Origin of the sequence: Clostridium paraputrificum (assembly GCF_900447045.1) — a bacterium.
Lineage (GTDB): Bacteria > Bacillota > Clostridia > Clostridiales > Clostridiaceae > Clostridium > Clostridium paraputrificum.
In genome coordinates this window covers 692,057-922,742 of sequence record NZ_UAWH01000005.1, presented here as the reverse complement: position 1 = coordinate 922,742, position 230,686 = coordinate 692,057, and the positions used below count along the sequence as shown (strand labels likewise).

Below are 230,686 nucleotides of genomic sequence, written 5' to 3'. Positions count from 1 at the left end.
AGCTAATATCCTTTTGGGTATCATACATAAATTGAAGAACAGATTCTAGGTATTCTTTAATCATTTTTTTATAAAGTCTAACATCGGCATAAGTTTTAGTAATAACCAACCTATTACCCTTTTTCTTTATATCATCTACCATCTTCTTTAATTGCTCTTCTGATTTTCTTTCCTTAGCTTGATTAAAGCTTTGAGAAAAATCCTTTCTATTTGAAACAGTCTTTCTTTCTTCTCTATTAATTGTGCCTCGTGTAACTCTTCCTATTTCCATGTTATCATCCTTCCTGTGACTAATTATATCAAAAAAATACATAAGCTACCACCATTCATGTTATAATATAACTCGCACTTTTTGATTAAAATGTATATAATAAAACTTATGCTAAATAAAACTATTATTAAAAGGAGATTATAATGAAATCATTTAAAGAATTAGGACTAAATGAAAATATAATAAATGGATTAAATAAACAAGGAATTGAAACCCCAACTGAAATTCAATCCCTATCCATTTCAGATATATTAGATGGAATGGACGTTATAGGTGAAGCTCATACAGGAAGTGGTAAAACACTAGCCTTTCTTGCTCCAATTTTTCAAAAAATTGATGAAACTAAAAGAGAAATGCAAGTACTTATTCTAGCTCCAACTCATGAACTAGTAATGCAAATTAATAATCAAATAAAATTACTTAGTACAAATTCAGAAAAAGCTGTTACTTCTCTAAATATTATTGGTGATGTTAATATAGATAAACAAATCAAGAAACTAAAAGAAGTAAAACCACATATAATAGTAGGTACTCCTGGTAGAGTATTGGACTTAATGAATAAAAAGAAAATTGCATCTCATCAAATTAAAACCATTGTTATTGATGAAGGAGATAACCTTTTAGATAACACTAGCTCAAACTTTGTTAAAGACATAGTTAAGAAAACAATGAGAGATAGACAACTTCTTATTTTTTCAGCTACTATTAGCAATAAGACCTTAAGTACTGCAAAGGAACTTATGAAGGATCCTATTATCTATAAAAACAAACAACAAGTTTCCTTAAATCCAAATATAGAACATTACTATATAGAAGTTGATCAAAGAGAAAAGGTTGAAGTACTAAGAAAGTTATTATCTGCAGTAAACCCTGAGAAGGCATTAGTCTTTGTTAATAAGTCTTTTGATATTAACATAGTTAAGGATAAATTAAATTATCATAATAAATCAGCTTTTGCTATGCATAACAGATTAACAAAAGAAGAAAGGCAAAATGCTTTAGAAAGTTTTAGAAATGGTAAGATAAATATTTTAATTTCTTCTGATATGACTGCAAGAGGTTTAGATATTGATAATATAACTCATATTATCAACCTAGACTTTCCTAAAAATTCAGAAGAGTACTTACATAGAGCTGGTAGAACAGCTAGAGGAAATAATTCTGGAATAACTATTTCTTTAGTAACTCCAAAGGAAAAAGGTGCTATAAGAATATACGAAAGAGATTTCAAAATTAAAATTCAAAAGAGAAATCTATCTTATGGAAAACTAATTTAATTAATGATAAGAGGCTGTGATTTATTTGCAGCCTTTTATTTTTTTAATATATATTTATATAAATATATGTTCTTATATTTATGACTCCCTCTAAGAACTTTTATAATAAAAGAATTTTTAAAAGATATATTATTAATATTATTTTTCTTATTAATATAACTAATCATCCGACTTCATTCTAATTTTCTTCTTCTATTTTTTCCCTTTTATTTCTTTTACTGTTATAATAATCTTATTCGTCTTATCTATTAGTTTCCATCTATTATAAAGGATAAATTATTTATCTTAACTATATACTAATAGTATTGATAGAAAATATTATTGAGGTGATATATATGTGGTTTAATACAGATTCTACTGATGTAATTAAAGAATTAAATTCAGATTCTTTAAATGGACTAACCTCTGAAGAAGCAAAAATAAGATTACAAAAGAATGGTGAAAACAAATTAGCTAGCAAGAAAAAGAAAACTATGGTTCAATTATTCCTAGCGCAATTAAATGATGCTATGATTTATATTTTAATTGCTGCCGCAGTTATCTCTGGAATAATGGGTGAAATAAGTGATTCTATTATAATCCTTATAGTTATTTTTATTAATGCTACAATTGGAGTCGTACAAGAATCAAAGGCTGAGAAAGCTCTTGAAGCCCTGAAACAACTAAGTACACCTAAAGCATTGGTAAAAAGAAATGGTGAGTTAATAGAAATACCATCTGAAGAAGTTGTAACTGGTGATATTGTAATAATTGATGCTGGAAGATACATTCCTGCTGATTTAAGATTAATAGAAACAGCCAATCTTCAAATTGAAGAATCAGCCTTTACAGGTGAATCTGTTCCAGCAGAAAAAGATGCAAAAATAGTACTTGAGGATGAAAAAGCCCCTGTAGGAGATAGGGTTAATATGGCATATATGTCCACCTTAGCTACCTATGGACGTGGTACTGGTATTGTAGTTGCAACAGGAATGGATACTGAAATAGGAAAAATTGCAAAAATGTTAGATGATGAAGAAGAAGAATCTACTCCTCTTCAAAAGCGTTTAGCACAACTCGGTAAAATTCTAGGTTTTGCAGCCATTGGAATATGTGTAATCATCTTTATTTTATCTATGTTCCAAGGAAGAGATTGGTTTGAAATGCTATTAACTGCAATTTCATTAGCAGTAGCCGCAATTCCTGAAGGGCTTCCTGCAATAGTAGCTATAGTTTTAGCTCTTGGTGTACAAAGAATGATTAAACACAATGCTATAGTAAAAAAACTACCTGCTGTTGAAACTCTAGGATCAGTAAGTATTATATGCTCTGATAAAACAGGAACTCTTACAATAAATCAAATGACTGTTAAAAAGATATATATAAATGATTCTCTTGTACCTATAAATAACATAGATATTAAAGATAATTCAACAGAACTTTTAGTTGAAGCGATGGTTTTATGTAATGATGCTACTTCTAACGAAACTTCTAAAACTGGAGATCCTACTGAAATAGCATTACTTGATGTAGGTAATAAAGTTAATCTATTTAAAGACTCATTAAACGAGGAGCATAAAAGAGTTGATGAGATACCTTTTGATTCTGATAGAAAGTTAATGACCACTGTAAATGCTTATGAAAATAAGTTTAAAGTATATACAAAAGGCGCTATAGACTCCCTATTTAAAATATGTAATAAAGTTCTTATAAATGGTGAAATAGTACCTCTTACAGAAGAAAAGAAAAAAGAGCTTTTAGATGCATCAAACTCTATGAGTGATACAGCATTAAGAGTTTTAGGTGCTTCTTATAAAGAAATTGATAATAAAAATGTACCTATAGACAGCCTAGAAAAAGACCAAATCTTTATAGGTCTTATGGGTATGATAGACCCACCAAGAGAAGAAGTAAAAGCTTCTATAGTTGAATGTAAAAAAGCAGGTATAATCCCAATTATGATTACAGGAGACCATAAAAACACAGCTTTTGCAATTGGTAACGAATTAGGAATGGCAGATAATATAAATCAATGTATGTCTGGTAGCGAAATTGATAATTATAGCCAAGAGGAATTTAATAAAATAGTAAATAACTATAGAATTTTTGCTAGGGTTTCTCCAGAGCATAAAGTAAAAATCGTAAAAGCCTTTAAGTCTCACGGAAATATAGTTTCAATGACTGGAGATGGGGTAAATGATGCTCCTTCACTAAAAGCGGCAGATATAGGTGTGGCTATGGGAATTACAGGTACAGATGTTGCTAAAGGTGCTGCAGATATGATACTAACTGATGATAACTTCTCTACTATTGTAAACGCAGTGGAAGAAGGCAGAAACATCTACAACAATATCAAAAAAGCTATTATATTCTTACTTTCTTGTAACTTAGGTGAAATAGTTGCCTTGTTTGTTGCTATATTACTTAATTGGAATACTCCACTTTTACCTATTCATATTCTATGGGTAAACTTAATTACAGATAGTTTTCCCGCTCTATCATTAGGAGTAGACCCTAAAGACTCTTCTGTTATGGAAGAACAGCCAAGAAGTCCTAAAGAAAGTCTATTTGCTGGCCATATGGGAATATACCTAGCAGTCAATGGGCTATTAATTGGTATTCTAACACTTTTTGCATTTAAACTTGGAGAAAGAATTTATCCAAATTCATTAATGCATGCTCAAACAATGGCTTTTGTAGTGCTTAGTGTATCTCAATTATTTTTCTCTTTAAATATGAGAAGTACTAAAAAATCAATTTTTTCAGTAGGTTTATTTACTAATAAGTATTTAATTGCATCTATAGTCTTTGGTATATTAGTACAATTTGCTGTAATAACAATACCTTTCTTAGCAAGTGTATTTAAAGTTTATGCATTAACATTAAATGATTGGATTCTAGTAATATTAATTTCACTAGTTCCATTAGTAATTAATGAAATATTAAAGATATTCCTAAGAATGAAAAAGGATAAATAATAAAAAATGCTGTATCAAACTAATGTTGATACAGCATTTTTTTAAAAATCTTTAAAAGCTTCAGCATATTCTACTGTTCCTTTTACATTATCAAAATATCCTTTTTTAATGTCCTTAACCATGTAGTTATCCTCCGGTACATCAAAGGGTGCTTTTACATCATAAATCCAAGCTGGTTTAAATCCATACTTTTCAAAAATACTTTTATATCCTAGAACAACTATTCCTTTATAACCAAGCTTACTAGCCTTAGTAAATGCCCTTTTTATCATTTTACTTCCTATTTTTTTATTTCTGTACTCTGGTAATACTGCAAATGGTGCTATTGCTAAGGCTTTATTAGTATCTTCCCCATTTATTATATTAACTTCTGTACATAAAATATATCCAACAATCTTATTATCTACTTTTGCTACTATAGATAGTTCTGGAATATAATTTTCTGATTCTCTTAAAGCCTCTACTAACTCATGCTCTTTTTTATCACTATATTCGATATCTTCAAAAGCTTTAATTAACATTTCTATAATCTCTGTTCCATCCCCTATTTTTTCTTTGCCAATACTTAAAGTCATTATTTCCTCTCCCTAATTAACATTTCCTTTACTTTTCGACTTTTTTATTTAATACTAAACATGTTTTTAAAATTTTTACAAACAATAAATATAATTTATTAAGAAAGGAGTATTGTTTATGAAAGAAATTGTATTTGCAGGGGGATGTTTTTGGGGCGTTGAAGAGTTCTTTTCTAGAATAAATGGAGTAACAAAAACAGAAGTTGGTTATGCAAATGGTAATATAAAAAATCCTACCTATGAACTTGTTTGTAGAACAGATACAGGATTTGCTGAAGCAGTATATATTCTATATGATGAATCTAAGGTTAAATTAGATTATCTAATTGATAAATACTTTTCTATAATTGACCCTACTTCCTTAAATAAACAAGGTAATGATAAAGGAAAACAATATAGGACTGGAATATATTATTTAGATAAAGATGATTTAAACTTAATAGATAGTAAAATTTTAGAAGAAGCAAAAAAATATGATAAAAAAATAGTAGTGGAAGTAGAACCTTTAAAAAACTACTATCCTGCTGAGGAATATCACCAAAAGTATTTAAAGAAAAATCCCTTTGGTTATTGCCACATAAAACTGGATTAAAAACGGAGAAATAGATATTTATTAATATAAAATTGTATTTCTCACTTTGATTTATAACAAATTAATTTTTATAACTGGTCTAGATATTAAAAAATCACCATACTACTCTGTATGGTGACTTTTTAATTTATTTCTGTTTTAATTTTTGTTTAAACTCTATTACATCCTCTTCACTCTTAAACGCATTAATAGGAACTATTAAACTAATCTCATCCTTATTCTTAAACTCAATAAATAAGCATTCCGATATTTCTGTAACATCTGCTACATCCTTAATACTTATTGTTCTACTCTTTTCTTCTATATCTACAATAATATTTTCTCCATTTAAAACGAGTTTAACATCTCCATTAGGTAGCAAATCTCTTTTATTAGCCATTCTCTTAAAAGCTCTCCTAGTCATTTTTTCAAGTAATGCTGGATAGAAGAAATAAAATACTATCCCTAATAATCCAAATATAATTGAAACTGGTATTTGACCTGATAATATTGTAAATACAAAAATAACTGCACAAGCTGAAGTTAAAAATATTCTTGGTCTATCTAACTTCTTCTCATCCCTTGATTTTTTAGATGCAAAACTAGCACATTCAATCCATTGTTCTACTGTATTTCTATAAATAATTTCTATCATACACCTTTTCCCCCATGTTTTATCTATAAAATACATTATACATTATTTTTACTATATTTTTATATCAATATTTCTTATTTTTGAAAAACCATCTAAAACTTCTATGGTGCTAATAAATAAAAGTTTATCTTTATTAAAACTAGAATTTCCTATTTCATTTTGAATTGATAACATTTTTTCTTCAGTAAATATTTCCTTGTTGTTTTTAATATATTCTATAGATTTCAATACTTTATCTTTACTTATTTCATCTTTTCTAATCCATCTATATAAGTCATATATATTCATAACTAATAAATGTTGCTCTGTAAGATATCTTGATAATTTATCATAATTATCACTTGAATTAATACTAGTCAACCTCTCTTCTATTAATCCTGAATATAATATAAGGTTCTTCATCTCTTCATCCATAGTTACCTCATTAATATAATCAGATACATTTTTAATCATTTTTTCTACTATATGATTATATGTATTAATTAAATTTATTGTTGAATCTTTAATGCTAAATGGAAATATAAATTTATTTATTAACATTGCAATTATTACTCCAATAATTACATATAAAATTCTAACTCCACCAAGCTCTCCTACATTTCCTATTAAAGATGCAGCTCCTACTGCAGATACAGTTGTACAAATCATTTTATATTTATATTGAACAAGATAGCTTGATACATATCCAGTTGCCATAATTATTATCCCTCTAATGCTAGTATCTTTAAATACTGAAAAGAGTATTGTAATTATAATCACTCCAATAAATGTTCCTAAAATTCTATCCAAACTCTTCTTCTTAGACATCTCATACTGTGGTTGATTTATGGAATTTACAGTGAAATATATCCACCTTCCATCTACAAGCCCCAAAAATTCCACTATAAATGCACTAAATGCTATTCCAATCCCTAATCTAAACCCATATGTAAATCTTAATGAGTCTCTTGATATTTCACGTCTGCATCTCCATGCCCTTTTATAGCTTTCTGGAATTTCGCCCCTTCTTTTAACCAAATTATAGTCTTTCTTTTCTAATTTAATTAAACTATATAAATCATCTTCTATTAATTCAATAATATTTATTATCTTTAATGATATATAGTCTGTTATTTCCTCTTCTATAATTATCTCATTAAAAAGAGAATCTAAGTTTTCTAAATTTTTCTTGTCTTCTAAGCAAACTTTAATATTTTCAATAAGAGGAATAACCTTCTTTTCTAGTATATCTATCTTTTCACTATTTTTCACCTCATTTAATATAAGGTTTATTCTTGATAGTGCAACTAATATATCTAGTTTAATTCTACTTTCCTCAGGTAAGTAGAACTCTCTTTCTCTTTTATCATATATAACCTTTCTAAACTTACTAATTTCATCTTTTATTCTACTGTCTATCACTTCTGTATTCTCTTTTCTTTCAAGTAACCTTATTTTTTCATTTAAATTAACGCATATACTTGTTAGCAACTTATCTCCAGCTTTTGAAACCTTATCCCTATTTATTATAAGTTGAGCTCCCATAATTACTAAGGCTCCAAATATAAGTGAACCAATTCTATTTGGTAACTTCTCTAAAGATATAGGTGATGATAACATAAAAATATATTGAAGCGAAAAGGGAAGATAAGTAGGAGATTTTAAGTTATGACATAAAGTAAACCCAATGATAAACATTACTGCAAAGTTAATTAAAACTCCTAAATACATATTGCTAGTAGCTAAATATGACATTATTCCTAAAAATACATTAAATCCAATAAGAACTAATGCATTTCTTGCAGCATTTAAAGTTAAATCATTCTCTAAAAACATTAAGGCCCCTGTTACCGTTGTTACTGCTATTAGTGTATTTTCCTCCCCAAATATTTTTATAAATGTTGTTATAAATAGTATTATAAATATAAATAGAACTGTTTTTGATAATATAGTTTTTTTATTCATAATTAAGTCCTCCCTAAAAAACGTACAAAAGCAATCTTATAATAGTATTTTCATTATTTCAACAACGTATTAAATTTAAATTTTCTGTAAAGAATGATCATATATTTATTTTACTCATACTATTTTTAAATAAACAAAAAATACTCCAGCACAAATATACTGGAGTATTCTTTATTACTTTGTTATATATAAACAAACTAATTTAACAGTATTTTCCAAAGCACTATAATGTGTTCTTTCCATACCATGTGAAGCATGAACCCCTGGCCCAATTAAAGCTCCTCTTATGTTATTTCCACCTCTAAGAGCTGCTCCTACATCTGATCCATATTGAGGGTATATATCTACCACATAATCTAAATTATTTTCCTTTGCAAGGTTAACAAGGTCAGTTACCATATTATAATCATATGGTCCACCAGAATCCTTAGCACAGATAGATACATCATATTCTGTACAGCTTAAATCATCCCCAATACATCCCATATCAACAGCTAACATTTCTGTTATATCGTGTGGAATATAAGATGCTCCATGACCAACCTCCTCATATACAGTAATCATTATCTTTGTTTTATATTTAGGCCTTTTTCCCTCTCTATGTAATAATTCTAAAAGAGCTAATAAGGCAGCTACACTTCCCTTGTCATCAATAAACCTTGATTTTAAGAAGCCACTTTCTGTAACTGTAGTTTTAGGATCTATAAAAATATAATCTCCTGGAAATATTCCTAAAGCATTAACATCTTCTTTAGACTTAACTACCTCGTCAATCCTTATTTCCATATTTTCTGCATCTCTAGATTTTGAAGATGCATCCTTATAAACATGAGTTGAAGGACTAGTGCTTAAAAAGGTTCCTGTATATATTTTTCCTTCTCTTGTTCTTATTTTGCAATACTCACTATCTAAAGTAGGTACAGTTGGTCCTCCAACTACAGTAAACTTTAATGCACCAGAACTAGTTACAGATCTAACCATAGCTCCTAAAGTATCTACATGGGCTGATAACCCTATAGTTTTCTCATCACTTTCTCCTTCTATAGTTATAACTCCACAACCCTTATTAGTATATTCAAATTTATATCCAAATCCTTCTGCAATATTTTTTACTTTTTCCATAACTTCATAGCAAAAACCACTTGGACTATCGCACATTAATATTTCTTTTGCTGTATCTAATAAAAATTTCTTATTTACTTTTATATCCACTTCATTCATCTCCTTCTATATTTTTATAACTTTATTATAAAGAAATAGGAGCTGCTATACCAGCTCCTACTTAATTAAATATCCATAACTTGAAGCATTAAATCGTTACTTCTATTAATAAATTCATCAAGTTCATCTGAATTTAATGACTTATTAGATATTAACGCTAAATCAACAATTTGCTTACAAATCATATTAACCTTATCTTTTTTACTTTCATCATCAGAAATAGATACAAGTTTCTTTATAATTGGATTATTTCCATTTATAACAAGACTCTTTTCTTCTGGAATGTTCATTCCCATCCCTCCAAATTGAGCTTGCATTTCTGCCATTCTTCTAGAGTATTCAGAAAGAAGTACCATAGCTGGAGTCTTTTCATTTTTTAATGACTCTACCTTATATTCCTTCATCTTATCTCCAATTACTGATTTAAATAATTCAATAATCTTTTCATTATTTTCTTTATTTTCTTCAGCATCCTTATCCTTTAATACATCTGAAAGATCAGAGTCTACTCTTGTAAACTTAACATTACCATCCTTATATTCAAGGAATGATATAAAGTTATTATCTATTGGACTACTTAATATAACTGCATCTAATCCATATTCCTTAAATAGTTTTATATATTGAGATTGCTCTTCCTCATTACTTACATAGAACACCTTATTCTCATGCTTTTCTTTAGCATTGTCTAAGTAATCTTTTAAAGTGATATGCTTACCTTCTATGTTCTTAAATACTATTATATCTTTTATCTTTTCATAGAAGCTTTCATCCTTTAAGCATCCAAACTTAATAAATAGATGAATATCATCCCAGAACTCATCAAACTTATCTCTATCATTATTAAATATTGAATTTAACTTATCCGCTACCTTTTTAACAATATGTTTAGAAATTCTACTTACATCCCTATCGTTTTGTAGGAAACTTCTTGAAACATTTAAAGGTAAATCTGGACAATCTATTGCTCCCTTAAGTAATAATAAGAATTCAGGGATAACTTCCTTTATGTTATCTGCTACGAATACTTGATTATTATATAACTTAACCTTACCTTCTATAAGCTCAAACTCATTCTTAAGCTTAGGGAAATATAAAATTCCTTTAAGGTTAAATGGATAATCAACATTTAAATGAATCCAGAATAATGGATCTTCATATTCATTAAATACTTGTTTGTAAAATTCTTTGTACTCTTCATCTGTACATTCACTTGGCTTCTTAAGCCATAAAGGATTTGTATCATTTAGAGGAGTTGGTTCTCCATCCTTATCCTTATCTTCTTCTGACTTTTTCTTTTCTTCATCTACATTGATTAAGAATATTTCTGTTGGTAAGAATGAACAATACTTTTCAATAATTCCTCTTACCTTATAATATTCTAAGAATTCTTTGCTTTCATCATCAAGGAATAGAGTTATTGTTGTACCCCTAGTTTCTCTAGAATCAGAATCTCCCATTTCATATTCTGTTCCACCTTCACATATCCACCTTACAGGGGTAGCCTCTTTCTTATATGATAAAGTATCTATTTGTACCTTTTTAGCTACCATGAAAGCTGAATAAAAACCTAATCCAAAATGACCAATTATGTCATTTCCTTCACCCATTTTATCTTTATACTTTTGTATAAAATCCTCTGCACCTGAAAATGCAACTTGTGTAATATATTTTTTTACCTCTTCATCTGTCATCCCTATACCGTTATCGCTGAAAGTTAATGTACCTTCTTCTTTGTTTACAGAAACAACAACCTTAAACTTTTCGTCATCGATTCCCTCTGCTTCTCCTAGGGATACAAGCCTCTTATATTTGCTAACAGCATCACATCCGTTACTAATAAGCTCTCTAATGAAGATATCTTTGTCTGAATATAACCACTTCTTAATTATTGGAAATATATTTTCTGTGTGAATTGAAATATTACCTTTTTCTATACTCATTTTTATCCCTCCCTAAAAGATAATTTTAGTCACATTAAATAGTATTGTCAATTATGTCCATGTAAAAAAATAGTGAATTATATAATTCACCATACTAGCTATTTAAGATAAACTAATGCTCCATAGCTGCTATGTTTATATACCTTTTCTAAATCTAAAGTTCTTTTCTCTCCCCAAGTTGATACATTTATAGATATCTTGTTCCCTGCTCTAAAATACTTTGTTATTGTCATCCAATGCCAATCAAATTCCTTTAAAGCTGTATTCCTTAACATTAATATTGCAACAGGCTTATTGTCACTTAAAGCTTTTTTTATAAAAGAACAAAATTCATAATAACTAGTGTTAAAATACTTCACTTCAAAATCAAGTTTTATTCCCTTACTTTCTCCAAAGTTATATAATCCTTTTATAAAATCTCTTGGCTTTAATATACCAATCTTTTCTATAGGCCTTGTCCACTTTATAACTTCATTCATATACTTTAAGAAGTTCTCTTTAGAAAAATCCTCATATTGATATAATTCTTTTATGCCTTCATTAATACTTTTGTAAGCTAATAAATTAGCTGCTGCTACTGCAGCACATCCATATTTTCTATTAATCTCATCTTTAAACCACTCTTGGTTTCCACCATAACAAAAGTTTTTCCCATCATTAATATTTAAGAAATTAATATAGCTCTTTATCTCTACACATTTAAAAGGCATAATCATCCCCACTTTCACATTAAATTAATACATAATGTATATTTAGTCGCCTTTATCTTCATGTATAACATTCTTATTTTCTTCAGTACTATTATTATTTCTCTTATTAAAATAGAAAGTATTAATAAAATCCATAAAATCCTTATTACCACTCTTAGGAAAAAGATTATTTATTACTATTTTAACAAGTGCAACTATTTCTGCAAATATCCCTGTAATAAATAATCTTATAGTCCATTCATCAAAATCCATTTCTCCCTTTCCAATTTTCCATACTATAACATTTATAAATATAACTTGTATAACAAGAATTATACTAATACCTAAAGATAATCCTTGTTTCATCCTTTGTTCTGTTTTCTTTTCATCCTTCCAAATAGTAAGAACCTGAATTCTATCATCTGTTTCTTTATATTCTTGCTTTTCCTTTTCAGATATTGTTCTTGTAATTGGAGTCTCATAATCAAAATTTATTAAATCATCTAGCCCTAATTCTTCTGGATCATTATAATCAAAACCATCATTATACTTCTCTTCACCCATCCCATTCACCTACTTCAAATTTAATCTTTTAAGTCTTACATTCATAGCTGATTGAGAAACTTTAAATATTCTTGATAATTCCATTTCAATCATGCCTGTCCCAAAATTAAGTTTTCTTAATTGATCAAATTTTTCTACCAGTTTCTTTTCTGGCATAAGTAAACATCCTGCAAACTCATTTGCCTCTTGTTCTTCTTTTGACTTAACAGCTAGTACATCTCTATGAAGATCTACAAATTCTCCTTTATTATTAATATGATTTAAAAAATAATGTCCTAACTCATGTGCAATTGTAAATCGCTTTCTTGCCATACTGTCATTTGCATTAATATATATGCTTATATTTTCCTTATTCTTTTTAATCCCACCTAAAACAACTGACCCTTTTACAGATTTAAAATTAACTTGTGATATAGGTATTCCAACCTTTTTAGCAATAACTACAGGGTCTATAGGCAAACTTCCATCTGTATATTCTTCTATGATGCTATCAACTTGAAATTTAATATTATCCATGTTAATCTCCACCCTTTCATTGATAAATATAACTTTCCCCATAACTACTCCTCCATCACTTGTAATTACAGAAGATTATACATATCCTTATATACATATAAATCTTCCTTTTTATTTATTCCTAGTTGTTAATATTTTTATCCTTAATACTTATGATATGTATATATATGCAATCCGCCCCTTACTTCCTAATAATTAATTAATTTAACATATTACGGTTGACATACATAGAATCTCGATGTATTATATACCTAGAAGTTCTAAGTAGGAGGAATTAAAATGATATCTAAAGACTTAATAGCTGCTTCATCAAAACCTTTAATACTTTCTTTTTTATCTAAACGAGAAAGTTATGGCTATGAAATTATAAAAAACATACAAGAACTTTCTAACAACAATATTGTTTGGAAGGAAGGTACTCTCTACCCCGTACTAAAAAAACTTACTGAAAATGGATTAATAGAATCTGAGTGGAAAACTATAGACGGAAGAAAAAGAAAATATTATAGAATCACAAATGCTGGTTTAGCCTCTCTTGAAAAAGAAAAGGCTCAATGGAAAATCGTAAATAATACACTAAATGGTATTTGGGATGAAAGAATATGTTTAACTTAGATGAATCTATTAAAACCTGGAGAAATGATCTTAACAAAAATGATGTTTTATCCCTAGATGATTTAGATGAACTAGAATCTCACTTAATGGATGAAATTACTGTGCTTAAAGAAAAAGACTTATCAGAAGAAGAAGCTTTTTTAATTGCCAAAAGCAGAATTGGTCAAAATGATATTATTGAAGAAGAATATAAGAAAGTAAATAGAAATGAAATATGGTTCCATAAACTATTCACCTTATTTATTGGCTTTATTTCCTTTCAATTTATATTAATCTTAATTCGTTTTATTGGACTAATAGTAACAGTTTCAGTTTTCTCAAAATACCCATTACCTAATTCTCCAATATCAAGTTTTTCTTTTGGTATTCAGTTAAGTATATTACTTGCTATATTTACTTTCATATTTTCACCACTATTTCCTAAAGTTTTATCTAATTTTTCTGCACTAAATATTAATGTAAAATCAATTATTATGCTGCTTATACTATTTTTCAACTTCTACGCTATGCCAATATTATCTTCTAATGTAATTACAGACCTGGACAACGAATATCTCTTAAATTATCTAAACACTTATAATTTCGCATCAAATCGTATAGAAACTCTTTTTATTCCTATATTCTTAATGCTTTTCTTAATAGTTAAGAAAGTTAAAAAATACACATTCGCTAAAGCCTAAAATAAAAAAACTCAAGCCCAGCTTGAGTTTTTTCCTTCTCTCTCTTACCCTAATTCTCCTGATTATCTCTATTATCTCTATTAACTTTATTTCATTGTTCTAAATTCAAATCCCTTACCTTGTAAATATTCAATTATTTGTGGTAATGCTTTTACTGTCTCTTCTTTACCGTAAGTATCATGCATTAATATTACAACACTATCTGCATTAGGTCCTAATTCCTCCACGCTACTCTTTAATTTTCCAAATAATCCTGTAGCATCCTTTTTCTTTCCTTCTGCATCACCATTTAAAGCATTCCAATCAATATTACAATAACCTTTTTCAATCATTTTATCTTTCATTGGTTGTCTGCCATTCCAAGACCAGTAACCACCTGGGAACCTAATTGTTTTAGTATCAAAATCTTTACCTAATATCTCTTTAAGTAAAGCATTATTCTTTTCTATATCATTAGTTATATTTTCAACGTTCATTACTCTATTAGGATATAAATATTTATAATCATGACTGTATGTGTGGTTTGCTATAGCATGTCCACTTCCAGCTATTGTTTTTAATATCTCTTGTGCTTGTGTATTATCCTTAAGAGAAGTTCCTAACACAAAGAAGGTTCCTTTTATATTATACTTGTCCAGTACCTTTAATACTTCTGGTGTATTAGTTGTTGATGGACCATCATCAAAAGTTAAATATGCAACTTTTTTGCCATCTGTTCTAACTGGATAAGTTTTAGTTCCTGTTAATAAGCCATTAGTATTTTCTGAAACCATTTGAGCACTATCTGCATTTTCATCTTCTTCTAAATTTAAGTACCCACTATTATCTAGTTTTGGTTTTTCAGGCTCTTTTTGAATATTTTCCTCTTCTTGCTCTGGTTGTGCTGAAACTATCTGATTTTCACCCTTTACTCTATAATCAATATATATAAAAGTAGGTATCATTAATAATACTAGTGTAAAGCACACTACTAATACCACTTTCATTTTTTTTGAATTTCTTTTTTTACTTAATCTAGCTCTTCTATACTTGTCCATTTTTACTACCTCCACTACTTCCTTCACTAATATTATAGTTCTTAAAGGTATGAATAGTAGTTACAAATTAATTACTATTTATTAAAATATAAACTACAAAAAACTACAAAATTATATCATTAATTGTAGTAATTAATTTTTCATCACCACACTTATCAATATATATGTTAATTAGCAATTGTATATTCATTGATTTATAACCTCTAATTCCCTCTGAATATATAGCATAAATTAAATCCTTATATCCCTCTTTATTTTCTTTAATTAAATTTATTATTCTATTCTCCTCTACCTCTACCAAATCATCTATAATTTTATCCTTTAATTTTTCTGAAAAGACATTTACATACTGCTTCTCCTCTTCACTCATACCTTCTAAATCATTGTTTAATATTTTCATAATATCCATATGTATCACCTTAAATATTTTCTTTTAATCTTCTAATAGCATAATCTATAGCACATTCTAAATTTAAAATATTTTTCCCTCCACCTTGTGCTAATAAAGGGCTTCCTCCACCTTTACCATCCACAAGAGTTATAGAATCTTTTAAAAGTGCTCCCATATTTAATCCCTTCATATTCTTTGAACATGCAAATAACAAGTTACATTTTTCTTTATCTCTAGTTCCAAATAAAACTATTCTATTTTCATCTTCACATATAGCAGTTGCTAATTTATTAAGATTTTTCATTTCTTCATTGTCAAAAATATTATTTATTAAAACAACATTCTTTATAGATTCTCCATTAGAAACTAATTCTTTTATTTCGTATTCCCCTAGCTTTGCCCTTACTTTGCTATAATCACCTTTTAATGAATTATAGTTATCTACAAGTTTACTTAAACTACTAACTACATCATCTGTTCCAGAGCTTAAACTTAAACATATATTATCTAAAACAAAATCTCTATGTAAATAATCTTTTATAGCCCTACTACCTGTAAGATATGTTATTCTTGTATTTCCTTTATGCTTTTCGAAGCCTTTTATCTTAATTAATTGAAGGTCTAAAGTATTATTTGGATGAATTCCACAACATGCATTAATATCAATATCATCAATTTTAACTATTCTAATCTCATCATCTTTAGTAGCTAAATCTCTTCTAAGTCCCATCTTTTTTGCTTCTTTTCTATTAGTCATTAAAAACTCAACTTTATGATTTTCACAAATAACTCTATTTGCCATCTTTTCAGCTTCTCTTATCTTTTCTTCTTCTATTGTTCCTACAATATCCACAGTACTTATTTCATTACCAATATGTATTCCACATGTATTTGCATTAAATAATGTATAAAAACATCCTGATAATAAATGTTGTCCTAAATGTTGTTGCATTCCATCAAATCTTCTACTCCAATCAATGGTACACTTTATATTTTCTGTCCTTTTAGGCTCACTCTCTAAAATATGATAAATCTTATTTTTATCTTCTATTACATTTAAAACTCTTATTTCATCAATGTATCCTAAGTCGCACCATTGCCCTCCTCCACCTGGGAAAAATGCAGTTCTATCCAATACCACAGAATGTTTATTATCCTCTTTTTTATATTCTATTATATTTGCTGTAAATTCCTTCAAATATCTATCTTTATAATATAACTTTTCAGTCACCTAATTCACCTTCATAACCTTTCTGCTTCATTAATCTCTCTATATTCTTACCTATTATTTCTATTCCAATTCTTATATCATCATCACTTACTCTTCCAAAACCTAACCTCAAAGAAGACTCCCCTTTAGCATTATTATAGAATAAATCTCCTGGCATAAATAATACTCCATCTTCATAACAAAGATTCAGTAACTCTCTAGAGCTAATATTGTTTTTAAGCTTAATAAATACGTATAATCCACCTTCTCCTGTAACATATTCATATAGAATATGTTTATTAACCATCTCCATTATTAAATTGTATTTACTTCTATAATATTTTCTAATATTCTTTATATATCTAGTAAAAGCTCCACTCTTCAAATAGTAGTAGAAGGCACTTTGATCTAGAAATGATGAATGTATAGTTCTTCCTCTTTTCACACTTTCTAAGATATCAATAAGCTTCTTATCTCCCATTATCCAACCAATTCTTAACCCAGGAAATAAAACCTTTGATAAACTTCCTATATAAACCACACCATTTCCCCTTCCACTTAAAGCTGCTAAAGGCTCTAAAGGAGAACTTGAATACAATAATTCCTCGTTAAACCCATTTTCTATTATTGGAACGGAATGTTCCCTAAAAATCTTATATATTTCTTTCCTTCTTTCAGAATTCATTACTATCCCTGTTGGATTATTATATGAAGGAATTAAATATGCTAATTTAGGTGTATATAACTGTAATGTCTTCTTTAAATCTTCTATTACCATTCCATCCTTATCCATTGAAACTCCAACAACTTTCAATCCATAAGCTTCCATAACTTTAAGTGCTGTATTATTAGTTGGTTCTTCGCATAAAATAACATCCCCTGGAGAAGTTAATGATGCTAATATAATATCAAATCCTTCTGTAAAACCATTGGTTATTAATATATCCTTATTCTCTTTACTAACACCCTTTTCTCTCATATATTCAAACAAATAATCAATTAAAGGTTGATACCCTTTCGCATATCCATAATTTAATAAGTGCACCTCTTCATAAGTCCACGAATCCATTAAAGCTCTTTTAAAATCTTCTAAATTGAAAAGTTCACCTTCCGGTGCAATAGATTTAAATGATATCATGCCTCTTCTAAATTTAGGTTCACTTTTAATAATATCTTTATCTCTTAATACTTTTCCATATTTATTTACCAGGTTATCCCACTCAACATTATATTCATATACCTGTTTTTCTCCTTCAACAGCTATAAAGGTTCCCTTTCCTCTCTTAGTTAGAATATACCCTTTACTTTCTAGATTTTCATATGCAGATATTACTGAATTTCTACTTATTTTTAGATACTTACTTACTTCTCTTGTTGATGGTAACTTACTATCCTTTTTTAAGTCACCTTTTTTTATTCCACCTATTATATGTCTTTCTAATTGAATATATATTGGATCACTATCATTAATTTTAAGTGTAGAAAAAATCACTAATATCACCTCTTTCTCCATTCTAACCAACAAATTCATTATAGCAACTCTTTCATCTACTTTACAAATAATTCACTAAAAAAGATTGGGTGGATATTTATTTCCTTCGTACTTAATGTAAGGAAAAAAGAAGAGTACATTTAAAAAATAATTTTTTCAAAAGTACTCTTCCTTTTTAGAATAAAAATAATTCTTTGTGGAATTATAATTATATAAGTAATTTAAAAGTTTTAAATTTGACTACTCATTTAGAAGGTAATCAACATAACTTTTATGCAATACCGGCCAAGATAGTAGTTTTTCCATAACGAAGAAGTAGCCGGGTTAAAATTACTTATATGGGGCATACATTATTTAATGTATGCCTTTTATTTTATCCAATATCTTTTATGCTCTTCTATAATTTCCTTCTTGCATATTCCCTTTTTAAACCATTCACATTCACTACATATGGTATATAAATTACTTTCAGTATATATACTATAAATATTTTCTATGAAATCTGAAAAGTTATATTCTTTCAATTCCAATCCAAACTCCTTAAGGGTTTTATTATCTAACCCTATTACTTTATTCTCCGTAACACATTTCCCCTCATCTCTATTAGGACAGGATACACAGATATCATCACACCCATTTACTATTAAAACTCTACATCTTGGATCTAACTTTATTTTTTTATGAATTTCACTCATCTTATCTACAAATTCTTTGCTATATCCATTTCCTCTATAAAAGAATAAACAATTAATATGATGAGGCCTAAGCTTAAGCATTTAACTTTATCACTCCAACAACTCTAATTCTTATAGATATTGCTACCATTATTCCTAAAGCTGTTAAAATTAAATCCTTAATTATAAATGGATATAATCCAGCTACTAATGCCCCTTCTAAAGTGAGTCCCATTAACAGCTTAAGCTGAATCACTCCAAATATATAATCAACAGCTAATCCAAGATATGCACCTATAAATGCTAAAGCCTTTTTATCTTTTTCTATAAAATATCCAATAATAAAAGCCATAAATACAAATCCTATTATATATCCTCCTGTAGCTCCAGTTATTATGTTTAATCCACCAGTAAAACCAGCAAATACAGGTAGCCCTATAGCACCTAACAACATAAATACAATAATAGACAAGGTCCCTAATTTCTTTCCTAATATAACAGATATAATTACAACTCCAAAGACCTGTAAAGTTAGTGGTACTGATGGTAATGGTATTGATAATTGAGAAAATACAGCCATTAATGCTGCTCCAACTCCAACCATTATCATTTCTCTAACAGATAACCTCATTTTTCTCCCCCTAAAACTTTTTTGTTAAGTATAATATTAAAATATAGCATTGTCAACTTATTTTATTTTATAAGTTGACAATTTAATTATAATTTTATGGGAGAAACTGCAAAACAATTTCTCCCATAAAATTATAAGGCTCTTTTATAAATATAATAAACATCTTCCCAATCTAAAGGCATAAATCCTTTATCTAGGTTAAACCTAACTGCCTGTTTAGCCATTATTTCTAGCTTTTCTTCACCAATTCCTAACTCACTTAGAGATGATGGTATTCCTAATTCATTAAAGAAATCTCTTGTTTTTTCTATTGCCATATGAGCAATATCATTTTTATCAAGACTTGAATTTATTCCCCAAACATTAACGCCATAATCAACAAACTTATCCAATGTTTTATCATTAATTACATATTCCATCCAATGTGGAGTAAGTATAGCTAATCCAACTCCATGAGTTATATCATAGAAAGCACTTAATTCATGCTCCATAGGATGAACACTCCATTCTCCACCTCTACCATATGTTAATAACCCATTTATAGCCCAGCTTGATGTCCACATAAGGTTAGCTCTAGCCTCATAATTTTTAGGATCCTCAATTGCTATTTTCCCATACTTAATACAGGTCTTTAATAATCCTTCACATAATCTATCTTGCATGAATGTACCTTCAGTTGTATTAAAATACACCTCAAATATGTGACTCATTATATCTGCTGTACCTGCTGCTGTTTGGTTCTTTGGAACAGAGTATGTGTATTCTGGATCAAGTATTGATACTCTTGGCTTCATTTTTTCATGTCCAAGTCCTATTTTATTATTACTTTGGGTATCTGAAATTACGGCAAAGGCATCCATTTCTGAACCTGTTGCTGACAATGTAAGAATACTTAATATAGGTAATACTTCCCCTATTTTACTTGGATCCATAACAATATCCCATGGATCACCATCATAATTTACTCCTGCTGCAATAACTTTTGTACAATCTATTGTACTTCCTCCTCCAACAGCTAAAACCATATCTATGTTATTTTCTCTACAAATTTTAATTCCTTCTCTAACACTTGTAATTCTTGGATTAGGCTCTACCCCTGACAATTCAAAACATTCAATTTTATTTTCACTGCAAATTCTTTTAACATCATCATATAATCCTATTTTCTTAATACTTCCTCCCCCGTAAACCATAAGCACTTTTTTACCATACTTACTTAATTCTTTTCCTAAATTTTTAATTTGACCTTTTCCAAAATAAACTTCTGTTGGTATTGAATAATGAAAGTTTTCCATATCTTTTATGGCCTCCTAAAAATTAGTTTAGATAATAATTTTATAATTTCCTTACCTTTACGAGTGTTATGGATATTTGTTTCTATGTTACTTGGAACGCAACTACGGAACAAGCAAGATAAATGTCCACCACACCTTTTTATATATTATACATCTTTAATAGTATATATTTAAAGTAACAAAATCATTCTTTGTGTATCAAAACCCCTAGTTTTTAAATAGTATATAGAAACAGTAATAACTGTATTGAGGTGAAAAAATGAATCCTTTATTAAATATGCTATTTGGCAACATGATGGGTGGAATGGGCCCTGGTGGTGGAATGATGGGAGGTAATCCACTAATGAGTATGCTTATGGGCAATAGAGGTGGAGGTAATCCTATGATGGGTGGTAATAACCCTATGATGGGTGGCGGAAACCCACTTCTAAGTATGTTAATGGGCGGTATGAATGGTGGAAGAAATAATAATAACAACAATATGAATCCTCTCATGAGTATGATGCAAAACATGAACAGAGGTAATGGAAATCCCATGACTAATATGAATAATCCTATGGGAAACAATGGTGGAAATATGAATAATAATAACCCACTAATGGATATGCTCAACAACATGATGTCTCAACAAGGACAACCCCCTAATATGAATGGCATGAGCAACATGAACGGTATGAACAATGGTATGAACAATGGTATGAGTAATCCTTTAATGGATATGTTCATGGGAAATCAAGGTGGAATGAACAGCATGAATAATCCTATGAATAATGGTGATTCTGGTATTAACAGACATAGTCGTCATAGACATAGGCATTAATTTTTCATGATAATGAGGAAAGAAAACAGGAGGTGGAAATCACCTCCTGTTTTCCTTATCTTTTTATATAATTATAAATTTCCTTATTAACCCTATATGCTTCTTGTAAATCTTTCTTAGACACCTCTTTAAATGCATACTTATATTCATAATAACTCTTCATCAAGTTTAAAAAGCCAACATCTATATTTGATTCTACCCTTTGAGCAAATATAAGTTCAGTTTCCCCCAAATAGGGTTCTATATCTACTTTTTCAAGTAACTCAATACACTCCTTTATTAAAGCTTCAAAGGTTTCTTCCTTAGTATATTTCTTGATTCTATATAAAAATCTATTTCGTTTAGTTAAATATAAAATTAAGTATATTAACCAAACAATAAATATTATAAATAAAACACCTAACATAAATAATGTAAAACTAACCCTTAAGCCTGAAAGGCTTCCACCACTTTTTTCATTATTTTCTTCAATAATATCTACTTCTCCGCCCTCTGAAGATGGTGTTGGATCAAATATTTTCCAACCATACCCTGGTATAAAAACTTGTACAAACGCATGTCCATTCGACTCTCTTACTACATAATTTCCATTTTCATCTTTTTCTGTAACAAGATATCCTTCTACATATCTAGCAGGAATTCCACTTGATCTACAAAGTAAAGTCATGGCTGTTGCATATTGAACGCAATATCCCTCTTTTCCTGTAAATATAAAGTAGTCAATATAACTTCCTTTTTCTCTATTTACAGGTAGTTCTAAGCTATATACATACTCCCCCGACAAAAAGAAATCTCTAATACTAGCTGCCTTATCATAATTAGATTCCTTATCCTTAGTTAATTCATTAGCTAGATTTTTCATTCTATCAGTAACATCATCCTCTATATTAAGATATACTTCATCTATTAAATCATTATATTTACACCTATTATTTTCTCCACCGGCCCTAAGTAATTCATTAAATCTATCTAAATTCATATATTTCATTAATGCTTCTTCAATTGTGTTTTCTGATGGCTCATCATTTATATATTCAATATTATAAACTTCACCATTTCTAAAAACCTTTTTATCATCAAAGAATAATTGTTCAAATGAATTTAAATATAAGTGTATTACTTTTTCATCTAAGCTTGAAATATTTACTGACGAAGTATTAGAAGGGTGAGATAAAAAATAACTATCACTATCATTTATTTGAATCCATAACTTTCTATATAATTTATTATCTCTTTCTTTAATTAAGTTTTCATAATCTTTATTTTCTTTGCCTGCTCTTTCTAAAAAATAAATTCCAGAATCAATTTCATATTTCTTATATTTGTAAGTAATTAGTTCACCTTCTTTAAAATCTTCTGTTTCATATTTCCACATTCCATTTTCAAATTTATCAAATGAATGATCTATTAAATATCTTACATCTTCTCCTTGAACTGTATAAACAATATTATTTGAATTTATTCCTGTAGATTGGTTTACCTCTCTAATAGAATTACCTTTTATATTAAATCCAGAAATATTTGATGTACCCATGTATAAATTTGTAATTCTTCTTACATTATCAAGAAAATCATTTTGAGGCAATCTAGCTGGAAGTGGTAAAAAATATGCTATTAAAAAAATTAATCCGCAAAAAGCTACCATAACCTTAAAATAATCTTTTTTCTTTATATTTATTATCTTATCTATTGATAGTCCATCTTTTTTTGTTCCTTCAATAAATAGAGAAATTATTAAAATTATAAATAGAAATACTATAATATTAGTGAATAAAGTTCTTTGAATATACACACCTTTTATATAAGAAACTAATACTATAAGAGACATTAGAAATACCATAGGCCTTCTAAAAATATTTACTGTAAAATAGTATCCTAAAGATGAAAATGCAAAAGATATGAAAATAATCGCACCATATATATATCCTAAGTAATCTCCAATTACTCCTCCACCACCAAATGCCCATTGATAAAAGGTTTCTTCTACCATTAAATCACTAACACTAACTAAAAAATAAGTAATTCCTATAGATAATATACCAGCTACTAAGTATAAGAATATCCCCCTTCTTTTCCAATCAACAACCAACTTATATAAGCAGAAATAGCCTAGAACTAAGACTCCAATAATAATTGAATAAAGTATATTAAACCTTCTATAGATCGAATAAAATAAAATTTCACTCCCAATAAGTATAAAGAAAAAGGATAGTATATTATCTAATAAGTGATTTTTAAATACCTTCATATCATATCCCTTCCAAGCTATAGTCCATTTTTAAATATAGCTCTTCCTCAAAGGCTTTTCTTTTATCATTGCTAACAACTATAACTTTATCATTTCGAACTTCCAAAGATCTTACAAGCTCTCCAAGTTCATTATCTTTATTACTTGTAAAAATTATGTAATCAGATTTTTTATCTTCATTTAATGCTAATTTTCTAAATCTATTATTTTTAGAATATATAAACTCATAGTAACTGAAATAATTTTGCAACCAAACTATACTTTCAATTTCACTCGATGAAAATATTCTCCATCCAGTCTTTTCCCCTATAACAATATCTACTTCTAAGTCATTGTTAATAAATAAGTCTATAATACTTATAAATCCTTCTATAATTAAATCTTCAACTAATTCCACATCCTTAGATTTTAAAATAAGAGGATCTAAAATAACTACCTTTTTATTAATATCATTACTTATACTTTTTCTAATCATTAATAAATTCTTCTTTGAGGACAACTTCCAGTTAACTCTATTTAAAGGATCTCCCTCTGAATACTCTTTGAACTCATATCCTGGTTCACCAACTATTATATTAGTTTCCCCATCATCAACCTGTGATTCCTCAAATTTATTATCGACTAAATAATCACTACCATCTAACTCTATTAATGATGGCAAAATGGCTATTTTATTTATACACTCTTCACTCTCAATATTCTTTTTAAATAACCCCAGTAAGCTTCTTATACAAATTGATGAAAGTTCGATTCCACCAACACCTCTATGAATAGCCCTAAACCTTAGTTCTAATTCTTCTTTTTCTCTTCCTCCTATTGATACTCTTGTTATATTATTTTCATCTGAAATGACATTGTTATTGTATTTAATTTCATAATCTACGAAAGGTATTGGTACCCACCCATGATTCTCTATCTCTACATTGCATAAGAAGCAAGTATTCTTTTCAATACTATCAACTTCACATGTAACTTTAGCATCTAAAACTTTTCCAAAGTAAATAAATAATAATCCATCAATAATAGGTGCAATTATAATCATGTATAACAATACATAATTCTCTTTTAATTCAAAGATATAGGTAAAAATATAAGATAAAATTAAAATTATTATATATGAAATCCAATTACCCATTTAACACCTTGCTAGTATTTTTTATAGCATTATTTACACACTCTAAAACTATATCTGAAGAATTTTGCCCCTTTACTCTTGCACCAGAAGATAAAATTATTCTATGAGATAATACATCAACGCTAACTTCCTTTACATCCTCTGGAATTACATAATCCCTTCCTTGTAAATAAGCTACTGCCTTTGATGCCTTTAGTAATTGTAAACTTCCTCTCGGGCTAGCTCCTAAAGTTATTTTAGGATTATTTCTTGTTGAAGTAACTATATTAATAATTAAATCCTTGATATTATCACTTACTCTAACTTCTTCAATTTCCTTCTGCATAGTAATTATATCTTCACTTGTAGCTACAGCTCCAAGATTATTTAATGGATTTTCACCTGCAAATCTATCAAGTATTTCTTTCTCTGCTGATTTAGTTGGATATCCTATAGAAAGCTTAAATAGAAATCTATCCATTTGAGCTTCAGGTAACTTATTAGTCCCCTTACTTTCAATAGGATTTTGTGTAGCCAAAACCATAAATGGTTCTGGTACTTTTCTTGTAATTCCATCTATTGTAACTTGTCTTTCTTCCATTACTTCTAAAAGACTAGATTGTGTCTTTGCTGATGCTCTATTAATTTCATCCCCCAGTAAAAAGTTACAACTTGCTGCTCCTGATTTATAAATAAACTTTCCTATAGAAGGATTATACATTGTAAACCCGGTAATATCTGATGCCATTACATCTGGGGTAAATTGAACCCTATTAAAAGTTCCTGATACAGATTTTGCTAAAGCACCAACGCATTGTGTCTTCCCCACTCCAGGAACATCTTCTATAAGAACATGTCCATTTGTAAGTAAAGCAATTACTATTCTCTCTATTACTTTCCTCTTTCCAACCATAATTTTTTCCATATTATTTATTATTTCGTCCACTTTACTCATAAATATTCCCCTTTCCCTTTATCCTTTCTAATAATATAATACCATATTTTTCTAAAAACAAACAAAATGAACTACCCATAATGAGTAGTTCATCTCTATTTTATCTTTTTCTTTATACCTTCATATAAATAATCCAAATAATCTGTATCAACATTATTATCCCTTAGAATTTTCATTCTATCTTCAACTTTTTTTATAGATTCCTTTGCTTCTCTAAAATCCTTCTGTTTTATACATGTACTTGTATATTCTAAAAGATAATCTATTTTTGTTATTATCTCTGCTAAATCTTGTCTTCCTTCATTAACCAAATCAACAAGTAATGGATAAATCTTATGAGAAGTATTCTTCTTTACTTGAAAAAGGAAATCATTAGTACTACTTGTAGTTTTCTTTGCCATTTTATCTACCTTCTAAATCTTTTTTTGTAGGCATAGAATCTATAGCTTCATAACTAGTACAAGTTATAGCTTAACTCATCTACACCATTTTCTAAACCTTCTATAGTCACATTTCAGAACTAAAATGAATTATATCACCCTTCCTAATTTTATTCAAATCTATATTCTCCGTGACTTCCTCTATTAAATATTAATATCACCATACATAATACTTTACTCATTAAATTTAAACCCGCCTAAACTCCAGATATCTAATTTATCAATTTTAAGTTTTCCTTCATAAGATATTATTTCTAGTCCATTGCTACCTTCCTTCGGGTAAATTCTACTTGAAACAACAGTTTCTCCATCATTTAAGAATATCTCAACAGCAGATTTATCCATAAACATATGAACCTTAATTTTATCCTTAAGGTTATTTAGTTTAAACTTTCTAAAACTTTTTAATCCTTTTGCCATTGCACTATTATCAAATACTCCATAATTCTTAGTAAAATCTATTTTTAAGGATGCATATTCTATTTCTCCAAGGGCTAGCTTTATTTCAAATAGCGATGACTCATATTTTTCCACGTCTAAAACAAGCTCATAAGAATTTTCCATAACATTATCACTTTTCCAAGATACTATTTCTACTTTTTCTAAGCTTTCTATCTTATCTTTTCTTAGTTCCTTCATCTCTATTAAAGGTTTTTGAATTAGTTTACCATTTATAAGTTTTAGCTCTCTTGGCATAGTTAAGCAATGTACCCATCCTTTATTTACTGTTGGATGATATTGCTCCTCTTCAGGTAACCCCATCCATCCAAACATTATTACTCTACCTTTTTCATCTTTAAAACTTTGCGGAGCGTAAAAATCAGTACCAAAATCTAACTCCTTAAACTCTCCATGCTTAAATTCTAATGTATCAAAATTTAGCTCACCAACTATATATCCTGCTTGGTATATATTTTGATATCTAAATTCTTCTCTTTCTAAACCTTGAGGTGAGAATATTAATACATCCTTTCCTTCTATATTAAGCAAGGCTGGACATTCCCATATGTATCCAAAGTTATCATATGAAGTCTTTATTTCACCTTCATAATTCCACTTTTCAAAATTCTCTGAACTGTATAAAAGGGCTCTACCTTTTAAATCTTTTGTTTGAGCACCAATCATAAAGTAATATTTACCATTTCTCTCAAATATATTAGGATCTCTAAAATATGCTGTATATCCTTTAGGTATTTTACCTACAACTATTCCCTTTTTCTCTACATTACCATACTCATCACATATTGCTCTACATTGATAAGCTTCTCTTTTTCCATACTTATTTTTAACATTCCCTGTATATAACAGCTCTAGCCTATCTTCCATAGCATATCCGCTACCTGAATACACTCCATTTTTATCATACCTATTAGTAGGAGCTAACACCGCTTTAGGGTATGAATAATTAATAAAATCCTCTGTAGTAAATAGTCCCCAATGTTTAAATTTATGTTCACATCTAAAGGGATTCCATTGAAAGAATATATAATATTTCCCTTTATATTGAGCTAATCCATTAGGATCATTTACAAGACCAAATGGTGCTTCTAAGTGATAATTTAATCTCCAATTATTTCTTCTTTTTCTTTTATAGAATTTTGCTGCATTTAAAGTTATATCTTCTAGTCCTTTCATTCTAAACCTCACTTAATGTTTTAGCAGTTCTTTTAATAACCTACTTTCATAATCATACCCTTAACCAACCACCTATTATACCACCTATATATAGTAATATAAATAAATTTATATATTAATTAAATGCTGAAGTAATCTTCATCTTGTCTCCTTATATACAAAAAAGAGAAACCAAATAGATTTCTCTTTTTAAGACTTACTAGTGAAGCATAACTCCCTTATTATCTTCCCTAACTATATAACTATTTCCATCAGGATCCTTAAAGGTAAACATTCTTCCAGTTGGCAATTCTAAAAATTCGCCTACCTTAATTCCTCTTTCTTTAAACTTTTTATATGTTTCTTCTATTTTTACTGCCTTAAATAATAAAGAAGGATGACTAACATCTATAATCTTATTCTTTATAGACATCTTATTAATATCATACAGTACTATATTGGTAGACTCATCATTTGCAGGACCTACCTCAACCCATTTCATATTAGGTCCCAAAGGATGCTCTTCCTTTACTATAAAACCTATCTTCTTTGTCCAAAATTCTTTTGATACATCTTGATCTTTCACATATAAGGTTATCTCTTCAATTCTCTCAATCATGGAAATTCTCCTTACAAACATAATTTCTATATTATAAGTATAACCCTATAAAAAAATACTATTTATATTTACTTTCTAATTCTAATAAATATTGCTTTTTATCTAATCCACCAGCATATCCAACTAACTTACTATTTGATCCTATCACTCTATGACAAGGAACTATAATTCCCAGTGGGTTTTTATTATTAGCCCCACCAACTGCTCTTGATGCCTTTTCATTCCCTATTTCCTTAGCTATATGCTTATATGAAACTGTTTCCCCATAACTAATCTCTTTTAGCTTATCCCAAACTTTCCTTTGAAATTCAGTTCCTACAGAATACTTTATATTTATATCAAAGTCCTTTCTCTCCCCCTGAAAATACTCTTCAAGCTGTATCTTACATCTTGAAATCTCCTCACTTATATCCTCAGGTTTCATAGCTTCCACAAAGTCTGTAGCTATAATATAGCCATCTTCCTCAATTATTTCAATTATTCCAATTGGAGATTTATAATATCCATATTTCATTAGTTAACACCTCTATATTTAATCTTTTTTTATAATAGTATCTAATCTTCTAATTCTGATTTAATATCTTTAGCAAGATTGATTGCATCTTCCTTACTAGAATTTATTCTTCTTACAATGGCACTACCAACTATAACTCCATCACAAAATTTTCTTATTTCCCTTACTACATCTACTGACGAAATTCCAAATCCTAAACATATAGGAGCATTAGTATTTCCTCTTACTCTATGTAGGTAATCTACTATATCATCCCTTAGCCTACTTCTTTCACCAGTTGTTCCATTAGAGGAAACACAATAAACAAATCCTTTAGCTCCATTTACTATCTTAGCTATTCTTTCATTTGAGGTTGGTGCTACTAATGGAATTAAATATATCCCACTTTTTTCACAAAGCTCCTTAAGTCCCCCTCTTTCCTCTAAGGGGATATCAGGGATTATTAATCCATCAAATCCTGATTCACTTGCTTCTTTTAAAAACTTCTCTACGCCTCTTGTATATACTAAATTATAATAAATCATTATTACTAAAGGTATACTACTACTTTTTCTTATTTCTCTACCACATTTAAATATATCTTTTACTTTAAATCCATTTTTTAATGCTCTACAATATGAATCTTGTATTATAGGCCCATCAGCTAAAGGATCACTAAATGGAACCCCTAACTCTATTATATCAGCCCCAGACTTTTCTAGCTCCAACACTATATTTTTTGTTTCTTCTATGCTAGGATCTCCACAAGTTATAAATGGAATAAATGCTTTTTTTCCTTTTAACCTTAGTTCTAAAAACCTTTCATCTATTCTATTCATATCTATCCTCCAAATACTTTACTACTGTATCCATATCCTTGTCCCCTCTGCCTGATATATTAATTATTATAATTTTATCCTTTGACATTTTCCCTGCTACTTTTTTAGCATAAGCTATAGCGTGAGAAGATTCTAAGGCTGGTACAATCCCCTCTATTTTAGTTAAATATAAGAAAGCATCTATTGCTTCCTCATCCTTAACACTATCATATTTAGCTCTTTCTATTGAATCTAAATATGCATGCTCTGGCCCTACAGCTGGATAGTCAAGACCAGCTGAAATAGAATAAGCTTCCTTTATTTGACCATCATCATCCTTTAATACATATGTCATCATACCATGAATGACCCCTGTATTTTTATCATGAATAGCAGCTGCATGTTTACCAGTTTCAATTCCTCTTCCTGCTCCTTCTATACCTATAAGTTCAACTTCTTCATCATCTATAAAAGGATAAAATATTCCTATAGAATTACTTCCTCCCCCTACTGGAGCTATTATACATTCTGGAAGCCTCCCCTCTTTTTCAAGTATTTGTTTCTTTGCTTCATCTCCTATTATTCTTTGAAAAACTCTTACCATTATTGGATATGGATGAGGCCCTGCAACAGTCCCCATTACATAATAGGTATCTTCAACATTTGATACCCAGTATCTTATAGCCTCATTTACAGAATCTTTTAGTGTCCCATTTCCACTACTTACTGAAATCACAGTAGCTCCCAATAATTCCATCTTTTTAACATTAAGAGCTTGTCTTCTTATATCCTCTTCTCCCATAAAAATTTTGCATTCCATTTTAAACTTTGCTGCTACAGTAGCCGTTGCTACTCCATGTTGTCCTGCACCTGTTTCAGCTATTATTTTTTTCTTTCCCATTCTTTTTGCTAACAATATTTGTCCTATTACATTGTTTATTTTATGAGCTCCAGTATGGTTTAAATCTTCTCTTTTTAAATAGATTTTAGATCCTTTTAAATCTTTAGTCATATTCTCTGCATAATACAGAGGACTTGGTCTTCCCGTATAATCTTTCAAGTAATACATATACTCTTCCATAAATGCTTCATCGTTAATGGCTTTATAAAACTCATCTTCTAGTTCCTTTAATGCATTCATTAATGTTTCTGGAACATATTGTCCTCCAAAATTATTAAACTTCCCTTTCATACCTATCCCTCACTTTTCTTATAAATAGTTCTACTTTATCTCTATCCTTCTTTCTAATCCCATCCTTATCAACTTTCTCTACTCCTGATGATATATCAATTCCATAAGGGTTAACTTTACTTATTCCTTCAAGAACATTATCTTCATTTAATCCTCCTGCCAATATTATCTTATTGCTTATATTAATATCTTGAAGTAAATTCCAATCAAATAGTTCTCCGCTACCTGGCATACTGCTATCTAAAACTAATGCATCCACTCTATAATTCATTGCTTTCAACATATCATCTTTAATTCTTATATTAATACCTTTCCAGACCTCCTTGCCAACTATCTTTATTGACTCTATAAAGTCATTCCCCTCTTCTCCATGAAGCTGAATAACATCTAATGGAACTTCTTTTATCACTTCTTTTATAAAGTCTTCTGAATTATTTCTAAATACACCTACAACCTTAATTCTTTTATCTAGCTTTTTATATAGCAAACAAGCCTCTTCTATACTTACTTTTCTTGCGCTTTCAGCAAATACAAATCCTATATAATCAGGACGTAAAAAATTTAGAAACTCAACTTCGTTCATTTTTGTTATTCCACATATTTTAATCTTCATATTTTGATCCCTTAAATGCTTTATACTCTTTAATAAATGAATCATTATTTAAATTTCTCATAAACATTTCACCTACAAGTACTCCATCTACTCCCATATCTTTAATAATCCTCAAATCATCACATCCTCTTATTCCACTTTCAGATATTACAATCCTATTCTTAGGAATATACTTAATTAATTCTTCCGTTGTTTTTAAAGTTGTTTCAAATGTTTTTAGATTTCTATTATTCACTCCTATAATTTCACAGCCACACTCTAAAGCTAACTCAAGCTCTCTTCTATCATGAATCTCCACTAATGGCTCTAATCCTATTTTTTTACTCTCATCATAAAATACTCTCAGTTTCTCTTTTAAAACACTAACTATCAGTAATATTCCAGAAGCTCCCAAAACCTTTGTTTCATATATTTGATAAGGATCCAATATAAAGTCTTTTCTTAGTATTGGCACAGTACTATTAAATTGAAGCTGTTTTATATAATTATCCTCTCCTAAAAATAAATCCCTCTCAGTTAGAACTGAATATGCATCTATTTTTAACTCCTTATAAAACTCATGAACTTTCTCTATATTAAAGTCTCTAAGGATTACTCCTTTTGAAGGTGATGCTTTTTTAAACTCCCCTATTACCGATAAGTCCTTCCCTTTCAATACATCTTTAAAATTTCTTTCCTTAGCTTTTATAGTAAATGCTTTATTATACACTTCTTCAAAGGGTACAACTGCTTTACTTTCTAATACTCTTATTTTTTTCATAGATATTAAATCATCTAGTATCATTAGCCTTCCCCTTTCCTAAGCAGACCTTAACTCTAAATATTTATCATAAGCCTTTCCTGAATATATTAGATCCCTAGCTAATTTAATCCCATCTTTTAGAGAATCTACTACCTTAGCTACATACAAAGCAGCTCCTGTATTTAATACAACAATGTCTCTCTTTGGACCACCTTTTCCCTTTAATATATCCACTATTATCTTTGCGTTATCATTTGGTGTCCCACCAACTAAAGCTTCAGGCTTACAAAGCTCTATTCCATAATCACTTGGATTTAATATATATTTATAAAGCTTCCCATTTTTCACTTCACAAACAGTGGTAGTAGTAGTTGTTGTTATCTCATCTAATCCATCATCTCCATGAACTACCATTGCCCTTTCTAGCCCTAAGTTTAATAATACATCTCCAACTGTTTCTATTAAATTCCCATCATATACTCCCATAAGCTGTCCAGTTAATGGAGCTGGATTCAAAAGTGGGCCAACCATATTAAACAATGTCCTAGTGCCCAGCTCCAATCTTTCCTTTGCAACATTCTTCATTCCTTTGTTATAAGAAGGAGCAAGTAGAAATGCCATTCCTTTATCTTCTATTACCCTTTTACTTTCTTCTTTTGTATAATCGACTTTAATACCCAACTCTTTTAAAACATCAAAACTACCACTTTTACTTGATACAGCCCTATTTCCATGTTTAGCCACCTTTACTCCTCCACTAGCTGCAATAATTGCTACAGCTGTTGATATATTAAAAGTATTAGCTCCATCTCCACCTGTCCCACAACAATCAATTAAGTTCTCCTTTTCCTCTACATCAACCTTCACAGTTTCCTTTCTTAATGCTTTAACTGCTCCTAACAATTCTTCTGAAGTTTCTCCCTTAACCTTTAAACCTATCAGGAATCCACCCTTCTGACTGGATGTAGCTTCCCCCCTCATAATCTCTTCCATTACTTCTCTAACTTCATCTTCTGACAAATCTATCTGCATAACTAACTTCTTCATTGCATCATTAATTTTCATAACATATCCCCTCCACAAAATTCTTTAAAATTCTTTTTCCCTTTGCTGTAAATATAGATTCAGGATGAAACTGCACTCCAAATATTTTCTTTTCTTTATGCTTAATTCCCATAATTACTCCATCTTCTGTTTCAGCTATTATTGATAATTCTTTAGGTAAGCTCTCCCTTTCTATTACTAAAGAATGATATCTCATAACATCTATCCTCCTAGAAATTCCTTCAAAGATATCATTTCCTCTAACGTTTATTTTTGAGCTTTTTCCATGACATATCTTATCTGCCCTAATAATATTGGCTCCAAAGGCTTTTCCTATAGCCTGATGCCCTAAACAAATCCCAAAAATAGGAATATAATCTCCAAGTTCTTTAATTAGTTGAACTGATATCCCAGCATCTTCTGGCCTTCCAGGTCCTGGTGATATAACTAATCCTTTTGGATTTAAATTTTTAATTTCTTTTAATGTTATTTCATCATTTCTATAGACTTTAACCTGTTCAAATTCACTTAAATATTGATATAAATTAAAAGTAAAGGAATCATAATTATCTATTAATACAATCATCTTAACGCCTCCTTTAGTGCCATTAATTTATTTTGAGTCTCTTCAAACTCTTTTTCTGAATCTGAATCATACACAACACCACCACCTGATTGAAGATATGCAATTTTATCTCTTAACACTAAAGTTCTAATTGCTATACACATGTCCATATCTCCACCATAAGAAAAATATCCTACTGCTCCTCCATAAATTCCTCTTTTCTTATCCTCTAGCTCCTCTATTATCTCAATTGCTCTTATCTTAGGCGCTCCAGATAATGTTCCTGCTGGCAAACATGAAGCTAGAGCATCAAATGCGTCCTTATTCTTTCTAAGAACCCCTACAACTTGGCTTGTAATATGCATTACATGAGAAAATCTTTCTATCTTCATAAAATCCTTCACTTCCACAGTCCCCACTTCACTTACCCTACCAATATCATTTCTTCCTAAATCAACTAGCATTACATGCTCCGCTCTTTCCTTTTCATCATTTATTAATTCTTCTTCTAACTTTAAATCTTCATGTTTACTTCTTCCTCTTTTTCTTGTACCTGCAATAGGATTAGTCATGACCTTTCTTCCTTTTACAGCAACCAACCTTTCTGGAGAAGATCCAATTACTTGATAGCTATAATAATCTAGAAAAAACATGTACGGAGATGGATTTCCTTCTCTTAGACTTCTATATATCTCAAGAGGTGGTTTTTCCGTTTTGCAATACATTCTTTGAGATGGAACAACCTGAAAAATATCACCTTTTTTTATATAATCTTTTGCCCTATCTACCTTTTTCATATATTCTTCTTTTGTTGTACCAAGTTTTATTTTTATAACTTTCTTTTCTAACTCCTTATCATATTTAATCGGTTTATTTATTAATTTATTAAAATACTCCCTTTGACCACCTATAACTTCCTCATACTGGCACTTATTATTTGGAAATACATTATCAACTACATATACCTTGTGAGTAAAATGATCATAACAAATATATCTTTTATAAAAATTAAACCTTATTGTAGGTATATCCAATTCATCATAGTTATTAAGTTTTAATTTTTTCTCATATAACGCTATAGTGTCATATCCCATATACCCTATAGCTCCACCTTTAAACGAAAACTTATTGCTTTTATTATCAAAATCAATTTGTGTTTCCTTTTTTATTGTTAATATATCTTGTAAAGTTTCTCCAATGACCTCTTTATAAGGGCTATCGCCTAAATAAGAATATCTTCCAAACCTATTTTCTTTACATCCACTTTCTAAAATAAACTTTCTTTCTCCATCTAAAGCTTTAAATAGTGTTATTGGAGTAATTTCATCCCCTCTAAATTCACTTATAATAGAAAATACTTTTTTAGATTTAATATTTTCCTCAAATTGTTCTTTTGAAATATTAATCATGTTTACTCCCCCTTTTTATAAATAAATTTACATATCACTTAAATACTTAAGTTATGAACAGATTGTCTAATTATATAGTTTTTTTCAGTGCACTCTGGATTTCGGAAACTCATATTAACAACAGACTAGGCACATATAATTTCCTAAAGAATAAAAAAAGTCACTTCATCCTATAATGGGACGAAGTGACTCGTGGTGCCACCCATTTTTTGTATAACAAAAGTGTTTATAAAAACAAAAGATACTTCATCCCTTAGGACGAAATACCTTATTTCGCTATGCCACCTACGTTACACACAATCTTTACCAGGTACGGAACTTAATCGATACCCTGTCCTTTTAACGGCGGACTTCCCGTACACCTGTACTATAAATTCCAAGTGTCATCTCAAAGACCCATTCAATAAAGGCTACAGCACTTGGATCACACCACCCCAAGCTCTCTGAAACTAATTTCCTATACCTACTCTCTCTTTTCACTGACTTTAATTTTTATTTATTCACATTATATTCAAGTATTCCTTAAAATTCCAATAGTGTTTTTCTGGATTTTTCTTTATTTAAACAACTCTACTAATATATCCTTTAAAATCCTTACTGTAACACAATATTGCTATCCAATTCATTTTTTAGCTCTTCCGATATTGGTACCAATGGTAGTCTAACTTCATCAGAATTAATTAATCCTATTTTCTTTAACATATATTTTATAGGTGTTGGATTAGGCTCTTTAAACAGTAAAGGAATCATAGGAGAAATCTCCTTCCATATTTCTAGAGCTGCTTTCGCATCATTATTTTGTATATAATCATATACTTTTATAAACTCTTTAGTTTTCAAATGTGCTGATGCTGTTACTCCACCATCTCCACCTAGTAATAATGAACTATAAAATAAATTATCTTCTCCTGATAATACGCTAAATTCATCTGGCTTATTTAACAAAAGCTCTATAGTTTTATTAAAATCTCCAGATGCATCTTTTACCCCAACTATATTTTTCTCTTCTGATAATCTTAGGATCGTTTCATTTTCCATATTTCTTCCAGTCCTATATGGAATATTATATAATACAATATCTAAATCTGTACTTTCAGATATTTTTTTGAAGTGTTCATATATTCCTCTTTGATCTGGTCTATTATAATATGGACTTACAGATAGTATTCCTTGTACTTTATGCTTTTCAACCACCTTCAATTTATCAACTACACTTCTTGTACAATTTCCACCTAGTCCAATTATTACAGGTACTCTTCCATTTACCACTTCCATTGTTTTAGATACTATCTCTTCATATTCCTTTTCTGAAAGAGTTGGTGTTTCACCAGTTGTACCTAATGGCATTAAGCCATGTACCCCTTCATTGATATAATGATTTACCAACTTTTCATAAGATACCATATCTAATTCATCATTTTCAAATGGTGTCACAACTGGCACCCAAAGTCCTTTTACTTTCATATTTCTTACCCCCTATTTATTAAGGTAAGGGCAAATCTATTAAAAAAATAATACCCATCATTAAAAATGATGGGTAGAGTATTTATACTAATAGATTATACATATAGATATTTAAATCTGTGTAGCCCTCCACTTACGTGACAGTTATACAAATATTATTTGCATACCCAGAAAATAGCTTTGCCTCTATCTCCTTCGGCTAGTATTCCTTTCATCTATTATCATAGTGTGCCCACTCCTATAGATTACTCTTAATAACTAGCGCCTCTACCTCTATTACTTATTCAATTTCTTAAATAATAACTCTAATAGTATATTTTGTCAACAGCTACAAATTTACATTTCCAAATTAATCATGTCTCCATGACATAATTAAAACAAAAAAGAGAAATCTAATTAAGATTTCTCTAATAATTGAATCTATTTAATTAATTTTGTCCCTTCGCTATTTTGCTCTATTCTTCCTTCTTTCATTAAACCGCCAAGTGCCATCTTAAAATAGTTTTTAGATGTATGGAAGGTTTCTTTTATTAATTCAGGAGCGCTCTTATCATTAAAAGGCATATATCCATCATTTTCAAGTAAATAGCTTACTATAGATTCCTTTAACATTTCCCTTTCATCAAGTCTCTTCTTTCTATTAGTTATACCAATTATACCATCTTCATATATTCTTTTAATTCTACCTTTAAACTTATCCCCTGGATATATATCTGTAAAATGTTCATTTCCTAAGATTATAGCTTCATATTTACCATCAATAGCTACCCTTATTGTCTTTTCTCCACCTTTTCCATATGCTATAACTTCTACTTCATCGCCAACTTTAAAGCCTTCACCTTTTTCTATGTAAGGATCAACATATGTAGTTGCTGCTAATCTATTAGTTTTATCTAGATATGCATATAACAAGTACTTCTTGCCTGTTACCAATTTAAACTTTTGTTCTTTAATTGGTATAAATATATCTCTATCTAAGCCCATATTTGCAAAAGCTCCAAATGAACTTTGACCAACTATTTCTAAATATGCAACTTCTCCTACCTTTATCAATGGCTTTTTCATAGTTGCAATTGGCCTATCCTTAGAATCTCTATATACAAATACTTCTACTTCTTCTCCTACTTCTATTTCTTCATTAAATATCAAATTATTTGGCAATAGAATATCATTCCCGTTACCATCAGTTAAATAAAAACCAAATTCAACTTTTCTATCTACTTTTAAAGTATTATCTTCTCCAATATAAATCATAGATAAATCTCCTACCTTTTCCTTTTGTATTCTACTTATTTTATCATTACTATTGATTATTGTCATCATTTCATACCTTTAAGCACTATATATATTATAGTAAACATTTTTTAAGAGGGAACGGGTTTGGGCAAAAGTAAAAAAAAGAATAAAATATTAAAATGCTTTTATGGAATTCCACATTGTCATACGGCTTTTTCTACTGGTCGTGGCACCCCTAATGATGCCTATGAATACGGTAAGAACACCCAAATAGATTTCATGATAATAACTGATCACAACTCCTATTTAGGCAAAGATTTATATTGGAATAATAAAGAAATATCAAAATGGAATGTAACTAATGCAATGGCAGAAAGATTTGCAAAAAAAAATGATTCATTCTTACCAATGGTTGGTTTTGAGACAAAAACTTCTCTATATGGTGATTTTAATATAATTAATTCTAACACATACTTTAAGGGGATAATTAAGGACATAAACTTACTAATTCTATGGATGCTAAATAACCCCGAAGCTATTGTTACTATTAATCATCCACATAGAAACATTACTTCCTTAGCTTATAATGAGGTTTTAAATAAAATTATAACCTCTATGGAAGTTGGAAATGGATCTTACCCTAATAAATATATTCGTCACGATAAATATTACTATTCTCTTCTTGATAAAGGTTGGAAGCTTGGGGCTATAAATAGCCAGGATAACCATAGACTTAATTTTGGTGATAGTGATAACCTTACAGGAATATTAGCTTATGAACTAAAAAAAGATGAACTTATAGATGCATTTAGGGAAAGAAGAACTTTTTCTACAGAATCAAGAACTCTTGAAATGTATTTCACTATAAACGATTCTATGATGGGAACTGAAATTATTCTTAAGGATGACACATTACGATTTATGATATTTGCTGAAGATAAAAATAACAAAATAAAATCTATTGAAATAGTTACAAATAAAAGTACTATAGTTAAAAAAATTGAAAATATTAACCTTAATTCTATAAAATATTTGTATGATCATAAATATATTGAAGGGGAAAGTTGGTATTTAATTAGAATTTGGCAACAAGACAATAGGCTTGCCATAAGTTCCCCAATCTTTATTGAAAAATAAACAAGTTAAGTGAATATTTGTTTCACTTGATTTTATAACTTCCTTAAAAACAAAAAAATCCCTAATTTTAGGGATTTTATATTTTAATCATTTTTTTGATTTTTTAACCTATTTGGTTTAGCCTTTGGTTTTATTACTATTTTCTTCTCATTAGACTTCTTTGGTCCTCCAGTTTGCTGAATATCCATAAACCAGAAAAAAGAAATAACTGTTACAGCCATAACTATCATTTGTATTACCATTCCTTCTGGTCTAACAAATAACTGTATAGCAAAACCTATAATTGCTACAGCAAGTGGTATAAATTTATTTATTCTAATCTTTGTAAATACCCATTTCTTACATAGCATTATAATCCCTAATAGTACAGCAAACATGATAACTAAATATAATGCTGATATTAAAAAGTTTACCATCCGTCACATCCTCCTTAACTTTAACTATACTAATAATATTAGAGTAAAATGAACAGTTTTTCAAGTAGAATTATTATATATAATAATTCTTATATCTCCTTACTAAAATATTTATTTTTTGATAATATCTTGATAAAATTTTAATTTTAATTAGCATTTTTTGCTTTTTTATAATTTTTCCTTTGAAATTCATACATTTTTTGATAAAATAGAAATTAGTAATATATGAATTAAAATGAGGTGGCAATATGGCATTAAATCCTAATCTCCAATTAGATGAATTAGATCTTCAAATATTAGAATTACTTATAAAAGATTGTAGAACACCATACCTGGAAATAGCAAGAATATGTCATGTTAGTGGAGGAACTATACATGTCAGAATGAAAAAGATGGAGGACATGGGAATTATCAAAGGTTCAAGAATTCTACTAGACCTTGCAAAACTAGGATATGATGTATGTTGTTTTGTTGGTATATATGTAGATAAAACTTCTTCTTTTTCTTACGTTTTTGAAGAAATGAAGAAAATAAACGAAGTTGTAGAATTGCATTTAACAACAGGTGATTATTCAATGTTTGCAAAAGTTATTTCAAAAAATATAGCAGATTTACAAAATACCTTGCTAGAAAAAATAAATAATATTGATGGTATTCAAAGAACTGATACATTTATATCTCTTTCTCAACCAATTGATAGAAATATAACTCTTTAAAGAAGAAAACTCGCTTGTTAGCGAGTTTTCTTCTTTAAATCCATTCTTAGAATAAAACTTTTTTTTATGGTTACACTATATATCGTAAACCATAAAAGGAGTGTGTTTTTATGAAAATATTAGATACAATAGCACTAACACTAGTAATAATAGGAGCTGTAAACTGGGGACTTATTGGTTTCTTTGAATTTGATTTAGTTGCAGCTCTATTTGGAGAAATGACCGCATTTAGTAGAATAATATACGGCCTAGTTGGTATTGCAGGATTATATGCAATCTCTTTCTTTGCAAAGAGTCAGTATAAAAGCGTAGAATAGTTACCCTAATAGTTCAGCATAGAGTTTGCTGAACTATTTTTAATGTCTAGGAAAATATATAAATTTTTGAGTAACAAATTTGAGTAGCAAAATCTTATGGATACAGAACTTGAGTGGTGAAAATATGCTAAGACGTTAAAAATAAAAATTATAATGCCACCACAGAACACCAAAAGCAAGTTTTGGAACCTGTGGTATGACTAAAAAAGTGACTTCTTCGCTAAAGGGTGACAAAGCCACTTTTTTAATGTTTAAGATAATTTTAAGCTTATCTTTAATATTTTATTAATATTGTTATTATATAATTTATTTAAAAGAAAGGAGGGTAATATGAATATTCAAAATTTGCTATCATATAATTTCTATAATTTATTTTTTTATTTTATTATTTACTCTTTCTTAGGTTGGTGTGTTGAAGTTTTATACGCATATAAGAATCAAAAAAAGTTCGTTAACAGAGGCTTTTTGCATGGTCCTCTTTGTCCTATTTACGGACTATGTATTTCTTCCATGGTAATTGTATTAGATAACATAAATGTTACTCTTCCATTTTTATTAGTAGTAGCTACAATTGTTATCTCCATTATAGAATACCTGACTGGATACATATTAGAAAAGTTATTCAAGACAAAATACTGGGATTATACTGATGATCCATTTAATATACATGGTAGAATTTGCTTACACTTTTCTATTATGTGGGGTATAACCTCTGTAAGTGTAGTAAAGATAATTCATCCACTAGTTAAATATATAGTAACATCTATTACTCCACTTCTTAGCACTATATTATTTTGCTTACTATTTATTTTACTTATATTTGATTTTTCACTTACGATTTCAAAACTTGTAAACTTTAAAAAATTTGATTTAAACATACAACTTGGAACATTATCATTATTTAATAGGTTAAAAAAGTAATTTATTTAAAAGAGCCGGCGCTAATTAATTAGCACCGGCTCTTTTATACTATCTTTCAAACTTTTTTATTTCTTCAAATAATTCTATAGCAGCATTTCTTGGTCCGTTCTTTTCTAGTCCTTTTACTCCAAGACACGTTTTTATTTGTCCTACTTTTACACCAATGTTGAACATAGCTTCAAAGTATTCCTTAATCAAGTCATCTGTTTCTTCAACCTTTTGTGCTGGACCAAATGGATTCGCAAAGAATGATTCTACTAAACCTGTTTCTGTTGTAGTTCCCTTAGCCATTCTTGCTCCTGCTCTAAATACTTTAATTGCATCCTCTGGAGTATTAAAATATTCTAATGAATGTTGTCCCTCTTCAACCTTTGTATAATTATTTGCATAGAAGAAGAAGTCTACATTGTATCCTCTAACAACTTCCTTATATGGAGTTATTGGCATTACTAATCTAGCATTAGTCTTATCTGGATTCATGAATATACTTCTATCCATTTCTTTAAATGCATATCCTTGATCTAAATCATCAAGTCTTACAAATGCACCTATTTCTGTACCATAACCAACAATCTTATTATCTTCAAGCTTAAATGTACCCATATCGTCAAATAATATAGTCATATTAGAAATATAATCTTCACTTAATGATCTAAATGCTTCTATACTTTCTGACTTACCAGCACCACTGTCTCCCATTATAACAACATTTGCTGTGTTACCATCCTTAAGTTGAATATTAACCATTGCCCCATGGATTGGTAAATATCCTTTTCTTATCATTCTTAAGTTGTGTAATGTTAAACACATCTTTTTCATATATCCAAAGTAATCTATTTTATCTGAGTGATTAACATATCCAAGCATTATATCATTCTTCTTGTCTTCATAGAATACTGTCTTTAACTCTTCATTATCATCAGTTGCCCCAAATACATAAACTATATCAGGCTTTCTACCTCTACATTCTTCTTTTCTAGCCATTTCAAATAAGTTACATAGAGTTATTCCATGTTCCATGTAATCTCTATGGAAATATACATATGCTAGAGATTCCCCAATTTTTGCTGGATAACAGAACCAATGGTCACTATTAATATTTGCATCTTGTAGTGGATTCTCAAATACTTCAGTAAACATTCCATCTCTTGTAGATCTCTTTGGATAAGTAATGAATGGTGTTTCTAAAAGTATTGAATCAATAAAAGGAACATATTCTATAGCTTCATACCCTCTAGGTATTGGCCACATCATCATACCAATCTTAATACAAGAGTTACCACCAGCTGGAATTTGTCTAAATACTTGTGGTTCTCCTCCTATAACATTCTTCTCTACTTTTCTATATAACTTTAACACTAGCTTAGAAAACTCTGCATTTGCTTCTGTAAAACTAACTGCTGCTAGTCCATGTTCTATTGAACCTGTATGAATTAATGTATATCTTTCTAATCTTCTCCAGAAAAGATACAAGTCTTCTACTAAAGCTACAAATTCATCCTTATCTGCTAAAAGCTCTACGTACCTAGGATTACTTTCACTTATTTCTCTTGCACTCATTACAGTTAAGCACTTAAAAACTTTAATTATATCTTTTCTTAACTCTGCTATGTCATCTGTTCCTAATGTCTTCTTTACGTATCTAAAGGCAAGAGTATTTTTCTTTTCCGATTTCTTTAGATATACATCAATTACTCTTCTAAACCCTTCACTTTCAAGTAACATCTCAAATGTTTTACAGTACTTTGCTGTAAAGTTGATTATTACTTTATCATTGCTCATTGAAAATTCTTTTCTCATTTCTATGCCCCCTAATGAATTTTTTATATTTGTAAAATTGCATTTTTTGCTTTATAAACCAATATTAATATGATTATAACACAAGAAATGCAATTTTGAAACATTCAAATTTGCATTTCTTATGAATGTAATTGTTTAACACGAACTTTTTTTATATTTTTTCATATAAACTACGCACACTTTCTTCTACTCTTAACATTAGTTCTCTTTCTACTTCCTTAGAAATATTTTCAGTTTCTATAGCTTCCCCAAAAATAACTTTAACTTTTCCAGGTACAAATTCTTTACTATCTTCAAAACAAGCAGATGTACCTTTTATTGCAACAGGAATTATTGGTGCCTTAGATTTGCTTGCTATTTTAATACTCCCCCTTTTAAACTCATGTATTTTACCATCTTTGCTTCTTGTCCCCTCTGGAAAAATAGTAAAATTATATCCATCCTTTATATTATTCACAGCTTGATTAATTGCCTTCATTCCTTCTCTTATATTATCTCTATCTATCGTTACACTCTTTACATGAGTAATCCAATATCCAATAAGAGGTGCTTTGGCTAATTCTTTCTTAGCCACAAAATCTAAAGTTCTTTGAGTTGAATATCTCATAACTGGTATGTCTAATATACTTTGATGATTTCCCATAAATACACATGTTTTATCTGGAATATTTTCAAATCCTTCTACTTCAATTTCCATTCCTATTATATTTATAGTAAAATAAGTCCATTTTCTAAAAACTTCTTGAGCATATTTCCAGGCTTCCTCTTCCCCCTTGAACTTTTCTATATAATCCCTCTTAATTCCTTTTAGTCTCATAATAAGCATATAAACTACATAACGTACATACTTTATATATTTCATTTTTCCACCTTCTCTCTTAGATTAAAATAATTATATCCTTAAAAATTTTATTATGCAATGTAATCATTTTTCTTTATTATAATAACTTTTGATGTTACACTAAAATATATTATACAAAGGAGGAGGTTATTTATATGAAGAAAAAACTTTCTATTATAGCTATTATTTTAAGCTTTTTTTCACTTTTCTTATTAGGCTGTGAAAAACAAAATGAATCTATAGGGCAAACTGCAGGAGAAATGACCGTACACTATATAAACGTAGGTCAAGGAGATTCCATTTTGATACAAGTAAATAATAAAAATATGCTTATAGACGCTGGTCCTGGAAAAAGTAAAGATATGTTGCTTAAGTACTTAGATTCGTTAAATCTAAAAAAAATTGATTATGTAATTGCAACCCACCCTCATGAAGACCATATTGGTAATCTTGATGATGTAATTAACAAATATGAGATTGGTGCATTCTATTCACCTAAAGTTACTCATACAACTAAAGCTTATGAAAATATGATTAAAGCTTTAAAAAAGAAAGATTTAAAGATTAATGTAATAAAAGAAGGAACTAATTCTATTGACTTAGGAGAAGGAACTAAGGTTTCTGTTTTCTCACCTATTAAGGCTGAATATAAGAAAGGTTCCCAGCAAGACTTTAATAACTATTCTCCAGTAATGAAAATTGAGTTTGGAAAAACATCATTCTTATTTACTGGTGATGCAGAGGCAGAAGTAGAAAAAGAAATACTTAATAAAGGATATGATGTTAGTGCTGATGTATTAAAATTTGGCCATCATGGCTCTTCAACCTCAACATCTGAAGCCTTCCTAAAAGCTGTTAATCCTTCTATAGGTGTTATTCAACTTGCTGAAGATAACACATATGGTCATCCTCATAAAGAAACATTAGACCTTATAAAGAAATACAAGCTTCGCGTATACAGAAACGATAAAGATGGAGATATAGTTTTATCCTCAGATGGTACAAATATTATAAAGAAGAAATAAAGGAGATTGCTACTTAGCAATCTCCTCTTTTTCTATAATTATATCTTCAAGTTGCTCTTCATCTTCTTCTGACTCTTTAGCAACCTCATCTAATATTTCTTCATCAATAATTTCAATATCTTCAATTGATTTTATTTTTGAAACTTCATCCTCTTCCTTATCTTCAAATATTATACTCTTCCAATTTACAAAAATGTGATAAAGATTTACAACATCTTGTTCATTATATAATAATATTTTCTCAATCTTCTCCCTAGGCATCCTCTTAATATAGTCTTTATCCTTCATTACCTTATGAAATGTTTTAGCTAAATTTGAACCACTTATTACTTCACTTTCTCTTATTATCCCAAATTGCTTTTCAAGATTTTTTAACCCTATAGAAGTTTTTCTTTCTCTTTCATACTCTTTCTGAATATCAACTGATGCAAATTCTTCATTGAAGTTGTAAATAACTCCATACTTTTGGAACAAATAATTTATTACAGTAAAATCATTATTTCCAGAGAAAGTTACTATAGCTTTTTTGCCTTTATTTTTCATAGATATAAAATAGTTTTTAGCTAAATAAAGAATATCAAGTCCTTCATATCTATTTTCTATCATATATTGAGTAACTTCTAGAGATTTTGTTCTGCTATTATAAACACAAGCACCAAACACTCCTATACATTTTGGTTTTTTATACACATAATGTTCCAAATCAAAAAAAATCATATCCTCAGGTAAAAACTCCATACCTTCGTGATTAATCATAAGGTCATTAGACACATCATCAACTCTCAAGATGTTTTCTCTAATTATCACAGTACCACTCTTTTCTACGCAAATTGTAGGTTATTAACATCTAAATTATAAGTTACATCCTTTCTTTCTACTATGACATTAACTTTTTTCTTTAGACTTTCATCATTAATAACCTTTCCTAATAACTCTTTTGTCGGGTTCATACAATAGGGATTTCCAACCATATTTAGCATAGTATAATCCCCAGCTGTATCACCATAAGCATAACTCTTATCTAACTCTATATCATATAGCTTTACTAATTCATTAATTGCTTTTTGTTTACTCTCACTATCCCACATAGGAATTACATCCCCTGTATACATATTATGTTCATCTTGAACATAAATTGACCCTCTAAAATCATCAAATTCATATTTTTTAGCCATCTCTCTTACAAGTTCATATGGAGAACCTGATACTGTTATTATAATATGCCCTTGTTCTTTATGCCACTTAATTCTATCTCTAGTAAAAGTGTACACTCTATCACCTTTTTGTTCAACTACCCTCTTTGCTATAAAATCTATTTGATCTTTTTTAAGACCTTTTATAGCATCCATATATATATCTACCATTTTTAACAGATAATTATCATAATCACCTTGACGTTTATCCCACCTAACAAACTCAGGCCTTACTTCATTATACCACTTTTCACCCTGTATTATCTCATATTTAACTAACTTCTTAAAAACTTCAGTTATTAACCCTTCCCTATATACAGTTCCATCAATATCAAAAAATGCTGCGACTTTTTTCACAATCTATACCTCCTTTAATAATATATATTGTTTCTATTATACTTAGTTTTTATTTTTTCGCAAATTTAATTAATTATTAATGAAATTGAGATTTACTTTCATTGACATTTTTATCTTTAAATGATAGTATAATATTGATAATGATTTTCATTCAATTTTTAGAGGTGATTAGAATGTGTTTATGCGAATTAGAATTAGGGGAAATTGGAACAATTAATGAAATAAAGGGAGATTCAAAGTTAACAAAAAGACTTTGGGCTCTTGGTTGTATAGAAGGAACAAAAATACAGCTAAAAAGGGTTGCACCATTAGGTGATCCGATAATAGTAAACTTAAGAGGATTTGATTTGGCTATAAGAAAAAAGGACGCTAAAAATATTTTTATTCAAAAGTAAGGGGGATTTATATGACAACTATTGCTCTTCTTGGTAATCCCAATGTAGGTAAAACAACATTATTTAACGCTTTGACTGGTTCAAAACAATATGTTGGAAATTGGCCAGGAGTAACTGTAGATAAAAAAGAAGGTTTTTTTAATGATATTAAAATTGTAGACCTTCCTGGAATATATGCAATGGATACTTTTTCAAATGAAGAAAAGGTAGCTAAAAACTTTTTAGAACAAGATGATGTTGATTTAATATTAAACATTGTTGATGCTTCAAACTTAGACAGAAACTTATATCTAACTACTCAATTAAAACAATTTAATAAGCCAATTATTTTAGCTGTAAATATGGTAGATATAGCAGAAAATAAAGGAATTATTATTGATTATAAAAAATTAGAATCTTTATTTAATATAAAAGTTATGCCTATATCAGCTGCTAAAGGAACAGGAATAGATAAGCTTAAAGAATTCATTTCAACAACTACTATTAGCAAACCTAATGATATTGACAAGTTTAACTTTAAGGACGAAAAAGCTGCTTATAAGTACATAGAAAGTGTTTTAATAGAGTGTAGTAAAGTACCCGATAATAAAAAGGTTTCTTTTACAGATAAATTAGATAAAATATTACTTAATCCATTTTTAGCTTATCCAATTTTTATTCTAATGATGGTATTAATGTTTCAAATTACATTTTCATGGGTTGGACAACCTTTATCAGATATGCTAGATGGATTACTAAATGATTCCTTTATGCCATGGTTAAGTGAATTATTATCAAATTCGTCACCTTGGTTCCAATCACTTATTGTAGATGGAATAGTTGGAGGAGTTGGAGGAATACTTGTTTTACTTCCTGTAATACTTTCACTTTTCGTTTGTATTACAATATTAGAAGATAGCGGGTATATGGCAAGAGTTGCTTTTATAATGGACAAGCTTATGAGAAAAATGGGTCTATCGGGAAAAGCATTTATTCCTATGATTGTTGGATTTGGATGTTCAGTTCCTGCTATTATGAGTGCTAGAACCCTTGAAAGCGAAAAGGATAGAAAACTTACTGCTTTACTTGTTCCGTTAATGTCATGTAATGCAAGATTACCTGTTTATACAGTTTTTGCAGCAGTATTCTTTGCTGATCACCAAGGACTAGTAGTTGGTTCACTTTACTTCTTAGGAATATTACTTGCATTCTTAATAGGTATATTATTTAAGAATACAATTTTCAAGAAGGACGAAGAACCTTTTATAATAGAACTACCTGAATATAAAAAGCCTGAATTCAAATCAGTTCTAACTCAAACTTTAGATAAGGGTAAAAGCTTCTTAAAGAAAGCTGGTACAATAATATTTGCTATGAGTGTAGTTATTTGGTTATTATCTAACTTTAGCCTTAGCGGAATGGTTGATAACGTAAATGATAGTATCTTAGCTAACATTGGTTCCTTTATAGCACCAGTATTTACTCCATTAGGATTTGGTAACTGGCAATCATCAGTTTCTTTATTATCTGGGTTACTAGCTAAAGAAACAGTAGTTGCTTCTATGGGAGTTATATTTGGCGGAGATTTATCAGTAACATTAGCTTCACATTTCACTGCATTATCAGCTTACTCTTTCTTAGTATTTGTATTACTATACACTCCATGTGTATCTGTAATTGGTGCAATGAAAAAAGAATACGGAACTAAACTTACACTATTCTCAGTAACTTATCAATTAGTATTAGCATGGGTTGTTTCATTCTTAGTATTTAACATAGGCAAGTTCTTAATTTAGAAAGGTTGGTGATATTATGGAAATCTTAATTACTGCAGGAATAGTAACTTTAGCAATTTTCATAATTTATAAAAACATAAAAACATCTTCTAAAGGAAAATGTAATTGCGGCACTTGCTCTAAAAACTGCCCAGCCAGAAAAAATTAATAAATAAGATTTTTAAAGACTGCATCTTAATTGCAGTCTTTTTCTATTCTTTATGAAATTATATGCCTCTGGTCTTTTGATTACATTGAATTCCAAAGTCCAGAGTGCACTGAAAAAAATCCACCACTCGGCAAGCTCGTCTTGACGACTTTTTTATAAATAAATTATTGAAAAATACTATCTACAATAAATAAACATATAAATATGTATTTATATAAATATACAAAGATATAAATATATATTTATACCCTTTCTTCATCTTAATAAAACAAAATATAATTCCATTGCTTCACCTTTATACTTCCCCAGACGTTAAAAACTCAGTAGTATTTAACCTACTGAGTTTTTTCTTTATCTATATTATCCTTACTATCTATCTTATCCTCATTAAAAAAATCTTCTTCTCTTGTATCAAATCTTTTCATAAGATTTTTATTCCTTGCCTTGAATAAATTCACCTTTCTTTCATAATATATGTTTATAGTTGCCATAGTAGGTGATGCAAGTAACATTCCTATTGGACCAAAGAATCCCCCACCTATTGTAACTGCTAATATTATATAAAATGGTTTTACTCCTACTTTATCACCTATAAGCTTAGGATCTAAGTACCACGCATCAAATTGTTGAAGGGCTAGTAAAAATACAAATATTGTTATAGCCATAGCTGGAGATACAAATATACCAACAGCTGCTCCAACCACTTCTCCAACAAATGGTCCAAAGTATGGAATCATATTAGTAACACCAACTATAATTGCTAATAACGGTGTATATGGTGCACCAATTATCATAAGTCCAAAAAATGCTAATACTCCTATTATGGCTGAATCTATAGCTTTAGTTCCAATATATTTACCTATCATTTCATGATAAGTTCTAACTAAACCTATTAATTTTGTTCCTTTCTCTTCTTTTAATATCATATAAGTTAAAGTTTTAACTTCAGTAATAAATCTTTCTTTATCTAATAATATATAAATTGAAATTAAGAATCCAAATCCTATTTTTACTACGTTTGTAGTAATTGATACTATAGAAGATACAGAACCGTCTAAGATTCCAATTATAATACTACTCATTTTTCCAGATATAACACTTATATTATCTAAAAGTCCAGTGCTATTTATTAAGTCATAAAGATTTTGATTTTTTAACGCTTCATTAATCCAACCTTGTACAGTTTCCATGTATTTAGGTATTTCAGATGTAATTGATATTATACTATCAACAATACTAGGAACAATATATAATGCACCTATTACTATAGCTCCTCCTATTAATAGATATGTACTTAAAATGGATACGCCTCTTTTCATCTTTAATTTTCGTTCAAATAGATTCATTATTGGATTAATACAATAAGCAAATATCATTGCGTATATGAACGGAGATATTACAGACATTGTTGTACTTATAAGGTTTAAAAACATTTGATAATTGTCAATTAACTTATATCCCACAAGAGCTATTAAAACTATTACTAGAATGTCTCTATACTTTATATATTTATTAAAAAACAAACTTTTCCCACCTCTCTATAAAAAAGTGGCTTCGCCACGTTTTAGCGAAGAAGTCACTTTTTTCAGCCATACCACAGGTTCCAAAACTTGCTTTTGGTGTTCTGTGGCGGCACTATAATTTTTATTTTTTAACGTCTTCACATATTTTTACCACTTAATCTCGGTATCCGTAAGGTTTGCTACTCAAAAATTTTATACTTTTCTAGACGTTTAAAATTATTATAATTATAGCATATTTTTATCAATAATAAAGAGTATGTATTATACAAATACATACTCTCCTATCATAATTACATTTTTTCTACTACATCTATACCTAAAAGGTCTAATCCATTCTTTATAACTTGAGCAGAAGCTTCAACTAGCTTTAATCTTGTTGCCTTTAAAACTTCATCTTCTAAGTTTAATATTGAATGAGCATTATAGAATTTATTAAATGCCTTAGCAACTTCTATAGTATATCTTGTAACGATTGATGGCTCTAATTTATCTAATGCTAATAAGATTTGATTTTTAAAGTTATCTAAAGTCTTAACTAATTCAAATTCTTCCTTAGATGATAATTTACTATACTCTACTTCCTTGCTAATTCCTTCAGCTCTTCTTAAGATACTCTTTGCTCTAGCATATGCGTATTGAACATATGGACCAGTTTCCCCATCAAATGAAAGGATTTCTTTCCAATCAAATACTATATCCTTTTCTCTAGAGTTCTTTAAGTAAGTGAATATTACAGCACCTACCCCTATCTTCTTAGCTACTTCTTCTTTATTTTCTAATTCTGGATTCTTTTCATTAATAACTTCTAAAGTTTTTTCTACTGATTCTCTAATTAAATCATCAAGTAAAACAACTTCTCCCTTTCTTGTAGAAAGCTTTCTATCAGCAAACTTAACTAATCCAAATCCTACATGCACACAATCATTTGCCCACTCATGTCCAGCCAATTCTAGCACTTTAAATACTTGTTTAAAATGTAGAGCTTGAGGTGTTCCTACAACATATATACTCTTATAGAAGTCATATGTCTTCTTTCTATACATAGCTGCTGCTAAATCTCTTGTTGCATATATTGATGCTCCATCAGCCTTTAAAACTATGCATGGTGGCATATTATAGTCTTCTAGCATAACTACTTGTGCACCATTACTTTCAACTAAAAGCTTCTTTTCTTTTAATTCATTTACTACAACCTCCATCTTATCATTGTAGAAAGCTTCTCCGTTGTAAGAATCAAAATTTACTCCAAGTATATCATATACTCTTTCAAATTCCTTTAAGCTTAAGTCTCTAAATCTCTTCCATAAAGCCTCTGCCTCTGGATCTCCATTTTCTAAAGCTTTAAAGTATGCTCTTCCTTCATCTTCTAATGATGGATCTTTTTCTGCTTCATCATGGAACTTAACATATATTCTTAATAATTCTTTTATTGGATCAGCTTCTAAAGCTTCTTCATCTACCCATCTATGATAAGCTGAGATAAGCTTACCAAACTGAGTTCCCCAATCCCCTAAATGATTTATACCTATTGCATTATATCCTTCTTTTTTATACATCTTGTATAATGCATTACCAATAGCTGTTGTGAAAAGATGTCCTACATGGAAAGGCTTAGCTATATTAGGTGAAGAATATTCAACACATACATTTTTTCCTTCTCCAATATTAGAAGCTCCATAGTTATCTCCTTCTTCTAATACCTTTTCTATTGTATTTTTACTGAATACACCTTTATCAACAAAGAAATTTACATATGGTCCTAGTTGTTCAACCTTTTCAAATCCATCTTTATTTATATTTTCTGCTAATTCACCAGAAATCATATTGGGTGCTTTTCTCATAACCTTAGCTAATTGAAAACATGGAAATGCATAATCCCCCATTTCTGGTCTTGGTGGAACTTCTATTAATCCTTCTATCTTGTCTAAATCTAAATCAACATGTTCTTTTATTAACTCTGCAATTTTCTTTTTATAATCCATATTTATCCTCCTAAAATAAAAAAATCGCCTCTTGAATAACAAGAGACGGAAATATCCGCGGTACCACTCTAGTTGCAATAAAATTGCCACTCAACTTTTTAACGCAGTATTCTGCGGCCAGTCTTACTCAATTCAGATGGCATCTCAGAGGCTCTCTTCCAAACTAACCTATTCACAGGGCTTACACCCTCCCCTGCTCGCTTTAGAAATCAGTTAGAGTACTCTTCTCTTCATTGATTTTCTATTATCTTTTATACATTATACCTATAAATAACTTTTAATGTCAATATTCATTTTTACATAACATTTTTCTATACACTATAGTATAATAATATTATTATTAATCTAATTATATATCTTAAGGAGTTATTTATGAATAGGGTTGGTGTTATAGACATAGGTTCTAATGCTATTAGATTTATGTTGACAGAAGTTGAAGAAGGTGGGTACTTTCGTATTATAGATGAATTAAGTACCACAGTTAGATTAGGATACGACTTAATTGATAATGATTTTATTTCTGATGAAAAGATACAAAAAACAATTAGCACGCTAACTACATTTAAGTCTCTTGCCTCTGTTTCTAAGGTATGCGATATTGTAACTGTTGCTACTGAGGCATTAAGTGCTGCTACAAATAAGGATAGGTTTGTTCATACTATAAAAGAAGCACTAGATATGGATGTTATTGTACTTTCTAGCGAGGAAGAACTTTATTTTAGTTACCTTGGTGTTACAAAAAGTATCTACTTTGATAATTCTCTTTTAGTTGATGTAGCTGGTACTTCTACTTATATAGCTTGGATATTAAATGGTGAAATAAAAGAAAGTGTAACCTTGCCTATAGGTAGCGTAAACTTAACATACAAGTATAATCTTCAAGATAGAATACTTAGGGATGATTTAGAGGGCGCAATTACAAAAATCTATAGTGAACTATCAGATATAGAATGGTTAGGAAACAATACTTTTGATTCTATAATCGGTGTAGGTGGAACAGTCCGCGCTATTGCAAAAATGAACAGAATAAAAAATAGATATCCTTTTGATATCACACATAACTACATAATGACTGATTATGATGTTCATGATATTTATAATCTTTTAAAAAGTAAGGATTATAAGCTTAGAAATAAATTCGATGGTTTATCAAAAGAAAGAGCTGATATTATAGTTGGTGGAGTTTCTATATTCCATGAAATAATTAAGTATGTTAACGCATCAAAAATAATCGTGTCTGGTAGAGGTCTTAGAGAAGGTATAATGTATGAGTACATAAATACTCATTTTAAACCTATAGAAGACATTCTAGATTATAGTATAAATGGTATATTAGAAGATCTTCACATTAACAAAGAACATGCTAAAAACGTGTATAACCTTAGCACAAAACTATTTGAAGCTTTCAAACCATTACATCATTTAGGCAATGAGTATGACCATATAATAAAGACAGCTGCTATGTTACATGATTGTGGTACATCAATAGATTACTATAATCACCATAAACATACTTTTTATATTATTTTAAACTCATATATTAATGGATTAACACATAAAGAACTTTTAATGAGTGCATCAATTGCAGCATCTCACAGAAATAATAGCTATCATGTTGCTTTACCTCAGTTCTGTTCAATAATAAATAGACTGGATTTTAAAGTTATTGAAGAATTAGGGGTCATTTTAAAAATTGCTGAAGGTCTTGATAGAAGTCTTTCTGGTGCAGTAAAAGATTTAAGTGTATCTATAAATGAAGATACTGTTGAGATTAAACTATATTCTTGTTTAAATCTTGATTTAGAAATTTCTCAAGCACTAAGATGTTCAGATAAGTTTAAAGAAGTATACAGCAAAACCTTAACTATAAAAAAGGTTTGCTCTAATTAATAAACAGAAAGGAGATATCAAAATTACCTTTTGATATCTCCTTTTTTCTACTTTAATGTTGCAATTAAACACATAGTCTTCATACCTAATGAAGTAAACTTTGTTTCATACTCTGTCATTATATTATTCTTAAAATCTGAGTTATGTAAATCATAAGTTAAGAAATCTATATTAAATCCACATTCCTTAAAATACTCTTGTGAATCATTGAATAAGTCTGTATCATCAGTTTTAAACCATATTTGTGCTCCTGGCTTTAAAAACTTCTTATACTCATTCAAAAACCTTATATGAGTTAATCTTCTCTTATTATGTCTATCCTTTGGCCATGGATTACAGAAATTTATATATATCTTATCTATTTCATCTTTATCAAACAGGTCTGCTATAAAGCTTATATTTAAAGCTACTATTCTAGCATTAGTTAATTCAGGTTGGACTTCCTTAACCTTTCTTAATGCATACACTAATACTTCATCTTTTAAATCTACAGCTATATGATTAATATCAGGATATCTTTTGCAATTTTCTGTTAAGAATCCTCCTCTACCACATCCAAGTTCTAAATGAATAGGATTGTTATTTCCAAACTCTTCTCTCCATTTTCCTTTTAAATCAGCTGGTTTGCTTATGAATATATTACTCTCTTCTAATTCAGGTCTAGCCCACCACTTTTTTCTTAGCCTCATATGTAAAAATCCTCCTAGGAACGTTTTTCGTTAGCGAGTTGTATTATACCATATATATTAATGAATATACAATTATACTTCTTTAAACCTCTGTTGCACTATCCACATCTTTTATATTTTTAATATAAATATAACCTTCTTTATTACTATATATAATCTTATCGTTCATACTAACAAACTTTCCTTTATATGAAATAGTTTCACCAGTAGTTTTATTTAGAACCATCCCTTTTAAATTATCATTAATAAGGATTTCTCCATTTTCAGTTACATAAATATCTTCTTTATTTTTGCTTTCATCAAGTGCTAATGATTGCCATTCACCTTCCTTAGTATTTAAAGAACCATACACTATTCTGTAGATTTTATCTCCTTCATATTCACCGAAATAAATATTATCATTGCTATCTGTTCCTAGCACATCTAGTTTCCCAGAAATATTTAGATTTAACTTTTTACTTTTTCCATTTGTATAACTATAAAAGCTATTTCTTGACTCATCTTCACAGATTAGTATATCTTTATTTTGAAAAGCAGCAATCTCCCCTAAATTCTTTATATTATGAGATACCTTAGTAAGTGTTTCATTAATATCAATTCTATAAATTGTTGGTCTACTACTTCCCCATGTTAATGCAATATATTTAACACCTGTTTTACTTGATACCTCTAATCCATTAATCTTCATACTATTAGAATAATTGCCTAATTCTTTTATTTTATGTTCAGTTTTTGAATTTATATCATATGTATAAAGCTGTACTCTATCGTTTATATCTCTTATAACTAATATAATTCTATTTACATTCTCTATCCAATCCGCATATAGTATTTCATCAGAATCCTCTATTGATATTTCATTCTCTTCACCATTTTTAGTGTTTATAGCATATAACTTATCATTATTAAAATATGAAATATATCTTCCTGAGTATGAAACTTTTACATATTCTATATTATTAGGAATGGTAACATTAGCTTCTACTGGCTTAACTTCTACTTTCTCAACTTTAAAATCTGAGGAATGCTTAAAATACATCCTCTCTAAAATGTATAGCCCTCCAGCTTGTAAAGATAATGATAATAAAGCCCATATTACAACACGTTTTAAGTTTTTCATATATATTACCTCACCACTTATTTAACTATGAATGCAGATGCTATTGGTCTTTCACCTAAACTATTAGAAGGATTATTAATTACCTCTCCATCATAATACATAGTTGCAGATTTCCCACCATCAAGCATTGTTGCTGTAACACAGTCTAACTTGTACATAATTTCTTGGCTTTCTTTTAATGTGGCTGCTATCCTTCCTCCAGGAACCTTTGAATCTAACACAACTAGCACTATAGCACCATCTCTTCTTTGTCCAATTAATGTTCTTGGAGCAGTTCCTAAGCCACCATCTCCTGATATTTTAGTCATTTTACCGTTTATAACTAATACTGGACTTGCTCCCTCTGGTGTAAATGTAAGAGCATCCACTACATTCTGTTCTTCTAATTGCTTTAATGTATAGCCTCCTACTAAAAGTCTTCCATCCTTCGTCATAGCAGCTACATCATAACGCCCACCTGGAGCATCATCATTTAATATCTTTCCATCGGAAATTAATACCCCAACAGGTATACCACCATTGGATGTCCACAATTGGCTACCTTCTTCATCTGTAAAAGCTCCTCCATTAATAGCTGCTACAGCATCATAATTTTGAGCTATTTGCGATGTAGTTTCACCTTCTTTAAACAATTTTGATGTAACTCCAACCTTAACCCTAGTAGGATCTTTTACTATTAATACATGACCTGTAAATTTACTGTTATCAGTTAAAGTAGCCACCTCTATACTGTCATCCTTTACCTTTGAAATTTCTATAAGGCTAAAATCTTGATTTTCATTTGACACAACTTCCTGACTTTTACCTAAAATCTCATCAATTTGATCTTGAGATAAAAATGTTGTTGCTAACCACTGATAGTGCATTGAAGACATTGCTGTTCCAACAAATGTTCTTTTTGCATCTTCAAAAGGTCCATATAAAATCATAAATGGAGCTGTTACCCCTGTAAATATAATCATAAAAGCAAAAAAGGCTAATACTACTTTCCAGCTCGTTTTCTTATTCTTTTCCGATCTCGTTATCTTTTTTCTCCCCATGTTACCACCTATACTATATCTATTTTTACTTATAAAATTATATCTTTTTTTACACAATACTTCAACACAAGTAATAATTTTGTAATAATATGAAAAAGGGGTGGTTAATATTTATTTTGCTTGTTCCCTGTCAAGTTCCAAATCACATGGAAACAAATATCCATCCCACTTCTAGTAAAAGTGAAAAAAGATGAGATATAAATCATCTCATCTTTTTGCCTATAATATTCCTTTTAAGTAGTAGGCCCATCAACCTTTCCATCAGGTTCTTCTGGCGGATTCACTGGAGGTTCAGGATTATCTGGAGGTGTTGATTCATCTGGCTTTTCATATTTATACAGCTTTATCTCAATAGTACTTCCCACTTTTATAGAAGCTCCTGAATTTGAAACATATCCAACTTTACCATCTAAATTTTTATCACTTGTTGTAATAAAACTTGATTTACTAACATTAAAATTAAGTCCTAAATTCGCCAAAATATTCTTCACTTCACCAACATCTTTTCCAACTAAGTTTTTAGGAACTTCCACTAACTTTGGTGCTTCAGGCTCTGTTGGCTTATTTGCCGGCTTTTCCTGCTCAATTTTATCTAACTCATCATCATTTTCTTCAATATGAGTAGGCTCTCCATGTTGTTGCTTATATTCATTATTTAAAGCATTGTAATTTGCCATTACACTATTAAAATGATCCTTATCTATATCTTCACTAGAATATGGTTTATCATTATAGATAAAATCATTTAGTATTTTTCCATTCTGCTCTTTATCTGTTAATAAAACCCATCCTTTATTTCTATATAAGCCACCTTGAGATAATTCAGTAGCAGGAATTTGCAATTGTTCAAATTTAAGTTCTCCAAACTTAGAAACCGTATATGCATAATTTAATAAGGTTAATGGTTCTATATTAGTCTTAACTGATGGCAATAAGTCATATAAAAGACCTGGATATTTAACTACGCTTACATCCATCATTTTTTCAGCTACTATATCAAGAACTCTTCTTTGACGTTCTGTTCTTTCATAGCTTCCATTACCAACTTTTCTTATTCTTGCATATGCTAAAGCCTGCTGTCCATCTAAATGTTGTAATCCTGATGTAGTTAAAGGTGGTGATTTTACATCTCTAACTTCTCCAATAAATTTATTAATTTCTGGAATTTCATAATCTTTTACATCCACTTCTATTCCACCAATACCATCTATTATATCTTCAAATCCCCAGAAGTTAACCATTACATATTTATCTAATGTAAAGTTAAAATTCTCTTTTATGGTCTTCATTAATAATTCTGGTCCACCTAATGCTAAAGCAGCATTAATTTTTTGTTCACCATATCCTGGTATATCTACAAAAGTATCTCTCATTATTGAGGACAACTTTAACTTCTTAGTATTATTATCTATTGTTGCAATTATAATAGAATCTGATCTTGCCCTCTCATTAAGATCTCTAGCATCTGTACCTATTAATAGGATATTAGTTATTCCTGGTACCTCTTCAAATGAATCTTCTGTTGTTATATCTGATATATCTGAATTACTGTATATCTTACTTCTAACATAAAAATATCCAAATACAACGGATCCAACTAATAAAGCTAGAATAATGGATATTGTTATTATAATTTTAGTCTTCTTTGACATTTTCTTTTTATCTTTCTCTGGCTTCACCTTACTCACTCCTTTTCCCACTTCTCTTCATAATAATATTATTACAAACAAAATTCAATAAATAATTACGAAATACTTAATATTTTGTAGACTACTTAATCTTTTTTATTATTTTCTATGTTATAATATGCAATATGTTAAGTTAATAATCTATTGTGGGAGATTTTTTATGAAAGAAGAAATAATCAAACTTCTAAAAGAAAGTGACAACTATGTATCAGGAGAAGAAATTAGCAAAGGTTTAGGAATAACTAGAGCCTCTGTTTGGAAACATATAAAAGTTCTAAAAGAGGATGGATACGAAATTGTAGGAGTATCTAATAAAGGATATAAATTAGTTAACTCTCCTGACTTAATATTAAAAAGTGATATAAATAAATATTTAACTACTAGATATATAGGACAAAATATAGAATACTTTAAGTCACTCTCATCAACTAATGATAAAGCAAAACTACTTGGAAATAGCATTGATATAAAAGATGGAACAATAATAATTGCTGAAGAACAAAGTGGCGGAAAAGGTAGATTAGGACGATACTGGTCATCACCTAAAGGTGGATTATGGCTGTCAATTATATTAAGGCCTAATATTGAACCTACAAACGCTCACAAAATTACTCAAATAGCTTCTGCCGCCTTAATCAAAACATTAAATAACTATGGAATAGATGCAAAAATAAAGTGGCCTAACGATATATATTTAAATAACAAAAAAATATGTGGAATATTAACAGAAATGAAATGCGATATGGATAGAATAAACTATATCGTAGTTGGCGTTGGAATTAATGTTAATATAAATTCAAATGATATTCTAGAGGAACTAAAAAATACTGCAACATCTTTAAAGATAGAGACGAATATTAGTTATGATAGAAATAAACTTCTTGCTTTATTTCTAAATAATTTCGAATATTTATATATTGATTTTATAGAAAAAAATATATATTCAGAGGTTGCTGAAATTAGTAAAACTCATTCTCTTATAATAAATAAGCAAGCTTTTCTTGTTACTTCAAGGGGGAAAGAGAAAGTTAACTGTATTGGATTAGACGATAATGGCGAATTAATTGTTTTAGACGAAAATGGAAATAAAAAAAATATTTTAAGTGGTGAAATTACTTTTAAATAATAAGCATCCTATATTAAAAATAAGAGAAATTGCAATGCAATTTCTCTTATTTTTCTATAATAGTCTTATTCCGTTTTCTTCACATATCCTATGGTTTTTTTCATCCCAAACAGAAGCTTGCACTTCTCCAATATGAGCTTTTCTTAGAAAGTACATACAAATTCTTGATTGTCCTATTCCTCCCCCTACTGTATAAGGAAGTTTTCCTTCTAATAACAATCTATGAAACTCTAATGACTTTCTTTCTTCACAGCCTGTCTTTTTTAATTGGTACTCTAAAGCGTCCTTATCTACTCTTATTCCCATAGAAGATAGCTCTACAGCTCTATCTAAAACTGGATACCAGAAAAGAATATCTCCATTTAACTTCCAATCATCATAATCTGGTGCTCTTCCATCATGTTTTTCTCCAGATGCTAAAACATCTCCTATCTTCATTATAAACACAGCTCCATGTTCTTTACATATTGCATCTTCTCTATCTTTAGGAGATAAATTTGGATATTTATCTTCTAATTCTTGAGATGTTATAATGAATATTTCATTAGGTAATTCCTTTTCTATACACTTTAATTCATTAGCTACAAAGTTCTCTGTTTCTTTAAATACACTATATATACTTCTAACTATCTCTTTTAACTTCTCTTCATTTCTTTCTTCTTTTAAGATAATCTTTTCCCAGTCCCATTGATCAACATAAATTGAATGAATGTTATCTAAGTCTTCATCTCTTCTTATAGCATTCATATCAGTATATAACCCATGTCCAGGTTCAAAACCATATCTATATAAGCTTAATCTTTTCCATTTAGCTAAAGAATGAACAATCTCTACATCTTCTCCTGTTGCTTTTAAGTCAAAATTAACAGGTCTTTCAACTCCATTTAAATTATCATTTAATCCAGTGGATGCTCCTACAAATAACGGTGCTGATACTCTAATTAAGTCTAATTTTTCTGATAAAGTTCTTTCAAAGAAATCCTTAATTTTTTTTATATGAATTTCTGTTTCTATAAGCGTTTCTTTTACTTCATAATCTTTTGGAATTATTATTCCATCTACATCCATTGTTACGCCCCCTTAAAGTTTATAAAATAAATTATACCAAATTACTTAAAGTTATTGAAGTATATTATCTAAATAAAAGTACTAAATCTCTCCAAAAGTAAGAAAGAAACACTATTAAAAAGTGTTTCTTTCTTACTTTTATTTAATACATTCATTTAAATGCTTCTTTAATATGTCTGCTGATTTCTTTAATTTATCTTCTTCTTCACTATTTAAAGATATTTCTATAACTTGTTTTATACCATTTCTGTTAACTATTGATGGTACTGCAAGATATATATCACTAATACCATATTGTCCTTCAAACAAACTAGATACAGTTAAAATTGAATTTTCATCTCTAAATATTGCTTCCACTATTCTATTTACAGCAAGACCTATAGCAAAATAAGTTGCTTTTTTCCTACTTATAATTTCATACGCTGCATTTTTAACATCATCTTCTATAACTTTTTTAATTTCTTTATCCCACTCTAAATTAACTCCCTTAGAATAGTTATCTAAGTCTTCAACCCCTATTCTTGCATTGCTCCAAGTAACAACTTCACTATCACCATGCTCACCTATAACATAACCATGCACATTATTATTATTAACTTCAAAATATTTACCTAAAACATACTTCAATCTAGAAGTGTCAAGTACAGTACCTGATCCAATGACTCTTTCTTTAGGGAATCCTGATAGTTTATATGTGATATAAGTTAAAATATCTACAGGATTAGATACAACTAATAGTATTGATTCTGGACTTAGTTTAGCCAATTCTGGCACAAAGCTTTCAAAAATCTTATAGTTCTTATCAATAAGATCTAACCTTGTTTCTCCATCTTTTTGACCAGCTCCAGCTGTTATTATAATTATATCTGAATCCTTTGTTTCACTAATTCCACCTGCATATATATTAACAGGTTTTACAAATGAAGTTCCATGAACTAAGTCCATTACTTCACCTATTGCCTTCTCCATATTTATGTCGTATATACAAATTTCCGTTGCTATTCCACTGTTCATTAAGGCGTAAGCTGTTGTTGCACCTACAAAACCTGCTCCTATTATAGATATCTTTCTTTTTCCTTCTCCAATCATTTTCAACCCTCCTATATTAGTTCTATTACTTAGTTTTACTATATAGATAATATTTTATTCCCGTTACAAATATTATATCTCATATAATAATTATTATCAATTAATTTTAGGAAATATTTTCTTTTTATTTGTACTTATTTTTACTTTTTTTTCGTATTTTACATATAATAAATTTGAATTTAAATTTCTAATTATCCCAAACTATAATAATAATATGAAATTTTTAAAATATTATTTACATTAAACTTTTAAAAGATTAATATAGTACCTGTAGCTATTTTAAAAATTTGTTAGCATACTTGGAGGAATGAAATGAAGATAAATATTATAGGAGTTCCTTTGTTCTATGGTTGTGATAAACCCGGTGTAGAAAAGGGACCTGATATTCTAAGAAAAAATGGTTTAATTGATGTATTTACTAAAAAACATGAGGTATGTGACTTAGGAAACGTAAAAGTAAATAAAGTATCCTCTGAAAATAAATATAAATGTAATAACAAAATGAAGTATTTAGATGAAATAATTAATATAAATAATGAATTAGCTGATAAAGTTAATAACTCTTTTGATAATGGTGCATTACCTTTAGTAATTGGTGGAGATCATGCTCTTGGTATGGGAAGCTTAGCTGGTTGTGGTAAATATTTCGGACAAGACCTAGCTGTAATTTGGGTAGATGCTCATGGAGATATAAATACACCAGAAACATCACCTTCTGGTAATGTTCATGGTATGCCTTTAGCTGCTTCTATGGGCGTTGGATATGATTCTTTAATAAATATTTATTATAAAGGTTGTAAAGTTAATCCTAAAAATGTTTATATAATTGGTGCAAGGGATCTAGATAAAGGTGAAATTGAATTAATTGAAAATAAGCATTTAAATGTTTGGACTATGAACGATATAAAAGAAAAAGGATTAGAAAAATGCTTGGAAGAATTAATTTCTACTTTAGATTCGTCAAACATAAATAATGTTCACTTAAGTTTTGATATAGATTCAATAGATCCTACTTTTATTCCTGGTACAGGCACACCTGTAGTAGATGGACTAACTATGGAAGGTGGAAAAAAGATTATAAAAGACTTATTAAATACTAATCTTATTAGATCTATTGACTTTGTAGAATTTAATCCAAGCTTAGATAAGGAAGATATTACTTTAAATAACTGTTTAAGCCTTTTAGAAGAAATTAGTAATAATCTATAGTTCCTAAAGTTTTAATTATGATATAATATTTTTATTATAATCGCTTCAACAGGAGGAACTAATATGAAGTTATTAATCTTTGATACTGAAACAACAAGTATTAAACCAGGACATATTTGTCAATTAAGCTATATTACAATAGATGCTTCAACAAAACCACAACAAACAATAGGAAAAAACTTTTTCTTTACAGTTGACGAAATGGATCCAGCTGCTGAAGCTGTTCATGGGTTTTCTTTAGAAAAACTTTATGATTTATCTAATGGTCAATATATTGAAGATTTAATTGAAGAGTTTATTAATGATTTTAGTGAAGCCGATTTTGTTATAGGTCATAATGTTAATTTTGACGTTAGATTCTTAAAATTAGAACTTGAAGCTATGGGAATTGACTATGAGCCAAAGAATATGTTCTGCACAATGCAATACTATAGAGATATATGTAAAATTCTTAGACCAAGTGGAGATTATAAAAATCCAAAACTTGAAGAAGTAATTAATTTTTTAGGAATTACAAAAGATCAAATATCAAGTAAGGCTGATGAGCTATTCCAAGGTAGTGGTGACTATCATGATGCTAGATTTGATACTGCAGCAACTTACTTGTTAATTATAGAAGGTTTAAAGAAGGGCTATATCCCAAGAGGATATTTTTCAAAAAAATTATTAAATTAATTTAGAAAGAGAAATTGCTTTGCAATTTCTCTTTTATATAATATCAAATAATTATATATGCCTTTTTCTTCCTATACTTTTATAAAACCCCCATAAAAATACAATTGATAGTATAAAGTAAAATAATTTCACCTTAACTCTAAAAGAATCATCTCCAACATCTAAAAAGAATCTATGAGCTAGCACTCCATATTCTTTAGTTATCTTTCCCCTCCATAAAAATTCTTGAATAAAATATCCAAATGTAACAAGTGTCATACTAATAGAAATACTTCTTGTTACCCCTATACATAAAAGTGTAAAAGATATTACAAAGATTTGGGTGATTAAAGAATATATAAGTATAGTTTTTATATTTGCATGTCCATCTATCCTCATTCCAATCAAAACATTAATAGCCGTACAAAAATATATTGGTATATAGATAGAAAGGAAGGTTATTAGCTTTCTTATAACATAAATATTACTTTTACTACCACCAGCAATAATAGAAATATCTACTATATACTATTGGTATAATCCATACCTATAATAAACAATATACATGTTGTACAAAATAGCAACATCCAAAAATTTATTACACCTTCAAATACTCCTATAGTTGAAAAATATTCTTTACTACCTAAATTCTTAAATTTTATTACTATAAAATATATATTTATAAATAATGCTATACCCATACCTATCTTCAATATAGGTACTTTTAATATGTTTTCTATATGCTTAAAGTATTCTTTTATCATATATTCCACCCATTTTCATATTTCATACTATGGATTATATATGAGTCCTGTAACGTTGGTATAATATTTTGTGAATTTTCTACTTCGGCTTTCTTACTTATATACCTTATCCTAAAACAATCACCATCTATAATAGTAGATATAATTTTCAGCTTATCCAAATTCTTAACATATTCCTCTCCAGAGAAGGTTACTTCCCACAATAATCCCATTACTTCTTCTATAAAACTTTCTTTTGAACCTTTATATATTAATTCTCCATCTTTTAACACAATTAAATAATTACAATAATTCTCTATATCCTCAACTATATGAGTAGTTACAAATACTATTCTATCTCTACTTATTCTAGGAAAAAGCTCCCTAATAATATTTCTCTGCTCTGGGTCTAATCCTACTGTAGGCTCATCCATTATTATTACTTTTGGATATCCTATTAATGCTTGAGCAAAACCAAGCTTTTGTTTCATGCCACCTGAATACTCTTTAATTTTTCTTCCAATAAACTTTTTCATATTCAGAGTATTTACTATTTCATCTATATGCTTACATCTTTCCAATCCTTTAATTCCCTTTTTTAATGACGCAACTATTTGGAGAAACTCTTCACCTGTAAGATTATCATATACCTCAAAATTCTGTGGTAAGTACCCCAAACTATTTCGTATATCCTTTAAGTTCTTATCATATGATAAGCCATTTAGCTCTATACTTCCCCCTTGAAGTTTATATAATGTTGTTATAAGCTTCATAAGTGTACTCTTACCTGCTCCATTAGCTCCTAACACCCCTATTAATCCATCATTAACTTCAAAAGAAATATTATCTAATGCTCTTAAGTTTTTATATTCATAACTCACATCACTTACCTTCAAGTTATTCATAGCCTTCTCCTAATTTCTATAAATTTTATTTTGAAAATCTAATTCTCCTATTAAAACGTAATCTTTATATATATTTCTAACTAAATATTGCTTATCACTTCTTGGTGTGAAAATTATATTTGTTTTTTCATTTAACATACTTATTTCATCTTCATTAAATATACTATTAACTACTTCTACTTTTTCTCTAGAATCTATTAACTCTATATTTCCTACATAAGTATGATTATCATACTTCTTTTCTTCAATATTTCCCATCACTAAAAAAATCTCTTTATCCCTTCCCTCATACTTCCCAGCACTTGTTGAATTTAGATTACTGTATATCTTTTTATTACCACTTTTAATTATATTCAAGCTATATTTTTTATCATATCCCCTATATTCTCCCTTTGGATACCATTCAAAATAATCTGCTAAAAATATACTACTACTATTGGAGAAATACTTTTTACCTTCTCTCTCACCAAAAGTATTAATTATCCCCTTATATTTAATGTTTATATTAAGAGTTCTATCATATGTATCTCTATTAATTATTATGTTATCTCCATCTCTTTCAAATGATATATCTTTGTTATTCAAAGAAAGTTCTGTAACTTCCAATTTATTAAATAACTTTAGTTTTATAGTAGACAAATTGTCATTCACCACTTCTATTTTTATATTACAATCATTTTTAAATTCTTTATTAATATTAATTTTCATATCATATTCAAGTATATTAAATCCATCATTGTTTTCTTTGTTTTCATCATATAAAATACCAATATTATCAGTTGCCACACTATATTCTACAGGTTCAAACTTTTTTGTATTCAATATAATTAAAGATATTATTCCAATTACAACAACGGTACATATTATAGATTTAACACTTATTAAACCTTTTTTACCATCTCCTTCTCCAATGTATAATAATATTAAAGACAAGATAATTATTAAAGTATAAATAATTATATGACTTTTAAAGACAGATCCTGTAGAAATCAATTCAAAAGTGCTTTGAACCATATCAATATGATATAATGGCGCTAATACATTTGTATTTTTATAAAAATTATTAATCCCCATGAATAATAATAAAATCAATATATATTTAATAATATCAATCTTTATAAATTTCCCTATAAGTAGCCCTAAACCCATAATGGTAAACAAAGACAAAGAACAATTTATTAATGCTAAGCTTGATTGATATAGAAAGTATTTAAACGGAACATTACAAATCCATCCTACAAGAATAAGAGTAATTAAAGTTACAAATAATATTAAACCGGTTATAATTAGGCTAGCACAAACCTTACTTGCAAACCTATTTACTGGCTTTATATTAATTATCTTAAAAACTTCTGTATCACTTGCTCCTATATCTGAAAAAATTATTAGTAAAGGAATATAGATCAAATTTATTGGCAACCAATAATTCTTTAAAAAAGTAACTAATCCAAGATTAAATGAATTGTCTATTTTTCCTGCCCACAAGACTTGTTGAAGACCAAATAAAAAAAGTATTCCAACTATTATAACTATTGGTTTTCTACGTAATTCTATTAGCTCATACCTTATTAAACTTATAATCCTCATAAACCATACCATTCACATTCTTAAAGTAGAGAATATCTACTTTATATTAACTATTTTTGTACTGTTTTCGAGTAATCTATATAATAACTTCTCAACTGCTCTCCATTTCTAAAACAAGCTCTATTCCATTCCTGGTCATTTTATAATCCTTGTATCTAATATTGTATTGGCTTATAGCATGGCCACCTCAATTCTAACCTTGTTCATTCATAGTAGTTTCTGCATAAACATCTAACATTCTATTCTTATTCCATTTTTTTGTAATTACAATTTAATCTTACCACAGACTTTAATACATTTTTTTACTTTTTATACTTTTATTCTAGAAAAAAATAAAATATTCTTATTAATCTCGGAAATACTCATATATACACATGAATAAAATAAATCTAAAAAAATGTGAACTTTATTCACATTTTTTCTTTATAAACTCATTACTTAGTTCTATTCTTTCTCTACAAGTAGGATGATCATAAGCTAGCCATTTAATTACTGGATCAACATCAACTGGAGTTAAATTGCTTTCTATAAACTTAATCTCTAAAGCTCCATTTGTATATCCATCATTAGTTATTTCCATTGCAAAGGTATCAGCCTCTACTTCCATCTTTCTAGAGTAAGCTGTTTCAATTGGTGAAAATAAAAGGCCAATTACATTTAAGATAAATAATATATATGGTACTTTTTCTATTTTTCTATAATCTTTAGTTGAAAATCTTCTCATTAAATTATGAACTAACATTAATGTCATTAGTGTCAATAAAGATGATATTATTGTTGATTTCTGAATATGGTTTAATTTATAGTGCCCCATCTCATGAGCTGCTACTGATAATACCTCTTTTTCACTTAATCCATTTAAAGTAGTATCCCAAAATACTATTCTTCTACTATTATTAATTCCTGTCATATAGGCATTCATACTATTTGTTTCACCACTTTTAGGAATAACCTTTATATCTAAATTTTCTATTCCAGCTTCTTTTGATAAATCTATTATTTTGCTCTTTAATTCTCCCTCCTCCATAGGCACTAAATCATTTTGGGCCTCATCAAAATATGGATAAATATAATTACCTATTAGAGATACGCTTATTAGTATTACTGCTGATAAGAAATACCAACTTTTTCTCTTAAGAAAAATAACATATATTATGGCTACTATTGGAAGTGAAATAAGTAAATCTATAGAATCACTTACTATATAATCTTTAAGAAAATCTAAAAAGCCTAAATTACTTAATCCAACAAGTCTCCCTCTATAGAAAGAACTAAAAAGTGATTTAGGAAACATTAAAATCATATTAAATAGGTAATAAACAATAAAAAGAATTCCACCTTCAACTATTTTAAACCTAAAATTCCATCTCTTTATTAATCCAATACCACCATAAATATAGAATAATATAGGAAGAATAAGACTTAATACGATGCCACTGTAAAAGTATAATTTAGTAAACTCATAATTTGCAGCTACTTTATCTGGTGTTTGTGGAATAATTATCTCACCATCCCTTATCTCACACTCTACTTTAACTTTACTTTGAAGAGCCTTCTTATTCTTATTTTCTAATACCATAGTCATTGAGAATAAAAATATAAAAATAAGAGAAAATGCAAGAAAGGTTTTTAAAAGAAACTTTTTCATTTTATCTCCTCCATCCATGTTTATATATATTTATATAATCTCAAAAATATTTCTAAAAACTATGTAAACATTTAACTTATTTCCTTTATATAATTGTAAATTTTTTTATAATTATGTATAATAAAGATATATTTAGTGGGGAGGACTTATTTATGGATTTTAGTACTAAAAATATGATAAAAGCTTTACTAACAGATGCTGTATTATCTATAGGATTTTATTTTTTCTTTGGTATGAAGCTATTACCATTAGCTATTTTAATAGGAACTTTTTTAAGCATATCAATGTTCTTTAACCCAAGCAAACTTCAAAAAGCAAGAAGAGAAGCTGAACATAAAGCAAACTCTAAAATTGAAGTACCTAAAGAACTTGATCCAAAAGAAATATCTGAAGAAGATATTAAGAGTTTAGGATTAGATAATATTGATATAGATGACGATTCAGAGAAATAATATCTTAAATTATAAAAAAACTTTGCTTTCGCAAAGTTTTTTTCTTTATCCAATTACTTCATTAAGTAATTCTTTATACTTATTACATATCTCTTTGTCCATTGCAGGAGTACCTTCTAGTCTATACTCCATGCCTAAATTCTCATATTTATTTACTCCAAGTAAGTGATAAGGTAATAACTCTACCTTTTCTACATTCTTGATATTTTTAATATATTCACCTAATGCCTTTATATGTTCCTCTCCATCTGTTAATCCAGGAACAACAACATGTCTTATCCACATCTTTGTGTTATTTCTTTGCATCGCTTCTAAGAAATTAAGTGATTCATCTATTTCCAAACCAGTAACCTTCTTATAGCCTTCTCTAGTAAAATGTTTCACATCATATAATACTAAATCAGTATACTTAAGTATTTCATCATATTCCCCTAAACCATAACCTGCTGTATCAACACAAGTATGTATTCCCTTTTCTTTACAAAGCTTAAGTACTTCTATAAGGAATTCTGGTTGTCTTAATGGGTCACCACCTGAAATGGTTACTCCTCCTCCACTTTGCTTAAAGTAAGGTTTAAATCTTTCTATCTTCTTTACTAATTCTTCAGTGGTATACTCATCTCCACCATTACAATTCCAAGTATCTGGGTTATGGCAAAACTTACATCTTAGGGAACACCCTTGAAAAAATACAACTACTCTTATTCCTGGACCATCTACTAGTCCCATTGATTCTATTGAATGAATTCTTCCTTTTATCATTTTATCCTCCGTATTATAAAAATCCCATACCTATATATTACACTACAAATAGGTATGGGAGCAAAATATTAATTATAAACTTTCATGGAAAGTTCTACTTATTACTTCAAGCTGTTGTTCTCTAGTTAACCTATTAAAGTTTACAGCATAGCCTGACACCCTTATAGTAAGTGTTGGATATTTATCTGGATTTTCCATAGCATCCTCAAGCATTGCTCTATTTAATACATTAACATTTAAATGATGAGCCCCTTGAATAAAATACCCATCTAATATAGACACTAAATTATTCTCCCTTGTCTCTTCATCTTTTCCTAATGCATCAGGTACAATAGAAAATGTATTTGACACACCATCTTGGCACACCCCTCTATATGGTATTTTAGCCACTGAGTTTAATGATGCCAAAGCACCATTTTTATCTCTACCATGCATTGGATTTGCTCCTGGTGCTAAAGGTTCCCCCTTCTTTCTTCCATCAGGAGTTGTACCTGTCTTCTTACCATACATTACATTTGATGTTATAGTTAAGGCTGATAATGTATGGATTGCCCCTCTATATAACGGATGTTTCTTAAGCTCTGATATAAACTTATTTACTAGTTCAACTCCTAAATCATCTGCCCTATCATCATCATTCCCATACATAGGAAAATCTCCAACAGTTTCGAAATCAATTGCTATTCCCTCTTCATTTCTTATTGGTCTAACCTCTGCATACTTTATTGCAGAAAGGGAGTCTATTGCAACAGATAGTCCTGCAATACCAAATGCCATTAGCCTTTCAACATCTGTATCATGAAGAGCCATTTGTCCTGATTCATAGGCATATTTATCATGCATATTATGAATTATATTCATTGTATCTACATAAAGCTTTGCTACATACTCTAATACTTTATAGTAGTTTTTCTTAACCTTATCAAAATCTAATATTTCATCTTCTATTTTTTCTATACTTGGAACTACTTTTGTTCCTTTTATCTCATCTATCCCACCATTTATAGCATATAATAATGATTTTGCCACATTACACCTAGCTCCAAAGAACTGCATTTGTTTACCAACCTTCATTGCTGAAACACAGCAAGCTATTGCATAGTCATCTCCATATACTGGTCTCATTATATCGTCATTTTCATATTGAATAGCATCTGTGGCAATTGAGATTTTAGCACAGTATTTTTTAAAATTCTCTGGTAGATTCTGAGACCATAAAACAGTTAAATTTGGTTCTGGCGCTGGTCCTAAATTAATTAAGGTATTAAGATATCTAAAGGAATTTTTAGTAACTAATGGTTTACCATTAACACCAATACCTCCAATCGATTCTGTAACCCATGTAGGGTCTCCAGCAAATAATTCATTATACTCAGGAGTTCTTAAGTGTCTAACCAACCTTAGTTTTATAATAAATTGATCAATTAACTCTTGAGCTTCTTTTTCTGTTAATAACCCTCTCTCTAAATCTCTTTCTATAAATATATCTAAAAATGTTGATGTTCTACCAAGGGATGTAGCAGCTCCATTATTTTCTTTAACTCCTGCTAAATATCCAAAATATACAGCTTGTACTGCTTCTTTAGCATTAGATGCAGGCTTAGATATATCACATCCGTATTTTGATGCCATACTTTTAATTTTATTTAAAGCTCTTATTTGTTCTGAAACTTCTTCTCTCTTTCTTACAAGTTCATCAAGCATATCTCCCTGAAGCTCTTTTAAATCTTTTTTCTTTTCTCCCATTAAATAATCAATACCATAAAGTGCAATTCTTCTATAATCACCTATTATTCTTCCTCGTCCATAAGCATCTGGTAATCCTGTTAAAAGTCCTGCATGTCTCGCAGCTCTTATTTCATCTGTATAGCAATCAAATACTCCTTCATTATGTGTTTTTCTATATAATGAAAAATGTTTATCTATTTCTGGATCAAGTTCATATCCATATTCCTTAAGACTTTGATGCACCATTCTTATTCCACCAAAAGGATTTACAATTCTCTTTAAAGGAGCATCTGTCTGAAGCCCTATTATAACTTCATTATTCTTGTCTATGTATCCAGGTTCATAATTGTCTATTCCTGATACTCTATCTGTTGCGACATCAATTATTCCCTCTTTCATTTCTTTAATTATAAGTTCTTCACATTCGTTCCATACTTTCTTAGTCTTTTCAGTTATTCCCTCTAAAAAACTCTCATTACCTTCATAGAACTTATAGTTCTTTTGAATAAAATTTCTTACGTCTATTCCTTGTTGCCATGTACCTGTTTTAAATCCATCCCATTCTTTAAACATATTAAACCTCCTAAAACATATATAAGCTCATTTTGCCTTAATTAATGATTTAGAATAAAAAAAGCCGACAATCTGAGCTTATTGCCCAGACGGTCGGCATATTATCTTAGTCATACTTCATGTGGTATACTCCACTTCCGTCAGTCATATGACTTCATATATATGATATACTTATTCAGCATAAAATGTCAATATAATCCTTTTTGTTTTAATTCTTATTTAGCTCCATATTGCTCGTAATAAGAATCTATTCTAGCTTTTATCTCATCATTAATAATTACTTTTCCATTTACTTCTCTATTATATAGATATTCAATAACTTCTTCCATAGTAACTATAGCACAAGCCTTAAATCCATACTTTTCTTGTAATTCAACTAATGCAGATTTTTCTCCTTGTCCTTTTTCCATTCTATTTACAGAAATCATAAGTCCAACTACATTTACATCAGCTTGTTCTTTTAATATTGGCATTGTCTCATAAATTGATTTACCTGATGTAGTAACATCTTCAACTATTAAAACTTTATCTCCGTCATTTAACTTACTTCCTAAAAGAATTCCAGTATCTCCATGATCCTTAACTTCTTTTCTGTTTGAACAATAACTTACATCTATTCCATATAAATCACTTAATGCCATAGTAACTGTTACACTTAGTGGAATTCCCTTATACGCAGGTCCAAATACTATGTTATAATCATCTCCAAAGTTTTCTTTTATAGCCTTTGCATAATATTCACCAAGTCTCTTAAGTTGGCTTCCTGTCTTATAGTTTCCTGTATTAACAAAGAAAGGTGTCTTTCTTCCACTCTTAGTTACAAAATCACCAAAAGTTAAAACTCCACATTCTATCATAAATTCAATAAACTCTTTTTTATAAGCTTGCATATTGATCCTCCAAATTTTAAATTAATATTTTAAGTAAATTATCTAGGTAAAAATCTTGTAGTAATTTAAACTATACTACTTTTATTACCCTACAATATTCCCACAATCTCATTAATATCTTTTATTCCTTGTTCTCTACAGAATCCTTCTATCTCTTCAATTATTTCTTTACCTGCCATTGGATTCATAAAGTTAACTGTACCTATTTGTACTGCACTAGCACCAGCCATCATAAACTCAACAGCATCCTTACCTGTAGTAATTCCACCTAATCCTATTACTGGTATACTTACAGCCTTTGATACCTCATGTACCATTCTTAATGCTACTGGCTTAACAGCTGGGCCTGAAACCCCTGCATAAACATTATCAAAAACTGGCTTTCTTTTATATATATCAACAGCAAGCCCCTTTAATGTATTTATTAAACTTAAAGAATCTGCCCCTGCCTCTTCACACTTTAATGCCATTTCCACTATATTTTCTGCATTTGGTGATAATTTAACCATAAGAGGCTTTTTACATAGCTTCTTTATTTCTTTTACAAAATCATGAGCTACATCAGCTTTAATTCCATAAGCCATTCCTCCACATTTAACATTTGGACATGAAATGTTAAGCTCTATCATTTGAACTGATGTGCCATTTAACTTCTCTATAGCCTCTGCATAGTCTTCAAAGCATCCTCCACCAACATTAGCAATAATATTAGTCCCTAGCTTCTCCATCTCTGGAAGTTCCTTATTTATAAAACCTTCTATTCCAGGATTTTGTAACCCTACTGAATTCATCATTCCTGATGGAGTTTCATAAACTCTTATTCCAGTATTACCCTCCTTAGGATTTATTGTAAGACCTTTAGATGATACTCCTCCCAAAATCCCTACATTGTAAAAGTTGTTATATTCTGCACCAAACCCAAAGGTTCCTGAAGCCGCTATAACAGGATTTTTAAATTCTACTCCATTTATATTAACCTTTAACATACTTCATCCCCCTTATAGTTCTACATAATATCCATCAAATACTGGACCATCTTTACAAGTTCTCTTGTGTCCATCTTTTGTCTTACATGTACAAACTAAACATGCTCCTACGCCACAAGCCATATGCTTTTCCATAGAAACATATACTTTAACCCCTTTTTCTTTACACATATTAACCACTGCCTTCATCATAACTTCTGGTCCGCAGCATAACACTGTATCATAATCTTCAACCTTTAAAATCTCAGTTACAAACCCCTTATGTCCATGTTTCCCTGTATTAGTGGAAACCTCTACCTTATTACCATACTTTGAAAGATTCTCTATTAAATAAACTTCGTCTCTAAACCCTGCATATATATCTATAATACCCTTAGGATTCTTTTCTCTTAACTTCTTTGAAACTTCAACCATAGGGGCAGTTCCTATTCCACCTGCTACTATTGCTACTTTTCCTAAGTCTTCATCTAAGTTAAAGCCATTTCCTAAAGGTCCTGTAAGACTTATCTCTTCACCAGATCTTAATTTAGAAAACTCTTCTGTACCCTTACCTACTACTGCATAAAGAAATGTAATTTCATCTCCATTTTTCTCACAAATACTAATGGGTCTTGGTAAAAGTGTTTGTCCATCTAATTTTAACATGTAAAATTGTCCTGGCTTTATCTCACCCTTATCTTCACAAACCATCTTATAAATTCCATCAACTATCTTTTCATTTGAAAGAACCTTAGATTTCTTATAAGTAATGCTCATTTCTTTTCCCCCTAATTTATATTTTATAAATTATTAACTGCTGCTCTTATCTCATCTCTCATTCTTATAGCTTCTTCTCTAGCACTTAATGCAAAATCAGTTTCTGGTTTGTTATCCTTCTTATAAGCTAAAAGTATTCCCCTTGATGAATTTACAACTCCACCATTTCCATTGTTTAAATACATAGCAACATCTTCTGCTTTCCCACCTTGAGCACCATATCCTGGTATTAAGAAGAACATTGAATTAAATCTCTTTCTTAACTCTTTTCCTTCTTCTACATGAGTACAACCTATTACTCCACCTAATGGGTGATATCCACATTCAGCAGTAAGTTCTTTTCCCATTTTCATTAGCTTATCTCCAACTACATGATAAACCTTGTCTCCTGATGCAGTATCTAAAAATTCAATATCTGCAGCTCCTGGGTTTGAAGTTCTTACTAAACAGAATATCCCTTTCTTTCCTGTTTCAATATATGGCATGTATGGTTCAATACTATCTAATCCCATGTATGGACTTAATGTAACAAAATCAGCTTCGAAATCTCCTTCAAAGTGTCCTTTAGCATACATCTTTGCAGTTGCAGCTATATCTCCTCTCTTAATGTCAGCAATTATTATAGCATCCTTTTCTCTTAAATACTCTAAAGTTCTTCTATACGCTCTCATTCCTGATAATCCTAAAGCTTCATAATAAGCTATTTGAACTTTATAGCATGCAACAACATCTAAAGTTTCATCTATAATTCTCTTATTAAATTCAACTATAGCATCCTCATTATTCATTCCTTCTTTTAAGAACTCTGGAATATAATCTAATGCTGTATCTAATCCTAAACAGACAACTCCTCTTTCTTCAACTCTTTTATAAATTTTGTCCATAATATTCATAATAGTATCCTCCTATTTTTTATAAACTATTTTACCGCCCTTAATTGTCATCTGAACTTCTCCGTAATATTCCATTCCATTAAATGGAGTATTATGCCCCTTTGATGCAAATGACTCACTATCTATTTTAACTTTCTTATCTAAATCCACAAGTACTAAATCTCCATCTCTTCCAATTCCTAGTGTCCCTTTATTCATTCCTAATATTTCTGATGGATTCTTAGACATTATTTCACTAAGTTTATTTAGTGATAGTCCATTTTCTTTTACTAAAGTAGTGTAGCATATAGAAAATGCTGTTTCTAATCCTACCATTCCTGGTGAACCCTTCTTCTTCTCTTCTTCTGTGTGAGGCGCATGATCTGTTCCTATACAGTCAACCATACCAGTCTTTATTGCATTTATTAAATAAGCTACATCCTCTTTTTCTCTTATAGGAGGATTTACTCTATAATCATTAACCTCTCTAGTTAAAGCTATATGATGAGGTGTAACTTCACAAGTTACATTAGTGCCTAAAAGCTTGGCATTTATTATATATTCCATAGATTCCTTAGTAGAAACATGACACATATGAAGTCTTCCACCTGTTAGCTTACATAGCTCTACATCTCTCCAAGTCATCATATTTTCAGCAACTCTCATATCCATCCTAGAGAATTCAGATGTTTCTGCATGAGACATAACGACCCAACCGTATTCCTTAGCTTTTAATAAAGCATCATGCATTACCTTCCCGTTTCCAACTCCTACTCCATCATCAGAGATTGCTTTTATTTCCTTATCATCCCTTAATTCATCTAAGTGCTCTAGAGTTTTCCCATCAAAATTCTTTGTTATAGATAAACATTGATGTAAATCAGCAAGTCCAACTTCTTTTCCCCTTCTTCTTACCTCTTCAAGAACCTCCTTTGAAGAGCATATAGGTTTTGTATTTGCCATCAAGCAAACTCCTGTAAACCCACCCTTAACTGCTGCTTTTGAACCTGTTTCTATATCTTCTTTCCAAGTTAAACCTGGCTCCCTAAAATGTGCGTGAGTGTCAATAAAGGTAGGCATTAGAGTTAGTCCTTTTGCATCAACTACTTCTACACCTTCTTTATTGATTGATTTTGCTACTTCCTTTATTCTGCCACCTTCAACTAAAACATCTCCAATAAAGTTTTGTACACAATCAACAATCTTAGCATTCTTTATTAAAATATTCATCTATAACACCTCTCTTCCTATACATTAAACTTCTGATAACTTAGTTATGTGATCACAATATTCACATCTATATGTACCTTTTTCTCTATCCATTAATATGAAAGAATGTGGCACATATTTTTCATCCACAGTTATGCATCTTGGATTATTACAGATTAAAATATTTTCAACCTTCTCTGGAAGTTCAGGCCTTACCTTTCTTACAATTCTTTCATCCTTAACTTCATTTATTGTAATACTTGGTGATAAAAGTCCAAGTACTGTATAATCTATATCTTCACAATTATCCTTTTCTATTTTTATTATATCTTTTTTCCCTAAGTTTTTACTTTCTGCGTTTATGATTAAAGCTACTCTGTAATCTGTCTTATCTAAATGTAGGTAGTTAAATATTTTAACTCCCATTCCAGCTTCAATATGATCTATAACCAATCCATTTTTAATACTTGTTATTTCCAACATCTACGCCACCCCCAAAAGCTTGCACATAAGTGCCATTCTTACATACATTCCATACTCAGCTTGTTTAAAGTATGCAGCTCTTTCATCTTCGTCTACTTCCATAGCTATTTCATTAACTCTTGGTAATGGATGCATTACTATCATATCTTTTTTTGCAGACTTCATTTTTTCAACATCTAGAATATAACTATCCTTAAGCCTTAAATACTCTTCTTCATTGAAAAATCTCTCTCTTTGAATTCTTGTCATATAAAGTATATCAAGCTCATCTATTACATCATCTAATCTCTCTACTTCTTTAAACTCTATATTCTTCTTCTCTATAAATTCATCTCTTATGTAATCAGGAATCTTAAGTTCCTTTGGTGAGATTAAGATGAACTTTGTTCCTTCATATCTAGACATAGCCTTTATCAATGAATGAACTGTTCTTCCATACTTTAAATCTCCACATATACCTACTGTATGCCCTTTTAAGCCATGCTTTAAGAATTCAATTGTTAAAAGATCTGTAAGAGTTTGAGTTGGATGTTGATGTCCTCCATCACCTGCATTTATAACTGGAACACTTGAAAATTTACTTGCAACCCTTGCTGCTCCTTCCTTTGGATGTCTCATCGCAATTATGTCTGTATATATTGATACCATCTTTATTGTATCTGCAAGAGTTTCTCCTTTAGATGCTGAAGTAGAATTGGGTTCTGAAAAACCTAAGATTTTACCACCTAGTCTCATCATAGCTGCTTCAAAGCTAAATCTTGTTCTTGTACTAGGCTCATAAAATAGAGTTGCTAAGATTTTCCCATCGCAAACCTTTGAGAACTTCTTAGGGTCTTGGATAATTTGATGTGCTAATTCAAAAATTTCGTCTAATTCCTCTAGGGATAAATCCATAGGGTCAATTAAGTGTTTGTTTATCATGTCTATCACTCCTTCTTAACTTCTCTGAGTTAAAATTAAAGGTTTATTTGTATAATAAAAAGCCCTCCTTATGATAAGGAAGGCATAATAATCCTAATTAATCTTGGCAATTATAATACTTCCTTATTGATCTCACTGGACCAAATTAAAGGTTTTTCTTTTCGTTAAGAATAACACCAAAAGTAATAAATGTCAATGTAAATAATAGTATATATTTTTACTTATTAATGTTATTTTATAGCAACTGCCCTAACTAAACTTCCTTCCCCCTTTATCTTCAATGGAAATGCAATTACTTTAAATTCCTCTCCACCAACTAACATTTCTAAATTGCATAAGTTTTCAAGAATAAATATTCTATTATTAAGTAACTTTTTATGTATAGTAAATGGATTTCTATCTGGAGATGGCATATCAAATCCCACCATCCTTATTTTCTTTTCTATAAATAAATCCACTAATTCTTCACTTATAATAGGATGATTCTCATAATAAGCATTAGTTCCATAATATTTCTCATATCCAGTAAATAGGATTACAATTTCCTTTTCATTTAATAAATCTTCATACTCTTTTTCTAATGTTATTAATTCTTTTCCTCTAACATCTATAATAACCCCTTCTCCCATAAAATTCTCTAAGGTATATTCACTTATATATTTACTACTATCTGTTAGATGCATTGGACAATCTAAATGAGTTCCAACATGCATACCTGATTTTAAAACAGAATATGTATACCCATCATTATCATATTTTTTAGTAAATTTAATAGATACCTCTTCATCTCCTGGATATACCAACATATTATTTTCTATTTCATAGGATAAATCAATATACTCCATTATTAAACCACTCCACATAATCAAAATCATCATAATACTTTAAATATGTATTTTCTCCCTTATATTCAAAAATGAATCCAAGAGAATGTCTACTTTCAAAACCTTTTATATAATATGTAGATTTAACTTCATCATATGGTTTATGTGTTAACATTACCTTATTCTTATAAGGTAAGTTATTAAATCTTTTTATAAGTTCATATGTACACCCATCTTTTTCTGTTGCTAATATGTATAAATTATTTTTATCAATTCTCTTTTTTCTTTCATCCCACTTTTCTTTTGCTAACTGGAAATTTTCATAATGCATAAAATTTATCTTTATATCCCCTAATTTTCCTATTGGATACTTGCTCCATTCTGCCTCTTCTAGCTCTAATGTAAGATAATAATCTAGCCTTTCTAAGAACTTAATAAAATCTTCCATAGAAAAATAAAGATTTACAGTTGGGGTATTAAATTTAAGTCCTAAATCATGAAGTATAAAACATCCGTTGCAATTATTTGAGATTAAAGTAAATGACTTATTTTTTAATTCTTCTCTTCTTCCCTTTAAATAAATCTCTCTCATTTCTTCTCTATTCTTTAAATTCTCATTCTCCACTCTCAATCCCCCCATAATTACTCATTTATTTTAGAATATCAGAAATCATATATGATATCTAGTATCCGTAACTCCAAACATCAAAGAAGAGTATTAACGAATTTAAACCGTTAATACTCTCTTTATTAATATTTCAGTACAAAATCACAAAGTAGATTATTATGCATAATTACTAATTTTTCGTTGAAAGGATTTAGATTCTTTATAAGCTCTATAATATTATGGTATATACTCTCTAAATACTTTTTTAAGTATTCTCTGCTATTTGTATATCCAATCTTATTAGGATCTTCAACATTTATTTTTATCTCTTTAATCTCCTCATTTATTCCTTCTAACGCCTTTACTACATCAGCTATAAAGTTATCATCAAATATACTCATATTTCCCATTAAGCCATATCTAACTTTGCTGGTAATACCCCTAAGGTTATAAATTTGATCCTCAAGCCTAACTGCATCAGCTTTACCCAATACCTTAATTAGCAATCCTTTTTCCATAATACCTACCTCTCTTCCTATTTATTGAAACTTTCAATAACTTCTATTAGTTTCTTCTTTAATTTATCATGGTCTATCTCTTTATAAACAGATTTTTCTCTAAATTTACTAAGAGAATCTGCAATTTGAAGAATCAAGATTAAGTCTAATATGTTTTTATCTTGTATGTGTTCTATCTTTTTTACTGATGATTTATGATACCTTACTAATAAAGCTACTTTTTCTATGTCATCATCTGATATTTCAAAAAAGTCACCTATATTATTTCTTATCCAATCAGCACCTGCTTGACTATGCTTTTTATCTATTTTCTTTATATCATGAGTAAGAGCTGATAAGTATAATATTCTTTCATCCCTATTGTCTTTATTAATAATATACTTCCTATATAACTTTAAAGCAATATCTCCAGTTAGCTTAGAGTGATAGTATCTATACTTCATAGCATCTTTATAGGTTATATTATTGCACTCATTCATAGTTTTCTTATATTCTTCCATACTTCTATCCCAAATGTCATAACTAATCTTTAAAATGCATTCTATAGATACTTCTTCAAACTTTTTCTTTGTACTCATCTCTTTCATCCTTTTTTATAGAAATTCCTCAAAATATAATATGCAGAAATATTATAAATGACTTAATAAAGAAAAAAGAAACTGCCTAAGCAGTTCCACATAAACTATTTACCATTAATTATAGAATTAACAAGGTCCATATCTATATTCTCTTCTAAAATATCACACAACTTATCATACTCATTCATCTTGTATTCTTTATAACTAACTTTTTCATGGCATTCAAGTTGGCTAACGTATTTATTTATAAAGGTATAGGCAAAGTCCTCTTCTTCAAATATTCCATGAAGATATGTTCCATATACATTTCTACTCTTCATGCCTAAAACTTCCCCAGCTTCTCCCTGTATCCATATAGATTTATCATCTAAACATTCACTTACTCCATTATGGATTTCATAACCTCTAACAACCAATCCTTCATTATTCTTTGCTTTAACCTGTCTAGTCTTCTTCTTTCCATTAAAAGTAGTAGCTAAATCTAATAATCCTAACCCTTTTACCTCTCTAGGACTTCCCTCTACCCCTAGAGGATCTTTAATCTCTTTTCCTAATATCTGATATCCACCACAGATTCCAAATATTATAGTATCACTTTTAGCTTTTTCTAGGATAATTTCACGGAATCCAGTTTCCTTTATAAAATTTAAATCTTCAATTGTATTTTTACTTCCTGGAATTATAATCATTTTAGCATTTTCAATCTCTTTTGGAGAATTTATATATCTTATGTTAATACCATTCATTGCTCTTAAGACATTAAAATCAGTAAAGTTTGACATATGAGGTAATCTTATAACCACCACATCAATACCTTTTCCCTTTTTATTAGATATCTTTTCTGTAACCCCATCCTCATCCTCAATATTCAATTCAAAATAAGGCATTACTCCTAATACAGGAATATTTATAAGTTCTTCAACTTGTTTCATTGCAGGTTTGAAAAATTCTTTCTTTCCCCTAAACTTATTAATTATTACGCCTTTAATTAAAGCCCTCTCTTCTGGAGGTAAAAGCATTATGGTTCCAACTATTGAAGCAAATACCCCACCTCTATCAATATCTGCAACTAATATTACAGGTGAATTAGAAACCTTAGCCATTTCTATATTTGCTATATCAGTTTCTCTTAAATTTATTTCTGCGCAGCTTCCAGACCCCTCTAAAACTATAAAATCATAGTCCTTAGATATATGGTCAAAGGCTTCCTTTGCAACACCTTTTAAATACTTATTTAAGTCCTTATACTTATAGCCATCCATTGTACAGTAAACTTTACCTCTAACAATAACTTGTGTTTTATTGTTTGCACTAGGCTTCATTAAAATTGGATTCATATATTCCTTAGGCTCTATTTCACAAGCTTCTGCCTGAACAACCTGTGCCCTTCCTATTTCATCTCCTTCTTTAGTAACAAAAGAATTTAAAGAAATATTTAAAGCCTTAAAAGGAGCAACATTATATCCTTTTCTTTTATAATATCTACAAAAAGCTGTTGCTAATGTACTCTTACCCACAGAAGATGCTGTTCCTAAAAACATTAATCTTTTAGCTTCCATACTATCACCCTATCTAATATCTAAAAATCCATGAGTTTCTGTAAGAATATTCTTCCCTGTTTCAAATTGAATTTTATTCTTAAACAATGGACCATCAAATACGAAAGTATGATATTCTCCATTTTCTCCACAAGGATCTGAACCAGTTGCCTTTATTCTTTCAACAACTTCTTTTGTTAAAACTTCGCCTAAAAACTCTGGTCCCATATCCTTTAGCCTTACATTCTTAATAACAGTTTTAAAGCCACTATCTATAAACTCATAAGTCAAAGCTTCTCTATCTTCAAGCCATAATGGAAATATAGCTTCCAACCCTACTGCTTCACATCTTTCAGTACACCAAGTTCTATGCGCTTCTAAATCTATATCTCCAAATACACAAGCATCTGCGCCTTGTTCCTTCCACTTCCTTAAAGTTTTTTCAAAGGCAGTCTTGTACTCTTCTCCCTGACACTTTATCATATCTAATTCTATTTCTAAGGACTTTGATACTTCATTTAATAAATGTTCTTGGATTCCATGAAACCAACTTCTACATACTTTTTTATCAACAGTTACTAATAAAGCTAATGGTGTATATCCTCCCTTTATCATTCTATAAAGAGAAAGTGTACTATCTTTACCACAACTATATGACATAACAAACTTTTTCATTATAATCTACCTCCACTTTTCTAAGGCATTTATCATAAACTTCTTTATATCCACTCCATAAACTTCTTTAAGTTTATCTTCTGATAATACATCCTTTGTCTTGCCTTTAGAAACTATATATCCTTCACTTAACATAATCACATCATCACTAAACATTTGAACAAGGTTTAAATCATGTAATACTCCAATAACAGTTTTTTGATTTTCCTTTGTCCATTTGTTTATATGTTCTAATATTTCTATCTGACACTTTAAATCCAAATGATTTGTAGGTTCATCAAGTAAAATAACATCAGGTTCCTGTGCAAAAACCCTTGCAAGATAAACTCTTTGAAGTTGTCCTCCAGATAGTTCATTTATAAGTTTATCTTTTAAATCTAAAATCCCTACATTACTAAGACAGTTTAATATTATTTCCTCATCCTTCTTAGAAAGTCTTGCGAATACTCCATCTATATGAGCATATCTCCCCAAAGCAACAGTTTCATAAACAGTATATGGAAAATATATTTGAGAGTTTTGACTCATAAGAGCCACCTTTTTTGCAAGCTCTTTTCTCTTTATACTTTTAACTTCTTTCCCATCTAAAAATATATTTCCTTTATAATCTATTAAGCTAACCATTGCCTTAAGCAAGGTACTTTTTCCACATCCATTTGGACCAACTATAGAAACATTTTGTCCCCTAGTTATATCTATATTAAAATCTTTTATAACGTCTTTACCATCATATCCACAGTATAAATTTCTAACCTTTAGCATAATATCACCTACTTCTTTTACTAAAATATAAGTAGCCAAAGAATGGTGCTCCTATAATTGCAGTTATTGCACCAACTGGTAATTCAGATGGACTTATTATAGTTCTAGCTACTAAATCTGTAAGAACCATAAAAGATCCTCCTAATAAAATACACATAGGTATAACTACTTTATGGTTTGATCCAAATATCTTTCTCACTAAATGCGGTACAATTAAATCTATAAATCCTATAGTTCCGCTTAAAGCTACAGCACTTCCTGTAAGCACTGCTGTTGAAAATAACAAATGTTTTTTTACTTTTTCAGTTTCAACTCCTATTGCTTTTGCTCCATCTTCTCCAAATGTTAAAATATCCATTTCCCTAGAATATCTTAATACAATAGATACTCCTACAATAAAGAATGGAAGCCCTACTAGCAAGTAAGACCATCCTCTCATGTTAAAGGAACCCATTTGCCACATGGTTATGGCCTCAATTTTATGAGTATTTAATGCTGAAATGGTAGTAAGCATAGCACTTGCAAAAAGTGAAAAAACCATACCTGATAAAATAATAGTATTATTAGACATACCTCTATCTACTCTATTAGCAAACAAAATAACCATAATCACTGTTAAAAGCCCTGATAAAAATCCTATAAAAGGTAATGCTAAATTCCCTATAAATGGAATTGATACCCCTAAAATTATATATATTCCTACACCTAAAGATGCTCCTGAGGACACCCCTAATGTATATGGTGAAGCTAAAGGGTTCTTAAGTATTGACTGCATAACTGCTCCACTTACTGATAGTGCTGCTCCTATCATAAAAGCAAGTAAAACTCTTGGAAATCTTACAACCCAGATAATCGCTACGTCATTACTTCCAACACCTTCAATTAAAGGAATAGAAAATAACTTGTTCCCAATAACTGAAATAATGTTGAATATATTAATATTGGAACTTCCAATGGAAGTTCCAATACATATCACTAAAAATGCTAGTGGTAGTGATAACCACAATAACATCTTTCTCTTTTTATTCATACTTGTCTGGATATACAGCCTTTGCCATTTCTTTTAATGCAGCTATAACATTTTGACTTGGACGTGATGTAGTATTCTTATCTAAAAGAAATATTTGATTATTCTTAATAGCAGTAACACCTTCCCATCCTTTTCTTTTAGCAATTGAACCTATTGGATCATCTAAAAATGCTTGGTTTGTTAAGATTACATCTGGATTAGCAGCTATAACTGATTCTTCACTTGGCGAAATCCAACTCTTTTCAGATTCAAATATATTCTTAGCTCCAATTATTGAAATAGCTTCATTTAAGAATGTATCTGAACCAAATGAACTAAGCTTTGAACCTGAACCTATTTCAAAGTAAACTTTTTTCTTATCAGTTATTGTATCTCCAATTGCTTTTATATCAGCAACTTCCTTTTTCATATCTTCAACTAATTTAGAAGCTTCCTTCTTTTTATCAACTAAGTTACCTATAAATTCAATATCTCCATATATTCCATCAAAACTTACGCTACTTGGAATATATACTACAGGTATTCCTGCATCTTTAACAGCTTGGAATGGATCCTCATCTCCAGCTTTATTATGTCCTGATGCAATTATTATATCTGGTTCTAATCCTATAATAGTTTCAGCATCTGGATTTCTAAAATTTATCTTTGGTATATCTTCACTTATTCCTTTAACATCCTCTGAATACTTATCTACAGCGACTAATTTATCAGCCATTCCCAACGCAACTAAAACTTCTGTATTAGATGGTGCTGTTGATATTATTCTTTCCACCTTGCTAGGCTTAGTAAAGTCATTTCCTTCTCTGTCTTGCATTGTTACAGCCTTATCTGAGCAACCTACTAATAATGTTAGTAACATCATAGTAGATAAAATAAGACCTGTTAGTTTTTTTGTTAGTTTCATTTTTTAATCCCTCCATTTACATTATGGGGTTTTGAATTGAAAACATAGGATAAAAAAATGCATACCCATAAGGTATGCATATACATTCTACTTTTTTGTACAATAAGTAAAATGACCTACGTACCCTATAATTCCACCCTCAGAGAATAATAGTACCATCGTTATTAGGCAGGTCTCCCGACTTAACTTCATCCGCAATCTAACCTTCCCACATAAATAATTATGCAGTGGCTTAACTAGATTTTGTCCATTTCACGGTTACTGGGGTAGTTGAAGATTTACACTCCATTCCCTATTAAGTAAAACACCTAAAACAAGTCAATTCCTAATAATTATAGTTAAAGGCTTATATTTTGTCAATTAAATATACTTAGATATGGTACATATCCTTTTTCATGACTACCTGTAAAGGAATCTGTCCTATGGTCACAAGTTATTCTTATATTTATCCCCTTCAGATTTAATAAAGGAAAAAGAAGCTCATTTTTAACTTTTTCTAAAAACTGTATTTTGCCTTTAAAATCTTTTCTATGAGAAAGCTCATCAAATCCATTTACATGTAAAATAATATTATTAGCTTTTGGAAGCCACTCTAATACACCTTCTAGTTTATTATGCAACGCGCTGTTCCACTCCCCTGTAGCTCCTTTAGGTTGAACAACTATCATTCCTAAAGCCTTTCCCATACCACAAATTAAATCTATTCCTCCGATTAACACTGATTCCTTATTATACTTCTTCAATTTCACCTCACCCGAGGCCCCCCAAGGCCAAAGCATTAATCCTTCTAAATCCCTATCTTTGAAAAATTCATAGGAGTAATTAATTATATTCCTTAATCTTTTATTTTCAGGCATAATTTCTTCTACTTTTTTACCCACACTAAAATGCGGTGGGTTAAGCTTTTCCTGTACAATCTCATTTAAAAGAAGTAAATTCTTATATTGGTAACATGGATAAAAATATCCACCTTCTACTTTTAATTCTTTTAAAACTTCTCCTATATTTTTATCTAAATCTCCACCAGTAAAATCTTCTAGTATTCCATTATTAACCTTAATTATATTGCACCTATAAATACCACTTCCACCTTTTATTTCTATCCCCCTATTTAAAGCTTCATAAAAGGCCCTTTCTCCGATATCTACCTTAGAACTATCGTAACCAAGCATTTTAAAAATACAGTTTAAACTATCTAAATCCTTTCCTTCCACTGAAAAGTCTTCTTTCATTTCAGTATAATTTAACTTCATATCTCCAAAAAGAAGTTTTTTAAAGGAATGTCCCTCAAGACACTCCTCCATAAATCCATCTAGTATAATCAATATATCTTTCATTTATTAAATACCTTTCTTAGAGCATATATAAGTTTCTCATTTTGCCCTCTAGTTCTTACAGCAACCCTATAGTAATCAGAACCTAACCCTATATAATTACTACAGCTTCTTATAATTATTCCATGCTTAATAAGTTCTTCTTTTAAATTAATATCTATTCTAGTCTTAAAAAATATAAAGTTAACTACCCCCTCAAAGACCTCTAATTCTTTAAACGTACATAACTCATTATATAAAAATACTTTTTCATTTTTTATAAAATCTATTGAATTTTTCTGGTATTCTCTTTCTTTCAACGCGACTATTGCTCCAGTTGAAGCAACTGTATTTATAGACCATGGCACAGAAACCTTGTTAATCTTTCTAATAAATTCAGCGTTTCCTGTAATTCCATAACCTACTCTTATGCCAGGAAAACTAAAAAACTTTGTAAGAGACTTAACTATAATAAGATTTTCATACTCTTTACACATGTCTATTAAAGAGTATCTACTTTTATCTTCTATAAAATCTAAAAATGACTCATCTATAACAACCTTAGTATTGGAAGATTTATTTAACACTTTAATTAAAAACTCCTTAGATACTAACTGCCCTGTTGGATTATTAGGATTACAGATGAAAAGCATATCCATACTTTTATCTATAGCTTCTAAAAATCCATCATCTAACTTAAAATTTTCCCTATTTAATTTATAATAAACTATTTCTCCATTAATAGCCCTTATACCATCTTCATATTCAGAAAAGGTTGGAGCTGGAATAAGAACCTTTTTAGGATTTAGCCCTCTAATTACATTAAATATAACCTCAGCTGCTCCATTACCTAAAAGTATATTATTATAATCAATACCTTCATATTCAGAAATACCCATTCTCAAATCGTGATAAGTTATATCTGGATACCTTTCTATTCTGTCTAAAGATTTAATCATTTCTTCCTTAACTTTCTTAGAAATTCCTAAAGGATTTATATTAGCAGAAAAATCTATAATCTCTTTTTCACAAACATTATATTTTCTACATATCTCTTCTACATTTCCACCGTGTCCTAAGTTCATTATATTAACCCTCCAAGAACTATTATAATAAGTCCAACACTAAATCCTAATAAAGTAACTACTAATAAAATATTATTTGTCTTATATAAATCTGAAATTTCTATTACTTTATTCTTATCACCTATTGTTGGCTTTTCTACAATCTTACCAAAGTAATAATTTGCTCCTCCAAGTCTTATTCCTAAAGCTCCTGCAACAGCTGATTCTGGATGAGCACTATTAGGACTAGTATGATTATATCTATCTCTCTTATAAATTCTATAGCTATTTTTATAATCTAGTCCCAATATAAATGCAGCAAAAATCACTAAATATCCTGTAATTCTTGCTGGAATATAATTAAATAAATCATCCATCTTTGCAGGTACAAACCCAAAATCTATGTACTTATCATTCTTATATCCAAACATTGAATCACAAGTATTAACTGCTTTATATGTCATAGCAAGAGGTGCACCACCTAAAGCTCCAAATAATAGTGGCGCTATTATTCCATCTGATGTATTTTCTGCTACTGTTTCAATTACAGCTCTAATAATTCCTTCTTCATCTAGAACTTTAGTATCTCTTCCTACTATGTAGGATAGTTGCTTCCTTGCCCCCTCAATATCACCTGATTCTAAAACTTTAATTACCTTTAATCCTTCTACCTTTAATCCCTTAGAAGATATACAAAAATATAATAATATCCCTTCAATAATAATTCCAAATATATTGCTTATACTAAAAGCAAGCCTAAATATTAATGAATTAACTAAAAAAGTTATTAATATAACTCCTAACCATGTTACAAATCCAGATATTTTTAAGTTCTTAAATACTCTTCTTGTTATATTTTCAAGCTTAATACCTAAAGATCCTATTATTCTTACTGGATGAAAAGGATTATTAGGATCTCCTATTATAAAATCTAACACTAAACCTATGGTATATGATAACATTTCTTAAATCTCCCCTAGTATTTTTATTTCTATATCTTTATCAACTTTAACCTCTAACTTATATCCCCTACCACAACTAGGTTGCATTGTATAAAAATCCTTTGAGGATTTGCAGAATAATTCAAGTAAGGTACCTATAACACCACCATGGCAAATAAGTAAAGCTTCCTCTTCACCTTTTTCTATAACTTCCCTAAAAAGTCTCCTTAGAGCCTTACTAAGTCTTCTATAGAACTCTTCTTTACACTCACCATTTGGACATTTTACCTTTTTACTTTCATCCATAATCCAAGCTATATAATCACTATTATCCTTTAGCATATCATAGGACTTCATCTCAAAATCTCCAAAATTATATTCAAAAAAATCATTCTTCTTTGCGTATTTTGAATTTGGAAAAATAATTTCAAAAGTTTCATTTGCCCTTTTAGCACCACTTGTATAATTTAACCTGCACTTTGGATAATCTACAGTAGATTTTAATTTAAGAATCTCCTTATACCCTAATTCACTCAATGAAACATCTGACTTACCACAATACAATCTTCTTTCATTACATAGTGTTTTTCCATGTCTTATTAAATACAAAACTATCTTATTCATCCTTCAAAACCATAGGAAGACCACAAAATACCCTTGTAACCTTATTACTTTTAATAGTTAAAAATTGTAGCACTTTTCCTGTTTCCTCTCTCCACTTTCTATCCTCTTTTTTTAGAGGTACTATACCAGATGATAAATCATCTGAAATAATTATTTTATCATTAAATCTTTCTATATTTTTCTTAAAAAACGCCATTGCATCTCTACCATTAATTACTTCATTATAAATAAACATATGAATTCCACATATAACCTTCTTTGAAAAGTCTATTTTACCTTCTCCACAGAAGAATATATCCTTCTCATCTATATTAAACTTTTCCTTTATAAGCCTAAGCTTACCGTTATAGGCTCCACCAAAATATAGTTCCATATCCTTCTCCTTATATAATAGCTAAAACTAAAATTCCAAATACCTCAGTTAATACGAGAATATATCCAGCTACATCTCCATTAATTCCACCAAGTTCTTTTTTGCAATTTTTTAAAAGAATTAACCCTACAACTCCCATAACTAATGGCATTATTATATATTTATTTCCTAAGAAATAACTCAAAATTAATATAATTATAAAAGTTATCCCTAGGGTTATCTTATCTATTTTTCCTGTCCCATTTTTAAAGAGATTTCCATAATAGCTTTCCCCTAAAGGCTCATTAGAGATAATAATGTATGCTGCTATAGTCCTAGATATTATAGGTATTAATATAAGAGCAATTAAATTAAAATCCTTTTCTAATGCAGTGTAAATTCCTGCAAAATCCATAATAAACAAAAGACCTAAAGCTATAACAGCAAAGGCACCAACTCTAGAATCCTTTAAAATTTTCAGCTTATCCTCTTTAGATTTTCTAGAAAGGAGTGCATCACAAACATCCATAAATCCATCTAGATGTATAAAACCTGTAACTATAAAAGGAAGAGTTAATAAAATACCTGTTGACATCATTAAGCTTATTTCAAAATACTTAAGAAGTACTCCTCCCCCATACCATATAAGCCCTACTATAAATCCTACAAATGGATATATTCTCATCATATACTTTGCAGATTTTTCTTCCCATATATATTTAGGCAATGGTATTACTGTAAACATACTAACTGCCATATTAAATGCATTCAATAAGTTCTTCATTATTAATCCTTTCCTTACCTTTATGTACTATAATATTTCCAAAGGAACTCTCTATTACAGCCTGTGACATTTTAGCTATTTCACAATTTATAATACCAAGTTCTTTTCTAAAATCCTCTGTAAAATCATCATACCTAATTCCATCGCTAAATACATAATCTGATACAATAACTAAATTAGAAACCTTCTTAGAAATCTCATTTACTTCTGTTATAATTTTATCTTTAACATTTTTCACAATCTGTTTATTATTAAACATCTCATTAGTAACAAGAGATGTAATACTATCAAGTAGTACTGTATCACCCTTATTTAGCATTGGTAAAACGCTACTAATATCCCTTGGAACTTCTATTGTTATATAGCCATGTCCACTTCTGTTTTTTATATGTTCCTCTATTCTTTTTAAATCCTCATCATCATAAGGTTTCATGGTAGCTAGATAATATAAATTTCCCTTATTAAATAACTTCTCTGCAATAATCTCTCCATAATTGGACTTTTGGCTTTTAGACCCGCCAACAACAAATATTATCATACTATATAATTTTCTTCTCCTTTTATTTTTTCAAGATAAGAATTATCAATTTCCCCTTCTTCAAAGGTTGCCATATTATTCATCATAGACAATGCAAACTCCACTACAGAAAATGCTATTGGACAGCCACTACCTTCTCCAAGTCTCATTCCCAAATTAAGCATTGGCTCAAGTCCTAACTCCTCTATAGCTAAATTATATCCTATTTCTTTAGACTTATGAGAAGGTATAAGATATTCCTTTACAATAGGATTAAGCCTTGATGCTAGAAGGGCTGATACAACTGAAATAAAGCCATCAATAACAACTGGTATTCTATAATATGCAGCTCCTAAAAACACTCCTGTCATTCCAGCTATATCGTACCCTCCAACCTTTGATATTATATCCATTGGGTCCATTCTATTTATATCCTTACTTTCAACAGCAGTTTTGACCACTAGCTTTTTCTTATTAAAGGCCTCCTCAGTAACCCCAGCACCTTTACCAACTACTTTATCAACTTTACAGTCAATCAAACACATTAAAACTGCTGCAGATGTTGTCGTGTTACCTATTCCCATTTCCCCAACACCAATTATATCAAAGCCTTCATCCTTAGCTTTTTTAGCCATCTCAATTCCTATTTCAATTCCCCTTTTAGCTTCTTCATAGCTCATAGCATTTTCTTTATATATATTTCTAGTTCCTTTAGATATTTTTTTATCCACAATCCCATTTATTTTTTCATCAGAATTTATTCCTATATCTACAACAATTAACTTTGTATCATTTGTTTTACCTATTGCACAAACTCCAGTTTTACCTTTAATAAAATTCTTTGTTTGGGCTAAAGTTACATATTGTGGAGAGGAGGCTACCCCTTCTTCAACCACTCCATTATCCGCACTCATAATAATAATACCTTTATTTCGTATGGAATTCTTTATATTTCCTGTTATGCCTGAAATCTGTATTGCTAAATCCTCAAGTCTTCCTAAACTTCCTAAAGGCTTTGCTAAGGAATCAACTCTTATTTTAGCTTCTTCGATTTTATCTTTATATAATGGTTTGATTCCATTTATCACTTCATTTATCATACTACGCCCCCATATTATTAAAATATTACCCCTATTATATCAGCAAATAAAAAACAAAACAAAAAGGTACTAAAAATTTAGTACCCATTCAAATTCATTTATAACATTAATAGCAAAGTCTGGGATATTAGAATTAAGAACTTTATTGGAAAAGCCACTATTTTCTCCTAGAATTTTAAATTCAATTCTATCTAAAATATTAACTATGTCCTTAATAGAATTATTCCTTTTTACATTCTCTATATATCCCCCAACTTCTTTTATACTTCCTTTCATTAAAATATCACCATTACTTATATTTTTAATAGCTATACTTTTATTAAATATATTAATACTAAAACCCATATTTAAATTATTTATTATAGATGATAATGTTTTATAAAAGTAATACATTTCAGATAAAGATAAATCACTTATAAAGTTTTTCCAATGGATTAAGTTTATAACTTCTGTGCATTCTTTTTCAATGACTAATAACTCTTCCCTAGATAAACTTAAGTTTTTCATGTAAGTTATTATATTATCACTACAATATGAATTTATCCCAACAATTCTTAATTGATATTTTATATCATTTATATCTTTAGCACTTAAATCAAGTGCTAATACTATACTAGGTATATTTAAAAAAAGTATTATTGCTATTGAAACCATAGAACTTCTTATAATTTTCTTCATAAAAATACTCCTTAAATAGAACTGTCTATTAAGGAGTATCCGCATTTAGATTGATTTAAATACAATTATTTTAATAATAGTAATACTTGTAATCATTCTCTTTCTTGTCCCCATTTATAACTGTTCCAATTAACTTACCGCCAACTAATTCTAAAGTTTCTCTACATACTAAAAGTTCATCTTTCTTTGTAAACCCATATTTCACCACCAATATAACTCCGTCTACTTTCGAACTTAGAATTTGTGCGTCAGCCACTACCCTAAGAGGTGGGGAATCAATTATAATATAATCAAATATATCCTTTAGTTCCTTTAACATTAATTCAAAATTTTCACTTCCCAATAGCTCTGCAGGATTTGGTGGTCTATTTCCTGAAGGTAAAAAAAATAGATTATCCTTTATATTAACTATTGCTTTTTCTACGTTTGTTTCCCCTATTATTACTTCTGTTAATCCACATTCTCCACTAATCCTTAAATACTTATGTAAAGAAGGTCTTCTCAAGTCGCAATCTACAAGCAAAACTTTTTTCTTATCAAAAGATAAGCTTATTGCTAGGTTTGTCGCTGTTGTTGATTTACCCTCACCTTTTTCTGATGATGTTATAAGAAATACTTTGTTATTTTTATCTGCAGATGAATACTTAATACTTGTTTTAAGCTTACTATACGCTTCCGCATATATCTTTGATGATGTTTCTATAAACTCATCAATAATATTATTTAATACCTTTAAGCCCTCTCCTGGTTCTTTAGTACTTAATGATATGGTCAAAAACTGGTCATCATTTCCGGCTATTACTTCTAGGTTAGATAAAATAGACTTTGCACTAGCATTACTATCTCCTCTATCTAGTGCTCTTTGAATTACATCATCTGATTTTGCAATTCCAGCATATGTTTTCATTAGTTTTTGATACATCTGAACTTCGCTACTATTGTAATCTGATGCCCCGTCGCTTACTTCTTTACCTATAAATAACTTTGTACTTATTTTATATACAGGTTTAGTTATAAAAAAGCTATATACAGAAGCCACAATTAGACATACTAATACGATAATAGCGATCATCTTCCATCTTCTTTTCAAGGTTTCTAGAACTTCTTTAATTGATACCTCTTCACTTTCCAATTACCCTCTCTCCTTTATTACATATATCACCAAATAATATTGTAAACTTATTGTTAATTTCTTACAATATTTTAATAAATAAATTCATAATTCTAATTCCTGACTCTTAATCTGAAACATGTATTAAACACTTTCTAAATTATTCTTTTTTCTATATTTATTAATTGATAACAAAAGAAGAATGTATCAAAATTCACTTTGATACATTCTTCTTTTACCCTCATATTTTCAATTTCACCATAGTTGAACCCCTACCTAACCCACAGGTAGAGATATTTATGTTTTCAATGCCAATTATTCATGACATTGTCCCACATCATTTTACCACACTTAGCCAAAGTTACTGTTCCATATACACTATTAGGAACGGAAGTTGATAATACAGTAAATACAAAATTCCCCTTAGGTAATTGAATTAATGCTGTATCATTTTCAACACCTTTCTTGTCACCAGTTTTACTGGAAATTTCATATTTCAAATCATCTGGTATATATAAAGCAAGTTTATTCTTAATTTGTTGCCTTCTTAATATATCTACTAACATAGTGCTATTATCTCTATTTAGATAAGTTGCATTATGTAGATGCTTCCATATCTTAGAAAGATCATATGCGCTTGTTATATTTTCTACACCCTCTTTAGATTGTCTTTCATCGCTAGTCTTTCTGTTAAGAATAGTATTTTTTAATCCCATTTCTTTTATGTTTGAATTAATATTATCCATTCCAATTATATCAATTATCTTATTGGCTGCAGTATTATCACTTTGTATAAGCATTGCTACTAACAATTCAAATATTGTATACTCTCTCTCATTAAATTCATGGATTATACCAGTTCCATAAACTTTATCTTCTTTTTCTATTTTGATTTTATCCATGAAATCTACCTTTTTATCTTCAACAGCTTTTATAAGAGAAACTGCTATAGGAAGTTTCATGCACCCTGCAGCAACCATTTGAACGTTTTCATTATATCCATAAATGAATCCGCTCGATAGATCTTCAAAGAAAAATCCGTAAGTTCCTATTCTTGATTCTAAATATCTCTTTATCTCTTTCATAATACCCTCCAGCTTCTAAAAATTAACTGTCCCTAGGAAAAGTATATCATATTTTCAGAAAATTTTGAAGATACAAATTAAATATAATATCATTAAATATTACAGAAACTCCCCATTAGGGGAGTTTTATAACTTTTTTTATTCCCTTTTATATTAAATTAATCTCCAAAAGAAATTCCTATTTTTTTAGCAACTTGAACTAACTCTCCATCCGGCAACACTTGCTTAGTTTTTTGTCCAATAACATTTTCTAAACTATCAGAAGATATTGTATCTCCTTTTAAGCATACCATATCACCAAACTTACCTTCATTTATCAACTCAACAGCAGCTACCCCATATCTAGTCGAAAGAATTCTATCATAAGTAGAAGTAGTTCCTCCTCTTTGGATATGACCAAGCACTGTACATCTTACTTCATGATCTGGAATTATCTTTTCTAAATCATCAGCTAACTTATTACCAATTCCACCAAGTCTAATTGGATCTGGACTATCTGCTACAATCTTAGAAACTACCACGTCACCATCTTTAGGTTTAGCCCCTTCTGCTACTACTATAATAGTAAATAGTTTGCCCTCTTTTCTTCTCTCTTCAACTTTTTCTTTTATTTTGTTTATATCGTAAGGTATCTCTGGTAGCAAAATAACATCTGCAGAACCTGCTATTCCAGACTCTAATGCTATCCAACCAGCACCTCTTCCCATAACCTCACAAATCATAATTCTATGATGTGATTCAGCAGTTGTATGAAGTCTATCTAAAGCTCCAGTAGCAACATCTATTGCTGTATTAAATCCAAATGTAACATCTGTAGATGCTAAATCATTATCAATTGTCTTTGGAACTCCTATTACTTTAACTCCTTTTCTAGCAAAATCTCTAGCTGATGTTAAGGTTCCATCTCCACCTATTACAACTAGAACATCTACACCCTCTTTTTTCATATTTTCTACGGCTACATCTGAAACATCCTTTTTTACCATTTGACCATCTTCTTCTACTTGATAATCAAATAGGTTGTCCTTGTTTGAACTGTATAGAATAGTACCTCCTCTATGTAATATTCCGGATACTGATTCTAATGTTAGAGGAATGAAGTCATTGTTATATAGGCCTCTATATCCAAATTTATAGCCTATAACCTCCATACCATAATTTAATATTGCAGTTCTTGTTACAGCTCTAATTACTGCATTTAATCCAGGACAATCTCCACCACCTGTTAGTAAGGCAATTTTTTTAATTTGTTGTTCCATTCTCATATCCCCCTCTACCACACACGTTATACCGTAATTGTTTTTATATTCATTATTTTCAAACAATTTAGAATAAAAAAATATAAAAACTATTACTTTACGACACTTTTTGATATTGTTTACATACAATGCATTACAAGAAAATGTCATTTACTTATTTTATGATAACATAAATTTAAATTGGTGAAAAGTAGAATTGAATGTAAATTTTATAATTTTTAGAAAATTTACAAAATAAAGATAGAGTGGATATTCATCCCCTTAGTACTTAAGGTGAAAAAACTATAAACTTATTACCTTTGACCTTATAACTTTTTAATATAAAAATGTAATACTCCCTTTGATTTATAGCTAATTAAAGGTTTATAATTTCCTAAATGTTAAAGAAAAGAGAAACCTCTAATTGAGGTTTCTCTCCTATGATTTATATTTACGATAGCGTTATTATCTTTGTGAATACTAATACTGCTAATAATATTCCTGCCGCTACTCTGTATATAGCAAATACTCTCATTGGTTTTTTCTTTAAATAATCAATAAATTTCTTCATTACTATTATAGAAACAACAAATGCCACTATAAATCCTAATACTAGGGCAATCCATAATGTAGAATTCATAATTGAATAATCAAATTCAAATAGATCCTTTGCTGATGAACCAATCATTGCTGGTACTGCTAAGAAAAATGAAAACTCTGCTGCTATAGGAGTAGATACCCCTGCAATCCATCCTCCCATAATAGTTGATGCACTTCTTGACATACCTGGCCACATTGAAAGTACTTGAAAACAGCCTACTATTAGTGACTTTCCAGGAGTAATTTCATCTATATCTTTTACAGCATGTTTTTTACTTCTAAATAGTCCTTCAATTACTAGCAATAATATACCACCAACTATAAATCCTACAATTACAGCTTCTGGTCTAAATAATGCCTTAATATTATCATAAAATAACATCCCGATTATACCTGCTGGTATTGATGCTACTATAACATTAATTCCAAATCTAAATCCTACTTTTCCTTTTTTACCACCTGTAAAAATATATTGGAAAAATTCTATTACACTATCCTTAATTTTTATCCAGTAAAGCACAACTACAGCTAAAATAGCTCCAAGTTGAATAACTACTTCGAACATCTCTGCAAATTGTGGAGACGCACTACGGAAATTTATAGCACTTCCTACTAAAATCATATGTCCTGTAGATGATACTGGAATAAATTCTGTTAATCCTTCAACAATTGCAATAATTATTGATTTTAAAATAAATATTAAGTCTAACCCCACTCATATCACACTCACTTTCTTTTTAACTCCGATTTTTATTATACTTAACCCAAAACTACTTGTCTATTAACTTAATAAATTATTAAGATTATTTATCCCTCTCTACTACTATCCTTTTAAGTATATTTACTCCATCCTTAGATAATTCTATTTTATTTGTTCCTTCTACTAATTCAACTTCTTCATACCTATCTATCTTTTTCATTTTACCATCATTAATTCTTAAATAGTAATTTTTTATTGTACTTCCATTTTCGAATGCACCAATAACATAAACATAGCTATTTGAAGATTCCATAGGCTTTCTCATTAGTATTATATATGTACTACTATCTTTGCCAGTTGCCTTTGTACTAGGTGACAATGTAAACAATGTCTTTTCTGTTGTAAAAATTGTTGATGGAAAATAATCATTTTCAATCTTCATATCAATATCTTTTTCTGAACTACAGTATGTTAAATAGCTATTACTTTTCTTCATTGAAATAGTATTATCTATTGCAACTGTATATGAAGATAAGTATTTAGATATCTTCTTTCTGTAATCATTTTGACTACTATTTCCTATATAAGTTAAGTCCTTAAGCTTCTCTCCTAAAACTTCAATAGAAGATAGTTTTACCCCACCTTTTTCTAGATACCCTTTATCCTTAAAATCCACCATTATCCACTTATTATTCTCTTTACTCCAGTACTCAACAACATAATATGAAGGATTCTTTTGGAACTGAGGTACCTCTTTTCTAAACTCACCAACTCTAGCCACAAATCCAGCCGCTAATAAGATATCTCGTTCTATTATTGCCATATCTCTATCTGATACCTTTTTATTGCCACCCTTTTCCTCTAAGATAGCATATCCATCTTTAGCAACAGAACTATCTACATCATCATATTCGATGATACTCTTTAATATATCTACAGTTTGTAATACCTTTTCTAATTCACTTTTATTGTTATTAACTATTTTACTTACGCTGTAAACACTATCTAACTTTTTTATAGAATTAGGCTTTTCCTCAATATCTTGGTAAAACAATGTAATGTTATTATCATTATAAATATTATCCCATTCTATAACTCTTAATCCCTTGTTATTACTAAAATTTTTGAAATAAAGAGTAGCACAACCAATAATTATTAAGGCAAAAAGTATAACCTTTACTAATTTAAACTTATTTTTATTTGCCATTTTATTCCCACCTTTTAAAAAAGAAACTAAGAGCAATTACACTCCTAGTTTCTTATCGTCCACTTTACTTAATTACATTACTTAATATTTTTGATTTTTCTACTTCTAAATCAGGAACATAACTCTTTAACAAAGTAAAGTTCCCCTCTAAAGTATACTCTCCAAGGCTTGCAGGTATTAAGATACTATCTCCAAGCTTTATTTCCAATTCATTTCCTGAAGATACTATCTTCCCATTACCTTCCACACAAGTGAATAAGAAAAATCTATCTAAGTCACTATTTTCTATAGCCTTACTTTTAACTTCATACTTTTCAATTGCAAAAAATTCACTTAAGCATAAAATTGTTTTATCAAAGCCTTCTTCATGAATTGTGATACCTTTACTATTTTCACACTTTAAATCAAAATCAATTACATCTAGAGCTTTTTCAACGTGTATTTCTCTTCCTCTATTATAGTCATATACTCTGTATGTTGTATCACTACTTTGTTGGATTTCTGCTATGGTTACCCCTTCACATATGGCATGTACTAAACCACTTTGTACATAGAACATATCACCTTTTTTAACTGGTATCTTATTTAAATATGGTTCTAAACAACCATCTTCTATAGCCTTCTTAAAAATTTCTTTGTCACAATCCTTAGTTCCTACAATAAGTGATGCTCCTTCTTCTGCATCTACAACATACCACGCTTCAGTTTTTCCTAAGTCATTCTCTGCTTCTTTTGCATACTTGTCATCTGGATGTACTTGAACAGATAATTTATCCTTTGAATTTATAAGCTTAATTAGTAACGGAAAATTATCCTTGCTAATTTTTCTTCCTACAACTTCTTCTCCGTATTTATCTATAAGTTCTTTAAATGATAATCCCTTAAGTTCTCCATTTTCTATAATTCCTGTTCCATTTCTATGGCAAGCAATATCCCAACTTTCGCCTATACATCCTTCTGGAACATTATCCCTAAACTTTTCTAGGTCTCTACCTCCCCATATCCTCTCATAATACAGATTTTCAAACTTAATTGGATACATAAAATACCCCTCCTATAATTTTCTTTAGTTAATATATTATTATTATATTATTCTTTCTACAATTAGGCAAAGATTCTAATTAACTAATTAAGAGTAAAAAAGAAAAAACTTTCATTATAGAAATTTGTCACTATAAAAAAAGAGAAATTGCAAAACAATTTCTCTATCTAATCTATATTTTTTATTCTCCTTAACTTTTCTTAATAGAATAATGTAAAGTCTGGTACTGTTAATTTTGATCCATCTTCCTTATTATATGCATCATATAGGGTCTTTGCCTTTTGGTAATTCTCAGATATAACATTTCTTGTTTCAGTATCTACTGAATTAGTTAATCCATCATACGCTGCTTTTATATTAACCATACCTCTTTCAATTTCACCTTCCATTGCAATATAGAAGACTCCTGCATTATTTAATGTCTTAAGATCACTCTTATCCACTGAATAAGCAGACCTAATTGCAGCTATAGCTTCATCTGTTTTTCCTTCATTTAAATATACAGTTCCTAAGGTTCTAAAATACTTTGTAGATTGTTCATCTAATTTAGTGCATTGCTTTAGTAACTCTATAGCTTCACTATTCTTTCCATCTTCTACTTTTATGTTGGCCATATTATATAAAATTTCAGCATCATTTGGCTTAACTAATGAAGCTAAATTATAATACTCATAAGCCTTCCCCTTATCTTGAGTATTATATGAATAATAATCAGCTATTTTTAATAATATATTGTAATTAAAAGGTTCCTTTTCAATAGCCATTCTTAAATAAGGTTCTGCTATTTCACTTTGTTCTTTTGCTATCATAATTTCTGGTATTAAGAATCCGTAATTATCAGGATAATCTTTATTTGCTAAAATACTTTGTTTACATAACTCAAAAGCCTTATCATAATCTCCTAAATCAAAGTAATACCAAGCTGCTGTATGATAACCAAAATATGAATTTTCATCATTCTCTATTACTGCATTTAATATTTTTTCTGCCTCTTCATTATTTCCTAAATGTTGATCAATCTTTGCAATTATAGTCTTAAAAACTACATTACCAACATCTTTCCCTTCTAGCTCTTGTACTAACGCATTTGCTTCATTAGTGGTTTCTTCAAGCATTGAGTAACACTTTGCAAGCCAAACTTTGTAACATACTTCATCTGGATTTGCTTCCGACAACTCAGATAATTTCATAATTACAGAATCCCTATCGTAAGATGAAATTTGAGCTATAACATCATATACTTTTATTTCATCTTTATTTTTATACCAAGCATCCTTTAATATATCATAACCCTTATCCCAATTATCTACTAGCATATTCATTCTTGCATATAATGCTAAGTCATAGGAAGATTCTTCATCAACATCATACTCTTTGATTATGTTGTTAGCCTTCTCTCTTTGTCCATTTACCATGTATATTGTAAACATTGTTCTTTGAATAGACTTATCTAATGCATTTTCTTCCATGAACATTTCACCATGTTCTAAGGCTTTTTCCTTTTCTCCATTCATAAGGAAAGTAAGTGCTATAAGATTTCCAAGTTCACCGTCTACATCATTATATTTGCTCTTACCATGCTCATCTATAAGCTCATTTCTTTTTTGATATGATTCTTCTAATAAAGAGTTTGACTTTTCATAATCTCCCTTTACTGAATATATCTCTGCAATCTTAACTGTATAAATAGGCCACTCTTCATCTTCCTGTAATTTTTCATATTCTGCAATTGCAGCATCATAATCCCCATCAAAAAAACTAGCTTCAGCTTTATTAGTAGCTATACTAACAGCATTAACACCCATTATTTTTTGACAGGTAAACATAACTAAAAAAGCAAACAGCATTACACCTGATATAGTTACTATAGTGTCTATTCTGGCATCTTTTTCTGAAAGCTTCTTATAGGCTGTCCCTATTTTTCCAAAACTATTTTTAATTCCTTTTAAAACCTTTTCCATACTGCACCCACCTTTTCACTTATACACAAGGTTTACATATGTATTATTCTAACATTTACAATATAAAAAATCTACTACAAATAATTGTAAATACCACACAAAATATCTCTTTTATCTTATAATCTTCTACAAAATATTATAAGTTTATGCTATACTTATTCTCAAAGTTTACAATTAAGCTTTTAAGGACATACTACATAGTAAGTATTTAAGGTGGTGAGCAATATTAATATTAAGTCTATTTTAAGTATTTTAGCTGGTAAGATTACATTATTTATATCTAAAAACCTTCTAAAAGGGGGAAGCACCTTTCCAGGTACTGTTGCATTAAAATTTGATAAAGAGATATTAAAAAAGGTTGCTAAGGGATATAAAGTTATACTTGTAACCGGAACTAATGGTAAAACTACTACTACAAGTATGATTACTAATATATTTAAAGCAAATGGACATACAGTAATTACAAATAACACAGGAGCTAACCTATTTAGAGGAATAGTTGCTTGTTTTATAGATAACTATAAATTTTTCAACAAAAAACATGATAGTTATGCAATTATTGAAGTAGATGAAGCTAATCTAAAATTTGTAACGGAATATATAACACCTGAAATTATAACTATTACTAATCTATTTAGAGACCAATTAGATAGATATGGTGAAGTTTATACTACCCTTTCAAAAATATTAGAAGGTGTTGAAAAAGTTCCATTATCTAAATTAGTTCTAAATGGTGATGATTCTTTATTTGGTAAATTACCTGTTCCAAATGAAACTATATACTATGGTTTTAACGTAGGGGTAAAAAAGGATAATACTATTGATGTTAATGCTGATGCAAAGTTCTGCAAAATTTGTAAAGCTCCATATCAATATAACTTTATAACATATAATCATCTAGGAGATTTCTACTGCTCAGAATGTGGCTATAAAAGAGCTGATCTTAAATATTCTGTAAATGAAATTTTAGAATTAAACCCTAATTCATCTAAAGTACTTATTAATAATGATGAAATAACTATTAGTCAATCAGGAATCTATAATATTTACAATGGTCTTTGCGCATATTCAATAACCAAAGAAATAGGAATTAATGAAGAATCAATAAAATCTTCCCTTGGAAAACAAGATTCTAGCTTTGGTAGACAAGAAGAAATAAGTATAGATAATAAGCAGGTAAAAATAATACTTGTTAAGAATCCTGCTGGATATAACCAAGCTATAGATACACTTTGTTTAAATAAAGAAGACTTCTCTACTTTATTTATGCTTAATGATAATTATGCTGATGGTACTGATGTTTCTTGGATTTGGGATGTTGATTTTGAAAGATTAAAAGAACTTCCTATAAAGGATGTATTTGTTTCTGGAATAAGATTGTATGATATGGCAGTTAGATTAAAAGTGGCTGGACTTAATTCAGAAAAATTTATTCTAGAAGAAAACTATGAAGCATTAACAGAAAAAATTAAAAATAGTAGCACTAATAGAATTTATATATTAGCTACTTATACAGCCATGATCAATTATAGAAAATATCTACACTCAAAAGGCTATATTAAAAAGCTTTGGTAGTAAAAGGAGTGGAATTATGGAATTAAATATTTGTCATCTTTATCCTGATCTTTTAAATGTTTATGGAGATGTTGGTAATATTCTTGTATTAAAACATAGAGCTGAAGAAAGAGGAATAAAGGTTAATATAGTTAATGTTTCTTTAAATGATAAATTTAATAAAGACGATATAGATATAGTTTTCTTTGGCGGAGGTCAAGACTATGAGCAATCAATTGTTTCTGAAGACCTTAAAAATAATAAAGGAGAAGTTCTAAAGCAATATATAGAAGATGAAAAAGTTCTTCTTGCTATATGTGGCGGATATCAACTTCTAGGAAAGCATTATATTTCTCCTAATGGCGAAAAACTTGAAGGATTAAGCATACTAGATATCTATACTGAGGGTGGAGAAAAGAGACTTATTGGAAATACTGTAATCTACAACGAAGAATTTAATGAAACCTATGTTGGTTTTGAAAATCACTCTGGTAGAACATTTATAAATGGATTAAAGCCTCTTGGAAAATGTATTCATGGATACGGCAACAATGGTGAAGATAATTATGAAGGATGCATCTATAAGAATACTTTCTGCACTTATTTCCACGGATCATTACTTTCAAAAAATCCTGAGCTTGCAGATAGATTTTTAAGAATTGCTTTAGAAAAAAAATATGGTTCTGTTGAACTTAAAAAGCTTGATGATACTTTTGAATTAAAAGCCAAAGAACATATCATAAATAGATTTAAAGAATAGAAAGAGCTCTGCTAACTTGGCAGAGTTCTTTCTATTCTATCTATTCTTTATAACTCTACTAACTCTTTGACTCTCTATATTATAATTGAACTTATTTATATATTTATATATTTATATATTTTTGTAAATATATATTGTTATTTCCCTACCTTCTATTAATAACTCTTATATTCTCTAAGTATTGTTTTTCCCAAGGCTCCATCTCACTTAAAGTTTTAAATTTATATCCCATTACTTTGTACTCATTAATTATGGTGTCTAAAGCTTCAGTTGTAGTATTCTTATTATCTAAGTCATGCATTAAAAGAACTTCAACTTGATATTTACAGCCACCAGAACTAACGTTATCCTCTATTATATCAGTTGCTACACTTATGGCTGTAGCATCACCAGAATCAACATTCCAATCTACATAATCAACTCCCTTTTTCAAAAGATTATTTCTTATACTAGCTAGAACCTCTCTATCTCCAACTAAGTTATCAGACCCGCCCGGCATCCTTACAAATGTACACCCAACATTTTTTCCTGTAACCTTGTTAATAGATTTTTGACATTTGCTTAAGTCATCAAAATAAAACTCTTGGGAACTATATAGCTCCTTATAAGTATGATTGTTGCAATGTGGATATATATCCATATTATTCTTGTCCATATTTTTCACAATCTCCGGAAACATTTCAACATTCTTCCCAACAACAAAGAAAGATGCTCTTACATCATTTTTCTTTAAAACATTTAAAATTCTATTTGTGTTATTGGGTGAAGGACCATCATCAAAAGTTAAATAAACTAACTTTTCTCCTTCCACTGCATCCACCTTATAATTACAAAAAGGTACACATAAAAAACTCAGTATAATTAATATGAATCCTTTTAGCTTCTTCATTTTTTTCACCTCCTACTTCATTTATCCTTAGTGTTGGCATTTTTAAGCTTTTATATTTAAGTAATTAATAGGAAATTAAGAATATTGTCATTTTACATATTGTTATTAAAATACATAAATGATATACTAAAAATGTTTTCAGACACATTATTTTTAAGAGATGGGGAGATGAACCGTGACAAAAAGAAAGACGTTAAAAACATTGGCATTAGCTCTTTCCATATCTTTATTAGCACCTTTTGCTAGTAAGGTCCATGCCACAGAAAAAGTTAATACGCCAGAAATTATTTCAAAAGCTGGAGTCGTTGTTGATTATGATACTGGAGAAGTAATTTACGACAAAAATGGTAATGAAAAAATGTATTTAGCTAGTACAACTAAGCTAATGACAGCATTACTTTTTGCAGAAAACGCAAAAAAAACAGACCAAATAGTATATACAGAAACAGCTTTAGCACAACCACCATATACTATGCAAAGTGAACAAATGCTTCCTTATGGTAAATCATTCAAGGTAGGAGATACCATTGATGCTGATACAGCTATGAAGGAACTTTTATTATTCTCTGGTAATGATGCTGCATATATGATTGCAGAGCATGTTGGTGGAACCTCAGAAAAATTCATTCAAATGATGAATGACAAAGCAAAAGAGCTTGGATTAATAAATACTCACTTTGAAAACCCTAATGGTTTACCAGATTCCGTAACAGGAAAAGATGTAAACTATTCTACAGCTTATGAATTATCTATTTTAACTAAGAAAGCTTATGAAAATGAATGGATAAGAGAAACTATGGCACTTTCAAATGCTACAGTTACCTTACCTGGAGATACTATAATACACTTAGAAAATAGAAATACTGAATTAGGCAAAAATGGGAATATAGGTGGTAAAACAGGGGTTACTAATGATGCCGGAACATGTTTTGCTGGTCTATATGAAAGAAATGGGCGTAAACTTATTGGTGTAGTATTAAAGTCTGATAGAAACGATAATGATGCTAGATTTAGAGACTTAAATTCTATGATGGACTATAGCTATCCTGCTGAAAAACAAGTTATTAAGAAAGCTGGAGATGAGGTTGGTTCTCTTGAACTTGAATACAAACTATTTGGATTTTTTGGACCAACAAAAACAATAACAGCTAATGTAACCTTAAGCGAAGACTTGAAATTATATAATAATTCGCTTAATGTAAACAACTTGAAAATAACACTAAATCCAGAAAGCAACAACGCTTGGAAACTTGCTTCTAAAAACGATATTCCTTTAAGCGCAACAGTTTTAGATTCAGCTTTAGAAGTAAAAGGAAGCAGTGACTTAACAGTATTTAAGCTTATAAAGGCTAATATGTTTGTATATATTGCTATTGTCCTTGCAATTGTTATAGTAGTAATCTTAGTAGTTCTTATAATTAAGATTATTAATAATAGAAAGAGATATAGTCGTTCAAGACGTAGAAGAAGATATTAAAAAGGAAGGGTTAACCCCTTCCTTATTTTTTTAACTTAAATACATTTACCTCATTTTCGAGATTCTTACCTAAATCTTTAAGCTTACTTGCATAAACAGTAAATTCTTCTGAAGATGCAGATACTTCTTCACAAGATGCAGATACTTCTTCTGTTCCTGCTGCTGTCTCCTCAGCTATTGCAGATAAATTCTGTACTTGATTTACTAAATCATCTTTCTTTTCTGCCATTTCATCTAAAGCATTTGATATGTTATAAACCTTACTTGTAAGCTCCTTAACAGAACTAATAATATTATTAAATATTTTTTCAGCATCTAAGATAACATTCTGTTGGCTTTCCACAGTTTCATTTGTATTTTTAACTGTATCTACTGCTACATTAACTTTTAATGATACTTCTTGAACCACTTCATTTATCTCTTTTGCTGATTTTGATGTTTCTTCTGCAAGCTTTCTTATCTCTTCAGCAACTACAGCAAAACCTTTTCCAGCCTCTCCAGCTCTCGCTGCTTCTATAGCTGCATTTAAAGCAAGAAGATTAGTTTGTTCAGTTATTTGGGATATTGCTTGATTCATCACCCCAATTTTACTTACACTTTCTGACACTAAAGAAATAACTTTATTAACTTCCATCGCACTTTCTTTAGTTTCTGTCGTCTTACTCATTACAACGTTTATAATATTTATTCCATCTTCTCCTAAAGCATTTGTTTCTATAGCTTTATTATTAATATCCTTAGCTTCTTTATCTATATTATTAATATCTTGAGAAACACCCTCTAAATTACAAGATACATTTGTCAAACTCTCTGCAGATTCCATTGTACCTTTTGATATTTCCTCTGCAGTATTAGCAACCTCCCCAATAGCTAAAGCAACATCATTACTCATTTCTGATATATTAATAGACGAATCAGATACATCAATAATTGAGGACTGTACCTTTCCAATTAAATCTGATATCTTATATTGCATAATATTAAAGCTATTTGCTAGTTCCTCAAGCTCATCTCCTGTTGATAAAGATATTTCTTCTGAAAAATCACCTTCAGAAGCTTTATTAACTCCATCTTTAATAATTTTTATAGATTTACCCATTCTTCTTGAATATATACTTCCTAATGTAGTTACTATAACCCAAACCACAATTATAGTAATAATAATTGTAGTAATAAACTTCTTTATATTTTCTGTTAAATCAGTACTTGGAACTTCAAGCATTACTTTCCATCCTGTAATATCTGAAGTTGTAAAGCCAAAATTATATATAGTTTCTGATCCAGCTGTTCCTTTAACTAATCCACTATCCTCATTCTTTATAGTTTCCCACACTTTACTTTCAGAAATATCACTATTTCCAATATACTCCTTATTAGGATGAGCAATTGTTATTCCATTAGCATCAATAATACTACATATCCCATTATTACCAAAAGTAATATTGCTCAAAGCATTTGAAATACTTTCAATATCAAAATCTACGCCCAGAACAGCTTGGACCTCTCCATTTATTATTAGAGCTTTAGATAAAGTAACCATATTCTTTCCAGTCATAATATCTTTATATACATTAGACACTCCTAACTGTCCATTTGCCTCTTTTGCTTTTATATACCACTCTCTTGTTGTAGAATCAAGATTCGAAGGTATTTCAACATGTGGATAAATTAATGTTGCTTTACTTTTAGTTTCATAAATAAATGCAGACTTAGCATCTTTATCCCCTTCTGCTAATAGTATAAGGTCTTTTTCCAACTCTTCTTTACTTGAATTTTTCTCTAATCTTTTTATAACAATATCCATTATATTTTGAATTCCGTCAAACTTTTCATTAACCAATTGTTCTACAGCCATATCAATACTTTTAGCACTCTTCTTAAATTCATTATCACTTGAATTTTTGAATAATATTATTGATGATATACCTAATGTTACTATTGGTATTGAGGTACATATAATTAATAATTTAATTATCTGACCTCTAAAACTCTTTAAATTTGTTTTTAATTTTTTATCTTTAAAAATCATAGAAAAACCTCCCTCTGTATATTTTTCGACATTTTTTTCAAATTCTATATAGAGAACTAATTTATTTACAAAAAATTCATATTTATATGGTAAAATTTATATTATTAATTCGTCTTAAGGTGGTGTTCTACAATGATTTATTCATATTTGATAAAAATCACAGGAATAGTTCAAGGAGTAGGCTTTAGACCATATATATATAATATTGCAAAAAAATTTAGTTTAAATGGATGGGTTTTAAACGATAGTAATGGTGTGGAAATACATATTGAAGGTCATAAAGAAAGTACCTCATCTTTCATAAATCAAATAAAAACCTCCCCTCCAGAATTATCTAGAATTGAATCCATTTCTATTAAAGATGATAAAAACTATAACTTAACCTCATTTGAAATTAAAGAAAGTCTAAAAGCTTGTGAAAATCAAATTTTTATATCACCTGATATATGCACCTGTGAAAATTGTACAGCTGATATTTTAGATCCAAATAATAAGAGATATTTTTATCCATTTACTAACTGCACTAATTGTGGTCCTAGGTTTTCAATCATAAAAAGAGTTCCTTATGATAGAAAAGTAACCACCATGTCTAATTTCACTCAATGTAAAGATTGTTTTAAAGAGTATACAACTATGAGTAACAGACGGTTTCATGCACAGCCTAATTGTTGTCCAAGCTGTGGCCCTAAAATCTTTATAACTGATAATTCAGGAAAAGATATTACTCAAGAAATAATATGGGAAGAAAAAATCAATTCATGGAGATACAACAAAAAACTCATAAATTTCTTTGCTAAAAAAATAAATGAAGGCTCTATCTTTGCAATAAAAAGTTTATCAGGATTCCATCTTTGTTGTACTCCCTATTCTGAAAGCACAGTAATGACCCTTAGAAAAAGAAAAGTAAGAAAATCAAAGCCCTTTGCACTTATGATTAGAGATATCCAAACAATTGAAAAGTTTTGTTATGTAAATGAATCAGAAAAGCAACTTTTATTAAGTAAAGAACGTCCCATTGTTCTTTTAAATAAAAAACAGAATAACTCCTTACCAAATATAGTTGCTCCAAATAATAATTATTTAGGAGTCATGCTACCATCTACTCCTCTTCAAATTTTAATATTTCAGACCACTGATATAGACTCTCTTATTATGACGTCAGGAAATCTATCTGGACTTCCTTTAGAATTTGAAAACAAAAAAGCTATAGATAACCTTGGACAATTTTGCGACTTTTTCCTAATGAATAATAGAGATATATTTTTACCCTTAGATGACTCCATAATAAAATGTACCACTTATGAAAATATGATTATTAGAAGAGGTCGTGGATATGCACCTCTCCCTCTTCTTTATAAAGATTCAAAAGAAATTCTTGCTGTAGGTGGTGACATGAAAAACACCTTTGCTATTTCTAAGGGAAATTATATATACCAAGGACCTCATAATGGAGAACTAATTAACTATGAATCTCTAGAAAGATTTAAAAGCAATATAGAACACTATAAAAAATTATTTGAAATAAATCCAAAATTAATTGTTCATGATTTGCATACTGATTATGAAAGTAGTAAATATGCAAGTTCTTTAAATATACCTACTTTAGGAGTGCAACATCATCATGCTCATATAGTAAGCTGCATGGTAGACAACAAATATAGCGAAAAAGTAATTGGTGTGGCTTTTGACGGAACAGGATATGGGGATGATAACTCTATTTGGGGAAGCGAATTTTTCATTTGTAATTTAAAAGAATATAAAAGAGTTGGACATTTAGACTATGTTAGATTCTTAGGCGGAGATTCAAGTCTTAGAGATTGCTATAAAATTGCCCTATCATATCTGTACAACATAGATTTAAATAGGACTAAGGGGATTTTAGATACTAATTATAAAAAAACTTATGATATTATATATAAATTACTTTCTGACCCTAAAAAATCTTATCCCTCTTCTAGTATGGGAAGATTATTTGATGGAGTTTCATCACTTCTTAACCTTTGTCACAATTCATCTTTTGAAGGAGAAGCTGCAATAATGCTAGAGTCAATTTTAGAAACAGAAGCCTTAGATATTGGATATGATTTTAATATTAAAGATGATAATGGAGTATATATTATCTCTCCACTCCAAATTATAAACTCTATCCTTATAGATATAGAAAATAAAATTCCTATTGAAAAAATATCCTTAAGATTTCATTCAACCATAGTAAACTATATTGTAAAGATGTGTGAATTCCTCAGGTTAGATTTTAATATTAATGTAGTTGCTCTAAGTGGTGGGGTATTTCAAAATAACTTTATACTTAATAATACCTATTATGAACTTAAGAAGAAAAATTTTAAAGTTCTTACCCATAAAGACATTCCTACAAATGATGGTGGAATATCAATAGGACAACTTGTAATAGCTAAAAATAATTTTTAATGCTATAATTTACGGGATAACAAAAGAGTATTAATACAGAGGAGTTTTTATATGAGCAAAATGGATTTCAAAGGAAGTGTAGTTTTAAATCCAGTTCCAGTGGTTTTAATCACTTCTAAAAATAAAGAAGGAAAAGAAAATGTATTTACAGTAGCTTGGGCTGGTACAGTATGTACTAAACCACCAATGCTTTCTATATCTGTAAGACCTCATAGATTATCCTATGAATATATAAAAGAGTCTATGGAATTTGTGGTTAATATGCCCCACTCAAATATGACTAAAGCTGTAGATTATTGTGGTGTTAAAAGTGGTAGAACAAATGATAAAATTAAAGAAATGGGCTTTACAATGAAGGAATGTAGGCAAATTAACGCCTCATATATAGATGAATGTCCCGTTGCAATAGAATGTAAGGTTAAACAAATTATTCCCTTAGGAACTCACGATTTAATTATTGCAGATGTTTTATGTTCACATATTGACGAAAGCTTAATGGATGAAAAAGGGAAAATTCATTTTGAAGAAGCAAACTTAATTAATTATTGTCATGGAGAATACTATCCAATGACAAAAAAGAGCTTAGGTAGCTTTGGTTATTCCGTTAGAAAGAAAAAAAAGAAGAAATAATCATATTGAAACTCAAGGTTAAAACTTTGAGTTTCTACTATTATGGAGGTTACAATGAACTGGATTAAAGAAATTGAAAACTATGTTCCCTTTAACGCACAAGAAGAGTCAGATAAAAAAATAATTTTAGATGCAATAAGAAATCATAGTAATATTTTAACTAGAGACAATGAAATAATGCATATAACAAGTTCTGGCTATATTTTAAACAAAACTAGAGATAAAGTTCTTATGATTTATCATAGAATCTATAATTCTTGGTCTTGGACTGGCGGACATGCTGATGGTGATGATAACTTACTACATATTGCTATAAAAGAGGCAAAAGAAGAAACAGGAATTCAAAACCTAAACCTAATTATTCCAAACATCTTTTCTCTTGATATTCTTACTGTAGAAGGCCATTATAAAAAAGGAAAATTCGTTTCGCCTCACCTTCATCTTTCAGTAGCTTACCTATTTGAGGGAGATGAAAACACTAAGCTTATTCTAAATGAAGAAGAAACTAAGGGTGTTAAATGGATACCTATTTCAGAAATTCATAATGCTTGTACTGAAGATAAAATGATAAAACTCTATGATAAATTTCATCAAAAACTCAATGATTTAATAAAAAGTAACCTCTAGCAACTTTATTGCCAGAGGTTATTCCTACTTTTAATCTATTCACTATCTATCCATTCTTTCCATATTTCAGGTTTATAACCAACTGTGGCTTTTTTCCCATTTCTAACTACAGGTGTAACAATAAGGCTTCCATCCTTTAATAATATTTCTTCTTTAACTTCTGCACTTCTTATATTACCTAAGTTTGATTTTGAATAATTTTTAGCTTTTGTATTAATTAATTCATTAATACCTACAGCTGATTTTACAGAAGAAAGCTCACCTTTACTCATACCTTTTTCTTTCATATCTATTAATTGATACTTTATTCTTCTTTCTTTAAAGAATCTTTCCGCCTTCTTAGTATCAAAACACTTCTTAGCTCCAAATATTTGTACGTTCATATACCCTCCTATACAAGTTCCAAAATATCAGTAGGTTTTTTAACCATATATGTTGGCTTTACATCTAATAAATCTTTAATATCTAAAGCAGTATATTCAACTCCACAAGTAAAACATCCTGCATTTTTACCACATAACAAATCATAACTACTATCCCCAACCATAATTGCTTCTTTAGGCTCTACCCCTAATATTTCACAAGCTTTCATAGCTGGTTCTCCTTCTGGCTTATGCTTTGTAGTAGACTCTGGTGATATTATAACATCCATATATTCAAGTATGCCACCAAGCATCATTCCTCTTTCAGCTACTGCCTTTCTTTTAGAAGTCACTATTCCTAACTTAATTCCTTTACTATTAAGAGTTTGAAGTAGTTCCATAACCCCTTCAAATGGTGCGCACATTTCATCATGATGATCTGCATTATAGGATCTATATTCATTAATCATTCTTTCTAATTCTTCTCTATTGTTTGCATACTTTTCTAAAGATCTCTCTAAAGGCTTTCCATATAATCTAGTTATTTCAGTCTTAGGCAATTCTATATCTAATACCTCTTTAAACATATGGAAAAATGACTTATAAATTAATTCATTAGTATCTAATAGTGTTCCATCTAAATCAAATAATATTGCTTTAATCATTACTCTTCCTCTAACTTTCTGCTACATTTTATTTCTCTTTTATAGATTATAATATTTTTTTATCTTTAATTCAATTGACACAACTTATTCATAAATTAAAAGGAGGAGATTACTAAAAATCTTCTCCTAAAACTCTTCTATTACTTCTATACCAGCTTGTAACATATCCATAAAAGAATATTTGTTCATTTCCTCTGCACTATGACCAGGTGCATCAAAAGTATCTACACAATTTTTAATTACTATAACATCCATATCTAAATTTTCTTTATTAAAGTATGTTTTTAATGTTAAAGTAAATTGTTTTACACAAATATCAGTTACACATCCAGTAACATACCACTTCTTAACGCCTTTATTAATTAAGTCATTTACTTCTATTTGTGTCTCTTCTTCCAAAAATGCATTTGTAGAATTTTTCTTTATAACCTTCATATCTTCTTCATATGCCTTAATTTCATCTACCAATTCACACTCTGCTGTACCTTCTACACAATGAGGTGGAAAACTCTTAAATTCAGCTGCATCCTTTTTGTGACTATCTGTAAATGCCACAATTCTATCCCCATTATCTTTAAATTCTTCTATCACCTTTACTATATTAGGTATTATTTTCTCTACTCGTTCACTTGATAATGCCCCTTCTCTTGCAAAACCATTGTTCATATCAACTATAAATAAGACTGAATCCATAAACACTCCTCCTTTATAACGAAATAAAATTTATTACTTCTTTATTATCAATTATTGATCCTTTATTATATTCAACTTGGAACTTATATTTTCCTTCTTCAATTATATCCTTTTCTCTATACTCATAACATTTTGACACCATATTCAAACATACTTCATACACAAAAATATATAAAATATAATAATCTAATTTACAATTAAGTATTTCAATATTCTTTAAGCCTAGCTTATCCATTCCTACAGTATAGATATCCTGTTTAAAGTTTCCATTCATTCGCATTCTTATGTCCACCCATAATTCAATAGGAAGACTTTCTTCATCTAAACTTACAATTTTATTTTCAAATTCCTCCGGGGACCTTATTGTTTGTATATTATACCAATATACTCCTAATACATTAGTAGAATTTATTATAGCTACTATTACCTTGCTTAGTAAGATACAATTCCTAACTTGTTCATCTAACCTTCCATTAATAGATATAACTAAATGTGCAGTATGCTTACTCATCTTACTTCTTGCTTGTTTAAAGTACCATGCCCTTTCACAAGATTGATTAATCTCATCCCAATCAATTGGATGTGGCATTAACGTTATTATTACCTGTTTATCTTCTATATCTATAGTTCCTATATCCTCTTTCCACTTATTAATAAATATTCTTATGTTAAATTTATCATCTAAATAATCTTTAAAGTTACTTTTGTTAGGAAGTTCTCTATTTTCTAAAGCAACAAATGCAACAGTAGTTATATTTTTATTTTCTTGTTTAATAGTATTACTTTTTTTTCTCTTAAATAAGTTCTTAAACCACATATCCATCACCCTCTATTAATATTATTTTACTAACTTATGTAATATTACTTCTTCTATTTATATTGACAAATATAATTCAAGTAATATAATTGACATTGTTTTGTAATATTTATGTAATATTTTATATACAAGGGGAGGGGATTATTATTAAAACCAGGGATTATTATTTTGACAATCTTAAAGCCTTTTTAATTATTTCTGTAATTATAGGGAACTCTTTAGAACATGCACAACCGTCTTGTTTAAACACACATTACTTCTTACTGGTACTATACATGTTCCATATGCCCCTATTTACATTTGTTTCAGGATATTTTTGCACAAAAAGCAAAAGAACAACTCAAGAAAAAGTAATAAAAATATTCAAGATATATTTATGTGTACAAATTTTCTACTATCTTTTAAATAGATTTGTATTTAGCAGTTCATTAACTCTAGAATTTTTCACACCACAATGGACTATGTGGTATTTATTATCTTTAATATTCTGGTACATTTTATCAGATTATATAAAGGATAAGAAAAAGTGGCTTATACTATCATTAATTGTTTCTTTAGCTATAGGTTTTGATGATAGTGTTGGTAGCTATGCTAGTGTCTCAAGAACTTTTTTCTTTTTACCTTATTTTGTAGTTGGAATGATGTTCAAAAAAGAATACTTAGAAAAGTTAAAAAAATATAGAATTCACTTATTACTGTCTTCTATAGTAGTTTTATTTGTCCTTTACTTATTAAAGGATCAAACTATGCTAGAACTTCTATTTGAATATACTAAATATGAATTCTACTATGATAACCGTCTTTTCCCATTCTTTATTAGAATATTTCATTACGTCGGCTCATTTGTATTAGGCGGATTAATACTAAGTTATACTCCATCAAAAGTAACTAAGCTTCATACTATAGGACAAAATTCATTAATTATGTATATATTCCACGGAGCAGTTATAAAACTTATATATATAACACCACTTGTAAATTATTCAACACCTTTTAGGGTTGTATTATCTGAGATAACAATATTATTAGTTCTATTTATTATTACATTAGGTTCTGTAAAAGCTAAATATCTATATAAATCTAGAAAAATCATAGATAATAGTACATTTACTCAATCTTCTTAGATAAATTAAATAAATAGTAAAAAATCAAAATCTGACTTCTATATTGAATAGCAGTCAGATTTTGATTAAAACAATATACTTATACTATGTTAATTTGTAAACTTAAAAATAGTTTTTGCTTTATATTCCTCTCCCTTTCTAAGTATTGATCCATCTAAAAAAGTTTCATTTTTTCCTATAGGCATACCTTGCGTTTCAAAACATATTGCATAATTTTTCTTTAGAAAACCGCCACTATATAACTCCTTATTATCTTCTGGATAATTTGTAGTATATACAACTACAGCTTCTCTATCAGTATATACTTCCATAGATCTACCAGATTCCTTATCTTCTAATCTCACCTTAACATTATTATTTTTTTCTAAACTCCAAGGATGATCATATCCATTTCCTAATTTCAATTGATTATGTTCTCCATTTATATCTTTTCCTATTTCTTTAGGATAATTAAAGTCAAATTCAGTTCCATTAACATCTATCAATTTTCCTGATAAAGCTCCATCTTCTGTTATAGCAGCAAACTTATTAGATTTTATGGTTAGAAACTCATCTAAAACACTTCTCTTTAAGTTTCCAGATAAATTAAAATACGAATGGTTGGTCATATTAAGCAGAGTATCTTTATCGCTTGTCCCATAATACTCTATTGATAATTCATTATTATTATTTAAAGAATACTTTACCTTTAGAATAACATTTCCTGGATACCCTTCTTCTCCATCTTTACTTACACTTTCTAATATTAATCCAACTTCATCCTGGTCATTATATTTAGTAACATTCCATAGCTTTTTATTAAATCCTATATTACCTCCATGTAATGTGTTATTTCCTGAATTCTTTGATAACTGAAAGTTTTCTTTATTTATAGTAATCTTACCATCTGCAATTCTTCCTGCTGTTCTCCCTACCAAAGCTCCAGTATAACCACTATCCCATGTATAATCTTTATAATTTTTCCATCCTACAACTATATTTTCTAAAATTCCATTTCTATCGGGAACATATATCCCTGTAATAATACCTCCTAAATTCAATATTTTAACTTCAATATTTTTATCATTTCTTAATGTATACTCATATACTTTCCCATTCTTATCTTCAAATACAAACTCTTCATTAATTCTCATAAATACCTCCTAAGAAACCGCTTTCTATTTTTTTCTCTAAATAATATATATTAATCTTCTTGTTTATATAATACTCTTCCAAAACTATTGTTGTAAATATAATTATGTAAACAATTAATTAAATTCTTTTATTTAACAAAAAAGTATTTACTTTTTCATAGTAATCGCTTACTATAAAAGTAAATAAAGGAGGGTATTAATATGGAACTTATTGAAAACTTAAAAAATGACTTTACTGAAATCTTTAATGAAAATCCAACTAACATTTATTTTTCACCTGGAAGAGTAAATTTGATTGGAGAGCATACAGATTACAACGGAGGAAATGTATTTCCATGTGCACTTTCTATAGGAACTTATGGACTAACTACTAAAAGAGATGATAAAAAGGTTAGATTATATTCAAATAACTTTAAAGATATTGGAGTTATAGAATTTGATTTAGATCAACTTAAATTTGAAAAAGAACATGATTGGGCTAATTATCCTAAGGGAGTTATTAAAACCTTTAAAGACCATGGTTTTGATATTTCTAATGGATTTAACGTATTAATATATGGAAATATCCCTAACGGTTCAGGGCTTTCATCATCAGCTTCTCTTGAATTATTAACTTCAATAATTCTTAAAGATACTTTCAATTTAGAAGTTGATATGATTTCTATGGTTAAAATGAGTCAGGAAGCTGAAAATAAATTTATCGGAGTAAACTGTGGCATAATGGATCAGTTTGCTATTGGTATGGGAACTAAGGACTGTGCAATCTTACTTGACTGTAACACTTTAGAATATAGATACAGCAAAATCAATATGGATGGGTACAAGCTAGTAATAGGAAATACTAATAAAAAGCGTGGACTTGTTGACTCAAAATATAATGAAAGAAGAGCTGAATGTGAAGAAGCATTAAGAATATTAAAGGAATATAAAACCATATCTTCTCTTGGTGAACTTACAGAGGAAGATTTTGAATCTTTAAAGGATAAAATAGGAAACCCTATCATTAGAAAAAGAGCTAAACATGCTATATTAGAAAACATAAGAACTCTAAAAGCTGTAAAAACTTTAGAAAATAATGATATAAAAACTTTTGGTGAACTTATGAACCAATCTCATATTTCTTTAAGAGATGACTATGAAGTTACAGGAATTGAACTTGATACTTTAGTTGAGGCTGCTTGGGATCAAAAGGATAAAGTCATAGGTTCACGTATGACAGGAGCTGGTTTTGGTGGATGCACAATAAGCATAGTAAAAGAAGATGCTATTGATGAATTCATAAACTACTCTACTGAAAAATATGAAAAAATTATTGGATATAAACCTAGTTTCTACGTAGTAGATATTTCTGATGGAACTAGAAAACTATTTTAGGGGGTTTTAGTATGTCAATATTAGTATGTGGTGGTGCTGGTTACATTGGTTCTCACACAGTTCATCAACTTATAAAAAGTAATGAAGATGTTGTAATTGTGGACAATCTTCAAACAGGACACTTAAAAGCCATTAATTCAAAAGCTAAATTTTACAAAGGTGATATAAGAGATCATGCTTTCTTAGATAAAGTATTCTCAGAAAATAATATTGAAGCTGTAATACATTTCGCCGCAAACTCATTAGTTGGTGAGAGCATGACTAACCCTTTACTTTACTTTAATAACAATGTATATGGAATGCAAGTATTACTTGAAAGTATGGTTAAACACAACATTGATAAAATTGTATTTTCATCCACAGCTGCTGTATATGGAGAACCAAAAAAAGTTCCTATATTAGAAGATGATGAAACAAACCCAACCAATACCTATGGAGAAACAAAGCTTACAATGGAAAAAATGATGAAATGGGTAAACAAAGCTAATGGAATTAAATTTGTTTCTCTAAGATATTTCAATGTTGCAGGTGCTTTAGAAGATGGTAGTATTGGAGAAGATCACTCACCAGAAACTCATCTTATACCATTAATACTTCAAGTACCTTTAAAGAAACGTGAGCATATAACAGTATTTGGTGATGATTATCCAACGGAAGATGGTACATGTATCCGTGACTATATCCATGTTTTAGATCTTGCAGATGCACACATAAAAGCTCTTAACTATTTAAGAGCCGGAAATGAAAGCAATATCTTTAACCTTGGAAACGGTAAAGGCTTCTCTGTAAAAGAAATGATAGATGCAACAAAGGAAGCTACCGGTGAAGAAATAAAGGTTGTCTTAGGAGAAAGAAGAGCTGGTGACCCTGCTATACTTATAGCTTCAAGCGAAAAAGCTCATAATCTTCTTAAATGGGAGCCTAAATATACTAACGTTAAAGATATTATAAAAACAGCATGGACATGGCATTCTAAAAATCCAGACGGATTTAATGATTAAGGAGGTTTTATTATGATAAACCATGAGATAAATCGACTTATAAATTTTGCTCTTCAAAAAGATTTAATCTCAGAAGAAGATAGAATATATTCAATTAACATGCTACTTGGAACTTTAAATCTAAATGAATTTGAAGAAGAAATCGTTAATGAAACTTTAGATAACCCTACAGAAATTTTAGAAAATATTTTAGACTACGCAGTTTCAAAAGCTATGATTGAAAACTCAACTACAGAAAGAGACTTATTTGATACAAAAATAATGAACTGTGTTATGCCTAGACCTTCTGAAGTAATTAATACTTTTTCAAGACTCTATAAAAAAGATCCAAAGCATGCAACTGATTACTATTTTGGTTTAAGTATAGCTTCTAATTATATTAGAAAAGAAAGAACTAATAAAAATATTGTATGGAAAACCTCTACCCCTTATGGTGATTTAGATATAACAATTAATCTTTCAAAGCCAGAAAAAGATCCAAAGGAAATAGCTAAGGCTAAGCTTCAAAAAGCTTCATCTTATCCTAAATGTTTATTATGCAAAGAAAATGAAGGTTTCTACGGAACCTTAAATCATCCTGCACGAGAAACACATAGAATAATTCCATTGAAGCTAAACGAAACAAAATGGTTCTTACAATACTCTCCTTATACCTACTATAACGAACATTGTATTGTTTTAAACAGTGAGCATGTTCCTATGAAAATCAATAGAACTACTTTTGAAAATCTTTTAGGATTTGTAGAGCAGTTTCCACATTATTTTATAGGGTCAAATGCAGACTTACCAATAGTTGGAGGATCAATTTTGTCACATGACCACTACCAAGGTGGAAGATATACTTTTGCAATGGAAAATGCATTATTAGAAAAATCTTATGTCATTCCTGGTTATGAAAAAGTAACTGTTGGACGTTTAAAATGGCCAATGTCTGTAGTTAGATTAGTAAGTGACAATAAGGATGATTTATTAAACTTAGCTGCCCATATTTTATCTACTTGGAGAAAATACTCAGATACTACTGTAGATATTCTAAGTCACACTAATAACGAACCACATAATACTATAACGCCAATAGCTAGATACAAAAATAATAAGTATGAGCTAGACTTAGTTTTAAGAAATAATAGAACTAGTGAAAAATATCCACTTGGTCTTTTCCATCCTCATGAAGAAGTTCATCATATTAAGAAAGAAAACATTGGTTTAATTGAAGTTATGGGACTTGCCGTTTTACCTGCTAGATTAAAAAATGAACTTAATATAATTAAGAACGCTCTTTTAGATGGTGAAAAAGATATATCAACTAATGAAATTGTTTCTAAACACGCTAAGTGGTATAATTACATCATTAACAAATACCCATCATTTACAGAGAATACTGTAATGGAAATTTTAAAAGAAGAAGTTGGACTAAAATTCCAAGAAGTATTATCTCATGCAGGTGTATTTAAAAGGGATGAAAAAGGATTAGAAGCCTTTGATAAATTTATAAAAACATTGTAAGGTGGAATAACTCTATGAACATAACTATCACTGAAGTAGCAAAAAAGGCAAATACCTCTGTGGCTACTGTATCAAGGGTAATGAATGGAAATTATCCTGTTAAAGAAGAAACTAAGAAAAGAGTTCTTAAGGCAATTGAAGAACTAAACTATATACCCAACATGCAAGCAAGGGAACTTACTCAAAGAAAGTCAACTACAATAGGTGTAATAGTTCCTAGTTTAACTAACTTATTCTTCCCAAGCGTTGTATATGGGATAGAATCAGAATTGAAGAAATATTCTTTATCCATTATATTAATGACCACATCTAATGATAAAGATGAAGAAAAAAAATGTGTTAATAATCTGCTTGCTCGAAACGTTGCAGGTATTATAGTAATTGACCCTACTACATCAAATATTAAAAATAAGTTTTATAACGAATTATCAAAAAAAATACCATTTGTATTTATAAATGGCTATACAACTGTTCCTAATATATCATCAGTTTCAAATGATGAATCTACAGGGTGCAAATTAGCCTTAAGATATCTACTTGATAAGAACCACAGAAACATTTTATTTATTCGTGGCAAAGATAGTTATTCTTATGATGTTAAGGAAGAGGTTTATAAAAAACTCATGATGGATATCGGTAACTTTCATCATGAAAACATTATAAATATAGGTGAGGGTAACAGCTTAAAAACTGTAGATAATACAACCTCTATGCTGATAGAACTTTTACCTAAACTAAATGTAACATCTATATTTGCTTGTAACGACCTTATGGGAGTTGGAGCAATAAATGCTTGTAAAAAGCTAAATATAGAAATACCTAAGGCTTTATCTATTATTGGATATGATAATATTCAATTAAGTAGCCTTATAGAACCAAAACTTACTACTATGGATCAAAATATGCACCTACTTGGAACTAATGCTGCTAGCTTAATTAAAGATAAAATTGATTGCAACAATGAATATAGCAAAAGAATTATTTTGAACAATACCTTAGTAGAAAGAGATACAGTAAAAAAATATAACTTTAAGGTATATACTTAACTATTATTCATGTATATACCTTAACTTTACTCACAATATTATTTATTTGTAACATAATTATTTTCTTCTAAAGGAATACTAACTAAGACACCATATAATAAGGAGAGATAATTAAAAATGGCAAGTATAACAGGAACAGTAAAATGGTACAATCAAGAAAAAGGATATGGATTTATTTCTTGTAATGATGGAAAAGATGTTTTCGTTCATCATTCTCAAATAAAAGAAAAAGGTCCTGAAAAAGATTTGCACGAGGGTGAAGATGTAACCTTTGATATACAAGAAGGCGAAAAGGGGCCTATGGCAGTAAATGTTCAAAAATTATAGTAAAAAGGAGCTATTATAACAGCTCCTTTTTTACTTCTTATATTTATATCGCCTATTTAGCTAATCATTTCTTAAATTTTATTTTTACTTTAAATAAATCCCCATCAACTTCAACCACAAAACATCCACCTTGAAGCTCTACAAAACTCTTGGCTATTGCAAGTCCAAGTCCTGATCCTTCTGTATTTCTAGACTTATCTCCTCTTGTAAATCTCTCAACAATCTCTTCACCTGTAAAATCTATTTCTGTAGCAGACATATTCTTCAACTCTATATCTACACCATCTTCTTTATTTATAATATCAATAAATACTCTTGAATTTGGCATAGCATACTTAACTATATTTACTAGTAAGTTTTCAAAAACTCTAAATGTCTTCTGACTATCTAGCTTAACAATTACTTTTTCACTAGGTAGATTCCATTTAAACTTCAATGAAGATTCTTCAATTTTATCACTTAATTCAAATTGTGTTTGCTTCATCAACTCTACTATATCCACGTCTACTATATTAAGCTGAACATTTTTACTAGTAGCTTTGCTCATCTCAAATAGGTCTTCGATCAAGTTCTTAAGCCTTTGAGATTTTCTTTCTATTGTTTCTATATATGATTTTCTCTCTTCTTCTGTAATATTTTCATTCTTTAATAAATCAACATAAGTTATTATTGAAGTCAATGGTGTTTTCAAATCATGGGAAACATTTGATATAAGTTCAGTTTTTAATCTTTGACTTTTCACTTCTTGTTCTACAGCCTTTTTAAATCCCGATTGAATCTTTTCTAGTTCTCCTTTTAGTGGATTAAATAAACCTAAGTCTTCCTTTATTTCTACATCTAAATTTCCTTCTGCAATCTTATTAGTTGCTTCAAGTAAAATATTATACTTTTGTTTTACGTCATCAAAATATTTCTTTAGCACAAAGAATAACACTATTGTATAAGCTATTGATATTCCTATACCAAAAAACCAAATACTGCACATTATACTTAATATAATAAAATTTACACCTAATATTTTTATAAGAGTCTTATTTGATTTATCATTTAAATCTATTTCTACAAGTCTATTATAACCTTCTTTAATCCAACCTTTAGATTTTAATAAGAGCATTCCTATTAATGATTTAGTTTTAAAATACTCTTTAGCTCCAATATAAAATATATTTTTCACTGCTATTATAACTAAATAAATTCCATATATAATAATTGATAAACCTAGTATATTACCAAACATAAATACTATTTCTGACGTTCTTTGGGATACACCTATACTCTTCATTATCTCTATAAAATTACTAATATTATTACCATATTCATATACTAACATTGGCAATAAAGCTATTAGTGAAATCATACAAGTTAATAAAACAACTAAAATTTCAAAGGGTATTCTTAATATATTTTTAATACCAATACATCTACTCCATATTCTTGAAGGAGTAAATAATGCTAAAATAATAATTATTACAGCTAATGCTCCTACATATAATAAAGAAATATCACCATATGCATTTTTGCTACTATTTTCTATACAATAGCTAATAGGATCATTATATTCTAAGAGCTTAGGTATTCCATAAGCAATAGTAACATCTTTAGGGCCACTTACGGTTATACTTTCACCATAACCATACTGTTTCCATTCTAGACCATAAAATAAATTTGTAATAACATCCTTCTCTGCACCTTTAATATCTACTATGGTATAATTACCAACCTCATCATATTTAATAACTATATAATATCCATAATGCTCATCTTCACTTGTCAATTCACCTTTTACTATCTTTTTAATGTTATCTTCACCTTTAGAAATTTCAAAACCACTTTTATTATTTATAATTATATAATCAAGATTTTTGATTCCTTTTTTAAGTAAATCTTCTGCATTATACACTTTTTGATCTATATTTTCTTTATAATCATTTCTATCATAGTTTTCATTTTCTCTATCTTTAATGAAAATATCAGAAGGTACTATATTTTTATCATATTCTTTTTCAAGTAAGTTTTTATATAGAACCATACTACTATCGTACATATATTTTTGAAGAGAATAATCTATATATGGATTTACAGATAAAGATTTCTCCTTAGCCACCCTAACCATTTTAGGATAAAAACTTACCATACCTATTGATACTGCTAAAATAATAATTCCTACTATTACACTTAATAATAAACTTTTCTTATTGTTTTTCAATTTTGTATCCAACTCCCCACACCACCTTTAAATACTTTGGATTCTTAGGATTAATTTCTATCTTCTCTCGTATATTTCTTATATGAACCATTATGGTATCAGTATTTATTGCTTGTTCATTCCACACCCTTTCATATATCTCTTCTGATGAAAATACTCTTCCTGCATTTTTCATAAGTAGATGTAATATCTTAAATTCTATAGGAGTCATTTTCACTTGTTTTCCATCTACAGTAACTTCAACTCTATCAACACTAAGTTCAAGACCTCCTATTGAAAACACATTTTCCTCAATTTCTTTATTGCCAACCAACTTCAAATATTTAGAATATCTTCTAAGCTGAGAATTAACCCTTGCAAGTAATTCTAATGGCGTAAATGGCTTTGTTACGTAATCATCTGCACCAATATTAAGGCCTGTTATTTTATCAAAATCCTCAGATTTAGCTGATAACATAATTACAGGAAAATCATGATTTTCTCTAAGCTTCATTGTCATTTGGATACCATCCATCTTAGGCATCATTATATCCACGATAGCTAAATGTATCTCTTCTCTATCTATTATTTCTAACCCCTCTATTCCATTTGATCCTTTAAATACCCTATATCCTTGATTCTTCAAATATATTTCTATTGCATCTGCAATTTCCTTTTCATCCTCTACAACTAAAACATTATATGTATTCATCGCAATACCTCTTTTCTTATTAAATACATAGATAAAGATATCATTTATCGCCTATTAATTAAAGTATAAGTAACATTACTAAAGATAATATCTAGATAAATCTAAAGAATTTCTAAAGAAACTTCTTTAACTCTTTAGAATATTCTCTATAACCTCTTAAATCATCCTTTGTTACCACTCCAAAATTTACAGTATTTATTTTTATACTTGTAAATGGTAATGGTATTGAATATTTATCCCATCTTTTATTTAAGTATATCTTATTAGAATACTCTATTTTAAATCCTATTAATTCTTTACCAGATTCATTTGATAACAGAGGTGCTATTTTCTTTGGTTCACGGAAGGGTCCTAATGGTCCATCAAGAGCAATGGCTAGAGTTCCATTTTCCTTCTTACTTTCTGTTTTAAGTTCTTTTAAAAACCCCTTCATCTTTATACCATCTGGCATCCTCAGTGCTTTCCCTCCATAGTAATTTAGGATATTCTCAATATAATCTCCTCTTTTGTCAGCAGTAACCACAACCTGTAAATCTATATCCTTCGATATTAATTTATTAATTGCTAAATTCATAACATAGCTGTCACCATGCCAAAATCCAATTATACTGTTGGAAAAATCATTTATCTCTCCTTCATATTCAATAGAACTTGTTTTCCATATTAATCTTAAATAGCTTATATAAACTTTACTAAGTAATCTATTCCTATCCAATTTTAAATGCATACTCTTGTCCCCTTCTATAACATTCTAATATTACCTCTTCGTAATAATGTAGGGCCAATTTAGCAATTTTAGAGTTAGAGTATTCTTTTGATGTTCTAAAAGCTCCATCTTTAAGTTTTAACCTTAGATTATTGTTCATTATAATATCCAATATCCTCTTAGCCCAGTATTCTTTGTTCTCAGTTGTCATATATCCATTAACATCATTCTTTACTACATCCATTACACCTGAAGCTTTAACTGCTACTACAGGGAGCTTTGATGCCATAGCTTCAAGAAGAACTATCCCCTGAGTTTCTGACTTTGAAGAAAAAAGAAATAAATCACATGCACCGTAATAGTCTTTTATCTTTTTATTATCAACTTTCCCTATAAAAGTAACATTATTATGAAGACCTAATCTCTGAACTCTTTCTTCTAGCTCTTTCTTTAATGGACCATCACCAATAACCATAGTATTAAAACAATCACCTATTTTATTTTTTAGTTCTAGTAATCCATCTATAAAAAAGTGTAAGTTCTTCTCTTTACTAAGTCTTGAAACAGTACAAAATAAATATTTATTATCTCCAATATAGGTATTTCTTATTTCTTTACTTTCATTTCCATTTAAATCGAAGTATTCATCTTCTAGTCCAGTAGGTAGTATTTCTATTTTACTTTCCGCACCACTCTGTAATAAATATCCCTTCATCGTTTCTGTGGGTGTAAAAACCAAATCGCACCTATTAACAAAGTGCTTTACTCTATTAGGTATAAACTTTTCTTTACTATAACTTAAAATTTTATCTCCTATCTTGTCTCCTCTACTTTCTAATAACTCAAAAGGTTTTAGGAAATGTAGATATTCTTCATATCTTGTATGATAAGTATATATAACTGGAATATTATATTTTCTTCCTAGATACTGAGCTATGTTCCCTAACAACATTGGATGATGTACGTGAATAACATCAAACTTTAAAGCTTTGAACTTTTTCTCTATTTCTATATCAAATATATTAGGAAGCACAACTCCTCCTGATATTTTTCCTTTTAGGGATTTATATCTTATTACAAATTCCTCATCACACTGATTGTCATAAGTTGGAGCAAAGATATAAACTTCATGTCCAAGACTTCTTAAAGACTTAGATAATCTTTCTATTGATATTGGAACCCCTCCAACAAAAGGCTTATAATTATTGGTTAACATTGCAATTCTCATTTTATATCCTCCTTATAAAAATGTTAGCTTTTGAAATACAGCTTCACCAAATATATATCCTGACCCTACAAATATTAAATTCCACACGAATATTCCTAACCCAGCACTACAAAAATATTTCATAAAATCAATCTTTAATACTCCAGCTGGAATTTCTATTAATGTTCTTGCCATAGGTATTAATTTACTAACAAAAACTCCTACACTTCCCTTTTGTCTTAAGTAGTCTAGTTTGTTATTTATTGTTTTTTCTTGACTAGGAAACTTATTTATTAATTTCTTTAAAAATATTTCTCCACCTATTCTAGCTATTGCGTAAAGAACCAAGCTTCCTAAAAGTCCAGCTATTACTGATATAAAAATAGCTGTAAAAAAACCTATTCCTTCATTAGCTGCCCATACACCTGCAAGAGGCATTACTATACCAGCTGCCAAGCCTGGTACATTTAGATATTCAAGAAAAATTATTATAAAGAAAACTATTAGTCCATATTGCGAAAAATAATTCATTAAGATTTCCATATTCATAGGTATTATCTCCTTCTCTTTCGTTATGTCTTTATTCTAAATAGTATTTCTTAATATATATTGTGAAAAAACTAAAGAAAAACTAAAGAGATATTAAAAAAAGTTTAAGGATAATAATCCAAGTTTTTTATGTATAAATCGATAGTGAATTGTAAAAGTTAATATTGAAGTTTTTTTGAAGGGAGATATAACTATGGCTAACTTAAATCAATTAGAGCTACAAAACTTACGTCATTTAATTGGAGCTCACTGCACTATTGAGAAGAAGTTAAACTTCTATGCTCAACAATGTACTGACCCTCAATTAAAACAAATACTTACAAAAGATGCACAAGATGCAAAAACAAATAAAGATAAATTAATGACTTTCTTAGGATAGGAGGAATGTAAAAATGCAAGAAAAGGAAATGATTAGCGATTACCTTGCTGGATTAAATGCTAGTTTAGCAGGATATGGTGGAATAATTTCTCAAACTGAGAACGAACAACTTCGTCAACAAATAATAACTATGAGAAATGAAGATGAAACTCGTCAATATAATTTATTTAAAATAGCTAAAGAAAAAGGATATTATATTCCTGCACAACCTGCTACTCCTGAAGAAATAGCAACTGTAAAACAAGAAATGTCTCAAGGTTAATATAAAAGGACTAAATTAAAATACTTATAATTTTAATTTAGTCCTTTATATATATAAATTCTAATTATGATATTTTTTCAATTTTCTCAAATTATTATCTTCCATCTAAATATGCAACTGCTGATAGTGATGCTATATTCCCTTCACCAGCAGCTTTTATATATTGATATGGTTTTCCAACACAATCTCCTGCTGCAAAGCATCCTTTTAAATTTGTTCTCATATGATTATCAACCATTATATGTCCATCTATCTCTAGAAGTCCAGGCACAAGTTGAGATGGAGAAATTGCATCTTTTAAAAGAAATACTCCATCAGTATCTATTTTATTACTTTTTAATAATATCTTCTTAACCTTATCATCACCTATAATTTCCATAGGTCTGTCTTTTACCACTTCTATATTACTATTAATTCTGTATTCTCCATTATATAATGGAACATAGTATACTCTTTTTGCTAACTCCGATACATAATTAGCATCTCTTTCACCTTCTTCATTAGAAGATACTATTACTACATCCTTTCCACTATAAAGAGGTGCATCACATGTTGCACAGTAACCTACCCCTCTACCTAAAAACTCTAACTCTCCTTTTATAGGTTTAGAAAACTCTACCCCTGTTGCAATTATTATTGCTCTTGCCTCATACATCTTATCATTTACCATTAATGCAAAATAATCACCCATTGAATAAATATTATTTACTCTCTCTTCTGTAATCTCTATTCCCATGGAATTTATATGCTCCCTAAAAGCCATTCCCATTTCTTTACCACTCATGTTGGGAAAACCTAAAAAATTATTTATCTTAGGTGCTTTGGCTATTTTAGGACTTAGATTATTACTTCCAAACAATATAAATGATTTATTTCTTATTTTAGCATTTAGTGCTGCTGATAATCCTGCAGGGCCTGTCCCAATTATAGCTATATCATATCGTTCCTGCAATTTTTACACTTCCTCTACATAATCATTTGAATAATATTTTCTAATGTTTCTTTAGGCTGAAATCCTACTCTTGTAACTACCTCTCTTCCATCCTTGAATATCTTTATTGTAGGAACACTTTGAATACCATAATTCATTGCTAATCTCCTACTTTCATCTATATCTACTTTAACTACTTTTATATTTTCCATTTCATTATCTATACTTTCAAGTACTGGTGTAAGCATCTTACAAGGTCCACACCAAGTTGCATAAAAATCAACAATTACTACTCCTCTTTGGTTTAAAACTTCCGAATCAAATTCTCCTGTATTTATATACCTCATTATTTTATATCCTCCTAATTAATATACTTCTATAAACTCTCTTATTAATATTTATATGAAATAAATGTTAATTAGGCACCTAAAAAAATATATTTATAATTTATATTCCATAACTTTATTTCTTTCAACCATTCCTATGCTTTCATAAAAATTTATTGCTTCTTTATTAAAGGACCATACCATAAGTTCTAAACTTACAGCTCCCTTTTAGTCTAAACATAATTTCATCACACAGCTTTTTTCCTATACCTCTTTTCCTACAACTTGCCTCTACACATAACACATCTAAGTATCCAACTTTTCTATCTTTTAGTACTGAATGATTTGAAACTTCCTTTATACTTGCCATGCATAAACCTAAAACCTCATTGTTTTCTTCTGATAATATTGATATACAATGGGTATCTTCTAAGATATTTATGAACTCATTCTTCGACATAGGATTAGACTCCTTATAAATATCATTCCTATTTTCTAAGTGGAGATTATGTACCTGATACATCAATTTACTTACTTCCTTAAAATCCTCTAAAACCATATCTCGTATTTTCATAATAACTCCTCTCATAAATAATTTAAATTACAATTGTTATATTAAAATTAGATTTGATTTTTAATTCCTATAACCCTTTTTATAATTACAACCATACGCTTCAGCTTTATAGGATATTATAACATAGGATAAGCCCCAATATATATTGTTATAAATATAAGAATATATATTTATTTTATTTAAAATTCAAAAAACCAACTGACTAAAAGCCAATTGGTTTTCTTTAGTTATGAATAAGATATAATAACTAAATTCAAAATTAACTACTTCTTATTTGCTTCTTTCCAGTCCTTAATAAATCTTTCAATTCCACTATTAGTTAATGGATGTTTAATCAAATTATCAATAACCATTGGTGGTACTGTAGCTATATCTGCTCCAGCTTTTGCTGCTTCAATAATATGAATTGGATGTCTAACAGAGGCAGCTATTATTTCAGTGTCAATTGAATGAATATTAAAAATCTCACTGATATCATTAATTAAAATCATTCCATTAGATCCTATATCATCTAACCTTCCAAGGAAAGGTTACACATATGTCGCACCTGCTCTTGCAGCTAATAGTGCTTGAGTAGCTGAAAATATTAAAGTCACATTAGTTTTTATATTCTTTTTTGAAAGATATGAAACAGCCTTTAACCCATCCTTTGTCATTGGAATTTTCACTACAATGTTTTTATGAATCTTGGCTAATTCTTCTCCTTCCTTAATCATGTTTTCATAATCTAAACTTATTACTTCTGCACTTATAGGACCATCAACAATATTTACAATTTCAGAAATAACCTCATGTATATCTCTTTTTTCTTTCGCAATTAAAGATGGATTAGTAGTAACACCTGCTAAAATCCCTAATTCGTTAATTTCTTTTATATCTTCAACATTTGCAGTATCTAAAAAAAACTTCATAATATATCCTCCTACTTACTATGTTTCAAATAATATTCCTCCATCCTTATTCCCTTTATAAACGAACCCTTTATTTATTAATAATTCTATACCCTCTCGCTTTTCTCTATATAATTTAATATAATTTAATATAATTTCTTTTAAATAGTTCAAAATTACACCTATTAAAATATATATTTTTTTAAACAATCAATTAATTATAACCCCAAACAAGCACTATATTCAGTACGATTAGGTTAATTACACTACAATAATGACAATATAATCTATAGACAAATTACTTAAAAACTTTATATAAAGTATTCAGAAAATCTTTTTTGAACTCCTCTGCCTTTACATCTAAAGCAACCTCAACATTTTTAATAGTTTTAAAATTTAAATTTTTGTTATTTGATACTACTCTTCCACTTTGATCTCCTTCCATTATTATCCTCAAGGAAAATGCAGTAGTACTCACAATATCAGGGTTAATTGCAACTCCTACTGCAAGTGGATCATGAAGAGCACATCCTCCCATATCAGGTGATATTATTTCATGAGCTTTAAAATAATAATCTATTATATTATAATAGCACTTTGATTTATCACTTATATCTTTCCATATTTCCACATCATCTCTAGTTAATAACATCTTCAATGTTACGTCTAATCCAATCAAAGTAACCGGAAGCTCACTACTTAAAACTACATCTACCGACTCAACATCCTGAGAAAAATTAGCTTCTGCAAATGAACTAACATTTCCCGGAACAGTCAATGCCCCCCCCATTATTACTATTTTATTAACTTTACTCATAGTTTTTGGAGATTTTTTTATTGCCTCAGCTATATTAGTCAAAGGACCTGTGGCTACTATTGTTAAATCATTCTCATATTTCTCTACTGAATCTAAAATGAAATCAATAGCTCTATCTTTATATTCATAAGTACTACTCTCTAAAGTAATATTCCCAATGCCATTCTCCCCGTGAAAAAGCTTTCCACCTCTTTTTTGTTCATATCCAGAAGATATAACTGAATGTTCTGCTCCCATATATACTGGAATGTTTTCTGAATCTAATAATTTTAGAATATTTAAACTATTTTTTGAAGCATCATAAACATTTACATTTCCAAAAACAGTAGTTATACCTATTAAATCAATTTCTTCTTTTCCTATTGCATATGCAATGGCTAAAGCATCATCTATCCCTGTATCTACATCTAAAATCATCTTCATTTGAATTTCCTCCTTATCTACTAATCATAATTCCAAGTTGTGCAAGCAATACACGCCCTAAATAGCTCCCTAAGAATACAAATACCGCTACAATTAATATTTTCCATGAAGTTTTTGTTAAATCACCTAAACTATCTGATACAGAAACCCCCGCAAACGCTAATACAGGTGTAGTTATAGATAGAAAATCCACTGCTCCAATTGCTTTCACAAAAAAATTTGACATTAAACAAAAAATTAACGATACTATTGAAACCCATCCTAGAGCCGGGAAACTTTTCAGAACTTTTACCTTTGATTTCTTAGCCAAATCAGTTATAAATAAACCTACAGTAGCAAAAAATACTAACACAATCAATCCGACAAATGTTTCTCCAGTAATTGGTGTAGACTCTGGATTTTTAATTAATTTTACAGCCTGAGTAAATAAAATCAACCCTGCACCCAAAAATAGTATCTTTACATTATCAAATAACCCTTTTATAGTATCTTTCATCTTTTCATCCCTCTTTTCTTAATAAAAGCTTAAATAGCTTTTTCTTTCTTGAAAATTTTATACATAAAGTTCATTAATGGAATTGATAAAAACACCATTACATATGTTCCAATAAAGCTAGTTACTAATTGACTAGCAGCAGCATAAGATGTAATTGTTGACTCAGCTTCTGGATATAATGGAATAAGTGATGTTGATGCAGCTGTCATCATACTAGCAGATCCCAATCCAGTACCAATAGCTAAAGCTCTATAGTCAAATCCTAATACACTTAAGATAGGTGGTATTACACTAAATATTATAGAACCAAATAATGTACCGATTAGATATATAGATAATACTCCCCGACCTTCATCTGAATTAACTGTAAATCTTTCTGATATATAAGCTAATTCTCCTTCACGTCCAATTCCTAATGTTGCACCAATAGCTTCTCTTTTTAAACCTAGTAATAGCGCTACTGGTAATCCTAATAATACAGTTCCAATATTGCCTACTGATTGTAGAAGAAAAATCCAACCAACCTCTAAAATCTCATTTATTTTCGGAGCTACATCAGCACCATATCTCGCCATTAATGGTAACATTATAAAAATTAAGTATTTCCCAGCAAAATCAACATTCTCTTTAGAATAGATATTCTTTATTATTCCTTTTCTAAAAATAGAAAGTCCTACAACCATAGCAATTATTACAGCAAATACTAACGGTAATACACTAATAGAAATACTTCCAATAGTAATTCCTTGTACTCCAATCATTTCAGAAATAAAAATTATTAGCAAAATAAACCCAAAGAAAAGAATCCTATCTTTTTTCATAACTTATTCCTCCCAATTTTGTATTTTTATTTATATACTAATTTTTTCCACATTTCTATATGTGGTTTTTTAAAATAATTTATAACTTCTTCAAAAGCACTACAACTATAACCTAATTTTTTATAATAAGCTTCATATCTTTGTTGTGCCCATAATATAGCAGTATACCCTCCATTCCTTTTTATCTCTTCCTCTGCATAACCTATTAAAATCTGTCCAAAACCATTTCTTCTATAATCACTATCAATGCATACTCTCTGAATTTTATATTTATAATGAGATATTTTATATATCCTTAGATGACCTATTATATTTCCTTGTTGTACTCCTATCAGTTGAATACATGTTTTTTCATCTTTATCCTCAATAATTTGGTTACCAATCCCTTGCTCCTCTACAAATATTCTTTTTCTAAGTTCTTTTATAGCTTGAGTTTCTGGATTTTCTCCCCATACCACTTCCGCCACCTCCATATTATCCCTCCATAAATTAAATACTTTAAGTCTTATTACTTCAAGCAAAAAGCATTCAATAATCTATTTTACACTTCAAAATATTATCTTCTTCGTTTATAAATATTTGTTTAGCTCATTTAAAGCTGGCATTCCTGATTGAGCACCTAGTTTACTTACTGATAAAGAAGCTGCTATTCCTGCAAATCTTACTGCCTCTTCAATTCTAAAATCATTTGCTATGCAATGAGCAAAAGCCCCATTAAAAGTATCACCTGCTCCAGTAGTGTCTACTACCTTAACTTCTATTGCATCTATAGTAATAACTTTTCCATCCTTCACATAGGAAGATCCATGCTTACCACGTGTTACTATTAAGTTACAACTATTATTTTCTTGCCATTTTAACATACTATCTTCTAGTTCTTCACCATTATTAAAAGCTTGTCCACATATTATCTCAAATTCAGTTTCATTAGGTGTAATAAAATCTACATTATTAATTATTTCTTTAGATAATGTCTTTACAGGCGCTGGATTTAGTATGGTTTTAACACCATGTTTCTTTGCTATTTTAAGAGTATACTCAACAGTTTCCATAGGAATTTCTAACTGCGTTATTACAACATCTGCATCCTTTATTACCTCTTCATAGGTTTTGATTAAATCTATATCACAAAAATCATTTGCTCCAGGTATCACCACTATAGAATTGTCTTCAGGTGTCTTAAATATTGTAGCTAGTCCAGTAAATGCACAATTATCTTCCCTAACACTCTCTACGTTAACACCGTCTTCCTTTAAATGCTTTAAAATTTTTTCACCAAATGTATCTTTACCAACACATCCTATGATTTTCACATTATCTTCTAGCCTTGAAGCCGCTACTGCTTGATTAGAACCTTTCCCACCAATAAAGTAACTCATCTTATTACCCTTTATAGTTTCTCCAACTTTTGGCATTCTTTCAACTTCCATCACCAGGTCCATATTAAGGCTTCCTACTACTACTACCTTCTTCATTTCTACCTCCAAATAGTAAACCGTTTAAATATTAGCGTTTTATTTTTACAAACATAGTAACTTCAATACCTAACAAACTTTTAACTCAAACAAATAACTCCAATGTGTAACCGGTTATATACATATATTATCATGGTGTTTTTTTCTTGTCAACCTGTTATGTAAACAAATACATATATTTTTTTGCATAAAAAAAGCAGTGTAAACCACTGCCCATCTATCCTATAGTAGATACTCTTTTTATTAACTTAGCATTTAGTTTTATTTTTTCTTTTGATATATCCTCGTTTCCCTCTATCTTTTTTAACAACAATTCTACACCCTTTTGTCCGTATTCATACATTGGCTGAGCTATAGATGAAATTTCTAAGTAATTTATATTAGACTCTAACCCATCATAACCTATTAATTTAATATCTTTTCCAAGCTCATAACCCATCTCTCTTAATGCTTTATAAGATCCTATTGCTAAAATATCATTTCCAGCAAATATACCATCAATGTTATTTTCCTCTTGAAGGAGTTTTTTAGTAGAGCTATATCCTCCCTTTAAAGAAAATTCATCAACTTTAACCAAATCTGCTCTAAATAGATTCTCTTCTTTTAGCACTTCTTTAAAGCCATTAAATCTATCCTCTAAAGCCTCAATATACATAGGCCCTGTAATATGTGCAATATTTTTACATCCACACTCTAAAAGGTGCATTGCTGCATTCCTTCCACCATCTTTATTATCTCCAGTTATAGAAGGTATTTCATAATTAATAAACTCCCTATCTAATACAACTAAAGGCATACCTCTATCTATTAAAGCCAATAATTCTTCAGGTGTGGCCGTATAAGAACAAATCATAATTCCATCTACTTGTTTGTTAAACAACATCTCATAATATTGCCTTTCTTTTTCCCTACTATTATCAGTATTACAAAGAATTAAATTATATCCTAATTTATTTGCAGTGTCCTCTGCTGCTCTTGCCACCTCTGGAAAGAATGGATTTAATATATTAGGAATAATTAGTCCTATTGTTTTTGATTTTTTTCCTGCTAATCTTCTAGCAACATCATTTGGTGTATAATTTAACATTTTCATTGCATTTAAAATAGCTTCTTCAGTTTCTTTACTTACATAACCCTTTTTATTTATAACTCTAGATACTGTAGCTACCGATACTCCTGCCAATTTCCCCACATCTCTTATTGTAGCCATTTCACTCACCCTCTTTCCTAAAAATTCTATATTAATAAAGAGTTACTTGTCAATAATTTTAACTTTTTACTTGACAGAAACATTTTTTTCTTTTAAATTATGTTTATCAATACAAACAACAAACTTTTCTAACTTAAGCAAATTACTTACAAACTAAAAAGGTAGGTGAATTGCTTAATCTTAAGCATATATTTATGAAAAATCAAAATTTAAATACTATCTGCAAAACAATTCGTACAGATATTATAAAATCTATCGCAAGCGCTTCATCTGGACATCTAGGTGGTTCTCTTTCAGCAGTAGAAATCCTAACAACTCTATATTTTGAAGAAATGAATATAGTCCCTTATAATCCTAACAAACAAGATAGAGATAGATTTGTTCTTTCAAAAGGACACGCTGCTCCTGTTTTGTATGCAACCTTAAGTAATAGAGGATTCTTTTCAAGAGAAGAACTAATCAATTTACGTTCATTAGGTTCAAAACTACAAGGACATCCAAATATGAATTATGTTCCTGGAGTAGATATGTCTACAGGTTCCCTTGGACAAGGTATATCAACAGCTGTAGGTATGGCTTTAGGAAACAAAATAGATAACTCATCCAATAGAGTATATTGCCTTTTAGGTGATGGAGAACTAGAAGAAGGACAAGTTTGGGAAGCAGCTATGTGTGCAAGCCACTATAAATTAGACAATTTATTAGCAATTGTTGACTTTAATGGTCTTCAAATTGATGGAAACATTACAGATGTAATGAATCCTACCCCAATAGATGAAAAATTTAAAGCTTTTGGGTGGAATGTACTTACTGTTGACGGTCATGATATAGATGCTCTTTTAGATTGTTATGAAGAGGCAAAAAACTTTAAAGGAGCGCCTACTGTAATTATTGCAAGAACTATAAAAGGAAAAGGGGTTTCATTTATGGAAAACCAAGCTGGATGGCATGGTGCTGCCCCTAATAAGGAGCAGGTTGAACTTGCATTAAAAGAAATAGAGGAGGCTTTATAATGTCTAAAATTGCAACAAGAGAAGCTTATGGTAAAGCTTTATCTCAACTTACTAAAGAAAATAAAAATATAATTGTATTAGATGCTGATCTATCTAAATCTACAAAAACATGTGATGTAAAAGCTTCTTCACCAGAGTCTTTCTACAATATGGGTATTGCTGAAGCAAATATGGTTGGCGTGGCAGCAGGATTAGCCTCTACAGGTAAAATAGTTTTTGCAAGTAGTTTTGCTATGTTCTTAGCCGGACGTGCCTTTGAACAAATAAGAAACTCAGTAGCTTATACTAACTTAAATGTAAAGCTTTGTGCTACTCATTCTGGAATTTCTGTTGGAGAAGATGGTGCATCACATCAAGCTATTGAAGACCTTGCTTTGATGCGTTCTATTCCTAATATGAAAGTTTTCTCACCTTGCGATGAAAAGGAAACTGAAGAAATTATAAAGTATGTAGCAAACTGTGATGGCCCATGCTATGTACGTTTAGGTCGTTTAGCAGTAGATAGCGTAAATTCATCTAACTATAAATTTGAGTTTGGTAAGGGTGTAACTTTAAGAGAAGGTAATGATTGTACTATAATTACTACAGGTTCAATGGTGCAAGTATCTTTAGAAGCACAACAAAAATTAAAAGCTGAAGGTATCAATGTAAGAGTAATTAATCTTCATACCATAAAACCAATTGATACTGAAATCATTCTTAAAGCTGCAAAAGAAACTGGAAAAATTGTAACAGTAGAAGAACATAATGTTGTTGGAGGACTTGGTTCTGCTGTTTCAGAAGTTATATGTGAAAATCACCCTTCATTAGTAAAAAAAATTGGAATAAATGATATTTTTGGACAAAGCGGAAAACCTGAAGAATTATTCAAAGAATACGGCTTAACATCAGATAAAATTGTTAAAACAGTTAAATCAATAATATAGTTTTTTCCATATGACACATATTAAATGACCACAAATATAAAGAGACAGTATCTAAATAAATCTTATACTGTCCCTTTATATTAACTTAAATAAAAATCAATATCTAATTTACTACTTTTAATAAGAACAAGAAAAGTTTAATATCCCCTATCCAAACAAATCAATTACTATAACTATTTTTGATTAATATTCTTTATCATTTCCACATTTCTTTAACACTCTGACATTATCCGTCATAATATACATCATAAAGCATCTTTAATAATCATTAAGGAGAGGACATACGAACATGAGGAAAAAATCAAAACTAGCACTTTTCTTAGCACTTGTTTTTACCATTAGTTGTTCTTTTATTGGTTGTGGCAAGGAAAAAGAAAATTCAGAGCTACAAAAAGTCCGTCTTAACGAAGTAGTTCGTTCTGTATTCTACGCTCCAATGTATGTTGCTATAAGCGAAGGCTTCTTTGAAGAGGAAGGATTAGAAATAGATCTTTCAACTGGACAAGGAGCGGACAAAGTTATGCAAAATGTGCTTAGCAACAACGCCGACATTGGTTTCTGTGGACCTGAACAAGTAATTTATATCTATAATCAAGGAAGAGAAGATTACCCAGTACTATTTGCTCAACTTACTCAAAAAGACGGTTCCTTCCTAGTTGGAAGAAATGACGAATCAAACTTCACTTGGGAACAGATAAAGGGTAAGAAGTTAATAGGCGGCAGACCTGGTGGCGTTCCTGAAATGGCACTTGAATATGTTATGAGGAACCATGGTATTATCCCTGAAAAAGATGTAGAAATGGTAACTAATATTGATTTCACTGCTACTGCTGGTGCATTTAAAGCTGGAAGTGGGGAATACGTAGCTCTATTTGAACCTACAGCTTCAATGCTAGAAAAAGAAGGTAGCGGAAAGATTGTTGCTTCAATAGGTAAAGACTCTGGTAAACTTGCTTATACTTGTTTCTTCTCAACAAAATCCTATATGGATAAAAATCCAGAAACAATAGAAAAATTCACCAGAGCTATCTATAAAGGACAACAATGGTTCCAAAGCCATTCAACTGAAGAAATAGCTGATTCAATTATATCTTTCTTCCCTGGAACTGATAGAGAAATTATGATTAATGTCATCGATAATTACAAAGAGATCGATGCTTTAGCTTCAGACCCAACATTAAAAGAAGAAGATTTAACTAAACTAATGGATGTTATTCAATCATATGACACATCACTTATACCTTCTAGACCTGAATATAAGACAATAGTAAATAACTCTTTTGCTGAAAAAATAGTAAATGAAAAATAGTAGAAATACAGAACGAACAAGTGTGGATGATGGAAGCCTTAATTTTAAGGCTTCCCACATCACATATATGACAATCCACCTATATACATAAAATAAAAAGGTGGTGATTAGATGTCTTTGCTTGAAATTCAAGATATATCTATGAATTATCACTCCTTAAAAGGAGAGACAAAAGCATTAACTAATATAAATTTTGATGTAAGTAATGAAGATTTTATTTGTATACTCGGACCTTCTGGTTGTGGGAAATCCACTCTTTTAAATATACTATCTGGAATATTAGAACCTTCTAGTGGAATAGTACTTTATAATGGTGAGGATATTCATAAAAATTTAAATAAAATTGGGTACATGTTTCAAAAGGATCATTTATTTGAATGGGAAACCGTTTGGACAAATGTAACTTTAGGATTAAAAATAAAGAAACTTATGACCCCAGAAAACAAAGAAAGAGTTGAAGAACTATTAAAAGATTATGATCTTCTAAAATTTAAAAATCATTATCCTAGAGAACTTTCAGGTGGTATGAGACAAAGAGTTGCTTTAATTAGAACCCTTGCTTTAAATCCGGATGTATTATTTTTAGATGAACCTTTTTCTGCTTTAGATTATCAAACAAGATTAAAAGTTTGTGATGATGTAAGCTCTATAATAAAAAAAGAGAAGAAAACAGCAATTATGGTTACTCATGATATAAGCGAAGCAATTTCCTTAGCAAATAGAATTTTAGTTTTAGCTAAAAGACCTTCTACCATAAAAATTGATGTTCCTATGGAATTTCAAAATAAAGATGCTACCCCTTTCCAAAGAAGAAAAGAGCCTGAATTTAAAGGCTACTTTAATTTATTATGGAAGGAGTTGGATGGATAATGAGTAAGGAACATGAGCTATATGTTAAGAAGGTTAAACGTGACAAACTAAAAGTTACCTTTTTTAGATTAGTAATTCTTCTTGGTTTTATATTGCTATGGGAATTAGCAGCAGATATGAAGTGGGTTGATCCATTTTTAACTTCAAGTCCTAGCAGAATGTTTAAATCTTTCCTATCTTTCTATGAAGATGGAACTATACTAAGGCACATTTGGGTTACATGTTATGAGACTATATTAGGCTTCTCACTGGGCACTATCTTAGGTACTATAATCGCTATAGTTCTTTGGTGGTTCCCATTTACAGCTAAGGTATTAGACCCTTATTTAGTTGTATTAAATGCTCTACCAAAGGTCGCTTTAGCACCTATTATAATATTCTGGGTTGGTAATGGTACTAGCGCTATAATTGTAATAGCACTTTTAATATCTATTGTAACCACTATAATAAGTGTATTTACAGGATTCCAGGATGTAGATAGAGAGAAAATTCTATTAATGAAAACATTCCAAGCTAACAAAATACAAATTTTAAAATATTTAATTATACCTTATACTATTCCTGTGTTAATATCAGCTTTAAAGATTAATGTAGGACTATCTTGGGTTGGTGTCATTATGGGGGAATTCCTAGTTGCAAGAGAGGGGCTTGGTTTCCTAATTGTTTATGGCGGTCAAATCTCCCAATTAGATATGGTAATGATGAGTATAGTACTACTTTCAATAATTGCATTCTTGATGTATAAATTAGTTGCTATTATAGAAAAAAAATATATTAAAGAATCCTAACCTTTTAAAGTAATAGGCTATGAGAATCCCTCATAACCTATTACTATTTCTTTTCTATTGTTTGATTTATAATACTATTCATTTGATCCTTTGATAAAGCTCCACTTACATAGCCATATATCTTTCCCTCTTTATCAATCATAAAAGTAGTCGGAAGTGATCTTATGTAATACCTTCCAAATACATCCCCGCTTTCATCAAAAACTGTAGGAAAAGTATACCCATTACTATTTATAAATTCTTTTATACCAGAAATACTTTTTTCTTGCCCTCCAGGCTGAGCTACCCCTAATATAACAACATCATCTTTATTATAATTGTATTTCTTATAAAGTTCTTCTATATTAGGCATCTCCATTTTACAAGGAGGACACCAAGTTGCCCAGAAATTAAGAAATACTACCTTTCCTTTATAATCTGATAACTTATGCGTATTTCCATACTGGTCAACTAGTTCAAAGTCAACTGCACTTGGTGCTTCTTTCTCATCTCCTGCACTATCACTTTCTTTTTCTTCATCTTTAGGCTGTTCCTGTTGAGTGTTCTGATTATTTCCAGTTGAACTTAAATATCCTGTTATATTATTTACCCATCCAGTGAAGGTCATTACACCCATTATAATCATAATTACGCCACCAGCTCTTATTGTATACTTCATTATCTTCTTATTTTTCTTAATAAAATTTAAAGCTTGTGTAGTAAATATACCTAATAATAAAAATGGTATTGTAAACCCTACTGTATACAATAGTACTAACAAATTTCCCAAAGCAGCATTTTTAGCACTAGAAGCTAAAATTAATACTGATGATAACGCTGGTCCCACACAAGGAGTCCATGCAAAACTAAATGTAAATCCCATTATATATGCCATTAAAGGATTTATCTTCTTACCACTTAAATTAAGATTTATCTTTCTCTCTCTTTGAAGGAACTTAAAATCAAATATCCCAATTTGATATAATCCTAAAACTATAATTATAATTCCTGAAATTTTACTAAATAAAGCTTTATTTGTATTAAAGAACTTTCCTAAGGAAGTAAATGATAAACCTAACACAAAAAAGGCTGTTGAAATTCCTAATATAAAGAATACTGTGTGAAATAACACTTTTTTTCTTACATATGTTATACTTCCATCTTCATTTTCTTTCTTTGCATTACCTGCTAAATAACTAATATAAATAGGTATTAAAGGTAAAACACAAGGTGATAAAAATGATAATACCCCTTCTAAAAATACTAGTAAAAAACTTATATTCTCTAATGATGATAATCCGTCAAACATTTTAATACTCCTTTATTTGCATTTTAAATTTGCTTCTCCCCATACTATCATTCTTTCTATTATATCAAGTAGCTCTAATCCATTACTACTTAAATAATAATAAGATTCCAAATTATTATTTATCTCCTGCTTTTCATTAATTACTATATTATTTTCTATAAGTAAATCTAATTGTTGAGATAACACTTTTCTACTACACCCTTCTAAATACTTTTGAATCTCACTAAATCTTTTTTTATCTTCTCTTAAAAACCATATTATATTAAATACCCACTTCTTCCCTAATATATTTGATAAAGATTCAATAGGACACTTAAATTTATTATTATCCATACTTTGTTCATCTCCTATCTTATATATAGCTTGTTTTTAAGTATAACAATAATTATTTATACTATCAATTAGTAACTTTTAAGTAACTAAAACTCACAGCCATATATAGACATAATTAACTGTTTTCCGCATTTTTTCGTGGTTTACATTTATTTTCATAAATGATAAATTAAAAGAGATATAAAATAGGAGGCGCATTATGAAACTATTTAGAGAAGCAATTATAATATTTGGAATTTATCTAATGGGTGAACTAATATCTGGACTTTTAAATCTCCCTATACCTGGAAACATTCTAGGAATGCTAATTTTATTGTTACTTTTATGCACAAAAGTAATAAAACTAGAACAGATTGAAACAGTATCAACATTTCTTTTAGATCATCTAGCATTCTTCTTCATCCCTGCTGGTGTTGGACTTATGTCATCTGTAGGAGTTATAAAAGATACTTGGTTAAAACTAATAATAGTATGTATATTAACAACTTCAATAGTAATAGCGAGCACAGGATTAATAGTTCAATTTATATCTAGAAAAGTTAGTAACAATAAAGGATGTGAAGTAGATGAACATAATAACTAATAATATTTTATTTGGTATAGTACTTTCACTAGCTGCCTTTGAAATAGGGTTATACATATATAGAAAGACAAACATTCCACTATTTAACCCATTACTTATTGCAATAGGAATTGTAGTAGCATTCTTACTTGCCTTTAATATTGATTTTGACACATATAATCAAGGTGGTAAATTTATAAATATGTTCCTTGGACCATCAACTGTAATACTTGCAGTCCCTCTATATAAACAGTTAGATTTATTAAAGAAACATTCTTTATCAATCTTTCTTGGAGTACTTCTTGGGTCTATTATAGGAATATTTGCAGTAATAGGACTTTCTTATTTATTAGGACTGGATGCTTCAATAATAAAATCACTATTACCTAAGTCAGTTACAACTCCAATAGGAATTGAACTTTCTAATCAATTAGGAGGTATTTCTTCAGTAACTGTTCTTGCAATAATTCTCTCTGGAATAATTGGAGCAGTTATGGGTCCTACAATTTGTAAAATATTCAAAATAAAAGACAGTGTTGCAGTTGGAATTTCTCTAGGAACAGCTGCTCATGCAGTTGGTACTACTAAGGCCTTGGAAATAGGTGAAACAGAAGGAGCTATGAGTGGTCTTTCAATTGGAGTTGCTGGAATAATGACAGTATTTATTGCTCCATTAGCCTACAACATATCTTTATATATTCATAGCTTAATAAAATAAGAGGAGAGTTTTGCCTTTGCAAAGCTCTCCTCTTAAACTTATAAATAAATTATTAAATAGCATTTTTTACAACACTAATTATCTTATCATAACTTGGTTCATTAGCTACTTCATCCAAATATTCTACAAATATAACTTTATTATTTTCATCTACAACAAAAGAAGCTCTTGTTAATAATCCTAGCTCTTTTATATAAGTTCCTGTTGTGTCTCCAAAACTTCTATACTTATAATCAGATAAAGTTGTTACTCTATTAATTCCAGCTGCTCCACACCATCTTGCCTGAGCAAATGGTAAATCCATTGAAACAGTATAGCAATGTACATTAGGTAAACTTTCAATTTCTTTATTAAACCTTCTAACTTCAGTATCACAAACAGGAGTATCAATTGATGGCACAGATAATATTACTCTAATACCATTTGTCTTTGTTAACTCAACTTCATTCAAATCATTTCCAACAAGAGTACAGTTCTTTAATGTATCTCCAACTGATAACTGATTACCTTCAAGAGTTATATCTTTTCCTTTAAAAGTTATTTTTTTCATTTATCTCACCTCACAAATAAATTTCCCTATAGAAAAAACATTATTCAAAAAAGAGAAATTGCAAAGCAATTTCTCTTAAATAAATTCTATCTCCCAATTATATCTTCCAGTTTCTTCATTCTTAATATATTTAAAATAAGCTGAAAAAGTATTTCCCTTTTTACTCTTCAAGTTCCTAAATCCAACCTTACCATTTTGAAGAAGAAGCTTCACCATCTCTTTAGTAACTTGTTTTCCAAAAGAAGCAATATACTTATCATCTTTCCAGATAGTAAACTTACATCCATTTTTCCAATTAGTGCATCCAAATCCCTTTTCTCCTTCTATAACTGGATTTCCACAAGTCGGACATCTTCCTACAACTTCTTTTCCTTCTGGAGCTTCAACCTTAAACTTTGATAATGCTCCTGTATCATTCTTTATCTTATCAACAGCAGTTTCAGTAAAATTACAAATTAAATTCATAAAATCAGATTTTTCAAATCTTCCTTTTTCTATATCTGATAATGTCTTTTCAAGTCTTCCTGTATACTCAAGGTCAAGAAGCTCCTTAACAGGAAATATTTCAACCATTGTCCTTCCAAGTTCAGTGCAAGTAAGACTTTTTCCTTTAGTTTTTATATATCCTATATCCTTAAGCTTTTTAATAGTTTCTGCTCTAGTAGCTGGAGTACCTATACTAAAACCACTTAAGATAGAAGCCATCATTTCCTCCGAGTCCTCTTTGTCCTCTACACCTTTACCACAGGTTTCCATGACTCTTAACAGAGTTTTTTCTGTGTGATATTTAGGGGGCTTTTTAGTAACTTTCCCTATTTTGTTAGCTACAAACTGTACATTTTCATCCTTACTTACCATTGGAAGAATTGTATCCTTTGTATCTATCTTCTCTACCTTTCTCCACCCTTCTACCAATTGAACCTTACCCTTAGCTATAAATTCACCTTTAACTTCTGGATTTTCAGCCTTTAATGTAATCTTAGTTTCTTCAAATTCTGCTATTGGCATAAATTGCATTATAAATCTATTTTTAATTGCATTATATACAATTTCTTCATCCTTACTAAGTCCAGTAGGTTTTATATAAGTTGGCGTTATAGCACTATGACTTTCTACTTTAGAATTATCAAATACCCTTTTTGATTTTATAAACTTAATTTCGTTTTCATAAGGTAAACCTGTTTTTAATGTATTTAATACTTTTCTTGCTCTATCCTCTAAACTTTCTTCAAGAACAACTGATGCCGTTCTTGGATAAGTTGTAAACTTCTTTTCATAAAGACTTTGAGCCACCTTCAAAACCTTATCTGATGTCCATCCCTTATATTTACTTGTTATATACCCTTGAAGATTTGAAAGATTAAATAGATATGGAGGATACTCTCTCTTCTTATCTGTTTGTTTATCAATTACCTTAGCATCTATCCCATCTAATAATGATACAATATTATCTAGTGCCTTCTTATCTTCAAACTTTTCAGATTCCTTTTCATAATATAAAGCATCAAATTCTTCATTTCTTGAAGTTTTAAATGTTGAAGTTAATTTATAATAGCTTGTTGCCTTAAAGTTTTCTATTTCAAGATCCCTATCATAAATTATTTTTAATGTTGGAAGTAAAACTCTTCCTATATTTAAAGTTTTATTTTTCTCAAAATTGTATTTCAAAGTAGTTACTGAAGTAAGATTTATACCTATAATCCAGTCTGTCCATTGCCTACCTATACCTGCATCTTGAAGTGACTTCATCTCAACATTATCTTTAAGTGCAGCCATTCCCTTCTTGACTTCATCCGGAGTCCATTCGTTAAGTAATAATCTATAAATTGGTTTTTGAACACTTAAATATCCAAAAAGTTCATCTGCTATAACTTGACCTTCTCTATCGAAATCCGTTGCAGAAACCACACCATCAACATCACTTCTATTAATAAGGGAACTTATTATATTAATTTGTTTGGCAGCACCTTTATCTTCGGCGCTTCTATTTACATTGTCACACTTTACCTTATACTTAAACTCTTCAGGAATAAAAGGGAATTTCTCCATTCTCCACCCCTTCATATTCTCATCATAATCTTTCGCATCATAAAGTTGAAGCAAATGACCAAAAGCCCATGTTATATAAAATCCTTCACCCTCGAAATATCCATCTTTTCTCTTTTTTATATTAAGGGCATCTGCTATATTTTTAGCTACAGATGGTTTTTCTGCAATAATTACCTTACTCATATAACAATCCTTTCTAAATCAAAAAAATAGGCAACTTAACTTATGTAAGTTAATATGCCTACTCTTATTATACTATAATTTATATTAATCTGACAAACTCACTCTAAATCTCTCAATATGAAGAGCTAAATATGCAATTTCCTCTTCACTTACCTTTACAGCTAAATAGTCTTGAATTATAAGTGCAACTTCTTTTGCTACCTTATATGATTCTTTATATCTAATTTTTATAACATCTGATAAATCATTATGAATCTTTGCTTTATTCATAATTCTTTCTATTGCAAATCTAATATGAGTAATAAATCTTGTATAATCAAGAGATTTTCTATCTATAGTTAAATGTAACCTTTCCTCTATATGTTTTATAATATTTCCACTTAAATAACTATACTTTACAGTATTGGATAATTTCCCATTATTTAATGCAGAATGTACATGTAATGCAATAAATCCAACCTCTCCTTCTGGAATTGCTATATTCATTGCCTTCCCAACTCTATTGGCTACTATTTTAGCTAATTCATACTCCTTTGGATAAAAACTTTCTATCTCTGCTAAGAAAGGATTTACTATCTCTTCTTTATTTTTAAGTCTTTTCACTGCAAAATGAAGGTGATCTATTAGACTTACGTGAATCTTTTCATTCAATTCACCTTCCACCTTTTTTGAAATATCTACAATAGCCTCTTCACAAACTGCAAAAAACTCATTATCAACTTTCTCTACTATTCTTTTTAAATTTTTAGCATTACTTTCATCTTCAATAGAGAATATCTTTTCTACAAAAGTATCCTTACTTATAATTTCTCCAAATTTTTTACCAAAACCTATTCCCTTAGCAAAGATTATTTTCTCTTTGCCATCTACTTTTACTAAGGCAAGGTTATTATTAAAAGCTCTAGTTATGACTGCATCTTTATTTAATACCCTACTCATATTATCCTCTCTTTCTAAAAATCACTTTAATGAAAATACATTTTTAGACTTTATATCATCGTATATAATATCATTTTTACATTATCATGTAAACATTTGATACTTATATATTATAATACTAAATTTTTATCAAAACAAAAAAGCGCCAACTATCCTTAATCGATAGCTGATGCCTTTTGTAACACGCCATTATAAACTAACCATATTAAACTATATCTAATATTATCACATTCATACACCGAAATCAATAATCACCTATATATACATTTCGTTTTTCCACCAAACAAAGTAATTTAATACAGCTGCAAATATTAACCAAGCCATATAAGGTATAAATAAAAATCCTGCTATCTTATCTAGTTTGATAAATTTAATAAATGTAATCACCACAAATATGAACAGAACTATCAACTCTATAAAAGCCATTCCATATAATCTAAATGAAAAGAATATAACTGGCCACAAATAATTTAACAATAGCTGTATGATATAAAAGAACAAAGATGTTCCAATATCTTTACCACTATCTCTAATCATATATATCCTATATGACGCAAAACCCATAAGTAAATACAATATAGTCCACACAACTATAAAAACAAAACTAGGTGGTGAAAATATAGGTTTATCTAATTTTCCATATATATTTATAGAGTTTCTAATAAGATATCCTATCCCTACTCCACCTATCAGTGGTAATATTGTTAGTCCAATAAAAGGCAATATCTTAAACTTACCATTTACCTTAAATATTTTTCCCATCTAATACACCCCAAAACTCCTATATTCTATATATTATTATGTTTATATAGAAAAAATATGCTTAAAGGTATATATCTGAAAATTCCATATCTACTTTTTCTTTTATATCAACCATCTCATGCTTATACTCTGCATTCTCTTCTTCGTAGGATTTAGGTAACTTAATTATAAACTCACTACCTACCTTACTGTTAGATTTAAGTTCAATCACTCCACCTTGTAACTCTAAAAGGGCTTTTACCAAGAATAAACCTAAGCCACTTCCTTCTCTTTCTCTATTTAATGACTTGTTAATTTTAGTGAATTTATCATATATATAAGGTTGCATGTCTTTATCTATAACATATCCATTATTACTAACATGAATTAATACTATATCATCCTCTTCTTCAATATATATATATACTTCCCCCCCTCTTTTACCATACTTCACACTATTTGATAAAAGATTTAACATTATTCTTTCCATCATATCCTTATCACATTTAACACAGATTTCTTCTTCAATAGAATCAAAAGTAATAGTTCCATCTATTTTTTCAAAATAACTTGTACATTCCATAGAAATATTTTCTATAACAGATACTATGTTATAAACCTTCATATTAGGCTTTAAAAAGCCTTCAGATATCCTATTAGTATCAATAAAATTGTTAATTGTTCTTATAAGTCTTAAACAATTTTGCCTAATTATCTTATTTCTTGCCATTAGTGGTTCTATAGATTCTTCCTCTAAATTAATTTCATTTAATTGAAGTGCTGAATAAATGAGATTTATGGGAGTTCTTAATTCGTGAGATATATTAGAGTAGAATTCATTTTTTAGTGATTCTTCCTTTAAATACTCTTCATATTCTTTTCTAATTTTTCTATTCCTATTTATTTCAGTATTATCTTTTATATATAGTAATCTATTATACTTGTCCATTTTTAATAAATATATTTCATACTCTTTATCGTTTCTTATTATATTCTCTATTTTAATATAATTATCTAAAAGCACATTCCCATTATTATCAAAATGGAAGCTATTTTCTGGTATTAACTCTTTAAGTATATACTTTAGCATTCTTCCAGTAACATGTGCATTTTCATTATAATCTAATATTTCTAGAGCTCCCTTATTTATATAAGAAAGCCTATCAAAATAAAAAATTATTATTCCATCTTTTATTGTATCAATTAGTTTGCCATATTTCTTTTCACTTTTTTCTATTTGTGATTTACACTCAATAAGCAGTTTATTTCTTTCACTCAACCTTCTATTTAAATCTACTTGCATTTTTTGTGCTTTTTCTAAGTCCTTCCTTATATCATTGTAAGATTTATATAATACAAATTTAGATATAGCCGCAAACATTATACAATAAGATGAATACTTAAATATTCCAACCTCAAACCCTAAAGTAAATCCACGAAACTCATTAAAAATACTAATTACTTGGCTTAATATTAATAATGTTAAATAGACATAAAGATAATTCCTTTCATTAACATTCAATCTACCTTTATTTTTACTAATGAAAATAAAAGTTATAATTATTAATGTTATTAAAATTATTATCTTCTCAAATTCCATGTTACTTCCTAAGTAGGATTTTTTTGTAGTACAATACATATTTACTAATAATATTGATATACTTATTAATATATATTCCCTTATAGAATCTATTAGATTACTTCTCTTTTTATCCAACCAAAATGACAATATAATTAAAATATAAGATAAACAATATGATGAAAATACAAAAATATCATTTATACTTTCACTCACGTTGAGTACAGATGAATTCAATAGAACTGCATGTATAAATGAAAATATACTTAAAAAGAAGAATCCTATTCCAATATAAAAATAGTAATTAACTTTTTTATCCTTTCTTATAATACATACTAGAAATAAGGCAGCCCCCATAGATGAGCAGAATATTTCTATAAGAATAGGATATAAGTTATAATAACCATCGCCAAAATAATTTAGCAGTATTGAAATTAATATTGGAACAGTAACAAATAAAGATTTTTTATATTTGTTATCATTATTATCATCTTGATACTCTATAGATTTAATTCTATTAAACATATTTCTAACACCTTTCTAAAACTCTATTAAATACTAAATCAAATCTTGTTCCTTCTCCTACTTTACTACTCACAGATATATTTCCATTTTGTATTTCCATCAATCTTTTTACAACAAACATACCAATACCTGTTCCTTTATTGGATTTTGCTTCATTATTTTTTCCCATAGAATATCTGTTGAATATATCTTTTATAAACTCTTCTTCCATTCCTATTCCATTATCTTGTACGGAGACCTCTACTTTCTTATCAGAAGCATGTACATTTATTTTTATCATTCCATTATAATCACAAAACTTTATAGAGTTGGAAATTAAGTTCACAATTATTCTCTGCATAAAATCTTCGTCTAATTCTACATATACCTCTTCTTCATTAGTATCAAAAATCAAATTTACATTATTATTATGAGCATAGTCTACTAATGTTGCGATTATATTCTCTATTATATCTACAATATTTTTAACTTTAAGGTTAGCAGATATATAATCAGATTCTATCCTACTAGTATCTATAAGGTTATTAGCTAATCTTATCAATGAAATACAGTTTTGTTTAGAAATAGTATTATATTTTTTCAATCCACTAATATTACTATTTTTTATTAAACACTCTTCTAGCTGCGTTGCTGAGTATATCACATTAATAGGCGTTTTTAGATCATGGGATATATTTGATAGAAAATCTCTTTTCAAGTTTTCTTCTAACATTTTATTTTGAATAGCTTCTTTCATTGAATCAACTTTAACATTTGATGTAACATCATTTAGTATTACTATTATTTCATCACCACTTGTACTACTATCAATTAACTCTATATCAAAATATTTTAAATCTCCCTTATTAGATATAGACCCCCTAAGTATTATCTTTCCTTCACTATAATTAAATTTATTTAATTGGCCTTCATCTACACTTATTACGGATGTAATTTTCTTATTTATAATACTTTTTAAAGATTTATTTTCTACAATATTAACAAAACTAGAATTTGCAAAAGAAATCCTTTGAGTTCCTTTATTCAAAATTATTAATGGTATAGGAACATTCTGAAAAAAACTCTTAAAAGCCTTCTCCTTTTTCATAACAACATTTTGAGAAAACTCTAATTCTCTATTCTTTTCAATTATTTTTGTATTTAAATTCTTCATTTCTATCCCTTTTTCAAAAAGGTCTTTAAATAATACCTTATAAGGATTATTAACTATATTTTTCATAAGAACTACCGTATACAGAATCATAGTAATTAAAAAAGCCTCATAGACATATATATACGTAGATTTAAAGCTACTTATAGTTATTAAAAGAAATGATATATTTCCTAACTTTGCAATATTTAACTTTTTATCTTCAATGAACTTAAAGTCAGCTAAAGTAAAATAGGATATTACTAACAGTATTATTGAAAGAAGTTTTATAATTATAAAACTTCTTCCAGTAAATTGATTACATATAAATATGACTATTATGAAATAGGATATTATTTTTATTTTTTTATTTTCTCTTTTGCCCATATTGGTATAAACAAGTATCAATGCAGAGAAAAAACACATATACATAAAGCTCTCAAAACCGACTTGTCCAAAAGTAATTTCCTTAAGGTACATTCTATGTTTGGGTAATAACTCTAGTAAAGCGAAAATAACTATTACTATATATAATAAACTGCTCAATTTAACAATTCTCTCAGGTAACAACATTGTTGTATTTATAATTATAATTGCAGAAACTCCAATAATTATTAGAAGTATGCTATTAATCATATCCAATATATCCTTATAATCTATAAATACAATATAAACAAAACTATATATAAAAATCATTATTAGCAAATAAAGTACAACATTTTTTATTTGCCAATAAATAATGTCTTTCCAATTCTCATTATCTAACAAATCATCATCTCCCCACACTCTTATTTTACATTATTTTCTAAAATATGTGAAGTTATGAAGTTTTTTATTATATATAAATTCTTTTAATGTCTAAAATTAGATTTTTTTATTTTTATGAAGACAGTTTAGTAAAAAAGCGTATATATATTTTTTATTATATTTAACATAGCCATAAAAAAAGAGACTCTTAAATTCAGAATCTCTTCTTTAAAGTTTTATTTATTTAAACAATCTTCCTTGTCCACTTTAAAATATCATTTATTACATCATCTTTATTCCATTCATTTAACATTTCATGTCTTCCACCTTTATACAGTTTATACGAAACATCCTCTATTTGAATTTCTTTATATAAATTAAATAAACTTTCTATTCCTTTTCCTTCATATCCTACGGGATCTTTATCCCCTGCAAATATATATATTGGTAAATTTCTTGGTATCCTATTTAATGATTCTTTTTCATGTATCTTCCATAATCCATTAATTAAATCATAATAGAAGGATGAAGAACAAATAAAGCCACACTTTTCATCTGCAATATATTTATCAACTTCTTCATCAACTGAACATAACCAATCATATTGTGTCCTATTAGGTTTAAAATTGCTATTAAAATCGCCAAAAGAAAGCTTATCCATAACTTTACTTATATGTTTTCTTCCATATAGTTTTATTTCACAGCCAGCAATTAGCCTTCCTATTTTAGTTATCTTTTTAGGTATTCCATTTGTTCCTGAAAGTATTAGTCCATCAATTTTATCGCCATAAAGTTGTATATATCTTTGGCTTAAAAAAGATCCCATACTATGACCAAATAATATTAATGGTACATTAGGATATTGCATCTTTATTATATCTGTAAGCTCCTTCAAATCCTCTACCATCCAATGAAATCCATCTTCATCTGCAATATATCCTAATTCTTCTTTTGTGCATGCAGTATTTCCATGCCCTCTATGATCATTAGCATATACCACAAACCCCGCCTCATTTAACTTTTCTGCAAAATAGCTATATCTTAAAGCTGTTTCTGTCATACCATGAGCTATTTGAATAACTCCTTTTATATTTTTCTCTTTAGGTTCCCACTTATAAACATAAATATTTTTACCCTCTGAATCCATAAATCTAAACTTTTCCATAGTTATCTCTCCTAAATTGATTTATAAAAATTAAGATGAAGAAACTCTTCATCTTAATTGCTTAGTGACCTACAATTTCACTTTCTTCTAATTTTCGTGAAAACTTATCTAAAGCTTTATTTAAATATTTTTTCCCTAATACTCCAATTACTAAAAATACTAAGAAAAATCCAGCTAAAACTATTGTATCTCTAGATAATAATTCTGGTACAATTCCTCCTACAGCTTCCCTTAAACCACCAATAGCATACTTAAATGGAAGTAATGGATGTATACTTTGGAAAAATTCTGGCATAACTTCTATTGGATACGTTCCACCAGAAGCAGCTATCTGTAATACAAGTAAAATTACAGCTAAAGCTTTGCCTACATTTCTAAACAGAGAAACTAAAGTATAAACTATTGTAACAAATACAATGCTTATAAAAGCTCCATATACAACAAATAGAATTGGATGTACAACATATGCTTTTAATATAAAGATATCTCCTAATGTTATAACAACAGATTGAAGTACTCCCATGGTTAAGAAGAATAAATATTTGCCTAAGTATTCTTCATAAGGTTTTAATTGTGTACCATCCTCAAAATCTTTAGCATGTGTAGTAAACAATGACAATAATAGCACTGCTCCTATCCACATAGAAAGAGCTGAGAAAAATGGGGACATTCCTGATCCATAGTTTGGAATTGGGAATACCTTAGTTTCATTTACTTGTATAGGACTTGATAAGAACTTACTTTGAGCATTTGCGTCTCCTGTAATTAAGTCTAATATCTTATCTATTTTCTCTTCATCATCAAGGTCTTTTATCTTTTCTACATATCCATGAAGCTTTTCTTTATAGGTAGGCATCTTTTCTTTTAAAACTCCTAGCTTCTCATTACCAAGTTTAGAGCCTTCTCCTATTAATGCTAGTATATCCTTTAAATCAGGTATACTTTTTTCTGCTTCATTCATTAGCATTGAAGTATTATCTGCTATTTTAGTTAACTGAGCTATACCAGTATTTAATGCTGGTACTATTTTACCATCATAATTATCCAATATGCTTGTTAATATTGAATCTATTCTTTCTACTCTTTCTTGAAGGTCCTTAAATTTATCTTTAAAAGCTTCATTATTACCGCTCTCAATTCCTGTATTTATTAAATCTAATACCTTATCTACTTCATCCTTTATTTTAGTTAAATTTCCTATAGCATTATCTAAATCTTTATTATGAATTAAATTATTTATAGACTTTAATAGCTTAATTAATGACTCTACAGAATTGTTTAACCCCTCAACCTTACCTTTTATTGCTGTAAGAACTTCCTTTACTTTTTCAGGTGATGTATTTTCATCAATAGATTGTAATAAGCTATTTATTCCTCCTACTACATTTTCACCAACTATTAAATCTTGTTTAATAACTGGTGATAACTGTGTCAATGATGCTTTTGCCTTATCTAAATACTCCTTGCTTGTTCCTAATACATCTTGACTTGTATTTATAGTATCTTCAATTGTTGGCATTAATCCATTTATCTTATTTACCATTTCATCTACGGTTATAGTTCCATCATATGCCTTATTAATTAATTCTTCAATTTGTGGCATTTCCTCATCTAATTTGTAAATTACATCAATTAATTTTCTTATTTCCGGCTTTGAGTTTGTTACTTCAACACCAATTTTGTTTAATACACTAAAAATAATTCCATCAACTGTCTCCACAACCTGCTCACTTACTTGATCCTTAACAGTACCTACACCTTTATCTGTTATCTTAGGTGCTACAGAATTACTCTTTTCATTAACTGTGTATTCTAATGTTGGCTCTATTATTCTATTTTCTGTTATAGATAAAAGTTTGTTTGAAAAATCCTCTGGCACTATCATACTAGCATAGTATTTTCCTGTCCTAACACCTTCTTGAGCATCTTCTCTATCTACGAACTGCCAACCTATATTTTCATTTTCTTCAAGTTTCTTAACAATCTCTTCTCCTACATTAATTTCTTTACCATCTAATGATGCACCTATATCCTCATTAACTACAGCAATTTTTATCCCTCTTGTATTTCCATAGGGATCCCACATAGCCTTTACATTAAACCAGGCATATAGCGCTGGTAATATTATTAGTGCAATAACTACTACAAGTGCAACCCAATTTGTTAATACCTTCTTTAGATCACGTTTAAAAATCCTTAATGCATTTTTCATATTATTACCTCATCCTTTAGTTAAATTGATGAAATTATTATAACACACTTTTATGACTGTTGGTCATTAATTTTAAAATGTTACAATTTCCTAACAATTTTATTCTTCTCAAATCCATAACAAAAATTCATATTCATACTTAACTTTTGGACAAAAAAGAGAAATTGCTTTGCAATTCCTCTTAATATAATATTTAATTAATAGTTCTTCTCATAGCTATTAATGCATTCAAATTATCAAATGAATATACCTGTAAAGTATTTTCATCCCCAAAAGATCCATAAATATCACTTCTAGGATTTATTACTTGAAATTCCTGAAGTCTTGATAAACAACTATTATAAAGTTCTTTATCTCCAACTTCAGCTGCTATTTGAATTACATTAGAATATATAGATGTAGATTCTATATTACTTAACGCTCTTCCATTACTTACACTATAGGTAGAATATAGCTTTTTATCATTAAGCATTCTCTCTTTTATCCAAGATACACTCTTAGATACATCTTCACCAGCATCAAGTTTATTTAATATTACTATTGTAGATAAAAGCATATCTATATCACCTTCATCATAACTACAATCTTCCCAATTATACTCTTTTTTATATAAAGGTACACTATCACTAATATATCCACCCTCAAGTATATCTAATGATTTTTTATATACATCTTTATAATCACTATCTAGATTAGATAAAAGCTTTATAGTCTGAAGATCTAAATAACACAAAGTCGTTTTTTTACTTTTGTTATATCCATCATTAAAGTCTGATAGCAAGTCATTTTCTAATAGATCTTTTTTTATTCCCTGGGAAATATTTAAAGCCATTCTTCTATAGCTCTGATCCTTCCACTTTTCTGTAGCTAATAATAAAGCTTTAATTATTCTTAGGTCATCAATAGTAGCTGATGTCAACGAAGGCTTATTCCCTTCAACTCTCCAGCTTATAACTCCACTTTCAAGAATCATGTTTTCTTTTATATATTGAAGAGTTCTATTAAAATCTTCTTTACTTCCTCTATGTAAATAGTATATAAGCATTAGCCCCTCTGATTCTGATAAGACAGAGCTTCCTTTTGTAATATCTCCATCTGAATTCTCTTCTGTATAGTTTGTTTTTATTCCACCTTTTTCATCAGTTAATTTATCATTAACAAAATCTAATAATATTTGCTCTCGCTCAGACACCACATTTTCTGACCATACAACCCCACTATTTATTGGTAATAAATACGGCTTAAAATAATACATTCCAAATCCAACTAAAACAACCAATGCTATTAAAACTACTACTGTATTCTTTTTCCTCATATTGCCCCCTATATAATCTATTCATATATTGCCTTATATATTTTGTAATATGAATTTACCCTATCCACATACTTTTTTGTTTCTTTAAACGGTATATAATCTAAGATCTTACCATCTTTTGAATACTCCTCGTTATTTAACCACTTGTTTACATTTCCTCTCCCTGCATTATAAGCTGCAATATAATTATCTAGTACTCCAAACTCAGTTCTTAAGTTATCTAAGTACCAACATCCCATCATTATACTATAATCTTCATCATACAACTTACTTCTATCATAATCCTCAAGTCCCATTTGTATTGCTATCCAATCTGCTGTATCTCCTGTAATTTGCATTAACCCAATAGCACCTTTATGTGATTCAGCATCAGCTTTAAATTTACTCTCTGCCTTAATTACTGCTAATACTAGATATGGATCCAAATTATATTCTTCTGAGTACTTAACAATTGCTTCTTTATGCTTAAAAGGAAATAAATATGTCTTCAATACGAATTCTCCACTAAAATAAACTGCTACTATTACCACTAATATTATAATTAATCTTTTAAGCTTCATTCTTACTCCCTCGATATTATATTATTTTTAAGAATTTAACCAGCTCATCTACCTGATTCTTAGTTTTTACTAACTCTCCATTATTATCAATAAGTATATTGGCATACTTTTTCTTTTCTTCTATTGGCATTTGAGCATTAATTCTACTTATGGCATCATTATTCGAAAGCTTATCTCTTGTTTTTACTCTTTGAACCTGAGTTGTATTATCTGCCCAAACTAAAATTACATAATCCATATCTTCATGAAGATTATTTTCAATTAAAGTTGGTGCATCCAGTATTACTAAACTAACACCATTTTGCTCGTATCTTTCAAAGGCCAAGTTAATTTCTTTCTTTATATATGGAATTATTATATTTTCATATTTAACTCTTAATTTAGGAAATCTAAAAATGTGGTTTCCAAACTCTTTTCTTCTAAATTCCCCTCTCCAATCGAAAAAACCTTCACCAAATTCTATTCTTACCTTATCTAATATTTCGGGATATTGTATTAGTACTTGCCTTGCTACTAAATCTGCATCTAGCACTTTAAAACCTGATGCTATAAGCATTCTAGACACAGTACTTTTTCCTGTACCTATCCCACCAGTAAGCCCTATCTTCAACATTTTCTATGCCCCCTTACTTAGCTTCATACCAAGTGTGACCTTCATTTACATCTACCTCCATAGGTACATGTAACTTAACTGCGTTCTCCATCTCATCTTTAACTAGTTTTCTTACTATTTCTTCTTCTTCTGGCTTTACATTAAGAATAAGTTCATCGTGAACCTGTAAAATCAGTTTACTCTTTAGTTTTTCCTCTCTTAGCCTATTATATACGTTAACCATAGCTATCTTTATAATATCTGCTGCACTTCCTTGAATTGGAGCATTCATAGCTAATCTTTCTCCAAGAGCTTTTACGATTTTATTAGAAGACTTTATTTCTGGTATGAATCTTCTTCTATTTAATATTGTTAAAACAAATCCCTCTTCTTTAGCTTTACTAACAATCTCTTCTAAATATGACTTAATCTTAGGATATCTTTCAAAATAAATATCCATATACTCTCCTGCCTCTTTCTTAGTTATCTTTAAATCTTGTGCAAGAGAAAAATCACTAATTCCATAAACAATACCAAAGTTAACTGCTTTTGCTCTACTTCTCATAAGTGATGTAACTTCTTCAACTGGTACATTAAATACCTCAGAAGCAGTCTTTCTATGAATATCACTATGATGCTTAAATGCATCAATCATATTCTCATCATTAGACATATGAGCTAAAACTCTTAATTCAATTTGAGAATAATCGCATGAAAGTAGGGTATCATTACTTCCTTCTGGAATAAAGACTTTTCTTATCTCTCTTCCCATTTCATATTTAATAGGAATATTTTGAAGATTAGGTTCTGTACTTGATAATCTTCCTGTTGTCGTTACTAATTGATTAAAACTTGAATGTATTTTACCATCTTCATCTATTACATTTTGAAGCCCTTCTACATAGGTAGAATTCAACTTTGTTATTTGTCTGTAATAAATAATTTTTGGTATTATTTCATGTTTATCTGATAATTTTTCTAATACCTCTGCATTAGTTGAATATCCTGTCTTAGTTTTCTTAATAACAGGTAAATCCATCTTTTCAAATAGTATTTTTCCTAATTGCTTAGGAGAATTTATATTAAATTCCTCTTCTGCAAGTTCATAAATTTCTTTTTGAGTTCTATCTATTTCTTCTCTAAACTTTATTTGAAGATCCTTAAGCATATTATGGTCTATATTAAAGCCTTCCTTTTCCATAGCTGACAAAACATATACAAGTGGAAGTTCCACTTTATAATAAAGCTCTTCCATCTTATCATCTTCTATCCTACCCTTAAGTTCAGTATATAACTCATCTAGATATGACGCCAATTTTGCTTCAATCTCTTCAGCTGTTCCCTTTGGATCTTCTCCTAAATACTCATTAACTAATGTATTTAAATTATATTCACCTTTAGATGAATCTATTATATAAGCAGCTATAGCAGTGTCGAACTCTAATCCCTTAAGCTCTATATTGTGCTTGCTTAAAATTGTAATTAAGTTCTTACAGTTATGGATAACCTTCTTTACCTTATCATTTTCCATAAAAGCCTTAATTATATTTAATGCCTCTTCTTTATTCTCTAAATAAATATCATTAAGTAAAATTTCACTTACACTACCTTTAACACCAATAAACATCTTATTTACTTCTATCTTTGAGTATAAAGATGAATCAAATGTATTATAAGATATATATACCTTCTCATTGCATGAAGCTAATAATTTCTTTAATTCTTCTATAGTAGCTACTTTGCTTATTAGTGTACTATCTTCCTTTTCTTCATCAGAATCTATTCCAAGTTTTGAAACTAATGATTTCATCTGTAACTTAAATAGATACTTCTTAAGCTTCTCCCTATCATAACCATCTTTGTTTTTTATATCTTTAAGACTTATATCTATAGGAACCTCTGTCATTATAGTAGCTAGCTTTTTTGAAAATATTGCTTGCTCACTATATGTAGTTAAGTTTTCCTTTAATTTTTTACCACTAATTTCATCAATATTACTTAATACACCTTCAACTGATCCATATGTCTGAATAAGTTTAAATGCAGTTTTCTCTCCAATACCTGGAACTCCTGGTATATTATCAGACTTATCTCCCATAAGCCCTTTTACATCTATAAATTGAGTTGGAGTCACTCCAAATTCATCTATAAATGCCTTTTCATTATATACAGCAGTTTCACTAACACCCTTTTTAGTTATTACTACATTTGTGTGTTCTGATGCTAATTGAAGAGCATCCTTATCTCCAGTAACTATAAAGCTTTCAATATTATTTTTCTCTGATAGTCTTGAAACTGTACCTATAATATCATCTGCTTCAAACCCATCAATCTCATATATATTAATTCCCATAAGAGTTAATAACTCTTTTATTATAGGAAACTGCTCTGCAAGTTCAGGCGGCATTTTTTTTCTACCAGATTTATAATCTTCATACTCTTTATGTCTAAATGTAGGTGCTTTCTTATCAAAAGCAGCAACTATATAGTCTGGTTTAATCTCCTCTTGCATCTTAAATAACATATTTGTAAACCCATATATTGCATTTGTATGAACACCCTCACTATTCGTTAAAGGAGGTAGTGCATAAAAGGCCCTATTCATAAGGGAGTTAGAATCTAAAATTAATATCTTTTCCATATTTTCCTCCAATTCAATAATAGCCTGCTATCTATAGCAGGCTACTATATTTATCCATAGAATAATTATACTATTATTCTAATTTAAAATCATTATACATTTATAAAACTCCCCAAAAAACTCTAGATTAATTCAATACAACTAAAAGATACTTAAATCTAGTTCTTCCGACAAATCTTTTAATACATGTATACCAGCTAAACTATTCCCTTTCTTATCTAAAGCAGGACCGTACACTCCAATACCCATTCTTCTAGGAACAGTAGCTAATATACCTCCCCCTACTCCACTTTTTGCAGGTATACCAATATGAACTGCAAATTCTCCTGATGCATCATACATTCCACAAGTAACCATTATAGTCTTAACTATTCTACAAGTTTCTCTAGACATCAATCTTTCACCATTCCATGGTGTTACACCATCATTTGCTAGAACTGATCCAAACATAGCTAAATCAATTGCATTTGCTTCTATTGAACATTGTCTAAAATATAATTCTAAAATTTCTTCTACATCACCTTGAAGCATTCCATTGCTTTTCATAAAATATGCTAAAGCCCTATTTCTATCACCAGTTCTTCTTTCAGAAACATAAACTTCTTCATTAATTGAAATATTCGGATTATTTGTTGCTTTTCTCATAAACTTAATTATTCTTTCAAGCTTATCCTCCCCATCTTCTCCATAAATTAATGAGGTTGTAGCTATAGCACCTGCATTAATCATGGGATTGTATGGTCTTTTTTTATCCTTTGTTTCTAAATTCACTATACTATTAAAACCATCGCCAGTAGGCTCCACATCTACTCTCTTAAATACATTTGTTCTTCCATTATCTCCAAGGGCTAAAATCAAACTTACCACTTTAGAAATACTCTGTATTGTAAAGTTCTTTTCACACTGTCCTGCATAATACTTTCTTCCTTCTACATCTACTATAGCAACCCCTAAATCATTAGGATTAGCTTCAAGCAATGCTGGTATATAAGACGCTAACTGTCCATCATTTCCATATTTTTTGTTTTTTTCTACTAGTGTTTCAAGTAACTTAAACACATAAACACCCCATTTTCTTTTGTTCTATGATTTTTAATTATATTACTTTACTTTTCTTCATACAAGAAAAAAACTCGCAAAAGCGAGTTTTTTTATAAATCATCATTATATTTAAATTTAATTATTTTCACCTTCATTTGTAGCTGTTTCATCAACTACAACTTCTTCATTTACATACTCTATATTTTGAGATTTTGCTTCTGCTTCCTTAGCAGCTTTCTCTGCTTGTTCTGCTGCTACTTTAGCTTCAGCAATTGCCTTTGCAGCTGCCATCTTAGCTGCTTGTGCTTCTTCCTTAGCTTTTTTAGCCGCTTCTTTAGCTTTCTTAGCTTCAGCTTTTGCCTTTATTTTTGCTTCTTCATCTGCTCTAGATTTAGAGTTCTTCTCAATATTGCTTCTATATCTTTCCAACTCCTCTTCTAATCTTTCTACAAAATATATAAATCTTTTTCTTACTCTTCCTTTAAATAAAACTGATTGAACTAATGTATTAAACCAAGGAAAAATACCTGGTTTCTCATCCTCTTCTATTAGTGTAAGTCGTGTAGTATTTTCATCTATCACTTCAAACTCATATGTAGATGTATATTTAACACTTCCATTAGTGCTTACAATTTGATATAACTCATTTTTTACAAATCCAGTTATCTCAACTTCCATAGTTGTAGCCCCTGCAGAGTATGCCCCTACCTTTTTATTTACCTTACATCCAACTGGATTCTCTTCATTAAATCTTGGGAAGTCTCTTTTTGCTGTTCTTATAAATAACTTGAATACTTCTTCTACTGGATAACTTAATTCCACTGAATTTGAAAAGGCCATATAATTCCCATCCTTTCATAAATACAATATGCATTTATTATAACTTATAAAGAATGCATAAGCCAAGGGCTTATGCATTCAAATTTAAATATTTACTTAAAACTCATTCTTAAGCTTGTTCAGAATCTCCCATTCTGTTTGCAGCTATAACGAATGGTGTCCAAATTACAACTGAAAGTACTAATAATGCTGCTGCAAGGATTGCTGCCTTAAAATCACCAGCAGTTCCGAAGAATGCAGAGATTATTGGTGGAGTTGTCCATGGTAACTCAACACATAAGTAGTTAGCAAACTTAATCTTTTCTGTAAATACCCAAGCTATTGCTAAACATATTGGTGGAGTTATGATAAATGGAACAAAATAAGTAGCATTTAATACGATTGGTAAACCAAAGATAACTGGTTCGTTAATTTGGAATATACCAGGTGCAATTGCTATTTTAGCTAATTCTTTAGCTTCTTGTCTCTTAGAGAATATGAATATAGCAATTATTAAAGCTAACGTACACCCTGACCCACCTGGTTGAGCGTAAACGTCAACGAAGTTTCTAGTTAATGCATATATAGGTTCTTTACCTTGAGCAACTGCATTTACGTTGTCAAGTAAAGCTGTCTTATACATAGTATTTAATGCAGGATCTACCATGTTTGAACCGTGTAAACCACAGAACCATAGTAATTGAGCAATAAATATTAAGAAGATATAAGTGAATGGAGATTGTCCAAGTGCCATCATTGGCTTTTGAACTACTTCTAACATCCAATCAACAAATGGTGTCTTAACAGCTTGTGCGAATATTTCAGCTATAATACCGAAAATAACTAATGTTAATCCTCCTGGAACTACAGCAGCGAATGCTTTTGATACTGCTGGTGGCACTTGTTCTGGCATCTTAATAACCCATCCCTTCTTAGTGAAGGTAACGAATAATTGAGCTGCTACTAAACCAACTAACATTGCTGAGAACATAGCATTTGATCCTAATTGACCAACTGGCATTAATCCCCATGCACCTTCTGTAAAAGTACCATCTTCTGCTTTTGAAAATACACCCATAGCTGTTTGTGGGAATATTGTGAACCAAGATGCTAAAGCTATTAAAGCTGCACCTATTCCATCCATTTCATTTGACTTAGCTAATGAATAAGCTACACCTAATAATATAAATATTGATAAAATTGCTGAAGTACCAAACCAAATATCCCCCATCACTGGAATTGCATATTTTTGTAGAATTGGTTGTACTGATTCATGATATGCGTCAATCTTGTTTAAGTATTGACCTACAAATGAAGTTTCATTAAAGAAAACGTTATTCATCATTGATGCTAATGCACCTGTCATTGATACTGTAAGAGAAGTAATGAAACCATCCCTAATAGCAATCAAGTGTTTTTGTCCACCGATGAATGACGCTACTGGCATTAGATATTTTTCTAATGCTGCTGAAATTTTGTCCATCATTTTTTTGTTCCCCCCTAATAATAATTTAATTTTAATAAATTTATATGAATGTTTCTATACTTTAAAAAACCTTGTGCCTCAGATTTTTTAATATATACAAACATACAAAGCTAAATTATGCTTGTCCATTGTAAACCTTATCTTAAAAGAGATCATATTTTTATAATATATTTATTAACTTTACATCTAAAATAGAACTCTAAATCGTTTCTTCTAAATATATATTATTTTTACTAAAAGCAAATAACCAATGAAATATATATTTAAATCCCTTTAAGTTACTCCCACAACTTAATCTTAATGTTTTCTTAGGCTCTATATTAACTATTTTGGTTGGACTCTTTGTCCCCATTACTTGAATATACATTTCATGTTGTCCAACTGGCAAAGAAATAACTTTTCTTTTATTGTTTTTTATGTTATTTACCTCTTTGCCATCTATAATAATCTTGAACTCTTGAGAACTGTATAACTCATGGTAATCTCTAGTTATCAAGATTTCTCCCATATTCTCACCTTTTTCTTAAATATATTAAACTATATATTTTTCAACATCAGGCATAAACTTTTCCACTCTCTTTAAACCAAAATCTGCAGGTTTAATAACTATATATGGAGTATTTTTAGATTCTAAAGTTGATTTTATTTGAGCTTCTACCAAAACTACTTCTGGAGAAATAATTGCCACTTTAACATCTCCACCTTCTATAACATCTAAATACTCTTTATCATTTGCATAAATCCATTCTATAGGAAGATTATTTTTCTTTGTATAATCATCCATAAACCTTTCAAAGGATTTTGATTGTCCTGTTCCCTTACAAATTACTAAAACCTTATTCATTCCCTTCAGTTCCCCCTGTTACCTTTAAACTAAATCTCTTAATAATATATTTTATTAAATAAAATAACAAAGTATTCAACCACGTATGTAAGTTTATTGTATACAAAACAAATATTAAGTTTTGTTATCATTTACATAGTAACACAATTTTCCTCATTTGTATATACCTTTAAGTTTTTTATTTGTAATATCTTTCTATATATACATTTATCCAAATATATATTACCAAATAAATATCACAATCATATTTTATACGATTTTTCTCTAAATGTAAACATTTTTATTATATAATTTGTAAGTTTTTTGTATATTGTATTTTTTATATAGAAATTCTACTTACATTCATTTATTCTATTATTTAGAAACTGTAAGTGTTTTAGTATTTACGAAAGATAGGTGTTTTATGAATATACCTAACTTCAAATAAAATAACAGAGTATAATGTAAAAATACTTCAGATATCTAATCTACACTGTAAGTCTTTCGGAAAAATCAGCACACCCTACTAGACAAAACAGAAAATAAGATGGACGAACTAATAAAAAAAAACTACAACAACTCTTGTATGCTAGTAAATGAATTGACTGATAAATCTCCTACCTATTATCTAACTAAAAATCATGAATGTTATGGTAACTATGCTAAATAAATAAAAGAAGAGCTTTCATCTTTAGACTTAATATTCTTATACAATTAAAGTTCTCATACAAATATAAAAAATATATCCATTAGTATTTGCAGAATTAATGATAATTACTCTTATAATTCTAAAAGCATACTTAAATTTTTAACCTTCAATATAAAAGATTCCCTCATTAACATTCTAGTTCAGAGACCTGAATACTTTAACCAACACTCAAATTATAATGCATTTTCAATTTAGGCTATTTAATAATCATGAGTTAGTAGTTCTAGAAATCTCAAGCAAATTAAAATTTTATAATTTCCTTATATAGTAAAAAACATCAAGTTATATTTATATATTGTTATATTCTTAAGTTCTTATATTTATATATTAGTTTGCTAATGACTTTATTTGAATATATTAAAAACATAAAAACGAAACTACCTCGGTAGTTTCGTTTTTATATTATAATCTTTCTCTTATAGATTTAATAAACTCTTCACTATTAACAGCCTTAACATTTTCCATTGAGGCTAGTGAAGCTAAATCTTTTGTCATTATACCTTCTTCTATTGTTTGTATAGATGCTTTTTCTAACTTATCAGCAAAATCCATAAGTTCTTTATTCCCATCAAGCTCTCCACGCTTTCTTAAAGCGCCAGACCAAGCAAATATAGTTGCCATTGAATTTGTTGAAGTTTCTTCACCTTTTAAATGTTTATAATAATGCCTTTGAACAGTTCCATGAGCTGCTTCATACTCATAATTTCCTTCTGGAGAAACTAATACTGAAGTCATCATAGCTAATGATCCAAAAGCAGTAGCAACCATATCACTCATTACATCTCCATCATAATTCTTACAAGCCCATATCATCCCGCCTTCCGACTTAACTACTCTTGCAACAGCATCATCTATTAATGTATAGAAATATTCTATACCAACTTCATAAAACTTATTTTTGTATTCCTTATCAAATATTTCTTGGAATATATCCTTAAATGTGTGATCATATTTTTTTGAAATAGTATCTTTAGTGGCAAACCATAAATCTTGCTTTGTATCTAATGCAAAATTAAAACAACTTCTTGCAAAACTTTCAATAGATTTGTCTAAGTTGTGCATTCCTAAAACCACACCTGCTCCATCAAAGTTATGAATTAATTCTCTTTTTTCTTTCCCATCTTCAGATGTAAAAACAAGCTCACACTTTCCTTTTCCTTCCACCTTCATTTCAACATCCCTATATATATCACCATAAGCATGTCTTGCAATTGTAATTGGCTTCTTCCAATTTCTAACGTATGGCTTAATAGGATCTACTATTATTGGAGCCCTAAATACTGTACCGTCCAATATTGCCCTAATTGTACCATTTGGGCTCTTCCACATTTCTTTTAAATCATATTCCTTCATTCTTGCAGCATTAGGTGTTATTGTTGCACACTTAACACCAACCCCATATTTTTTAATAGCATTAGCTGCATCAATTGTAACTTGATCATTAGTGGCATTTCTATATTCAAGCCCTAAATCATAATACTCTGTCTTTAAATCAACAAAAGGAATTATTAATTCATCCTTTATCATGCCCCAAAGGATTCTAGTCATTTCATCTCCATCCATTTCAACCAATGGAGTTGTCATTTTTACTTTCGCCATCATTTTGCCCCCTTTTAAATTAAAACTTTCATTTTATAGCAATATTATACATTACATACACTTTAATAGCAATTAAAATGAAATTATGATTTCTTGAAACTTCATTTTATTAAATCCGAAAATTAATTTAGAATAATCAAAAAGAGAAATCACATAATAATTTCTCTTCTTACTTTTAACTATTCTATTGCATCTTGCATGGTTAATTTTTGGAATAGTAGATTAAACAAATTGTAAAGGACAAACCCAATCACTGAGGTAGCAATAAATAATTCTACAACTCCAATTCCTTCAAACAAATGCGCTAAAGTTGCATTTACAGTCAAGAAATACATACTAATTTTAAAAGTTGCAAGTGTTGTTGCTGCTAACGGAAAGGTTAAACTTGCAAAACCTGCATTAAACTTCTCTTTTAAGCATTTAGGAATTTGAACATAAGAATATAAGGTTATAGAGAATACTATCACTGCCATTAACCCTACAAAATTTCTATTGTAATTTGTAAACACTGTTAAATAACTTATTATTACCAAACTAGGTGGTGCTGCCATAATAACTACTGTAGGATATATTTGCTTTTCGATATCCCCCTTATACAATCTGTATATCATAAAAGGTAATATAAAAAAATATGTTGTTGTACCCCAATAGAAGATAACTTTAGTTAACATAGTTTCATTCATTCCTGTACTACTTACACACGCCACTAGACTTCCTACAAAGGGAATAAAAAAACTAGGCACAAAGGTATTAAAATTAAAATTCTTTATTAAATGTTTATAAATAGCTATAATTGAGATCACACTATAAATTACAATCCCAAAAAGCCACATTGTCTTACCTAATGTATAACTAAACTTTAAATAGTAGTTACCTAAAATCATAATTAACATACCAAATGTAGGGAAGACACTTGCCAGTACTGGCAATTCTAATTCTTTCTTTACTGTTTTAGGGTAAAAAAACAGTTTAAGTAATGCAAACAAAGCCACTATTGCTGCCATGTTCATAAATATATCCTTTAAGAAAGTCAACTCTCTTAAAGCAAATATATTAGATAATGTTGTTGCTCCAACTGATGTTGCAACTGCTCCTATTGGCAGATTATCATGAACACTTCTAAAATTTTTAATAAATGTATTTTTATCTATCATAGCATTCCTCCTAATGATTAATAGCTTTCTGTAGTCTCATTTGTTGCTTTTAGTATACTACTGAAATATTCAAAAGGTAAAATACTTAAATTTGATATGTACCATAGGTTTTTACTTATTAATAAATTTTATAAACTCTTTCATATTGTTGTTCATAAACTTATCCTTATGTATTATAAGAATAAGTTCTCTGTTTATATTGCCACAATCCATTCTTAAAGTCTTTAATTCACCTTTTTCAACTTTATCTTCTAAACATCTTTTAGAGATACAACCTACTCCTAAATTAGCTTCTACGCTTTTCTTTATAGCTTCTGTATTTCCAAGTTCCATAAAAATTCTATAATCTATATTTTTTTCTAAAAAGAAACTCTCAACAATTTCTCTAGTGCCGCTACCAAACTCTCTCATTATTAACTTTTCCTTTTTAAGTTCTTTAGGAGTTATAATGCCTTTATCTCCTAAAGGATGTTTAGCACTAGTTATAAATACAATTTCATCCTTCCATACTGGAATCTTATTTATTTCTTCAGATATTATCCTACCTTCTACAAAAGCAAAATCCACCTTATTCTCTAGAATTAGCTTTTCTATATTTGTAGTATTTTCTATTATTAAAGAAATTTCAATTCCTTTATGCACCTCAACAAACTCCTTTAATATATCAGGAAGAATATATGTACCTATTGTTGTACTAGCTCCTATTTTTATTTTTCCCTTTTCTTGATTAGTTATTTCATTGACTTTTTCAGTTGCTTCCTCATATAAGTTAAGAATTCTTCGCACATAATTAAGACAAACTTCTCCTTCATTTGTTAAGTAAATTCTTTTACCTATTCTATCAAATAATCTTGCACCTATCTCCTCTTCAAACTCATGAATAGCTTGACTTACAGATGGTTGACTTATGTATAGTTCCTTTGCTACCTTGGTCATATTTAAACTAGTTGCTGTTGCATAAAAAATTTTTAATTTTCTTATATTCATATAAATTTCCCCTTTTAATACTAATTAAACTCAAAAAAGGATGGCTGTTCAAACCATCCCTATGTTTATCTATTTATTTGTCTACATCTTCAAAATCTACATCTATAGCATTACTTGTATCTACAGAATCATCAACATATACTTCATAATTATTATTTGTTGATTCATTACTACTTCTCTTACTCTTTTTAGAATTAAAATATCCTACAACCTTAGTAACTACATAAATTGCCGCTCCACCTACTAAAAGATATGGAAGTATTGAAAAGAATAAATTAATAACAACTGAAAATATTAAAACACCCAATGCTATATACATTATTGTTCTCAATGTACCTTTGTTCATAATTTTACCTCATAATAATTATTATTTTCTTTTGCTAATCCTATTATACAATTAACTCTTAGATGAATAAAGACTCAAAGCCTTATTTTAAGATTTTATTAAAAATTATGTATTCTTTTTCCTTTTAGCTATTAAAGGTAGTATTAATCCTAATCCTATTAATACAAATGGTGTCACTACATTTAATATAACTTGGAACCACCATTCACCTGAATAAGCTTGAATTCCTGAAGGGAACATTCCCATGATACAAGCAAAGGCTGTAAATATAAAGCACCATACCCCAAATCCTAGGGCTACCTTATCATTCTTAACAAACTTATATTCTGAATTATATCTATCCGAAGCCTTCTTAAGTGCTATAAATGCTAAGAATACCCATAGATATCTCATTGGCATAACTACAGAATTTAACTTTAATAACCAGTTATATAACTCACTCATATCACCAATTCCTAATGCTGGTACAACTATAAGTATTCCAACTAAGATAGCAGTCATTAAGTATCCATTAATAGGTGCTCCATACTTATTTGTCTTAGTTAAAGTTCTTGGTACAAAATTATCATCAGTATCTGCTAAAAGTACTTTTAATGGTGCATCTATAGAGAATACTAAAGCAGAAATTTGTGCTGTCATATTAGCAAGCGCATATATAATTAATAATATATTACCCACTCCATAATACTCACCTAGCATCTTAAATGCATAATATTGACCGTTCATCATTAAGTCCTTAGGAATATTATTTGCATCAAACATAATTCCCATAGCTACTGATCCTAAAATAGCTGATATTGCTACCATGATAGCTAGAGTTAACATTCCTTTAGGAAATTCCTTTGATGGATTTTTTGTATTATTTACATATGGAGATATTTTTTCTGCTCCTCCAACCGCAAACACTAACATTGATAATGTTGTAAAGTAAGTAAAATCAAATCTAGGTATTATAGTTTCAACTGTAATGTTAGCTGTTGCAATATCAGTTCCTCTTATAAATGGTGCTGCAATAACTAATAGTATATAAAGCATTGACATTATAAATATTGATGTTCCTGCTATATTACCTATAGTTTTAAGAGAAGTTATCCCTCTTGAAGCTACCCATAAGAATATTAAAAATATTACTAATGTAATTAATTGAGCTGTTAATGTAGGCATATCACTTACAAGAGTTCCATCACCTTTAACTGCCCATCCTAAGGCTATAAGTACTGCTTGAGGTTTTTGAGCCAAGTATGGAATATGTACAACCCAATAAGTCCATCCTGCAAAATAAGCAAGCTTTTTTCCCATTGTATTTCCTATCCAAGTACTAACTCCTGCTTTACCATCTTTAAAAACAGATCCTAATTCCCCTACCATTAATGCATAAGGTACAAAGTATAATCCTATAATTAGCACCCATGAAACTATAACTTTTAACCCTTGGTTTGCAAAGTTATTAACAACATTACCAAACCCCCATACAGATACAAAGGCCATAAGTGCAAGGTTATACCACCTTAATTTTTTTTCATCTTCTAACATGTTTTTACTCTCCTTATTATCTTTTGTACTTTATACTAATTAATTTAAATCCTTCATTAGTTTACCATCTTTAATCTATTTTTTCAAAGTAAACAAATTGTGAAATTCCTTATAACATAGTGTATGTAAGATGAATATTTTCAAACTAGGATATTATCTTTTAAACTAGAAATTATTTCTTAAATATCTATATAAAAAGAGATTTCGAAATTCAAAACCTCTTTTTCATTACTTATATTTAAATTAAGAACTTAAGTAAAAATATTGCACCTACTATTATAGTTGTAAAGCTAATGTCTTTGGCTTTACCAGCAAATATCTTTAATACTATGTAAGAAACAACTCCAAATACTATACCATCTGAAATACTATATGATAATGGCATCATTATTATTGTTAAGAATGCAGGTATAGCTTCTGTATACTCATTTAATTCTATCTCTTTAATAGGCTCTATCATAAATAAACCTACTAATACTAAAGCTGAACATGTTACAGCTGAAGTTATTGACGCAAATACTGGCGAGAAAAATAATGCTAAAGCAAACATTATACCAGTAGAAACTGCTGTAAGTCCTGTTCTACCACCTTCTGCAACTCCTGATGCACTTTCAACAAATGTACTTACTGTACTAGTTCCTACGCAAGCTCCAAAAGTTGTACCTACTGCATCTGCAAATAAAGCCTTTTTAATATTAGGAACCTTTCCGTTTTCATCTAACATCTTAGCCTTAGTAGCAACTCCAACTAAAGTTCCTATAGTATCAAACATATCCATAAATAATAATGTAAATAGTACTATCAACATATCTATCGAAAAAATATTTGACCATTCAAATTGTAAGAACACTGAGCTTATTGATGGTGGCGCACTAACTATAGTTGTTGGCACTGGTGTAACACCCATTGGAATCCCAACTACAGCAGTAATTAACATTCCGATAAATAAAGCTCCTTTAACTTTTCTTACCAATAATATTCCAGTAATAAGAATACCTATTATTGCAAGTAAAGCTGTTCCACTAGTTATATCTCCAAGAGCAACTATTGTTCCACCATCTTGTGGATGAACTATAATTCCAGCTCCTTCAAGTCCAATTAAAGCAATAAACAACCCAATCCCAACTGATATTGCCTTCTTAATATTAGATGGTATAGAATCAACAATTGCTTCACGTACATTAAATAAAGTTAAAAGAATAAATATAATACCTTCTAGGAAAACTGCTGTTAATGCGAATTGATATGAATATCCCATCCCTAAAACTACTGTAAAAGCAAAAAAGGCATTAAGTCCCATTCCTGGTGCTTGAGCAAATGGTAATTTTGCATATAATCCCATAATTAATGTAGCAACTAAAGCTGATAAAGCTGTTGCTGTAAATACTGCTCCTTGATCCATTCCTGCTGCTGAAAGTATTGAAGGATTAACTATTAATATATACGCCATAGTCATAAACGTAGTAATACCTGCAACCATTTCAGTTCTAACACTTGTATTATTTTTTGATATTTCAAAGAAATTGTCTAAAAGACCATCCTTTTTAAATAAGTTTTTCATTTTACCACTCTTTCATACTTCTGAAATTTGCCCCCGATTTATAATAAGATAACTTTCGACATTTTTCAATAGCATTTACGAATATTTTTTATAAAATTTAAATTTCATATCGATTTTATAAACAAAATCCGGATGTTATCCTTAATCAAAAGGAGACAACATTCGGATTTTTATTCTATAACCAGTTATTAAACTTCTTTATATAAATCTTTTTAACACTTTGCACCAAACCACAATATCCAACTAATATTAAAATAACCATTAAGAAATACACTTTTGGTAATGCAACAAAACCTAAGCCTTCTCCAATAGCAGTAAAAGGAATCATAATCCCTATTAACATTATTGCTGTTGTTAATAATATAACTGGTATAGTTGGTCTACTTTGAATAAATGGAACCTTTTCTGTTCTAATCATATATACAATTAGTATTTGAGATAATAACCCCACTACAAACCAACCTGTTTGAAATAACCCTTGATTCTCAATTGTATTAGCTCCTAACACAAACCACATTACCAAAAAAGTTATAATATCAAACACTGAGCTTAAAGGTCCTATAAACATCATGAATCTTCCTATGTCCTTTGCATCCCACTTTTTGGGTCTTTCTATATACTCTTTATCCATTCTATCCCAAGGAATTGATAGTTGTGAGAAATCATATAATAAGTTTTGTACTAATAATTGAATAGATAGCATTGGCATGAAAGGTAAAAATGCACTAGCCACAAGTACAGAAAATACATTTCCAAAATTTGAACTTGCTGTCATCTTAATATATTTAATTATATTTCCAAAGACTCTTCTACCTTCTTTAACTCCATCAACCAAAACCATTAAACTCTTTTCAAGTAATATTATATCTGCAGATTCTTTAGCTATATCTACACCAGTGTCTACAGAAATACCTACGTCAGCTTCTTTAAGGGCAGCCGCATCATTTATTCCATCCCCCATAAAACCTACAACATGACCTTTTTCTTTTAATACCTTTATAATTCTTGACTTTTGTAATGGTGATAATTTCGCAAACACATTAGTTTCATCAACTGCTATTGACAACTCTTCATCACTCATAATATCCACATTATTTCCAAGAAGTATATAATTAACATCTAATCCAACTTCCTTACAAACCTTCTTTGTTACAGAATCATTATCTCCAGTTAATATTTTTACATCTACACCGTATTTAATTAATTCCCTAATAGCTTCAGCTGCAGATTCCTTTGGTGGATCCAAGAATGCTATATATCCAATTAAAACCATATCTTTCTCATCTTTAACACCAAATTCCATTATATCCTCAATATTATTTTTTTGAGCTACTCCAATTACCCTCATGCCTTCCCCATTTAAATCATTAACTGTATCTAATACTTTTTTCTTTAATTCATCAGTTAATTTAACAACTTCACTATTCATTTCTACGTAAGAAGAAATATTTAGCATCTCTTCAATTGCACCTTTAGTTACAAGCTGTTTCTTTCCAACCTTATCTTCTAAAACAACAGACATTCTTCTTCTAGTAAAATCAAATGGTATCTCATCTACTTTTTTAAACCTCTCTTCTTCTTTATCACATCCTGCTTCTCTTCCATGTTCTAATATTGCAACATCCATTAAGTTCTTTAAGCCTGTTTGAAAATAACTATTTAAATAGGCATGTCTTAGCACTCTTAAATCTTCTTCTCCTTTTATATTTAAGTGCTTTTCCACAACTATTTTATCTAATGTTAGTGTTCCAGTTTTATCTGTACACAAAATATCCATAGCACCAAAATTTTGAATTGCATCTATCTTTTTAACTACAGTCTTCTTTTTTGCCATAGACATAGCACCCTTAGCTAAATTTGTAGTCACAATCATAGGAAGCATTTCTGGAGTTAGTCCTACAGCAATTGATATTGCAAACAAAAACGCTTGTAACCAATCCCCCTTAGTAATTCCATTAATCACAAACACTATAGGAACCATAATCATCATAAATTTAATTAATAGCATACTTACCTTTGAAACACCTTTTTGGAAACTTGTTTCTTCTTCCTTATTAGATATTTCCACTGCTATGCTACCAAGATAGGTATCATTCCCTGTTGATACTACAACACCAATAGCACTTCCACTTATTATACTGGTGCCAAGTAGAAGGATATTATCTAAATCACATATTGCTATCCCTCTATCTCTTTCTTTTAAATGATCCAATTTTTCTACAGGTTCAGACTCACCAGTTAATGAAGATTGCCCAACAAATAAATCTTTACAAGATATAACTCTAATATCTGCTGGTATCATATCACCTGCAGATAAATATAGGATATCTCCAGGCACTACTTCTGCCATATCAATTTCTTTTGCCTCTTCACCATCTCTTTTCACTAAAGTTGTTGTCTTAACCATAGCCTTAAGCTTGTTTGTAGCATCCTTTGATTTTCTCTCTTGAAAAAATTGTAACAAAGCACTTACTGTTACCATAGTTAAAATAACTATTATTGCAGTAAAACTCCTATCTTCAGCCTTTGGAATAATTACATCTGTAAAAGTAGATACAATTGCTAATATAACTAAAACTATATTAAAAGGATTTATAAATGATTTTAACAACTCTATAATCCATGATGCTTCCTTTTCATGTATTACTTCATTCTTACCAAACTTATCTCTTCTTTCTTCTACCATCTTATTTGATAATCCATTTATATTGGTATTTAATTCATTAAATAATTCAGCCTTAGACATTCTGCCTAATGTAATTAGTCTATCTGTTAATATTCTTTCCTTTAACATTTTTCTTTCCTCCTTACTAAATCAATCTACTTATCGCCTAAAAAAGGCAATAAGAAACTAAGGGTTAAAAATTCTATTTTTTAACCACAGACTTTGTTTTTTGAATTTGAAAATTTAGTAACTTGGATAATGTTCGTTTTAGAATTGAAAACAGAAAGGTGTTAAAAGGGTAAAAAAGAAAGGATCTTTATCCAGATACACATCACTATCTTCAATTTTAATACTTCCATTTTCCGTACTGCCATTTCCAGATTCCATTCTTTTTCACCTCCTGATTTTTCAAAAAATAATAAAAGCCTCCGTCAACTCAAACTGACGAAGGCATAATTAACTATAATAATACTTTCTCGTTTGAGTTTTGGCTCTGCAAGGCAATGAAATCGCATTAAGTTAAACCTTCTTTGTTCGGCAAAACCTGCTAACCAGTTAAAAATGTTTCCATTCTTTTACGGCAGCGACCCGTATCCTTGTAGTAACCTCACCTACCGAGGCCTATTAACTTTTATACTATCATACTATGATGTATTCAATAATTTGTCAACACAATTTACAAAATATTAATATTCAACAAAAGATTTAGCTATTGGTGCAAATCCATCTTTTTTTAATACATCAATAATCACACCTATAATTTCATAGCTAGAGCTTGGATTATCATTTTTTCTAATGCTTTCTAACTTCTTGCAAATATCTTCAACTAGTATTTTAATATCTGACTCATTTAATGCAATCCCCTCTACATCTTTAGATGCATTATCTAAACTAGTAAAAATCTTTTTCTTATCAAACTCTTGCAATCTACCATCTTTTTTTATAATCTTCATAAATTCACACATCCTTTTTATTTTATTATACTTTAATTTATAATATATACAACTTTGTTATTTTAATCTTTTTGATATAATAAATTAATATTGAAAGGAAGACTAAAATGAAAAATATATTAAAAATAACTCCAATAAATAGCCTAAATAACTCTACATATAATATAACCATTTTCCATAAAAAATACTTTTTAAAAGTTACAAAAAGGAATAATACGAAGCTTATTAAACTATTAGAAGATAAGGATATTATACCCAAAGGAATTTTCACTTCAAAGAAAATTTTATTTAACAAATATATATCCAATGCAAATTTAGATGAAAAACTGCAAAATACAGAAACTTTTTTAAAATCTATATCATCAGAATTAAAAAAGTTACACTCTATTTCTATCAATACTTATAATAATCCTTTTGAAAAAATCAAAAACAATTTCTCTCATTTAGAAAAAATAAATTTTTCTCTTCCTCCATACACGAAATTTATAATTCATAAATTAAATCTCTTAGAAGAAGAGCTTTCTAAAGATATAAACTTAGGATTATGCCATAACGACTTAAATCCTTCTAACATCTTATATAAAAATAACAAAGTCTACTTAGTTGATTTTGATTTTATAGGAATGAATGATATTTACTATGACCTAGCTACACTATCATGGTTTTTATCCAAGGACATAAGAAAGAAACTATTATTCTTTTACTTTGGAGATTGTACTTCTTACCATGTAGATAAATTAAATAAGTATATTTTTATAGCTAAGTTATGGAATGCCACCTGGAGCTATAATAAATCTATAGTTTCAAATTCTGATTATAACTATAGGCTTGGTGGAGATTTGATAATGGAAGACTTATATAATTACATTTCTAAAAATACTTATTAAAAAGCACACTATTAGCTTATTCTAATAGTGTGCTTTATATATTCCAACTAAGTAAAGACTACTTGTTCATTCCTTCTTCAACAGCAACAGCAACTGCAACAGTCATACCAACCATTGGGTTGTTACCAGCACCGATTAATCCCATCATTTCAACGTGAGCAGGAACTGAAGATGATCCAGCGAATTGTGCATCTGAGTGCATTCTTCCCATAGTATCAGTCATACCATAAGAAGCTGGACCTGCTGCCATGTTATCTGGGTGAAGAGTTCTTCCAGTACCACCACCTGATGCAACTGAGAAGTATTTCTTACCTTGTGCTATACATTCTTTCTTGTATGTTCCAGCAACTGGGTGTTGGAATCTTGTTGGGTTAGTTGAGTTACCAGTTATTGATACGTCAACACCTTCCATGTGCATTATAGCAACACCTTCTCTAACGTCGTTAGCACCGTAGCATCTAACCTTAGCTCTTGGTCCGTTAGAGTATGCTTTTTCTCTTACTACCTTAACTTCTCCAGTGTAGAAGTCAAATGAAGTTTCAACATATGTGAAACCATTAATTCTTGATATTATCATAGCAGCATCTTTTCCAAGACCGTTTAAGATAACTCTTAATGGTTGCTTTCTTACTTTGTTAGCTTTTTCAGCTATTTTAATAGCACCTTCAGCTGCAGCGAATGATTCGTGACCAGCTAAGAATGCGAAACATTCAGTTTCATCTCTTAAAAGCATAGCTCCTAAGTTACCGTGTCCTAATCCAACCTTTCTGTCATCTGCAACAGATCCTGGTATACAGAAAGCTTGTAATCCTTCTCCGATTGCTTCAGCAGCATCAGCAGCTTTCTTGCAACCTTTCTTTATAGCTATAGCAGCACCTAAAACGTAAGCCCATCCAGCATTTTCGAATGCGATTGGTTGAGTTTCTTTTACTATTGCATATGGATCAACACCGATTGATTCACATACTGCTTTAGCATCTTCTAATGTTTTCATACCGTACTTTTCTAGTACAGGTGTTATTTGTCCTATTCTTCTTTCATAACTTTCAAATAATGGCATGATTATTCCTCCCTATCAATTAATTATTCGTGTCTTGGATCTATTAATCTAGCAGCGTCGTCTACTCTTCCGTATTGACCAGATGCCTTAGTTAAAGCTTCGTTTGCATCCATACCTTTTCCGATCATTTCCATCATCTTTCCAAGGTGAACAAACTTGTATCCAGTAATTTCGTTATCTTCATCAACAGCAACCTTAGTTACATATCCTTCTGCCATTTCTAGGTATCTAGGTCCCTTAGCTAAAGTTCCGTACATAGTACCAACTTGTGATCTAAGACCCTTTCCTAAATCTTCAAGACCTGCTCCGATAGGTAGTCCACCTTCTGAGAAAGCAGTTTGAGTTCTTCCATAAACTATTTGTAAGAATAATTCTCTCATAGCTGTGTTAATAGCATCACAAACTAAGTCTGTGTTTAAAGCTTCTAATATAGTCTTACCCGGTAAGATTTCTGAAGCCATTGCAGCTGAGTGAGTCATTCCTGAACATCCTATTGTTTCAACTAATGCTTCTTCAATAATTCCATCTTTAACATTAAGAGTTAATTTACATGCTCCTTGTTGAGGTGCACACCAACCAATTCCGTGAGTTAAACCTGAAATATCCTTTACTTCTTTAGCTTGTACCCATTTACCTTCTTCAGGTATTGGAGCTGCTCCATGATTTGGGCCTTTAGCAATTACACACATTTCTTCAACTTCTCTTGAATACATCATATTGTTTTCTCCTCCCTAATTATTATAACTATAAAAAAGTTATATTATATACTAGGTCAAAAATTGTCCCGCTAGGGTTAATTTTATCCTAGTTATATTCTAGCAAATGTCCACCATTACCACAACATAAAAATATAAAAATTTTGCCTATAAAGGTTGAATTTTTTATCTATTGAATTATTCTTCTACTTATGGTAATATAATTACGTTCTCAAAAAAACATGCCGCCATGGCGGAACTGGCAGACGCACACGACTCAAAATCGTGCGGGAAACCATGTGGGTTCGATTCCCACTGGCGGCACCATTAAATTAAAGAAATGACTTTATCACTTGGTTTAACTAGCATTTGATAAGGTCATTTTTATTTGTTTACCACTTCTTTTCCCACTTTAAAAACACAAAAATAAAAGATACTCAATTCATATGAGTATCTTTACAGATATTTTTTATTCTCTTTTCATCAATGTCACATAAAAGAATTTTCTAGGTATGCAATTCATTTCTCCTTAAAGACCATTCCTATAACTTGAATTCTACTCTAATTCATTATACAAATATATAAGACTATCTCCTACTGATTTTATTGCATTTCTTAAATCTTTTACATCAAAATTTGCATTTCCTATATCGTTAATAATTGGTGTGTCTATTCTAGTATAAAATAAAAAATTATTTAAACTCTTTTTAAGCTCTAACAGTCCCTTACTAAAATTATTAGTTAGGTAATTAGAATAACTCGATATTACCTTATCAATTTTCTCTATGCTAGGTTTCTTAAACATGTTGGTACAATATATCGAATAATCTATAACAGTTGAAACTGGCTTAATTATAGATATTTTTTCATTATAAATTTGGCATTTCACTGGTATCTTAAAAAAATCTTCTTTAACATATATATCTAGCTTACTTAACACATCTTTTACGCCTTCCTTCATTTGAAACTTTATCATCGCTTTTCTTCTTTCTTCATCAGGATCATCATTTTTATATGTATAAGAATCTTTCATAACATAGTAGGTATATCTATTAGAAATATCATTTAGCACTCCTAATAACTCATCGAAAAGTTGGTTTTTCATCATATCCTTTTTGCGTTTTTCCTCATTTGTTTGTTCAATTATTTTCTCCAACATATCTGTGTGTTCTTTTAACTTGTTCTCTGTATTTTTATAAATTTCTTCTTGCTTTATTAGCAAATCCTTTAAATTTACTTTTAGAGATGCAGAATTTCTATAGTTTTTAACTATATATGAAAGAATTATATCTTTATCATCACTATAATCACTCACAAAGCACACATCTACTACTGGACGTATTTTTTCTCTTAGTATTTCGATACTATTTGATGGGTTTATGTCCTTTATGTCGATTTTTTTTATAATATCACTATCTTGTACATATCTAACATTAACAAATTCATTTTTAAAAGTATCTGATTCACTAAACTTAATCATTTCTTTTTTTAATATCTTTTTTAAGTCATCTTTTGTTAAGTAATTAATTATATCTTTCTTTTCTTTTCCTATGATTAAATTAAGTAATTCATCTACAGCCTTATTCAATACCAAATCTTTAATACCATCAGACAAGAAATCAACTCCCTTATTCTTATTTGAAATCTATCATAAATAAACTATTCTACAAAATATTTCATTTTCCTTTATTATATAGTATCAATAATTGTAAATCATATTTCCTTTTCAAACACCTCTCTAGCTTTATCCAAAAACCTATATACTGATGATATAGACATATTATATTTATCAGCTATCCACCGAACTGGTACATTATAAATGTATCTATCAATAAACATCTTTTTATGCAATCCTTCATCATTATGAATATATATATCAAAGTTATATAATTGTATCTCTACATCATGTAAATTAAACTCACATTCTCTTATTAATCTTTTATACTTTAAACTCTTAATAAAATCCGTTTCCTTCTCCAGCAATTTCTTATATCTTTCTAGATCTTCTTTTATTTTTCTTATATTTTTAGCTTTAACCATAACTATCCCTCCAAAATAATAAGGCATAGGTAACTACCCTACACCTTATATATCAACTCCATTTGACCTCAATACTTCTACATAGAAATCATCTATATATCCTAGCTTATTAAACTCTTTAGCATTGGCTCTAGCCCATCTACTATTCCTAAGTTTTCTAAGTGCCATTACCTCTGTTTGTCTAGCTCTTTCCGTAGTAATGTTGAATATATCTCCTATCTCCCTTAAATTTAGTATAGAAGTGTCCCAGCCATATCTAAACTTAAGTATCTCTCGTTCTCTTAATGTATTAGCTTGTTTCATAGCTTCTTCTAACTGGGTTCTTAGCTCCCTTATAAACTCTATCTCCTCTACATTCTCAAAGCCATAATCTACGTCCTCTATAAGTTCTCCAAGCTCCATATCATTCTCCTCGCCTACAAGAACGTTAAGACTTCCACATTCACTATAAAACTTATTATTAAAAGTCTCTTTATCTCCTCTACCATTTACACAAGTATGTATCTCTCTACTTATCCAGTAAACTGCATAGGTTATAAATTGAGCTCTATTCTCACAATCAAATTTATATCTTTGAGCTGCTTCAATTAATCCTAAATATCCAGCTTGTACTAAGTCTTCTGGTACTTCTTGACTATCTTTATCATATCTACGATTAACATATTTATATTTATTAGCTATCTTATACACTATACCTTTATTCTGCTCTATAAGCTTATCTAAGGCTTTATTATCTCCACTTTGATATAACTTTACTAACTCCTCATTGCTCATTCTCCTTTTCACCTGCCTATATTATTTCCTCAACCTCAAAGATACATATTTAAGCCATCTATCTGCCCTCTCACATTGCCAGTATTTAAGCTCTCTTATTAGAGTTGAGTAAGTTGTCCACCTCATTTTCTTAGGCTTTATATAAGGCATTAAATCACCTGTATAATACCCTATTTTATGTTCTACTTTTAACTTATCGAGTATCTTATCTATCTTTAAATCACAATAATCCATACCTTTTCTATAAGTAGATGTGCTCCTATACTTTAAGTTTCCACATTCCCTACACTTCCAATCACCTTGTACATAATATAGATGCTGCCTTAATTCTCCACAGTATGGGCATATAAAAAACTTTTTTTCTCCAAACCTATTCTTTTGACTATCTAAATAAACTATAGTTTTCTTATCCTTACTTCTACCTTTAACTACTACAGCTACTGCTTCATTCCCCTTTGATTTTGAGGATAAATCATTTATATCTATCTTTTTAACTTGATCTATATACAACATCTCTCCTCCTTATATACGTGAGAACTACTAAATACTAAAGGTTTATGGTATTTTTATAATTATTTTAAAGGTACCTAGCATCTAGCTAAGTACCCATAAATGCTACTTAAAATCCCAGTCCATAATTCTCTTTACATTCTTATTTATACTTAAAGTTAAATCTGATTCCCTTGTCCTTTTTAAATCACCACTCTGTATAAATGAATCTCTAAACTCATTATGCATACATCTTGTTAAGTAAGCTTTTCCTTTATCATCTATTTTGTCAACAATACGTTCTGCATCTTCTATCAGATCTATTCCATAACTTACTATCTTGTCATATTCATTTAATCCTTTAACATAAAGGTTATATGCTTTTATAACAATCTTTTTTTGATGTCTCATTTTAAATGTAACTTTTATCTTATCGCAGAAGGATTTAAAGTCTTTAAAAGAGTATTCACCTTTCTTTAAATCGCTGAAAAAGTTAAACATCATAATGCATCACTCCATTAATCTTTATCATATATAACTACCTCTTATAAATTTAATAAAATTTTCCCTTCTTGCCTAAATAACTTATTCATATTGTCTATAACTACTCTTCCAAGTTCTGTTCCACTAATCTCTAATCTTATTGATAAAGGACCATTTGGATATGAAGTATTTCCTCCTTGTGGCATTCTAGAAGCTAATTTATCTGCTAATAGACTAATCCACCCTGTATTATTTTCTAAAGGCATTACGGCTTCTTTACCTCGTTCTCCTATTACTGCAAGAGTAGCACTATCTACAATACCACCTTTAGCTAGCATAGGTATTCTTGGCACTGGTAATGGGTTATATCCCCAGAAGCCATCAAAAGGTGTAAATCCTAGCACTTCTACATCTCGAATTTTATTAAGCAATCCATTAATCTTATTAAAAGGTATTGCTATAACTTTATTTATTCCGCCTATAATAGAATTTACTATCTTCTTAAAAACATCTCCTATAGCTCCTACTATTCCGGAGAATACCTTCCCACCTTTTGAGAATAAACCTAGTATCCAATCCCAAGCATCACTTGCAGACTTCTTGATTCCTTCCCACATATCAGAAAAGAAATTAGATACTGGTTGTACTACATTAACATCAAACCAAGTCGCAACTTTATTCCAAGTTTCCTGTATACTATTCCATACATTACTTGCAACTTCTTTAATCTTATCCCAGTTTTTGATTAGTAAAGCTACTATTGCTATTACTGCTCCTATTGCTGCAATAACTAACCCTATAGGGCCAGTTAAAAATTTCATAGCACTCGTAAATCCTATCGTAACTCCTGTAGCTATAAGACCTATAGAGTTCCACAAACCAACTCCTATATTCCAAATTTTCATAGCACCATTAACTAATCCCCAAGCTAAAGCAAAACTTCCGACCACAATTGTAATTGCTTCTATTACTCCCTTATGCTCTTTCATCCAATCACCAATATTGCTTAACACATCAGCGATTTCTCCTAAAACAGTAACTATGATACCACCTGTCCAGCTAGCAATCGGTTGAAGAAAACTATCCCATAACCATGCTCCTAATTCTTGAAAAACATCTATTATTGGATTTAATATATCCAGCACACCAGCTAATATGTTAAAAAACTCTGGTATTATTTCGCTTATAGTCCATGTTCCGAATGGTACTAATATTTCATCCCAGAACCACTTTAAGTTTTCCACAATATTATCAATAAAAGGTTTAAGTGATTCTTTTAAATTTTCAAAACTCTCTACAACTGGAGCAAATATTGTCTTAAACTTAGCAACTGCAGATTCTAAACCGCTTGTATCTGGTTCAAGTATTTCAGCATTGCTAAAGTCTAATACTCCTCCGCCTGTTGTCGGTGTATTCGTTCCACTACCTCCACTATCAGAATTACTATTTTTACTTAACACATTTATTTCATCAAATCCACCTAGAAGTCTATTTACTTCTTTTTGTGCTTTCTTAGCTTTTTCCCCAGTTTTAGTAGCAGCGTTTCCTAGATTGTTAACTTGTCCTGTTGCTCCTCCCACACCAGTTTTATTAGATGGCTTATATCCAAATAAAGTTTGCATAAATGCTGCAACATATCCTGTTACAGTTCTTAGTCCCATAGCAAAGTTAGTTAAAATAGGCATTACTACATTCATAATAGGTAAGAAAGCATTTCCTATATTTAAAGCAACGTCTTTAAGAACTGCTACAAATTGTTGTAAACTGGAATTAGTATTGTTAAATACTTCCCCACCAAACTTATTGCTTGTTTGCTCTAATATTGCCATTAATCTAATTTGTTGTTGTGTTTGGAAAGATAATTGGTCCCACGACTTGCCATTAGCAAATCTTTTAAATGCTTCTGTACTCTGTAGCATAGCAACATTCACATTAACTCCTAAATCTTCAATAGCTTCTGTATTACCTAGTAAACCAGATCTAATACGTTCCATTACATCTTCCATAGTTCTACCAGTACCACTTGCTATAATAGAAGAAGCTTTTAATAAATCAATAGTATATTGTAAAGTTTCCTTGGTTCCACTACTAAAAGTACTTACTAAGTTAGAGAAGATAGCCCCATAGTTCATGGCATCTGATTGAGACATATTAAATGCCAAAGCATTCGCCTTTGACCACTTTAAAAATTGATTAGTACTCTCGCCCATTGTACGAGTTATTTGTTGGATAGCTGATTCTACTCTCATAGCAGACTTAATGCTACTCATAAGTGCTTTTCCTATTCCTAGAGTTATTACAAACCTACCTAAAGATTTAAAAAGTCCTTTGATTTTATTTACCTCTGCATTTACAACCTTCGTAGTTTCTTTAACATAGTCCTGAGCCTTTTTTATTTCGTCTCTAAAGGGCTTTGTTGAAGCTTCTATCATAACTTGTAATTTCTCTAATATTAAACCATCCATACTTTATTCCTCCTTTCATTAATTAAGTTAATTTATACTATCTAACCTTTCTAAAGTTAAAATTAAAATTATTTCTTTTTAAATCATCTTCTTTTTTTAATATTTGTTTTTCTTTTTCAGAAATATCTCTTTCTCTCTTCTGTAAATCTAACTCTCTTTTTGTTAGATTCATTATTTCTTCATATTCCATACACTTTTCTCCTTAAAAATAAGTTACTAACACTTTTTCTTTTCAATAGAATTTTCTATAATCTCATTAGTATGTCTCTTGGTATGCCATGCACTTAATCCTATTTCTTCTAAATCCCAAGACTTACCCCATATAAAATTATCAATTTTACTACATAAATCTAATCTTTCTCTATCTGATAGATACAACTTGTTTATCTTTCCTGTTATATTAGTAACTTCATCCTCTACCATAATCCACTTTTCAAACATTTTCTCTTTTAACTTTTTTAATTCGTCTTCAAGCTTGTTTATTTTATCCATGTCTTTATCTAAGGCACTCTTAACGTATATCTCTACTACTTCGTCATATATATCTTTAGAATTATATACAAACAAAAATTTCTTTTTTAACTGCAACAATTCCTCATTAACACTTTCAAATTCAGATTCAGCTAGCTTAAGTTCACTCTTAGCATTTCTTAAATTCATTAGCGCATTTTCAGTAATATTTAAAAAATATTCCTTATTTGCAGTTTCTACAGCCTTTTTTGCATTATTTAATTTATTGCTGCAATCTAATAATTGTTTTTCTTTAGATTTTATAAATTTATCTCTTTCATCATATTTTTTATTAAATTCTTGAACGAAACTCATTTTCTACTCACTCCTTATTTCTAATTCTTCTAGTTGTAATTAAAGATAATGCTATTAATGTGGTACATATCATTCCTGTTATGATTACTGCTTGCATACTTTCTCACTTCCTTCCTGTGCTTTCTTTTTCCAGTACCTCTCTTGAGCTGCTTTTTCCTTTTCCTTATTCTTAGCTCTCCACGCTCTCATATAAGCGTTTCTTGCTTCTCTAGCTTGTTGTTCCATACTTTCCCTCCTTCAAGACAAAACAAAAAGGCTACAGGATAACATTCAGTATTAACTGATATATTTCCCGTAGCCTTATATAAGCTTTCCACTTCTTCAAGTGGGGTACTAAACTATTTAATTTTTATGTTTATCTTTACGTTTATTATAACATAAAACTCTTCATAAAGCTAGTGTTTTCAATACTTTAACTATCTATTTATATATTCTTCCTACTACATTTTTCTCATTATCTAATACATCATATATTCCATCAACAACTCTCTTTATTTTATATTTTTTACTATCATCAAATACATTTATTTTCTTTAAGTCATTGATAAACTTACCTCTATAATTCTTTATAAGCTCTTTTGCCGTTAGTTCTTGAACTACTTTTTCAGTTTCAATAACATTACCATTTTCATCACATACCACATTTACCATGCACTCTGAAAATAGTTCTTCTGTTACCCTATCCATCTCCATTCTTGCTTTTGGATCCTCTTTTATACACTTCCATATATAATCACTTAAACAGTAGAATAGTGGCATTTCATATCTAGGACAATCAATAAAATCCTTGCACCTTCCTTTTCTCCATCTATACTCTATATGGTGAATTATATAACTCTCACATAAACATTTAGTGCCACTCTCTCTTTTATCGTAAAACTCTTTAATTCTATTAGCTTGTGTATATTCTCCACCTAACAATTGAATTATCTCATCATTTGAAAAGTATTTATCAATTAATTCTACTAAATATACTAATAGTAATCCATGAGTATCAAGCTCTTTACCATATGCAACTAATAGTCCTTCTAGCTGCTTCTTATAACTTTCATAAGATTTAATTCCACTTTCACTTGTAACCATACCCGATTTCAATATTTTATTAGTCCTATTTAATTCACCTTCATAATAATCGAGATCTTTATATATTTCTCTTAATCTAAGTTTCTTTTCTATTAATATATTGCTTATTAATAATCTATCTGTAGGCAACTCTGTACCTAACTCCAATCTTATAAATCTTTCCCTTTTTATTCCTTCTGGTATAGATAATGAAGCTTTCATAATTTCTTCTTCTATCAATTGGTCTTTGCTTTTAAATTTAACTACTTCTGACATAATGCACTCCCCCTACTTAACGTTCACATAAATTCTTGTATATCTTCCTGTCTTATATGGCTTTGTTATATTCCTTATTTCTAATCCCTTAGATAGCGTTTCTAATATCTTCATTTTTTCCATTTCATTCTCATAACTAATCTGTATCTTTGCCATACAATCACCTCAAAACTTGTCCTGCATTTATATCATTTAGGAATTTTAAGTTTGTTAATCCAGCTGCAACACCTTGTTTAAAATAAAATCTACACAGATTAATCCATTCACCTACATATGCACAATCAATATTGTCTAATTCCTCCCAATGTTTATTTTCTGTATCTATCTTTCTTAATTCTTCATAGGCTTTTTGCCTTGCTGCTGTTAACTCTTTTTGCTCTACATCATTATCAATAAAATTTACTTCTTCATATTCCTGTACATGTTGAAATTCATTTTCTATAATACTTTCTATTAATTTCACCTTTTCTTCATATTTCATTACCTTTTCCTCCTATTAACATTGATTATTTAGGAGCTATTAGGATATACTATAGTTGTATTGAGACTATAGTTATCCTTGGATAACTCCAAGTGAGTTTAAGAATATTGCCGTATTCTTAAGCTCTTTTTATTTTGAATACTCCACATTCAAATATCTTATCTTTTAATAAATCATCTGTTATCAACTTAAATGCATCTGATAAATTAGAGCCATTCTTACATTTACACTTATAAAATCTTAAGTATATATGACCATTTGTATTAACTTCTACTTGAACAGCTCCTGTTGAGTTACACATCATGCATTGTTCTCTTTTATCATCTGATTCAAAAGTATTATTCCTATTCGCCATGGCCCTACTCTTATATGCTAATAACCTAGCATAATTAAATCCGTTTTGTTCTTCTTGTAAATACATCTGTGTCATTTCTTTAGCTACATTGATATGAGTATTTTCAAATGCTTTATACCATACATTTAATCCCTCTTTACTTGTAGGTATATTAGCTCTTGGAAATAACTCTTTGAGAAAACGGATATACTCCATAAATTCATTTTTACTCATTTAGCCATTCCTCCACTTCTTTTGAAATAGAATTATTTAAAGCTTGTCCTTCTTTATCGGAATAGTTACCTTCTAGAACTTTTATAAAGTTATTAGGTCTAATTAACCAATCAAAAGTTATTATCCAGTTGCTCTTACTTTGCCCCCTAAGGAATGAACTATAATTTATATTATCAATAGCCTTTAACACATTATCTATTCCATATTCTTTAATCCTTGCATTTAATAGCTTATATCTGTTAGTTCCTTCCTTAACGCAAACTATCTTTTGGATATTTAGACTATTCCACTTTTCTACTATTGGTTGCACTTTAGTGCTACATACTATATCTTTAGATATAGTATTATTAGATATTATATCTAGATTATTATATCTAGATGAGTGAACCTTTTTCTGTTCCTCATTCTGTTCCTTTTGAGTTCCCTTTTCTGTTCCTTCATTACCTTCAAACTCTGTATTTTCAAGGCTTATTTCTGTTCCTTTTAAGTTCCTTTTAAGTTCTTCATTCTGTTCTTTTTTCTGTTCCTCAAATCTTGTTAAAAAATACTTACTAGAAATCCCCCTTCTCCCTTTAAAAGTTTGCACTATTACTGCATTATTAATAGTCAATTCCTTTATAGCTCTTACTAATTGCTTTTTAGAAATCCCTAACCTTCTCTCCCAACTTTCGTAATCAAACCTAAATTCTCCTGGCAATAATCCGTCGTATTCTCCTTTAGTAAGATTAGCTCTATACTCACATTCCATATAAACATCAAATACATAACTTAAGTTTGAATATCTATATTTTTTTCTTATTTCACGTTCAACTATATGCAAACTTATCACCTACTTAAAAGCTACTTTAAACGCTCTTACACCTTGCCATGTTACTTCTTTATTCCATATAGTACAAAGTTCAACATACTTAATTAACAACTTAACATTCATTCATTATCCCTCCATATCAAATTTTGAACCTCATCATATTCATTTAGAGATTCTTTTATTTCTTTCACCTTCCTTGTATCACTAATATTAGAATTACATATAGCATTTAATACACCTATAAAGCATGGAGTTAAATGTAAATCAATAGTATGCAGCACACCTTCATCATAGGCTTTCTTTATTGCTCCCATACGCTTCCCCCCTTATAAACATTCTCCAATATGATCTTCTAAAAAATCATCTAGCTTGCTTAGTATAATTCTTATATCTCTCCCAATTTTCAATTTAGGAAAACCTTCAATCCTTGTAATTCTTAATGCTTTTGCGTATGAAACACCTAATATTTCAGCTAACTCATGAGTATCACAAGTTTTTTTCTTAAGCTTTTCTCTATACTCTTGTATGGTTATTGGTTGACTTTCTAAATGCTCCATTCTTTAACCCTCCTATCAGCTCATTAGAGCCTTTTTATATTTTAGTAGTATAATTTATCCTCTTATCATATATAGCTTGTCCTGTGGCTTGTATGATAAGCAGAAATAATATATAAAGCATTACACTTTACTTTCGTCTTTCCTAAAGTGCATATAATACACTTTAAAATTTCTAAATCGTCAATACCGATTTTAGATACGCTACTCACCACAATTTTGCATTGAGTTTAACCACCTTAATTTTATGGTGGTTATTCTTCTTCACTAAAGAATAATTCTTGTACTGTTGAATTAAGAGCCTTTGCAATTTTAATCATTAATTCTCTATTAGGATTTTTTGCTTTTCCATTTTCTATAAGTCTTAGATATTCTCTTGAAATTCCTAACTCATCAGCAAAATCTCCTGCCTTTATTCCTTGGCCAACTCTTAAAGCTTTAATTTTATACTTCATATACTCCCCTCCTTCCAGGTACGTTTTGGGTGCTGATTGGGTATATTTGAATATTAGCACCCTCTTTGGGTATTGTCAATTGTTTTTTTTAGATTCTTATTTGATATACACCCACTTTGTGTTATTATGTTGTTGAGGTGATATTTATGAAAACTGGATATAGAATTAAATATTTTCGTAAACTTCGAGGAATATCTAGAGAAGAGCTAGCAACTTCTCTAGGATTAAGTAAATTTGCTATTGCTAAATACGAACAAAATCAACGTACTCCGGACTTAAATACATTACAAAAAATATCAGAAACTTTAGATATTCCTTTTCACGTATTAAGTGGTTCAATACTAAACACCTTTGCTGTTGAGCTGGATAAAAGTATAAAATTTCAACATGATTCTTTCCAAACAATAGCTGATAGGCTTTTTGTTAATCCAAAAGATATCGAAAATGTTTATAACGGATTTCTTGATATTGTTCCATTTGAAGTATTAAATAAAATCGCTATTGCTTATAAAAGAAATATTAATCAATTAATTAACTCTAGTTATGACTTTTTTATAATTAACAAACCAATTAATAATAGTTCTATATTTGAAAATAACCTTGATAAATTAAGTGATAAAGATATTGAATATCTTATTAACGAAGGATATATAAAAGATGGGCAATTGATACCTTATGCCGAACTAGATTTAAAAAGAAGAGTTTTACATTACAAAAACCACACAGTATGTTTGCCAATTTCCTTTGATGAAATGAAATCTAAAGTTGATAAAATGTTCCCAGCATTACAAGCTGAAATAGAATTTTTATCTAATCCAAATGTACAAATGGTATTTAATTATTCATACGAAGAGTTTTCTAAAAAAGGTTATGATGAACTTCTAATATCTTCAATTGAAAGAGCAATTCGTAAAACTATTGAAGATATCGAAACTCACTTAACTAATGGTGATTTATTTGACGGAGTTAGTTCATGGATTTCAAAAGATTCTCCATTATATGAAGTAATAAAAAAACACAGAGAAGAAATCTAAGTTAGCTGTAGTTACTATCGATATTTTTATAATAACTATGTCTAAAATTAAAAGAAAGGAGTATTGAGAATGGCAAAGAGGTCAAATGGAGAAGGATCTGCAGGTTGGATTACTAAGAATGGTAATAAATACTGGCGTATTTCCATTACAACTGGATATGATCCATTAACAGGTAAGCAGCTAAGAAAAGATATATATGGTAAAACTCAAAAAGAAGCTAAAGCAAAATTGAAAGAGTACCAGGAAACACACACTATAAATAGTGATAACTCTACTCTTGGTAACTTCTATCATGATTGGTTATGGAATATTAAAAGGCAAGAGCTAAAGGCTTCTACTTTTGAAAAGTGGGAAGGAATCTACAGAAATTATATTAAGAAATATAGTGGATTGAATGATAAGAAAATAGTTGATATAGATACACTCTACCTACAAAAAATATGTAATAAGCTTTTAGAGAAACATACAGTATCGCAGATTCAAACTATGAATAGATGCTTAAGCAATTGCTTTAAATATGCAATAACAATAAATAAGATTAAGAATAATCCAGTAGAAGGTATAGTATATCCCAAAAATCATGATGTTGTAGAAGAAAAGGTACACTATATTTCAGAAGATAATCAGAAGGCTCTTATTGAAGCTTTACAGGGTGACGAACTAGAAGGAATAATATTACTAGGCTTATTATGTGGAACTCGTCTAGGCGAGGCTATGGCATTACAGGAAAGCGATATAGATTTTAAGAATAAGATAATCAAAATTAATAAATCAGTTAAGTATGTATGGACTGGAGAACGTACTAAAGATAATAAAAAGATCTATGAATATAGAGTTACCATTCCTAAGACAAAGAAAAGTGTTAGAGAAGTTCCACTTCCAGCATTACTTATACCTATACTTAAGCGTATCATAAAGAGTAATAAAGAGAATAAGCTTAAGCATGGTGAATTATACTTTGATAATAAGCTTATCTTCTGTAGGGATAATGGCTATTACATTGATGATAAGAAACCTAATAGGCATTTAAAATCAGCTCTTAAGAAAGCTAAAATAGATGCAGATATACATTATCATAGTTTAAGGCATATCTTTATAACTAATTGTATAAGTAAAGATATTAATATTAAAACTGTAATGGATTGGGTAGGTCATACAGAACCTAAAACAACTATGATGATATATGCAGAAATAAACAAAGAAAAGAACATGAAAGAATATGATAAAATCAATGATATGTTCAAATAGGCTGAATTTATTACAGCCTATTTTTTTACCACTATTTTTCCCACTACGAAAGTGGGAAACAGTAAAAAAATCTTTTGCACAAATCTTTAACAAATACAGTAATTACATTGTATACAAAGATTAATGAATATTACTAAAAACACTATTTTTTGATTCCCACTGGCGGCACCAATAATTAACAAGAATGACTTTATCACTTAGTTTGAAAGCTATTTGATAAGGTCATTTTTCTTTATTTGTCACACTTTTTGTCATAATTAAACAAATAAAAAAGAGTACTTTTATACTAACGGGTTCCGTTTATAGGTGCAAAAGTTACTAAAAGTGTCAAAATCACAAGAGAAATAACACTATGATTCATATCTTTGTTAATACATATGTGAATTGATATGTTATTTTACAAACAACATCTTTAATAAAAAAGGGTTTATGGAATATTTTTACGAATTATGTTGATATAATAGTAAATAAAAGACGAAGAATTGTATGCTTCATTACAATGATTGGGGTGAAAATAATGGATGATAAAAAAGCTCAGGAACAGTTTAAAAGAGGTATTAAGTATAACAGGATAGGATTTTTTATTATTCTCCTTGCTATTGTACCAATGGCATTATTAGAAGGTTTAGTTAAATATATCTTAGCGACTATTATTTTATCCATCGGATTTTATTTAGAACGTCAATACAAATGCTCATATTGTGGATATGTTTTTGACCCAAAGCTAAAATCTAATGAATTAATACATTGTCCTAAATGCAGTAAAAAACTACAGTAATAGTACATCATTTTAAATAATTACAAATTATTTTATACCTACATCATCAGAAACTAAAAATACAATTCTATATTCATTTTCCTTACTAATTTAATATTTACCTATATATGCTTCTAGCATGTTTTAACACTCACCCTACAGTTGAAGTTGATATATTATGTTTCTCCACTATCTTCTCTAAGGTAAAACCTTCTATATACTTCTCCTTAAATAACTCTCTGCCGTTAAGGACAATATGATACCATCTTGATTCCACATATATTAAATTAATTTCATACTGGTGTATAATTCTTTTATACTTAATTGGCTCTAGTCCACCTACTATTTCTAAGTGCCATTACCTCTGTTTGTCTAGCTCTTTATGTAGTTATATTGAATATATCTCCTATCTCTCTTAAATTTAATATAGAAGTATACCAACCATCCCTCGTTCTCTTAATGTATTAGCTTGTTTCATAGCTTCTTCTAATTGGATTCTTAACTTCCTTATAAACTCTATCTCTTCTACATTTCCAAAGCCATCATCTATATGCGCAGTAAAAATATCTATAAGATATTAATCATATCTTCAAAATATACTCTTATTCCCCCTCCCCCTTATGAATAAAGAGAAATTATATTTTTCCATCTATAATTTCTCTTTATTGATTAATAATTAATGATATAATATTCTAGTTATCTTTATGATAAATAAACTAAGTTAGTAAAGTGAGATAAAACATGAGAAATTTAAAACTTGAAAAATCAATTAAAAAATTAGATAAAGAAATGGAGGCTCTTAGAATCTCAGCAAAATATTTATCTAATAAGAATGAAATAGCAGAAATTAGAGAATATTTAAATAATGAAAGACAAGTCTTGGCAAATGAATTATATGCTCATGATGCAGTATACTACGATGAATGTCGTGAATATATTTCTAATTTAATTGGAAGAAAATTAGATAAAAACGATCAAAAGAATCTACTTGCTGAAATAAAAAATATTTATGGAAGAAACCTTCCTAATGTTTCTAAGGAAAGTAGCGGTCTTAATGCATGGCTAAAAGAGTTAGATATAGAATGTGAATGGATAGAAAATCCTGAAACAGACTGGTCTACTTTATCAATATTAGCACTTGGATTACATAAATAAGCTAAGCAAGCTATATCAAGTTCGCTTAATATAGCTTGCTTAGCTAAATAATAATTTTTTTATAATATAAAGGTGATTAACAAATGAAGAATTTAGAAGTACCAAAGATAGGTTTAAGAACCATAAAAACATCTCTATCAGTATTTTTATGCTTAGTTTTATTACCTAACGAACCTTTCTTTGCATGTTTAACTTGTCTTTTCTGTATTCAAGATACTTTAGAAAATTCTTATAACATGGCAAAAAACAGATGTATAGGTACTATCTACGGCGCAATAATTGGACTTATTATAATGACTATATTCAAGTGGATGACAATAAATGTAGACAGTATATTTTTAAGAAAATTAATTATTTATATCTCTATTGCAATAGGTATAATAATTGTAATTCATTCAAATATTACATTCTTAAAAATGCCTGGAGCTATTAATGTATCCTGCATTGCCTTTTTAGCAATAACTACAACTCATGCATTTGGAACCCCATATTATTACGCTTTTAATAGGATTTTTGAAACATTATGTGGAATAATAATAAGTTTAATAATAAATAAAACTATAAAACCACCGAAATCGAAACAAATTCCCAGATAAAAAGAGCTACTTTTATTAGTAGCTCTTTTTGTCTGGGAATCTTCTATTAAATTTATATTTATTTTTATAGTTATTGTGTTTTACAGACCTTATTTATGTATTCTTACTAGATAAAAAATATAGGTTGCTTTTCATTGCATGGACTAATTCCAACATTAAAACCTAAAACTCCACCTAAACAAAGAACTGTTAAAGCAATAGCAGTTAACTTTTTCATTTTTCTCATATTAATACACCTCCAAACCAATTTATATTTAAATATTACTTCAAAAGTCCAATTATGTAAATTATTGCTATATAGTGTATAATAAATATATTATAGACCCCTTTATATTATTGGGCTTTTTTTATGTATATCTTAAAATTTCTCATATTTCTATTTTATTCTTATATATTGTGAATATCTTTCACAAAAAGGAGGTTTTTGTGTACTCATTAGGAAAAAAAATAAAATCGTTAAGAAAAGAACTCGGTTTGAAACAAGAAGAGCTTACCTGTGATATTTTAAGTAGAACTATGTTAAGCAAAATTGAAAATGATAAGGTTACTCCTTCTATATATCAACTAAACCATATCTCAAAAAAGTTAGGTTACTCGGTTGATTATTTTCTACAAACGGATTCTTTATCTTATTCAAATAATACTCAATATGAAGACTCAATATATAAACTATTTAAAAATGAAAACTATTTATCTATAATTTTAAAATTCGAAAAACAAATTATTAATATAAGTTCTAATATTGAATATGCCTACTATATAGGCTACTCATATTATAAAATACACTACTTTAAGGAAAGTATTAAACTTTTAAATATGTATTTAAAAAATATAGAACTTCTTCAAGATTATGACTCAGCCCATCATCTTGAAAATGTATCTACCACTTTAAATATCTTATCTATTATTTTTATGGAGGAAGAGGACTATCCAAAGGCTATACAGTATGCTCTAAAAGCTAAGGATATTCTCCAGAAAAAGGGATTAACAAAATCACGTACATACTTTGTTGTAATAAATAATTTAGGTGGTTTCTACAATAGAATCAGTGATTATGAAAAATGTATAAGCCTATTAGAAGAGTTTCTATCATATAATAAAGAATTAATATACTTACAAATTTTCGCATCGATACATATTTCATTAAGTTCTGCTTATTATAATATTGGAGATTACGACCATTCAATAGAAAATATACAAAAAGCTATTTTCTTTTTCTTATATACAAATGATAGGGTAAATGCAATAGAATGTTACTTAAATTATATTAATGCTTTAAGATATTCAAAAAAATATGATGAAGCTATAAAACTCTTAGATAAAATTGTTCTCAAATATGAGGATAACTTTGATTCCAGCTTAAGAATTTCTTTTATTATGCAAAAATCCATATTAGAATTTAATATAAGAAATTTTGATGCCTCACTTGAAGAACTTACTAAGTTAAATATAAAAAACTTAGATTCATATAATAGAAACTGCTATTATTTTATGAAAGGTCATATTGCTTTTATCAATAACGAATTAGAATCATCCAAAAACTACTTTAAAAATTGTGAAAAGTTTTTTGTAAATTCTAATTATGTATATGATTTAGGTCTATTATATAATGATTTATACGCAATAACCTCTGACTCAAAATATAGTAATTTACAACACAAGTTAATAGATAGCTGTGACAATCCTAGAAAAAATATAGTCATTCCATAAAAATAAGGGCTATTACAAATATGTATAGCCCTTATTTTATATAAGAATATCTAATTTACATAATACTGATGGTGATTCATAATTAACTTTAACTATTTTTTTATTCTCTATTTTACACACATCTTTATATGACTTAAACTCTGTTCCAACCTGAGATATTGATGATAAAAACTTATATTTGTATCCTAAAAATTCTACATTCTCAACTATACCTATAACTGCCTTATTCTTTATTACCAATACGTCTTTTGCCTTTATATAAAAGCTGCCATCTTTATCTATATTTATAAAATCCCAATCATCTATATACAATCCATCTGTTATAGAATTATTAATATCTTTATTTCTCTCTTTTTGATTTAATATATCCTTTATATAATTGCTACTCTCTAAAAAACTATTTTTAGAACAATAGTCAGTAGATTCATGAATTAATTTTCCAGCAAAGAAAGGGGACAAAAGACACTCAACCTCGCTTCCAAAATTACCATATATCTTATTAAGATTTAATCTTGGCAACTTCATTTTGTATACAAACTCACCTAACGCTATTCCTATTTCTTCTTCTAACTGTTTTTCCTCCATATCATCTGTAATACTTATATTAATTACTTTTTTATAGTTATGTATTCTACTCACTATATTGAAAGTACATGAAAGGTAGCGATTTAACTTATATTCCAAATCACCACTTCCACTAATTATAGCCTCTTCAAAACATTGATATTCCCCTTTAGAATCTTTTATTTTTAATCCTTCATAATCTTTCAATATACTTCTAAACTTTTTACAAACATAATCATACATTTCATCATACATAATTTCATCCTGAGAAAAATCTGATATAGATCTATTTCTTATTTTATTTTTATTATTATATTTACAACCAAGCTCCATTAACCATTTCTCTATTCCCATTGCTGAGGTATCCTTTTGGGTTATTTCTATCCATTTATTATTTAGACTTCTCCTTAATATGGATCCACTATCTACAGTAATATCATTTGTAGCTATATCTATTATAGAGTTTTGGTATACCTTAAGAACAGAATTAGCGTTAAGATAACTTACAAAATTTTCGTAATATATGTATTCTAACATTCCTTTTCCCCTCCATAAAATATACAAATTATACGTTCATCTCTATTCTTCTTTATTTTACATTTTACTCACTATTATAGAAAGCATATCAAGTAATTGAATATTGTAATTTCCCCAGAAGAAAATATTTGTATCCCTTTTTCAAGTCTATCTCTTAATATCTCTTAATATTGCTTTTTTATCTTTATAAATGTGAACATAATGCACATTTTAATAATATTATTCAATCCATTAATCTAATTAAATAATAATATTAAATTTCGACACCATTTTTATTTAATATGAACCCTATCCTTTTAAATCCATATATTTTATAATAATATTGTGCCAAATTAAATATATGTACTACTCAAGTACAAAATCCATCACAGACAGGTTCCCCTAAATAACTTGTCTGTTTTTATTTATAAAAAAATTGCTAAAGCCACCGTGGAGCCGTCGATTTTTTCGCCCATCTGCATAAGTTCTATTTACCAAATTTAAATTTGGTAAATAGAACTTACTCATTAGAGCTTCGGAACCTTGCCTGAGGAAAATCTTGCAGGGTCATATATTTTATTTTTAACCCTTAGGAACTAATAAGGTTTAGTAACATCTAAATATTGAAGTTATCCACAATTTAATTGAAGCTATAATTTCCTAAAGAACAAAAAAAGGTACTATACTATCAACGTTCTAGTACAGTACCTTAGGGAGTATATGGGGTAAATTAAAATTGCGGAAACTTTATTTACTTGGTTATTTATATTATAAGTAATTACTTACCATAATAAATCAATTGTATAGACAACTTTTTTATATCTGCTTAAAAGAAATCGCTTCGATTTCTATAACAGAATCCATAGGAAGTCTTGCAACTTGAAAGCAACTTCTAGCTGGTAAGTTCTCATTAAAATATTCACTATATACTTCATTAACTATTAAAAAGTCACCTAAATCTTTTAAGTAAATAACTACTTTTACAACATTATCTAATGAACTACCACCTTCTTCTAATATTGCTTTAATGTTTTCAATAGATTGCCTTGTAGCTTCTTTTACATCAGTTTTTAGCTCTCCACTTTTAGTATCTATAGGTAATTGTCCTGATGTAAAAATTAAATTTCCACACTTAATACCTTGGGAGTATGGTCCTATTGCTTTTGGTGCATTTTCTGTGTTTATTTTTATATTCATATTTACTTCCTCCTATTTTGCTAACATGATACTTAATATTGTATTATCAGTATTTGCAAGCCCTTCTTTTACTAACTTTGCTATATTCTTTATTGTCTCTTCAACATCATCAAATACTATTCCGTCTTTAGATGATGGAGATATATTATTCATTGCTAATGTTGAACATTGTATAGCTGCATTAGTTGCAGTAGCTATCTTTAATGCACAGGTTGTTTTTGCTCCATCACAAATTAATCCTGATAAATCAGCTAACATATTATTAATTGCTCTCTTTATATTTTCTAAAGAGCCTCCTTGTAGATATGTCATTCCACAACAAGCTCCTGTAGCCCCTGCAATACCTGCTCCACAAAGTGGTGATAATCTTCCCATATATTCTTTTAAATGTATAGTTATTAAATTACTTATTATCAACGCCCTAGCTAAATCTTCATCACTCTTCTTTAATATACTTCCAAGTTCTATAACTGGCATCGTACATGCTATACCTTGATTTCCACTGCCTCCTGTTGTCATTATTGGCATTGTGCACCCATCCATTCTTGCATCAGAAGCTGCTGCCGTTGCTGCTATAATTTGATTTGCAGCATTACTTGTTAATAAATTAAACTTTGAAGTTGAGCTTATCTTATTTCCTACTTGTAACCCGTACCCTCCCTTAAGTCCTTCATTAGATACTTTTTTATTCATAGGAACAGCATTAAGTATAAATTTTATTTCATTAAAATCAGCTGTAGTTGCAAACTTATATATTTTTTCAACACTTAGTTCATCTGAATCCTCTATAATATTTTCTTCTGTTTCTACTTTTGACTTATATAATACATTATCATTTTTTTCAATTAGTATTATATTAGTATGCTCTCTAGAAATAACTACTTTTGCATACCCATTGTCACTTCTCACGATTGCTTCTATATATAATTTTTCCTCTGTATATTTTTGACTAATTTTAACAACTTTATTATTAACAATTTCATTAGCTTTTTCTAATTCATCCTTAGTAAAATTAGATAATATCTCTAACTTTTTTTCTGATTTTTTAATAATTCCACCAAGTGCAGCTGCTATTTCTATTCCTATTTTCCCGGTTCCAGGTATACCTACCCCTAATGCATTCTTAATTATGTTTGCACTTAAATATAGTTGAATTTGTTTTATCTCTCCCTTTATCTGTTCTGAAGCAAGAGAAACTGCATAAGCTACAGCAATTGGCTCAGTGCACCCTTCTGCTGGAACAACCTCTCTTTTTAATATATCTATATATTTGCACATAAGATTTCTTCTCCTTCTACAATTCTAATAGTTTTATTAAAGCTAAGGTATATATCTCCATATTCTTTCGTATATGTTCTATTGGGACTCTTTCATCTGCTCCATGCCCACCAGTTTTATACGTTAAGAATTTGGGACCAAATGCCACCATATCTTTAAACCAACTTGCATATGTGCCACCACCCATAGCAATTGTATATCCCTTTTCATCTGTTACTTCTTCATAGGCTTCTAATAACTTTTTAAGTACTAAATTACTCTCATCAACATAATGTAAGTCTTTATGAGAAATAATTTTTATATTCCAATCATTACAAAAAACCTTCTTAAACCTATCCAATATATTGTTTAAATTAATATTTTTACCATACCTGATATCTAACTCACATATAATCTTTTCTTCATTCACTTCTAGTATTCCTAAATTTAAAGTAGTGTTTTTGAATACATCATCATATTGATTAATTCCCAACGCATCTCCATAATAGTCACTACAAAGATATTTTAAAAGTAATTCTATATCGTCTCTATATTGAAAATCTATATTATCTTCAACTATTTTTATTAGCATTTTAGATATAGCATTTTCTCCCTTTTCTGGATTACTTGCATGAGAAGCTACTCCTTTAGTAGTAAACTCTGAAATAATTCCATTAATAATTTTTGCAGTGCAATTAGATGGAACAACATTTTCTTTAGTTCCTCCCCTTGCTATTATGTAAGGTTTACTTTTATCAATTTTAATGTCTTTTTCTATCTTTATATGAACCCTTCCTTTTTCTCCATTAACCACTGGATAAATAGCATCTGGAGTAAAGCCCATACTTGGAATTTCTTCACCTTTATCTAAATAATATTTGATACACTCCATACCTGTTTCCTCATTTGTACCAAATATTAATCTTATTCTTTTATTAATTATAGGGTAAGTATCCTCTATGTTTTTCAATACATGTATGAGCATGGACACAGCCCCCTTATTATCTATGGCGCCTCTTCCATAAATAATATTGTCAATTACTATTCCCGAAAATGGCTCTACACTCCACCCATCTCCTGGTGGAACTATATCTAAATGCATTGGAATTCCTATTAGTTTTTCTCCTTCTCCAATTTCTGCATATCCAATATAATTATCAATATTTTTAACGTTAAATCCTAAACTAGCACAGTAGTCTAAAGTTTTCTCCAAAGCTTTTTTAGGTCCTACACCAAAAGGACATTGTGAAATAGGTTTACCTTGTTGTGTATCAATTTTTATTAACTCTTTTAGAAATTCTACTGTTATATCTAAACTATTATCTACACTTCTACTTATATCCATAAATCAACCTACTTTCTGTTTTTTAAAGCCTGTCCTTAAAGAACAGGCTTTTAATATTAAAAACTATTTTCTTGTGAATACTAATTCGCAAACTTCATCATCATGAGCGCATTTTTGAGCAAACTCTAATTTTACACCTTGTGCACAATCAACTCTTCCATAATCACCGTAGCAAGCTAATCTACAGATTTCTTTTCTTTCTTCCTTAGTTAATCCATATTCTTTCCAAGCAGCATCTAATGGACAGTGGTGGAATTTTAAAACTCCATTTTCATCTGTATTTTCTACTAATTCCATTTCAAATACTTTTTGTCCCTTACTGTTATATAACATTTCTGCCATTTTTCCTGGAGTATCTGCTACACTATATTTTTGACCTCTCATTTTACCAAATCCATATATTGCTTCTTTACATATATCATCTGGATTAACTCCTAATTTTTCAGCTTCTTTCATAAGAAGATAAAACCATACTGCTCTTTCTCCTGTTGCTCCTCTAATTCCTTCTAAATATTCCTTTTCTGTATACATCTTTTCTGACATTTCTTTCTCCTCCTAAAATTAAATTCTATATTTTAATCATTGTAAATTAGAATATTCCAATGAATGATCCTACTAATGCTGCTACAACTAAAATTACTAATAACTTAGTTATTGTCCACTTCTTATATTTCATTCCCCAATATACGAAGAATACAACACCAAGTGGTAATAAACCTGGAGCAATCATGTTTAATGTATCTTGAACAACAATTGCTTTACCACCAATATCAAATGATAATGGAGTTGAAAGCTTAACTGTAGTTGCAGATAATGCTCCCATCATAAACATCCCTAGAATTGAAGCACCATCAATTATCTTATTGACAATACCACCTGATAGAATTTTCTTAATTGAATCTCTCCCCAAAGAGTATCCTAAATGGAATAAGTAATAACCTTCGCAAAATAGTAATATACTAAACATTATTGGGAAAAATGCACCTATAACGCTTCCTTCTGCTCCAAATGAAGCACCTAAAGCTAAGAATATTGTTTGGAATGTACCAAAATCTAAAGTATCTCCAATTCCAGCCAAAGGTCCCATAAGCCCATTCTTAACACCCGAAATAACTTCTCCTGGGATTTTTCCTTCAGTAGCTTTCTCTTCTTCCATAGCTAAAACTGTACCGTGGATTAACCCTCCCCATATAGCTTGAGTATTAAAAAATTGTAAGTGTCTCTTTAACGCATCTACTAAATCTTCTTTTTTCTTATATAACTTTTCTAAAGCTGGAGTAAAACTTGCACAAACTGCTAATGCTTGCATTCTTTCAAAAGAATTAGATAATTCTGCTGTCCACCACCATCTTAGATATGTTTTTGTTACATCCTTCTTCGTAAGTACTCTTGTCTTATTAACTTCAGTTGTACCTTGTTCATTTTTAACTTCTTTATTTTTTATTTCTTGCATTATACTTCACCTACCCTTTTATCTTCTTTCATAAATGTAACTAAAAGAGCTATACAAACACCAAATATTGCAGCTGCAGTAATTGATATTTCAAAATATTGAACCATAAAAAATCCTATAATAAACATTGGTAAGAATTTATTTTTACCTATAGTAAATATTGTTGTTGCAAAACCTAATGCAGGTAATATACCACCCATTACTGTTAATCCATTCATCAACCATTGTGGTATAACATCTAATAATGATTGAACTAAATCTGCTCCAAAAAGGTTACATACAAAAACTATTGGAAATCTTAAAACAAACCCAAATATTAAAGAGTAAAGTGTTGCACATCTCCAGATACCTTTTGTATTACCTTCTTCGGCATACTTATCTGCCTTATGAACTAATACAGCATTACCAGTTCTTCTTAAGTTATTAACTAATACTCCTATTACACCTAAAGGCACCGCAATAGATACTGCAACTTCTGCATTAACACCAGTTTGAAGCGCTACTGGTATTGCAATAAGAGCAGCTAAACATTTATCTGATGGAATATTTCCTCCTGCTGCTACCATTCCTAGATAAACCATTTCTATACTTGCACCAACAATCATACCAGTTGTTACATCACCCCAAAGTAATCCAAGGCCAAAACCTATAAATAAAGGGGACTTTAGTGTTGAGAAAAGGGTATACCCTGCAAGACCTGCTGCAAACCAATACCATAATCCTGTTACAATTGCCAACATTAAAACAGATTCCATTTATAATTCCTCCTAATTTATAATTTTTATTTAAACTTTTTTAACGCATTTTCATATGTCATAGATGATTCCTCTGGTATAACTTGTAGAACTATTTCAACACCATCTTTATTAAGTTCATTTAGTTGTTCTACATCTTGGTTTCCTAATGAAACAGCTGTAAATACCATCTTCTTTCCTGCTTCATTTGGAATACCTCCTAATTGAATCTTTTCATACTTAAGTCCAGCCTTATATGCCTTATTTGCCATATCCACATTCTTAAATAGAATAAATATGTTTTTATCTCCTAAAGTATTATTTTGGAATGCTTGTCCTGCATCTTCTGCTGTTAAAATAGCTACTTCTACTCCTGATGGCGCTGCCATTCTGTATATGTCAGCCATAAATTCATCTTGACCTAAGAAGTCATCAACTATTATTATTTTTTGAGCTTGAGCTATTTTCACCCATTTTGTTATAACTTGTCCATGAATTAATCTGTGATCTACTCTTACTAATGTTATTTTTGCCATTATATCCACCTCATAACTTATACTTTTTTAAATTCTTTAATTAAATCCACACAAAGGTTGTTATTATTTTTCACGATTCTTTCTGATAATGTATGTACTTTATCTTCTTTGCTTAATTCTTCATCTACGATTAAAATTGTCTGTAAGCTAAGCCCATTTATTACATCTATACCTCTTCTTATAGCAACAGTTATTGCAACACTGGATGTAGATCCACCATACAAATCTGATATTATAATTTTCACATCTTCTTTATCTACTACTTCCTCAACCTCTTTCATGAATACAGAAATATCTTTTTCAGGGCTTAGTGAGAAAACTTCGTATTGATTTACCAACCCAAAATTTTTATTTGCTTCTTCTACTAATACCTTTCCCCAAGTTCCATGGCAGAGTATGATTGCTTTATATTTATTCATTACTAAACAAAATCTCCTTTATAGCGATTAATACTGTGATTTAATTCTATTTCTTCTTCATCAGGTACCATTTGGATTGATACATTAATATTCTTTTTAATAAATTCATCTATTAAAAGAAACTCTTTTTTATTAATGTATACATTTTTAGATATTTTCTTTTTTCCTATCCCTGTAGGTATTCTTCCAATAATAAGTTTTTTAATATCAATTCCTTCTTCTCTCATTCTATTTGCAGTATCTAAATTTTTAATTAATACAAAAACATTATCATCAGCGGGGTTATTATAAAAACACCTCCTTGCTTCACTTACAGTTAATATTGATAAATCAATATTCTTTGGTGCTGCCATTTTTATCAAACCTTTAGCAATAACATCATTGGTTGTTTCATCATCTACTACCACTATTTTTTTAACATCTAGATACTTAACCCATTTATATATCACTTGACCATGTATTAATCTATCATCACATCTGCAATACTTTACTAAAGACATTTTTAATCGAACTCCTTTTTCTATTACATTGAGCTAAGAACTTTATTAATATGGTTTATACCAGTTTTCCCCGCTTCAATACATGCCTCTACTAGCTCTTCTAAACTTTTTCCCTCTCTATTAATTAAAGCTTCAAGTAGCATTGGAAGATTTACTCCAGTAAGTGCATGAAACTTTCCACCTTTTTTAAGGTTTAAACTTGCAACATTACTTGGTGAACCTCCTAATAGGTCAGCTAATACTAAAACTCCGTCACCTTCATCTAATTCATTTAACTTTTCTACAAATTTTTTATTTAAGTCTTCAATATTATCATTCCTATTTAGTTTAAGTGCTGCTGTTCTTTCTGCTGGTCCTGCAATAAGTTCACAGCTTTTTATAATTTCTTCACTAAAATTACCATGAGTCATAACTATTATCCCTATCACCAATCTCACCTCACTTTTCTTGTCACTTTTTATATAAGCAATTGCCATGCCAACTTATGTGTATCAATAACAAATGGATATTTTAGAGCACTTGATCAAATATTTTTCTTTAACTTATAAAAAAATTCATCCTTTCCATATATATCAAAATCCTTTTTTAAATCTGTATCAAATCTGTATCAAAAAGAAATAAAAAAAGATAGCCTTTTGGCTATCTTTAAATTTTGTATCAACTTTTGAATTTATCTGTATCATACTGTGATTCAAATATATCTAATATATTTGCATATTCCATATCTGAAATAATTATATCGAATGTCTCTTCTACAAGCTTAAAGCTTTCTTTTATAACTAAATATAATTCTTTACTTCTACTAATTCTTTCTTCATATGATTTATAAACTAAAGACTCTTTTATTATTACCCTTTCAATCATGCATGAACAATGGAATATAAACTTTACTAAAAGCTCATCTTGAATTACTAATGAATAATGCTCGCTGATCCTATTAATTACTTCTTTTAATATAAAATATGCCTTTTCCCCATTTAAGAAAGTCAAAGTTTTACTAATATTATCAATTAGTAATCTATCAAAATATCTACCACCATTATCTTTTTCAATATATGTAATTTCCATATCTCCATAATGCTTCTTTATAGATTCTATAATACTAAAATATAATTTTTCTAATGTCATTTCCGGAGTTAGAGCCTTTCTAGTTGCTTCTATTACAATAGGCGTACTTACCATATCTATTGCTTTTACTTCTTTCCCAGTAGCATCATGAATCACATTAGCAAATGTTAAAATAGACCCCATATCAGTTAGAATTAAAATTCCCTTTCCCTTGTCAATTTCATTCGCTATTTCTACAGCTTGTACTAAAATATCCTGAACTCTATCTTCTAATCCCATATTGATTGCTACCGCATGATTACAATCAAGTAAAGTATTAGCTACATTTACCATGCTAGATGCCGTAGATTCACCATGCATTATAACTAATATTGCTATACTCTCCTCATTTAATCCCACATAAGATAAATAAAGAAACGTTGCTAAAAAAATTGCTTCATCTTCTGGGAACTCAACTCCATACATTAACGACACGTTAGATAATATTTCTTTTGCTATGTTATATTCATATGCTCTTTCCTTCATAATTTCATCTTTATTAGGATGCTTTACTATGTTCCCAATCTTTATTCTTTCAATTAAATTCTGAATATGTAAGGATATAGCTTTTATTAATTTGTCTAATCCTTCTCTTCCGCTCCATTTATCATGCTTTTGTAAAATATATTTTACAGTGGTTGCAATTGAATCATTAACAATATTGTTATAAGCTGTTTGATTACTACTATTATATATAAAAGTATTCATTAAATTATAGGAATATTTCTGTATATCTTCATCTATAACGCTTCTAATTTGTGACTCTTTAATACCTTCTTGTTGAAGTTTGTTCCAAGTTTCTTTTATCATTCCATAGAAATCCAAATCATATTTTTTATTTTCTATTAATAAATTTTCACTTTCAAAATCCTTTTCTTCTGGTAAAAAAGTAATATCATCTTTCCCAATAAAACTGAAATTTTGTACAAACTCCTCTTTTCTATTATTTCCATATAATGATTCTCTAATATTATTTGGTAGAAGAGAGAGTCTTACATATACACATTCCCTTTTATAGGTCATATAGTCTAAAAAAGCTCTTGCACAAATTAATTGTATGTCGCTTTTTAATTGTCCTATATTTCCCTTACACTTATATAAAATAAATGCCTTAATAACTTCTTTTGAAACCTTTAACTTAACACCAATCCTAATACTTTCTTCTTTAAAAAAATAACATATAAGCTTCATTCTCTCTTGAAAGCCTCTTTCCTCTAAAGACGGGATCTTTATAGTTACAGGTATTCTCCTTAAAAACGTTTCCAGCATTGCTGTCTCTGGATCTTCTGTAGTAGCTGCAATTATCATAACTCTACACTCATGTACCTTATTAACCTCTCCTAACCTTCTGTATATACCTTTATCCATAAGCAGGAATAACATTTCTTGTCCCTCTGCAGATAACCTATGAACTTCATCTAAAAACAATATTCCATTATTAGCTTCGTGTACAAGACCATACTTATCTTTATCCGCTCCAGTAAAAGCCCCTTTTACATATCCAAAAAGCTGTGCTAATAATAATTGCTGATTATCAGAATAATCAGCACAGTTAAATATGATAAATGGTGCATTATCACTATCTTCTTTTATAGTTAAACTATACTTGTACATATATTCTGCAAATATAGATTTACCAACTCCTGTAGGTCCTATTATTAATGTACTTAACCCCTTAGGCGGATATATTACTGCTGCTTTAGCTTGCTCTATCTGTGACTTTAAACTTCCATCACATCCTATTAAATTAAAAATATTGTTCTCTTTTCTTATATCCTCCACAATATACTCATCTTTAACAGAATCCTTTTCACTATATTCGTTTATAGAGTTAATATTATCAAATATCCCCTTATTTAGTTTCTTTCCTAAAATACTTTCAACACTTGCTTTATCTAGGTACTGAACAGGTTTTCCCTTTATCTTTATAATAATATTTTCTTTTATTAATTGATTTAATTCCTTACTAGCATTACTTCTATTTATACCTACTTCAGTAGCAATATATTCTGCATCAAACCCAAATCTAATGCCATTATTAAGGCTCAAGTGTTCTTCTGTTAACCTTTTCAAGCAAAGTAAAACTTTTTCTTTCCTCGATAGCTTCTTTTGTATCATAGTCAAACCTCCCCTATAAGCAGTAATACTGTTAAATATTATTAAATTTAATTCTACAATATTTTAATATTTTTGTCTAATTGTGTAACTATTGCTTTTGCATCCTGTTCGTTTTATAATATAAATTACGTCACCCTCATCTTTTATAGAGGAGGAATTTATATGAATTATTTATCAGATTTACACACCCACTCTATAGTCAGTGGTCATGGCTATAGCACTTTGTTAGAAAATATTAATTATTGTAAAGAAAATGGAATTAAGATACTAGGTACATCTGAACATGGTCCTAATATGCCTGGTTCCCCCCACGAATGGTACTTTCACAACATTCAAAATATCCCAAGAATCATAAATGACATTCTAATCTTAAGAGGATGTGAAGCAAATATACTTGATACTAAAGGAAACTTAGACCTAGACCCCTTTATCATTCCTCGATTAGATTATCTTATCTTGTCATTTCACGAAGCCGTTTTTTCACCAAATACATTAGAGAATAATACTAAAGCCTTAATAAACGCAATAAATAAGCATGATAATATTGAAATATTAGGCCACCTTGGAAATCCACACTACCCAATTGACTATGAATTAATCATTAAATTAGCTACGGAAAAGAATATCTTAATAGAAATAAATAATTGTTCTATCAAAGGCGTGTCAAGAAAGGGTAGCGCGGATAATTGTAAGTATATTGCTACACTTTGCCAAAAATATGGTACTAAAATTATACTAACTTCAGATGCTCACATTTGTTTTGATATAGGTAACTATGAGTATTCTGAGAATATATTAAAAGAAATTAATTTTCCAGATGAATTAATAATGAATTATCCCGAAAAACTTATTAATCATTTTCATCAAAAAGGTAAATTACTAGATGTTGATTATACAAATATTTGAGTAATACTACGTGCTTGCTTTAACTCTTATAAAAACCTTAATACTATTTATATGATATGAAATGAGGAAATTCTAATGAAGAAGCTATTTAACAAACTAATAAATGATGATAGTTCTAATAAAATATATATTATTGGTATTGACGGTTTAGGCGGTTCAGGTAAAAGTACACTTGCTAATTCACTAAAATTACAATTGCAAAATTTTAATTACCCTTCTTACATCTTACACATTGATGATTTTATACATCCTAAATGTATTAGGTATGATAATTCTAAAAAAGAGTGGGATTGTTATTACAATATCCAATGAAGATAAAACAGACAAGCTGATTGAATTATATTATAAAAAATGATAGATATATGTTACAAAGAATACGTATTCCTTATAGCTCTATTTTAATACTAGAAGGAGTATTTCTACAAAGAAAGGAACTGAAAAACTATTTTGATTTCACAATTTATCTTGATGTTTCAAAAAAAATTAGATTAAGCAGAGTTTTAGTAAGGGATGATATATAGGTAATATAGAAGATATACAATGTAAATATCAAAATAGATACTTCCCAGCTGAAGAAAAATATATCTTGGAATATTCCCCTATTGAAAATGCTGATCTCATATTGACTACAAATAGAGCATAATTTACGTACTTGTCTACTTTTTATATATTTATGAAAAAGGTACTATACTATCATTGTTCTAGTATAGTACCTTAAAGGAATATTTATTAGGTAAGTTAATTTAATTCTTTTATTCTCTTTATAAGTTCTTTAAATCTTATATTATCTTTTATAGCATCAAATGATTCATTTCCCTCAAATAAAAGATTAATACTATCCTTCATATACTCATTTGTTACTAGCTTTTTTTCTACTTTAATTGTATCAAAGTAAATATTATCTGATAGATTCTCCTTATTTTCACCTAAACTATCTATTACAAAAAGCTCATATTTTTCCAACTCATCAATAGCGCTTTCTTCCATTCCATTTCTAGCATACATTTCAGCTATTTCTATATAAGTTCCCGCACCATTATTAGAAACATTAAAAAGCTTTGAAATGTTCATATTAGTTTCTAATATCTTTATTCCCTTATCAAGATTTCCTTCCTTCTCTGCTATTCTCGCTAAAGACAGTAAATTTATGCCACAATTTTGTATGCTTTCTAATAAAAGCTGTTGATATATACCTTTAGCTTCATCTATATCTCCCTTGTAATAATATATAGTAGCAGTAAATACCTTTCTATCAGTTGATGATTCTGGTAGTTTATTTACAACAGCTAAAGCTTCATCATATTTCTCTAACATGATATAATAACTTGATAAAGATATTAACGCATTATCTTTTAGTACATTATCTTCACTCTTAGAAACTTCTTTTAGCATTTCTATAATTCTATCCATAAACCTATTCATATCACATTCTGAATTTAGAGAGGACATATAAATAAAATACAAGCCTGTCATCTGTAATTTTAGTTCCAAGCAATTAGGATATTTCTTTAGATACTTTTCACTATATTCATATGCCTGAAAATAACCTGAAGTAGTAAACTTATTTGAACATTTCATTAATATTTCATCTATTTCATTTTTACTTAGGTTTTCTTCAAATTCTAACAATCCATCTACTGTAGTACCTAATAATCTTGCAATAGGAGATAACAAAGTAATATCTGGATAAGTACTCCCACTTTCCCACTTTGATACTGCTGCCTTTGAAACTCCAATACTATCTGCTAATTGTTCCTGTGTTAGCCCCTTTAACTTTCTTAACCTCTGTATAACACTACCTATTCGTATATCCATAACTATCACTCCTAATACTTTACATTGGAAAGCTTTCTTAATATAAGTATATTAAAGCCTTTCAGCTTAAACAATGGAGTAAAAATCAACTTATATTACAAAATAGTTAACCTACATTAAACTGGAAAATCCTTTTTCATAAATATTCTAATACCAACTAGATACATTATTAGTCCTATTATATATAAAACTGCAAAATATACAATTGCACTTGAATCCCCTGCAATAATCTTATCTGGTTGAAATAAGGTTAAAGGAGTCAAGTACTTTAACTTTTCAAGTTTATCCCCAACTTGAGAAAGCATTTGAATAAGTATAAAAACTACTGCTAGTCCTCCACCTACCCCATAAGAATATCTGCTGTCATTAAATATACAAGAGGATAGAAAACACATTCCTCCAATAAAAAATAGTAATCCATATAAGCCAACATTAAGTAATAAGAACTTCTTTATATCCAAATCTCCTGGAAATGCAATTTGTCCAACTCCTATACTAATTAGCACAGCTATCCCAACTAAAACTAGAATAGCAAATGCCATAAATATAGCCTGTGTAGTAACTATATTCTTACGTTTATTAGGAGTTGCAAGAAGATATGCCATAGAACCTTTATCAACATATCTAGCAATCAGCTTATTTCCAAGTATAATAATACATATTGTAGGCACTACTATAAGTATAAATCCATATAAATAGTTTGCAACAAACTCAATTAATGTTGCTCCAGCATTCATCATACCAAAGGCTGCAAATATTTCTGGCATACTTTCTGCCATAATACTTAGACTTTCACCTAACTTTGGATCAAACATTAATACAATAACAGATGAATACATAGAAATTAATGCCATAAAAATAAGCATTATTTTGTAATTTGATTTAATCTCTCTCTTAAATAAAGTATTATTTATCACTCTTTTCACCTCCATAATAGTGTAAGAATAACTCTTCTAAAGTTTGAGTCCTAATATTAATATCTTTTATTACATATTTACTTAAAGTTTTAATAAATTCATCTACATTTTTAGAAACCTTTATATCAACAATATTTCCATCTCTTGAACTTTTCTTTGTAGCTTCAGAAAATTTAATTGCTTCATTTTCATCATTAAATGTTACTTGGAATATCTTACGCTTATTCTCTCTAAGCTTTTCCATATTCTCTATTGCAATAATATGGCCTTCTTTAATAATTGCAACTCTATCACAAGTATTTTCTATCTCCTCAAAAATATGGGATGACATAAGTATTGTTTTTCCTTTATCTCTCTCTTTTAAGATAAGTTCCACAAACTTATTCTGCATTAAAGGATCCAATCCACTAGTAGGCTCGTCCAATATTAATATATCTGGATCTTGCATAAAAGCACATACTATACCTATCTTTTGTTTCATCCCTTTAGACATCTTTTTAATTTTTCCACTTGGATCTAATTCAAAGAATTTCATTAATTCCTCTGCAGAAGAAAAATCTTTCATTCCTTTCATATTTCCTATAAACTTTATGAATTCCATACCTGTCATATCATCCATAAATGCTATTTCTCCTGGTAAATATCCAAGAACCTTTTGTACTTCCTCTGCTTTATCAAAGCAATCTAAGCCATTAATTTTTACATTTCCCTTATCCGGCCTAATAAATCCCATAAGTTGACGTATTGTTGTTGTTTTACCTGCTCCATTAGGTCCTAAAAATCCTAATATTTCACCTTTGTTTACTGAGAAGGTTACATCAAATACCCCTTTCTTATTGCCATACTCCTTTGTAATATTACTCACTTCAATTATGCTCATTTAAATACTCCTCCTTATATGAGTTTTTTAAGCATTTCTACCCAATCATTAAATTCATAAATAAAACTATCTATATATATTTTTTATTCAGTCCTTTCTTTTTCATAAAGATATCCATCTGTTATCCAAAGTAACATTTATGATATCTGCTTGGATATAATTCTAAGTTAATTTTCTTTTGGTTAATTACATTATATTTAATTTACTATTTTTTACAACCTTATAACGAATTTAAAAAAGGAGCTGTAGCATTACTTTTTTGTACAGCTCCTTCATATTTTATTTCTTAAATAATTTTACAACTTCATACCATAGAATTGATACTAAAGAAATTCCACATACCTTTAATATTTCACTTGTTCCTAAAGGTACTAGCCCTAAAAATCCTGATAACGGAGTATATAGTATTATAGCTAATCCTACTATGGTACCTATTGCTACTGACCACATAACCTTATCTTTTCTAAGCTTAATTATAGATTTATAAGCTAACTCACTGTTTGAACTATTTACTTGGACAAGAAGCAAATTAGAAATCATTATTATAGCCAATCCCATAGATCGTGCAAGCTCTATACCTGACTCTAAATAATAGTAGTAAGTTCCAAAGGAAGCAGCAAATAAAACTACACCTTGAATTATGCTTTTTACAAGGACTTTTGAAGTTAATATTCCTTCCCTAGGGTCTCTTGGCTTACGATTCATTATATCACTTTCAGCAGGTTGCCTTTCTAAAACAATTGAGCAAGTTGGATCAATTAATAATTCCAACAACACAACATGAACTGGTAATAACAATAAAGATGATGCACTTATTCCTAAAAGTGGTGCTAATAATGAAGCAAATGCAATTGGTATATGAATAACAAACACATATCCTATTGCCTTCCTTATATTATCATAAATTCTTCTACCATCCTTTACTGTATCTACAATAGTAGAAAAGTTATCATCCAAAAGAATTAAATCTGCTGCTTCTCTTGAAACCTCTGATCCTCTCTTACCCATTGCTATTCCAATATCAGAATACTTAAGGGCTGGGGCATCATTAACTCCATCGCCAGTCATAGCAACCACTTCACCAACTTCCTTAAATGCCTTTACTATTCTCATTTTATGCTCTGGTACAACTCTAGAAAATATACTAACATCTTTTATCCTTTTATTTAGTTCTTCATCATCCATTTTATTTAATTCTTCACCAGTAATTATTCCTTCACTATGTGGAATTCCTACCTCTTTAGCTATTGAGCTTGCAGTAATTCCATTATCACCAGTTATCATAACCACCCTAATTCCAGCATCTAGACACATCTTTATATCATCTTTTATGCCTTCTCTAGGTGGATCTTGAAGACCTATAAGTCCTAGAAACTCTAACTTACACTCCTCTAAACTCTTTGGAATATCTCCATCATTTATAATCATACTACCTACGCCTATAACTCTTAGACCTTTTGATGACATTTCATACATTTTCTCTTCTACTTTTCTCTTTTCATCCTCTGATAATAAACATATATCTAGAATCTTTTCTGGAGAACCCTTAGCACTAACACTTATTACTCCATCATTTTCCCATACGTGTCCCATCATCTTCTTTTCATTAGTAAAAGAATATTCCGTAACTAATCTGCCTTTAAATAACTGATCTTTTGATATTCCTTTATCTTCACAATCCTTAAGCATAGCTTGTTCCATAGGGTCATAAGGATCTGTTTCACAAGCCATCCCCATTGTAACATCTAATTCATCTATATCCTTTAATGCCCAACTTTCTTTTAAAACCATTTTATTCATTGTAATAGTTCCTGTCTTATCCACACATAAAACAGATATTGCACCTAATGTTTCTACTGAAGGAAGCCTACGGACAAGAGAGTTTTTCTTTGCTAATCTCCAAGCTCCCATTGATAAAAATACTGTTAAAATAACAGGAAATTCTTCAGGAATCATAGCCATTGCAAGTGTTATTCCTGAAAGAATACTTTCAATTACTCTTTCCTTTAAGCTATGGTCTGGCAAATTAAAATAGGTTATTATACAAACCAACACAAACAGCACTGCTGCTATAGTTGCACATATCTTAACTAATTTACCTGTTTGCTTTTGAAGTGGAGTTGGTGTATCTGGTGCTTCTGAAATATTAATACCTATCTTTCCATACTCCGTATCTTTTCCTATTTTATCAACCCTGACTATCCCTCTCCCCTGAGTTACTAAAGTTCCTGCATAGCAATAGTCCCTTCTCCAATAATCATCACTATTGTTATCATCAATGCACTTCCATACACCTTCTGCTTCTCCAGTTAATGATGATTCATCTACGCAGAGATCATTAGCTACCAACACATTACCATCGGCTGGTATTTTTACCCCCTCAGTAATAATCATTAAATCATTTGGTACTAGTTCCTCACTGTTAATACTCTTTTCAACACCATTTCTAATAACAGCTATATGTGGTGCTGAAAGATTTTTTAATGCACTTAGAGTTTTATCTGTCTTCCACTCTTGAATAATATCAATACTTATTATTCCTAATACAAATACAAGCATTACTACACCATCTTGAGGTTCTCCAAGTATGAAATATATAACAGCTGCAACTAATAGTAATAAAAACATTGGTTCCTTTAAAACCTCTAAAATTTTTAAGAATAGGCTTTCCTTTTTAGTTGGAATAAGTTCATTTTTACCATACTTATTCCGAGCCATTCTTACTTCTTCATCTGTTAAGCCTTTCATAGTTTGTACCTTTTTCTGTTCTGTCATAAAACTCACCTCCATTTTTCCCATTGTTTAGGGATATTTTGTTTGATAGCTCTATGGCATTGCATTAAAGATTCTATCCAGTTGTTGCTCTAAAGGTAAATAAAAAATACCTGTAGAACAATATACTGTCCCACAGGTATTTTAAAAATCCTGTTGCCCTAAGGCCCGGCTCCATAAACTAAATAAATTCATCGGCCTGATCAGTTTGTACTGTAGATTTATATGCAGTGCAAAGAGATTACTATATATTATATTAAAACTATATATTTATGTATACTATTATTTTCATTTTTTACTTATTATTATAAACAGCCCAATTTTATACCAATGTTTATATAGCAATATTTTTACATTAGTGCTAATATATTTAAAGGGCTATCTTAGATTTTTTAAAAATTTCATAAAAAATCTAAAGAAATATTGACACAATCGGGGTTATGTTATGCGAAAAATAAAATTATCAAATGATGGTCTTATGACTGAAGGTTCAATCGGAAAACAACTTATAGGATTTGCTTTTCCTTTACTTCTAGGAAACTTATTCCAACAACTTTATAATACTGTAGATGCAGTTATTGTAGGTAAATTCGTCGGGAGCGAGGCACTAGCTGCAGTAAACTCCTCCACACCACTTGTTAATTTATTAGTTAGCTTTTTCATGGGAATTTCAGTAGGTGCTGGAGTTGTAATTTCTCAATACTATGGTGCAAAAAATGACAAAAAATTACATGATGCAGTACACACTACAGTAGCACTTGCACTTGCTTCTGGGATATTTATGACTTTTGTAGGTATTGTACTCTCTCCTATTATTTTAAAACTTATGGGGACACCAGAAGATGTTATGGGATTGTCCACAATATATCTCCAAATTTATTTTGGTGGAATCCTTGGAATTGTTGTTTATAACATGTGTAGTGGTATATTACGTGCTGTTGGAGATTCTACAAAGCCACTAATTTTTTTAATAGTATCCTCAGTAGTTAATATTATACTTGATCTACTTTTTGTAGTATTATTTGATATGGGCGTTTCTGGAGTTGCTTTCGCCACATTAATTGCACAATTTGTTAGTGCTGGTTTAACAATATTTGTACTTATAAAAACTCCATATAACTTTAAATTAATATTAAGGGATATAAAGTTTAATAAGCTTCAAATAATAAAGATTATTAGAATTGGGCTTCCAACAGGTATTCAAAACACTATAGTTTCTTTATCTAATGTTGTTGTTCAAGGTAATATAAATAGTTTTGGTACACTTGCTATGGCAGGATGTGGTTCTTATGCTAAAATTGATGGATTTGCAATACTTCCAGTTATGAGTATAGCCATGGCTACCACTACATTTACTGGACAAAATATAGGAGCCAAGAAATATAATCGTGTTAAAGAAGGTGCTAAAATAGGGACAATCTTTAGTATAATCACTGTTGTTACTATTTCCACTATTATAATGATATTTACCCCAAACATTTTAAAAATCTTTACAAACGACAGTGATGTTATTTATTATGGTACATTAATGATGAAATGTTTAGCTCCAGGATATATATTCTTAGGACTTTCTCATCTTTTCTCAGGTGTACTTAGGGGCGCAGGAAAAACTACTGTTCCTATGATAATAATGGTACTATGTTGGTGTTTTTTAAGAATGGCTTGGGTTCTAACATTCACACCAATTTTTAATGATATAAAAATAGTTTTCTTTGGATATCCAATTACTTGGTTTGCAAGCGCTGCAATCTTGCTTATATATTATAAAAAGGCTAATTGGCTTCCTCATGAAAAAATAATAGAGGGCGAAACAACACTTGAAGAAAGCTGCTAATATAAGCAAAGAAACTCTGTAACATTTTTACAGAGTTTCTTTATTTTAAACTTTTTTATTCATAACAACTATACTATCAGAAACTTTAAATCCTTGCTTTTCATAAAAACCTATAGTCTTATCACTCCTACATGTATTTAATACTATTTCTTTTATTTTCATCTCTTTTAATTTATTCTCGAAAACATTATATACTTGTGTTCCAAGCCCTTTAATTCCTAAGGTTACATCAACACAAAATTCTTTTATTTCAAATATTGCGCCATTATAATATTGTTCTTGTCGTCCAAAAATCATTCCAATTATTTGTGAGTCTTTTACTGCAACCATTCCATAAAATCCATCACAATTTATCATCTGTGCTAATCTCTTATAAGCAATTTCTTCTGTCCACTCTTCATTCCAAGGATAAGTATTAAAGGCTTTTACAAAAAGAGTAGCCATATCTTTCAAATGAGTTTCATTAAGTTCTCTATACTCCATTTATTCACCTACTGTTTTCTTCATTAATATAATTCCTGTTTAAGAGTTCTTTCTTTTAAATAGTATTGAATATAAATTTTGTTAACAACAGATAACACTGCAGACCTAACAAGTTCAGATTCTCTTGTAACCTTTTGAGCAGAACTTTGCTCCGAACCACCATTTGAAGCAAAAACAAACTTAATAGTCTTCTCTAGTTCAATGCAAAAATAATCATAAGCTTCTTCAACATCATAAGTTCCTATTTGAACTTTTATTAATTCTGATATTTCAGAAATACTAAAAACCTGTTTAAATACACATAAAACAATTAAATATGATAAATGATTTCTATCATATTTTTTATTTACTGGAGGCTGTAGCACCTTATGCTTAACATAATTATTTAGCATAGTTGGTGTAAGTAACATTTCATCCTTGTTAATATTTAAAGCAGATAATGCTTCCTCAATATATACAATTACTTGATCCTTATATAAAGGGATATTAGGTAATTCAGAATATCTTGGACAATGATAGTCTAAAAGTTCCTCCACAATCTCTTTTTTCTTATCACTTTTCATAAATCCATCCCTTCTTTATTTAAGTTTAGTACTTTTTAATCATTTGAATTGCTAAACATCCCGGCCCACCTTGAGTTATAAACACTGGGGATAATTCAAATAATTCCACATCTGCATTAGGAATATTATCTAATATTATCTTTTTCGCATTATTTGCTAACTCTTCAGCGCATCCGTGTGTTATATAAATCTTATATCTCTCATCTACACCTGATTCTATAAATGATTTACATATTGCTTCTATTCCCTTTGAAAAAGTTCTCTTAGTAGCAAATTTAGTAAGTTTTTTACAGTCTTCAGTTAGTGTCATTACAGGCACTAACTTCATTACCTTTCCTACCTTACCAACTAAAGGAGAAAGTCTTCCTCCTCTTACTAAGTAATCAAAATCATTTGGCATTAAAAATGATTTTGAGTTTTCTATCATCTCATTTACTATGTCCACTATTTCTAATCTTGTTTTATTCATCTCTACTAATTTTACCACAATATCTATAATGTATCTATGTGGCCCACATAGAGTCTTTGAGTTGATTACTGAAACTCTTTCAGGATTGTCTAACATTTGCGCAGCCATACATGCAGAATTATAAGTTCCAGACAATCCATCTGCCATAGTTATATTTATAATTTCATCATCTGGATAACTGTTGTATATTTCTAACACATCTCCTATAGATGGCTGTGAAGACATTGGTAAATGCCCTTCTTTTATTATTTCAACAAATTCTTTTGATTGTATTTCTTCAAACTCTTTATATGTTCTATTATCAATTGTTACCGACAATGGTGCTATATTAATTCCCTTTGTTTTTCCTTGCGATACTGAATATAAAGTTGATGAATCTGTAACTATTCTAATCATAATTCCCCTCCGTCTTTGCAAGTCTAAAACATGTAGTTTTAGATACTATTTGTTTTAGATTATCACGTCAAAAATAGTTTGTCAATCAAATTATATTCATTATCAACTAATTTTAGACAACAAAAAAAGAGCTAATAAAATTAGCTCTTAACTTAACAAAACTATCTTCTGTTGTTTTGTTGCTTTCTAGCTCTTCTACAAGCTGGGCATCTAACTGGTTCGTTATCGAATCCCTTTTCTTTGTAGAATTCTTGTTCACCTACTGTGAAAGTGAATTCTTGACCACAATCTTTACATACGATTACTTTATCTTGCATATTGAAATTCCTCCTTTTAAAAATTTTTAAAGATCCAATATTGACTCATATAATTTCTAAAGGAGAAATTGTACTTATCATAATGAAATTCTTTATATTAAGTTCTTTCAACATAAATTATTATAGCATATGACTTTATTAAAATCAATCATAATATTATTTTTTTATCCATAACTTTTTTTCCTAATCTTTCAACTATATATATTACAGGCAATTGAGAAGTTATATTATTATTCCCAACCTTAGACTCCTTAATATAATATGCTAAATTAATATCAGATATCTTAGCTATTGTACAATCCTCAGTATTAGTTATACTAGCTATCTTACATCCTTCACTTCTAAGTTTATTTATAAACTCAATTATTATTCTAGTTTCACCTGATACAGATAAAGCTATAACCATACTATTTTCATAATACTTTGAATTCATTGGAAAATATGGATCATCCATATAAACTGCAAACTTGCCAAGAGAAGATAGAAATCTAGCAGCATACTGGCTTAGCACTCCTGATGTACCATTTCCAATAAAAATAATATTCTCAGCCTTTTTCATCATTTCACTTAATTCTTCTACTTTTTTATCTAATTTACTATTTTCAACACATTGAAGAAAATTAATTAACTCACTAGTTTCATCACTAACTTTACTTAATCTTTCTTCCTCAAAGTTAAGCTTAAGTTTAATTTTAAACTCTGAAAATCCATCAAATCCTAGCTTTTTACATAACCTTAAAACAGTTGTAGTTGAAACATGAGCTTCACTAGCTACTTCTCTAATTGTCATATCCACTACTCTGTCTTTAATTTTAATTATGTAATTATATAACGATAACTCTAAATCGTTTAAACTCTCAATATTCTCATAATTAAACATATATAATAAACCTCATCTTCAAATACTTATCTATTATTATAACAAGTATTATGTAGATTAGTAAATCAAAAAAGAAGACTTAAATTTCAAGTCTTCTTTTAAAAATCTATTATTTTGCTGATTCAATCTTATCTATTTCATCCTTAAATTGTGGTAAATAATCCTTATGAGCTACTAGTAATTCATCTAATAAGATTTTAGCCATCTTATCTGAAGGTACTAGTGGATTCATTGACATTGCCATTAATGCAGTATGATAATCTCCTGTTACAGCTGCTTCTATTACTAACTTTTCAAAGTTCTTGATTTCTTGAACTAACCCTGTAACTTGTAGAGGTAATTTACCCATTGCAAGTGGTCTTGGTCCTTCCTTAGTTATAACACAAGAAACTTCTACAGCTGAATCATCATCAAGACCTTCAATTGCACCATTATTTCTGCAATCTACAGGTTGTATATCTCCCTTATCGTTGTAGATAGAATTTATTAATCTACATGCAGCATCTGAATATAATGCTCCACCTCTCTTTTCTAATTGTGGTGGTTTAATGTCTAGATTTGGATCATCATATAGTTTAAATAAATCATCTTCTAATCTCTTGACTACTTCTGCCCTTGTTTCGCCTTTAGCAAATTCCTTTAATTCACTTTCAAGCATTTCTTGAGTTTCATAATAATATTTATGATATGGACATGGCATCATTCCTAATGATTTTATGAAATCTGCATCCCATTCAAAGTCTTTAATATTTTTAACTATTGCTCCCATTTTTCCATCTGCAATAGCGTCTACTACTTGGTTTGTAACATCTGAACCATCTAAGAATATCTTTTTACCATAAACCATATGGTTTAATCCTACGAAGTCCATTCTTATTCTGCTATGGTCAACACCTAACATATTAGCTGCTGCTTTTTCCATATTTATTGGAACATTACAAAGACCTATAACTCTTTTGTTTTTACCATATCTTAATAAAGCTTCTGTAACCATACCAGCTGGATTTGTAAAGTTAATTAAGAAAGCATTTGGACATAATTCAGCCATATCCTTATCTATATCTAAGATTACTGGAATTGTTCTAAGTGCTTTAAACATTCCCCCAGCACCATTTGTTTCTTGACCTATAAGTCCATGACTTAATGGAATTCTTTCATCCTTAATTCTTGCATCTAATAATCCAACTCTTAATTGAGTAGTAACAAAATCTGCATCCTTAAGAGCTTCTCTTCTATCTAAAGTTAGATGAATTTCCATTGGAACACCTGCTTTTTCAACCATTCTCTTAGCAAGTTCCCCAACAATTTCTAACTTATGTTTTCCTGCTTCAACATCTACTAACCATAATTCTCTTACTGGTAGTTCATTATATCTTTTTATAAACCCTTCAACTAATTCTGGAGTATAACTTGATCCTCCACCTATAGTAACAATTTTGATTCCATCTTTTTTCATAAAACCATTCCTCCTACCATATTTTTTTCTCTACACTTAGAATATCATATTTAAATGAAAATAATATATTTGTTGAAGGTTTTGTGACATGTTACTGCAATTTGTAACTGATTTCAGTAATTATGTTTTTTAAGTATAAATTTTCCGCACTTAACTACTTATATATAATATTTAGTATATATAGAATTGTAAATATAGATACAGCTGCTAATCTACTTCTAAATTGCAGTTTTGCATCTATATATTTTTTATAACTAGACTTTATTCCATCTAAATCTTTTTCACTTTCGATTGTTACATATAATTTATCATATAGTCCACTTTCATCATATTCATCTTCTATCTCATAATCATTTATATAATCGTTTAATTCATCATTTTTAACTATTGCTACAGAGAAATTTTCTTCTCCCTCAATTTCAATATAATCACTTAAAAGTAACACTACATCAACTATTTCTTCTTCATTATATATCTTAGATAGAATTTCCCTATTCTTCTTTATTTTATTTATAGGCGAACTAATCATGTAATCTCCTCTTCTATCCCTTTTATACCAGTTACCATCTTCTTTAATTTTTATATCTCCTATATAACTGCAAGATACAATATTAAATACTCCTTTTGAGGTTACAACTATACTGTCTAATTCTCCTTTTACTTCATCCTTTTTTAAAGTAATACCTTGAAGCGGAGTTACCTTACCTTCTATTTTGCTAAATATTTTATTAACTCTATTATAAAGTTCCAGTTCATCAAAAGAATATGACTTTTTATACTGCATATAGCGTATTAAGCTATATCCTAAATATAGAGAAACTATTATGTAAAATATTTCAGTGGCTGCACTATCTAATCCCATCTTTAACAATAAAGTACTCATCTTATAAACTAAATATATTAGAAAAAAAGAAAAAAAACATATATAAATCCTTTTAATATTATCTTTCATGTCCCCTCCAAGTTTTTATTTTTAAGTCTATCCACCTACTTATAATTTATTCATTTACATAAAAAAACTGCCAAAAGGCAGTTTTTAACACTTATATTTTGATATTCCTAACTTTAATGTTGAAGTAAGCTCAGTAAGATTTTGAGCTGCACCTGATACTTCATTACTAGCAGAATTAAGCTCTTCAGAAGATGCCGCTACTTCTTCAGCTGTAGCTGACATTTCTTCTGATACGTAAGATATATTTTCTACTCTTGTTATTATCTCTTCTTTACTTCTTGTTATCTCATGAAACTCATCTGTCATATTCTCTATTTGAGGCACAATTCCATCTACTGCCTCACTAATTTCTTCAAACACTTTAATTGTTCCATTAACTATATTTCCTTGATTATTTAATTCCTTCTTCATCAAATCTGTATTATTAACGATATCTTTTGTACTCATTAATATAGATTTTACCATGCTATTTATAACCCCTGCTGAATTTTGACTTTCCTCTGCAAGCTTTCTAACTTCTTCTGCAACAACTGCGAACCCTTTTCCTGCTTCTCCTGCTCTAGCTGCTTCTATTGCTGCATTTAATGCTAGAAGATTTGTTTGCTCTGCTATATTATTAATTATTCCTGTCATCTCATTTACTTTACTAATTTCATCAGTCATATTTTTAGTTAATGATATAAATTCTTCAAAGGTTTGATTGAACTGGTCTATATTTGAAACTAAATTACTAAGTTCTAAATTACTATCGCTAGCCTTATTACCTACTAAAGATGCTGATTTATTAATCTCATTTACTGAATTAGTCATAGAGTTTACTTTTATACTAAAGGATTCTAACTCTTTAAGTATGTCTGATAAATTAGAAGCTTGATTTGCTGCACCAGATGCAACATCCTCTATAGAATTAACAATGCTTTCAGTTAGAGAGTTTTGCTCTTCTGATACAGCAGCTAAACTTGAAGCATTATCATCTATTCTATTTGTACTTTTAGAAATGTCTTTAACCATATTCCCCATAGATTCTTGTGTGATAGAAAGAGCTCTATACATTGATCCAATTTCTGTCTTATCACTTAAATGGTCATCTGAAATATTCTCTGTAAAATCTCCCTTAGATAAAGAATTTAATATAGACTCCACAGACTCTATTTGTCCTGTAATTTGTCTTGCAATAATCACTATACTTAACGTTATTACAATAAGTACAATCAAGGATATTATAATACTAGTATTCCTTGCTAATATATTAGCAGACATAACTTCATTATTATCTAAACTTATAATTAGAGATAGGTTAGTACCTAAAATTGCTCCATAGGTGACAAATTTCTCTACTCCATTAATAGTTATTTGCTCTGTTCCACTTTCATCATTTTTTAATCTATCTTTTATAGCTAACATTCCATTATCATTTTGAAGCATTGATCCATAACCAATTATATCTTTATCTGAATTAAGTAAATATACTCTTCCAGAATCTAATACCTGCAAAGATTCAACACTTTTCTTTATATCGTTTGCACTCCTTTTTACATAAAGCACTCCAATAGAAACACCTTTTTCATTCTTAACTGGAACTGCATAATCTATTACATCTTGTCCTTCTTCACTATATATATCTGAAAAATATCTCTCTCCTGTCATACATAAACGATAAAACGACTCATCTCTCATATCTCTTCTTGTACCATCAGAGAAAATTGCTTGTCCACTATAATCTATGTATGCTATCTCAATATCACCTTTAGTTTCAGAATCAAGCTTTAACACCTTTGATTTTTCAATTAAAGGTATTTCTTCATTTACCAACACTGAGCTACCAGCCATGCTTCCAATAGATTCTAGGTTGGATTTTATAATACTTTTTACTGACTCTCCTGCAAGATTAGAAATTTGAGTAATTAATTTCGCATTTGTATTAATTGTACTTTTTTTAGATATAAGTAATCCTTGTAAAGAAATAACCACACTACCAATTATAACAAATGGTAATATTCTCTTTAGTAACTTAGCTTTTAATGACTTTGTTTTTCTTAGATTCTCAATATTCATTCATATCGTCCTCACTTTCCTTTGTATACCATATATAAATTCTACACCATTTTTACATAAATTTCATTAACTGTATTAAATTTCTCACTATATATACCATTTTCTATATTTAACACATATAATTTTGAATATAATGTTAAACTAAACAAATAATTTTATAACTCTATATAGAGTATAAAAAATTATAACCCCCAAAGAAAACCATAATACTGGTATCAAATATGCTTTATCATTCTTTTTATTCATACTTACTCCTTTGAATACTTTTTTATTATCTTAGTTAAGAAATCCACTGTCTTTATAGGAACCTTCCCAATTGAAGTTTCACCAGCTAACAAAAAGCCACTTACCCCAGAATTAACAAAATTATATATACCTTCTACTTCTGGCAATTCTGGTTTTCTACCATTTTTCATACTATTTAATAAATGAGTGGCCACTATAACCTCTTTATTATTTTTCACACATGATTCAATTACTTTACTTTCATATATTGGTGTATCTTCTATGTTGCTTTCTGGTATAAGATCACCTCTTCCTATTACAACTCCATCTACTTCTTTTAATATATATTCAATATTTTTTACACCTATAGGAGTTTCAACCTTAGCCCATATCTTAGGATTAAAATTCATATTTACTTCTTTAATGTAACTTTTCACCTTCTTAATATCACTAGGACTTTCAACAAAAGACTGACATACTACGTCCACATTATGATTTATCCCCCATAAAATATCACTTCTATCTTTTTCTGATAATGGTATCTTACTTCTATTTATACCTTTTATATTGCATCCTTTCCCTGCCCTTACTACTCCTCCTTTTATAACTTTAACCTTAATCAAATCTTCTGTTTTATTTAACACCTCAAAAAGCATTGTATTATCTTTCATAGACAAACTTCTTATTTTATTGGTGTTTAATATATTCTTGGAAATATTTAAAGGAATTACTTTTTTACTACCAAAGGCGAAATTATGTCCTCTCTTTTTATAGGAATCCTCTCCACAAAAAAATACTTCTTCTCCATGATATAGCTTAATTATATAAGGCAACTTATCAGACACTCTTATTTTACTTCCTGACAAATCTTGCATTATTTCGATATCACTTTTTATACTTCTTGCAATATTTACTTTTTCCTCAAACTCCTCTAATCTACCATGAGAAAAATTTAATCTTATCATGTTAGCTCCACTATCAATAATATCTCTTAATATTAGTTTTTCATTTGTGCTAGGACCTATTGTAGCTATTACTAACATCTTCTCCTCCTTATATATTAATGCTAGTTTATCTAATGGCCATCCACTATAGCACTTCCACCAGATAGAAACTTATCTGAAGCTAAGACTTCAGTTTATATTACTCTCTAATATTAATAAATATCACTAAATACTATAAATTTGTGGCACATGTTACATAACTACATATTATGTTATAGAGGTGATTTTATATGAAGGATATAAAAAAACTAATTGCCTTATGGAATAAACAATGCTCTTCAACAAAAATAATATTATTTATTGGATTTGCATGTCTTATGAATATGGTTATTTCAACTCTTTTGGGAAGCACTAACTTTCCAGAAAATAACATGGCTATAAAATCTATTCTTTCATCCATATTTGGATATGTGTTTGGAAAACATTGTATACCTAGTAAATTTGGTCATGAAGAAATTCAAACTATCACTGGCGGCCTAGTTGCAATCATTTGTCTAGCTGCATTATTTATAACAAATTGGATGCATCTTGATCCATCTTTATCTGGTCTAAGCGAAATAAGAGACTTATTGTTACTTGCTGTAGGCTTCTTAATTTCAAAGGCAAAGAATGAAGGAAAATCTTGCTTATAAAAAGTAGAATAGATACTTATTTTGCTTGATTTTATACTTTCCTATGCCTAAAAAAAAACTAAACCCAAGGATTTCCTTGGGTTTCTTCTAATATTAATTCATTATGAATGTATTGTTCTAAATAACTATTATTCTGAATAAGTTTATATAGTAACTACTTATGTTATGGAGGTTTTCTTATGAAGAGATTTACAATATACACTTTTCTTATACTATCACTTTTGTTACAAGGATGTTCCTTTAATGATCCTAAATACATAAACTTTAGTAAAAAATCCTCTCCTGATTTTTACACTAAAGAAATTTATTCAAAACTTCTTAATGATGAAGAGTATTCTATAGAATTATTCAACACTAACTTCTATAAAAATGTTCCTATTAATAAGGAAGAGGATAACGATATTATAGAAAATTTTATTCGTTCCCTATCTAAAGATAACTATAAAACTGATGGAACTATTCCAGAAGAAAAAGAACCATATCAATTAAAGATTACCTTTGATGATTCAAAGTATGTAATAAAAATATATAGCAATAGTATAGTAACCGTTTCTCCTTGGGATGGAATATATCCTGAAGATATTATTAATATTGAAGATGTTCCTAATAGATATAATTTATTTGACTTTTGCTCACATATTGAACATGAATGGAAGTATAATCAATAAAATAAAAATCACTTGCAATATTTATGACCTGGAACTGCTCCAGGTCTTTTCTAATTAAAATTTAAAATTTCCAACAACCTTTATTATTTCTTCGATATACTTATCAACTCTCAATTTAATTTTATCTTCCATAATAAATCCCTCACAAAATTATTTTCAAACAAAATATATGCACTTTTAGAATTCATCTCACAAAAAAACCTTCAAATCCGCATTTTTACTATAACTTCTTAAGTTCTTTTCTTCTTTTCTCGTTAAGTTGTTAAAAACTTAACAACTTATCTTTCTGCATATAAAATTTATAGAAAAAAATTTGGAGGTTTGAAATGGCAAGAAAAAAAAAGAATTTGTAATGTCCAAAGACGATTTATATTACGAAGAACCAATTGATGAAATCTGTTTTACAGATTACGTTCCACCATGTAAAGATAATGTTTCTAATTTTTGTTTTACTGATGAAGCTAAAGAAGAGAACACAGTTTTTGAAAAGAAAAAAGAGGAGACTCAACCTGTCACTAAAATAAAATTTACTCCACTACCTATTGAAAATAATAGACATACAACTCAACCAAATGGTATTCCCCCTCCTATTGATGGAAAACTTTTTGAAGTCCGCAGATCTTATTCTTTTAGAAAATCCACACTAATAAAGCTTAATCAAATTAAAGGTACTAGTTCTGACTACAATATCTATATGAATACAATTATTGATAGTGCTATCTGCTTTTACTATAATCATGTAATGAAAAAAAGTTGGGAGTAACTCCACTCAACTTTTTCTTTCAAACCAACTTTTCTATTGCACAATTTATATATATTACCATTACATCCAATAAAAATAGTATTAATAATTTTTTACAATATAAAAAATGTTAACAATCCTTATTTTAATATTTATTGTAACTAAAAAAGGCTACTGGAGAGTCTCCAATAGCCCAATTCCAAGCGAATACTTAAATAATAAATACCTAGAATCGCTAAAATTTATTAATATAATTATTTAGGTATTACTATAATCACTTATGTTTTTTATTCCTAAATAAATATACTCCACTTAATGTAAGTATTGAAGCCAAGGCCATAATAGGTGAAGATACATCTCCAGTTTTTGGTGGATTACTACCTTCATTATCATTCTCTTCTTTACCTCCATTATTATCTTCATCTTTTGGTATTTCTTTCTCTATCTCTTTTAAATTAGATAAAGCACTTTTTAAACTATTAACTATATTATCAACTTCCTCTTGAGTTGCATCTGAGTTATTTAAAACTAACCTTGCTTCACTTAAAACATTTTTAAATACTGCCCATGTTTCTGCTGTATAATCACCTTCATTCTTAGCTTCACTAGCTTTAACTAACTCTTCTAATTTAGATTTATCAACTGCTTTCACTTCTTCTTTGTTATTTATTTTTAGTATAGTAAATGAGTGAGGATCTAATTCTAAATTCATACCTTCATTATCTACTACAAATTTGGATTTTTCTATCTCAAC

General features: G+C 29.3%; 231 protein-coding genes, 1 tRNA gene, 1 pseudogene, 5 riboswitches and 2 other annotated features (2 of these 240 cut by a window edge). Of the genes and pseudogenes, 55 read left to right on the top strand and 178 right to left on the bottom strand.

The window, feature by feature from the left end; genetic code table 11:
• Positions 1-271, bottom strand: the 5' portion of a protein-coding gene (locus tag DR024_RS04410; protein WP_027098097.1) for a YaaR family protein. It extends 152 nt beyond the left edge of the window; 271 of the gene's 423 nt are visible here — the first part of the coding sequence; it begins with the start codon at positions 269-271; the stop codon falls past the left edge of the window.
• A gap of 143 nt (positions 272-414) precedes the next feature.
• Between DR024_RS04410 and DR024_RS04405 the strand changes: the two genes are divergently transcribed.
• Together DR024_RS04405 and DR024_RS04400 are read left to right on the top strand one after the other, a co-directional pair.
• Positions 415-1,548: a DEAD/DEAH box helicase gene (locus DR024_RS04405; protein WP_034866199.1), complete on the top strand. Its 1,134-nt coding sequence runs from the start codon at positions 415-417 to the stop codon at positions 1,546-1,548.
• A gap of 335 nt (positions 1,549-1,883) precedes the next feature.
• A complete protein-coding gene (locus DR024_RS04400) occupies positions 1,884-4,505 on the top strand; it encodes a calcium-translocating P-type ATPase, PMCA-type (RefSeq protein ID WP_055185304.1) in 2,622 nt (873 codons plus the stop codon).
• A gap of 41 nt (positions 4,506-4,546) precedes the next feature.
• Here DR024_RS04400 and DR024_RS04395 read toward each other — a convergent pair whose 3' ends face one another.
• On the bottom strand, positions 4,547-5,080 hold the full coding sequence (locus tag DR024_RS04395) for a GNAT family N-acetyltransferase (protein ID WP_027098100.1): 534 nt from the start codon (positions 5,078-5,080) through the stop codon (positions 4,547-4,549).
• Positions 5,081-5,198: 118 nt separating this feature from the next.
• On the opposite strand from DR024_RS04395, the gene msrA reads away from it, so the two are divergent.
• Positions 5,199-5,672: a peptide-methionine (S)-S-oxide reductase MsrA gene (msrA, locus tag DR024_RS04390; RefSeq protein WP_027098101.1), complete on the top strand. Its 474-nt coding sequence runs from the start codon at positions 5,199-5,201 to the stop codon at positions 5,670-5,672.
• Between the two features lie 127 nt (positions 5,673-5,799).
• On the opposite strand, the gene DR024_RS04385 is transcribed toward msrA, so the two are convergent.
• The 7 genes from DR024_RS04385 to DR024_RS04355 all read right to left on the bottom strand — a co-directional run bounded on the left by DR024_RS04385 (position 5,800) and on the right by DR024_RS04355 (position 13,225).
• Positions 5,800-6,306 carry a hypothetical protein gene (locus tag DR024_RS04385; protein WP_027098102.1) on the bottom strand — a complete coding sequence of 169 codons (507 nt, stop codon included), beginning with the start codon at positions 6,304-6,306 and terminating at the stop codon, positions 5,800-5,802.
• A gap of 51 nt (positions 6,307-6,357) precedes the next feature.
• The gene (locus DR024_RS04380) at positions 6,358-8,250 is read right to left on the bottom strand and encodes an FUSC family protein (protein WP_034866204.1); all 1,893 of its coding nucleotides are present in this window, start codon (positions 8,248-8,250) and stop codon (positions 6,358-6,360) included.
• A 174-nt stretch (positions 8,251-8,424) separates the two neighbouring features.
• Positions 8,425-9,408, bottom strand: coding sequence for a M42 family metallopeptidase (locus DR024_RS04375; protein ID WP_373207770.1), 984 nt, complete (start codon positions 9,406-9,408; stop codon positions 8,425-8,427).
• Positions 9,409-9,536: 128 nt separating this feature from the next.
• A complete protein-coding gene (gene htpG / locus DR024_RS04370; RefSeq protein ID WP_027098105.1) occupies positions 9,537-11,414 on the bottom strand; it encodes a molecular chaperone HtpG in 1,878 nt (625 codons plus the stop codon).
• Positions 11,415-11,512: 98 nt separating this feature from the next.
• On the bottom strand, positions 11,513-12,124 hold the full coding sequence (locus DR024_RS04365; RefSeq protein ID WP_051195940.1) for a hypothetical protein: 612 nt from the start codon (positions 12,122-12,124) through the stop codon (positions 11,513-11,515).
• A gap of 42 nt (positions 12,125-12,166) precedes the next feature.
• A complete protein-coding gene (locus tag DR024_RS04360; RefSeq protein WP_051195941.1) occupies positions 12,167-12,667 on the bottom strand; it encodes a hypothetical protein in 501 nt (166 codons plus the stop codon).
• A gap of 9 nt (positions 12,668-12,676) precedes the next feature.
• On the bottom strand, positions 12,677-13,225 hold the full coding sequence (locus tag DR024_RS04355) for an ImmA/IrrE family metallo-endopeptidase (protein WP_051195942.1): 549 nt from the start codon (positions 13,223-13,225) through the stop codon (positions 12,677-12,679).
• 237 nt (positions 13,226-13,462) lie between these two features.
• Here DR024_RS04355 and DR024_RS04350 point away from each other — a divergent pair, with 237 nt between their 5' ends.
• Together DR024_RS04350 and DR024_RS04345 are read left to right on the top strand one after the other, a co-directional pair.
• Positions 13,463-13,798 carry a PadR family transcriptional regulator gene (locus DR024_RS04350; protein WP_034866211.1) on the top strand — a complete coding sequence of 112 codons (336 nt, stop codon included), beginning with the start codon at positions 13,463-13,465 and terminating at the stop codon, positions 13,796-13,798.
• Entirely contained in the window at positions 13,786-14,478 is a 693-nt protein-coding gene (locus tag DR024_RS04345; protein ID WP_027098109.1) for a permease prefix domain 1-containing protein, read from the top strand. Before DR024_RS04350 ends, DR024_RS04345 begins: the two co-directional genes overlap by 13 nt.
• 86 nt (positions 14,479-14,564) lie before the next feature.
• Here the strand turns inward: DR024_RS04345 and DR024_RS04340 are convergent, their stop codons facing one another.
• From DR024_RS04340 to DR024_RS04310, 7 genes are all read right to left on the bottom strand, one after another.
• On the bottom strand, positions 14,565-15,515 hold the full coding sequence (locus DR024_RS04340; protein ID WP_027098110.1) for a polysaccharide deacetylase family protein: 951 nt from the start codon (positions 15,513-15,515) through the stop codon (positions 14,565-14,567).
• A 103-nt stretch (positions 15,516-15,618) separates the two neighbouring features.
• Entirely contained in the window at positions 15,619-15,924 is a 306-nt protein-coding gene (locus DR024_RS04335; protein WP_027098111.1) for a hypothetical protein, read from the bottom strand.
• A 10-nt stretch (positions 15,925-15,934) separates the two neighbouring features.
• On the bottom strand, positions 15,935-17,137 hold the full coding sequence (locus DR024_RS04330; protein ID WP_027098112.1) for an alanyl-tRNA editing protein: 1,203 nt from the start codon (positions 17,135-17,137) through the stop codon (positions 15,935-15,937).
• Positions 17,130-18,608 (bottom strand): aminotransferase-like domain-containing protein, encoded by a 1,479-nt coding sequence (locus DR024_RS04325; RefSeq protein WP_027098113.1) that lies wholly within the window; start codon positions 18,606-18,608, stop codon positions 17,130-17,132. Before DR024_RS04325 ends, DR024_RS04330 begins: the two co-directional genes overlap by 8 nt.
• 368 nt (positions 18,609-18,976) lie before the next feature.
• Positions 18,977-19,384 (bottom strand): DUF1284 domain-containing protein, encoded by a 408-nt coding sequence (locus tag DR024_RS04320; RefSeq protein WP_027098114.1) that lies wholly within the window; start codon positions 19,382-19,384, stop codon positions 18,977-18,979.
• Positions 19,377-19,913, bottom strand: coding sequence for a biotin transporter BioY (locus DR024_RS04315; RefSeq protein ID WP_027098115.1), 537 nt, complete (start codon positions 19,911-19,913; stop codon positions 19,377-19,379). The genes DR024_RS04320 and DR024_RS04315 overlap by 8 nt, the downstream gene beginning before the upstream one ends.
• Before the next feature lie 131 nt (positions 19,914-20,044).
• Positions 20,045-21,208 (bottom strand): iron-containing alcohol dehydrogenase, encoded by a 1,164-nt coding sequence (locus DR024_RS04310; RefSeq protein ID WP_027098116.1) that lies wholly within the window; start codon positions 21,206-21,208, stop codon positions 20,045-20,047.
• A gap of 259 nt (positions 21,209-21,467) precedes the next feature.
• Here DR024_RS04310 and DR024_RS04305 point away from each other — a divergent pair, with 259 nt between their 5' ends.
• Positions 21,468-22,028: a hypothetical protein gene (locus tag DR024_RS04305; protein ID WP_027098117.1), complete on the top strand. Its 561-nt coding sequence runs from the start codon at positions 21,468-21,470 to the stop codon at positions 22,026-22,028.
• A gap of 55 nt (positions 22,029-22,083) precedes the next feature.
• Here DR024_RS04305 and DR024_RS04300 read toward each other — a convergent pair whose 3' ends face one another.
• The 16 genes from DR024_RS04300 to DR024_RS04220 all read right to left on the bottom strand — a co-directional run bounded on the left by DR024_RS04300 (position 22,084) and on the right by DR024_RS04220 (position 38,612).
• A complete protein-coding gene (locus tag DR024_RS04300) occupies positions 22,084-24,276 on the bottom strand; it encodes a transglutaminase-like domain-containing protein (protein WP_111918210.1) in 2,193 nt (730 codons plus the stop codon).
• Position 24,277: 1 nt separating this feature from the next.
• On the bottom strand, positions 24,278-25,318 hold the full coding sequence (locus DR024_RS04295) for a DUF58 domain-containing protein (RefSeq protein ID WP_167539556.1): 1,041 nt from the start codon (positions 25,316-25,318) through the stop codon (positions 24,278-24,280).
• An 85-nt stretch (positions 25,319-25,403) separates the two neighbouring features.
• Complete coding sequence (locus DR024_RS04290; RefSeq protein WP_065254487.1) at positions 25,404-26,345, bottom strand: AAA family ATPase; 942 nt, start codon at positions 26,343-26,345, stop codon at positions 25,404-25,406.
• Between the two features lie 95 nt (positions 26,346-26,440).
• Entirely contained in the window at positions 26,441-26,746 is a 306-nt protein-coding gene (locus DR024_RS04285) for a hypothetical protein (protein ID WP_027098121.1), read from the bottom strand.
• A 213-nt stretch (positions 26,747-26,959) separates the two neighbouring features.
• On the bottom strand, positions 26,960-28,420 hold the full coding sequence (locus DR024_RS04280; protein WP_055184539.1) for a glycoside hydrolase family 32 protein: 1,461 nt from the start codon (positions 28,418-28,420) through the stop codon (positions 26,960-26,962).
• A gap of 199 nt (positions 28,421-28,619) precedes the next feature.
• The gene (locus DR024_RS04275; RefSeq protein ID WP_027098123.1) at positions 28,620-29,018 is read right to left on the bottom strand and encodes a VOC family protein; all 399 of its coding nucleotides are present in this window, start codon (positions 29,016-29,018) and stop codon (positions 28,620-28,622) included.
• Positions 29,019-29,076: 58 nt separating this feature from the next.
• Positions 29,077-29,532, bottom strand: a complete 456-nt coding sequence (locus DR024_RS04270) for a methylated-DNA--[protein]-cysteine S-methyltransferase (RefSeq protein WP_027098124.1) — start codon at positions 29,530-29,532, stop codon at positions 29,077-29,079.
• 41 nt (positions 29,533-29,573) lie between these two features.
• Entirely contained in the window at positions 29,574-30,350 is a 777-nt protein-coding gene (gene trpA / locus DR024_RS04265; RefSeq protein ID WP_099313832.1) for a tryptophan synthase subunit alpha, read from the bottom strand.
• Entirely contained in the window at positions 30,343-31,521 is a 1,179-nt protein-coding gene (gene trpB, locus DR024_RS04260; RefSeq protein WP_111918208.1) for a tryptophan synthase subunit beta, read from the bottom strand. The genes trpA and trpB overlap by 8 nt, the downstream gene beginning before the upstream one ends.
• Positions 31,505-32,134: a phosphoribosylanthranilate isomerase gene (locus tag DR024_RS04255; protein ID WP_034866265.1), complete on the bottom strand. Its 630-nt coding sequence runs from the start codon at positions 32,132-32,134 to the stop codon at positions 31,505-31,507. Before DR024_RS04255 ends, trpB begins: the two co-directional genes overlap by 17 nt.
• On the bottom strand, positions 32,124-32,918 hold the full coding sequence (gene trpC, locus DR024_RS04250; protein WP_027098128.1) for an indole-3-glycerol phosphate synthase TrpC: 795 nt from the start codon (positions 32,916-32,918) through the stop codon (positions 32,124-32,126). The genes DR024_RS04255 and trpC overlap by 11 nt, the downstream gene beginning before the upstream one ends.
• Before the next feature lie 15 nt (positions 32,919-32,933).
• Positions 32,934-33,941 carry an anthranilate phosphoribosyltransferase gene (gene trpD, locus DR024_RS04245; RefSeq protein WP_027098129.1) on the bottom strand — a complete coding sequence of 336 codons (1,008 nt, stop codon included), beginning with the start codon at positions 33,939-33,941 and terminating at the stop codon, positions 32,934-32,936.
• Positions 33,931-34,506: an anthranilate synthase component II gene (locus DR024_RS04240; protein ID WP_027098130.1), complete on the bottom strand. Its 576-nt coding sequence runs from the start codon at positions 34,504-34,506 to the stop codon at positions 33,931-33,933. The genes trpD and DR024_RS04240 overlap by 11 nt, the downstream gene beginning before the upstream one ends.
• On the bottom strand, positions 34,503-35,894 hold the full coding sequence (trpE, locus tag DR024_RS04235; protein WP_027098131.1) for an anthranilate synthase component I: 1,392 nt from the start codon (positions 35,892-35,894) through the stop codon (positions 34,503-34,505). Before trpE ends, DR024_RS04240 begins: the two co-directional genes overlap by 4 nt.
• A 173-nt stretch (positions 35,895-36,067) precedes the next feature.
• Positions 36,068-36,383, bottom strand: a binding site (T-box leader).
• Between the two features lie 105 nt (positions 36,384-36,488).
• Positions 36,489-37,358 (bottom strand): 4-hydroxy-tetrahydrodipicolinate synthase, encoded by an 870-nt coding sequence (gene dapA, locus DR024_RS04225; RefSeq protein WP_027098132.1) that lies wholly within the window; start codon positions 37,356-37,358, stop codon positions 36,489-36,491.
• Between the two features lie 114 nt (positions 37,359-37,472).
• Positions 37,473-37,636: riboswitch (Lysine riboswitch) on the bottom strand.
• 142 nt (positions 37,637-37,778) lie between these two features.
• Positions 37,779-38,612, bottom strand: a complete 834-nt coding sequence (locus DR024_RS04220) for a CvfB family protein (RefSeq protein WP_111918228.1) — start codon at positions 38,610-38,612, stop codon at positions 37,779-37,781.
• A gap of 126 nt (positions 38,613-38,738) precedes the next feature.
• Here DR024_RS04220 and DR024_RS04215 point away from each other — a divergent pair, with 126 nt between their 5' ends.
• Positions 38,739-39,731: a CehA/McbA family metallohydrolase gene (locus tag DR024_RS04215; RefSeq protein WP_027098134.1), complete on the top strand. Its 993-nt coding sequence runs from the start codon at positions 38,739-38,741 to the stop codon at positions 39,729-39,731.
• 83 nt (positions 39,732-39,814) lie between these two features.
• Here the strand turns inward: DR024_RS04215 and DR024_RS04210 are convergent, their stop codons facing one another.
• Positions 39,815-40,147 carry a hypothetical protein gene (locus tag DR024_RS04210; RefSeq protein ID WP_055184548.1) on the bottom strand — a complete coding sequence of 111 codons (333 nt, stop codon included), beginning with the start codon at positions 40,145-40,147 and terminating at the stop codon, positions 39,815-39,817.
• Positions 40,148-40,395: 248 nt separating this feature from the next.
• On the opposite strand from DR024_RS04210, the gene DR024_RS04205 reads away from it, so the two are divergent.
• The 3 genes from DR024_RS04205 (at position 40,396) to DR024_RS04195 (ending at position 42,101) form a co-directional block, all read left to right on the top strand.
• A complete protein-coding gene (locus tag DR024_RS04205; protein ID WP_027098136.1) occupies positions 40,396-40,863 on the top strand; it encodes an Lrp/AsnC ligand binding domain-containing protein in 468 nt (155 codons plus the stop codon).
• 110 nt (positions 40,864-40,973) lie between these two features.
• Positions 40,974-41,180: a DUF378 domain-containing protein gene (locus DR024_RS04200; protein ID WP_027098137.1), complete on the top strand. Its 207-nt coding sequence runs from the start codon at positions 40,974-40,976 to the stop codon at positions 41,178-41,180.
• Positions 41,181-41,510: 330 nt separating this feature from the next.
• Positions 41,511-42,101, top strand: coding sequence for a putative ABC transporter permease (locus DR024_RS04195; RefSeq protein ID WP_051195944.1), 591 nt, complete (start codon positions 41,511-41,513; stop codon positions 42,099-42,101).
• Positions 42,102-42,149: 48 nt separating this feature from the next.
• Here DR024_RS04195 and DR024_RS04190 read toward each other — a convergent pair whose 3' ends face one another.
• Positions 42,150-43,901, bottom strand: a complete 1,752-nt coding sequence (locus DR024_RS04190) for a phosphoenolpyruvate carboxykinase (ATP) (RefSeq protein ID WP_099313834.1) — start codon at positions 43,899-43,901, stop codon at positions 42,150-42,152.
• A 151-nt stretch (positions 43,902-44,052) separates the two neighbouring features.
• The gene (locus DR024_RS04185) at positions 44,053-44,763 is read right to left on the bottom strand and encodes a lysophospholipid acyltransferase family protein (RefSeq protein WP_027098139.1); all 711 of its coding nucleotides are present in this window, start codon (positions 44,761-44,763) and stop codon (positions 44,053-44,055) included.
• 134 nt (positions 44,764-44,897) lie between these two features.
• On the opposite strand from DR024_RS04185, the gene DR024_RS04180 reads away from it, so the two are divergent.
• Positions 44,898-45,767: a ComEC/Rec2 family competence protein gene (locus DR024_RS04180; protein WP_055184554.1), complete on the top strand. Its 870-nt coding sequence runs from the start codon at positions 44,898-44,900 to the stop codon at positions 45,765-45,767.
• 9 nt (positions 45,768-45,776) lie between these two features.
• Here the strand turns inward: DR024_RS04180 and DR024_RS04175 are convergent, their stop codons facing one another.
• Positions 45,777-46,574 carry a ribonuclease H-like domain-containing protein gene (locus DR024_RS04175; RefSeq protein ID WP_111918206.1) on the bottom strand — a complete coding sequence of 266 codons (798 nt, stop codon included), beginning with the start codon at positions 46,572-46,574 and terminating at the stop codon, positions 45,777-45,779.
• Positions 46,575-46,588: 14 nt separating this feature from the next.
• Entirely contained in the window at positions 46,589-47,317 is a 729-nt protein-coding gene (locus DR024_RS04170; RefSeq protein ID WP_027098142.1) for an HAD-IB family hydrolase, read from the bottom strand.
• Between the two features lie 173 nt (positions 47,318-47,490).
• Between DR024_RS04170 and DR024_RS04165 the strand changes: the two genes are divergently transcribed.
• Genes DR024_RS04165 through DR024_RS04155 form a run of 3 tightly spaced genes read left to right on the top strand, consistent with a single transcriptional unit; the run spans position 47,491 to position 49,635 of the window.
• A complete protein-coding gene (locus tag DR024_RS04165) occupies positions 47,491-47,712 on the top strand; it encodes a FeoA family protein (RefSeq protein WP_027098143.1) in 222 nt (73 codons plus the stop codon).
• 11 nt (positions 47,713-47,723) lie between these two features.
• Positions 47,724-49,487: a ferrous iron transport protein B gene (gene feoB, locus DR024_RS04160; RefSeq protein WP_027098144.1), complete on the top strand. Its 1,764-nt coding sequence runs from the start codon at positions 47,724-47,726 to the stop codon at positions 49,485-49,487.
• A gap of 16 nt (positions 49,488-49,503) precedes the next feature.
• The gene (locus tag DR024_RS04155) at positions 49,504-49,635 is read left to right on the top strand and encodes a FeoB-associated Cys-rich membrane protein (protein ID WP_081663621.1); all 132 of its coding nucleotides are present in this window, start codon (positions 49,504-49,506) and stop codon (positions 49,633-49,635) included.
• A 335-nt stretch (positions 49,636-49,970) separates the two neighbouring features.
• Here DR024_RS04155 and DR024_RS04150 read toward each other — a convergent pair whose 3' ends face one another.
• Positions 49,971-51,158 (bottom strand): AI-2E family transporter, encoded by a 1,188-nt coding sequence (locus tag DR024_RS04150; RefSeq protein WP_111918204.1) that lies wholly within the window; start codon positions 51,156-51,158, stop codon positions 49,971-49,973.
• A gap of 290 nt (positions 51,159-51,448) precedes the next feature.
• Positions 51,449-53,140: an arginine--tRNA ligase gene (gene argS, locus DR024_RS04145; protein WP_055184556.1), complete on the bottom strand. Its 1,692-nt coding sequence runs from the start codon at positions 53,138-53,140 to the stop codon at positions 51,449-51,451.
• 38 nt (positions 53,141-53,178) lie between these two features.
• Positions 53,179-53,383 (bottom strand) — a binding site (T-box leader).
• A 129-nt stretch (positions 53,384-53,512) separates the two neighbouring features.
• Here argS and DR024_RS04140 point away from each other — a divergent pair.
• Positions 53,513-55,030, top strand: a complete 1,518-nt coding sequence (locus DR024_RS04140) for a Ppx/GppA phosphatase family protein (RefSeq protein ID WP_027098146.1) — start codon at positions 53,513-53,515, stop codon at positions 55,028-55,030.
• A gap of 47 nt (positions 55,031-55,077) precedes the next feature.
• On the opposite strand, the gene trmB is transcribed toward DR024_RS04140, so the two are convergent.
• The 4 genes from trmB to DR024_RS04120 form a co-directional block, all read right to left on the bottom strand.
• On the bottom strand, positions 55,078-55,719 hold the full coding sequence (trmB, locus tag DR024_RS04135; protein ID WP_027098147.1) for a tRNA (guanosine(46)-N7)-methyltransferase TrmB: 642 nt from the start codon (positions 55,717-55,719) through the stop codon (positions 55,078-55,080).
• Between the two features lie 82 nt (positions 55,720-55,801).
• On the bottom strand, positions 55,802-56,839 hold the full coding sequence (locus DR024_RS04130; RefSeq protein ID WP_055253452.1) for an NHL repeat-containing protein: 1,038 nt from the start codon (positions 56,837-56,839) through the stop codon (positions 55,802-55,804).
• Between the two features lie 17 nt (positions 56,840-56,856).
• Entirely contained in the window at positions 56,857-57,879 is a 1,023-nt protein-coding gene (locus DR024_RS04125) for a phosphodiester glycosidase family protein (RefSeq protein WP_055253450.1), read from the bottom strand.
• Between the two features lie 233 nt (positions 57,880-58,112).
• Positions 58,113-59,567 (bottom strand): LCP family glycopolymer transferase, encoded by a 1,455-nt coding sequence (locus DR024_RS04120; protein ID WP_146742883.1) that lies wholly within the window; start codon positions 59,565-59,567, stop codon positions 58,113-58,115.
• 160 nt (positions 59,568-59,727) lie between these two features.
• On the opposite strand from DR024_RS04120, the gene DR024_RS04115 reads away from it, so the two are divergent.
• Positions 59,728-60,693, top strand: coding sequence for a biotin--[acetyl-CoA-carboxylase] ligase (locus tag DR024_RS04115; protein ID WP_055253446.1), 966 nt, complete (start codon positions 59,728-59,730; stop codon positions 60,691-60,693).
• A 54-nt stretch (positions 60,694-60,747) separates the two neighbouring features.
• Here DR024_RS04115 and asnA read toward each other — a convergent pair whose 3' ends face one another.
• Together asnA and DR024_RS04105 are read right to left on the bottom strand one after the other, a co-directional pair.
• Entirely contained in the window at positions 60,748-61,761 is a 1,014-nt protein-coding gene (gene asnA / locus DR024_RS04110; protein WP_027098151.1) for an aspartate--ammonia ligase, read from the bottom strand.
• Positions 61,762-61,899: 138 nt separating this feature from the next.
• Positions 61,900-62,850, bottom strand: coding sequence for an L-lactate dehydrogenase (locus tag DR024_RS04105; RefSeq protein ID WP_027098152.1), 951 nt, complete (start codon positions 62,848-62,850; stop codon positions 61,900-61,902).
• A gap of 312 nt (positions 62,851-63,162) precedes the next feature.
• Between DR024_RS04105 and rocF the strand changes: the two genes are divergently transcribed.
• Both rocF and DR024_RS04095 read left to right on the top strand, forming a co-directional pair.
• Positions 63,163-64,059, top strand: coding sequence for an arginase (rocF, locus tag DR024_RS04100; protein WP_027098153.1), 897 nt, complete (start codon positions 63,163-63,165; stop codon positions 64,057-64,059).
• A 63-nt stretch (positions 64,060-64,122) separates the two neighbouring features.
• Complete coding sequence (locus tag DR024_RS04095; protein WP_027098154.1) at positions 64,123-64,734, top strand: 3'-5' exonuclease; 612 nt, start codon at positions 64,123-64,125, stop codon at positions 64,732-64,734.
• Positions 64,735-64,785: 51 nt separating this feature from the next.
• Here the strand turns inward: DR024_RS04095 and DR024_RS17555 are convergent, their stop codons facing one another.
• The 5 genes from DR024_RS17555 to DR024_RS04070 all read right to left on the bottom strand — a co-directional run bounded on the left by DR024_RS17555 (position 64,786) and on the right by DR024_RS04070 (position 69,596).
• Entirely contained in the window at positions 64,786-65,121 is a 336-nt protein-coding gene (locus DR024_RS17555; RefSeq protein ID WP_146742882.1) for a hypothetical protein, read from the bottom strand.
• A gap of 113 nt (positions 65,122-65,234) precedes the next feature.
• Positions 65,235-65,477: a hypothetical protein gene (locus tag DR024_RS04085; protein WP_055253443.1), complete on the bottom strand. Its 243-nt coding sequence runs from the start codon at positions 65,475-65,477 to the stop codon at positions 65,235-65,237.
• Complete coding sequence (locus DR024_RS04080) at positions 65,474-66,361, bottom strand: ABC transporter ATP-binding protein (protein WP_027098156.1); 888 nt, start codon at positions 66,359-66,361, stop codon at positions 65,474-65,476. The genes DR024_RS04085 and DR024_RS04080 overlap by 4 nt, the downstream gene beginning before the upstream one ends.
• A gap of 9 nt (positions 66,362-66,370) precedes the next feature.
• A complete protein-coding gene (locus DR024_RS04075; protein WP_146742881.1) occupies positions 66,371-67,948 on the bottom strand; it encodes a hypothetical protein in 1,578 nt (525 codons plus the stop codon).
• Positions 67,949-68,354: 406 nt separating this feature from the next.
• Positions 68,355-69,596 carry a M48 family metallopeptidase gene (locus DR024_RS04070; protein WP_027098159.1) on the bottom strand — a complete coding sequence of 414 codons (1,242 nt, stop codon included), beginning with the start codon at positions 69,594-69,596 and terminating at the stop codon, positions 68,355-68,357.
• A gap of 152 nt (positions 69,597-69,748) precedes the next feature.
• Here DR024_RS04070 and DR024_RS04065 point away from each other — a divergent pair, with 152 nt between their 5' ends.
• Entirely contained in the window at positions 69,749-70,048 is a 300-nt protein-coding gene (locus DR024_RS04065; RefSeq protein WP_027098160.1) for a hypothetical protein, read from the top strand.
• A 45-nt stretch (positions 70,049-70,093) separates the two neighbouring features.
• On the opposite strand, the gene pflA is transcribed toward DR024_RS04065, so the two are convergent.
• The 34 genes from pflA to DR024_RS03895 form a co-directional block, all read right to left on the bottom strand.
• Positions 70,094-70,810, bottom strand: a complete 717-nt coding sequence (gene pflA / locus DR024_RS04060; RefSeq protein ID WP_027098161.1) for a pyruvate formate-lyase-activating protein — start codon at positions 70,808-70,810, stop codon at positions 70,094-70,096.
• A gap of 72 nt (positions 70,811-70,882) precedes the next feature.
• Positions 70,883-73,111, bottom strand: a complete 2,229-nt coding sequence (gene pflB / locus DR024_RS04055; RefSeq protein ID WP_055184576.1) for a formate C-acetyltransferase — start codon at positions 73,109-73,111, stop codon at positions 70,883-70,885.
• A 76-nt stretch (positions 73,112-73,187) separates the two neighbouring features.
• Positions 73,188-73,269: riboswitch (ZMP/ZTP riboswitch) on the bottom strand.
• 57 nt (positions 73,270-73,326) lie between these two features.
• Entirely contained in the window at positions 73,327-74,001 is a 675-nt protein-coding gene (pyrE, locus tag DR024_RS04050) for an orotate phosphoribosyltransferase (protein ID WP_055253441.1), read from the bottom strand.
• A gap of 89 nt (positions 74,002-74,090) precedes the next feature.
• Entirely contained in the window at positions 74,091-74,987 is an 897-nt protein-coding gene (locus tag DR024_RS04045; RefSeq protein ID WP_027098164.1) for a dihydroorotate dehydrogenase, read from the bottom strand.
• A 12-nt stretch (positions 74,988-74,999) separates the two neighbouring features.
• Positions 75,000-75,743, bottom strand: coding sequence for a dihydroorotate dehydrogenase electron transfer subunit (locus tag DR024_RS04040; protein WP_027098165.1), 744 nt, complete (start codon positions 75,741-75,743; stop codon positions 75,000-75,002).
• Positions 75,744-75,766: 23 nt separating this feature from the next.
• Positions 75,767-76,636, bottom strand: a complete 870-nt coding sequence (gene pyrF / locus DR024_RS04035) for an orotidine-5'-phosphate decarboxylase (RefSeq protein ID WP_027098166.1) — start codon at positions 76,634-76,636, stop codon at positions 75,767-75,769.
• Positions 76,637-76,648: 12 nt separating this feature from the next.
• Complete coding sequence (locus DR024_RS04030) at positions 76,649-77,845, bottom strand: dihydroorotase (protein WP_027098167.1); 1,197 nt, start codon at positions 77,843-77,845, stop codon at positions 76,649-76,651.
• A 24-nt stretch (positions 77,846-77,869) separates the two neighbouring features.
• Positions 77,870-78,307 (bottom strand): aspartate carbamoyltransferase regulatory subunit, encoded by a 438-nt coding sequence (locus DR024_RS04025; RefSeq protein ID WP_027098168.1) that lies wholly within the window; start codon positions 78,305-78,307, stop codon positions 77,870-77,872.
• Positions 78,308-79,228 carry an aspartate carbamoyltransferase gene (pyrB, locus tag DR024_RS04020; protein WP_027098169.1) on the bottom strand — a complete coding sequence of 307 codons (921 nt, stop codon included), beginning with the start codon at positions 79,226-79,228 and terminating at the stop codon, positions 78,308-78,310.
• Between the two features lie 230 nt (positions 79,229-79,458).
• Positions 79,459-80,106 (bottom strand): cyclase family protein, encoded by a 648-nt coding sequence (locus DR024_RS04015; protein WP_242983073.1) that lies wholly within the window; start codon positions 80,104-80,106, stop codon positions 79,459-79,461.
• Complete coding sequence (locus DR024_RS04010) at positions 80,060-80,677, bottom strand: DUF1919 domain-containing protein (RefSeq protein ID WP_027098171.1); 618 nt, start codon at positions 80,675-80,677, stop codon at positions 80,060-80,062. The genes DR024_RS04015 and DR024_RS04010 overlap by 47 nt, the downstream gene beginning before the upstream one ends.
• 125 nt (positions 80,678-80,802) lie before the next feature.
• Positions 80,803-81,177: a hypothetical protein gene (locus DR024_RS04005; protein ID WP_027098172.1), complete on the bottom strand. Its 375-nt coding sequence runs from the start codon at positions 81,175-81,177 to the stop codon at positions 80,803-80,805.
• Between the two features lie 17 nt (positions 81,178-81,194).
• Positions 81,195-81,755 carry an HD domain-containing protein gene (locus tag DR024_RS04000; protein WP_027098173.1) on the bottom strand — a complete coding sequence of 187 codons (561 nt, stop codon included), beginning with the start codon at positions 81,753-81,755 and terminating at the stop codon, positions 81,195-81,197.
• 104 nt (positions 81,756-81,859) lie between these two features.
• Positions 81,860-83,314 carry a cobyric acid synthase gene (locus DR024_RS03995; protein WP_027098174.1) on the bottom strand — a complete coding sequence of 485 codons (1,455 nt, stop codon included), beginning with the start codon at positions 83,312-83,314 and terminating at the stop codon, positions 81,860-81,862.
• Between the two features lie 9 nt (positions 83,315-83,323).
• On the bottom strand, positions 83,324-83,971 hold the full coding sequence (locus DR024_RS03990; RefSeq protein WP_027098175.1) for a Dph6-related ATP pyrophosphatase: 648 nt from the start codon (positions 83,969-83,971) through the stop codon (positions 83,324-83,326).
• A gap of 3 nt (positions 83,972-83,974) precedes the next feature.
• Complete coding sequence (locus tag DR024_RS03985; protein WP_027098176.1) at positions 83,975-84,730, bottom strand: ABC transporter ATP-binding protein; 756 nt, start codon at positions 84,728-84,730, stop codon at positions 83,975-83,977.
• 4 nt (positions 84,731-84,734) lie between these two features.
• Positions 84,735-85,760: a FecCD family ABC transporter permease gene (locus DR024_RS03980; RefSeq protein ID WP_027098177.1), complete on the bottom strand. Its 1,026-nt coding sequence runs from the start codon at positions 85,758-85,760 to the stop codon at positions 84,735-84,737.
• A complete protein-coding gene (locus tag DR024_RS03975; protein WP_027098178.1) occupies positions 85,753-86,664 on the bottom strand; it encodes an ABC transporter substrate-binding protein in 912 nt (303 codons plus the stop codon). The genes DR024_RS03980 and DR024_RS03975 overlap by 8 nt, the downstream gene beginning before the upstream one ends.
• Before the next feature lie 150 nt (positions 86,665-86,814).
• Positions 86,815-86,991, bottom strand: a riboswitch (cobalamin riboswitch).
• 29 nt (positions 86,992-87,020) lie between these two features.
• The gene (locus tag DR024_RS03970) at positions 87,021-88,001 is read right to left on the bottom strand and encodes a hypothetical protein (protein ID WP_027098179.1); all 981 of its coding nucleotides are present in this window, start codon (positions 87,999-88,001) and stop codon (positions 87,021-87,023) included.
• Positions 87,998-89,062, bottom strand: a complete 1,065-nt coding sequence (cobD, locus tag DR024_RS03965; RefSeq protein ID WP_027098180.1) for a threonine-phosphate decarboxylase CobD — start codon at positions 89,060-89,062, stop codon at positions 87,998-88,000. Before cobD ends, DR024_RS03970 begins: the two co-directional genes overlap by 4 nt.
• Positions 89,062-90,003: an adenosylcobinamide-phosphate synthase CbiB gene (gene cbiB / locus DR024_RS03960; RefSeq protein WP_111918200.1), complete on the bottom strand. Its 942-nt coding sequence runs from the start codon at positions 90,001-90,003 to the stop codon at positions 89,062-89,064. The genes cobD and cbiB overlap by 1 nt, the downstream gene beginning before the upstream one ends.
• A gap of 3 nt (positions 90,004-90,006) precedes the next feature.
• On the bottom strand, positions 90,007-90,606 hold the full coding sequence (locus DR024_RS03955; protein WP_027098182.1) for a histidine phosphatase family protein: 600 nt from the start codon (positions 90,604-90,606) through the stop codon (positions 90,007-90,009).
• Positions 90,599-90,979: a bifunctional adenosylcobinamide kinase/adenosylcobinamide-phosphate guanylyltransferase gene (locus DR024_RS03950; protein WP_027098183.1), complete on the bottom strand. Its 381-nt coding sequence runs from the start codon at positions 90,977-90,979 to the stop codon at positions 90,599-90,601. Before DR024_RS03950 ends, DR024_RS03955 begins: the two co-directional genes overlap by 8 nt.
• Positions 90,980-90,989: 10 nt before the next feature.
• Positions 90,990-91,742 (bottom strand): adenosylcobinamide-GDP ribazoletransferase, encoded by a 753-nt coding sequence (locus DR024_RS03945; protein WP_027098184.1) that lies wholly within the window; start codon positions 91,740-91,742, stop codon positions 90,990-90,992.
• Complete coding sequence (locus DR024_RS03940) at positions 91,717-92,280, bottom strand: bifunctional adenosylcobinamide kinase/adenosylcobinamide-phosphate guanylyltransferase (protein ID WP_055184589.1); 564 nt, start codon at positions 92,278-92,280, stop codon at positions 91,717-91,719. Before DR024_RS03940 ends, DR024_RS03945 begins: the two co-directional genes overlap by 26 nt.
• Positions 92,277-93,359 carry a nicotinate-nucleotide--dimethylbenzimidazole phosphoribosyltransferase gene (gene cobT / locus DR024_RS03935; RefSeq protein WP_027098186.1) on the bottom strand — a complete coding sequence of 361 codons (1,083 nt, stop codon included), beginning with the start codon at positions 93,357-93,359 and terminating at the stop codon, positions 92,277-92,279. The genes DR024_RS03940 and cobT overlap by 4 nt, the downstream gene beginning before the upstream one ends.
• 69 nt (positions 93,360-93,428) lie before the next feature.
• Positions 93,429-94,037, bottom strand: coding sequence for a hypothetical protein (locus tag DR024_RS03930; protein WP_111918198.1), 609 nt, complete (start codon positions 94,035-94,037; stop codon positions 93,429-93,431).
• Positions 94,038-94,107: 70 nt separating this feature from the next.
• Complete coding sequence (locus DR024_RS03925) at positions 94,108-95,169, bottom strand: tyrosine-protein kinase domain-containing protein (RefSeq protein WP_111918196.1); 1,062 nt, start codon at positions 95,167-95,169, stop codon at positions 94,108-94,110.
• A 284-nt stretch (positions 95,170-95,453) separates the two neighbouring features.
• Positions 95,454-96,233, bottom strand: coding sequence for a serine hydrolase (locus DR024_RS03920; RefSeq protein WP_027098190.1), 780 nt, complete (start codon positions 96,231-96,233; stop codon positions 95,454-95,456).
• Positions 96,234-96,391: 158 nt separating this feature from the next.
• Entirely contained in the window at positions 96,392-97,492 is a 1,101-nt protein-coding gene (locus tag DR024_RS03915; RefSeq protein WP_027098191.1) for a 6-phosphofructokinase, read from the bottom strand.
• Between the two features lie 430 nt (positions 97,493-97,922).
• Positions 97,923-98,786 (bottom strand): undecaprenyl-diphosphate phosphatase, encoded by an 864-nt coding sequence (locus tag DR024_RS03910; protein ID WP_111918194.1) that lies wholly within the window; start codon positions 98,784-98,786, stop codon positions 97,923-97,925.
• Between the two features lie 88 nt (positions 98,787-98,874).
• Entirely contained in the window at positions 98,875-99,978 is a 1,104-nt protein-coding gene (locus DR024_RS03905; protein WP_027098193.1) for a hypothetical protein, read from the bottom strand.
• A gap of 64 nt (positions 99,979-100,042) precedes the next feature.
• Positions 100,043-101,020 (bottom strand): type I phosphomannose isomerase catalytic subunit, encoded by a 978-nt coding sequence (locus DR024_RS03900; protein ID WP_055184593.1) that lies wholly within the window; start codon positions 101,018-101,020, stop codon positions 100,043-100,045.
• A 200-nt stretch (positions 101,021-101,220) separates the two neighbouring features.
• Positions 101,221-102,981 carry a tetratricopeptide repeat protein gene (locus tag DR024_RS03895; protein WP_051195948.1) on the bottom strand — a complete coding sequence of 587 codons (1,761 nt, stop codon included), beginning with the start codon at positions 102,979-102,981 and terminating at the stop codon, positions 101,221-101,223.
• Between the two features lie 216 nt (positions 102,982-103,197).
• Here DR024_RS03895 and DR024_RS03890 point away from each other — a divergent pair, with 216 nt between their 5' ends.
• Together DR024_RS03890 and DR024_RS03885 are read left to right on the top strand one after the other, a co-directional pair.
• Positions 103,198-104,556: a Mur ligase family protein gene (locus tag DR024_RS03890; protein ID WP_027098195.1), complete on the top strand. Its 1,359-nt coding sequence runs from the start codon at positions 103,198-103,200 to the stop codon at positions 104,554-104,556.
• Positions 104,557-104,572: 16 nt separating this feature from the next.
• The gene (locus DR024_RS03885; RefSeq protein ID WP_027098196.1) at positions 104,573-105,295 is read left to right on the top strand and encodes a type 1 glutamine amidotransferase; all 723 of its coding nucleotides are present in this window, start codon (positions 104,573-104,575) and stop codon (positions 105,293-105,295) included.
• A gap of 145 nt (positions 105,296-105,440) precedes the next feature.
• On the opposite strand, the gene DR024_RS03880 is transcribed toward DR024_RS03885, so the two are convergent.
• On the bottom strand, positions 105,441-106,184 hold the full coding sequence (locus DR024_RS03880) for a polysaccharide deacetylase family protein (RefSeq protein ID WP_027098197.1): 744 nt from the start codon (positions 106,182-106,184) through the stop codon (positions 105,441-105,443).
• A gap of 175 nt (positions 106,185-106,359) precedes the next feature.
• On the opposite strand from DR024_RS03880, the gene DR024_RS03875 reads away from it, so the two are divergent.
• The gene (locus DR024_RS03875) at positions 106,360-107,661 is read left to right on the top strand and encodes a D-alanyl-D-alanine carboxypeptidase family protein (protein ID WP_027098198.1); all 1,302 of its coding nucleotides are present in this window, start codon (positions 106,360-106,362) and stop codon (positions 107,659-107,661) included.
• A gap of 22 nt (positions 107,662-107,683) precedes the next feature.
• Here the strand turns inward: DR024_RS03875 and DR024_RS03870 are convergent, their stop codons facing one another.
• On the bottom strand, positions 107,684-109,690 hold the full coding sequence (locus tag DR024_RS03870; protein ID WP_055184596.1) for a methyl-accepting chemotaxis protein: 2,007 nt from the start codon (positions 109,688-109,690) through the stop codon (positions 107,684-107,686).
• 132 nt (positions 109,691-109,822) lie between these two features.
• On the opposite strand from DR024_RS03870, the gene hypF reads away from it, so the two are divergent.
• From hypF to DR024_RS03855, 3 genes are read left to right on the top strand one after another with little or no spacing between them, the layout of a single operon-like run.
• The gene (hypF, locus tag DR024_RS03865) at positions 109,823-112,120 is read left to right on the top strand and encodes a carbamoyltransferase HypF (protein ID WP_099313854.1); all 2,298 of its coding nucleotides are present in this window, start codon (positions 109,823-109,825) and stop codon (positions 112,118-112,120) included.
• A 51-nt stretch (positions 112,121-112,171) separates the two neighbouring features.
• Positions 112,172-112,750, top strand: coding sequence for a flavin reductase family protein (locus DR024_RS03860; protein WP_055253434.1), 579 nt, complete (start codon positions 112,172-112,174; stop codon positions 112,748-112,750).
• Between the two features lie 54 nt (positions 112,751-112,804).
• Positions 112,805-113,377, top strand: coding sequence for an NUDIX hydrolase (locus DR024_RS03855; protein WP_027098202.1), 573 nt, complete (start codon positions 112,805-112,807; stop codon positions 113,375-113,377).
• Between the two features lie 35 nt (positions 113,378-113,412).
• Here the strand turns inward: DR024_RS03855 and DR024_RS03850 are convergent, their stop codons facing one another.
• From DR024_RS03850 to DR024_RS03835, 4 genes are all read right to left on the bottom strand, one after another.
• Entirely contained in the window at positions 113,413-113,760 is a 348-nt protein-coding gene (locus DR024_RS03850; RefSeq protein WP_027098203.1) for an arsenate reductase family protein, read from the bottom strand.
• A gap of 8 nt (positions 113,761-113,768) precedes the next feature.
• On the bottom strand, positions 113,769-114,404 hold the full coding sequence (gene ppaX, locus DR024_RS03845) for a pyrophosphatase PpaX (protein WP_027098204.1): 636 nt from the start codon (positions 114,402-114,404) through the stop codon (positions 113,769-113,771).
• Between the two features lie 126 nt (positions 114,405-114,530).
• Positions 114,531-115,097, bottom strand: coding sequence for a cysteine hydrolase family protein (locus DR024_RS03840; protein WP_027098205.1), 567 nt, complete (start codon positions 115,095-115,097; stop codon positions 114,531-114,533).
• A gap of 13 nt (positions 115,098-115,110) precedes the next feature.
• Positions 115,111-115,914 carry a hypothetical protein gene (locus DR024_RS03835; RefSeq protein WP_027098206.1) on the bottom strand — a complete coding sequence of 268 codons (804 nt, stop codon included), beginning with the start codon at positions 115,912-115,914 and terminating at the stop codon, positions 115,111-115,113.
• 89 nt (positions 115,915-116,003) lie between these two features.
• On the opposite strand from DR024_RS03835, the gene DR024_RS03830 reads away from it, so the two are divergent.
• Positions 116,004-117,038, top strand: a complete 1,035-nt coding sequence (locus DR024_RS03830; protein WP_316089993.1) for an acyltransferase family protein — start codon at positions 116,004-116,006, stop codon at positions 117,036-117,038.
• Positions 117,039-117,127: 89 nt separating this feature from the next.
• On the opposite strand, the gene DR024_RS03825 is transcribed toward DR024_RS03830, so the two are convergent.
• Positions 117,128-118,171, bottom strand: a complete 1,044-nt coding sequence (locus tag DR024_RS03825) for an aldose epimerase family protein (RefSeq protein ID WP_027098207.1) — start codon at positions 118,169-118,171, stop codon at positions 117,128-117,130.
• Positions 118,172-118,372: 201 nt separating this feature from the next.
• Between DR024_RS03825 and DR024_RS03820 the strand changes: the two genes are divergently transcribed.
• The 5 genes from DR024_RS03820 to DR024_RS03800 all read left to right on the top strand — a co-directional run bounded on the left by DR024_RS03820 (position 118,373) and on the right by DR024_RS03800 (position 123,425).
• Positions 118,373-119,545 carry a galactokinase gene (locus tag DR024_RS03820; RefSeq protein ID WP_055253429.1) on the top strand — a complete coding sequence of 391 codons (1,173 nt, stop codon included), beginning with the start codon at positions 118,373-118,375 and terminating at the stop codon, positions 119,543-119,545.
• A gap of 11 nt (positions 119,546-119,556) precedes the next feature.
• On the top strand, positions 119,557-120,546 hold the full coding sequence (galE, locus tag DR024_RS03815) for a UDP-glucose 4-epimerase GalE (protein WP_027098209.1): 990 nt from the start codon (positions 119,557-119,559) through the stop codon (positions 120,544-120,546).
• Between the two features lie 12 nt (positions 120,547-120,558).
• Positions 120,559-122,052, top strand: a complete 1,494-nt coding sequence (gene galT / locus DR024_RS03810; RefSeq protein ID WP_055253427.1) for a UDP-glucose--hexose-1-phosphate uridylyltransferase — start codon at positions 120,559-120,561, stop codon at positions 122,050-122,052.
• 14 nt (positions 122,053-122,066) lie between these two features.
• The gene (locus tag DR024_RS03805; protein WP_055253425.1) at positions 122,067-123,098 is read left to right on the top strand and encodes a LacI family DNA-binding transcriptional regulator; all 1,032 of its coding nucleotides are present in this window, start codon (positions 122,067-122,069) and stop codon (positions 123,096-123,098) included.
• 117 nt (positions 123,099-123,215) lie between these two features.
• Positions 123,216-123,425: a cold-shock protein gene (locus DR024_RS03800; protein WP_027098212.1), complete on the top strand. Its 210-nt coding sequence runs from the start codon at positions 123,216-123,218 to the stop codon at positions 123,423-123,425.
• A gap of 64 nt (positions 123,426-123,489) precedes the next feature.
• On the opposite strand, the gene DR024_RS03795 is transcribed toward DR024_RS03800, so the two are convergent.
• From DR024_RS03795 to DR024_RS03775, 5 genes are all read right to left on the bottom strand, one after another.
• On the bottom strand, positions 123,490-125,643 hold the full coding sequence (locus tag DR024_RS03795; RefSeq protein ID WP_055253423.1) for a sensor histidine kinase: 2,154 nt from the start codon (positions 125,641-125,643) through the stop codon (positions 123,490-123,492).
• On the bottom strand, positions 125,618-126,322 hold the full coding sequence (locus tag DR024_RS03790) for a response regulator transcription factor (protein ID WP_055184617.1): 705 nt from the start codon (positions 126,320-126,322) through the stop codon (positions 125,618-125,620). Before DR024_RS03790 ends, DR024_RS03795 begins: the two co-directional genes overlap by 26 nt.
• A gap of 112 nt (positions 126,323-126,434) precedes the next feature.
• Positions 126,435-127,049 carry a lysophospholipid acyltransferase family protein gene (locus tag DR024_RS03785; protein ID WP_111918192.1) on the bottom strand — a complete coding sequence of 205 codons (615 nt, stop codon included), beginning with the start codon at positions 127,047-127,049 and terminating at the stop codon, positions 126,435-126,437.
• Complete coding sequence (locus tag DR024_RS03780) at positions 127,030-128,256, bottom strand: glycosyltransferase (protein ID WP_111918190.1); 1,227 nt, start codon at positions 128,254-128,256, stop codon at positions 127,030-127,032. Before DR024_RS03780 ends, DR024_RS03785 begins: the two co-directional genes overlap by 20 nt.
• 12 nt (positions 128,257-128,268) lie before the next feature.
• Positions 128,269-128,784 (bottom strand): DedA family protein, encoded by a 516-nt coding sequence (locus tag DR024_RS03775; protein WP_027098216.1) that lies wholly within the window; start codon positions 128,782-128,784, stop codon positions 128,269-128,271.
• Positions 128,785-128,977: 193 nt separating this feature from the next.
• Here DR024_RS03775 and DR024_RS03770 point away from each other — a divergent pair, with 193 nt between their 5' ends.
• Together DR024_RS03770 and DR024_RS03765 are read left to right on the top strand one after the other, a co-directional pair.
• The gene (locus DR024_RS03770; protein ID WP_027098217.1) at positions 128,978-129,163 is read left to right on the top strand and encodes a hypothetical protein; all 186 of its coding nucleotides are present in this window, start codon (positions 128,978-128,980) and stop codon (positions 129,161-129,163) included.
• Between the two features lie 13 nt (positions 129,164-129,176).
• A complete protein-coding gene (locus tag DR024_RS03765; protein WP_027098218.1) occupies positions 129,177-129,425 on the top strand; it encodes a spore coat protein in 249 nt (82 codons plus the stop codon).
• Between the two features lie 94 nt (positions 129,426-129,519).
• On the opposite strand, the gene DR024_RS03760 is transcribed toward DR024_RS03765, so the two are convergent.
• The 10 genes and pseudogenes from DR024_RS03760 to DR024_RS03715 all read right to left on the bottom strand — a co-directional run bounded on the left by DR024_RS03760 (position 129,520) and on the right by DR024_RS03715 (position 137,388).
• Positions 129,520-130,377, bottom strand: a complete 858-nt coding sequence (locus tag DR024_RS03760; protein ID WP_027098219.1) for an NAD(P)/FAD-dependent oxidoreductase — start codon at positions 130,375-130,377, stop codon at positions 129,520-129,522.
• Positions 130,378-130,391: 14 nt separating this feature from the next.
• The gene (gene trxA / locus DR024_RS03755; RefSeq protein WP_027098220.1) at positions 130,392-130,706 is read right to left on the bottom strand and encodes a thioredoxin; all 315 of its coding nucleotides are present in this window, start codon (positions 130,704-130,706) and stop codon (positions 130,392-130,394) included.
• 163 nt (positions 130,707-130,869) lie between these two features.
• Positions 130,870-131,256, bottom strand: a complete 387-nt coding sequence (locus DR024_RS03750; protein WP_172458916.1) for a GNAT family N-acetyltransferase — start codon at positions 131,254-131,256, stop codon at positions 130,870-130,872.
• 263 nt (positions 131,257-131,519) lie between these two features.
• A pseudogene (gene fsa / locus DR024_RS03745) lies at positions 131,520-132,167 on the bottom strand (fructose-6-phosphate aldolase).
• A 277-nt stretch (positions 132,168-132,444) separates the two neighbouring features.
• Complete coding sequence (locus DR024_RS03740) at positions 132,445-133,386, bottom strand: nucleoside hydrolase (protein WP_055253419.1); 942 nt, start codon at positions 133,384-133,386, stop codon at positions 132,445-132,447.
• Between the two features lie 13 nt (positions 133,387-133,399).
• Positions 133,400-133,882: a hypothetical protein gene (locus tag DR024_RS03735; RefSeq protein WP_055253418.1), complete on the bottom strand. Its 483-nt coding sequence runs from the start codon at positions 133,880-133,882 to the stop codon at positions 133,400-133,402.
• A gap of 29 nt (positions 133,883-133,911) precedes the next feature.
• Positions 133,912-134,703, bottom strand: coding sequence for a DUF3100 domain-containing protein (locus DR024_RS03730; RefSeq protein WP_055253416.1), 792 nt, complete (start codon positions 134,701-134,703; stop codon positions 133,912-133,914).
• Positions 134,704-134,729: 26 nt separating this feature from the next.
• A complete protein-coding gene (locus tag DR024_RS03725) occupies positions 134,730-135,176 on the bottom strand; it encodes a GNAT family N-acetyltransferase (RefSeq protein ID WP_111918186.1) in 447 nt (148 codons plus the stop codon).
• 96 nt (positions 135,177-135,272) lie between these two features.
• Positions 135,273-136,178, bottom strand: a complete 906-nt coding sequence (gene rbsK, locus DR024_RS03720; protein WP_055253412.1) for a ribokinase — start codon at positions 136,176-136,178, stop codon at positions 135,273-135,275.
• A 217-nt stretch (positions 136,179-136,395) separates the two neighbouring features.
• Entirely contained in the window at positions 136,396-137,388 is a 993-nt protein-coding gene (locus DR024_RS03715) for a LacI family DNA-binding transcriptional regulator (RefSeq protein ID WP_027098227.1), read from the bottom strand.
• A gap of 194 nt (positions 137,389-137,582) precedes the next feature.
• On the opposite strand from DR024_RS03715, the gene DR024_RS03710 reads away from it, so the two are divergent.
• From DR024_RS03710 to DR024_RS03690, 5 genes are all read left to right on the top strand, one after another.
• Positions 137,583-138,401 (top strand): transketolase, encoded by an 819-nt coding sequence (locus tag DR024_RS03710; protein ID WP_055253410.1) that lies wholly within the window; start codon positions 137,583-137,585, stop codon positions 138,399-138,401.
• Complete coding sequence (locus DR024_RS03705) at positions 138,398-139,327, top strand: transketolase family protein (protein ID WP_027098229.1); 930 nt, start codon at positions 138,398-138,400, stop codon at positions 139,325-139,327. The genes DR024_RS03710 and DR024_RS03705 overlap by 4 nt, the downstream gene beginning before the upstream one ends.
• A gap of 289 nt (positions 139,328-139,616) precedes the next feature.
• Positions 139,617-140,636: an ABC transporter substrate-binding protein gene (locus DR024_RS03700; RefSeq protein WP_027098230.1), complete on the top strand. Its 1,020-nt coding sequence runs from the start codon at positions 139,617-139,619 to the stop codon at positions 140,634-140,636.
• 111 nt (positions 140,637-140,747) lie between these two features.
• Complete coding sequence (locus DR024_RS03695; RefSeq protein WP_027098231.1) at positions 140,748-141,506, top strand: ABC transporter ATP-binding protein; 759 nt, start codon at positions 140,748-140,750, stop codon at positions 141,504-141,506.
• The gene (locus tag DR024_RS03690) at positions 141,506-142,294 is read left to right on the top strand and encodes an ABC transporter permease (RefSeq protein ID WP_055184622.1); all 789 of its coding nucleotides are present in this window, start codon (positions 141,506-141,508) and stop codon (positions 142,292-142,294) included. The genes DR024_RS03695 and DR024_RS03690 overlap by 1 nt, the downstream gene beginning before the upstream one ends.
• A 43-nt stretch (positions 142,295-142,337) precedes the next feature.
• On the opposite strand, the gene DR024_RS03685 is transcribed toward DR024_RS03690, so the two are convergent.
• Complete coding sequence (locus DR024_RS03685) at positions 142,338-143,582, bottom strand: redoxin domain-containing protein (RefSeq protein ID WP_055184624.1); 1,245 nt, start codon at positions 143,580-143,582, stop codon at positions 142,338-142,340.
• Between the two features lie 12 nt (positions 143,583-143,594).
• Positions 143,595-143,915 (bottom strand): winged helix-turn-helix transcriptional regulator, encoded by a 321-nt coding sequence (locus DR024_RS03680; RefSeq protein ID WP_099327923.1) that lies wholly within the window; start codon positions 143,913-143,915, stop codon positions 143,595-143,597.
• A gap of 199 nt (positions 143,916-144,114) precedes the next feature.
• On the opposite strand from DR024_RS03680, the gene DR024_RS03675 reads away from it, so the two are divergent.
• Positions 144,115-144,498: a CidA/LrgA family protein gene (locus DR024_RS03675; RefSeq protein ID WP_027098235.1), complete on the top strand. Its 384-nt coding sequence runs from the start codon at positions 144,115-144,117 to the stop codon at positions 144,496-144,498.
• Positions 144,482-145,195, top strand: a complete 714-nt coding sequence (locus DR024_RS03670; protein ID WP_027098236.1) for an LrgB family protein — start codon at positions 144,482-144,484, stop codon at positions 145,193-145,195. The genes DR024_RS03675 and DR024_RS03670 overlap by 17 nt, the downstream gene beginning before the upstream one ends.
• 52 nt (positions 145,196-145,247) lie before the next feature.
• On the opposite strand, the gene tpx is transcribed toward DR024_RS03670, so the two are convergent.
• The 25 genes from tpx to DR024_RS03545 all read right to left on the bottom strand — a co-directional run bounded on the left by tpx (position 145,248) and on the right by DR024_RS03545 (position 177,798).
• The gene (gene tpx / locus DR024_RS03665; protein ID WP_027098237.1) at positions 145,248-145,745 is read right to left on the bottom strand and encodes a thiol peroxidase; all 498 of its coding nucleotides are present in this window, start codon (positions 145,743-145,745) and stop codon (positions 145,248-145,250) included.
• Positions 145,746-145,820: 75 nt separating this feature from the next.
• Complete coding sequence (locus tag DR024_RS03660) at positions 145,821-147,977, bottom strand: type IA DNA topoisomerase (RefSeq protein ID WP_027098238.1); 2,157 nt, start codon at positions 147,975-147,977, stop codon at positions 145,821-145,823.
• An 84-nt stretch (positions 147,978-148,061) separates the two neighbouring features.
• Positions 148,062-148,916, bottom strand: a complete 855-nt coding sequence (locus DR024_RS03655) for a PRD domain-containing protein (RefSeq protein WP_027098239.1) — start codon at positions 148,914-148,916, stop codon at positions 148,062-148,064.
• A gap of 255 nt (positions 148,917-149,171) precedes the next feature.
• Positions 149,172-149,678 (bottom strand): TspO/MBR family protein, encoded by a 507-nt coding sequence (locus tag DR024_RS03650; protein ID WP_055185254.1) that lies wholly within the window; start codon positions 149,676-149,678, stop codon positions 149,172-149,174.
• A 61-nt stretch (positions 149,679-149,739) separates the two neighbouring features.
• The gene (locus DR024_RS03645; RefSeq protein WP_027098241.1) at positions 149,740-151,761 is read right to left on the bottom strand and encodes a sensor histidine kinase; all 2,022 of its coding nucleotides are present in this window, start codon (positions 151,759-151,761) and stop codon (positions 149,740-149,742) included.
• Positions 151,762-151,765: 4 nt separating this feature from the next.
• Complete coding sequence (locus DR024_RS03640) at positions 151,766-153,658, bottom strand: sensor histidine kinase (protein WP_051195950.1); 1,893 nt, start codon at positions 153,656-153,658, stop codon at positions 151,766-151,768.
• A 223-nt stretch (positions 153,659-153,881) separates the two neighbouring features.
• The gene (locus DR024_RS03635) at positions 153,882-154,802 is read right to left on the bottom strand and encodes an alpha/beta hydrolase (RefSeq protein WP_034866254.1); all 921 of its coding nucleotides are present in this window, start codon (positions 154,800-154,802) and stop codon (positions 153,882-153,884) included.
• A gap of 61 nt (positions 154,803-154,863) precedes the next feature.
• Positions 154,864-157,014, bottom strand: coding sequence for a YhgE/Pip domain-containing protein (locus tag DR024_RS03630; protein ID WP_027098244.1), 2,151 nt, complete (start codon positions 157,012-157,014; stop codon positions 154,864-154,866).
• A gap of 193 nt (positions 157,015-157,207) precedes the next feature.
• Positions 157,208-158,329: a glycosyl hydrolase family 8 gene (locus DR024_RS03625; protein ID WP_027098245.1), complete on the bottom strand. Its 1,122-nt coding sequence runs from the start codon at positions 158,327-158,329 to the stop codon at positions 157,208-157,210.
• 17 nt (positions 158,330-158,346) lie between these two features.
• A complete protein-coding gene (locus tag DR024_RS03620; RefSeq protein WP_027098246.1) occupies positions 158,347-158,889 on the bottom strand; it encodes a lytic transglycosylase domain-containing protein in 543 nt (180 codons plus the stop codon).
• A 16-nt stretch (positions 158,890-158,905) separates the two neighbouring features.
• Positions 158,906-159,502 (bottom strand): dephospho-CoA kinase, encoded by a 597-nt coding sequence (gene coaE, locus DR024_RS03615; RefSeq protein ID WP_027098247.1) that lies wholly within the window; start codon positions 159,500-159,502, stop codon positions 158,906-158,908.
• A 13-nt stretch (positions 159,503-159,515) separates the two neighbouring features.
• Positions 159,516-162,122: a DNA polymerase I gene (gene polA / locus DR024_RS03610; protein ID WP_027098248.1), complete on the bottom strand. Its 2,607-nt coding sequence runs from the start codon at positions 162,120-162,122 to the stop codon at positions 159,516-159,518.
• A 141-nt stretch (positions 162,123-162,263) separates the two neighbouring features.
• Positions 162,264-163,181, bottom strand: coding sequence for a glutaminase A (glsA, locus tag DR024_RS03605; RefSeq protein ID WP_027098249.1), 918 nt, complete (start codon positions 163,179-163,181; stop codon positions 162,264-162,266).
• Between the two features lie 117 nt (positions 163,182-163,298).
• Positions 163,299-164,003, bottom strand: coding sequence for a DUF3284 domain-containing protein (locus DR024_RS03600; protein ID WP_027098250.1), 705 nt, complete (start codon positions 164,001-164,003; stop codon positions 163,299-163,301).
• 109 nt (positions 164,004-164,112) lie between these two features.
• Positions 164,113-165,468 carry a PTS sugar transporter subunit IIC gene (locus DR024_RS03595; RefSeq protein WP_049179270.1) on the bottom strand — a complete coding sequence of 452 codons (1,356 nt, stop codon included), beginning with the start codon at positions 165,466-165,468 and terminating at the stop codon, positions 164,113-164,115.
• 199 nt (positions 165,469-165,667) lie between these two features.
• Positions 165,668-165,976 (bottom strand): hypothetical protein, encoded by a 309-nt coding sequence (locus tag DR024_RS03590; RefSeq protein WP_049179271.1) that lies wholly within the window; start codon positions 165,974-165,976, stop codon positions 165,668-165,670.
• Between the two features lie 24 nt (positions 165,977-166,000).
• A complete protein-coding gene (locus tag DR024_RS03585; RefSeq protein ID WP_027098253.1) occupies positions 166,001-166,312 on the bottom strand; it encodes a hypothetical protein in 312 nt (103 codons plus the stop codon).
• Positions 166,313-167,402: 1,090 nt separating this feature from the next.
• Positions 167,403-168,599, bottom strand: coding sequence for an NADP-dependent isocitrate dehydrogenase (locus DR024_RS03580; RefSeq protein ID WP_027098254.1), 1,197 nt, complete (start codon positions 168,597-168,599; stop codon positions 167,403-167,405).
• A 179-nt stretch (positions 168,600-168,778) separates the two neighbouring features.
• Positions 168,779-169,753, bottom strand: coding sequence for a TDT family transporter (locus DR024_RS03575; RefSeq protein ID WP_027098255.1), 975 nt, complete (start codon positions 169,751-169,753; stop codon positions 168,779-168,781).
• 111 nt (positions 169,754-169,864) lie between these two features.
• Positions 169,865-170,740 (bottom strand): LysR family transcriptional regulator, encoded by an 876-nt coding sequence (locus DR024_RS03570; RefSeq protein ID WP_027098256.1) that lies wholly within the window; start codon positions 170,738-170,740, stop codon positions 169,865-169,867.
• A 73-nt stretch (positions 170,741-170,813) separates the two neighbouring features.
• A complete protein-coding gene (locus tag DR024_RS03565; protein ID WP_027098257.1) occupies positions 170,814-171,086 on the bottom strand; it encodes a hypothetical protein in 273 nt (90 codons plus the stop codon).
• 105 nt (positions 171,087-171,191) lie between these two features.
• Entirely contained in the window at positions 171,192-172,619 is a 1,428-nt protein-coding gene (locus DR024_RS03560) for an amino acid permease (RefSeq protein ID WP_027098258.1), read from the bottom strand.
• 238 nt (positions 172,620-172,857) lie between these two features.
• Positions 172,858-174,180 (bottom strand): NCS2 family permease, encoded by a 1,323-nt coding sequence (locus DR024_RS03555; protein WP_027098259.1) that lies wholly within the window; start codon positions 174,178-174,180, stop codon positions 172,858-172,860.
• 175 nt (positions 174,181-174,355) lie between these two features.
• The gene (gene mgtA / locus DR024_RS03550; protein ID WP_111918184.1) at positions 174,356-176,974 is read right to left on the bottom strand and encodes a magnesium-translocating P-type ATPase; all 2,619 of its coding nucleotides are present in this window, start codon (positions 176,972-176,974) and stop codon (positions 174,356-174,358) included.
• Positions 176,975-177,309: 335 nt separating this feature from the next.
• Positions 177,310-177,471: riboswitch (M-box (ykoK) riboswitch) on the bottom strand.
• A 60-nt stretch (positions 177,472-177,531) separates the two neighbouring features.
• Positions 177,532-177,798: an ATP cone domain-containing protein gene (locus tag DR024_RS03545; RefSeq protein ID WP_027098261.1), complete on the bottom strand. Its 267-nt coding sequence runs from the start codon at positions 177,796-177,798 to the stop codon at positions 177,532-177,534.
• Between the two features lie 107 nt (positions 177,799-177,905).
• Between DR024_RS03545 and DR024_RS03540 the strand changes: the two genes are divergently transcribed.
• Positions 177,906-178,685, top strand: coding sequence for a phosphotransferase (locus DR024_RS03540; RefSeq protein ID WP_027098262.1), 780 nt, complete (start codon positions 177,906-177,908; stop codon positions 178,683-178,685).
• 58 nt (positions 178,686-178,743) lie between these two features.
• Here DR024_RS03540 and DR024_RS03535 read toward each other — a convergent pair whose 3' ends face one another.
• Together DR024_RS03535 and DR024_RS03530 are read right to left on the bottom strand one after the other, a co-directional pair.
• Positions 178,744-179,745, bottom strand: a complete 1,002-nt coding sequence (locus DR024_RS03535; protein ID WP_027098263.1) for a GGGtGRT protein — start codon at positions 179,743-179,745, stop codon at positions 178,744-178,746.
• A gap of 23 nt (positions 179,746-179,768) precedes the next feature.
• Positions 179,769-180,461: an iron-sulfur cluster assembly scaffold protein gene (locus DR024_RS03530; protein ID WP_027098264.1), complete on the bottom strand. Its 693-nt coding sequence runs from the start codon at positions 180,459-180,461 to the stop codon at positions 179,769-179,771.
• A gap of 223 nt (positions 180,462-180,684) precedes the next feature.
• On the opposite strand from DR024_RS03530, the gene DR024_RS03525 reads away from it, so the two are divergent.
• Positions 180,685-180,767: transfer RNA gene (locus DR024_RS03525), tRNA-Leu, on the top strand.
• A 229-nt stretch (positions 180,768-180,996) separates the two neighbouring features.
• On the opposite strand, the gene DR024_RS03520 is transcribed toward DR024_RS03525, so the two are convergent.
• The 17 genes from DR024_RS03520 to DR024_RS03455 all read right to left on the bottom strand — a co-directional run bounded on the left by DR024_RS03520 (position 180,997) and on the right by DR024_RS03455 (position 191,720).
• The gene (locus tag DR024_RS03520) at positions 180,997-182,055 is read right to left on the bottom strand and encodes a hypothetical protein (RefSeq protein WP_111918182.1); all 1,059 of its coding nucleotides are present in this window, start codon (positions 182,053-182,055) and stop codon (positions 180,997-180,999) included.
• A 98-nt stretch (positions 182,056-182,153) separates the two neighbouring features.
• Positions 182,154-182,480 (bottom strand): hypothetical protein, encoded by a 327-nt coding sequence (locus tag DR024_RS03515; RefSeq protein WP_111918180.1) that lies wholly within the window; start codon positions 182,478-182,480, stop codon positions 182,154-182,156.
• A 45-nt stretch (positions 182,481-182,525) separates the two neighbouring features.
• Positions 182,526-183,254, bottom strand: a complete 729-nt coding sequence (locus DR024_RS03510) for a sigma-70 family RNA polymerase sigma factor (RefSeq protein ID WP_111918178.1) — start codon at positions 183,252-183,254, stop codon at positions 182,526-182,528.
• 21 nt (positions 183,255-183,275) lie between these two features.
• Positions 183,276-183,767, bottom strand: coding sequence for a hypothetical protein (locus tag DR024_RS03505; RefSeq protein WP_242983071.1), 492 nt, complete (start codon positions 183,765-183,767; stop codon positions 183,276-183,278).
• 102 nt (positions 183,768-183,869) lie between these two features.
• Complete coding sequence (locus DR024_RS03500) at positions 183,870-184,247, bottom strand: hypothetical protein (protein WP_111918174.1); 378 nt, start codon at positions 184,245-184,247, stop codon at positions 183,870-183,872.
• A 41-nt stretch (positions 184,248-184,288) separates the two neighbouring features.
• Complete coding sequence (locus DR024_RS03495) at positions 184,289-186,691, bottom strand: phage tail tape measure protein (RefSeq protein WP_111918172.1); 2,403 nt, start codon at positions 186,689-186,691, stop codon at positions 184,289-184,291.
• A gap of 37 nt (positions 186,692-186,728) precedes the next feature.
• The gene (locus DR024_RS17620; protein WP_172458915.1) at positions 186,729-186,881 is read right to left on the bottom strand and encodes a hypothetical protein; all 153 of its coding nucleotides are present in this window, start codon (positions 186,879-186,881) and stop codon (positions 186,729-186,731) included.
• A gap of 26 nt (positions 186,882-186,907) precedes the next feature.
• The gene (locus tag DR024_RS03490; RefSeq protein ID WP_111918170.1) at positions 186,908-187,516 is read right to left on the bottom strand and encodes a hypothetical protein; all 609 of its coding nucleotides are present in this window, start codon (positions 187,514-187,516) and stop codon (positions 186,908-186,910) included.
• An 84-nt stretch (positions 187,517-187,600) separates the two neighbouring features.
• Positions 187,601-187,741, bottom strand: coding sequence for a hypothetical protein (locus DR024_RS17615; RefSeq protein ID WP_172458914.1), 141 nt, complete (start codon positions 187,739-187,741; stop codon positions 187,601-187,603).
• Between the two features lie 195 nt (positions 187,742-187,936).
• Positions 187,937-188,854: a hypothetical protein gene (locus tag DR024_RS03485; protein WP_111918169.1), complete on the bottom strand. Its 918-nt coding sequence runs from the start codon at positions 188,852-188,854 to the stop codon at positions 187,937-187,939.
• A 12-nt stretch (positions 188,855-188,866) separates the two neighbouring features.
• Positions 188,867-189,010, bottom strand: coding sequence for a hypothetical protein (locus DR024_RS17610; RefSeq protein WP_172458913.1), 144 nt, complete (start codon positions 189,008-189,010; stop codon positions 188,867-188,869).
• 4 nt (positions 189,011-189,014) lie between these two features.
• A complete protein-coding gene (locus DR024_RS03480) occupies positions 189,015-189,335 on the bottom strand; it encodes a hypothetical protein (protein ID WP_111918167.1) in 321 nt (106 codons plus the stop codon).
• A gap of 118 nt (positions 189,336-189,453) precedes the next feature.
• The gene (locus DR024_RS03475; RefSeq protein WP_111918165.1) at positions 189,454-189,903 is read right to left on the bottom strand and encodes a hypothetical protein; all 450 of its coding nucleotides are present in this window, start codon (positions 189,901-189,903) and stop codon (positions 189,454-189,456) included.
• Positions 189,896-190,732, bottom strand: a complete 837-nt coding sequence (locus tag DR024_RS03470) for a helix-turn-helix domain-containing protein (RefSeq protein ID WP_146742880.1) — start codon at positions 190,730-190,732, stop codon at positions 189,896-189,898. Before DR024_RS03470 ends, DR024_RS03475 begins: the two co-directional genes overlap by 8 nt.
• Before the next feature lie 98 nt (positions 190,733-190,830).
• Positions 190,831-191,025: a hypothetical protein gene (locus tag DR024_RS03465; RefSeq protein WP_111918161.1), complete on the bottom strand. Its 195-nt coding sequence runs from the start codon at positions 191,023-191,025 to the stop codon at positions 190,831-190,833.
• A 12-nt stretch (positions 191,026-191,037) separates the two neighbouring features.
• On the bottom strand, positions 191,038-191,268 hold the full coding sequence (locus tag DR024_RS03460; RefSeq protein ID WP_207737244.1) for a helix-turn-helix domain-containing protein: 231 nt from the start codon (positions 191,266-191,268) through the stop codon (positions 191,038-191,040).
• A gap of 251 nt (positions 191,269-191,519) precedes the next feature.
• The gene (locus tag DR024_RS03455; RefSeq protein WP_111918159.1) at positions 191,520-191,720 is read right to left on the bottom strand and encodes a helix-turn-helix transcriptional regulator; all 201 of its coding nucleotides are present in this window, start codon (positions 191,718-191,720) and stop codon (positions 191,520-191,522) included.
• A 146-nt stretch (positions 191,721-191,866) separates the two neighbouring features.
• On the opposite strand from DR024_RS03455, the gene DR024_RS03450 reads away from it, so the two are divergent.
• The 6 genes from DR024_RS03450 (at position 191,867) to DR024_RS03425 (ending at position 198,220) form a co-directional block, all read left to right on the top strand.
• On the top strand, positions 191,867-192,754 hold the full coding sequence (locus DR024_RS03450; RefSeq protein WP_111918157.1) for a helix-turn-helix domain-containing protein: 888 nt from the start codon (positions 191,867-191,869) through the stop codon (positions 192,752-192,754).
• A gap of 69 nt (positions 192,755-192,823) precedes the next feature.
• Positions 192,824-194,002 carry a tyrosine-type recombinase/integrase gene (locus tag DR024_RS03445; RefSeq protein WP_111918155.1) on the top strand — a complete coding sequence of 393 codons (1,179 nt, stop codon included), beginning with the start codon at positions 192,824-192,826 and terminating at the stop codon, positions 194,000-194,002.
• Positions 194,003-194,519: 517 nt separating this feature from the next.
• Positions 194,520-194,780, top strand: coding sequence for an FmdB family zinc ribbon protein (locus DR024_RS03440; RefSeq protein ID WP_027096683.1), 261 nt, complete (start codon positions 194,520-194,522; stop codon positions 194,778-194,780).
• A gap of 720 nt (positions 194,781-195,500) precedes the next feature.
• Complete coding sequence (locus tag DR024_RS03435; RefSeq protein WP_027096684.1) at positions 195,501-195,914, top strand: hypothetical protein; 414 nt, start codon at positions 195,501-195,503, stop codon at positions 195,912-195,914.
• 83 nt (positions 195,915-195,997) lie between these two features.
• Positions 195,998-196,510, top strand: a complete 513-nt coding sequence (locus tag DR024_RS03430) for an FUSC family protein (protein ID WP_027096685.1) — start codon at positions 195,998-196,000, stop codon at positions 196,508-196,510.
• Between the two features lie 426 nt (positions 196,511-196,936).
• Positions 196,937-198,220 (top strand): helix-turn-helix transcriptional regulator, encoded by a 1,284-nt coding sequence (locus tag DR024_RS03425; protein WP_027096686.1) that lies wholly within the window; start codon positions 196,937-196,939, stop codon positions 198,218-198,220.
• A 36-nt stretch (positions 198,221-198,256) separates the two neighbouring features.
• Here the strand turns inward: DR024_RS03425 and DR024_RS03420 are convergent, their stop codons facing one another.
• From DR024_RS03420 to DR024_RS03365, 12 genes are all read right to left on the bottom strand, one after another.
• Positions 198,257-199,321 (bottom strand): metallopeptidase TldD-related protein, encoded by a 1,065-nt coding sequence (locus DR024_RS03420; RefSeq protein WP_027096687.1) that lies wholly within the window; start codon positions 199,319-199,321, stop codon positions 198,257-198,259.
• A 795-nt stretch (positions 199,322-200,116) separates the two neighbouring features.
• A complete protein-coding gene (locus DR024_RS03415) occupies positions 200,117-200,497 on the bottom strand; it encodes a RidA family protein (RefSeq protein WP_027096688.1) in 381 nt (126 codons plus the stop codon).
• Positions 200,498-200,509: 12 nt separating this feature from the next.
• Positions 200,510-201,775, bottom strand: a complete 1,266-nt coding sequence (locus tag DR024_RS03410; protein WP_027096689.1) for an L-cysteine desulfidase family protein — start codon at positions 201,773-201,775, stop codon at positions 200,510-200,512.
• 16 nt (positions 201,776-201,791) lie between these two features.
• Positions 201,792-203,099, bottom strand: coding sequence for a Sapep family Mn(2+)-dependent dipeptidase (locus DR024_RS03405; protein WP_027096690.1), 1,308 nt, complete (start codon positions 203,097-203,099; stop codon positions 201,792-201,794).
• 63 nt (positions 203,100-203,162) lie between these two features.
• Complete coding sequence (locus DR024_RS03400; protein ID WP_027096691.1) at positions 203,163-203,642, bottom strand: L-2-amino-thiazoline-4-carboxylic acid hydrolase; 480 nt, start codon at positions 203,640-203,642, stop codon at positions 203,163-203,165.
• A 46-nt stretch (positions 203,643-203,688) separates the two neighbouring features.
• A complete protein-coding gene (locus DR024_RS03395; protein ID WP_027096692.1) occupies positions 203,689-204,552 on the bottom strand; it encodes a PTS system mannose/fructose/sorbose family transporter subunit IID in 864 nt (287 codons plus the stop codon).
• Entirely contained in the window at positions 204,552-205,307 is a 756-nt protein-coding gene (locus DR024_RS03390; RefSeq protein ID WP_027096693.1) for a PTS mannose/fructose/sorbose/N-acetylgalactosamine transporter subunit IIC, read from the bottom strand. Before DR024_RS03390 ends, DR024_RS03395 begins: the two co-directional genes overlap by 1 nt.
• Positions 205,308-205,333: 26 nt before the next feature.
• The gene (locus tag DR024_RS03385) at positions 205,334-205,822 is read right to left on the bottom strand and encodes a PTS sugar transporter subunit IIB (protein ID WP_027096694.1); all 489 of its coding nucleotides are present in this window, start codon (positions 205,820-205,822) and stop codon (positions 205,334-205,336) included.
• 17 nt (positions 205,823-205,839) lie between these two features.
• Entirely contained in the window at positions 205,840-206,241 is a 402-nt protein-coding gene (locus tag DR024_RS03380) for a PTS sugar transporter subunit IIA (RefSeq protein WP_027096695.1), read from the bottom strand.
• Between the two features lie 2 nt (positions 206,242-206,243).
• The gene (locus DR024_RS03375; protein WP_027096696.1) at positions 206,244-206,741 is read right to left on the bottom strand and encodes a PTS sugar transporter subunit IIB; all 498 of its coding nucleotides are present in this window, start codon (positions 206,739-206,741) and stop codon (positions 206,244-206,246) included.
• Positions 206,742-206,764: 23 nt separating this feature from the next.
• Positions 206,765-207,169, bottom strand: a complete 405-nt coding sequence (locus DR024_RS03370) for a PTS sugar transporter subunit IIA (RefSeq protein WP_027096697.1) — start codon at positions 207,167-207,169, stop codon at positions 206,765-206,767.
• Between the two features lie 229 nt (positions 207,170-207,398).
• A complete protein-coding gene (locus DR024_RS03365; protein ID WP_027096698.1) occupies positions 207,399-209,966 on the bottom strand; it encodes a sigma-54-dependent transcriptional regulator in 2,568 nt (855 codons plus the stop codon).
• A gap of 162 nt (positions 209,967-210,128) precedes the next feature.
• Here DR024_RS03365 and DR024_RS03360 point away from each other — a divergent pair, with 162 nt between their 5' ends.
• The 3 genes from DR024_RS03360 to DR024_RS18275 all read left to right on the top strand — a co-directional run bounded on the left by DR024_RS03360 (position 210,129) and on the right by DR024_RS18275 (position 211,393).
• On the top strand, positions 210,129-210,872 hold the full coding sequence (locus tag DR024_RS03360) for a phosphatase (protein ID WP_027096699.1): 744 nt from the start codon (positions 210,129-210,131) through the stop codon (positions 210,870-210,872).
• 75 nt (positions 210,873-210,947) lie between these two features.
• A complete protein-coding gene (locus DR024_RS17895; protein ID WP_027096700.1) occupies positions 210,948-211,184 on the top strand; it encodes an NB-ARC domain-containing protein in 237 nt (78 codons plus the stop codon).
• 50 nt (positions 211,185-211,234) lie between these two features.
• Positions 211,235-211,393 carry a nucleoside/nucleotide kinase family protein gene (locus DR024_RS18275; protein WP_120362383.1) on the top strand — a complete coding sequence of 53 codons (159 nt, stop codon included), beginning with the start codon at positions 211,235-211,237 and terminating at the stop codon, positions 211,391-211,393.
• A 217-nt stretch (positions 211,394-211,610) separates the two neighbouring features.
• Here DR024_RS18275 and DR024_RS03345 read toward each other — a convergent pair whose 3' ends face one another.
• The 4 genes from DR024_RS03345 to DR024_RS03330 form a co-directional block, all read right to left on the bottom strand.
• On the bottom strand, positions 211,611-212,687 hold the full coding sequence (locus DR024_RS03345; protein ID WP_111918151.1) for a helix-turn-helix domain-containing protein: 1,077 nt from the start codon (positions 212,685-212,687) through the stop codon (positions 211,611-211,613).
• 116 nt (positions 212,688-212,803) lie between these two features.
• Entirely contained in the window at positions 212,804-213,604 is an 801-nt protein-coding gene (locus DR024_RS03340) for an ABC transporter permease subunit (protein ID WP_027096705.1), read from the bottom strand.
• A complete protein-coding gene (locus tag DR024_RS03335; protein ID WP_027096706.1) occupies positions 213,594-214,484 on the bottom strand; it encodes an ABC transporter ATP-binding protein in 891 nt (296 codons plus the stop codon). The genes DR024_RS03340 and DR024_RS03335 overlap by 11 nt, the downstream gene beginning before the upstream one ends.
• Before the next feature lie 279 nt (positions 214,485-214,763).
• A complete protein-coding gene (locus DR024_RS03330; RefSeq protein WP_027096707.1) occupies positions 214,764-217,259 on the bottom strand; it encodes a cation-translocating P-type ATPase in 2,496 nt (831 codons plus the stop codon).
• A gap of 123 nt (positions 217,260-217,382) precedes the next feature.
• Positions 217,383-217,473: riboswitch (NiCo riboswitch) on the bottom strand.
• A gap of 228 nt (positions 217,474-217,701) precedes the next feature.
• On the opposite strand from DR024_RS03330, the gene DR024_RS03325 reads away from it, so the two are divergent.
• Positions 217,702-219,090, top strand: coding sequence for an MATE family efflux transporter (locus DR024_RS03325; protein ID WP_055183393.1), 1,389 nt, complete (start codon positions 217,702-217,704; stop codon positions 219,088-219,090).
• 45 nt (positions 219,091-219,135) lie between these two features.
• On the opposite strand, the gene DR024_RS03320 is transcribed toward DR024_RS03325, so the two are convergent.
• The 9 genes from DR024_RS03320 to DR024_RS03280 all read right to left on the bottom strand — a co-directional run bounded on the left by DR024_RS03320 (position 219,136) and on the right by DR024_RS03280 (position 227,929).
• On the bottom strand, positions 219,136-219,573 hold the full coding sequence (locus tag DR024_RS03320) for a GNAT family N-acetyltransferase (RefSeq protein WP_027096708.1): 438 nt from the start codon (positions 219,571-219,573) through the stop codon (positions 219,136-219,138).
• A 23-nt stretch (positions 219,574-219,596) separates the two neighbouring features.
• Entirely contained in the window at positions 219,597-220,136 is a 540-nt protein-coding gene (locus DR024_RS03315) for a DUF1836 domain-containing protein (protein WP_027096709.1), read from the bottom strand.
• Positions 220,137-220,161: 25 nt separating this feature from the next.
• Positions 220,162-221,001 (bottom strand): DegV family protein, encoded by an 840-nt coding sequence (locus DR024_RS03310; RefSeq protein WP_027096710.1) that lies wholly within the window; start codon positions 220,999-221,001, stop codon positions 220,162-220,164.
• Positions 221,002-221,162: 161 nt separating this feature from the next.
• Positions 221,163-221,318 carry a zinc-ribbon domain-containing protein gene (locus tag DR024_RS03305; protein WP_027096711.1) on the bottom strand — a complete coding sequence of 52 codons (156 nt, stop codon included), beginning with the start codon at positions 221,316-221,318 and terminating at the stop codon, positions 221,163-221,165.
• Between the two features lie 148 nt (positions 221,319-221,466).
• On the bottom strand, positions 221,467-222,198 hold the full coding sequence (locus DR024_RS03300; protein WP_027096712.1) for a MurR/RpiR family transcriptional regulator: 732 nt from the start codon (positions 222,196-222,198) through the stop codon (positions 221,467-221,469).
• 109 nt (positions 222,199-222,307) lie between these two features.
• Positions 222,308-223,654, bottom strand: a complete 1,347-nt coding sequence (locus tag DR024_RS03295; protein WP_027096713.1) for a 6-phospho-beta-glucosidase — start codon at positions 223,652-223,654, stop codon at positions 222,308-222,310.
• 154 nt (positions 223,655-223,808) lie between these two features.
• Positions 223,809-224,606 carry a nuclease-related domain-containing protein gene (locus DR024_RS03290; RefSeq protein ID WP_027096714.1) on the bottom strand — a complete coding sequence of 266 codons (798 nt, stop codon included), beginning with the start codon at positions 224,604-224,606 and terminating at the stop codon, positions 223,809-223,811.
• Positions 224,607-224,690: 84 nt separating this feature from the next.
• Positions 224,691-226,661 (bottom strand): methyl-accepting chemotaxis protein, encoded by a 1,971-nt coding sequence (locus DR024_RS03285; protein ID WP_055183398.1) that lies wholly within the window; start codon positions 226,659-226,661, stop codon positions 224,691-224,693.
• Positions 226,662-226,909: 248 nt separating this feature from the next.
• Positions 226,910-227,929, bottom strand: coding sequence for a pyruvate kinase (locus DR024_RS03280; protein WP_027096716.1), 1,020 nt, complete (start codon positions 227,927-227,929; stop codon positions 226,910-226,912).
• A gap of 191 nt (positions 227,930-228,120) precedes the next feature.
• On the opposite strand from DR024_RS03280, the gene DR024_RS03275 reads away from it, so the two are divergent.
• The 3 genes from DR024_RS03275 (at position 228,121) to DR024_RS03265 (ending at position 229,953) form a co-directional block, all read left to right on the top strand.
• Positions 228,121-228,522, top strand: a complete 402-nt coding sequence (locus tag DR024_RS03275) for a hypothetical protein (protein WP_027096717.1) — start codon at positions 228,121-228,123, stop codon at positions 228,520-228,522.
• Between the two features lie 179 nt (positions 228,523-228,701).
• The gene (locus DR024_RS03270; RefSeq protein WP_027096719.1) at positions 228,702-229,190 is read left to right on the top strand and encodes a DUF4883 family protein; all 489 of its coding nucleotides are present in this window, start codon (positions 228,702-228,704) and stop codon (positions 229,188-229,190) included.
• Positions 229,191-229,542: 352 nt separating this feature from the next.
• On the top strand, positions 229,543-229,953 hold the full coding sequence (locus tag DR024_RS03265) for a hypothetical protein (protein WP_065254508.1): 411 nt from the start codon (positions 229,543-229,545) through the stop codon (positions 229,951-229,953).
• Between the two features lie 253 nt (positions 229,954-230,206).
• On the opposite strand, the gene DR024_RS03260 is transcribed toward DR024_RS03265, so the two are convergent.
• A protein-coding gene (locus tag DR024_RS03260) for a LamG-like jellyroll fold domain-containing protein (protein ID WP_051195860.1) crosses the window boundary here: on the bottom strand, positions 230,207-230,686 show its 3' end. The gene runs 3,186 nt beyond the window's last position; the window shows 480 of its 3,666 coding nt (coding positions 3,187-3,666); its start codon lies off the right edge, out of view; it ends in the stop codon at positions 230,207-230,209.

Coding starts and splice junctions, on each gene's coding strand:
- DR024_RS04405 (WP_034866199.1), top strand. CDS start 415: ATGAAATCATTTAAAGAATTAGGACTAAATGAAAATATAATAAATGGA.
- DR024_RS04400 (WP_055185304.1), top strand. CDS start 1,884: ATGTGGTTTAATACAGATTCTACTGATGTAATTAAAGAATTAAATTCA.
- DR024_RS04395 (WP_027098100.1), bottom strand. CDS start 5,080: ATGACTTTAAGTATTGGCAAAGAAAAAATAGGGGATGGAACAGAGATT.
- msrA (WP_027098101.1), top strand. CDS start 5,199: ATGAAAGAAATTGTATTTGCAGGGGGATGTTTTTGGGGCGTTGAAGAG.
- DR024_RS04385 (WP_027098102.1), bottom strand. CDS start 6,306: ATGATAGAAATTATTTATAGAAATACAGTAGAACAATGGATTGAATGT.
- DR024_RS04380 (WP_034866204.1), bottom strand. CDS start 8,250: ATGAATAAAAAAACTATATTATCAAAAACAGTTCTATTTATATTTATA.
- DR024_RS04375 (WP_373207770.1), bottom strand. CDS start 9,408: ATGTGCGATAGTCCAAGTGGTTTTTGCTATGAAGTTATGGAAAAAGTA.
- htpG (WP_027098105.1), bottom strand. CDS start 11,414: ATGAGTATAGAAAAAGGTAATATTTCAATTCACACAGAAAATATATTT.
- DR024_RS04365 (WP_051195940.1), bottom strand. CDS start 12,124: ATGCCTTTTAAATGTGTAGAGATAAAGAGCTATATTAATTTCTTAAAT.
- DR024_RS04360 (WP_051195941.1), bottom strand. CDS start 12,667: ATGGGTGAAGAGAAGTATAATGATGGTTTTGATTATAATGATCCAGAA.
- DR024_RS04355 (WP_051195942.1), bottom strand. CDS start 13,225: ATGGGGAAAGTTATATTTATCAATGAAAGGGTGGAGATTAACATGGAT.
- DR024_RS04350 (WP_034866211.1), top strand. CDS start 13,463: ATGATATCTAAAGACTTAATAGCTGCTTCATCAAAACCTTTAATACTT.
- DR024_RS04345 (WP_027098109.1), top strand. CDS start 13,786: ATGTTTAACTTAGATGAATCTATTAAAACCTGGAGAAATGATCTTAAC.
- DR024_RS04340 (WP_027098110.1), bottom strand. CDS start 15,515: ATGGACAAGTATAGAAGAGCTAGATTAAGTAAAAAAAGAAATTCAAAA.
- DR024_RS04335 (WP_027098111.1), bottom strand. CDS start 15,924: ATGGATATTATGAAAATATTAAACAATGATTTAGAAGGTATGAGTGAA.
- DR024_RS04320 (WP_027098114.1), bottom strand. CDS start 19,384: ATGCTTAAGCTTAGGCCTCATCATATTAATTGTTTATTCTTTTATAGA.
- DR024_RS04315 (WP_027098115.1), bottom strand. CDS start 19,913: ATGAGGTTATCTGTTAGAGAAATGATAATGGTTGGAGTTGGAGCAGCA.
- DR024_RS04310 (WP_027098116.1), bottom strand. CDS start 21,208: ATGGAAAACTTTCATTATTCAATACCAACAGAAGTTTATTTTGGAAAA.
- DR024_RS04305 (WP_027098117.1), top strand. CDS start 21,468: ATGAATCCTTTATTAAATATGCTATTTGGCAACATGATGGGTGGAATG.
- DR024_RS04300 (WP_111918210.1), bottom strand. CDS start 24,276: ATGAAGGTATTTAAAAATCACTTATTAGATAATATACTATCCTTTTTC.
- DR024_RS04295 (WP_167539556.1), bottom strand. CDS start 25,318: ATGATTATAATTGCACCTATTATTGATGGATTATTATTTATTTACTTT.
- DR024_RS04290 (WP_065254487.1), bottom strand. CDS start 26,345: ATGAGTAAAGTGGACGAAATAATAAATAATATGGAAAAAATTATGGTT.
- DR024_RS04285 (WP_027098121.1), bottom strand. CDS start 26,746: ATGGCAAAGAAAACTACAAGTAGTACTAATGATTTCCTTTTTCAAGTA.
- DR024_RS04280 (WP_055184539.1), bottom strand. CDS start 28,420: ATGAAAGGACTAGAAGATATAACTTTAAATGCAGCAAAATTCTATAAA.
- DR024_RS04275 (WP_027098123.1), bottom strand. CDS start 29,018: ATGATTGAGAGAATTGAAGAGATAACCTTATATGTGAAAGATCAAGAT.
- DR024_RS04270 (WP_027098124.1), bottom strand. CDS start 29,532: ATGAAATATGGATATTATAAATCTCCAATTGGAATAATTGAAATAATT.
- trpA (WP_099313832.1), bottom strand. CDS start 30,350: ATGAATAGAATAGATGAAAGGTTTTTAGAACTAAGGTTAAAAGGAAAA.
- trpB (WP_111918208.1), bottom strand. CDS start 31,521: ATGAAAGGGAAGTTTAATAATTTTGGAGGACAATATGTTCCAGAAACA.
- DR024_RS04255 (WP_034866265.1), bottom strand. CDS start 32,134: ATGAAGATTAAAATATGTGGAATAACAAAAATGAACGAAGTTGAGTTT.
- trpC (WP_027098128.1), bottom strand. CDS start 32,918: ATGATACTAGATGATTTAATATCTATGAAAAAAATAAGAGTATTAGAA.
- trpD (WP_027098129.1), bottom strand. CDS start 33,941: ATGAAAATTAATGATGCAATGAAGAAGTTAGTTATGCAGATAGATTTG.
- DR024_RS04240 (WP_027098130.1), bottom strand. CDS start 34,506: ATGATTGTATTAATAGATAATTATGATTCCTTTACTTTTAATTTATAT.
- trpE (WP_027098131.1), bottom strand. CDS start 35,894: ATGATTAATATTTCAAAAGAACAATTTGAGGAAAATATTAAATCTAAA.
- dapA (WP_027098132.1), bottom strand. CDS start 37,358: ATGAAAGTAAAAGGACTTTGGGTGCCAGTTGTGACACCATTTGAAAAT.
- DR024_RS04220 (WP_111918228.1), bottom strand. CDS start 38,612: ATGATTTATATTGGAGAAGATAATACTTTAAAAGTAGATAGAAAAGTT.
- DR024_RS04210 (WP_055184548.1), bottom strand. CDS start 40,147: ATGGTAAACTTTTTAATATCAGCATTATATTTAGTTATCATGTTTGCT.
- DR024_RS04205 (WP_027098136.1), top strand. CDS start 40,396: ATGGCATTAAATCCTAATCTCCAATTAGATGAATTAGATCTTCAAATA.
- DR024_RS04200 (WP_027098137.1), top strand. CDS start 40,974: ATGAAAATATTAGATACAATAGCACTAACACTAGTAATAATAGGAGCT.
- DR024_RS04195 (WP_051195944.1), top strand. CDS start 41,511: ATGAATATTCAAAATTTGCTATCATATAATTTCTATAATTTATTTTTT.
- DR024_RS04190 (WP_099313834.1), bottom strand. CDS start 43,901: ATGAGAAAAGAATTTTCAATGAGCAATGATAAAGTAATAATCAACTTT.
- DR024_RS04185 (WP_027098139.1), bottom strand. CDS start 44,763: ATGAAATATATAAAGTATGTACGTTATGTAGTTTATATGCTTATTATG.
- DR024_RS04180 (WP_055184554.1), top strand. CDS start 44,898: ATGAAGAAAAAACTTTCTATTATAGCTATTATTTTAAGCTTTTTTTCA.
- DR024_RS04165 (WP_027098143.1), top strand. CDS start 47,491: ATGTGTTTATGCGAATTAGAATTAGGGGAAATTGGAACAATTAATGAA.
- feoB (WP_027098144.1), top strand. CDS start 47,724: ATGACAACTATTGCTCTTCTTGGTAATCCCAATGTAGGTAAAACAACA.
- DR024_RS04155 (WP_081663621.1), top strand. CDS start 49,504: ATGGAAATCTTAATTACTGCAGGAATAGTAACTTTAGCAATTTTCATA.
- argS (WP_055184556.1), bottom strand. CDS start 53,140: ATGGATTATAAAAAGAAAATTGCAGAGTTAATAAAAGAACATGTTGAT.
- DR024_RS04140 (WP_027098146.1), top strand. CDS start 53,513: ATGAATAGGGTTGGTGTTATAGACATAGGTTCTAATGCTATTAGATTT.
- trmB (WP_027098147.1), bottom strand. CDS start 55,719: ATGAGGCTAAGAAAAAAGTGGTGGGCTAGACCTGAATTAGAAGAGAGT.
- DR024_RS04130 (WP_055253452.1), bottom strand. CDS start 56,839: ATGAAAAACTTAAAACGTGTTGTAATATGGGCTTTATTATCATTATCT.
- DR024_RS04125 (WP_055253450.1), bottom strand. CDS start 57,879: ATGGGGAGAAAAAAGATAACGAGATCGGAAAAGAATAAGAAAACGAGC.
- DR024_RS04115 (WP_055253446.1), top strand. CDS start 59,728: ATGAAAGAAGAAATAATCAAACTTCTAAAAGAAAGTGACAACTATGTA.
- asnA (WP_027098151.1), bottom strand. CDS start 61,761: ATGGATGTAGATGGAATAATAATTCCAAAAGATTATGAAGTAAAAGAA.
- DR024_RS04105 (WP_027098152.1), bottom strand. CDS start 62,850: ATGATTGGAGAAGGAAAAAGAAAGATATCTATAATAGGAGCAGGTTTT.
- rocF (WP_027098153.1), top strand. CDS start 63,163: ATGAAGATAAATATTATAGGAGTTCCTTTGTTCTATGGTTGTGATAAA.
- DR024_RS04095 (WP_027098154.1), top strand. CDS start 64,123: ATGAAGTTATTAATCTTTGATACTGAAACAACAAGTATTAAACCAGGA.
- DR024_RS04085 (WP_055253443.1), bottom strand. CDS start 65,477: ATGATAAAAGAATACTTTAAGCATATAGAAAACATATTAAAAGTACCT.
- DR024_RS04080 (WP_027098156.1), bottom strand. CDS start 66,361: ATGAATAACTTGAAGGTAAGTGATGTGAGTTATGAATATAAAAACTTA.
- DR024_RS04075 (WP_146742881.1), bottom strand. CDS start 67,948: ATGAGGATTATAAGTTTAATAAGGTATGAGCTAATAGAATTACGTAGA.
- DR024_RS04070 (WP_027098159.1), bottom strand. CDS start 69,596: ATGAAAAAGTTTCTTTTAAAAACCTTTCTTGCATTTTCTCTTATTTTT.
- DR024_RS04065 (WP_027098160.1), top strand. CDS start 69,749: ATGGATTTTAGTACTAAAAATATGATAAAAGCTTTACTAACAGATGCT.
- pflA (WP_027098161.1), bottom strand. CDS start 70,810: ATGATAAAAGGAAGAATTCATTCAATAGAATCAATGGGACTAGTAGAT.
- pflB (WP_055184576.1), bottom strand. CDS start 73,111: ATGTTTAAAGAATGGGATGGATTTAAAACAGGTACATGGCAACAAGGA.
- pyrE (WP_055253441.1), bottom strand. CDS start 74,001: ATGCAAGCTTATAAAAAAGAGTTTATTGAATTTATGATAGAATGTGGA.
- DR024_RS04045 (WP_027098164.1), bottom strand. CDS start 74,987: ATGTTAAAGGTTAATATAAATGGAGTAGAATTTAAAAATCCTGTTATA.
- DR024_RS04040 (WP_027098165.1), bottom strand. CDS start 75,743: ATGAGCATTACTTATAAGAAATCTAAGGTTCTTTCAAATGAAAAGATA.
- pyrF (WP_027098166.1), bottom strand. CDS start 76,636: ATGAATATTATGGACAAAATTTATAAAAGAGTTGAAGAAAGAGGAGTT.
- DR024_RS04030 (WP_027098167.1), bottom strand. CDS start 77,845: ATGAATATTTTAATAAAGAATGCTAAGATTGTTGATTGTGTACAAAAC.
- DR024_RS04025 (WP_027098168.1), bottom strand. CDS start 78,307: ATGTTGGAAATAACAAGTATTAAAAATGGATTGGTTATAGATCATATT.
- pyrB (WP_027098169.1), bottom strand. CDS start 79,228: ATGATAAACAAACACTTAATTGACCCTATGGATTTATCCCTAGAGGAA.
- DR024_RS04015 (WP_242983073.1), bottom strand. CDS start 80,106: ATGATGATTTTGATTATGTGGAGTGGTTTAATAATGGAGTATATTGAT.
- DR024_RS04005 (WP_027098172.1), bottom strand. CDS start 81,177: ATGGAAAAAGGATTGCTAATTAAGGTATTGGGTAAAGCTGATGCAGTT.
- DR024_RS04000 (WP_027098173.1), bottom strand. CDS start 81,755: ATGAGTACAAAGAAAAAGTTTGAAGAAGTATCTATAGAATGCATTTTA.
- DR024_RS03995 (WP_027098174.1), bottom strand. CDS start 83,314: ATGGAAGCTAAAAGATTAATGTTTTTAGGAACAGCATCTTCTGTGGGT.
- DR024_RS03985 (WP_027098176.1), bottom strand. CDS start 84,730: ATGCTAAAGGTTAGAAATTTATACTGTGGATATGATGGTAAAGACGTT.
- DR024_RS03980 (WP_027098177.1), bottom strand. CDS start 85,760: ATGAATAAAAAGAGAAAGATGTTATTGTGGTTATCACTACCACTAGCA.
- DR024_RS03975 (WP_027098178.1), bottom strand. CDS start 86,664: ATGAAACTAACAAAAAAACTAACAGGTCTTATTTTATCTACTATGATG.
- DR024_RS03970 (WP_027098179.1), bottom strand. CDS start 88,001: ATGAAAGATATATTGATTATACTAGATGGATTTATGGAGGAGTGTCTT.
- cobD (WP_027098180.1), bottom strand. CDS start 89,062: ATGAACTTAGGACACGGTGGAAATGTAGAAGAGATATGTAGAAAATAT.
- cbiB (WP_111918200.1), bottom strand. CDS start 90,003: ATGTTATCATATACCATAGGTTTAGTGTTAGATTTTATAATAGGAGAT.
- DR024_RS03955 (WP_027098182.1), bottom strand. CDS start 90,606: ATGAATAAGATAGTTTTGTATTTAATAAGACATGGAAAAACACTATGT.
- DR024_RS03950 (WP_027098183.1), bottom strand. CDS start 90,979: ATGGAACTATATTTTGGTGGAGCCTATAACGGTAAGCTTAGGCTTATA.
- DR024_RS03945 (WP_027098184.1), bottom strand. CDS start 91,742: ATGAAGAACTTATTGAATGCATTTAATATGGCAGTTAGTATGTTTACA.
- DR024_RS03940 (WP_055184589.1), bottom strand. CDS start 92,280: ATGATAATATTTGTTGTTGGCGGGTCTAAAAGCCAAAAGTCCAATTAT.
- cobT (WP_027098186.1), bottom strand. CDS start 93,359: ATGATAAATGAAGTGATAAATGGAATCAAACCATTATATAAAGATAAA.
- DR024_RS03930 (WP_111918198.1), bottom strand. CDS start 94,037: ATGAAGAAAATTATAAGAAGTTCTATGGTTTCAATAGCAATAATACTT.
- DR024_RS03920 (WP_027098190.1), bottom strand. CDS start 96,233: ATGAAAGAGATAAAGAGATATTTAGAATCAAGAATAGGAACTTACGGA.
- DR024_RS03915 (WP_027098191.1), bottom strand. CDS start 97,492: ATGGAACAACAAATTAAAAAAATTGCCTTACTAACAGGTGGTGGAGAT.
- DR024_RS03905 (WP_027098193.1), bottom strand. CDS start 99,978: ATGGCAAATAAAAATAAGTTTAAATTAGTAAAGGTTATACTTTTTGCC.
- DR024_RS03900 (WP_055184593.1), bottom strand. CDS start 101,020: ATGTATCCAATTAAGTTTGAAAATCTGTATTATGAGAGGATATGGGGA.
- DR024_RS03895 (WP_051195948.1), bottom strand. CDS start 102,981: ATGGAAAAGGTTTTAAAAGGAATTAAAAATAGTTTTGGAAAAATAGGG.
- DR024_RS03885 (WP_027098196.1), top strand. CDS start 104,573: ATGGAATTAAATATTTGTCATCTTTATCCTGATCTTTTAAATGTTTAT.
- DR024_RS03880 (WP_027098197.1), bottom strand. CDS start 106,184: ATGAAGAAGCTAAAAGGATTCATATTAATTATACTGAGTTTTTTATGT.
- DR024_RS03870 (WP_055184596.1), bottom strand. CDS start 109,690: ATGATTTTTAAAGATAAAAAATTAAAAACAAATTTAAAGAGTTTTAGA.
- hypF (WP_099313854.1), top strand. CDS start 109,823: ATGATTTATTCATATTTGATAAAAATCACAGGAATAGTTCAAGGAGTA.
- DR024_RS03860 (WP_055253434.1), top strand. CDS start 112,172: ATGAGCAAAATGGATTTCAAAGGAAGTGTAGTTTTAAATCCAGTTCCA.
- DR024_RS03855 (WP_027098202.1), top strand. CDS start 112,805: ATGAACTGGATTAAAGAAATTGAAAACTATGTTCCCTTTAACGCACAA.
- DR024_RS03850 (WP_027098203.1), bottom strand. CDS start 113,760: ATGAACGTACAAATATTTGGAGCTAAGAAGTGTTTTGATACTAAGAAG.
- ppaX (WP_027098204.1), bottom strand. CDS start 114,404: ATGATTAAAGCAATATTATTTGATTTAGATGGAACACTATTAGATACT.
- DR024_RS03840 (WP_027098205.1), bottom strand. CDS start 115,097: ATGGATTCAGTCTTATTTATAGTTGATATGAACAATGGTTTTGCAAGA.
- DR024_RS03835 (WP_027098206.1), bottom strand. CDS start 115,914: ATGTGGTTTAAGAACTTATTTAAGAGAAAAAAAAGTAATACTATTAAA.
- DR024_RS03825 (WP_027098207.1), bottom strand. CDS start 118,171: ATGAGAATTAATGAAGAGTTTGTATTTGAAGATAAGAATGGGAAAGTA.
- DR024_RS03820 (WP_055253429.1), top strand. CDS start 118,373: ATGGAACTTATTGAAAACTTAAAAAATGACTTTACTGAAATCTTTAAT.
- galE (WP_027098209.1), top strand. CDS start 119,557: ATGTCAATATTAGTATGTGGTGGTGCTGGTTACATTGGTTCTCACACA.
- galT (WP_055253427.1), top strand. CDS start 120,559: ATGATAAACCATGAGATAAATCGACTTATAAATTTTGCTCTTCAAAAA.
- DR024_RS03805 (WP_055253425.1), top strand. CDS start 122,067: ATGAACATAACTATCACTGAAGTAGCAAAAAAGGCAAATACCTCTGTG.
- DR024_RS03800 (WP_027098212.1), top strand. CDS start 123,216: ATGGCAAGTATAACAGGAACAGTAAAATGGTACAATCAAGAAAAAGGA.
- DR024_RS03790 (WP_055184617.1), bottom strand. CDS start 126,322: ATGAATACATATAATGTTTTAGTTGTAGAGGATGAAAAGGAAATTGCA.
- DR024_RS03785 (WP_111918192.1), bottom strand. CDS start 127,049: ATGCATTTAAAATTGGATAGGAATAGATTACTTAGTAAAGTTTATATA.
- DR024_RS03780 (WP_111918190.1), bottom strand. CDS start 128,256: ATGAGAATTGCAATGTTAACCAATAATTATAAGCCTTTTGTTGGAGGG.
- DR024_RS03775 (WP_027098216.1), bottom strand. CDS start 128,784: ATGAATATGGAAATCTTAATGAATTATTTTTCGCAATATGGACTAATA.
- DR024_RS03770 (WP_027098217.1), top strand. CDS start 128,978: ATGGCTAACTTAAATCAATTAGAGCTACAAAACTTACGTCATTTAATT.
- DR024_RS03765 (WP_027098218.1), top strand. CDS start 129,177: ATGCAAGAAAAGGAAATGATTAGCGATTACCTTGCTGGATTAAATGCT.
- DR024_RS03750 (WP_172458916.1), bottom strand. CDS start 131,256: ATGAAAATACGAGATATGGTTTTAGAGGATTTTAAGGAAGTAAGTAAA.
- DR024_RS03740 (WP_055253419.1), bottom strand. CDS start 133,386: ATGAAGATGATTTTAGATGTAGATACAGGGATAGATGATGCTTTAGCC.
- DR024_RS03735 (WP_055253418.1), bottom strand. CDS start 133,882: ATGAAAGATACTATAAAAGGGTTATTTGATAATGTAAAGATACTATTT.
- DR024_RS03730 (WP_055253416.1), bottom strand. CDS start 134,703: ATGAAAAAAGATAGGATTCTTTTCTTTGGGTTTATTTTGCTAATAATT.
- DR024_RS03725 (WP_111918186.1), bottom strand. CDS start 135,176: ATGGAGGTGGCGGAAGTGGTATGGGGAGAAAATCCAGAAACTCAAGCT.
- rbsK (WP_055253412.1), bottom strand. CDS start 136,178: ATGAAGAAGGTAGTAGTAGTAGGAAGCCTTAATATGGACCTGGTGATG.
- DR024_RS03715 (WP_027098227.1), bottom strand. CDS start 137,388: ATGGCTACAATAAGAGATGTGGGGAAATTGGCAGGAGTATCGGTAGCT.
- DR024_RS03710 (WP_055253410.1), top strand. CDS start 137,583: ATGAAAAATCAAAATTTAAATACTATCTGCAAAACAATTCGTACAGAT.
- DR024_RS03700 (WP_027098230.1), top strand. CDS start 139,617: ATGAGGAAAAAATCAAAACTAGCACTTTTCTTAGCACTTGTTTTTACC.
- DR024_RS03695 (WP_027098231.1), top strand. CDS start 140,748: ATGTCTTTGCTTGAAATTCAAGATATATCTATGAATTATCACTCCTTA.
- DR024_RS03690 (WP_055184622.1), top strand. CDS start 141,506: ATGAGTAAGGAACATGAGCTATATGTTAAGAAGGTTAAACGTGACAAA.
- DR024_RS03685 (WP_055184624.1), bottom strand. CDS start 143,582: ATGTTTGACGGATTATCATCATTAGAGAATATAAGTTTTTTACTAGTA.
- DR024_RS03680 (WP_099327923.1), bottom strand. CDS start 143,915: ATGGATAATAATAAATTTAAGTGTCCTATTGAATCTTTATCAAATATA.
- DR024_RS03675 (WP_027098235.1), top strand. CDS start 144,115: ATGAAACTATTTAGAGAAGCAATTATAATATTTGGAATTTATCTAATG.
- DR024_RS03670 (WP_027098236.1), top strand. CDS start 144,482: ATGAACATAATAACTAATAATATTTTATTTGGTATAGTACTTTCACTA.
- tpx (WP_027098237.1), bottom strand. CDS start 145,745: ATGAAAAAAATAACTTTTAAAGGAAAAGATATAACTCTTGAAGGTAAT.
- DR024_RS03660 (WP_027098238.1), bottom strand. CDS start 147,977: ATGAGTAAGGTAATTATTGCAGAAAAACCATCTGTAGCTAAAAATATA.
- DR024_RS03655 (WP_027098239.1), bottom strand. CDS start 148,916: ATGAGTAGGGTATTAAATAAAGATGCAGTCATAACTAGAGCTTTTAAT.
- DR024_RS03650 (WP_055185254.1), bottom strand. CDS start 149,678: ATGGGAAAAATATTTAAGGTAAATGGTAAGTTTAAGATATTGCCTTTT.
- DR024_RS03645 (WP_027098241.1), bottom strand. CDS start 151,761: ATGTTTAATAGAATTAAATCTATAGAGTATCAAGATGATAATAATGAT.
- DR024_RS03635 (WP_034866254.1), bottom strand. CDS start 154,802: ATGGAAAAGTTTAGATTTATGGATTCAGAGGGTAAAAATATTTATGTT.
- DR024_RS03630 (WP_027098244.1), bottom strand. CDS start 157,014: ATGAAAAATGCATTAAGGATTTTTAAACGTGATCTAAAGAAGGTATTA.
- DR024_RS03625 (WP_027098245.1), bottom strand. CDS start 158,329: ATGAGGAAAAAGAATACAGTAGTAGTTTTAATAGCATTGGTTGTTTTA.
- DR024_RS03620 (WP_027098246.1), bottom strand. CDS start 158,889: ATGAAGCTTAAAAGATTAATTATAATATTAGTGGTAATAGTAGCAGTT.
- coaE (WP_027098247.1), bottom strand. CDS start 159,502: ATGTTGAAGATAGGGCTTACTGGTGGGATAGGTACAGGAAAAAGTACT.
- polA (WP_027098248.1), bottom strand. CDS start 162,122: ATGGAAAAGATATTAATTTTAGATTCTAACTCCCTTATGAATAGGGCC.
- DR024_RS03600 (WP_027098250.1), bottom strand. CDS start 164,003: ATGGCCTTTTCAAATTCAGTGGAATTAAGTTATCCAGTAGAAGAAGTA.
- DR024_RS03595 (WP_049179270.1), bottom strand. CDS start 165,468: ATGATGGACAAAATTTCAGCAGCATTAGAAAAATATCTAATGCCAGTA.
- DR024_RS03590 (WP_049179271.1), bottom strand. CDS start 165,976: ATGGGAGAAATCTTGATAACTAGAGATTACCATGAGTTATACAGTTCT.
- DR024_RS03585 (WP_027098253.1), bottom strand. CDS start 166,312: ATGAATAAGGTTTTAGTAATTTGTAAGGGAACAGGACAATCAAAATCC.
- DR024_RS03580 (WP_027098254.1), bottom strand. CDS start 168,599: ATGGCGAAAGTAAAAATGACAACTCCATTGGTTGAAATGGATGGAGAT.
- DR024_RS03575 (WP_027098255.1), bottom strand. CDS start 169,753: ATGATAGATAAAAATACATTTATTAAAAATTTTAGAAGTGTTCATGAT.
- DR024_RS03570 (WP_027098256.1), bottom strand. CDS start 170,740: ATGAATATAAGAAAATTAAAAATTTTTTATGCAACAGCAACTAGTTTA.
- DR024_RS03565 (WP_027098257.1), bottom strand. CDS start 171,086: ATGAACAAAGGTACATTGAGAACAATAATGTATATAGCATTGGGTGTT.
- DR024_RS03560 (WP_027098258.1), bottom strand. CDS start 172,619: ATGTTAGAAGATGAAAAAAAATTAAGGTGGTATAACCTTGCACTTATG.
- DR024_RS03555 (WP_027098259.1), bottom strand. CDS start 174,180: ATGAAAAACTTATTTAAAAAGGATGGTCTTTTAGACAATTTCTTTGAA.
- mgtA (WP_111918184.1), bottom strand. CDS start 176,974: ATGTTAAAGGAAAGAATATTAACAGATAGACTAATTACATTAGGCAGA.
- DR024_RS03545 (WP_027098261.1), bottom strand. CDS start 177,798: ATGAAGATTATAAAAAAAGATGGTAGATTGCAAGAGTTTGATAAGAAA.
- DR024_RS03540 (WP_027098262.1), top strand. CDS start 177,906: ATGAAAAATATATTAAAAATAACTCCAATAAATAGCCTAAATAACTCT.
- DR024_RS03535 (WP_027098263.1), bottom strand. CDS start 179,745: ATGCCATTATTTGAAAGTTATGAAAGAAGAATAGGACAAATAACACCT.
- DR024_RS03530 (WP_027098264.1), bottom strand. CDS start 180,461: ATGATGTATTCAAGAGAAGTTGAAGAAATGTGTGTAATTGCTAAAGGC.
- DR024_RS03515 (WP_111918180.1), bottom strand. CDS start 182,480: ATGGTTAAAGCTAAAAATATAAGAAAAATAAAAGAAGATCTAGAAAGA.
- DR024_RS03510 (WP_111918178.1), bottom strand. CDS start 183,254: ATGAGCAATGAGGAGTTAGTAAAGTTATATCAAAGTGGAGATAATAAA.
- DR024_RS03505 (WP_242983071.1), bottom strand. CDS start 183,767: ATGTTGTATATAGATCAAGTTAAAAAGATAGATATAAATGATTTATCC.
- DR024_RS03500 (WP_111918174.1), bottom strand. CDS start 184,247: ATGATGTTTAACTTTTTCAGCGATTTAAAGAAAGGTGAATACTCTTTT.
- DR024_RS03495 (WP_111918172.1), bottom strand. CDS start 186,691: ATGGATGGTTTAATATTAGAGAAATTACAAGTTATGATAGAAGCTTCA.
- DR024_RS17620 (WP_172458915.1), bottom strand. CDS start 186,881: ATGGAATATGAAGAAATAATGAATCTAACAAAAAGAGAGTTAGATTTA.
- DR024_RS03490 (WP_111918170.1), bottom strand. CDS start 187,516: ATGAGTTTCGTTCAAGAATTTAATAAAAAATATGATGAAAGAGATAAA.
- DR024_RS17615 (WP_172458914.1), bottom strand. CDS start 187,741: ATGGAACAACAAGCTAGAGAAGCAAGAAACGCTTATATGAGAGCGTGG.
- DR024_RS03485 (WP_111918169.1), bottom strand. CDS start 188,854: ATGTCAGAAGTAGTTAAATTTAAAAGCAAAGACCAATTGATAGAAGAA.
- DR024_RS17610 (WP_172458913.1), bottom strand. CDS start 189,010: ATGGCAAAGATACAGATTAGTTATGAGAATGAAATGGAAAAAATGAAG.
- DR024_RS03480 (WP_111918167.1), bottom strand. CDS start 189,335: ATGAAATATGAAGAAAAGGTGAAATTAATAGAAAGTATTATAGAAAAT.
- DR024_RS03475 (WP_111918165.1), bottom strand. CDS start 189,903: ATGAGTAAAAATGAATTTATGGAGTATATCCGTTTTCTCAAAGAGTTA.
- DR024_RS03465 (WP_111918161.1), bottom strand. CDS start 191,025: ATGGGAGCAATAAAGAAAGCCTATGATGAAGGTGTGCTGCATACTATT.
- DR024_RS03460 (WP_207737244.1), bottom strand. CDS start 191,268: ATGGAGCATTTAGAAAGTCAACCAATAACCATACAAGAGTATAGAGAA.
- DR024_RS03455 (WP_111918159.1), bottom strand. CDS start 191,720: ATGAAGTATAAAATTAAAGCTTTAAGAGTTGGCCAAGGAATAAAGGCA.
- DR024_RS03450 (WP_111918157.1), top strand. CDS start 191,867: ATGAAAACTGGATATAGAATTAAATATTTTCGTAAACTTCGAGGAATA.
- DR024_RS03445 (WP_111918155.1), top strand. CDS start 192,824: ATGGCAAAGAGGTCAAATGGAGAAGGATCTGCAGGTTGGATTACTAAG.
- DR024_RS03440 (WP_027096683.1), top strand. CDS start 194,520: ATGGATGATAAAAAAGCTCAGGAACAGTTTAAAAGAGGTATTAAGTAT.
- DR024_RS03435 (WP_027096684.1), top strand. CDS start 195,501: ATGAGAAATTTAAAACTTGAAAAATCAATTAAAAAATTAGATAAAGAA.
- DR024_RS03430 (WP_027096685.1), top strand. CDS start 195,998: ATGAAGAATTTAGAAGTACCAAAGATAGGTTTAAGAACCATAAAAACA.
- DR024_RS03420 (WP_027096687.1), bottom strand. CDS start 199,321: ATGTTAGAATACATATATTACGAAAATTTTGTAAGTTATCTTAACGCT.
- DR024_RS03415 (WP_027096688.1), bottom strand. CDS start 200,497: ATGAATATAAAAATAAACACAGAAAATGCACCAAAAGCAATAGGACCA.
- DR024_RS03410 (WP_027096689.1), bottom strand. CDS start 201,775: ATGTGCAAATATATAGATATATTAAAAAGAGAGGTTGTTCCAGCAGAA.
- DR024_RS03405 (WP_027096690.1), bottom strand. CDS start 203,099: ATGGATATAAGTAGAAGTGTAGATAATAGTTTAGATATAACAGTAGAA.
- DR024_RS03400 (WP_027096691.1), bottom strand. CDS start 203,642: ATGTCAGAAAAGATGTATACAGAAAAGGAATATTTAGAAGGAATTAGA.
- DR024_RS03395 (WP_027096692.1), bottom strand. CDS start 204,552: ATGCAAGAAATAAAAAATAAAGAAGTTAAAAATGAACAAGGTACAACT.
- DR024_RS03390 (WP_027096693.1), bottom strand. CDS start 205,307: ATGGAATCTGTTTTAATGTTGGCAATTGTAACAGGATTATGGTATTGG.
- DR024_RS03385 (WP_027096694.1), bottom strand. CDS start 205,822: ATGGCAAAAATAACATTAGTAAGAGTAGATCACAGATTAATTCATGGA.
- DR024_RS03380 (WP_027096695.1), bottom strand. CDS start 206,241: ATGAATAAATATAAAGCAATCATACTCTGCCATGGAACTTGGGGAAAG.
- DR024_RS03375 (WP_027096696.1), bottom strand. CDS start 206,741: ATGTCTTTAGTAAAGTATTGCAGATGTGATGATAGATTAATACATGGT.
- DR024_RS03365 (WP_027096698.1), bottom strand. CDS start 209,966: ATGATACAAAAGAAGCTATCGAGGAAAGAAAAAGTTTTACTTTGCTTG.
- DR024_RS03360 (WP_027096699.1), top strand. CDS start 210,129: ATGAATTATTTATCAGATTTACACACCCACTCTATAGTCAGTGGTCAT.
- DR024_RS17895 (WP_027096700.1), top strand. CDS start 210,948: ATGAAGAAGCTATTTAACAAACTAATAAATGATGATAGTTCTAATAAA.
- DR024_RS18275 (WP_120362383.1), top strand. CDS start 211,235: ATGTTACAAAGAATACGTATTCCTTATAGCTCTATTTTAATACTAGAA.
- DR024_RS03345 (WP_111918151.1), bottom strand. CDS start 212,687: ATGGATATACGAATAGGTAGTGTTATACAGAGGTTAAGAAAGTTAAAG.
- DR024_RS03335 (WP_027096706.1), bottom strand. CDS start 214,484: ATGAGCATAATTGAAGTGAGTAATATTACAAAGGAGTATGGCAATAAG.
- DR024_RS03330 (WP_027096707.1), bottom strand. CDS start 217,259: ATGACAGAACAGAAAAAGGTACAAACTATGAAAGGCTTAACAGATGAA.
- DR024_RS03325 (WP_055183393.1), top strand. CDS start 217,702: ATGCGAAAAATAAAATTATCAAATGATGGTCTTATGACTGAAGGTTCA.
- DR024_RS03320 (WP_027096708.1), bottom strand. CDS start 219,573: ATGGAGTATAGAGAACTTAATGAAACTCATTTGAAAGATATGGCTACT.
- DR024_RS03315 (WP_027096709.1), bottom strand. CDS start 220,136: ATGAAAAGTGATAAGAAAAAAGAGATTGTGGAGGAACTTTTAGACTAT.
- DR024_RS03310 (WP_027096710.1), bottom strand. CDS start 221,001: ATGATTAGAATAGTTACAGATTCATCAACTTTATATTCAGTATCGCAA.
- DR024_RS03305 (WP_027096711.1), bottom strand. CDS start 221,318: ATGCAAGATAAAGTAATCGTATGTAAAGATTGTGGTCAAGAATTCACT.
- DR024_RS03300 (WP_027096712.1), bottom strand. CDS start 222,198: ATGTTTAATTATGAGAATATTGAGAGTTTAAACGATTTAGAGTTATCG.
- DR024_RS03295 (WP_027096713.1), bottom strand. CDS start 223,654: ATGAAAAAAGATGGAATCAAAATTGTTACTATAGGTGGAGGATCAAGT.
- DR024_RS03290 (WP_027096714.1), bottom strand. CDS start 224,606: ATGAAAGATAATATTAAAAGGATTTATATATGTTTTTTTTCTTTTTTT.
- DR024_RS03285 (WP_055183398.1), bottom strand. CDS start 226,661: ATGAATATTGAGAATCTAAGAAAAACAAAGTCATTAAAAGCTAAGTTA.
- DR024_RS03280 (WP_027096716.1), bottom strand. CDS start 227,929: ATGTTAGTAATAGCTACAATAGGTCCTAGCACAAATGAAAAACTAATA.
- DR024_RS03275 (WP_027096717.1), top strand. CDS start 228,121: ATGAAGGATATAAAAAAACTAATTGCCTTATGGAATAAACAATGCTCT.
- DR024_RS03270 (WP_027096719.1), top strand. CDS start 228,702: ATGAAGAGATTTACAATATACACTTTTCTTATACTATCACTTTTGTTA.
- DR024_RS03265 (WP_065254508.1), top strand. CDS start 229,543: ATGTCCAAAGACGATTTATATTACGAAGAACCAATTGATGAAATCTGT.